General features: G+C 50.5%; 195 protein-coding genes, 2 tRNA genes and 1 pseudogene. 35 read left to right on the top strand and 163 right to left on the bottom strand.

What is annotated here, in order from left to right; genetic code table 11:
* Positions 1–182 precede the first annotated feature (182 nt).
* From BLW29_RS20925 to cymR, 14 genes are all read right to left on the bottom strand, one after another.
* On the bottom strand, positions 183–2324 hold the full coding sequence (locus tag BLW29_RS20925) for a methyl-accepting chemotaxis protein (protein ID WP_256208749.1): 2142 nt from the start codon (positions 2322–2324) through the stop codon (positions 183–185).
* Positions 2325–2574: 250 nt separating this feature from the next.
* A complete protein-coding gene (locus BLW29_RS20920) occupies positions 2575–3825 on the bottom strand; it encodes a peptidase U32 family protein (protein ID WP_090983171.1) in 1251 nt (416 codons plus the stop codon).
* A 39-nt stretch (positions 3826–3864) separates the two neighbouring features.
* Positions 3865–4809, bottom strand: coding sequence for a peptidase U32 family protein (locus BLW29_RS20915; RefSeq protein WP_090983169.1), 945 nt, complete (start codon positions 4807–4809; stop codon positions 3865–3867).
* 11 nt (positions 4810–4820) lie between these two features.
* On the bottom strand, positions 4821–5951 hold the full coding sequence (mltG, locus tag BLW29_RS20910; RefSeq protein ID WP_256208748.1) for an endolytic transglycosylase MltG: 1131 nt from the start codon (positions 5949–5951) through the stop codon (positions 4821–4823).
* 118 nt (positions 5952–6069) lie between these two features.
* On the bottom strand, positions 6070–6369 hold the full coding sequence (locus BLW29_RS20905) for a DUF1292 domain-containing protein (RefSeq protein WP_090983168.1): 300 nt from the start codon (positions 6367–6369) through the stop codon (positions 6070–6072).
* A 32-nt stretch (positions 6370–6401) separates the two neighbouring features.
* A complete protein-coding gene (locus BLW29_RS20900; RefSeq protein ID WP_090983166.1) occupies positions 6402–6713 on the bottom strand; it encodes a DUF1292 domain-containing protein in 312 nt (103 codons plus the stop codon).
* A gap of 8 nt (positions 6714–6721) precedes the next feature.
* On the bottom strand, positions 6722–7138 hold the full coding sequence (gene ruvX, locus BLW29_RS20895; RefSeq protein ID WP_090983164.1) for a Holliday junction resolvase RuvX: 417 nt from the start codon (positions 7136–7138) through the stop codon (positions 6722–6724).
* Positions 7139–7169: 31 nt separating this feature from the next.
* Entirely contained in the window at positions 7170–7433 is a 264-nt protein-coding gene (locus tag BLW29_RS20890) for an IreB family regulatory phosphoprotein (RefSeq protein WP_090983162.1), read from the bottom strand.
* Between the two features lie 49 nt (positions 7434–7482).
* Entirely contained in the window at positions 7483–10119 is a 2637-nt protein-coding gene (gene alaS / locus BLW29_RS20885; RefSeq protein WP_090983160.1) for an alanine--tRNA ligase, read from the bottom strand.
* Between the two features lie 354 nt (positions 10120–10473).
* On the bottom strand, positions 10474–11544 hold the full coding sequence (locus BLW29_RS20880) for an AI-2E family transporter (RefSeq protein WP_090983158.1): 1071 nt from the start codon (positions 11542–11544) through the stop codon (positions 10474–10476).
* Positions 11545–11683: 139 nt separating this feature from the next.
* The gene (locus BLW29_RS20875; protein ID WP_090983156.1) at positions 11684–11881 is read right to left on the bottom strand and encodes a hypothetical protein; all 198 of its coding nucleotides are present in this window, start codon (positions 11879–11881) and stop codon (positions 11684–11686) included.
* Positions 11878–12426, bottom strand: a complete 549-nt coding sequence (locus tag BLW29_RS20870; RefSeq protein ID WP_090983154.1) for a PRC-barrel domain-containing protein — start codon at positions 12424–12426, stop codon at positions 11878–11880. The genes BLW29_RS20875 and BLW29_RS20870 overlap by 4 nt, the downstream gene beginning before the upstream one ends.
* A gap of 15 nt (positions 12427–12441) precedes the next feature.
* Entirely contained in the window at positions 12442–13596 is a 1155-nt protein-coding gene (locus BLW29_RS20865) for a cysteine desulfurase family protein (protein ID WP_090983152.1), read from the bottom strand.
* 13 nt (positions 13597–13609) lie between these two features.
* The gene (gene cymR, locus BLW29_RS20860) at positions 13610–14029 is read right to left on the bottom strand and encodes a cysteine metabolism transcriptional regulator CymR (RefSeq protein ID WP_090983150.1); all 420 of its coding nucleotides are present in this window, start codon (positions 14027–14029) and stop codon (positions 13610–13612) included.
* 247 nt (positions 14030–14276) lie between these two features.
* Between cymR and mnmA the strand changes: the two genes are divergently transcribed.
* A complete protein-coding gene (gene mnmA / locus BLW29_RS20855; protein ID WP_090983148.1) occupies positions 14277–15374 on the top strand; it encodes a tRNA 2-thiouridine(34) synthase MnmA in 1098 nt (365 codons plus the stop codon).
* 129 nt (positions 15375–15503) lie between these two features.
* Here mnmA and BLW29_RS20850 read toward each other — a convergent pair whose 3' ends face one another.
* The 17 genes from BLW29_RS20850 to BLW29_RS20775 form a co-directional block, all read right to left on the bottom strand.
* Complete coding sequence (locus BLW29_RS20850) at positions 15504–16859, bottom strand: hemolysin family protein (protein WP_090983197.1); 1356 nt, start codon at positions 16857–16859, stop codon at positions 15504–15506.
* 236 nt (positions 16860–17095) lie between these two features.
* Positions 17096–18400 carry a replication-associated recombination protein A gene (locus tag BLW29_RS20845; protein ID WP_090983146.1) on the bottom strand — a complete coding sequence of 435 codons (1305 nt, stop codon included), beginning with the start codon at positions 18398–18400 and terminating at the stop codon, positions 17096–17098.
* A gap of 128 nt (positions 18401–18528) precedes the next feature.
* Complete coding sequence (locus BLW29_RS20840; RefSeq protein ID WP_090983144.1) at positions 18529–19875, bottom strand: Nramp family divalent metal transporter; 1347 nt, start codon at positions 19873–19875, stop codon at positions 18529–18531.
* A gap of 194 nt (positions 19876–20069) precedes the next feature.
* Entirely contained in the window at positions 20070–20723 is a 654-nt protein-coding gene (locus BLW29_RS20835; RefSeq protein WP_090983142.1) for a YdeI/OmpD-associated family protein, read from the bottom strand.
* A complete protein-coding gene (locus tag BLW29_RS20830; protein WP_090983140.1) occupies positions 20724–21476 on the bottom strand; it encodes a tRNA threonylcarbamoyladenosine dehydratase in 753 nt (250 codons plus the stop codon).
* Positions 21477–21571: 95 nt separating this feature from the next.
* Positions 21572–23389 carry an aspartate--tRNA ligase gene (gene aspS, locus BLW29_RS20825; protein WP_090983138.1) on the bottom strand — a complete coding sequence of 606 codons (1818 nt, stop codon included), beginning with the start codon at positions 23387–23389 and terminating at the stop codon, positions 21572–21574.
* Between the two features lie 45 nt (positions 23390–23434).
* The gene (hisS, locus tag BLW29_RS20820; RefSeq protein WP_090983136.1) at positions 23435–24682 is read right to left on the bottom strand and encodes a histidine--tRNA ligase; all 1248 of its coding nucleotides are present in this window, start codon (positions 24680–24682) and stop codon (positions 23435–23437) included.
* Between the two features lie 398 nt (positions 24683–25080).
* The gene (locus BLW29_RS31485) at positions 25081–25248 is read right to left on the bottom strand and encodes a hypothetical protein (protein ID WP_177186733.1); all 168 of its coding nucleotides are present in this window, start codon (positions 25246–25248) and stop codon (positions 25081–25083) included.
* Between the two features lie 618 nt (positions 25249–25866).
* Complete coding sequence (locus BLW29_RS31480) at positions 25867–26040, bottom strand: hypothetical protein (RefSeq protein ID WP_177186732.1); 174 nt, start codon at positions 26038–26040, stop codon at positions 25867–25869.
* A 106-nt stretch (positions 26041–26146) separates the two neighbouring features.
* On the bottom strand, positions 26147–26590 hold the full coding sequence (gene dtd, locus BLW29_RS20815; RefSeq protein WP_090983134.1) for a D-aminoacyl-tRNA deacylase: 444 nt from the start codon (positions 26588–26590) through the stop codon (positions 26147–26149).
* 47 nt (positions 26591–26637) lie between these two features.
* Entirely contained in the window at positions 26638–28821 is a 2184-nt protein-coding gene (locus tag BLW29_RS20810) for a RelA/SpoT family protein (protein WP_090983132.1), read from the bottom strand.
* 207 nt (positions 28822–29028) lie between these two features.
* Complete coding sequence (locus BLW29_RS20800; protein WP_090983128.1) at positions 29029–29541, bottom strand: adenine phosphoribosyltransferase; 513 nt, start codon at positions 29539–29541, stop codon at positions 29029–29031.
* Positions 29538–31952: a single-stranded-DNA-specific exonuclease RecJ gene (recJ, locus tag BLW29_RS20795; RefSeq protein ID WP_256208751.1), complete on the bottom strand. Its 2415-nt coding sequence runs from the start codon at positions 31950–31952 to the stop codon at positions 29538–29540. The genes BLW29_RS20800 and recJ overlap by 4 nt, the downstream gene beginning before the upstream one ends.
* Before the next feature lie 44 nt (positions 31953–31996).
* Positions 31997–32908, bottom strand: a complete 912-nt coding sequence (locus tag BLW29_RS20790; protein ID WP_090983124.1) for a cation diffusion facilitator family transporter — start codon at positions 32906–32908, stop codon at positions 31997–31999.
* An 80-nt stretch (positions 32909–32988) separates the two neighbouring features.
* On the bottom strand, positions 32989–33921 hold the full coding sequence (gene secF, locus BLW29_RS20785) for a protein translocase subunit SecF (protein ID WP_090983122.1): 933 nt from the start codon (positions 33919–33921) through the stop codon (positions 32989–32991).
* The gene (gene secD / locus BLW29_RS20780) at positions 33911–35173 is read right to left on the bottom strand and encodes a protein translocase subunit SecD (protein ID WP_090983120.1); all 1263 of its coding nucleotides are present in this window, start codon (positions 35171–35173) and stop codon (positions 33911–33913) included. Before secD ends, secF begins: the two co-directional genes overlap by 11 nt.
* 90 nt (positions 35174–35263) lie before the next feature.
* Positions 35264–35524, bottom strand: a complete 261-nt coding sequence (locus BLW29_RS20775; RefSeq protein WP_090983118.1) for a post-transcriptional regulator — start codon at positions 35522–35524, stop codon at positions 35264–35266.
* Positions 35525–35730: 206 nt separating this feature from the next.
* Here BLW29_RS20775 and BLW29_RS20770 point away from each other — a divergent pair, with 206 nt between their 5' ends.
* Entirely contained in the window at positions 35731–37353 is a 1623-nt protein-coding gene (locus tag BLW29_RS20770; protein ID WP_090983116.1) for a putative polysaccharide biosynthesis protein, read from the top strand.
* A gap of 35 nt (positions 37354–37388) precedes the next feature.
* Here BLW29_RS20770 and BLW29_RS20765 read toward each other — a convergent pair whose 3' ends face one another.
* Positions 37389–38141, bottom strand: a complete 753-nt coding sequence (locus BLW29_RS20765) for a DUF421 domain-containing protein (RefSeq protein WP_090983114.1) — start codon at positions 38139–38141, stop codon at positions 37389–37391.
* 207 nt (positions 38142–38348) lie between these two features.
* On the opposite strand from BLW29_RS20765, the gene BLW29_RS20760 reads away from it, so the two are divergent.
* A complete protein-coding gene (locus tag BLW29_RS20760) occupies positions 38349–38750 on the top strand; it encodes a TIGR04086 family membrane protein (protein WP_256208747.1) in 402 nt (133 codons plus the stop codon).
* A 112-nt stretch (positions 38751–38862) separates the two neighbouring features.
* Entirely contained in the window at positions 38863–39729 is an 867-nt protein-coding gene (locus BLW29_RS20755) for a phosphatase PAP2 family protein (RefSeq protein ID WP_090983113.1), read from the top strand.
* A gap of 54 nt (positions 39730–39783) precedes the next feature.
* On the opposite strand, the gene BLW29_RS20750 is transcribed toward BLW29_RS20755, so the two are convergent.
* The 34 genes from BLW29_RS20750 to BLW29_RS20585 all read right to left on the bottom strand — a co-directional run bounded on the left by BLW29_RS20750 (position 39784) and on the right by BLW29_RS20585 (position 71023).
* Entirely contained in the window at positions 39784–40644 is an 861-nt protein-coding gene (locus tag BLW29_RS20750; protein WP_090983111.1) for a DUF421 domain-containing protein, read from the bottom strand.
* A gap of 161 nt (positions 40645–40805) precedes the next feature.
* Entirely contained in the window at positions 40806–41138 is a 333-nt protein-coding gene (gene yajC / locus BLW29_RS20745; protein ID WP_090983109.1) for a preprotein translocase subunit YajC, read from the bottom strand.
* Positions 41139–41156: 18 nt separating this feature from the next.
* Positions 41157–42290, bottom strand: a complete 1134-nt coding sequence (tgt, locus tag BLW29_RS20740; RefSeq protein WP_090983107.1) for a tRNA guanosine(34) transglycosylase Tgt — start codon at positions 42288–42290, stop codon at positions 41157–41159.
* Positions 42291–42312: 22 nt separating this feature from the next.
* Entirely contained in the window at positions 42313–43359 is a 1047-nt protein-coding gene (gene queA, locus BLW29_RS20735; RefSeq protein ID WP_090983106.1) for a tRNA preQ1(34) S-adenosylmethionine ribosyltransferase-isomerase QueA, read from the bottom strand.
* A 10-nt stretch (positions 43360–43369) separates the two neighbouring features.
* On the bottom strand, positions 43370–45550 hold the full coding sequence (locus BLW29_RS20730; protein ID WP_256208746.1) for a SpoIID/LytB domain-containing protein: 2181 nt from the start codon (positions 45548–45550) through the stop codon (positions 43370–43372).
* 27 nt (positions 45551–45577) lie between these two features.
* Positions 45578–46024, bottom strand: coding sequence for a thiol-disulfide oxidoreductase DCC family protein (locus BLW29_RS20725; protein ID WP_090983104.1), 447 nt, complete (start codon positions 46022–46024; stop codon positions 45578–45580).
* The gene (ruvB, locus tag BLW29_RS20720; protein WP_090983102.1) at positions 46024–47067 is read right to left on the bottom strand and encodes a Holliday junction branch migration DNA helicase RuvB; all 1044 of its coding nucleotides are present in this window, start codon (positions 47065–47067) and stop codon (positions 46024–46026) included. The genes BLW29_RS20725 and ruvB overlap by 1 nt, the downstream gene beginning before the upstream one ends.
* Positions 47068–47086: 19 nt before the next feature.
* A complete protein-coding gene (gene ruvA / locus BLW29_RS20715) occupies positions 47087–47719 on the bottom strand; it encodes a Holliday junction branch migration protein RuvA (protein ID WP_090983100.1) in 633 nt (210 codons plus the stop codon).
* Positions 47716–48219, bottom strand: coding sequence for a crossover junction endodeoxyribonuclease RuvC (ruvC, locus tag BLW29_RS20710; RefSeq protein WP_090983098.1), 504 nt, complete (start codon positions 48217–48219; stop codon positions 47716–47718). Before ruvC ends, ruvA begins: the two co-directional genes overlap by 4 nt.
* 200 nt (positions 48220–48419) lie before the next feature.
* Entirely contained in the window at positions 48420–49061 is a 642-nt protein-coding gene (locus BLW29_RS20705; protein WP_090983096.1) for a BofC C-terminal domain-containing protein, read from the bottom strand.
* A 134-nt stretch (positions 49062–49195) separates the two neighbouring features.
* Positions 49196–50908, bottom strand: coding sequence for a LysM peptidoglycan-binding domain-containing protein (locus tag BLW29_RS20700; protein ID WP_090983095.1), 1713 nt, complete (start codon positions 50906–50908; stop codon positions 49196–49198).
* Between the two features lie 174 nt (positions 50909–51082).
* Positions 51083–51961, bottom strand: coding sequence for a prephenate dehydratase (gene pheA, locus BLW29_RS20695; protein WP_090983093.1), 879 nt, complete (start codon positions 51959–51961; stop codon positions 51083–51085).
* Positions 51958–52935 (bottom strand): homoserine kinase, encoded by a 978-nt coding sequence (gene thrB, locus BLW29_RS20690; RefSeq protein WP_090983091.1) that lies wholly within the window; start codon positions 52933–52935, stop codon positions 51958–51960. The genes pheA and thrB overlap by 4 nt, the downstream gene beginning before the upstream one ends.
* Complete coding sequence (gene thrC, locus BLW29_RS20685; RefSeq protein WP_090983089.1) at positions 52932–54005, bottom strand: threonine synthase; 1074 nt, start codon at positions 54003–54005, stop codon at positions 52932–52934. The genes thrB and thrC overlap by 4 nt, the downstream gene beginning before the upstream one ends.
* A gap of 32 nt (positions 54006–54037) precedes the next feature.
* Entirely contained in the window at positions 54038–55324 is a 1287-nt protein-coding gene (locus tag BLW29_RS20680; RefSeq protein WP_090983087.1) for a homoserine dehydrogenase, read from the bottom strand.
* Between the two features lie 35 nt (positions 55325–55359).
* On the bottom strand, positions 55360–55797 hold the full coding sequence (locus tag BLW29_RS20675; RefSeq protein ID WP_090983085.1) for an ACT domain-containing protein: 438 nt from the start codon (positions 55795–55797) through the stop codon (positions 55360–55362).
* Between the two features lie 193 nt (positions 55798–55990).
* Positions 55991–57319: a GTPase ObgE gene (obgE, locus tag BLW29_RS20670; protein WP_090983083.1), complete on the bottom strand. Its 1329-nt coding sequence runs from the start codon at positions 57317–57319 to the stop codon at positions 55991–55993.
* Positions 57320–57333: 14 nt separating this feature from the next.
* Complete coding sequence (locus BLW29_RS20665) at positions 57334–58071, bottom strand: Spo0B domain-containing protein (RefSeq protein WP_090983080.1); 738 nt, start codon at positions 58069–58071, stop codon at positions 57334–57336.
* A 134-nt stretch (positions 58072–58205) separates the two neighbouring features.
* Positions 58206–58511: a 50S ribosomal protein L27 gene (gene rpmA, locus BLW29_RS20660; protein ID WP_090983078.1), complete on the bottom strand. Its 306-nt coding sequence runs from the start codon at positions 58509–58511 to the stop codon at positions 58206–58208.
* Positions 58512–58525: 14 nt separating this feature from the next.
* Positions 58526–58867 (bottom strand): ribosomal-processing cysteine protease Prp, encoded by a 342-nt coding sequence (locus tag BLW29_RS20655; protein ID WP_090983076.1) that lies wholly within the window; start codon positions 58865–58867, stop codon positions 58526–58528.
* Between the two features lie 11 nt (positions 58868–58878).
* A complete protein-coding gene (gene rplU, locus BLW29_RS20650; protein ID WP_090983074.1) occupies positions 58879–59190 on the bottom strand; it encodes a 50S ribosomal protein L21 in 312 nt (103 codons plus the stop codon).
* A 194-nt stretch (positions 59191–59384) separates the two neighbouring features.
* Positions 59385–60584 carry an Rne/Rng family ribonuclease gene (locus BLW29_RS20645; RefSeq protein WP_090983072.1) on the bottom strand — a complete coding sequence of 400 codons (1200 nt, stop codon included), beginning with the start codon at positions 60582–60584 and terminating at the stop codon, positions 59385–59387.
* Between the two features lie 41 nt (positions 60585–60625).
* The gene (locus BLW29_RS20640; RefSeq protein WP_090983070.1) at positions 60626–61513 is read right to left on the bottom strand and encodes a M50 family metallopeptidase; all 888 of its coding nucleotides are present in this window, start codon (positions 61511–61513) and stop codon (positions 60626–60628) included.
* Positions 61506–62459 (bottom strand): M23 family metallopeptidase, encoded by a 954-nt coding sequence (locus tag BLW29_RS20635; protein ID WP_090983068.1) that lies wholly within the window; start codon positions 62457–62459, stop codon positions 61506–61508. The genes BLW29_RS20640 and BLW29_RS20635 overlap by 8 nt, the downstream gene beginning before the upstream one ends.
* Before the next feature lie 107 nt (positions 62460–62566).
* Positions 62567–63715: an FtsW/RodA/SpoVE family cell cycle protein gene (locus BLW29_RS20630; RefSeq protein ID WP_090983066.1), complete on the bottom strand. Its 1149-nt coding sequence runs from the start codon at positions 63713–63715 to the stop codon at positions 62567–62569.
* A gap of 7 nt (positions 63716–63722) precedes the next feature.
* On the bottom strand, positions 63723–64514 hold the full coding sequence (gene minD / locus BLW29_RS20625; RefSeq protein ID WP_090983065.1) for a septum site-determining protein MinD: 792 nt from the start codon (positions 64512–64514) through the stop codon (positions 63723–63725).
* A gap of 84 nt (positions 64515–64598) precedes the next feature.
* Positions 64599–65258, bottom strand: a complete 660-nt coding sequence (locus BLW29_RS20620; RefSeq protein WP_256208750.1) for a septum site-determining protein MinC — start codon at positions 65256–65258, stop codon at positions 64599–64601.
* Positions 65259–65322: 64 nt separating this feature from the next.
* On the bottom strand, positions 65323–65850 hold the full coding sequence (mreD, locus tag BLW29_RS20615; protein WP_090983061.1) for a rod shape-determining protein MreD: 528 nt from the start codon (positions 65848–65850) through the stop codon (positions 65323–65325).
* Complete coding sequence (gene mreC, locus BLW29_RS20610) at positions 65847–66722, bottom strand: rod shape-determining protein MreC (protein WP_256208745.1); 876 nt, start codon at positions 66720–66722, stop codon at positions 65847–65849. The genes mreD and mreC overlap by 4 nt, the downstream gene beginning before the upstream one ends.
* 104 nt (positions 66723–66826) lie before the next feature.
* On the bottom strand, positions 66827–67861 hold the full coding sequence (locus BLW29_RS20605) for a rod shape-determining protein (protein WP_090983057.1): 1035 nt from the start codon (positions 67859–67861) through the stop codon (positions 66827–66829).
* A 43-nt stretch (positions 67862–67904) separates the two neighbouring features.
* Complete coding sequence (radC, locus tag BLW29_RS20600) at positions 67905–68600, bottom strand: RadC family protein (protein WP_090983055.1); 696 nt, start codon at positions 68598–68600, stop codon at positions 67905–67907.
* A 31-nt stretch (positions 68601–68631) separates the two neighbouring features.
* Positions 68632–69261: a Maf family protein gene (locus tag BLW29_RS20595; protein ID WP_090983053.1), complete on the bottom strand. Its 630-nt coding sequence runs from the start codon at positions 69259–69261 to the stop codon at positions 68632–68634.
* Between the two features lie 35 nt (positions 69262–69296).
* Positions 69297–69539, bottom strand: a complete 243-nt coding sequence (locus tag BLW29_RS20590) for a DUF4321 domain-containing protein (RefSeq protein WP_090983051.1) — start codon at positions 69537–69539, stop codon at positions 69297–69299.
* Between the two features lie 62 nt (positions 69540–69601).
* The gene (locus BLW29_RS20585) at positions 69602–71023 is read right to left on the bottom strand and encodes an SPOR domain-containing protein (protein ID WP_090983049.1); all 1422 of its coding nucleotides are present in this window, start codon (positions 71021–71023) and stop codon (positions 69602–69604) included.
* A 144-nt stretch (positions 71024–71167) separates the two neighbouring features.
* Between BLW29_RS20585 and BLW29_RS20580 the strand changes: the two genes are divergently transcribed.
* On the top strand, positions 71168–71497 hold the full coding sequence (locus BLW29_RS20580) for an ArsR/SmtB family transcription factor (RefSeq protein ID WP_090983047.1): 330 nt from the start codon (positions 71168–71170) through the stop codon (positions 71495–71497).
* A 91-nt stretch (positions 71498–71588) separates the two neighbouring features.
* Here the strand turns inward: BLW29_RS20580 and murC are convergent, their stop codons facing one another.
* From murC to hemL, 6 genes are all read right to left on the bottom strand, one after another.
* Positions 71589–72983, bottom strand: a complete 1395-nt coding sequence (murC, locus tag BLW29_RS20575) for a UDP-N-acetylmuramate--L-alanine ligase (protein WP_090983045.1) — start codon at positions 72981–72983, stop codon at positions 71589–71591.
* Between the two features lie 7 nt (positions 72984–72990).
* Positions 72991–74391, bottom strand: coding sequence for a bifunctional folylpolyglutamate synthase/dihydrofolate synthase (locus tag BLW29_RS20570; RefSeq protein WP_371264762.1), 1401 nt, complete (start codon positions 74389–74391; stop codon positions 72991–72993).
* A gap of 30 nt (positions 74392–74421) precedes the next feature.
* The gene (locus BLW29_RS20565) at positions 74422–77082 is read right to left on the bottom strand and encodes a valine--tRNA ligase (protein WP_090983043.1); all 2661 of its coding nucleotides are present in this window, start codon (positions 77080–77082) and stop codon (positions 74422–74424) included.
* 497 nt (positions 77083–77579) lie between these two features.
* Positions 77580–78791, bottom strand: a complete 1212-nt coding sequence (locus tag BLW29_RS20560) for a LysM peptidoglycan-binding domain-containing protein (protein ID WP_090983041.1) — start codon at positions 78789–78791, stop codon at positions 77580–77582.
* A gap of 96 nt (positions 78792–78887) precedes the next feature.
* The gene (locus tag BLW29_RS20555) at positions 78888–79862 is read right to left on the bottom strand and encodes an RluA family pseudouridine synthase (RefSeq protein ID WP_256208744.1); all 975 of its coding nucleotides are present in this window, start codon (positions 79860–79862) and stop codon (positions 78888–78890) included.
* Between the two features lie 27 nt (positions 79863–79889).
* Positions 79890–81191, bottom strand: a complete 1302-nt coding sequence (hemL, locus tag BLW29_RS20550; RefSeq protein ID WP_090983039.1) for a glutamate-1-semialdehyde 2,1-aminomutase — start codon at positions 81189–81191, stop codon at positions 79890–79892.
* Positions 81192–81293: 102 nt separating this feature from the next.
* Between hemL and BLW29_RS20545 the strand changes: the two genes are divergently transcribed.
* Positions 81294–81956 carry a Crp/Fnr family transcriptional regulator gene (locus BLW29_RS20545; protein ID WP_090983038.1) on the top strand — a complete coding sequence of 221 codons (663 nt, stop codon included), beginning with the start codon at positions 81294–81296 and terminating at the stop codon, positions 81954–81956.
* 29 nt (positions 81957–81985) lie between these two features.
* On the opposite strand, the gene hemB is transcribed toward BLW29_RS20545, so the two are convergent.
* From hemB to BLW29_RS20465, 16 genes are all read right to left on the bottom strand, one after another.
* On the bottom strand, positions 81986–82984 hold the full coding sequence (gene hemB / locus BLW29_RS20540) for a porphobilinogen synthase (protein ID WP_090983036.1): 999 nt from the start codon (positions 82982–82984) through the stop codon (positions 81986–81988).
* Between the two features lie 18 nt (positions 82985–83002).
* A complete protein-coding gene (gene cobA, locus BLW29_RS20535) occupies positions 83003–84571 on the bottom strand; it encodes a uroporphyrinogen-III C-methyltransferase (protein ID WP_090983035.1) in 1569 nt (522 codons plus the stop codon).
* On the bottom strand, positions 84568–85536 hold the full coding sequence (gene hemC / locus BLW29_RS20530) for a hydroxymethylbilane synthase (protein WP_090983033.1): 969 nt from the start codon (positions 85534–85536) through the stop codon (positions 84568–84570). The genes cobA and hemC overlap by 4 nt, the downstream gene beginning before the upstream one ends.
* Positions 85537–85538: 2 nt before the next feature.
* Complete coding sequence (locus BLW29_RS20525; RefSeq protein WP_143044441.1) at positions 85539–86204, bottom strand: precorrin-2 dehydrogenase/sirohydrochlorin ferrochelatase family protein; 666 nt, start codon at positions 86202–86204, stop codon at positions 85539–85541.
* A gap of 26 nt (positions 86205–86230) precedes the next feature.
* Entirely contained in the window at positions 86231–87049 is an 819-nt protein-coding gene (locus tag BLW29_RS20520) for a cytochrome C assembly family protein (protein ID WP_090983029.1), read from the bottom strand.
* A 66-nt stretch (positions 87050–87115) separates the two neighbouring features.
* The gene (hemA, locus tag BLW29_RS20515) at positions 87116–88498 is read right to left on the bottom strand and encodes a glutamyl-tRNA reductase (RefSeq protein WP_090983028.1); all 1383 of its coding nucleotides are present in this window, start codon (positions 88496–88498) and stop codon (positions 87116–87118) included.
* Between the two features lie 169 nt (positions 88499–88667).
* A complete protein-coding gene (speD, locus tag BLW29_RS20510; protein WP_090983026.1) occupies positions 88668–89066 on the bottom strand; it encodes an adenosylmethionine decarboxylase in 399 nt (132 codons plus the stop codon).
* Positions 89067–89399: 333 nt separating this feature from the next.
* Positions 89400–89990, bottom strand: coding sequence for a non-ribosomal peptide synthetase module (locus tag BLW29_RS20505; protein WP_090983024.1), 591 nt, complete (start codon positions 89988–89990; stop codon positions 89400–89402).
* Between the two features lie 165 nt (positions 89991–90155).
* Positions 90156–90788 (bottom strand): ribosome biogenesis GTP-binding protein YihA/YsxC, encoded by a 633-nt coding sequence (gene yihA, locus BLW29_RS20500; protein ID WP_090983022.1) that lies wholly within the window; start codon positions 90786–90788, stop codon positions 90156–90158.
* Positions 90789–90807: 19 nt separating this feature from the next.
* Entirely contained in the window at positions 90808–93162 is a 2355-nt protein-coding gene (lon, locus tag BLW29_RS20495; protein WP_090983020.1) for an endopeptidase La, read from the bottom strand.
* 87 nt (positions 93163–93249) lie between these two features.
* On the bottom strand, positions 93250–94956 hold the full coding sequence (lonB, locus tag BLW29_RS20490; RefSeq protein WP_090983018.1) for an ATP-dependent protease LonB: 1707 nt from the start codon (positions 94954–94956) through the stop codon (positions 93250–93252).
* Positions 94957–95149: 193 nt separating this feature from the next.
* Positions 95150–96271, bottom strand: a complete 1122-nt coding sequence (gene ispG, locus BLW29_RS20485) for a flavodoxin-dependent (E)-4-hydroxy-3-methylbut-2-enyl-diphosphate synthase (RefSeq protein WP_090983016.1) — start codon at positions 96269–96271, stop codon at positions 95150–95152.
* Positions 96272–96364: 93 nt separating this feature from the next.
* A complete protein-coding gene (gene clpX / locus BLW29_RS20480; RefSeq protein ID WP_090983014.1) occupies positions 96365–97621 on the bottom strand; it encodes an ATP-dependent protease ATP-binding subunit ClpX in 1257 nt (418 codons plus the stop codon).
* 33 nt (positions 97622–97654) lie between these two features.
* Positions 97655–98236, bottom strand: coding sequence for an ATP-dependent Clp endopeptidase proteolytic subunit ClpP (clpP, locus tag BLW29_RS20475; protein WP_090983012.1), 582 nt, complete (start codon positions 98234–98236; stop codon positions 97655–97657).
* A gap of 244 nt (positions 98237–98480) precedes the next feature.
* A complete protein-coding gene (tig, locus tag BLW29_RS20470) occupies positions 98481–99782 on the bottom strand; it encodes a trigger factor (RefSeq protein WP_090983010.1) in 1302 nt (433 codons plus the stop codon).
* 97 nt (positions 99783–99879) lie between these two features.
* Positions 99880–100770: a hypothetical protein gene (locus tag BLW29_RS20465; RefSeq protein WP_256208742.1), complete on the bottom strand. Its 891-nt coding sequence runs from the start codon at positions 100768–100770 to the stop codon at positions 99880–99882.
* Between the two features lie 181 nt (positions 100771–100951).
* On the opposite strand from BLW29_RS20465, the gene BLW29_RS20460 reads away from it, so the two are divergent.
* From BLW29_RS20460 to BLW29_RS20440, 5 genes are all read left to right on the top strand, one after another.
* Positions 100952–101022, top strand: a tRNA-Gly gene (locus BLW29_RS20460).
* Between the two features lie 125 nt (positions 101023–101147).
* Positions 101148–101224, top strand: a tRNA-Arg gene (locus tag BLW29_RS20455).
* Positions 101225–101514: 290 nt separating this feature from the next.
* Complete coding sequence (locus BLW29_RS20450) at positions 101515–103260, top strand: hypothetical protein (RefSeq protein WP_090983008.1); 1746 nt, start codon at positions 101515–101517, stop codon at positions 103258–103260.
* 18 nt (positions 103261–103278) lie between these two features.
* Positions 103279–103803: a hypothetical protein gene (locus BLW29_RS20445; protein WP_090983006.1), complete on the top strand. Its 525-nt coding sequence runs from the start codon at positions 103279–103281 to the stop codon at positions 103801–103803.
* Positions 103804–103841: 38 nt separating this feature from the next.
* Positions 103842–104720, top strand: coding sequence for an SDR family oxidoreductase (locus BLW29_RS20440; protein ID WP_090983004.1), 879 nt, complete (start codon positions 103842–103844; stop codon positions 104718–104720).
* A gap of 78 nt (positions 104721–104798) precedes the next feature.
* Here BLW29_RS20440 and BLW29_RS20435 read toward each other — a convergent pair whose 3' ends face one another.
* The 3 genes from BLW29_RS20435 to BLW29_RS20425 form a co-directional block, all read right to left on the bottom strand.
* Positions 104799–106133 (bottom strand): 5'-deoxyadenosine deaminase, encoded by a 1335-nt coding sequence (locus tag BLW29_RS20435; RefSeq protein WP_090983002.1) that lies wholly within the window; start codon positions 106131–106133, stop codon positions 104799–104801.
* A 113-nt stretch (positions 106134–106246) separates the two neighbouring features.
* Entirely contained in the window at positions 106247–106594 is a 348-nt protein-coding gene (locus tag BLW29_RS20430) for a hypothetical protein (RefSeq protein ID WP_090983000.1), read from the bottom strand.
* A complete protein-coding gene (locus BLW29_RS20425) occupies positions 106591–106965 on the bottom strand; it encodes a hypothetical protein (protein ID WP_256208741.1) in 375 nt (124 codons plus the stop codon). Before BLW29_RS20425 ends, BLW29_RS20430 begins: the two co-directional genes overlap by 4 nt.
* Before the next feature lie 99 nt (positions 106966–107064).
* On the opposite strand from BLW29_RS20425, the gene asnB reads away from it, so the two are divergent.
* Complete coding sequence (gene asnB / locus BLW29_RS20420; RefSeq protein WP_090983187.1) at positions 107065–108909, top strand: asparagine synthase (glutamine-hydrolyzing); 1845 nt, start codon at positions 107065–107067, stop codon at positions 108907–108909.
* Between the two features lie 139 nt (positions 108910–109048).
* On the opposite strand, the gene BLW29_RS20415 is transcribed toward asnB, so the two are convergent.
* From BLW29_RS20415 to BLW29_RS20370, 10 genes are all read right to left on the bottom strand, one after another.
* The gene (locus BLW29_RS20415; protein ID WP_090982996.1) at positions 109049–110500 is read right to left on the bottom strand and encodes an S-layer homology domain-containing protein; all 1452 of its coding nucleotides are present in this window, start codon (positions 110498–110500) and stop codon (positions 109049–109051) included.
* A 30-nt stretch (positions 110501–110530) separates the two neighbouring features.
* Positions 110531–111235, bottom strand: a complete 705-nt coding sequence (locus BLW29_RS20410) for a stalk domain-containing protein (protein ID WP_090982994.1) — start codon at positions 111233–111235, stop codon at positions 110531–110533.
* Positions 111236–111353: 118 nt separating this feature from the next.
* Positions 111354–113396: a LuxR C-terminal-related transcriptional regulator gene (locus BLW29_RS32055; protein WP_143044439.1), complete on the bottom strand. Its 2043-nt coding sequence runs from the start codon at positions 113394–113396 to the stop codon at positions 111354–111356.
* A gap of 171 nt (positions 113397–113567) precedes the next feature.
* Entirely contained in the window at positions 113568–114215 is a 648-nt protein-coding gene (gene rdgB, locus BLW29_RS20400) for an RdgB/HAM1 family non-canonical purine NTP pyrophosphatase (protein ID WP_090982992.1), read from the bottom strand.
* Positions 114212–114958, bottom strand: coding sequence for a ribonuclease PH (gene rph / locus BLW29_RS20395; RefSeq protein ID WP_090982990.1), 747 nt, complete (start codon positions 114956–114958; stop codon positions 114212–114214). The genes rdgB and rph overlap by 4 nt, the downstream gene beginning before the upstream one ends.
* Positions 114959–115166: 208 nt before the next feature.
* Positions 115167–115934, bottom strand: a complete 768-nt coding sequence (locus BLW29_RS20390) for an ABC transporter permease (RefSeq protein ID WP_090982989.1) — start codon at positions 115932–115934, stop codon at positions 115167–115169.
* Entirely contained in the window at positions 115935–116696 is a 762-nt protein-coding gene (locus tag BLW29_RS20385) for an ABC transporter ATP-binding protein (protein ID WP_090982987.1), read from the bottom strand. It abuts the gene before it with no gap.
* Positions 116697–116709: 13 nt separating this feature from the next.
* On the bottom strand, positions 116710–117366 hold the full coding sequence (locus BLW29_RS20380; RefSeq protein WP_090982985.1) for a pentapeptide repeat-containing protein: 657 nt from the start codon (positions 117364–117366) through the stop codon (positions 116710–116712).
* Positions 117367–117379: 13 nt separating this feature from the next.
* Complete coding sequence (locus BLW29_RS20375; protein ID WP_090982983.1) at positions 117380–117709, bottom strand: PadR family transcriptional regulator; 330 nt, start codon at positions 117707–117709, stop codon at positions 117380–117382.
* A gap of 519 nt (positions 117710–118228) precedes the next feature.
* A complete protein-coding gene (locus BLW29_RS20370; protein ID WP_090982982.1) occupies positions 118229–119281 on the bottom strand; it encodes a GerMN domain-containing protein in 1053 nt (350 codons plus the stop codon).
* A 132-nt stretch (positions 119282–119413) separates the two neighbouring features.
* Here BLW29_RS20370 and BLW29_RS20365 point away from each other — a divergent pair, with 132 nt between their 5' ends.
* A complete protein-coding gene (locus BLW29_RS20365) occupies positions 119414–119953 on the top strand; it encodes a phosphatidylglycerophosphatase A family protein (RefSeq protein WP_090982980.1) in 540 nt (179 codons plus the stop codon).
* A gap of 90 nt (positions 119954–120043) precedes the next feature.
* On the opposite strand, the gene BLW29_RS20360 is transcribed toward BLW29_RS20365, so the two are convergent.
* From BLW29_RS20360 to hemE, 6 genes are all read right to left on the bottom strand, one after another.
* Entirely contained in the window at positions 120044–121210 is a 1167-nt protein-coding gene (locus tag BLW29_RS20360; RefSeq protein ID WP_090982978.1) for a Ger(x)C family spore germination protein, read from the bottom strand.
* The gene (locus tag BLW29_RS20355) at positions 121207–122658 is read right to left on the bottom strand and encodes a spore germination protein (protein ID WP_090982976.1); all 1452 of its coding nucleotides are present in this window, start codon (positions 122656–122658) and stop codon (positions 121207–121209) included. Before BLW29_RS20355 ends, BLW29_RS20360 begins: the two co-directional genes overlap by 4 nt.
* Positions 122655–123749: an endospore germination permease gene (locus tag BLW29_RS20350; RefSeq protein WP_177186731.1), complete on the bottom strand. Its 1095-nt coding sequence runs from the start codon at positions 123747–123749 to the stop codon at positions 122655–122657. The genes BLW29_RS20355 and BLW29_RS20350 overlap by 4 nt, the downstream gene beginning before the upstream one ends.
* A 151-nt stretch (positions 123750–123900) precedes the next feature.
* Complete coding sequence (gene hemG, locus BLW29_RS20345; protein WP_090982974.1) at positions 123901–125376, bottom strand: protoporphyrinogen oxidase; 1476 nt, start codon at positions 125374–125376, stop codon at positions 123901–123903.
* A 32-nt stretch (positions 125377–125408) separates the two neighbouring features.
* Positions 125409–126338, bottom strand: a complete 930-nt coding sequence (gene hemH / locus BLW29_RS20340) for a ferrochelatase (protein WP_090982972.1) — start codon at positions 126336–126338, stop codon at positions 125409–125411.
* Positions 126331–127407 (bottom strand): uroporphyrinogen decarboxylase, encoded by a 1077-nt coding sequence (hemE, locus tag BLW29_RS20335; RefSeq protein ID WP_090982970.1) that lies wholly within the window; start codon positions 127405–127407, stop codon positions 126331–126333. Before hemE ends, hemH begins: the two co-directional genes overlap by 8 nt.
* A 184-nt stretch (positions 127408–127591) precedes the next feature.
* Between hemE and BLW29_RS20330 the strand changes: the two genes are divergently transcribed.
* Positions 127592–128812 carry an MFS transporter gene (locus BLW29_RS20330; protein WP_090982968.1) on the top strand — a complete coding sequence of 407 codons (1221 nt, stop codon included), beginning with the start codon at positions 127592–127594 and terminating at the stop codon, positions 128810–128812.
* 109 nt (positions 128813–128921) lie between these two features.
* Here BLW29_RS20330 and BLW29_RS20325 read toward each other — a convergent pair whose 3' ends face one another.
* Positions 128922–129548: an O-methyltransferase gene (locus BLW29_RS20325; RefSeq protein ID WP_090982967.1), complete on the bottom strand. Its 627-nt coding sequence runs from the start codon at positions 129546–129548 to the stop codon at positions 128922–128924.
* A 143-nt stretch (positions 129549–129691) separates the two neighbouring features.
* Between BLW29_RS20325 and BLW29_RS20320 the strand changes: the two genes are divergently transcribed.
* Positions 129692–130855: a THUMP domain-containing class I SAM-dependent RNA methyltransferase gene (locus tag BLW29_RS20320; protein ID WP_090982965.1), complete on the top strand. Its 1164-nt coding sequence runs from the start codon at positions 129692–129694 to the stop codon at positions 130853–130855.
* 26 nt (positions 130856–130881) lie between these two features.
* The gene (locus BLW29_RS20315) at positions 130882–132888 is read left to right on the top strand and encodes an LTA synthase family protein (protein ID WP_090982963.1); all 2007 of its coding nucleotides are present in this window, start codon (positions 130882–130884) and stop codon (positions 132886–132888) included.
* Between the two features lie 65 nt (positions 132889–132953).
* Here the strand turns inward: BLW29_RS20315 and BLW29_RS20310 are convergent, their stop codons facing one another.
* The 6 genes from BLW29_RS20310 to BLW29_RS20285 all read right to left on the bottom strand — a co-directional run bounded on the left by BLW29_RS20310 (position 132954) and on the right by BLW29_RS20285 (position 137552).
* Positions 132954–133178, bottom strand: a complete 225-nt coding sequence (locus BLW29_RS20310; protein WP_090982961.1) for a YuzB family protein — start codon at positions 133176–133178, stop codon at positions 132954–132956.
* Between the two features lie 25 nt (positions 133179–133203).
* Positions 133204–133506 (bottom strand): heme biosynthesis protein HemY, encoded by a 303-nt coding sequence (locus tag BLW29_RS20305; RefSeq protein WP_090982959.1) that lies wholly within the window; start codon positions 133504–133506, stop codon positions 133204–133206.
* A 107-nt stretch (positions 133507–133613) separates the two neighbouring features.
* Positions 133614–133853, bottom strand: a complete 240-nt coding sequence (locus BLW29_RS20300) for a hypothetical protein (protein WP_090982957.1) — start codon at positions 133851–133853, stop codon at positions 133614–133616.
* Between the two features lie 25 nt (positions 133854–133878).
* A complete protein-coding gene (locus BLW29_RS20295) occupies positions 133879–135099 on the bottom strand; it encodes a M14 family metallopeptidase (protein WP_090982956.1) in 1221 nt (406 codons plus the stop codon).
* Between the two features lie 128 nt (positions 135100–135227).
* Positions 135228–136037, bottom strand: coding sequence for a glutamate racemase (gene racE / locus BLW29_RS20290; protein WP_090982954.1), 810 nt, complete (start codon positions 136035–136037; stop codon positions 135228–135230).
* Positions 136038–136253: 216 nt separating this feature from the next.
* Positions 136254–137552 carry an alpha-glucosidase/alpha-galactosidase gene (locus BLW29_RS20285; RefSeq protein WP_090982953.1) on the bottom strand — a complete coding sequence of 433 codons (1299 nt, stop codon included), beginning with the start codon at positions 137550–137552 and terminating at the stop codon, positions 136254–136256.
* A gap of 172 nt (positions 137553–137724) precedes the next feature.
* Between BLW29_RS20285 and BLW29_RS20280 the strand changes: the two genes are divergently transcribed.
* Positions 137725–138633: an AraC family transcriptional regulator gene (locus BLW29_RS20280; protein WP_256208740.1), complete on the top strand. Its 909-nt coding sequence runs from the start codon at positions 137725–137727 to the stop codon at positions 138631–138633.
* 79 nt (positions 138634–138712) lie between these two features.
* Here BLW29_RS20280 and BLW29_RS20275 read toward each other — a convergent pair whose 3' ends face one another.
* From BLW29_RS20275 to BLW29_RS20255, 5 genes are all read right to left on the bottom strand, one after another.
* Positions 138713–139132 (bottom strand): YtxH domain-containing protein, encoded by a 420-nt coding sequence (locus BLW29_RS20275; RefSeq protein ID WP_090982951.1) that lies wholly within the window; start codon positions 139130–139132, stop codon positions 138713–138715.
* 70 nt (positions 139133–139202) lie between these two features.
* Positions 139203–139688 carry a DUF948 domain-containing protein gene (locus BLW29_RS20270; protein WP_090982949.1) on the bottom strand — a complete coding sequence of 162 codons (486 nt, stop codon included), beginning with the start codon at positions 139686–139688 and terminating at the stop codon, positions 139203–139205.
* Positions 139689–139827: 139 nt separating this feature from the next.
* Positions 139828–140496, bottom strand: a complete 669-nt coding sequence (locus tag BLW29_RS20265) for a helix-turn-helix transcriptional regulator (protein ID WP_256208739.1) — start codon at positions 140494–140496, stop codon at positions 139828–139830.
* 91 nt (positions 140497–140587) lie between these two features.
* Positions 140588–141013, bottom strand: coding sequence for a DUF86 domain-containing protein (locus tag BLW29_RS20260; protein WP_090982947.1), 426 nt, complete (start codon positions 141011–141013; stop codon positions 140588–140590).
* Positions 141014–141168: 155 nt separating this feature from the next.
* The gene (locus BLW29_RS20255; protein ID WP_090982945.1) at positions 141169–141456 is read right to left on the bottom strand and encodes a Dabb family protein; all 288 of its coding nucleotides are present in this window, start codon (positions 141454–141456) and stop codon (positions 141169–141171) included.
* A gap of 97 nt (positions 141457–141553) precedes the next feature.
* On the opposite strand from BLW29_RS20255, the gene BLW29_RS20250 reads away from it, so the two are divergent.
* A complete protein-coding gene (locus BLW29_RS20250) occupies positions 141554–141814 on the top strand; it encodes a hypothetical protein (protein ID WP_090982943.1) in 261 nt (86 codons plus the stop codon).
* Between the two features lie 50 nt (positions 141815–141864).
* Here BLW29_RS20250 and BLW29_RS20245 read toward each other — a convergent pair whose 3' ends face one another.
* The 9 genes from BLW29_RS20245 to BLW29_RS20205 all read right to left on the bottom strand — a co-directional run bounded on the left by BLW29_RS20245 (position 141865) and on the right by BLW29_RS20205 (position 151797).
* Entirely contained in the window at positions 141865–142248 is a 384-nt protein-coding gene (locus tag BLW29_RS20245) for a cupredoxin domain-containing protein (protein ID WP_090982941.1), read from the bottom strand.
* A 124-nt stretch (positions 142249–142372) separates the two neighbouring features.
* Positions 142373–142750 (bottom strand): YhjD family protein, encoded by a 378-nt coding sequence (locus BLW29_RS20240; protein WP_090982939.1) that lies wholly within the window; start codon positions 142748–142750, stop codon positions 142373–142375.
* Positions 142751–142894: 144 nt separating this feature from the next.
* Entirely contained in the window at positions 142895–143284 is a 390-nt protein-coding gene (locus tag BLW29_RS20235) for a phage holin family protein (RefSeq protein WP_090982938.1), read from the bottom strand.
* A 135-nt stretch (positions 143285–143419) separates the two neighbouring features.
* Positions 143420–145609, bottom strand: a complete 2190-nt coding sequence (locus BLW29_RS20230) for an alpha-galactosidase (protein ID WP_090982936.1) — start codon at positions 145607–145609, stop codon at positions 143420–143422.
* A 161-nt stretch (positions 145610–145770) separates the two neighbouring features.
* Entirely contained in the window at positions 145771–146913 is a 1143-nt protein-coding gene (locus tag BLW29_RS20225) for a Ger(x)C family spore germination protein (RefSeq protein WP_177186729.1), read from the bottom strand.
* Positions 146910–148334, bottom strand: a complete 1425-nt coding sequence (locus BLW29_RS20220; RefSeq protein WP_090982932.1) for a spore germination protein — start codon at positions 148332–148334, stop codon at positions 146910–146912. Before BLW29_RS20220 ends, BLW29_RS20225 begins: the two co-directional genes overlap by 4 nt.
* Positions 148285–149421 (bottom strand): GerAB/ArcD/ProY family transporter, encoded by a 1137-nt coding sequence (locus tag BLW29_RS20215; protein WP_177186728.1) that lies wholly within the window; start codon positions 149419–149421, stop codon positions 148285–148287. Before BLW29_RS20215 ends, BLW29_RS20220 begins: the two co-directional genes overlap by 50 nt.
* 110 nt (positions 149422–149531) lie before the next feature.
* Positions 149532–149960 (bottom strand): RbsD/FucU family protein, encoded by a 429-nt coding sequence (locus BLW29_RS20210; RefSeq protein ID WP_090982927.1) that lies wholly within the window; start codon positions 149958–149960, stop codon positions 149532–149534.
* 31 nt (positions 149961–149991) lie between these two features.
* The gene (locus tag BLW29_RS20205; RefSeq protein ID WP_090982925.1) at positions 149992–151797 is read right to left on the bottom strand and encodes an L-fucose isomerase; all 1806 of its coding nucleotides are present in this window, start codon (positions 151795–151797) and stop codon (positions 149992–149994) included.
* A gap of 118 nt (positions 151798–151915) precedes the next feature.
* On the opposite strand from BLW29_RS20205, the gene BLW29_RS20200 reads away from it, so the two are divergent.
* Together BLW29_RS20200 and BLW29_RS20190 are read left to right on the top strand one after the other, a co-directional pair.
* On the top strand, positions 151916–152935 hold the full coding sequence (locus tag BLW29_RS20200) for a LacI family DNA-binding transcriptional regulator (RefSeq protein ID WP_090982923.1): 1020 nt from the start codon (positions 151916–151918) through the stop codon (positions 152933–152935).
* Positions 152936–153491: 556 nt separating this feature from the next.
* Entirely contained in the window at positions 153492–156170 is a 2679-nt protein-coding gene (locus BLW29_RS20190) for a DUF5722 domain-containing protein (protein ID WP_090982919.1), read from the top strand.
* Positions 156171–156211: 41 nt separating this feature from the next.
* Here the strand turns inward: BLW29_RS20190 and BLW29_RS20185 are convergent, their stop codons facing one another.
* The 5 genes from BLW29_RS20185 to BLW29_RS20165 form a co-directional block, all read right to left on the bottom strand.
* Entirely contained in the window at positions 156212–158503 is a 2292-nt protein-coding gene (locus BLW29_RS20185) for a poly(ethylene terephthalate) hydrolase family protein (RefSeq protein WP_177186727.1), read from the bottom strand.
* A gap of 69 nt (positions 158504–158572) precedes the next feature.
* Positions 158573–159712 (bottom strand): metallophosphoesterase, encoded by a 1140-nt coding sequence (locus BLW29_RS20180; protein ID WP_090982915.1) that lies wholly within the window; start codon positions 159710–159712, stop codon positions 158573–158575.
* A gap of 197 nt (positions 159713–159909) precedes the next feature.
* On the bottom strand, positions 159910–160758 hold the full coding sequence (locus BLW29_RS20175) for a helix-turn-helix domain-containing protein (RefSeq protein WP_090982913.1): 849 nt from the start codon (positions 160756–160758) through the stop codon (positions 159910–159912).
* A gap of 67 nt (positions 160759–160825) precedes the next feature.
* A complete protein-coding gene (locus tag BLW29_RS20170; protein WP_090982911.1) occupies positions 160826–161572 on the bottom strand; it encodes a phytanoyl-CoA dioxygenase family protein in 747 nt (248 codons plus the stop codon).
* A 154-nt stretch (positions 161573–161726) separates the two neighbouring features.
* Positions 161727–162536 carry a phytanoyl-CoA dioxygenase family protein gene (locus tag BLW29_RS20165; protein WP_090982909.1) on the bottom strand — a complete coding sequence of 270 codons (810 nt, stop codon included), beginning with the start codon at positions 162534–162536 and terminating at the stop codon, positions 161727–161729.
* Between the two features lie 142 nt (positions 162537–162678).
* Here BLW29_RS20165 and BLW29_RS20160 point away from each other — a divergent pair, with 142 nt between their 5' ends.
* Both BLW29_RS20160 and BLW29_RS20155 read left to right on the top strand, forming a co-directional pair.
* On the top strand, positions 162679–163488 hold the full coding sequence (locus BLW29_RS20160) for a helix-turn-helix domain-containing protein (RefSeq protein WP_090982908.1): 810 nt from the start codon (positions 162679–162681) through the stop codon (positions 163486–163488).
* A gap of 399 nt (positions 163489–163887) precedes the next feature.
* Entirely contained in the window at positions 163888–164556 is a 669-nt protein-coding gene (locus tag BLW29_RS20155; protein ID WP_090982906.1) for a PDDEXK family nuclease, read from the top strand.
* A 93-nt stretch (positions 164557–164649) separates the two neighbouring features.
* Here BLW29_RS20155 and BLW29_RS20150 read toward each other — a convergent pair whose 3' ends face one another.
* The 3 genes from BLW29_RS20150 to BLW29_RS20140 form a co-directional block, all read right to left on the bottom strand.
* Positions 164650–165444 (bottom strand): diguanylate cyclase, encoded by a 795-nt coding sequence (locus tag BLW29_RS20150; protein WP_090983176.1) that lies wholly within the window; start codon positions 165442–165444, stop codon positions 164650–164652.
* On the bottom strand, positions 165414–167798 hold the full coding sequence (locus tag BLW29_RS20145; RefSeq protein WP_090982904.1) for a PAS domain S-box protein: 2385 nt from the start codon (positions 167796–167798) through the stop codon (positions 165414–165416). The genes BLW29_RS20150 and BLW29_RS20145 overlap by 31 nt, the downstream gene beginning before the upstream one ends.
* A gap of 165 nt (positions 167799–167963) precedes the next feature.
* On the bottom strand, positions 167964–168749 hold the full coding sequence (locus BLW29_RS20140) for a phospholipase D-like domain-containing protein (RefSeq protein WP_371264759.1): 786 nt from the start codon (positions 168747–168749) through the stop codon (positions 167964–167966).
* Positions 168750–168924: 175 nt separating this feature from the next.
* Between BLW29_RS20140 and BLW29_RS20135 the strand changes: the two genes are divergently transcribed.
* The 3 genes from BLW29_RS20135 to BLW29_RS20125 are packed head-to-tail and all read left to right on the top strand — an operon-like array spanning position 168925 to position 172555.
* Positions 168925–170340, top strand: a complete 1416-nt coding sequence (locus BLW29_RS20135) for a spore germination protein (protein WP_090982902.1) — start codon at positions 168925–168927, stop codon at positions 170338–170340.
* A 9-nt stretch (positions 170341–170349) separates the two neighbouring features.
* Positions 170350–171444, top strand: a complete 1095-nt coding sequence (locus tag BLW29_RS20130; RefSeq protein ID WP_090982901.1) for a GerAB/ArcD/ProY family transporter — start codon at positions 170350–170352, stop codon at positions 171442–171444.
* The gene (locus BLW29_RS20125) at positions 171437–172555 is read left to right on the top strand and encodes a Ger(x)C family spore germination protein (protein ID WP_090982899.1); all 1119 of its coding nucleotides are present in this window, start codon (positions 171437–171439) and stop codon (positions 172553–172555) included. The genes BLW29_RS20130 and BLW29_RS20125 overlap by 8 nt, the downstream gene beginning before the upstream one ends.
* On the opposite strand, the gene BLW29_RS20120 is transcribed toward BLW29_RS20125, so the two are convergent.
* From BLW29_RS20120 to BLW29_RS20095, 6 genes are all read right to left on the bottom strand, one after another.
* Entirely contained in the window at positions 172550–175099 is a 2550-nt protein-coding gene (locus BLW29_RS20120; protein ID WP_177186726.1) for a glycoside hydrolase family 2 protein, read from the bottom strand. The two genes, BLW29_RS20125 and BLW29_RS20120, sit on opposite strands and share 6 nt — an antisense overlap.
* A gap of 184 nt (positions 175100–175283) precedes the next feature.
* Positions 175284–176045 (bottom strand): DUF5692 family protein, encoded by a 762-nt coding sequence (locus BLW29_RS20115; protein WP_090982895.1) that lies wholly within the window; start codon positions 176043–176045, stop codon positions 175284–175286.
* Positions 176046–176061: 16 nt separating this feature from the next.
* Positions 176062–176736 carry an NAD(P)H-binding protein gene (locus BLW29_RS20110; protein WP_090982894.1) on the bottom strand — a complete coding sequence of 225 codons (675 nt, stop codon included), beginning with the start codon at positions 176734–176736 and terminating at the stop codon, positions 176062–176064.
* 160 nt (positions 176737–176896) lie between these two features.
* Positions 176897–177748: a nucleotidyltransferase domain-containing protein gene (locus BLW29_RS20105; RefSeq protein WP_090983173.1), complete on the bottom strand. Its 852-nt coding sequence runs from the start codon at positions 177746–177748 to the stop codon at positions 176897–176899.
* A 31-nt stretch (positions 177749–177779) separates the two neighbouring features.
* Entirely contained in the window at positions 177780–179042 is a 1263-nt protein-coding gene (locus tag BLW29_RS20100) for a DUF5050 domain-containing protein (protein WP_090982892.1), read from the bottom strand.
* Between the two features lie 143 nt (positions 179043–179185).
* Positions 179186–181636 (bottom strand): GH116 family glycosyl-hydrolase, encoded by a 2451-nt coding sequence (locus BLW29_RS20095; protein WP_090982890.1) that lies wholly within the window; start codon positions 181634–181636, stop codon positions 179186–179188.
* Positions 181637–181913: 277 nt separating this feature from the next.
* Between BLW29_RS20095 and BLW29_RS20090 the strand changes: the two genes are divergently transcribed.
* Both BLW29_RS20090 and BLW29_RS20085 read left to right on the top strand, forming a co-directional pair.
* Positions 181914–182900 (top strand): LacI family DNA-binding transcriptional regulator, encoded by a 987-nt coding sequence (locus BLW29_RS20090; protein WP_090982888.1) that lies wholly within the window; start codon positions 181914–181916, stop codon positions 182898–182900.
* Positions 182901–182999: 99 nt separating this feature from the next.
* Positions 183000–184193, top strand: a complete 1194-nt coding sequence (locus BLW29_RS20085) for an oxalate decarboxylase family bicupin (protein ID WP_090982886.1) — start codon at positions 183000–183002, stop codon at positions 184191–184193.
* Between the two features lie 37 nt (positions 184194–184230).
* On the opposite strand, the gene BLW29_RS20080 is transcribed toward BLW29_RS20085, so the two are convergent.
* Positions 184231–185316, bottom strand: a complete 1086-nt coding sequence (locus BLW29_RS20080) for an AbrB family transcriptional regulator (RefSeq protein ID WP_090982884.1) — start codon at positions 185314–185316, stop codon at positions 184231–184233.
* Positions 185317–185516: 200 nt separating this feature from the next.
* Here BLW29_RS20080 and BLW29_RS20075 point away from each other — a divergent pair, with 200 nt between their 5' ends.
* Complete coding sequence (locus BLW29_RS20075) at positions 185517–186170, top strand: cupin domain-containing protein (RefSeq protein WP_090982882.1); 654 nt, start codon at positions 185517–185519, stop codon at positions 186168–186170.
* On the opposite strand, the gene BLW29_RS20070 is transcribed toward BLW29_RS20075, so the two are convergent.
* From BLW29_RS20070 to BLW29_RS19980, 19 genes are all read right to left on the bottom strand, one after another.
* A complete protein-coding gene (locus BLW29_RS20070) occupies positions 186171–186620 on the bottom strand; it encodes a DoxX family protein (RefSeq protein WP_090982880.1) in 450 nt (149 codons plus the stop codon).
* Positions 186621–186641: 21 nt separating this feature from the next.
* Positions 186642–187238, bottom strand: a complete 597-nt coding sequence (locus tag BLW29_RS20065; RefSeq protein WP_090982878.1) for a TetR/AcrR family transcriptional regulator — start codon at positions 187236–187238, stop codon at positions 186642–186644.
* 142 nt (positions 187239–187380) lie between these two features.
* Positions 187381–189501, bottom strand: a complete 2121-nt coding sequence (locus BLW29_RS20060) for a hypothetical protein (RefSeq protein WP_090982876.1) — start codon at positions 189499–189501, stop codon at positions 187381–187383.
* Positions 189502–189543: 42 nt separating this feature from the next.
* The gene (locus BLW29_RS20055) at positions 189544–190851 is read right to left on the bottom strand and encodes a glycoside hydrolase family 140 protein (RefSeq protein WP_143044437.1); all 1308 of its coding nucleotides are present in this window, start codon (positions 190849–190851) and stop codon (positions 189544–189546) included.
* A complete protein-coding gene (locus tag BLW29_RS20050) occupies positions 190841–191050 on the bottom strand; it encodes a hypothetical protein (RefSeq protein ID WP_090982873.1) in 210 nt (69 codons plus the stop codon). The genes BLW29_RS20055 and BLW29_RS20050 overlap by 11 nt, the downstream gene beginning before the upstream one ends.
* A gap of 319 nt (positions 191051–191369) precedes the next feature.
* Positions 191370–193814 carry a glucosidase family protein gene (locus tag BLW29_RS20045; protein WP_090982871.1) on the bottom strand — a complete coding sequence of 815 codons (2445 nt, stop codon included), beginning with the start codon at positions 193812–193814 and terminating at the stop codon, positions 191370–191372.
* Positions 193815–193818: 4 nt separating this feature from the next.
* On the bottom strand, positions 193819–195462 hold the full coding sequence (locus tag BLW29_RS20040) for a glycoside hydrolase family 140 protein (protein ID WP_177186725.1): 1644 nt from the start codon (positions 195460–195462) through the stop codon (positions 193819–193821).
* 188 nt (positions 195463–195650) lie between these two features.
* On the bottom strand, positions 195651–198866 hold the full coding sequence (locus BLW29_RS20035) for a chitobiase/beta-hexosaminidase C-terminal domain-containing protein (RefSeq protein WP_090982868.1): 3216 nt from the start codon (positions 198864–198866) through the stop codon (positions 195651–195653).
* 245 nt (positions 198867–199111) lie between these two features.
* Complete coding sequence (locus BLW29_RS20030; RefSeq protein WP_177186724.1) at positions 199112–203941, bottom strand: CBM35 domain-containing protein; 4830 nt, start codon at positions 203939–203941, stop codon at positions 199112–199114.
* Between the two features lie 147 nt (positions 203942–204088).
* Positions 204089–206095 carry a type 2 periplasmic-binding domain-containing protein gene (locus BLW29_RS20025; protein ID WP_090982864.1) on the bottom strand — a complete coding sequence of 669 codons (2007 nt, stop codon included), beginning with the start codon at positions 206093–206095 and terminating at the stop codon, positions 204089–204091.
* 289 nt (positions 206096–206384) lie between these two features.
* Positions 206385–207287: a carbohydrate ABC transporter permease gene (locus BLW29_RS20020; RefSeq protein ID WP_090982863.1), complete on the bottom strand. Its 903-nt coding sequence runs from the start codon at positions 207285–207287 to the stop codon at positions 206385–206387.
* A gap of 10 nt (positions 207288–207297) precedes the next feature.
* Positions 207298–208248, bottom strand: coding sequence for an ABC transporter permease (locus BLW29_RS20015; RefSeq protein ID WP_177186723.1), 951 nt, complete (start codon positions 208246–208248; stop codon positions 207298–207300).
* Positions 208249–208416: 168 nt separating this feature from the next.
* On the bottom strand, positions 208417–210156 hold the full coding sequence (locus tag BLW29_RS20010) for a sensor histidine kinase (protein WP_090982859.1): 1740 nt from the start codon (positions 210154–210156) through the stop codon (positions 208417–208419).
* A complete protein-coding gene (locus BLW29_RS20005; protein WP_090982858.1) occupies positions 210153–211766 on the bottom strand; it encodes a response regulator transcription factor in 1614 nt (537 codons plus the stop codon). The genes BLW29_RS20010 and BLW29_RS20005 overlap by 4 nt, the downstream gene beginning before the upstream one ends.
* 57 nt (positions 211767–211823) lie before the next feature.
* Positions 211824–212198: a hypothetical protein gene (locus BLW29_RS20000; protein ID WP_143044436.1), complete on the bottom strand. Its 375-nt coding sequence runs from the start codon at positions 212196–212198 to the stop codon at positions 211824–211826.
* A gap of 121 nt (positions 212199–212319) precedes the next feature.
* A complete protein-coding gene (locus BLW29_RS19995; protein ID WP_090982854.1) occupies positions 212320–212712 on the bottom strand; it encodes a VOC family protein in 393 nt (130 codons plus the stop codon).
* A 25-nt stretch (positions 212713–212737) separates the two neighbouring features.
* A complete protein-coding gene (locus BLW29_RS19990; RefSeq protein ID WP_177186722.1) occupies positions 212738–213598 on the bottom strand; it encodes a phosphotransferase in 861 nt (286 codons plus the stop codon).
* Positions 213599–213649: 51 nt separating this feature from the next.
* Positions 213650–215260 carry a gamma-glutamyltransferase family protein gene (locus tag BLW29_RS19985; RefSeq protein ID WP_090982850.1) on the bottom strand — a complete coding sequence of 537 codons (1611 nt, stop codon included), beginning with the start codon at positions 215258–215260 and terminating at the stop codon, positions 213650–213652.
* Between the two features lie 44 nt (positions 215261–215304).
* Positions 215305–215871, bottom strand: coding sequence for a DUF1697 domain-containing protein (locus BLW29_RS19980; RefSeq protein ID WP_090982848.1), 567 nt, complete (start codon positions 215869–215871; stop codon positions 215305–215307).
* 155 nt (positions 215872–216026) lie between these two features.
* Here BLW29_RS19980 and BLW29_RS19975 point away from each other — a divergent pair, with 155 nt between their 5' ends.
* Positions 216027–216812 (top strand): IucA/IucC family C-terminal-domain containing protein, encoded by a 786-nt coding sequence (locus BLW29_RS19975; protein WP_177186721.1) that lies wholly within the window; start codon positions 216027–216029, stop codon positions 216810–216812.
* A gap of 62 nt (positions 216813–216874) precedes the next feature.
* On the opposite strand, the gene BLW29_RS19970 is transcribed toward BLW29_RS19975, so the two are convergent.
* Entirely contained in the window at positions 216875–217687 is an 813-nt protein-coding gene (locus BLW29_RS19970) for an ABC transporter ATP-binding protein (RefSeq protein ID WP_090982844.1), read from the bottom strand.
* Between the two features lie 169 nt (positions 217688–217856).
* Here BLW29_RS19970 and BLW29_RS19965 point away from each other — a divergent pair, with 169 nt between their 5' ends.
* The 6 genes and pseudogenes from BLW29_RS19965 (at position 217857) to BLW29_RS31850 (ending at position 222749) form a co-directional block, all read left to right on the top strand.
* Positions 217857–218636 (top strand): hypothetical protein, encoded by a 780-nt coding sequence (locus BLW29_RS19965; RefSeq protein WP_090982842.1) that lies wholly within the window; start codon positions 217857–217859, stop codon positions 218634–218636.
* Positions 218637–218748: 112 nt separating this feature from the next.
* Complete coding sequence (locus tag BLW29_RS19960; protein WP_090982840.1) at positions 218749–220023, top strand: stalk domain-containing protein; 1275 nt, start codon at positions 218749–218751, stop codon at positions 220021–220023.
* 84 nt (positions 220024–220107) lie between these two features.
* Positions 220108–221121: a FecCD family ABC transporter permease gene (locus BLW29_RS19955; RefSeq protein WP_090982838.1), complete on the top strand. Its 1014-nt coding sequence runs from the start codon at positions 220108–220110 to the stop codon at positions 221119–221121.
* Positions 221118–222158, top strand: a complete 1041-nt coding sequence (locus BLW29_RS19950) for a FecCD family ABC transporter permease (protein WP_090982836.1) — start codon at positions 221118–221120, stop codon at positions 222156–222158. The genes BLW29_RS19955 and BLW29_RS19950 overlap by 4 nt, the downstream gene beginning before the upstream one ends.
* Before the next feature lie 350 nt (positions 222159–222508).
* Positions 222509–222619 (top strand): annotated as a pseudogene (locus BLW29_RS32155) (hypothetical protein); the annotation flags it as partial.
* Position 222620: 1 nt separating this feature from the next.
* On the top strand, positions 222621–222749 hold the full coding sequence (locus BLW29_RS31850; RefSeq protein WP_256208738.1) for a hypothetical protein: 129 nt from the start codon (positions 222621–222623) through the stop codon (positions 222747–222749).
* The last annotated feature ends 331 nt before the right edge of the window (positions 222750–223080 follow it).

Raw genomic sequence — 223080 nt, 5'->3', positions numbered from 1 at the left:
AAGGAGGCTTAACGCCCTTCGACCTCCACAAACCAACCCTAAAACCAAAGAGAAACCCAACGTTTGAAAAAAAACGTTGGGTTTCTCGACATTCTGAAAGAGGCGGGGATGCAATCCCCGCCTCTTTCTTGTTCTGCCCATACAAAAGGCTGACATCAATGATGTCAGCCTTTGCTCTTTCCTTACGTGCGGAAACGACTAAGCGTTTCTTTAAGACCTGTTGATACCGTCTCAAGTTTATCGGACAATCGGACAAGCCCTTCGCTGATACTGTTCTGCTCATTGCTCAGCGACGCCACTTCTTCTGAAGTAGCGGACGACTCTTCGGCTACTGCGCTGACATTCCCCATCGCTTCCGAAAGGACTACTTGTGAACGCTCCAGCATGCTGATAGAATCCGTAACCGAGCTTAGGCTGCCAACAAAATCGCCCATTTGACCTTGAACGGTCAAGAAAATTTGATTTGCCTCTTTCACCGATTGAATTTGCTCTTGGAAAATCGGATACGCATCAGACAAGACGTGGACGGTTTCATCGATTTCCTTCTGGATGGTCTCCGTAATCTGACCAACGACATCGATGGACTGACGGGATTGATCCGCCAATTTACGAATTTCATCCGCTACAACCATGAAACCTTTTCCGGCCGCGCCGGCACGAGCAGCCTCAATTGTTGCATTCAGAGACAAAATGTTTGTTTGTTTCGTCATATTATTGAGTACATCTAGAATTTTACGGATGGAACGCGTGCTTTCTTTGAGACGATCAACCTTCTCCACCATTGAACGCGTCATTTCTTCTGTCATTCCTGTTTTCTCGATCAAGCTGTTCATGTAGGCTGTACCTTGGCGGCTGGCTTTCTCCACTTCGCTCGCTGCTTGGCCCATATCTTGATTAGCATTCATGACCTGCTGCATCTGCTGACTGATCTCGGAAGTGAGGTCACTGCCTTTCTCCGCTTCCATGGCAAGGCTCGTTGCACCGTTAGCAATTTCTTCCGTAGCAACGGCAATTTCACGTGCAGATACGGCCGTTTTCTTCGAAGCATCGGACAGCTCACCGGCTGTCGCCAGTACATCTGACGCAGATTGATTCGTTTGGGCGACGAGCACGGTAATTTGCGTCATCATCTGGTTGAAGCTTTGCGCAAGCTGACCGATTTCGTCTTTCTTATTAATCGTCGAACGTACAGTCAGGTTGCCGCGTTCGCCTTCGTTCATCAGATTGCGCAAGCTAACAAGCGGCAAGGCAACCATGCGAATGACGAGCAATCCGATACCGATGGCCAGCAACGCTGCGATACCCGCAATAATATAAGTTGCATTGCGAATTTGCTTCGCATCCTTGACAAGTTCATCTACCGGAACCGATCCGACCAGCTTCCAATCCACCGTTGCGAATTGGTTGTAGATGGCAAGAACTTCTTCACCGCCTGCGATTGTCTCGGTTGTTGATCCTGACTTCTCTTTGGAAGAAAGTGTAATCGGGGATGGTTTCCCGATTTGTGCAATATCTTTGGTGAATACTAAATTATTCGCCTCATCAACAATCGTAATATCGCTATTGTCTCCAAGCTTCAGATCTTCAAGCTGCTTGGAGAACTCTTTCAAATAGATCTCAACGATCATGATGAATTTGCCTTCATTCGTTACCGTGTTCTTCATAACGCGACCCATCGCAATGGTTGGCTCAGACGCACTGCCGCTGTAGCCTTTCACTTGAGCGGGCAGCCACATCAACTTACCGCCGCCGTCTGCGATTGTCTTCATCCACGCCGTATCCTTCGCATCTTCCGTACTAATGCTTGAAGAGCCGACAGTTACAGATGCCGAATCACCGCTCATAGGGATAATTGCAGCTCCGACAATGGTAGAGTTGCCGAGTATGTAGGATTGAATGGAGTCGCTTAACTTCTTCATGACATCGAAACGCTCGTAGTCATCCGTCGTTTGATCGTATTTTGTTAGATTATCCTGAACTGTCTTATCGAGCAGAATTTGCATCGACAGAGCTTCATAGTTCTTGAACATCAAATCGAGTTTGCCTTTGGATTGTGCAATCGCCACCGCGCTGGAATCCGCAACTTTCTTCTTAATGATGCTCTTGGAGGTCGAGTAGGAGAATAATCCGACTACCAGTACGCAGACAAGAATAGCGCTGAAGATAATTAGGAATAACATGAGGCCGACTGACTTTATGGGATTCGTCAGCTTGACATTCTTGATCCCATTTATGGAGGAAGAATATAAGGCTTTCACATTCGCCCCGCTACCTTCACCTTCTGTTTGCAGCTTGTCTTTCTTCGAGTTCAACTTCAATTTCACTTCATGACACCACCTAATCTGAGGATAATTTCCGTGTGTGGAGCTGGTGCATTTGTGTGGGTATGTGTCTGTTGACTTACACTAGATGCTAAATGCCTACGTCACGTTAATCCATGGATCGACAAAATACACGCAATATCCTTAATATCGGCTTAACATCACCGTAATGTTAGGGAATTAGGGAATATTTTCTCAAAAAAAATAATCCCAATCGATCGCTCGATTGAGATTATTTGGGTCTAAATACTTATTAACGGATACGTTTACGCATCATATCCATCGCTTTTACCGGGTGCTCCGTCTTTAGGACAACGTGCTGCAGTGGATGTCTTGCGGCGTCCAGTACATTACCGCTCTCGTCCATGATTTCGCCGACAGTTTGTGTGAAGAAGGTACCGTTAGGTCCGAAGAATTCCACGACTTGACCCGGCTTGAAATGATTCCGCTGCTGAACAACAGCAAGTCCGGTTGTCTCATCGTAAGAGATAACAACACCAGCAAAATCATAAGGAGCAGCTTTATCTTCCGGCCCGTAGATATGGTCCTCTGGCCCCGGAGTATCGTAGAAGAACCCCGTATTAACCGGACGGTTAGCAGCCTTCTGAATGTCATCCTGCCACACTTGTTTCAGCTCATAATTGTCCGGATCCGCCATATAGGAATCGATCGCTTGACGATAAGCATTCACGACTGTAGCTACGTAATGCAAGCTCTTCATCCGACCTTCGATCTTAAAGCTGTCCACGCCAACATCGATTAAGTCAGGAATATGCTCGATCATGCATAGATCTTTGGAGCCCATCGTAAATTTATCCGCTTCAGGACCGACCATTTGCAGGTCATCTTCGTAGATATCATACTTCCAGCGGCAAGACTGGCAGCAGCCTCCACGGTTTGAATCGCGATCCGTGAAATGGTTCGAAAGCACGCAGCGACCTGAGAAGGAAGAACACATTGCGCCATGAATGAACGCTTCGATCTCGATATCGACATGCGCTTTAATTTGAGAAATTTCTTCGAGGCTCGTCTCGCGGCCTAACACTACGCGCGGCAATCCCTCTTCTTTCCAGAACTGTACAGCCTGCCAGTTCAGCGTCGACTGCTGCGTGCTCAAGTGAACCTCGAGCTTAGGAGCTACTCGCTGCGCCGTCTCGATAATGATCGGATCAGCAGCAATAATCGCCGCAATGCCGGCCGCTTCGAGTTCACGCAAGTACTCTTCCAGGCCGCCAATATCTTCATTATGGGCATAAATGTTGGTTGCAACAAATACTTTGGCGCCATAACGTTCCGCGAACTCCACGCCTTCCTTCATCTCAGCAAAGGTGAAGTTATCGGCATTGGAACGAAGGCCGTACTTCTGCCCGCCAATATAGACCGCATCTGCGCCGTAATGGACCGCAAACTTTAGTTTCTCCAAATTACCCGCCGGGGCAAGAAGCTCCGGTTTATCTAGACGATTTCTTTTCCCCGTAAAGCGGGGGGATGTTTTTGTGGTCACCTGCTTCACCTCCACAACTTCCTTAGGTGACAATTACAATTAATATACTTGTTCCTTATAGAAAAATCCGTACGAAAGCTCACGGGACGGATCCTGTACATTCACAATGCTGTCCAACCATTCTTCGTTGAAGGCATAACCTTCCGGATCCTCGCAATAGGCATCAATTGCAGCACGATACGCTTTAACGACCGTTTCATTGTACTCTATTGATTTTAACAGCCCTTCAATCCGAAAGCTATCGATATTAACTTCCATTAGCTCATGTAAGTTCTCAATCATGCATAGATCATCAGAGCTCATAATATGGGTCCCGCCAGCATCCTCATAGATCGGGAAACGTTCATCCGGCCGCTCCGTTTCCACTAAATACAAGCCGTCTTCCCGCTTGCCGTGAACCGGAACCTCGGTCGTTTCTCCATCCTTCGTCTGATGCTGGAAATAATTTTGAACAAGCGGACGCTTGGAATGATAAATATTCGTTAAACCATGCACCTGTACTTGTACTTCAAGCGTTGTATTGCTCTTCACATCGATAACTTGATCCATGTTAAGCTCACGTGCCAGAACGAACCTTGTTGCGCCGCGGCGTCCCCAATAATTCGCTGTCGCATAGTTCGTCGAAGTCATCTCCGCGTTCCAGTGCAGCTTCATGTTCGGCGCTTCAACGCGCGCAACCATCAAAACTGCAGGATCCCCGAACACTAAGCCGTCTACTCCCGCTTCAGCCAAACTACGAATGTAGCCAGGCAATGCGTTGACGGTTTCATTATCCATTAAGTTATTGACTGCTGCATATACGGAAACTTGATGGGAATGGGCAAGCTTGACGGCTTCCGCCATAAGTGCCAGGTCAAATTCACCCGGCAAGCGCATGCCGTAACGGGATTCTCCCAGAAGGAATGCATCCGCACCCGCAGCAATGAGCCGCTCCATATCAGCAAGGGAACCCGCATCAACGAGCAGCTCCGGTTTTGTTGCCATTGTAAATCCTCCTATTGTCCAGCCGTTTGATTGCTCTTCTCGATGTTGCGGTTATGCTCCTTGAGCGTTTCCGCAAACAGATGCTCGTGGCTGCCATCTTTCTTCGTCACATAGAAATAGTATTCCGTCTCTTTGGGGAAAAGCGCAGCTTCGATCGATTTCAAGCTCGGAGATGCGATTGGCCCAGGAGGGAGACCATTAACTTTGTACGTATTGTAAGGGCTGTCCACTTGCAAATCGTCCACAAGCAGCCGTTCTTTCTGTTTATCAAGCAAATATTGCACGGTCGCATCAATCTGAAGCGGCATGCCTTTCTTCAGTCGGTTGTAGATAATGCCTGCAACGACTGGACGTTCAGCATCCACGACTACCTCACGTTCGACGAGCGAAGCGATAGTCATCATACCATGAAAATCAACCTTATTCGCTGCAAGCGAATCCTCCCAATTCTCGGGAAGGGTGTCCAGCTTATGATCCAGCTCTTGAAGCAGACGTTTAATGATATCCTCCGGTTTGCTCGCAGTCACAAGCTCATACGTGTCCGGGAACAAATATCCTTCCAAGCGATGACGAAGGTCCGGATTCTTCGGAATATTCTTCACGGCATCCACGTCGCTCCACACTTGATCCTTATCTGCAAGCGCCATGAAATCCGCTTTCTTCGCATAACCTGCTTTATCTAGTGTTTCCGCTATTTGCTCTACCGTAAACCCTTCCGGTATCGTGAAACGCATCGTTTCTTCCTTTAACGTCTCTCCGGCATTTAATTTTGCAATGATGGCATCCTTATCCATCCCCGGTGACAGCTCGTACACACCGGCTTGAAACCTCGGTCCTTCGTTCTTGTAGCGCAAGTAATATTTAAAAATAAATGCATTGCGAATAACCCCTTGATCTTCGAGCACTTCAGCAAATCGAAATGGAGATGTCCCTTTCTTCAGCTCTACTTGAACCACATCGCCTGACGAAGCAGGCCGCAAGCCATTCCAAATGTAGAGATAAAGACTTCCCGCAGTAATAAGCATTACGCTGAGTATCGACACGATAACCCAGAATGTAATGCGTCCGCGTCTTGGTCCGGAGGGCCGCATGGCTCCCTCATTCGGCAAATCTTCTGAATTCTGATGCTCTGCTCTTCTCAAGCGACCTATCCTCCATTTCTATATCAGCGCGGAAAAAGGGCGGCCCGGCGCCGCCCCTTCCGAACTCCTATAAGTAAAACCGGGCTATTGCCGCCCTGTTTAAAGCTAGAGGTGCATGTTAAGGCTGATCTTCGCCTTCGAACAACAAATCGTCATAAGCTTCAGAAACAAGCTCCCACTCATCATCGCTTTCAATGGATTCCAGCTCCGGCTCGGCGCCATCCTTGAATGTAATGCGGAAGAATGCGATTTCGTCTTCTTTCTGCATGTCATGCGATTGCAAACCGGCATAGGATCGGTCACCCATTTGGAATTCGGCGATAATTTGGAATGGTTCCGTAGCGCCTTCTTCTCCAATGAGATCCACTTCCGTACCATAAATGTCCTTCAGGACAGAAATACGTTTTATTTCAGACACGCTGTAAGCTCCCTTCGACTATGGCCCAAGCCTTAGTCGTTATCGTCGATTTCGGCGAGAAGTGTGTTAAAGGTTTCTTCCACCATGTTCCACTCTTCTTCGTCCTCAATGGTATACAGTTTCAAATCATCGCCGTCTTCTTCATAACGGAAAGCGTAGACTTCATCGGAGTCTTCATCTTGCTCGTCTTCGGAATCCACGTTGAGCGGAACCACCATCATATATTTCTGATCAGAGCCGTCTACCTCGAACTTCATGACTACCTCGAATTCTTCTTCGTTGCCGTCTTCATCCGGAATGTAGATGATTTCCGGCTCTTCAAACTGCATGTTGTCCTTTGTCATCGTTACCCTCACCTTTTCGTTTTAGAATCGAGATAATTTTGCAAAATTAGCGCTGCCGCCATTTTGTCCACCACTAACTTTCGCTTCTTACGGCTAACGTCCGCCTCGAGCAGCGTGCGCTCTGCGGCAACGGTCGTTAGCCGTTCGTCCCAAAGGTGTACGGGTACATTTAGCTTTTGCTGTAAATGTTGTGCGAATGCGATGCAAATTTCGCCACGCGGCCCGATGGTGCCATTCATGTTCTTCGGTAAACCGACTACAATCTCGGATACTTCGTGTTCAACCATAAGCTTGGCAATGACTTCGTCTTCGCTGTTATCGCGGCGTTTCTCAACGACGCCTAAACCTTGCGCGGTCCAGCGGAATGCATCACTGACGGCAACGCCGATTCTGCGGTCACCGTAATCCAATCCCATAAGACGCATACGACAGATTGCCTCATTTCCTTGAAGGTCATTATTTGCTGTGCTGACTCAGGTAGGAACGGACTAGTTCTTCAATTAGCTCGTCTCGCTCTTTCCTGCGAATTAAACTTCTAGCATTGTTATGCCGTGGAATGTATGCGGGATCTCCGGACAATAGATAACCCACGATCTGGTTAATCGGGTTATAGTCCTTCTCGAGCAGCGCATCGTATACAGACAGCATAATTTCCCTCGAGGAAGCTTGTAGCCCTTCCGCCTTCACGTCGAATTTCATTGTCTTGTCCATCGAATTCATCGCCAGCACCTCACTTTCCAAGCCGCTTAACAGCCGTTTAATACTCTTATCATATCACACTTGATTGTGATAGAACCAGTTCTTCGGCAATTTGGAGCGCTTCACCCAATTTAGAAGGATCTTTTCCTCCGGCTTGGGCCATATCCGGCCGTCCGCCGCCGCCGCCGCCGCATGCCGCGGCTGCTTCTTTAATGATTTTGCCGGCGTGGAAGCCTTTCTTCACGAGCTCTGGCGAAACCGCCACGACAAGGTTTACCTTATCTTCTGCAACAGCGCCAAGCACGATTACCGCATTACCCAGCTTCGTTTTCAGCTCATCCACGATACCGCGCAGCGCATCCATGGAAGGAGCATTAACCTCTGCAGCCAGCAGTGTGATATCCCCTACTGCCTTCGCTTGCGATTCTAACGAACCCGCTTCGATACGGCTCAGCTTGCTTTGCAGCGATTCGTTGTCACGCGTCAGTTCTTTCACTTGACCATGCAGCGCTTCGATACGTTTAGGCACATCTGCGAGGTTCGACTTCAGCTGCGCAGCCGCTTGCTTCAACAGATCAAGCTGGCTTTCCATGTACAGGTAAGCATTGCGGCCTGTTACAGCCTCAATACGACGTACACCTGAACCGATACCGCTCTCGCTCACCAGCTTGAACAAACCGATTTGTGCGGTGCTTGTAACATGGCAGCCACCACATAGCTCAAGGCTGTAGTCGCCTACACGAACGACACGCACAACATCGCCGTATTTCTCGCCGAATAGTGCCATAGCGCCCATCTCTTTTGCCTCGGCAAGCGATTTGTAGTCGATTTGGAGCGTCGTGCCCAGCCAAATCTGTTGATTGACGCGGCGTTCGATCTCTGTGAGCTCCTCTTGGCTGATGCTGCCAAAATGCGAGAAGTCAAAACGAAGACGATCCGGTTCTACCAGGGAACCCGCTTGATTAACATGCTCGCCGAGCACATCTTTGAGCGCACGATGCAGCAAATGCGTTGCCGTATGGTTCTTGATCGTATCCTCGCGTGTTTGCGTCGAAACCGCCGCTTGAACCTGATCACCGACGGTTACGGTACCGCTTGCTACAACGGCATGATGCACCGACTGACCATGAGGAGCTTTGGTGACATTTTCGACTGTCAGCGTGAAGCCTTGGCCCGTAATCGTACCGCTGTCGCCTACTTGACCGCCGCTCTCTGCGTAGAACGTTGTACGATCCAAGATCACAAGCACTTGGCTGCCTTGGGCTGCGGAGTCGACAAGAGCATCGCCGTTTACGATCGCAATTACCTTCGCGCCTTCGAGCGTCAGATCCTGATAACCCACAAATTCCGATTTCTCAGTGAAATCAGCAAGCGGTCCCCCTTGCACATTCATACCGCCAGTGTCCTGACGAGCTGCACGTGCGCGTGTACGCTGCTCCTCCATCGAAGCATCGAAGCCGTCACGGTCCACAGTCATGCCGTGTTCAGCCGCATAGTCTTCCGTCAGATCGAATGGGAAACCATACGTATCGTAAAGCTTGAACGCATCCGGACCGCTGATCAGCGTTTGACCGCCGGCTTTTGCCGTCTTCACAAGCTCGCCCAGAAGTGCCAAGCCGTCAGAAAGCGTTTCATGGAAACGTTCTTCCTCTGTACGGATCACCTTCTCGATAAACTCGCGTTTCTCGACAACCTCCGGGTAGTGGCCGCCCATAATGTCGCCAACTACTTTCACCAGATCATGCAGGAACGGACGATCCACACCGAGTGTTTTGCCGTAGCGCACTGCGCGGCGAAGCAAACGGCGGATGACATAACCACGACCTTCATTAGAAGGCATGACGCCATCGCCTACAGCGAACGCCACAGTACGGATATGATCGGCAATGACCTTCAGCGCAATGTCCGTATCCGCATTCGCATGGTACGTTACGTTTGCGATTTGACTGGTCCGGTCGATGATCGGACGGAACAGATCCGTATCGAAATTGGAGTCTACGTTTTGCAGAATCGACGTAATCCGCTCCAGACCTGCGCCTGTATCGATGTTTTTATTCGGAAGCGGAGTATAGCTGCCGTCTTTATTATGATTATATTGCGAAAATACAAGGTTCCATACTTCCAGGAAACGTTCGTTTTCTCCGCCAGGCCAGCATTCCGGATCATTCAGATCGCCGAAAGCTTCGCCGCGGTCATAGAAAATCTCGGTACAAGGACCGCAAGGGCCTTCGCCGATGTCCCAGAAGTTATCCTGCAGACGGTAAATGCGCTTCTCAGGAAGACCGATTTTCTCATTCCAGAAACGGAACGCTTCTTCATCTTCAGGGTAAACCGTGACGGAAAGTCGCTCCGGATCGAAGCCGATCCACTCTTTGCTGGTCAGAAACTCCCATGCCCAAGTGATCGCTTCTTCTTTGAAGTAATCGCCAATGGAGAAGTTGCCCAGCATTTCAAACATCGTTTGGTGACGACGCGTTTTGCCGACATTCTCAATATCATTGGTACGGATACACTTCTGCGAATTCGTAATCCGCGGATTGTCCGGAATAACGCGACCGTCAAAATAGGACTTTAGCGGTGCCATCCCTGCATTAATCCATAGCAAGGAAGGGTCATTATGAGGAACTAATGAAGCGCTGGGCTCAATCTTGTGCCCTTTGCTCTCAAAAAATGCAAGCCACTTGGAACGGATTTCACTTGCTTTCATCACGGTTCAGCCTCCAATTATAGAATAAAAACAAAAAAACGCCCCCAAAAAACAGGGACGAATCATTCGCGGTACCACCCTGGTTATCGCCCTAGCCGCCCACGATGAACAGCATAAACGATCTCCTTAGACAGACGTTAACGGGTCTGATCCGGTGAAGTTCATTCACACTCCGAAGCCAGCCTTCAGTCATCCTTCACCCTTAGAATTCTCTCAGCCAGCGCGGGCCTAATCGGCGTACGCGAAGGAATTCTTTCTCTGCTTGGCGGTCTATGACCTACTACGGTTTCATCAACGTTTTTATTGATAGTCAGGCGTAATTGTCATAAGTATAGCGACTGTTGGCATGGTCTGTCAAATCGTCTTTCGCCTAACGTAATACGCGAAGATATGCTGCACGATGACCTTCACCGCGGCAAAGATCGGCACAGCCAATATCATCCCGACGATACCCGCCAGCTCGCCGCCAACGAGCAGGGCAAAAATGATCGATAACGGATGCATATGCAGCGTTCTTCCCACCACCTGCGGCGAGATGATGTTCCCCTCGAGAATTTGGCAGAGGGTGTTCACGATCGCCACGAGCAGCATCATTTTGATCGACACGGTAGATGCCACGATAAGCGCAGGCGCTGCGCCGAAGAACGGTCCCAGATAGGGAATAATGTTCGTCACCGCCACAACGCTTGCCAGAAGGAGCGGATACGGAATGCCAATAATCAAATAACCGATATACGCCAGTGTGCCGACAATGACACAAACGAGAAATTGTCCCCGTATGTAGCTGCCAAGCGCATGATCGATATCCTTGAGCAGCCGAACCGCATGCTTACGATGTGATTTAGGCACATAGGTAAGCAGCGTTCGTTCAAACACCTCGAAATCCTTTAAGATGTAGAACGCCAGAAACGGGATGATAAACGCGATAAAAATCACATTAATCATTTCACCGATATTGTTGATAAAAGCAAATATCGCATCCGAGCCCTGCTTCTCCAGCTTATACAGCGACTTCTCTATTCCTGTTCGGATGCTCTCCGGGAGAAAAGAGGAGTTGTTTAGGTCGTTGACCATACTCCGAGCCTGCATGGTAATGTCCGGCATATGCTTGTTCAGTTCCTTGAGCTGATCCATAAACATCGGAATCGCGTTCACAAGTACAACCGTAAGCGACGCTAAGAATACGGCATAAATAAGCAGCACCGCGATCGTACGGGGCACCTTGCGTTCATTCAGAAGACTGACTATCGGATTGAGTACGTAAGATATAATCATCGCAATCAGAAACGGTGCCAGAACCGCACGCAAAAACACGTAAATGTGGATGATGATCGGTTTGATCAGCAGCAATAGATATAGAGCCGTCAGTCCCAAAATGAGATAGACAAGCCATGCAAACAGACGGTTGTTCGTAAACCGTTCCACGGCTTCACTCCCCCTCGACTCGCGATACCCTTTACTGTCAGTATATGTACAAGTTGTCCAAATCATCCTTCCGTTTCTTCCGCTAGGCCTTAAAACACAAAAGAGGCGACCTTGGGCAAGGTCGCCTCTTACGCTCCGCTTAGTTCGCATGAACCTGCGGCATTTCGTCTTCAAAGAACAGATCGTCCAGCGAGCTTAATGTACCGTCTTCTTCTACTTGATAGACCGACATTTTGTCACCGTTAACGGTCAATTCAATGAAACAGCCCCAGCAGTAATACTGGTGTGATCCGATCTTTCCGATATCCTTCGAACTACAATTTGGGCATTTCATCATACATTTCTCCCTATATCCGACTCAGAAACTGCGACCGGTGAGAGGAAAGCCTCACTTCCGGCCGGTACTATGATTACATTCTCACCAAGCATAACCTCATCAGCTTGCCGTGGAGCAGGAAGCCACTTGCGGCCTTCCATTATATCCGCGATAAATCCGTCAGTCAGCTCATATCCTACTATTTGTGTACCCTGTATCTCGTCAAAATAAACATCAGATACACGACCAAGTTGTTCACCATCCACCGTAATGACGGGTAAATCCTTCAATCGGATCGATCCGGTATGAAAAGAGCGCTGAATTTCGGCTTGTTTGGTCTTCCGGACGGACGCTTCGTTCATAATGATAACCGCATCCTCGCCACAAACCATGACTTCCTTCCAGATCACTGATTTCATCGCAGTCAGAAACCGTCTGCCGGCGTCCAATATGATTCCGCCAAGCTGCCAATGCTCATCAAACCATGCATCCTTCACATGTCCGACTTGCTTGCCGGCGTTCATTTCGATGACAGGAAGACCAATCAAATGCTGTAAACGCAACATCGATGGCAGAGCCTCCTAGGCATTAGTACGAACACGCTCCATAAAAGTTGCAACTTTCTTGGCGGCCAGTTCGAGTTCCTCCATAGTATTTCCCAAACCAAAGCTGAAACGTACAGCGGATGCTTGTCTTTCTTGCGAAACATTCATCGCTATGAGCACATACGAGGGTTCAATGGCTCCCGACGTACAAGCAGACCCACCGGAAGCCGCAATTCCAGCTATATCCAGATTCATCAGCATCGACTCTGTGCTTATTCCTACAAAGCTCACATTCAGAATATGAGGAGCATAGTGTTCAGCATGGCCATTGACGATAAGTCGATCCCCACCTGCGATCTCCCGCAACCGTTCTATCCAAGTATAACGAAGTTTGTCCAACAAAAGTTTCCGTTCCGGCATCGAATTCACAGAAAGTTCAAACGCTTTGCCGAATCCGACAATGCCGGCGATGTTTTCGGTTCCTGCGCGCCGTTTGCGCTCTTGCGAGCCGCCGCTTAGGAGTGGTTCCACAGCTGTACCTTTACGGATATACAGAGCACCAATGCCTTGCGGTCCATTTATCTTGTGAGCCGAGAAGCTCATGAGGTCGACCTGAAGCTGACGCAAATCGATCGGGATAACGCCTAATGCCTGTACCGCATCTACATGCACAAGCACGCCACGAGACCGGCCGAGTTCACCGATCTCTGCAATCGGTTGAATCGTACCGGTCTCATTGTTGACATACATGATGCTAATAAGCGCCGTATCCGCTGCAATAGCTTGTTCTACATCCTGCACGCTCACTAGACCTTGCTCATCTACCGGCAGAATCGTCACACGAAATCCTTCGCGCTGTAACGCCTTGCAGGTTTGGAGCACGGCCTGATGTTCCGTTGCGGACGTAATGATATGGGACTTGCCTTGTTTGCAGGCAGCTCTGGCAGCGCCAATGAGCGCTGCATTGTCACTTTCTGTTCCACCGCCGGTAAAGACCAGCTCAGAGGCTGCGCAGCCGATCCCGTGCGCAATGATATCGCGCGAACGATTCACGAGCTGCCTTGCCGCACGACCGAAACTATGCGTACTTGAAGCATTGCCGGGAGTACCGGTCATAACCTCAAGCATCGCTTTGGCTGCTTCGGGATGCATAGGTGAAGTTGCTGCATGATCATAGTAAATTCGATCCATTATACAATCATCCTTAAATATAGAACATGTAGGAGTCCTGAGGCTCCTCTTCTTTATACGTTACGAGATCAGCGAGCGTTGTCGAATCAAGCACTTCAGCAATGCTGTCACGAATTCTGAGCCACAAATTCCGCTTGGCCGGGTCATCCTCTTCCGTGAAATCGACAGGCGAAATCGGACCTTCCAGGATACGAATGACATCCCCTGACGTGATTTCCTGCGGTTCCTTCGACAGAATATAACCGCCGTAAGCGCCGCGAATACTCTTAACCAGACCCGCATTACGTAGCGGTGCAATAAGCTGCTCGAGGTAATGCTCTGATAGATGATTCCGCTCTGCGATGCTCTTCAATGATGTTGGACCTTCTCCGAACTTACCTGCAAGCTCCATCATAATGGTTAGACCGTACCGGCCTTTGGTTGAAATTTTCAACTACGACACCTCTTCCCGGGCTAAACTATATCCTATTGTAAGTGCTGGAGCGATCATGGATTACAATTCATGGTATTCCCATATCATATCTATGTTAACATAACGGAAACAGAATTTGTTGAAAAAACGATGACACTTTCATGAAAATCATACGCAATCTATGCTACAATAGATGAATTGAATCGGTCGCACGGTGGAAATGATCCTCCGGAGCGACTTTGAACTATCAAGGTGGTGGTATTAAGAGATGAGCAATTCATCTATTCGAGTCGTAGTTGGCATGTCCGGCGGTGTGGATTCGTCCGTTACCGCATTGCTGCTCAAACAGCAGGGTTATGATGTCATAGGCATTTTCATGAAAAACTGGGATGATACCGACGAGTTCGGCCATTGCACGGCTGAAGAAGATGCGGAAGATGTTCGCCGTGTCTGTGATCAAATCGGCATTCCTTATTATACGGTAAATTTCGAGAAAGCTTATTTCGATAAGGTGTTTGCTTATTTCCTCGATGAATACCGTAATGGTCGTACGCCAAATCCGGATGTCATGTGCAACCGCGAGATCAAATTCGGCGACTTCCTGCACAAAGCGATGGAGCTTGGCGCTGATTATTTGGCTACCGGCCATTATGCTCGCTTGGAGCGAACTGCTGACGGGGAAGCTAAGCTCCTCAGAGGAGTAGACTCCAATAAGGATCAGACCTACTTCCTGCACGCGCTTCGTCAGGATCAGCTGGCCAAAGCGATGTTCCCCATCGGTCATCTTCCGAAGCCGGAGGTCAGAAGAATCGCCGAGGAATTCGGTCTTCATACGGCTAAGAAGAAAGACAGCACAGGCGTCTGCTTTATCGGCGAGCGCAATTTCAAGGAATTCTTGAGCGGCTACCTTCCTGCTCAGCCCGGTCCGATGATTGACATTGAATCAGGTGAAACGAAAGGTCGTCATGATGGCCTCATGTATTATACGCTTGGACAGCGGCAAGGACTTGGCATCGGCGGCTCCGGCAATGGCGAGCCGTGGTTCGTAGCAGACAAAGATCTCAAAGAGAACATTCTGTATGTCGTGCAAGGCGATCAGCATGCAAGCTTGTATTCCACGAGCTTAACCGCAACCGGAATCAATTGGATTGCACCGCTTAAACCGGAAGGCCCAATTACGGTTACGGCGAAGTTCCGGTACAGACAAGCAGACCAAACCGTCACATTGACGCTGCGCCAAGATGGTACAACAGGCGATGTGGTATTCGAGAAACCGCAGAAAGCTATTACTCCTGGTCAAGCCGTAGTCTTCTACGACGGCGAAGTATGTCTGGGCGGCGGAACAATCGATATCGTGAATAAATAAATCCGCATCACCATTAAGAAGTATCTCCGATCCCTTGATCGGAGATGCTTTTTTATATGAAATCAAACAAAAGCTGCCCCAAAAGTCATCTTGCACTTTTGGGGCAGCCTCTTATACGTATAATGGCGGTTAACCGGTTTCTGCTTGCAATTCGATACTTTCTTCTTCTTCTTCGATTCGGCTTCCTTGCTTGCGGATGATGATTCTGGATATCCGTAAGTGGTCGGTCTCCTCAATCACAAACTCAAAGCCGTCCGGTTGCACGACACGTTGGCCTTTAGACGGAGGATTCTCGATTTGCGCGTAGAACCAGCCGCCGATCGTATCGTAATCGTCGCTTTCGATTTCCAATCCGAAGTAGCTGTTCACCTCTTCAATCAACATCATGCCGTTGATCGAATGGGATTGGTCATCTCTTGGCTCGATATCGGGGCGTTCTTCATCAAATTCATCCTGAATTTCACCGACGATTTCTTCCATGATATCCTCAAGCGTTACAAGTCCGGACGTGCCGCCATATTCATCGATAAGAATGGCGATTTGGGTCTTCTTCTTCTGCATCAGCTTAAGCAGGTTGCTGATTTGCATGGAATCAGGCACTGTAGTCATTGGACGTGTAATCGTGCGAATATCCGGCAAGCCTTGATGCGTCACTTTAAGTAAGTCTTTAATGTGGACAAATCCGATGATATTGTCCTTGTCGCCGTCACAAACCGGATAACGAGTATGCATTTCTTTAAGCGCAATAGCCTGGTTCTCGTCGAACGACAGATTGGCATATAAGCATATCATTTCGGTACGTGGAATCATTATCTCCCGCGCATGGGTTTCGGCAAAATCAAATATATTATCGACAAGCGTTAGCTCCGTATTATCAATTAGTCCGGATTTATGACTTTCTTTCATCAGGATGCGAATTTCTTCTTCGGTATGGGCGGATTCATGTTCTGCCGCAGGCTCAATACCAACGCGCTTAAGCAACCAGTTGGCTGTTCCGTTGAGCAGATAGATAAACGGATACATGATTTTGTGAAAACCTATGAGCGGCATAGCCGTCCACATTGTTACCGACTCAGCTTTTCGAATCGCAATCGTTTTGGGGGCCAATTCTCCAAGTACAATGTGTAACACCGTAATGATGGTAAAGGCAATAATAAAGGCAACCGTATGAATGGCGACTGGGCTAAAATGGAACTTCTCAAGCACAGGCTCAAGCATCGCTGCAATGGCAGGCTCACCTACCCAACCAAGACCAAGTGATGCCAACGTAATTCCAAGCTGACAGGCCGATAGATACGCATCCAAATTACTAGTTAGCCTGGATGCAAAACGGGCACGGCGATTGCCGTCAAGCGCCAGTGAATCAATCCGACTGCTTCTTACTTTCACCATGGCAAATTCCGCAGCTACGAAAAAACCATTCAAAAAAACAAGAAAAACGATTAAAAGCAAGTTCAAAATTATGGGTAACGGGTCACTACTCAACGATTCCCTGTTAGCCGCGATTGCGACGAACAGGTGCACCTCCTTCTGGGACTTAAGATTATAAAGAAACGTTATAATACTAGAGTAGTCGATGAAGCAACTTTACGTCAAATGCCGTCATCCCACCTTCTGGCCCGTATTCGCGGTTCTAGTTATGTTTATTCCATAAAGGTCGGCCTTTATGCGCTATTTTCTAGCTCCTGCTTACGTTTTTGAGGATTCAGCTGTTATTTTGGTCATTTCCGCCGCTCCTGATTTTGTCGAATCTTGTCCTCCATCCCCTGATTGGTGGCATGGTAGAACGTTTTGTTCGCTATCCGTTCAGGCAAATACACCTGTTTCACATAGTGGCCAGGGTAATCATGCGGATACTTATAACCAACATGCCCAAGACGCGCAGCACCGCTGTAGTGTGTATCTCTCATGTGATGCGGCACTTCGGCTGCTCCAAGCTGCTCGATGGCATTCATCGCGTTGCCGATCGCCACAGCCGCGGCATTGGACTTCGGACTTTCCACGGCAAACAGAATCGCCTGCGTAATATTGTATTTGGCTTCCGGCCAGCCAATTTTATGATACGCATCCATAGCCGTCACCGCTTGAACCATCGCCTGCGGATTCGCAAGCCCGATATCCTCGCTGCAAGCCACGATCAACCGCCTTATGAATGTCATCGGATCCATGCCCAGCTTCTCGACCGCATACAGAAACCAGAATAAAGCGGCATCGCTGGATCCCCGAACGCTCTTATGGAAAGCAGATAACACGTCGTATTGTGTCGATTCGTCTGCGCGAATGGTCGGCTTGCGGATGGACTCCTCCGCCACTTCCAACGTTACAATAACCGAGCCGTCCGGTTGTGACGGAGTCGTCACGGCTGCCAGCTCAAGCGCATTCAGCGCGCGGCGAATATCTCCGCCTGCCATGGAGGCCATGTGCTGCAGTGCTTCATCCTCGACCGTCAAATCCATGAAGCCAAGTCCACGATCACGGTCTGCCATTGCACGGCGCATTGCCGTGAGTGCATCCTCGCGCGTCAGCGATTCCAGCTGAAACAACGTGGATCGAGATAGGAGCGCGCCATTCACATAATGAAATGGATTCTCCGTAGTGGCTCCTATGAAGATAATGATTCCCTGCTCCACTGCCGGCAGTAGCGCATCCTGTCTGGCCGAGTTGAAGCGATGCACCTCGTCTAAGAACAGAATTGTTTTGCGGCCGTACATCGACTTGGTGATCCTTGCCTGCTCAATCACTTCCCGTACATCCTTGACGGACGCATCCACGGCATTCAGCTTTACAAACTCCCCTTGCGTACGTTTCGAAATGATATGTGCCAGGGTCGTCTTGCCGCAGCCTGGAGGGCCATACAGCAGAATCGATGTAATTTGATCCGCTTCGATTGCGCGTCGAAGCAGCTTGCCTGGCCCGACAATGTCGGACTGGCCTATATATTCTTCAATCGTCTGAGGGCGCATGCGGTCTGCCAACAGCTTGGCTCGCGGTGCTTGTTCCTCATTCTGATAGCTAAATAAATCCATCGCTCACCCATTCCTTTCCTGCTTATCATAGCACACTAGCACAAACGTTCGCTATTCCTGTACGCAGTTGCTATATGCAAGAAGACCTTCCCCAGTAAGGAGAAGGTCTTCTGAATCGTTACCAATGATTAGCCAAAAAACGTCTGGAAGAGCAAATAGATGTTCAATCCTGCAATGACGATGGCAACGAACCACGCGAGTATCTTAAGCCAAAGCGGGTTAGCAAACTTACCCATCTTCTGTTTGTCGCTTGTGAATTTAACAAGTGGGATGACCGCAAATGAGAGCTGCAGCGACAAGATGACTTGACTTAGAATGAGCAGCTGCGCTGTTCCGCTTGCACCGTACAGCCAAGTGACAATAACGGCGGGGATGATCGCTATGAGCCGTGTAATCAGTCTTCTCAGCCATGGAGCCAGTCGGATGTTCAAGAACCCTTCCATGACGATCTGCCCTGCGAGCGTGCCGGTCAAGGTGGAATTCTGTCCAGCCGCGAGCAGCGCTACCCCGAACAATACACTTGCCGCTGTTGTTCCCAGCATCGGCGCCAGCAGGTGATAAGCTTCACCGATCTCCGCGATCTCGGTATGACCAGCCGCGTAGAAGCTTGCCGCAGCAATGATGAGAATAGCAGCATTAATGAATAATGCGAAGAATAAGGCAATGGTGGAATCCCAAGTCGAATATTTAATCGCTTGGCGTTTACCAAGCTCCGTCTGTTCGAATTGACGCGTCTGAACGATAGATGAGTGCAAATACAGATTATGCGGCATGACTGTCGCGCCTAGTATGCCAATCGCGATGTAGAGCATCGCTGGATTCGTAACAATTTCCGAGCTTGGAATAAAACCCTTCATGACTTCGCCAACTTGTGGCTGCGACCAGAAGATTTCAACCAGGAAACAGCCGCCGATGGTGACGATCAGTACGATTACGAGCGCTTCTATATATCTGAAACCCTTATTCTGCAGGAGCAGTATGAGCAGTACATCCAGTACCGTTATTATGACCCCTGCTATAAGCGGTATGCCAAACAATAAATTCAGTGCGATCGCTGTTCCGATGACCTCTGCAAGATCACAAGCAGCTATTGCAAGCTCACAGAGCACCCATAGCGACATGGCGACTGGTTTGCTGTAATGGTCCTTACAGGCCTGTGCTAGATCGCGTCCTGTGACGATGCCGAGCTTCCCGGCAAGTGCTTGAAGCAGAATCGCCATCAGATTGGATAATAATATAACGGATAAGAGCGTATAGCCGAACTTTGAGCCGCCCGCTAAGTCGGTTGCCCAATTGCCCGGATCCATGTAGCCAACGGCTACGAGATAACCCGGTCCGGCAAAAGCTAGAAACTTGCGAAACCACGATCCGTTCTTCGGAATCTTCATGGAACGATACACTTCGGGAAGTGTATTCGTCGTTCTTCGATTTCGCCAGCCTTTCTCGGCTGCCACCGAATTAGATTGATCACTCATTGTTCTCACCTCATGTAAACACTAATATGTCGTATATCCCTTACACATATGCAGGAGTGAAACTGTTGTTGCCTACTTTCATTGTACACACACAAAAAAGTTTGTCAAAGGCAACTTTTGTTGACTAGGACAAAACTCCGCGCAAAAAAAGCCCGAATCTTCAGGATCTACCTGCAGATTCGGGCTTCTGATCATTATTTATCCGAAGGGCGTTTCAACTGTTTTTCCAGTTTATCCGCCATTTCATTGATGCGTTTCGTACGTGTCACTTCTTGCTTCGCTTCATTGATCCAACGAATGTACTCTTTGCGATGCGATGGCGCAAGCTCAGCGAAGAATGCAGCTGCTTCAGGCTTTGCGGCAAGTGCTGCCGTGACGTCATCCGGAATAACCAGTTCTTTCACTGCAGTAGTCGTCGTACGGCCGATATCAGCAGCACGGCTGGCTCTTGCCGAGGTTTGCACCATGCCTACCGGACGGAAGCGCATAGCTGACCATGTCTCATCGACAGACACAAGTGAAACGCCTTCCCAGCCTTCGTCTTTGACGACTTTCCAGCCGCGATCGCGGTTAATGTCTGTGCGAATTTTGGCCGTTCCTTTCGGATAGCAGATCCAGAGTAGACCTTCTTTCTTGACTGCTTTAAGCGCCTTAGGTGCATGTTCATTCAAGCTTGCAATGTCCTTTGCGAACAGCATGACAAAATCATAAGTACCGCTGTCCATTTCATCAAAAGCTTCGTTCTCCTCAACACCCAGCTCTTCCTCATAAGAAGGAGCAGGCGCTTCCAGTACCGCAATGCGCATATCGAGCGATAGGCGTAATTTGTTAACGAGTTCCGCATTCATTTAGGAAATACCTCCTTTAGCGAGCAAGTCTTTCACGACTACACTCACCATAATTAGTCCCGCAACCGGAGGGACAAAAGCATTGCTGGCCGGCGGCTGCTTTGCTTTGCGTATTTCAGGCGCATTCTCAGGCACGATACGCTGCGTGACATCTTCACGGGGCTTCATCGGCTCTTCCGTCGAGAATACGACCTTTACGCCCTTCTTAATGCCCTCTTTACGCAACTTCTGACGGACGACCCGTGCAATCGGATCCATCGAGGTTTTGGAAATATCCGCTACCTGGAACCTAGTCGGATCCATTTTGTTCGCTGCCCCCATGCTGGAGATGATCGGGATTTGGCGCTCCAAACATTGTTTGATCAGATGGATCTTGTAAGCTATCGTATCCGAAGCATCCACAACATAATCCAGCTCATATTCGAAAAGCTTCTCGTACGTTTCTTCCGTGTAAAACATCCGCAGTGAAATGGCATCGCATTCCGGATTGATCAGCTTAATGCGGTCACGCATGAGGTCTGCTTTGGGCTGGCCGACCGTCGTTGTGAGCGCATGAACCTGGCGGTTAATGTTCGTAATATCGACGACATCTTTGTCGATGAGTATAATGCGGCCAACGCCTGTCCGCGCAAGTGCTTCTGCGGCTATCGCACCGACACCGCCGATACCGAGCACCGCAACCGTGCTGCCCTTCATCATCTCCAGACCTTCTGGACCGATGGCGAGCTCCGTTCGTGAAAATTGGTGCAGCATAATGGAAATACACCTCTTAGCTATAATTTGTACCTGCTATAAACATAAAGAATCCGGCTCTCGACGCTACACGCGGACGAAAGCCGGTTGTTGGATTAGTTAGTTTGCTGTGCGGAAGCACCGGCTGCTGCAGCCTCAGGCTGTTTTGCAGGCTTTTGAATGGTACGGATATGCAGCTGTTGCAGCTGAGAGATATCCACTTCGGATGGCGCATCGCTGAGCAGGTCCGTTGCACTTGCTGTTTTAGGGAACGCGATCGTTTCACGAAGATTCGTGCGTCCGGCCAGCAGCATCACAAGGCGGTCAAATCCGAATGCAAAGCCGCCGTGTGGAGGCGTTCCGTAATCGAAAGCATCGAGCAGGAAGCCGAATTTCTCATGCGCCTCTTCAAGGGAGAAGCCAAGTGCTTTGAACATGAGCTCCTGTACGTCACGTTTATAGATCCGCATCGAACCGCCGCCAACCTCGTAGCCGTTAAGAACAAGGTCATAAGCCTGCGCGCGGATAGCGCCCGGATCTGTTTCGAACAGCGGCAGATCGTCTTCGTTTGGACGTGTGAACGGATGGTGTTCCGCTACATAACGTTTCGCTTCTTCATCGTAGCCGAGCAGCGGGAAGTCTACAACCCACTCCAGCTTGAATTTGGACTCATCGATCAAACCAAGCTGTTTACCGATCTTCAGACGCAGGTTGCCAAGCACATCTGCAACGACTTTCTTCTTGTCTGCAGAGAACAGCAGCAAATCGCCTTCTTCTACGCCAAGACGCTCTGTCATCGCCGCGATTTCTTCAGGCTTGAAGAATTTCACGATCGGACCGCGCCATTCTCCTTCCTTCACTGTCACCCAAGCCAGACCCTTACCGCCGTAACGCGCTGCGAACGGCTGCAGATCGTCAAGCTCTTTACGGCTCCAGCTTGCACAAGTTTTGGCATTCAGCACCTTAACAACGCCGCCGCTAGCCGCCACCGATGCGAATACTTTCACGTCGCTGTTAGCAACGATATCGGTAATGTCTTCCATCTCCATGCCAAAACGCAGGTCAGGCTTATCGGAGCCGTATTTATTCATCGCATCTGCATGCGTAATACGTTGGAATGGTGTAGGAATTTCAACGCCAACGGTTTCACGGAACAATTTCACGACAAGCTCTTCCATCAGGTTCAGCAGTTGATCCTGCGACAAGAAGGAAGTCTCGATGTCGACTTGCGTGAACTCCGGCTGACGGTCCGCACGAAGATCCTCATCGCGGAAGCAGCGTGCGATTTGGTAATAGCGCTCTAGACCACTAACCATAAGAAGCTGTTTGAAAATTTGCGGCGATTGCGGCAGCGCGAAGAATTCGCCCGGATGAACACGGCTTGGCACCAAGTAGTCACGCGCGCCTTCCGGTGTGCTCTTCGTCAGAATCGGTGTTTCCACGTCGATAAAGCCTTGACCGTCCAAGTAGTCGCGGAACACTTTAGCCGCTTTGGAGCGAAGAAGAAGCGTCTTCTGCATCTCAGGGCGACGCAGGTCCAAGTAACGATATTTCAGTCGTAGCGACTCATCAACTTCAACGCCATCCTCGATTGGGAACGGAGGCGTCTTAGCCGCATTCATGATTTCGATTTCCGTCACGCGGATTTCAATTTCACCTGTCGCGATGTTTTTGTTTACCGTCTCCGCATCACGTTCAACCACTTGACCGCGAACGGCAAGCACGAATTCGTTACGAGCACGGTCTGCAATTGCCAGCGCATCACCTGAGAAATCAGGATTGAATACGATTTGCATAATTCCGGTACGGTCACGCAGGTCGATAAACAACACTCCGCCAAGGTCGCGGCGGCGTTGTACCCAGCCGTTCAATGTAACCGTTTGTCCTACTTCCGCTTTCGTCAGTGTTCCACAAGAATGAGTTTTCAACATCATGATAGGTTAGAGGCTCCTTTTATAATGGGATTATAGGGCAATGCCTTATTTCAAAATTTCATCAGCAAGCTGATCAAGCGCAACCGACTGTTGTTCGCCTGTCGTCATGTTCTTCAGCATGATTTCACCGCGGGCCAGTTCGTCGTCGCCGAGAATGGCTGTGAAACGAACTTGAAGGCGGTCAGCAGACTTCATTTGCGCCTTCATTTTACGACCTTGATAATCCCGCTCCGCTGAGATGCCGCGCATTCTCAGACCGTGCAGCAGGCGCGTCACTTCGCGATCAGCCGCCTCGCCAAGCCCTACCATGTACACGTCAACCTGATGCAGGTTATCGAGCTGTACGCCTTGACTGTCCAGCAGCATAACTGTACGCTCCAAACCCAGTCCAAGGCCAACGCCCGGCTGATCCGGTCCGCCGATGTCGGCTACAAGGCCGTTGTACCGGCCGCCGCCGCCAATGGTATCGATAGCTCCGATACCTTCCGCTTTGTACTCAAATGCCGTGTGCGTGTAATAATCAAGACCGCGCACCAGTCGCGGATTGATGTAATACGGAATATTCATTCCCGTCAAATGAGTTTGCAGCGATTCGAAGTGCGTGCGGCACTCTTCGTCCAGGCTATCCAGAATGGAAGGCGCTTCTTCAAAACGATGCTGATCTGTCTTGCAATCCAGCACGCGCAGCGGGTTACGATCCATCCGCGATTGGCAATCCTTACACAGGATTTCGCGCATTGGTTCTAAGAAACCAAGCAGCTTCTCGCGGAATACTGCGCGAACAGCCGGAGTCCCGACGGAATTGATTTCAACGCGAACGTCCTTCAATCCCACTTCGGCGTAGAAGGTATAACCCAGTGCAATGACTTCCGCATCCAGCGCAGCATCTACAGCACCAAGCGCTTCGATGCCGAATTGGTGGAACTGACGGTAACGCCCTGCTTGCTGGCGCTCATAACGGAACATTGGCCCGATATAATACAGCTTCGTCAGATCAGGCTCGCCATACAGCTTGTTCTCGACATACGCACGAACTGCGCCTGCCGTACCTTCCGGACGCAGCGTTAGACTGCGATTACCGCGGTCGGTGAACGTGTACATTTCTTTCTCCACGATATCGGTCGTTTCACCGACACCGCGCTTATACAGCTCCGTCATTTCAAACATTGGTGTGCGGATCTCACGGAAGTTAAAGCGACGGCAAATTTCACGCGCTTTGCTCTCGACAAACTGCCATTTCTCTACCGAGCCCGGCAAAAAGTCCTGCGTGCCCGGAGGCTTCTGAAAGCCCATGTCCATTCCCCCTAAAAAGTGATGCTGTCCAGGATAATCATCAAAAAAAGCCCTCGTCCTCCGCCTCAAAAAGGCAAAGGGACGAGAGCTTGTTAGATACAAAGCTACCGTGGTACCACCCACATTCCGAATCAATGCAATTGATTCGCTTCAATCGGTTAACGCCCGACTACGCATTACAGCTAATGAGCAAGCATGGAGCCTGCAGGTTCACCGCATGTCCTCTGGGAAGTCTGTCCGCTCAAGCACGCCAAGGATTCTTCCAGCCAAGGAATCCCTCTCTGAATCGGTGCGGGTAGAACGAATCGGTCCCTTCAACGGATCGACATAATATAACCTTTATTGTATCGTTCACATCACCATGTGTCAAGAGATTAACACACAATCATTTCCACTCATTATGCCCACTCCGCGACGTGGCATACCTGCTCTTCGCTCTTGCTCTTTGCTCTTGCTCTTCGCTCTTGCTCTTTGCTCTTGCTCTTCGCTTTCCGCTTTCCGCTTTCCGCTCTTGCTCTTAGGTCGCGATAGCGGCCGTCTCGCTCTTCGGTCGCGATAGCGACCAAAACCCAACTAACTTCCCCGCGGCCTACGAGCGGGCCTCCAGGTTACCGTGCGAGTGGCAAAGCCACGAGCACCTGGTAACCAATCGCGCGCCGAAAGTAAAGCGTGTCCCGTATGGGACGAAAGCGAGGCTAGCACGCACCTGATCACATGCGCCTCTGAGGCGGCAACGTTATGCTGGTCCCGTAAGGGACACCAGGTCGATAAACCCCGCCAAAAGTAAAGCGTGTCCCGTATGGGACGAAAGCGATCCATGCACCAAACGTAACTCGCGAGCGGTACTCTGTAACTCCGACGTTAGTCCAATTCCGGGTGTCCAGAGGGACGGAGTCCCTCGGGGTCCCCCTTTCAGGGGGATTTAGGGGGTCTCCCTCGGGATTTAGGGGGTCTTCTCCCATATAAAGAAAAAGAACCCACAACCAAGTTGTAGGTCCATCAAAGTAATATATTCAAAAAAGGGGGTCGAGGTTCATTATAGCCCAGCTTTGTTAGAGAATCATTTTAAACACATTACAGTTTAGTTACAAAAAATAAAGCGATTTCTTAGGTTTCATTCCATTTCGGACAGCAAAGGACGGGGCGCTTCGACAAAGAAGCGCCCCGTCCTTCCTGTTCAGCTGTTACATATGCTCGCCAACCGGAGAACGCCTAGGCGTTGCGGCGAAGCCGCCAAAGTCAGCAGATGCTTCGATATTCTCTTCCATTTCTGCGAAAATCAACGCTTCGCGGCGATCCGCATGAAGCAGCCTCCGCGAAATCCGTTCGACACTCTGCTCCTTGCGCGACTGATGCATAACGAGAATCCCTCCACCGTTGTCGTGCACGAATAGAGCTGTGCACTTCTAAGGCTAGTGTTCCCGTTCGAACCTATTCTAACACCTCAGCCAAGAGAGTCTTGGCTTAAGCTTTACTGTCAATAATCAAGGTAACCGGTCCCCAGTTGGTCAATGCAACATCCATCATCGCACCGAATTTGCCGGTTTCCACAGCTAGTCCACCTAATTGGAGCTGCTTATTGAATGCGTCATATAGCGCTTCTGCTTGCTCCGGACGTGCAGCAGCCATGAAATTCGGCCGTCTGCCCTTCCGGCAGTCGCCATATAGAGTAAATTGCGATACCGAAAGAATCGCGCCGCCTACGTCTTTGACGGAATGATTCATTTTACCTTCTTCATCCTCGAAGATACGTAAACCCGCAACCTTCTCCGCCATCCAGCGGATATCGGATTCATCATCCTCATGGGTAATGCCGACGAGCAGCATCAAGCCCATGTCGATCGAACCGACCGTTTCTCCATCTACGGTAACAGACGCCTGTTTGCTGCGTTGAACAACTACTTTCATAACCTAACGGACTCTCCCTGCTGAAACATGATCAATAGCTGTTGCTGTTATTGCATAATCCGCTGCACGGAATAAATATCTTTCACCCGTTTAATCCGTTCCACCACGGACTGTAAATGCTCGATGTTACGGATCAGAACCGTCATATGAATCATGGCGAGTTTGTTCTTGTCCGAACGTCCGGAGACGGCAGAAATATTCGTTTTGCTCTCCGACACGGCCTGCAGCACTTCGTTGAGCAATCCCGGACGATCATGACCGGTAATTTCGATATCCACGCTGTAGTTCGCCTCGACAGATTGTTCCCAATCTACCTCGATAACGCGAGCAGCCTCTTCACCATCCGAATTCGGGCTCACATTCAAACAATCCAATCGATGGACCGACACACCGCGTCCGCGTGTAATGTAACCGACAATGGCATCGCCCGGTACCGGATTACAACAGCGTGCGAACCGGACAAGCAGATTGTCTACCCCTTTGACAGACACGCCATGCGTCGGACGGGTTTTGCGAAGCGACGGAGAGGATTTCATCTCCTTCATCTCGTTCGTAAGCTCGATCTGATTCGCCTCTTCGGCTTCCTTGCGCATTTTCTCGGTCAGCTTCGTCACGATCTGTGCAGCGGTTATCCCGCCAAATCCAACAGCAGACAGCATATCTTCGATATCGTTGAACGTAAATTTATAAGCCGCTTCCTGCAGCTGGGAATCAGACATGAAGCTCGATGCTTCAAGCCCCAGACGTTTGAGCTCTCGCTCAATGTTGTCTCGGCCTTTCACAACATTCTCTTCGCGTCTTTCTTTCTTAAACCACTGCTTGATTTTGCTGCGCGCATGAGACGACTGTGCAATCTTGATCCAGTCCTGGCTTGGGCCGTACGAATGCTTCGAGGTCAAGATCTCGACGATATCGCCGGTCTTCAGCTTATAATCGAGCGGAACGATTCGGCCGTTAACCTTGGAGCCGATGGTACGATTCCCGACCTCGGTATGAATTCTGTAGGCAAAATCAAGCGGCACAGCGCCAGCCGGAAGCTCGAATACTTCCCCTTTTGGCGTAAACACAAAAACAAGATCGGAGAAGAAGTCCATCTTCAACGATTCGACAAATTCGGAAGCATCGCTGGCTTCATGCTGAAGCTCGATGATTTCGCGGAACAAGGTCATTTTCTCCTCGAACGAACCACCTGGTACGACGCCGCCTTCTTTATATGCCCAGTGGGCAGCGATCCCGAATTCAGACGTACGATGCATATCCCATGTCCGAATCTGCACTTCCGTCGGCTCACCGGTAGGTCCGATCACCGTCGTATGGAGGGACTGGTACATGTTTGCTTTGGGCATCGCAATATAATCTTTGAAACGGCCGGGCATCGGTTTCCATAACGTATGAATGATACCGAGCGTTGCGTAACAGTCTTTTATATTGTCAACGATGATCCGAATCGCGAGCAGATCATAAATTTCGGTGAACTGCTTGCTGCGTGCGGTCATCTTCTTATAAATGCTGTATAGATGTTTCGGTCGACCGGAAATGTCGCCTTCAATCCCCATATCCTCAAGCTTCTCCGTGATTCGGGTAATGACATCTGCGATGTATTGCTCCCGTTCCGCACGTTTCTTCTTCATGAGATTGGCAATGCGATAGTACTGCTGCGGATTCAAATAACGCAGCGCAATATCCTCCATCTCCCACTTGATGGCCGAGATCCCTAGCCGGTGAGCGATCGGACAGAAAATTTCCAGCGTCTCGTACGCGATACGCCGCTGCGCTTCCTCGGATTGATATTTCAGCGTCCGCATATTATGAAGCCGGTCAGCCAGCTTGATCAGGATAACCCGCATGTCCTGTGCCATCGCAACGAACATCTTGCGGTAATTCTCGTTCTGCTGCTCTTCCTTGGAGCGGAATTGAATCTTCTCCAGCTTCGTGAGTCCGTCTACGACAGCCGCACAAGCCTCACCGAAACGGGTTCTGACCTCTTCAAGCGGGACAGTTGTATCTTCAACGACGTCATGAAGAAGCGCAGCGATAATCGACAACACGTCCATCTGCATGTTGACGAGAATTTCAGCTACGGCGACAGGGTGTAAAATATACGGCTCTCCCGATTTACGTACCTGCCCGTGATGAGCTTGATCGGCGAATTCGTATGCTTCTTTGATCCGTGTCAAATCTTGCTCCTTCATATAGGTCGATGCTTTGTCGAGTAACTGCTCTATGCCCATGAATGTCCCTTTCCGGAAAAGCACGCTGCCTCGCGTTTTGCTTCCCAAATCAATTAAAGTGATGACGCCCGAGTTTTCCTATTATTATGCCTGTTTTAAAGCCTTTCCGTCAACCTCTCACTATGCAGCCATAAAGGCAGGTATAGAGAACGCCGGACCGCAGAAGGATGATCCTTCCGAGTCCGGCGCCGAGTTGTGCAGCAGCGATTAATACGTCATTAGCGAGAAAATGTCGATTCCGTCAAGCTTCTTGCGGCCATCTAGGTAACCGAGCTCAATCAAGAATGCGGCTCCGACCACTTCGCCGCCAAGCTGGCGAATAAGGTTGATCGTAGTTGCAATCGTACCGCCTGTAGCAAGAAGGTCGTCTGCGATCAGCACGCGTTGACCCGGCTTGATCGCATCCGTGTGAATAGCGAGCTTGTCATTGCCGTACTCCAAATCGTAGCTGGCTTCAATGACTTCGCCCGGCAGCTTGCCGCTCTTACGAATGGGGACGAAACCAGCTCCAAGTGTTACAGCCAGTGGCGCACCGATGATGAAGCCGCGCGCTTCCGGTCCGGCAACCAAATCGATTTGTTTGTCGGCAACTGCTTGACGAATAGCATCAATGGCATGTGCGTAGACAGGTCCGTTGTTGGTCAGCGTTGTGATGTCCTTGAAGCGGATTCCCGGTTGTGGGTAGTCTTCGATGATGCGGATGTAGTCTTTGTAATTCATGAAATAACGACTCCTTCGTTTAGGTGTAATAATGAGTTCTGAACTTCTTTGATGATCCAATCCGTCAACCGTTTAATCGGTGCGCTGATGATTTCGTTCCATTCCGCAATACGCTGCGCATCGCGGTATTCCGCCGAATGCGACAGCTCTCGCTTAACCGTGACAGGGCTAAGCTTGACTTGCCCCTCTTCCATGTGAATAAATTCTAATTCCGTAAATACCTTCAACATGAGCGTGATAGTCGATTCACCGGTTCCGCTTAACTTAGATGCCAATTGTTTACTTATGCCCTCTTCATCAAGCGGGCATTCGCGCCGCAACAGCTTATACATGTCTCCGAACTGCTCCCGGGTTGGGAAAGCTGGTCTTGCTTGGCTTGTATCGTAATGAAGATGGACGGCTTCCAGACCTTCACAAGCCGCTAGGACATAGGATAGTTTCTCAGCGGATGGCGGCCGGCCAAATACGAATAAGTGCGAGCATGAGATCTTCTGCTGCTGCATGAATGCATCATAAGTCATGAATGAGACATCTGCCCTTGCTTCCTGCGAAGTTTGAGCCGCCGCTTCGAGCCAAGCTTCACTTGGAACCAATACAATCGGTACTTTATAACTGCCTGCAGCAAGCTGTTTCCTAAGTGAAGGAAGCGATTCACTGCCGGCATCCCCTCGTTTGTCGAAGACTTGAATATGCGGCACTCGCAAATCGTTCACCATAAACTGCGCTTTTCGCTGACCGTTCCACTCGTTAACCGAAAGCTCCCCAACCAGTTCGATGGCAGCGCCATGCGAGAGATGTTCAGTGAGATGGCCGCTGCCGAAGGAGATCGCATCGAGCAGTTTACCTTGTCCGCTAATGGACAGCTTCAAATGCTTGCTTTCTTTCCCCATCGCTTTGCGATCGGCAAGCGTAACACCTGTGAGCAGCAGCTTCGGTGCTTCATTGCCGATACCGAACGGTTCCAGGTGAGCGAGCTGCTCTCTAACGCGCAAGGTTGCATCTTCCATTTTGCAGCTCAGGTCGATCATCGTTTTGGGAATCCAGTCTTCCTCTGTTAGCCAGCTGTCAGCAAGTCCACTGAGCTGCGCTTCAAAGGCTTCCAGGTTGTCGCGGTGCAAGGTCATCCCGGCCGCAGCTTGATGCCCCCCGTAATGATCCAACAATGCATCGCATTCGGTTAAAGCCGCATGCAGATCATATCCTTCGATGGAACGAGCAGACCCTTTGCTTTTGCCCGTCACGGTGTCGATGCCGAGAATCAGTGTCGGTTTATAGTATTTCTCAATAAACTTCGAAGCTACGATGCCGACAACGCCAACGTTCCAGCCTTCACCTGCAAGCACGATAACGGAAGGCTCCGGAACACCTGCTTCAGCGGCAGCTTTGCATTTGGCCATCCACATCTCCTGTGCTTCCTGCACGATCGTCTCTACAATGAGCTGCCTTTGACGGTTTAACGCGTCCAAGCTGATCGCACTTGCTGCTGCGGATTCATGATCGGTTGAGGTAAGCAGTGCCACAGCCTGCTGTGCATGCTCGAGTCTGCCCGCTGCATTGATGCGCGGCGCCATCCCAAATGCCACATTGGACGATACCAGCGATGCCAGCTCGATGCCTCCGACCTCTGCCAATGCTCGGAAGCCCGGTTTCTCGGTTTGACGAAGCTGCTCCAGCCCCAGTCTGACGAGTACGCGATTCTCATCCTTAAGCGGCATTAGGTCGGCAATTGTGCCGAGCGCAACTACATCTGTCCATTCAATCGGAGGCTCGTCCAGCAGCGCCTGCGCAAGCTTAAACGCAACTCCGACACCAGCCAGTCCTTTAAACGGATATCCGCAGTCCTCTTGCTTCGGGTTAACGATTGCGTAAGCTTCCGGAAGCTGATGAGGCGGCTCATGGTGATCGGTGACCACAATATCAATGCCAAGCTCATTGGCATAGGCAATCTCTTCTACCGCGCTAATTCCGGTGTCAACGGTCACGATAAGTGTAATGCCGCTGTCGGCAGCGGCGCGAAGCGCAGCTTTATTGAGTCCATACCCCTCCAACGTTCGGTGGGGGATATAATAATCGAAATTCAGCTCCAGCCGCGTGAAGAGGTAGGACATGAGCGTGGTTGACGAGACGCCGTCACAATCATAATCGCCATAAATCCTCACCCGTTCGCCGCGCTGGACAGCCGCTCGTATACGCGTAACGGCTTCATTCATGCCCTTTAGCAGAAAAGGATCATGCAGACATTCGATGCCCCCGTTCAAAAACTGACGCGCTGATTCAACCCGGTCGTAGCCGCGCTGAACCAGCAGTCTCGCGACAAGCGGAGAAAGGGACAAGCTGCGCGCTAAACCGGCTGCACGCGCCTCTGCCTCCAAATCGAACGAAGCGAGACTCCAGCGTGTTTTGGATTGCATCAATTGGCTGACACCTCTTTTCTCAAAAAAAATCAACGCTGCTGCTATTGCAGTAGCGTCGGTAGTTGTTCCTGACTTGGATCATGATTTGTTTTGTACGGATATCCCGGATCATACGGTTCTACATGTACGGTAACTTCCGTCATATGACTGAACCGCTTCATCACAAAATATTTCACGCGTTTGGCGATCTCATTGCCTTCCAGCACCGATATGCGTGGATTGACGCTGATGACCACATCCGCAACCGCGTAGTGACCATGCTCTCTCGCGCGAAGCACCTCGACCCCGATTACGCCTTCCATGCGTAGCACGACTGCCTTAAGCTCCGACATATCTGCCGGCTCGACTTCCAGGAATCGACTGCGCATGACGGAAGCGGAAGCGACTCGGTACCCGCTTGAGAATACGATCACCACGATGATGAGCGATGCCGCCGGATCCAGGTAATACATGACAGGCATGCCAAGCGGCTTGCCCAGCATCGCACCGCCTGTTCCGACAAGCGCCGCAAGCGATGCGTATAAGTCCGCTCCCCGTTCCTTGATCGGGAAGCGAACCTCTTTCAGTATAAATGCAAGGAATATGACAAGGGCTGCCAGCCAGCCCGGTGCTTTGTCAACACCGTCTGCAATAGATTTGATTGCAGAGATGCCAATTTCCAGACCTAGAATCATAAGCAGAATGGATGCCAATACGCCGGTCGCTGCCTCCGTTCGCCCTCTGGTAGCCGGCACAGGTGCATGAGGTGATCCCAGCTCCCTGCATCGACGAACACCTGTTAAGGAGACGAATGAGGCCGCTGCATCCGAAGCGGAGCGGCAAGCATCAGCCATTAACGCTTTGCTGCCTGCCAACATGCCGATTCCGCCTTTAATTACTGCTATACAGACGTTACCTATAAGTCCGGTCCATGCGGCAGACTCGGCTTTGGCATAACGTTGGGTCGCTGTCATGGACGCCTCCTGTTCAAGCATATTCGCTTAAGTTTTGTGCACATGGATGAGCCCGGTTCGGCCACCCTCTACTTATCATACTACGATGCAGCCGGAGACTTGACTGTTGCTTTTGGTTTTTGTTTCTTCTTCATGACAAGCCACAGCTGACTCGCAATAAAGATGGACGAATACGCTCCGCTTATAAGACCAAACAAGATTGCCAGTGAGAACAGTCGGATGGACTCGCTGCCGAAGATAAGCAGGCAAAGCGCAGCCACGACAACGGTCATTACCGTATTAATGGAACGCGTCAGCGTTTGCCAGATACTCTCATTCACCAGCTTGGCGATATCCGCTGCATTCTTGAGTTTAGCGAATCGCAAATTCTCACGAATCCGGTCAAATATGACGATCGTATCGTTGATGGAGTAACCGATGATGGTCAAGATCGCCACGATGAAGGGAAGATTCACTTCGAGCTTAAAGATCGAGAACAAACTGATTACGATAAAGGCATCATGCAGCAAGGCAACGATCGCCGCAATCGCGAACCGCCACTCAAACCGGATGCTGACATAGATAACGATCCCGATGCTTGCTACGAGCATCGCATACAATGCATTCGTCCTAAGCTCTTTGGCAATTTCAACGTCTACCGTATTGACCTCGGCAGACGCATCCTTGTCAAATTTCTCGGCGAAACCTGCCTTCAGCGATTTCTCCTTCGCTTCTGTCAGCACATCGTCGAAACGAAGCGTTACACGGCTTGTACCAACCGTTAAACCAGGCTCACCAAATTCATTATCCTTCAGATACTTCTCAATCTCTTCTTTCTGACCCGTCAAATCCTTCTTCACGGCAATATCAACGCTGGAGCCCGCCCGGAAATCGACGCCGTAGTTCAAGCCATGGATACCAAGCGTTATGATACCAAGAACGGTAATAATAATCGAGAAAATGAAGAAGTAACGAGCCTTCTTCACGAAATCGAACTTACGATCCGAAACCTCTGCAAATCCACTAAAGCGCACGTACTTCACTCTCCTTGACACCGAAGTAAGATTTCTTCTTCACAATGCCGCTGCGGATAATCAAAGTAAGGAGCAGGCGAGAGAAGAACACGTTCGTCAATACACTGATGATGATACTTAGGAGCAGGATTACCGCAAACCCTTTAACGGAACCGACGCCGATAAAGAATAGCACGAGTGCAGCAATTGTAGTCGTAACGTGCGCATCGATAATGGTGCGGAACGAACTCTTGGAGCCTGCTTTTTGCGACGATAGAATGCTCTTGCCGCTGCGCATTTCTTCTTTAATCCGCTCTGCCATAATGATATTGGCGTCAACCGCCATCCCGATTCCGAGAATGAAGGCTGCGATACCCGGCAATGTCAGCGTGGCATCTATCAAGTTGAAGCCGAGCAATAGGAGCCAAATGTACACGATGATACAGAAGCTCGCAATAACGCCCGGTAACCGATAAAACACCAACATGAAGAGCAAAATCAGCACAGTACCGATCGCACCGGCAATTACCGTCTCTTTCAGAGATAATTTACCTAGTGTTGCACCGACACTTTGCGTGTATTTCTCGGTCAGCTTAAGCGGCAACGCGCCTAAGTTGATTGTATTTTTAAGGTCATTCGCTTCTTCACGGGTGTAATTACCCGTAATAACCGCTTCGTTTTGGTTAATTTCACCCGCAACGTTTGGCGCAGACAGCTCCTTCTCATCCAAGTAGATGGCGAGCTGGTTGTTCGGGCTAAGCTTCGCAATTTCGCGTGTTACTTCAGCGAACTTACTCGCGCTCTTCAGCTTTATTGCAATCTCGAAAGCATTCAGGTTCGTTTGGTGAACGGCAGCTCCGTTCTGTTTGAAGTCGTTGCCGGTAAGCTCGATTTTACAGTATCCTTTATCAGCTGCGCAGCCGCGCGCACTGCGGAATGTCAGTTCTGCCGGTTTCTTGAGGACATCCCTGACTTTGTTCTCGTCAGAAACGCCGGCAATCTTCACGCGAATCCGATTGCTGCCTTCTGTCGTTACTTCCGGCTCTGCAACGCCAGTTGCATTGGCACGTTCCTCAAGGCTCTTAGCCGTCTCGATCAGAGACTCCTTCGTCACTTTACCGCCAGCCTCAATTGGCTGAGCTTCATACAGGATTTCAAATCCGCCTTTCAGATCAAGTCCTAATTTCACGTCGTTGAAAAGCCAAGAGCTTGTTCCCGCTACTACGCCGGCAGATAGCACGACGATGAGTACGAATGCTAACAAACGATTCATAATACTCTCAGTTCCCCCTTAAATTCTCTTGTGTCAACATTCCTATTATAGCGATGCCTCAAAAACGAGTCAAAAAAAAGAGCCCACTCGTTAAAAATGGGTCCCTTTATAGGCACTTACCGTCAAAAAGTTCATAAATTTTGTCACTTTCAGCGACAAAATATCGTTGACGACCTGATGCATGGCCGGTTCGCCTGTTTTGGTATACCGGTCCTTCACGCACTGCCATATATCATTCCCAGTTACATGCTCGTAGCCGATCAATCGAAATTCATCCGCTTTGCTATCACATAAATGTTCGATGGTCGCGATCCATTCTTCATTCGTTAATGGTACTAAATCGCCCGTCATACTCACGACCTCCTCACGTTACTATGCCCTTTATCCTACATTCATTCGATGCCCGCTTGCCACTTTCCTGCTTCATGCAACCGCATTTGAAAAATTGACATGGATTCGGACATGCTGCGCATAAGCATAAGGATAGAACAGGACAGGTCTTGCAGGTAATGGGAAGTGAAGGAAAGGGATCGAACGTAAAGGGAGAGGAACCGACTGTGACCAAGCAATCTTTTATTAAAGGCGCATTAATTCTGCTGCTTGCAGGCATTGTGAATCGAATCCTTGCCTTTGTACCGCGCATTGCGCTTCCCCGCATTATCGGTGCTGAGGGAGTAGGTTTGTATCAGCTCGGTTACCCGTTTCTGATCGTCCTGCTCACCTTGATTACCGGCGGAATTCCACTGGCCGTTGCCAAATGGATAGCGGAGGCGGAATCCAAGGGCGACTCTAAGCGGGTGAAACAAATATTCCGTTCAGCGATGGCACTTACGGTGCTTCTGTCGCTCCTGCTTACCGGTTTATTTGTTTGGCTGACGCCTTGGATAACGACGCGGCTGATGACAGATCCGCGCGTTTATCAAACCTTCCTCATGATGACACCGCTGCTGCTCATCATTGGGATCTCCTCCGTGTATCGGGGTTATTTTCAAGGGAAGCAGAACATGATTCCAACTGCACTTTCGCAGACGCTCGAAACCGTGATTCGCATTGTATTTGCCCTGTTATTCGCGAAATGGCTGCTGCCATTCGGACTAGCCTGGGGTGCGGCGGGAGCGATGCTCGGCGTGGTCGTGGGTGAAATCGGAGGGCTTGTTGTGCTGCTTTGGCAATATGCGCATGACCGTAAACGAGTAAAACTCGCTATTATTCAAGACAATGCTGTAGCTGAACTCTCATCACTAGATACTACGCATGCTTCTGTCAAACCTCAATTCCACATTCCTTTTCATAAACGACGCGTTCCGGTCATGAGACGCTTGATCAGCCTCTCTGTACCGGTAACAGGCAGCCGAATGATCGGATCCTTATCTTATCTAATGGAATCTATTCTGACTGCACGAGCTTTGCTGGCGGCAGGAATTGCTGTCGGAGTGGCAACCTCTCAATATGGCGCACTGCAAGGGATGATCATCCCTATCCTGCTTCTTCCCACAGCACTCACTTACTCCCTTGCCGTTTCACTTGTTCCTTCCCTCTCAGAAGCAGCTGCCAAAGGTGACCGCGCAACGATCCATAAACGTCTCCATCAATCCATGCGCCTCTCCCTTGTTACAGGAGCTCCGTTCGTCGTGGTCATGCTCCTGTTCGCAGAGCCGCTGTGCCGCATCCTCTATAATCATGTCGAGATTGCCCCAATGCTGCAATGGTTAGCTCCTATCGGCTTGTTCATTTACTTACAGGCTCCTCTTCAAGCAGCGCTGCAGGCGCTCGATAAACCTACTACCGCTCTCATGAACACTTTTATCGGAGCCGTGGTGAAGCTCGTCCTCATTGTTGAGCTGGCGTCTGATCCGTCCCTTGGCATCTACGGTGCCATCATTGCAATCAATGTCAATATCGTACTTGTCACGGCATTGCACTGGATCGCCGTTGTTCGCTCTGTAGGTTTCAGCATGAACATACTGGATTTCCTTAAAGTCGGAGCCGCCATGTGCATTATGGGAGCTGCTTCATTATGGGTGATGAACCTGCAAGCATTGCCTGCCTTGTGGCATAATTTGTTTGCAGCCTGCACAGCCGGCATCATCGTCTATCTCATTCTCATGGTCATGATGCGCATTATTGACCGCTATGATGCGGAGCGCATTCCTCTTCTCGGCAGATGGTTCAAATCCTAATGAAACACCGGCTTATCCAAGCCGGTGTTTGTCGTTTACTTATGTGGATTTCTCCCCCGCCTTGCATCGAGAAAGATTTTGCCGCGATGATCAATCGTCAATAAGAATACTTGCTTCACATCTGTAACTCCGCGCTGCCGCAGCTGATTATTCAACCAGAAACGGTCTTTGCCGAGCTGCTCCAAATTCGTCTTCTGAATCTCGCCATCCATGATGAGCGGAACGGGCAGCGTTTCGAAACGGTAATTTCTGGGGAACGGCTTGGGGAAATAGGAATCATGTCCTTCTCCTTGCCCTTGTCCGCCATGCTCGCCTGATGCCCCCGGATTGCGATGTTCATGCCGATCCTTCTGAATGATGGATAGTTTGCCGGTCGTCTCCAATATGGCAAACTCGACGTCCGCGATATTCGTTTTATTCTCCCGAAACTGCAGCATCAAATCATCTAAATTATATCGCTGCTTACGCATCGCTTCACGATTGAGCTTGCCGCGCTCCACGAGCACAACCGGCTCACCATCGAACCAGATTCGCAGCTTCCGGCTTTTCAGCGAAATGACGGCAATGACAATCTGAATGACGAGCAGAAACACCATCGGCAATATGCCATTCAATAACGGACGATGCGTATCCTCAATGACGAATACGGCAATCTCGGCAATCATGACGGAAATGACCAGGTCAAATACAGACAGCTTGCCGATTTCCCTCTTCCCCATAAGCCGCATAATGAGAAACACGATGAAGTAGATGAGAAGCGTCCGGAACATCAGTGTCAAGTATTCCACATGAGCCGCCCTCCTTTGGTTCATGCCAGCACAAAGTACAACTATTGTCACCTGATGCAAAGTACATCATACGAAGGACAATGTTCGAATATTTGGTAATCACGCGGAATGCCTGCTGCTGACGGCCAACTTGTACTATTCTGATCAGCTTGACCATATCTTGTAATAATCGTGAACACGAGCGCAAATAATTGGAGGGATAGCGATATGAAACCAATCAACGCCATGAAAAATGTTCCTAAGGTACACATGGCTTCACCGATGCTCGCAGGCATTTTGTATGCATCCATTTGGCTGGCATTAGGGGCTATACTGCTCTCAACTATGCTGAGGTGGGGAAGCATGCAGGAAACCCAGCTGCCGCTTTACAGTTTGATCGTGCACGGCTGTGCTTCACTTGCAGGCGGTTTCGTATCGGGAAGAAGATCCGGGATGCGCGGATGGTATTACGGCGGAATGCTCGGCATCGCTTACGGCCTGTTGATTCTGCTTGTCAGCTTTCTTTCTACAAACACCGGCATTAGCGGCAGAACGTTCACCATGCTGATCGAAACCTTGCTTTGCGGCGCATTTGGAGGCATGATTGGGGTAAATACCAAACGGTCCTGACAGCTTGTCCCGTTTGTGAACACTTTTGGAAATGGTCTCACTTGGGTATAGTTTGTGATATACTAGATCGAGCTGAAATAATGAAGGTGCTTTTAGGAGGAAATAATGTATCATGACTTTGTTTGACAACATGACGACGGTCGCGATCTATTCGGCCATTACGGTGACGTTTCTGATCTGGTACGGAGCAGCAGCGAACCCGTTCAAGGTTGGTGGATTGTTTCTCAGAGAGATGGTACTAAACCGCAAATATTTGCTGCATTTCGGCGCTTTAATGTTGATTCTCTTCATCAACAAGCTGGAGATGCGCATCGAACATCATATGACCTATACTTATGATTTCGCAACGTTCTTCCAATCGATCGAAGGAAACTTCGTCGCCAATCTTCAACATATGTTTGAGAATCGTTATTTGACTGTTTTCCTGGCTTTTATGTACGTGGTGGTCTTTCAAGCGATGCTTATTGCATCCATCGGCATTTACTCCAAGCGCAGCAAAAACAAACGAATGTTTTACGCGCTGTGTTACGCGATTATGATTAACTATTTAGTCGCGATCCCGTTTTACTTGTTTTTGCCGGTCAACGAGGTCTGGTATCATGATCCGACGAACGTTTCATTCCTGATGTTAAACGTATTCCCGGACTTCGAGAACCAGTATCGTGCTTTGTCTGGACTTGATAACTGCTTCCCAAGCTTGCATACGTCGATATCGGTAACGCTTGCGATATTGGCCGTACGCTCCGGCATCAAACGATGGGCTTGGTTCTGCTGCATCTGTGCCGTCATCATTATCTTTGCGATCTTCTATCTGGGGATCCACTGGTTGATCGACATGTGTGGTGGACTGGTGCTTGCTACATTTGCTTCCACGGTGGGCATGCGTCTAAGCGTGATGAACCTCTCGCTCCGCCGCGGTCGCCACAATGGCTCCATTACCCCGGCGAATATGACGTATTTGCGCGAGGATGCAAAATAAACCAAATAGAGACCGCCGGTTGATTGTGTTCATTCACCGGCGGTCTCTTCTTGTTTATTGATAAATAAGCGGCCTGACCTCATCAATCAAATGCTGAAGCTGCTTGGAGCAGGCAGCATATTTCTGTTTCTCGGTTTCGTCTGTCGTCAGCAGCCCGTACATCTCCATGTCCGCTTCACATTTCTTCAGTGCTGCAAGCAGTGTCGCTTGATGCTGGCTCTTAGGCTGCTTGACCTTATCATCGTACAAATCGATTGTCAGCGTCCCGAAATCATCAATTTGGGCCAGAAACACATCCTGAACGCGAAGATCCGATTTCTTGAGCTCTTTGACCAACCAAGCCTCGTTAAACCCTCTCACTTGAAGTGGATCCACCAGCACGACCCCATCCATGATGACTGCGATCGGTTCTCTCTCAGGTGTCACTTTAATGCCCAGCTGCTTCGGGGTTAATGGTAAATTCTCGGTCTTGAGCAGCACATTGATCGCCCCGCTCGCCTCCATAATCGCAAACTCAACGTCAGCCGCTTTGAATATATCTTTCATTCGCAGCTGCTGCAGCAGTTCATCGGTTGTCAGACGCTCTTTCTTTAAGTTCTTCTCTAGTATTTTGCCCTTCTGAATCAATACGGTCGGAGTTCCGTCAATCCAGTTTCGGACTCTCTTGCTCTTTAATTGAAGCATCTCGATGCCGAGTGACACCGCTACCCAGACACCTAAAGACAAGAAACCTAAGTACCATTTCTCATCCGTATCCAGTGAAATATACCCCGCCAAGTTACCTATAGTGATGCCTGTAATATATTCAAATACGGACAGCTCGGTAACCTGGCGTTTTCCCAGCAGTTTCGTCATCAAGAGCAAGAAGACGACAGCCATTAACGTCCGCCACGTGATCTCCAGCCAATTGCCCATTATTCTCCACCTCCATCGGCGCCTGGCATGTACGTTCATTATGTGCGCAAATGCTGGAAATTATGAGCGGGTTCCGTCTTATCCCTTAAGCAAACAAATAGAAGCCGAAACGAGTAGGACTCATCGTCCGCCTTCGTTCCGGCTTCTGTTTACTGCTTAGATTAAGCTTTAATATTCTCTGCTTGATCTTCTTTCTTCTCTACTACAGGCGCAGATGGTGCTGCAGATACTGCCGCGCTTGTTGTAATCGTGTTAATCGCACTGCGGTCGAATGTAATCTTCGTTGCATCGTTGACACGAAGGACAACGACATCATCCGAGATTTCCATGATCGTTCCGTGCATACCGCCGATCGTTACGATTTTGTCGCCTTTCTTCAGCGAGCTAAGCATCGAGTTGCGCTGCTTGGATTTACGCTGCTGCGGACGAATCAGAAGGAAATAAAATACCGCAAACATAAGTACAAACGGGAGTAAAGATGCTGCTGATCCCATATTGGTTCACCCCTTTCCTTAAAATCCTTTATCGTTCTCGTGCAAGCCGTACTTATTAAAGAAGTCATCACGGAAGTCAAGTAATCTGTCATCCATGATTGCTTGTCTCACGCCGCGCATCATCTCTAGAAGGAAGTGCAAATTGTGTATGGTAGTCAATCGAATGCCGAACGTCTCGTCAGCCTTGATCAGGTGACGCAAGTACGCACGGGAGTAATTCGTACAGGTATAGCAGCTGCATTCCGGATCAAGCGGACCGAAGTCCTCGGTGAATTTCGCGTTGCGAATGACCAGTCGACCCGAGCTCGTCATCGTTGTACCGTTACGAGCAATACGGGTAGGCAGCACGCAATCGAACATATCGATTCCGCGAATAGAGCCTTCAAGCAGAGCATCAGGCGAGCCTACGCCCATTAAGTAGCGAGGTTTGTTAGATGGCAGCAGCGGAACCGTACAATCAAGCACATTGTACATGAGATTCTTCGGTTCTCCGACGCTTAATCCTCCAATAGCATACCCCGGGAAATCCATGGAAGTCAACTCTGCTGCGCTCTGACGGCGCAAGTCTTCGTACATGCCGCCCTGCACAATCGCGAACAATCCTTGATCATGCGGACGAGCATGAGCAGCCAAACAGCGCTCTGCCCAGCGAGTCGTACGTTCCAGCGATTTCTTGACATAATCATAGTCGGCTGGGTATGGCGCGCATTCGTCGAATGCCATCATAATGTCCGAGCCGAGTGCGTTTTGGATTTCCATCGCCACTTCCGGAGACAAGAACAGCTTGTCGCCGCTGAGATGACTGCGGAATTCTACGCCTTCTTCTTTGATCTTGCGCATGTTGCTTAAGCTGAATACTTGGAATCCGCCGCTGTCCGTCAGAATCGGGCGATCCCAATTCATGAATTTATGCAGGCCGCCTGCTTTGCGGACGATTTCATGTCCGGGCCGGATAAACAGATGGTAGGTATTGCTCAGAATAATATGAGCATCCATCGTCTTCAGCTCTTCCGGGCTCATCGTCTTGACCGTAGCTTGCGTGCCTACCGGCATGAATGCAGGTGTTTCGATAATTCCGTGAGGCGTATGTACGCGTCCGAGACGCGCTCCTGACTGCTTGCAAGTCTTAATTAACTCGTATGTGATTGCCACTCGTGCACTTCCTCTTTCTGTCCTAGTAAATAAACATCGCGTCTCCGAAACTGAAGAACCGATATTCTTGTTCAATCGCTTCCTTGTACGCCTTCATAACTGCCGTCCGTCCGGCTAAAGCACTGACGAGCATCACCAGCGTTGACTTCGGCAGGTGAAAATTCGTGAGCAGCGCATTAACCAGCTTGAACTCGTAGCCTGGGAAAATAAAAATATCTGTCCAGCCGCTGCAAGCCTGTATACCCTCATACGTAAACCGAGCCGCAACGGTTTCAAGAGTTCGTGCAGAAGTTGTGCCTACGGCAACAATTCTGCCGCCTCGTTCCTTCGCGGAGCGAAGCATGGCTGCTGTTTCTTCGCTTAATTCGTAATATTCCGAGTGCATCGTGTGCTCCTCGATTGTATCTACTGACATCGGCCGGAACGTACCAAGGCCGACATGAAGCGTAATATATCCGATATGTACGCCTTTAGCCTTCAACTCATCGAGAAACGGTCTAGTAAAATGCAATCCCGCCGTAGGTGCCGCAGCTGATCCCTCATGCTTGGCATACACGGTTTGATATCGCTCGCGATCGCCAAGACGTTCTTTAATATAAGGCGGCAAAGGCATTTCTCCGAGTCGATCCAGCAGCTCGGGGAAGATCCCTTCATAATGAAACTCGATCTCGCGACCGCCCATTTCGCCTTCCCCTACCACGGTTGCTCGAAGCAGCGGCTGACCGCTGCCATCATCACCGAAAGAAAGCTGTGCGCCAACCTTTAACCGCTTGCCGGGCTTCGCCAGCGTATCCCAACGATCCCCTTCGAGCTGCTTGAGCAGCAGCAGCTCGACTTTAGCGCCCGTATCGGACTTGATCCCCATCAAGCGTGCCGGCATGACACGAGTGTCGTTGAGGATTAAAGTATCCCCCGGCTGAAGCAGCTCGGCCAGCCTCGTAAACGTATGATGCTCCACTTCGCCCGACTCTCGATTAAGCGTCAACAGCCGGGAGGACGTTCGGTCTGCAAGCGGAGTTTGTGCGATTAGATGTTCCGGTAAATCAAAATCAAATTCATTTACATTCATCGACTGGTTCTCATTCCTTAACGATCGTCACGTCTTTGTAATAGTATTGCATAATATATTTATAGTCATACCCAAGCTCTGCCAACCCGCGCGCTCCGTATTGAGACAAGCCTACGCCATGTCCGTTACCGGAACCGACGAATCGGAAACCCGGATCTTTCGTTGCCGCTCGCACTTTGCCATCGCCATTGAGGATAAAGACATTGCGATCTTTCAATTCTCGCGTTTGTCCATCTCCACCGATGAGATACATCGTACCGTTATCGGTGACAGTCGGACGTTCACGTACGGCTTGATTTCCGCCGGCAATGGTCATTCTGGCTGTTTCATCGATCTGGAACAAGGTGCTTGGCAATCCTCCGAATGCAGCGCGATAAACATCCGGATATTTGACCTGCATCTTCTGACCATTCACTAACAGCTCAATAGGACGCCCCGACGGACCGCTCTGACTGACTTCCAGCGTCGCGATCTTGCCTGAGATAGGTTTCTGCAGCTTACCGTTCGTGAATGCCAGAATCTCTGCAGCCGTGTACGTTCCTCGTACCCATGACATCTCATTGGATTGCGTCACTTTCTCCAATTGGACTGCCATCGTTCCACGGTTCGCCAAATCTACGACAGGCACATTATCTTGAATGAGCGGAATCGGACGCAGCTTCGATCCGTCGGTATTCACACGGAGAAGAGGTTGTCCGCCCTTTGATTTCTGATCGGTTGTATCCAGCAAGTCCTCACGCATATAACCAACGGATCCATTCGGGAGCGCAATGCGATACCACTGATAAAGTCCTTTCTCGGAGGAGGAATCCGGACTCTGCGCGCTCTTCAAGTAAGTGATGCTATTGCCCCATATCTCACTCGCATCGGCCGAAACGCCGCCGGCACTTGAAGAGAATACGGCCTCGATGACCTTGCCGTTGTACATGGCCACTTCGCCGTTAGTCGCATCTACGGCTGCAATCGTTGATGGCTTCTCGGAACCGAGGCCGCCGTAAGCTTGACTGAGCGTTGTATCTACCACATGCGCAACTTGAAAGCCAAATCCTTGATAGATTGCATATGTACGTGCCGCAACCGCCTGCGATTTCAATGCTTCCGCGGGCCAAGATGAAGGCATCTCTGCACCGACGACGGCATACAGATACTGCTCGAACGGTAATTCATTGATGACAGCAAGCTTGTTGTTTAAGCCGCTTACTTCAAACTGTCCGCGATAGCTCCGATTATATCGTTCCATCAGCTTAATGCCTGAAGGAGCGGAAGTCGAAAGCCATAGTTTAGCACCGGTAGTTGGTACCGAATAAAGCGAAACCGGAGGTTTGGAAGCCGAATCAACCGTCGTATAATCATCCCGTATAACAAAATAAGCGGAGGCCGCATCTGTCTGCTGCAGCGACAAGGCACCATTCACCTTCTGCGCCTGGGCTTTAACCTGAGCGAGCGCCGTCTGATCGCTCTCTGAGCCAACCACGACGGTAAACACGCCTGCTTCCATTCCGGTCTGTTTCATGGCGGCATAAGCCTCTACTCCGCTTGCGCCGAGAGACTGCGCTGCTTTCACAGCTTCATCCTTGGAGGCATAGACCAAACCGGTATCCAAATGAAGCGGACCGATCAGCTCTGCTTTACTTGATTTGCCTGCATAGCCAGCCAGCGTGGCATCCTTCAACAAACGATCGCCCGCTGCTTTCGCTTCAGCAGCAGTGGCATATGAACCTTCTTCGATTTGATACACTTTCCCGCGAGAGTCGCTCGCTGCTGTCATGAAACCTGCTGCTCCCATTGCCTTGACTCGTTTATAAGCGGCCAGTGCCGTCATATAATCGGTTGTCTCAAGCAGCAACGGCTTGTAGTCGTCCAGCGTAAATCTCGTCGTTTCGCCGTTTGCCGTCTGAAACATCGGGACAACGCCGGAAGGCTGACGAACGCCCACTTGCAGCGCAGCGACCGAGCTGAAAGTGGCGGCAGCCGAATCGAGCTTATACTTACTTGTATTCAGGAAGATCCCTACACGTATGTTATCGAGTTTAGGTACCGCCGCACCGCTTGATGGCACAGATGTCCAAACGGAGAGGCCTACAACTCCAGTCAACAGCAGCGTAAATGTTCGCATCGTCTTCGGCAGCCTTGATCGCTTCACTGCCGGCTCTATGGACTCGTTCGCATGAACGACGTTTATGCCTTTCATCGGCAAAACATCCATTCCCCCTCACCATTAGTCTTTCTTAGGTAATGCACAGACTCCTTCATGACAGCTGTCATCGGTTCGGCCGAACCAGTCGTAACGTTTCGCCGCAATCACTCGGTAGATGCCGTCTGCAGCGAGTCCCAGACCTGGCACACGGTACAGCCAAGCCAGCCATCTTAACCCTCTGACCGTCCGCATAATTCGAATGACGCCGGCGGCTCCCGCGTGCAGCGTGCCATCTGCTTCAACGACATGCATCTTCGTTAGCAATGTCTCTGTATTTAACGATGCCAGACCCGGAATTGTTTCGTAAGTTTCGTCTAACGACTGAACCGGAATGAATCGCAGCACGGCTGACGACTGCAGCTCCTTCAACTTACGAACACTGCCCAGACATAAGTTGCAGGTACCATCATACAAGACAATAAGCTTCTCGCGTTTGCTCTCATCCGTACTGCGTTCTTTCTTGGCCATTATACGGAGCTGCCTCCCTCTCCTTGATCGGCGTCAGCGCCGGGCTGCTGCGGCACAGGAAGGCCTAAATGCCGGTAGGCAAGCGGCGTTACCATGCGACCGCGCGGCGTGCGCTGGAGGAAACCGATCTGCATCAAATAGGGCTCGTAAACATCTTCAATCGTTTGACTTTCTTCACCGATCGTGGCTGCTATCGTATCGAGCCCGACAGGACCGCCGCGATAGATGGAAATCATGGCACGGAGCATTTTGTGATCGATGCTGTCAAGACCAAGCGGGTCCACTTGGATAAGACCAAGCGCCGACCGGGCTAGCTCATGGGTAACAATACCCTCGTTTCTTACCTGCGCGAAATCTCGAACCCGCTTCAGCAGTCGGTTTGCGATCCGCGGCGTCCCACGGGAGCGCATCGCAATCTCTTGCGCTGCGTCTCCAATAACGCTGACGCCGAGAATATCGGCTGTGCGTGACACGATAAATGCCAGCTCATCCACCGAGTAGAACTCCAGCCGGCTCACGACACCGAAACGGTCACGCAGCGGAGCAGACAATAGTCCTGCCCGCGTTGTAGCACCAATCAGCGTGAACGGCGGCAGCTCCAAGCGGACCGATCGCGCACTAGGGCCTTTGCCGATCATAATGTCGAGCGCAAAGTCCTCCATTGCCGGGTAAAGCACTTCCTCCACCGTGCGATGCAGGCGGTGGATTTCATCAATAAACAAAACATCGCCTTCCTGCAAATTCGTCAGAAGCGCGGCGAGATCGCCCGGCCGCTCAATGGCAGGTCCGCTCGTAGTCCGTAAATTCACGCCAAGCTCGTTGGCGATAATATTCGATAACGTTGTTTTGCCAAGTCCCGGAGGACCGTAGAGCAATACATGATCGAGCGCTTCTTTACGCAGCTTTGCCGCCTCAATGAATACTTTCAGATTCTCTTTCACTTGAGTTTGACCGATGTACTCGGCCAAATAGCGAGGGCGCAAACTCAGCTCCACCGCTTGATCTTCCATCATGAGGTTGGCGGAAATAATCCGATCGTCCATTCACGCATCCCCCTCTCTGCTAGCCTTTAAACAACTGCTGCAGCGCACGTTTCATCAGTGCATCCACAGATTCATCCTCTGGCGCAGCATCCTTCATGCCCTGCCATGCGCGATCCAGCTCAGCTGCCGTATAACCGAGCGTTGTAAGAGCTTCGCGCGCTTCCTTCCAGTTCGCATTGCCGCCGAACAAGGATCCATTATCAGCGCCATCGTCCAGTACGATTCCTGCGGCCGCGAAGCTGAAGCCGCCCGGAATCGCATCAAGCTTATCCTTCAAGTCCAGAACCATCCGCTGCGCCGTCTTCTTGCCGATGCCGGGCAGCTTGGTCAGAAACGTCAAATTCTCCTGCTGGATGGCAGCCGCAATCGTCTCCGGTTTGCCCCCTGCCAGAATTCCTAGCGCGACGCGCGGTCCAATACCTGACACTTCAAGCAGCTTGCGGAACATCGCCTGTTCCTCGCGTGTTGCGAATCCAAAGAGCAGCGTCGCGTCTTCCCGAACATGATGATGCGTATAAACCGTCACAGCTTCATCACTCTTGGCAAAAGCGTACGGATTTGGCGTAAACACCTGGTAGCCGATATCTCGTACATCTACTACAACAAACTCTGTATCCAAATGGACGACGCGTCCTCGTACATAATCGATCATTTCCGGTTCACCCCGTTTATTTTGTCCGTCAGAACGGAAGAATGGGCGTGGCAAATGGCGACCGCAAGTGCATCCGCCACATCATCGGGCTTCGGTATTGCACTCAGCTTCAGGAGCATGCGCACCATCTCCTGCACCTGCCGCTTCTCCGCTTTGCCGTATCCGACAACCGCCTGCTTCACCTGCAGTGGCGTATATTCAGTCACAGGCAATCCGCGCTGGGCCGCTGCCAATATCATTACACCGCGTGCCTGGCCTACAGAGAATGCCGTCGTCACGTTCTTATTGAAAAACAGCTTCTCTACGGCGACGGTATCCGGTTTATAGCGATCCATCAGCGCGCAAGTAGATTCGTAGACCTGCTTGAGCCGCTCCTCTTGCGGTGTATGAGCTTCGGTTTGAATACAGCCGTATTGGACGGGAACCAGCTTACTCCCGATTTTGTCGATGAAACCAAATCCAACGATTGCAATCCCTGGATCAATCCCTAAAACACGCAAGCCTCTTCTCTCCCCATGCCAAAAAATAGTATGCTCAAAAATTGGCTTCCATCTATTATAGCAAATGATAGGCATGATGAGAACAAGCGTTTTGTCTTTTGGGCAGGCTCCTCCTCCTGTAACAACACAAAAGACGAACGCTGCGTGCGTTCGTCTCTGTGCGATTCGAATGTTAAGCTGGGCTGGCATGAACAGAGCGGCTAGAAGTCTCGTTTCATGACTTTCTCTGTGCGATCGACGGCATAGTCACTGAATGTGGACAACACACTGTTATACTCGTCTTTGTCGGTGATCCGAATCCCGTTCACGAGCTCCTCGATCCGTTCCTTCGGCAAACTGCTCTCCATGTAGTTGACATCCAGTTGGAAAAAGGTCCTCAGCACCTTTTCCTTCTTCGGCGAACCATCGAATAACGTTAAGTTGCCCGCTTTATCCATACTGATATAGCCGTTATGCTTGCATGATTCCGACAGGTCGTCAATCCGCTGCTCCATGACGACAGCTGACTCTGTATCAAGCACAGCCGTCCATTCCGGATGTTCCTTGAGCAACCGAAGCGTTTCTTTCGATGTCATCTGCCCCAGCGTACTCATCTCGTCGCCGCATAAGAAAATACGGTGCAGCTTGACGGTCACCTGCTCTGAAGGTGATGCCAGCACTTCGATAACGCTTCTTGTTCCTGCTCCGGTGGAAGGTGGATTCGTCTGCTGCATAGCTTGTACAGATTGAATGCTTGTAAGCGATGCGATAGTCACGGCAAGCAGGCAGCCTAATTGCCACATTGGCCGTCGATTCCGCAGCAGCCTTTTTTTGATTTTCTTCCAGAGGCTGAATTCCATCATCGGGAACTCCCCTTTTTACCTTTTTTGTTAGTCTTTCACCTCTGCTGGAGAATTATGCACATCAATAACCCCGGCATCCTCACATGCATGAATCCATGCAAGCGAGGATAGCCGGGGTTAGTTCGAACCAGCAATTAACGATTAATCCACGGTAAACTTCCGCGGCGTTTTGGCTTTACGGTGCGTGTTTGACGAACGACAACCTTTTTGGCTGTTTTACGCGGAGGGGCTGATTTGCTCGGGGATGCACTCAGTACGTTCTCTTCCTCGAACTGGTCAACTTCATCCTCACGTTTCTCATGGCAGCCGCAGTTGCAATTTTTTTTGCCTGTTGAAGCTCCGGCTACGACAGGCGCCATTTGACCGCCGCCCATGTAACCGTAGCCGCCTTGCGGACCCATATTAGCCGGAGAGACCATCGACGGATCATAGTAGCCGTAGCCGCCTTGCGGACCCATGTTAGCCGGGGAAACCATCGACGGATCATAGTAGCCGTAGCCGCCTTGCGGACCCATGTTAGCCGGGGAGACCATCGACGGATCGTGGTAGCCGTAGCCGCCTTGCGGACCCATGTTAGCCGGAGAGACCATCGACGGATCATAGTAGCCATAGCCGCCTTGCGGACCCATGTTAGCCGGGGAGACCATCGACGGATCGTGGTAGCCGTAGCCGCCTTGCGGACCCATGTTAGCCGGGGAGACCATCGACGGATCGTGGTAACCATAGCCGCCTTGCGGACCCATCTCAGCAGGGGATACCGCCTGAGGACCCCAACCGTAGCTCGGTGCTCCCCATGGCAATGTCACCGGCGGACACCATTCCATGTCTTCTGCAGGACTAACAGCTGATGGATAACCATAGCCGCCTCCCATCGATGCAGGGGATACCGCCGTCGGCTGCCCATAGCCGCCTCCCATCGATGCAGGGGATACCGCTGACGGATAGCCGTAGCCGCTTCCCATCGATGCAGGGGACACCGCTGACGGATAGCCGTAGCCGCTTCCGATCGACGCCGGTGATACGGCTGTCGGCTGCCCATAGCCGCCACCCATCGACGCCGGTGATACGGCTGTCGGCTGCCCATAGCCGCCACCCATTGACGCCGGAGATACCGCTTCTGGCATTTTCGGCATATCATACAGCGACATAACCTCAGTAGCCGGCACGCCATATTGTTTGAATAAATCAACATGCTGATCATAAGAATTGTAAACCGGATATTTCTTCTCTGCGACAGGCATGATTTCCGGCAATGGCATCGGCATTGGAGCCGGTTCCGGCATCTTTGTCGGCGCGACTTGCTCTGCTTCCACTTCCGGCATCGGCGTTGGCACCGGCATCGGCATTGTGTTCGGTTTTTGGCCAGTCGCTTTCTTACCGCCGAGTAACGAAGGCGCAGTCGACATTTTGCCCATCAAGCCTTGAACGCCTTGCATGACCGATGAAGGGTGAAGCGGATGATGCCCTGAGCCTGAATTCTCGTGAACACTTTGCATATGCGTCTCATGCATAGAATGTGATGCGCCTGGCTTAGGTATATTTACGACTTCGCCTGTCAGCAGCACGTTTGGATTCTTCAGCTGCGGATTAGCTTTAATCATGTCACTCAGCGGGATTCCCCATGCTTTGGAGAGCTTCCACAATGTATCACCTTGCTGCACCACATGCTGGTGCATAAAGTCCGTTCCTCCGGATTGAGAAGCCGGTACTTTGATCTTCATTCCGATGTCGATCATATCCGAATTGGTGATATTGGGATTCAGTTTAATGATTTCTTCCTGCGAAACATTATACTTCTGGGCAATGAGGTATAGTGTATCGCCTTTTTTGACAATATGAATTTTCACCCGTCAAAAACCTCCTGTCACGTTTGTACGCCTTGGGCAGACGTGGTAAACGCCCGTTATCAATCCCTACATCCTATGCATGAGATAGGCGAGTGTCACCCTTCCTTACAAAAAAAAGTTAAAGCCCTACCTCCATTACAGAGGCAGAGCTTTAACTTTCGGGACTGATCACAGCTATTCAGAAGCTGTATATTTGAAACTCGGATAACTCCCCAGCACGCGGACCTGACAGCCGATCGCTTCGATTTCAGCAATTGCAGACGGCAGCAAGACGGTATTGAGCGACATATCGATGTCGATCAAGAAATAATAATTGCCGAGCTGTTTCTTCGTTGGACGCGATTCAATCCGCGACAGGTTGATGCGGCGCCAAGAGAACGCAGAGAGCACCTGATGCAGCGCACCCGGATAATCCTCAGGCATCGTAATGAGGATACTCGTCTTATGGGTCTGTGAATCACGAAGTGTAAACGGCTCCGTCCCTACCAATAAGAACCGAGTGAAGTTGTTGTCATGGTCGGTTACTGCTGTTTCCAGTACGGCAAGTTCATTATCGGCAGCTGCCGACACTTGTCCGATAGCCGCCCAGCCCCGACCGGGATTATCGCGTACAATACCAACCGCTTCCGAAGTACTGCCGACATGCTCAAGCTCTGCATGCGGAATATGTTTCTTCAGATATTGGGTACACTGAGCCATCGCGACCGGATGACTGAGCACCTTGACGATTCTGTCATAGGCAAGCTCCCCGCCCACAGCCAGCTCTTGCTCATTGCCGATTAAGTTTTGGATGGAGGGGTACACCCACTCCGCTTGAATCGGCAGGTTCACTTCATCCACGATCCAATCGGTATGAAGGCCCACAGAACCGTCAATCGTATTCTCAATCGGAATAATAGAATAGGTTGTCTTGCCTTCCGAGGTGGAAAGAAACACGTCCGCGATCATACGATGATAGGAATAGTGAATATCGGCACCATGACCGCCGTTTAATAAGTACCTTGCTGCTTCGTCAGACGTTGAGCCTTTTGTCAAACATGCTACGCTAATCATGCCCTGACTTCTCCTTTAATCCGTTCCATAAATGATTGCTCCTGCTGCTTGCTGCTCACCGTGATCTCAGGACCTTCCGCACATGGCTTCAGCCACATCGTCTGAGCTTGAATACCATGTTTGCCAATGGTTTCGCCGAGAAAAGCTTCCAGCTCCGCCTTGCGCGGACTGTTCCGGTCAACAAGCGTCAGAAGCGTCGGCCCCGCCCCGCTTAAAGCGACGCCAAGCGCACCGCGTTCCGGTGCTTGCTCTAAGATTTCCGTCATGCCCGGCACCATTGGCGCGCGATAAGGCTGATGAAGACGATCGCGCATCGCGAAGCGAATCAGCTCCAAGCTGCCGCTTGCCAGTGCCGCGACCAGGAGCGAGCTGCATCCCACGTTGAAGACGGCATCCTTCATCGAGATTTGCGTTGGCAGCGCATGCCTTGCTTTCTCCGTTGACAGCTCGAATGACGGGATCGCAACAAGCACCTCCAGATCGGCATGCGGCTCGATCCGGACTTTCTCTGCGCGCTGGCCATCCCAAGCCGAAACGACGATGCCGCCGAACAGCGAGGCGCTGACATTGTCCGGATGACCTTCCAGCTCGCTGGACATTTGGAAAAGCTTATCCTCGCTGAGCGGGCTTCCGATTAACGCATTCGCTGCAACCAGCGCCGCGATAATAGCGGAGGCGCTGCTGCCGAGTCCGCGCGTCAGCGGAATTTCGCTGTACATCGAAACGTGCAGCTCCGGCACTTGGACGCCCGCAGCCTCGAACACCTGCTGTGCCACGGTATAGATTAAATTCGATTTGTCGGTCGGGATACCTTCGTTCCCGTCTCCGTGCAAATCAAATGACGTAATGCCATCCTTTGGAATCGACATTTCGATCCAAATAAAGAGCGACAACGCCATTCCAAGTGTGTCAAAACCCGGACCGAGATTCGCCGTGCTGGCCGGGACCTTTACCATTACCCGGCGGTTCATCATTTTGCCGCACCCTCAAGCTGACGGATCGCGTTCATAACCGCTTCTTCGTTGTCTTCTACGACGATCGGCTCGGCTTGTACGCTCTTAATGGCGATGTTAGGATCCTTCAAGCCATGGCCTGTCAATACGCAAACTACCGTCTCGCCGCCTTTAAACGCGCCTTCGCGCTTCAGCTTAAGAACGCCGGCAATCGATGCTGCAGATGCAGGTTCTGCAAAGATGCCTTCGCGGCGTGCAATCAGCTTGTACGCATCCAGAATCTCTTCGTCTGTCACGTAGTTAATTTGGCCTTGGGATTCTTCAGCAGCAGCGACAGCTGTTTTCCAGCTTGCAGGGTTACCGATCCGAATCGCAGTTGCGATTGTTTCAGGTTCAGCAATGGGCTCGCCTTTCACGATTGCCATTGCGCCTTCTGCTTCAAAGCCGACCATCTTCGGCAGCGAAGAGATTTTACCATGTGCGTGAAGCTCCTTGAAGCCTTTCCAGTACGCCGAGATATTGCCCGCGTTTCCAACCGGAATCGCCAAGTAGTCAGGCGCTGTGCCGCCAAGCTGATCCACGACTTCAAATGCAGCTGTCTTCTGGCCTTCAATCCGATAAGGATTAACGGAATTCACGAGGGTAATCGGGTGCTTCGCCGTAATTTCGCGAACAATTTCAAGAGCACGGTCGAAGTTCCCGTTGATTGCGATTACTTTGGCACCGTAGATAATCGCTTGAGCCAGCTTGCCAAGCGCGATGTTGTTATTCGGGATTAGCACGATACAGTTCAGACCGCCACGTGCTGCATAAGCAGCAGCCGCTGCCGAAGTGTTGCCGGTAGACGCACACATGATCGTTGTGCTGCCTTCTTCCATTGCCTTCGCAACCGCCATAACCATACCGCGGTCTTTGAAGGAACCGGTTGGGTTCAATCCTTCATATTTGAAGAACAGGTTCAAGCCCAGCTCCTTGGACAAGTTCTCTGCGCGTACAAGGGGCGTGTTGCCTTCTTGCAGCGTCAGCATCGGTGTGTTTTCGTTGACGGGTAGAAATTCTTTATACGTTTCGAGCAAGCCTAGGTATCTCATGGGAAATAGGACTCCTTTAGGTGAAATAATATTTAGCCTTCTACGCGGTACACGCTCTTAATAGCTTTGACGACTTCCATGCCTTCCAGTGCTTGAAGCACTTTCTTGGCGGCTGCTTTATTGGCATCATGCGTAATGATGATGATTTCTGCTTCCTGGATGCTTGGGTTCGGCTGTTGAAGCACAGACTCGAGGCTCACTTCGTACTCGGCAAAGGCTTGCGTAATGCGCGCAAGAACACCTGCACGGTCATCCACATGGAGCAGCATAAAATATTTCGAAGCGATCTGCTCGTCGGTTTTGAGTTTCTTCTCTTTATAAGCGAGCTTCTCTTGTTTGCCGTTCACGCCAAGCTTCAGGTTCTTCACGACAGCGACAAGATCCGCTACTACAGAAGTGGCCGTCGGCAGCTCACCTGCGCCCGCTCCGTAGAACATCGTTTCTCCTACTGCTTCGCCATACACATATACAGCATTGAATACGCCGTTAACAGATGCGATCGGGTGAGTAAGCTTGACCATCGTCGGCTGCACGCTGACACTGATATAGTCGTCCTGACGCTCAGCGATACCAAGCAGCTTTACTTCATAGCCGAGGCGCTTTGCGTAGAGAATATCTTCCTTTGTGATGGACGAAATGCCCTTAACATCCACATCTTCCAGTGCAACGTTAGCGCGGAAGCCCAGTGTCGCAAGGATCGTCATTTTGCGAGCAGCATCCAAGCCTTCAACATCGGATGTCGGATCGGACTCGGCGTAACCAAGATCCTGTGCTTCCTTCAGCACATCACCGTAAGCTGCGCCTTCTTTGCTCATTTTAGTTAGAATATAGTTCGTCGTACCGTTTACGATACCCATAATCTTCGTAATGCGATCCGACGAGAAGCCTTCAACCAGTGTACGAATGATTGGGATACCGCCGGCAACACTCGCCTCATAGAGGACGTCACAGCCATGCTCTTGTGCTTTGGCCAGAATTTCCGGACCGTGCAAGGCCATCAAATCTTTGTTCGCTGTCACGATATGTTTGCCGCGGGACAACGCTTCAAGAATATAGTTCTTTGTCAACTCAATGCCGCCCATGACTTCAACGATGACATCGATATCCGGATTATAGATGATTTCCCAAACGTCCTCTGTCAGCTTTTCTGGTGAAACGCCGATGGAACGGGCTTTGTTTTTATTTTGAACGAGCACTTTCTCAATGACGATCGGGGAACCCACTTGGCTTTCCAAATCGGATTGATGTCCTTCTACGATGCGTACCACGCCTGTACCGACTGTTCCCAGCCCTAGCAAACCTACTCTGATCGGCTTCATTGTTCTGATTTCCTCCAATTCAACTCTCAAATTCTCTATCCTTGCCCAATAATCGTCGCTTTGCGTACACCATCATGCTTACGGATACCGTCGATCAATTCAGACAGCGCTCCGTTCATCATGGACGTATCAACGGAAATAATGACATTGGCAAGTCCTTGCAGCGGGATGGTTTGGTGAATCGTAAGTACATTTCCTTCCGTGCCGGCCACAAGGCCAAGCACTTTCGAGAGGACGCCCGAACGATGATCGAGATCCATGGAAATGGTTACGATCGCTTCCCGTTTCAATTGATTCTGGGTATAGACGCCGTCTTTGTATTTGTAGAAGGCGCTTCGACTTAAGCCCACCCGTTCCGTCGCTTCATGAACGGTGGCGGCTTCGCCGCGCCGGAGCATCTCTTTCACTTGGATCGTCTTCACGATCGCTTCCGGCAACATGTCCTCACGGACGACAAAATATCGTTCCTCCACTTGCCGTCCTCCCTCAAGAGACATTTGTTCTTCCATAGAGGACATTATATCGAATAATGACGAAAGCGGCAATAGGCAATCGATAAACACAATAGTTTCATTATACCTATTTTATCCTTGAAATGAACAAAAAACTGCTGCAGCGTGTCTGCACTTTCATGCATCGACACCGCCGCAGCAGTTGTAACATTACTTATTCATGATAGGAGAAATCGCTGCCTTCGAAGAACTCGAACGAATAATCGCCGATTCGGACGATATCGCCATCCTTCGCGCCGATCTTACGAAGCTCCGCGTCAACACCCATCTTACGCATCGTACGAGCAAAACGCATAATCGCATCGTAGGAGTTATTGAGGTTAACCCGTTTCATGAACTTCTCGATTGCGGCACTTTCCACGAAGAAGCCTTCGTTTTCCTTGCCCACTTTGAAGGAACGATCTTCTTCTTGCGGCAGCGTGTACACTTTACGCTCCGCTACATCCTTCACTTCCTCGATCAAGCGGGTATCCGGAACGGTTGCCAGCAGATCAGCAGCCTTATACAGCAGCTCTTGAACCCCTTGCTTCGTGAGCGAGGACATCGCAACCAGTTGATGCTTCTCGGCATCGCCGCTTGCTTCAAGCTGTTCACGGAACAAGGCAAGCTGCTCCTCTGCATCCGGCATATCCATCTTGTTCGCCACGATAATTTGCGGGCGTTCTGCCAGAATCGGATTGTACATCTCGAGTTCTTGGTTGATTTTCACCCAGTCGTCGAAAGGATCGCGCCCCTCTGACCCCGACATGTCGAGAATATGCAAAATAATTCTTGTACGTTCAACATGCCGCAGAAAATCATGGCCTAGACCGACGCCTTCACTTGCGCCTTCGATGAGACCCGGAAGATCCGCCATAACGAAGCTGCGTCCGTCACCAACATCAACTACGCCAAGATTAGGCGAGAGAGTTGTAAAGTGATAGGCGCCAATCTTCGGTGTTGCAGCCGATACGACCGACAACAGCGTCGATTTCCCTACGCTCGGGAAGCCGACAAGGCCAATGTCCGCCATTACTTTAAGCTCAAGCGTAATCGTGCGCTCTTGACCTTCCTCACCGTTCTCGCAGAAATCCGGAGCCGGATTGGCTGCCGTAGCGAAACGGCAGTTGCCGCGTCCTCCGCGTCCGCCTTTGGCTACGATAATCTCCGAGCCGTGCTGCGTCATATCCGCAATGATCGCTTCGGATTCATCATCGATGATGACCGTTCCCGGCGGGATACGTACAACCATATGCTCCGCGTTAGCGCCGTGCATCGATTTCACTTTGCCGCGCTCGCCTTTTTCGCCTTTGAAATGCCGCTGATAGCGGAAATCCATCAGGGTCCGAAGCCCTTCATCTACGCGGAAAATAACGTCGCCGCCTCTTCCGCCGTCACCGCCGGCCGGTCCGCCGTTCGGTACGTATTTCTCCCGGCGATACGAAACGATTCCGTTTCCTCCGTCGCCGCCTTTTACGAATATCTTTGCTTTGTCGACAAACATGTCCTAGCCTCCGTTTATTTCCCAAGCTGCGCTTGCAGCATGACACTTGCTGAGTGCAGGCCGTTCTCCGCCAGCTTAAGCGGTGAATTATCAAGCGCCCGCTTGCATTTCAACTTCCAATCATCCATCTCTTTAATGATGCCTTCACAGTGGAAAGATACACTTAGCTGCTGCTCGTCCCGCGAAATCCGTACGATGAGCCGCTCAGCATCACCTGTGCCGGGTCTGATGGCGAATCGATAGGCATTGATAATACCGACGATCGATTCCGCAGCAAGCTCCCCGTCAAGAGGCAGCTCCGCCAAATTCACATCACCGTCAATCTCCACATCAATTACCAATGAGTGCGATATCGTGCGAAACGACTGTATAAACAGGACAAGCGACGGAATACCGAGCTTCGCGATCTTGCTCTCCGTTAACATCCGTTCTCTTATCTGTTCCACGTACTGAACGGTCTTATCCGCTTTACCCATTCGAATGTATCCGTATATGACCTGCAAATCATTCATCCAATCATGACGATGATGATTAAGCGTTCGAATGGATGCTTGCTGCATCGCAGAAGCAGCCCTTGCCATACGCAATTCTTGTTCCCTGCGTTCCGTATGAACCCAGAACACAGCTACAAGGACCAGCCAGACTATAAACACAGCCAGCAGCCAGAGTTCCGCCGGCCAAATGAAAACAGCAGCAGCAGGAGCCAAAAGGGATGCAGCCGCAAAATGTTTGGTCATTCCGATGCGATTCATGAGCCGAGCCTACTTTCCTGTTCTTTCCTAGCCTTAAACAGTATATCACGAGAAAGTAGAAAGATCATCTTTGCATATTGCTTTGTTCATAAAAAAAGAAAACCCCGGTCTGCATGCAGACCAGGGATCTTTCACTATTCTGCTGCCGCTACCGGAGCAAGTGTAACTGGGTAAACGCTGACTTTCTTACGATCGCGTCCCCAACGCTCATATTTCACAACGCCTTCCACTTTCGCGAATAGCGTGTCGTCTTTACCGATGCCAACATTGTTGCCCGGGTGAACTTTCGTTCCGCGTTGACGAACTAGGATGCTGCCAGCAGTTACCGTTTGACCGTCAGCGCGTTTAGCGCCAAGACGTTTGGATTGGCTGTCACGTCCGTTCTTCGTGGAACCTACACCTTTCTTCGAAGCGAAAAGCTGAAGATTCAGTTTCAACATGGATGTTCCCTCCTTTATTCCCGAAATTGTTGACGAATATCAACATACTTCCCGTACGAGGCTGCAATCGAATTCAGCATCACGATCATACCTTCCAGCAGCAGCTGCGCCTTCTCGTTAGAGCTGGCATCATTCGTTACCGGAATATCTGATCGGAGCCAGCCGCTCTTCATGGAAGCAGGGAGAGCTAGTCCCGCCAACTCCTCAATCGCGTTCACTGTACCTACCGAGACGGCCGATACGCCAGCGCAGACAATATCTTTGCCCGGCTTCGCAAACTTGGCATGTCCTTCTATTGCAAACGCTACGATCCGTGTATTAACGGCGGATTGCCGTTCAATGGTGACCGTAATCATAATTTAACCTCTTAAGCTTGGATTTTGCCAATCGTTACTTTGGAGTACGGCTGACGGTGACCTTGCTTACGGCGGTAGTTTTTCTTCGCTTTGTATTTATAAACGATGATTTTTTGACCTCTGCCGTGTTTTTCGACTTTAGCTGTTACAGTAGCGCCGGAAACAACCGGAGCGCCAGTTACTAGCTCGTCGCCTTTAGTTACAGCCAAGACGCGGTCAAACGTTACCTCTTCACCTTCAAAAGCATTCAGCTTCTCAAGAAATAGAACGTCGCCCTCTTGAACCTTGTACTGTTTTCCACCAGTTTCAATAATCGCAAACATATGTTGCACCTCCTTATATCGAAGACTCGCCTGATGCAGGTGCCGACCTCAGAAGGTCGAGCTTAGAAACCTGTTCTGCGCGGTATTTGACTGCAGATCAGATATCCTCTGCAGACACCATAACATAATAGCACATCCAAATGCCCATTGGCAATTACTTTCTTATAAAATCATTCGCATGCACGAATTATGACTCATATGATTGGCGCTGTTGTTTGCTCACGAACCTTCTTGCGGGTAATTTCGAGCAAACCAAGCCTTGTCCAGCCGACAACCTGACATTTGGTTCGATCTGCGCGAACAAGCCGCTCAAGCAGCTGCATCACTTCGTCCCGATGCTCTTCTTTCTCCATATCGATAAAATCCACGATGATGATGCCGCCGACATCGCGAATCCGCAGCAAGCGGGCAATCTGCTCCGCCGCTTCCAGGTTCGTGCGGAATACGGTGTCTTCCAAATTGCTCGTTCCAACGAATTTACCGGTGTTGACGTCAATGACCGTCAGTGCTTCCGTTTGATCCCAGACCAAATCCCCGCCGCAGCCTAAGCGAACACGTCGTTCGAACGCTTCATGCAGCTGCTCATTGATGCGGTAATGTTGAAACAGTCCTGCTTGACCCTGCTTCTCAAAGTGCCTCAGCCTTGGCAGCATGGCCGGCGCCATTTGCTTCATAAGCGCCTCGGTTTGGAGATAAGCGGTACGATCATCGATCCACAGCTCGTCCATCTCAACAGTGAGCAGATCACGCACCAGTCGATGAACAAGATCAGCTTCGCGATGGAGCAGTGCCGGCGCGGACGATGACTTTCCTCGTGCTTCGATGCCTTGCCATAGCTCCCGCAAGAACTGCACATCATGCTGAAGCGAATCACTACATTCTCCGATCGCAGCGGTGCGCATGATGACGCCCTCGCCGGGTAATCGGATCTGCTCCCCGATGCCGCGCATTCGGACGCGCTCCGCTTCTCCAATTACTTTCTTAGAGACGCCTATGTAATCGGCAGCAGGCATATAAACCAGAAATCTGCCAGGCAGCGAATAATGCGTCGTGACACGGGCTCCTTTGCCGCCGAGCGGCTCCTTCATCACTTGAACGATCAGCTCTTGTCCGGCTGTAAGCAATTGATTGATTTGCGGTTTTTCCTTACTCTGTCGTTCCAGATGCGGATGGAGCACATCGTCAATATACAGAAATGCGTTCTTCGTCAGCCCAATATCAACGAAAGCAGCCTGCATGCCGGGAAGCACGTTAATGACCTTGCCTTTGTAGACGCTGCCCACTAATTGACCGGCGTCTTCGTTTTTTTCCATATAAAATTCGTATAGACGGTTATTGTCCACTACGGCAATTTGCAGCCAATCCTTCTGCTTGTGTACCAGCATTCTTCTCATCTTGCGACCTCCTGTCCAGTCGGTCTTCACTGATACTTATATTACATGAAAAGCTCCAAGACTGCACGGTCAGCCTTCCCGTCGGCAAGAAATCCGTTCACAATTCGCTGCTCCGGCACTACGCCGAGCACATCTCCTTTATCTTCCATAATGACGATTAGATGATAGCTGTCCCGTTTGAACAGCTGCAATGTATTCTGAACCGTATATCCCTTCGGAATAATAATGGGCAGCGCCCATACCCCATTGGCCACTATCCGCGAAGATGCCATCGCTCTTGTCGTTAAGAACCGCAGAAACAAATAGGGGATATTCCGATAGGCTGTCCAATTTGTGAGCAGCAAAAACAACCCGACCGCGAACAAATTCATGTGAATATGGACGGCATTTCTCTCCAGCAAGGCGGGGACAAAGGCATATAGCAGCATCAAGACGCTAAAGAGCAAGCTGATGCGTCCGCCCCAGACAAGCGTTCCATAGAACGTAAGCGCACGGCTTAGTGCCGCTTGCATCAACTTCCCGCCATCCAGCGGCAAAATCGGCAGCAAATTAAATAAACCGATCATGACGTTCGCTTGCCACACATAATCCGCCCATTCATGGCTCCATATCCCGAGCTGGCCTAAGAGCCAGGCTACGGCAGCCATCCATACATTTTGGAGCGGCCCGGCAATGGCGACGAGGGCTTCTTCTTTAGCCGGCACGCCGCTGCCCTCTTCGACCTCCGCTACGCCTCCAAACGGCAGCAGCTTCACTTCTCGGATTCTCCAGCCGAATCCTTTTGCCATCATGACGTGGCCGAGCTCGTGAACCAGAACGATCGCGAATAAAGTCAGCAGCTCAACAAAATACCCGGTCACAACGGAGGCGAGCATGACCAGCACGAAGAGCGGATGTACGGACCAGCGGATGCCGCCAAGTTTAATCAATCGGTACGACGTCCGCCGGATCGACGTACTGGCCTTTGTCCTTCACAGCGAAATACAACAGGCTTTGCTGGCCTTCCTCCGCTACCGGCAGCTTGCCTATCGTTTTCCCCGCTTCAATCCAATCATTCACGGCTACACGGACTAAGCCCAGATGACCATAGATCGATACGCGATCGTTGGCATGCTGCACAACAACCGTTTCACCTAATTCATCATCATTGGAAACGACAAGCACCCTGCCCGTCTCCGCGGCAACGATCTCTTGACCTGGCTCACCGGCCAGTTCGATCCCGCTTAGTGTTTCCGCAAACGTTCTGACAACGGTCCCGGATTGAAGGGGAGACACAATCGGGAGATCAACTGCGCCTTCCGCCAGTTCAGACTCCTCGCCGCGATGGTCGCCGAATAAGGGAATGAAGGACGGTGCACCGGCAAACCAATCCTTGTACAATTCCGCAGCAGCGTCGAAGTTCATTTCATCCGTTAGCGCGGACGTTACCACTTGCTGACCTTGTTTGGCAGCAGGTACATCCAGCTTAAACAGAGCAAATACAATGATGAATAAAGCACCGGCAATCGCGGTCTGGATGAACAGACCTCTGATGATGAATCGATAATCGCGCGGTGGAGGAGCTTCCGGCCCACCTTGCTTACTCGCCTTCACATCTTTGCTTGGCAATGGCGCAATTCGCCATCCCGCGCTTTCCCACGGATTCGGATTCGCTTTCCACAATCGCTCCGGATCATCTTCTATATCGCGCGGAGTACTTGGAGAGTTAGCTGTCTTCGCTGAGGGAATGGGCAGCTCAGTTGGGGACAGCATCGGCAATAATGGTGCTTGAGGCTGCTGCATGGCCTGCTTTAGCGGAAGTGTGGTGTTGTTATGTTCCATAATCCGGCGGATACGCTCTTGTCGGCGCTCGCGGATACTTTTTCTCGTATCCATACTGATCCCTCCATCTCTAATCGCTAATGTATATGAGCATGTGGGACTAGTTATGTTGTAACACCTCAGTAAACAGCAAAAAGCCGCCAAGCGGATTGCTTGGACGGCTAAGTGGCCATTTCGTATTTCTCCTGATGCGCCTTGACGCTGAATACAAGACCGATACAGAGCATATTGAGCAGCAATGAGGTACCGCCATAGCTGATGAATGGCAGCGTAATCCCCGTTATCGGCATAAGCCCGATCATCATGCCAATGTTCTGGAAGACTTGAAAGACGTACATCGAGACAATCCCGATTACGATGAAAGAGCCCTTCAAGTCATAACACTGAAATGCAATGATAATCATGCGGTAGATTAATAAGAAATAGAGCATAAGCACGACGGCGGCTCCTTGAAACCCGAACTCCTCACCGATTACGACAAAGATCGCATCTGAATACGGATAAGGAATAAATTTGCGGTTCTTCGACTCGCCTTTCATATAACCATCGCCCGTTAATCCCCCTGAGCCGATCGCTATCTTCGCCTTCTGGGCTTGGTAGACTTCTTTCTCGGAGGCGGTTTCGGGATTTATGAATCCGTTAATACGTTCGTACCAGTGCGTCTTCTGATGATCCTGCAAATAGTCGTGGATTTGCTTGTTATACGTGTTGAACAGAAACATGAATAGAATAAGCGAACCTACTGTAATGGCGAGACCAAGCAGAACATGCGTATATTTGACATTCCCGATCCACAGCATGCCAAGGACGATAACGAGATAGATGATGGCATTGCCTAGATCCGGTTGAATCATGACAAGAGCGAAGGGGACAAAAGAAAAGAACGCAATGACGAGCAAGTCCTGTCGGACCCGAAGCGCATCTCCATTCCTTCTGCCCATGAGGTAGGCGACGGTGATGATCAGAATGATCTTCACCATTTCGGCAGGCTGAAACTGGAGTCCGCCGGGCAGCTCGAACCAGCTCTTGGCACCGTTAATCTCCTCGGCCGTGAAGTAAACGACAATCAGCAATACAATTCCCAGGCCGTAAAGAAACATCCATGCTTTGAGAAACACCCGGTAATCGAACAAAGTGGCTACTAACGCTACGAAAAAGCCCAACCCGTAAAATATGACCGTTTTCACGTCGTAATTGGCGTAATCGGGATTTCCGTAAGTCGCGCTGTGTACCAGCATCGTACTGACTACCATGAGTGCCAGCAGAATGATCATCATGCCAAGGTCAACCTTCTTCAGTTTGTTCAGCACCTAGCAATCATCCTATTCCAAGAAACTTGCGGAACCGTTTAATGACGCCTGATTTCTCCTCAAGCGGCATCAGCGGCACCATATCGCCGAGCATGCGGCGCGAGATATTCCGGTAAGCAATCGCCGCACGCGAGGAAGGGTCCATCACGGTAGGTTCGCCGGCATTCGCCGAGCGAATAACCTTCTCGTCGTCCGGTACGATACCCAGCAAATCGATGGCGAGCACCTGGCAGATTTCGTCGATGTCGAGCATTTCTCCGCTGCGTACCATGTTAGCACGAATCCGGTTGATGACCAGTCTCGCAGGCACATGAATCTGCTCCAGCAAACCAATTACACGGTCAGCATCGCGAACGGCCGCATTCTCCGGCGTAGTCACTACGATCGCACGGTCAGCACCAGCCACTGCGTTACGGAAGCCTTGCTCGATGCCCGCAGGGCAATCGATGATGACAAAGTCGAAGTCTTTCTTCAGTTCCAGAATCATGTCGCGAACTTGTTCCGGTGTCACATCTGATTTATCCTTCGTCTGGGCAGCCGGAAGCATATAGAGCTCCTCGAACCGTTTATCCTTCACAAGCGCTTGATTCAGACGGCAGCGGCCTTCCGCTACATCGATCAAGTCATAAATAATCCGGTTCTCCAGCCCCATGACGACATCTAGATTGCGCAGGCCGATGTCGGTGTCGACCATGCACACTTTTTTCCCCAATAATGCAAGCGCCGTTCCAATATTCGCAGAGGTCGTCGTCTTGCCAACGCCGCCTTTACCCGATGTGATTACGATCGCTTCTCCCATGACTCAACTCTCCCCGCTCCAGCCATTGGTACTGCTGCTATACAGACCTGCTGCCTAATAATTTCCCCGCTATTGCTGCGCCAGCTAGGCTCTAAACACGACCGGCAGCTTTCGCAGCCGCTGCAGCTGTGTCATTTTGTCGATTTTCATGACGCCCTCGCTTAAGTACGCGAATTCCATCGTTGCATCACCGGTCATCCATTCATCCGGCGGTCGACTGATCACTTCACTGATCCGAAGCTGTGTCGGCCTTAAGAGCGATGCGGCGATAATCGAATCTTCTTTCCCTTTGCAGCCGGCATGCGCCAAGCCTCGCAGAGCGCCAAGCACATATATATCACCTGTACATAGTAGAGAGCCGCCGGGGTTCAAATCCCCCATTAACAGCAGGTTCCCGTCATGTTCAAGTGTCTGGCCAGATCGGATTATGCCCGTCAATACCTTTAAATTGTTTCCGTCTTCTACAATCGGCTCCGGCTTCGCTTCACTCTCAATGGATTGCACAAGCAAATTCCCCTGATTCCGAATGGCTGTTCGAATTTGTTCCTTGTCTTCCTCATTCACTTGCCGGGTGCCGAGCTTCACTTGAACGTGAACAATGGGACCTGTCAGCAGCTGTTGGTGCGACTTTTCCAACTTAAATTGCAGTTCATCCAGCAATACGGAAAAATCACATGTGTCGTCAAGAAGGAAAATCAACCCGTCCTTAACGCCTTTGATCGTTATATGCTGCTTCTCGGCCACGCTCGTCTTCACCCCTTCTCTATACGATTCTTTCACGGATGCGTATTTTCCTGCCTGACTTTCGCTATTCTTCTTCTTCTTCCGACTTGGCATTGCTGCCGGTTCGTTCAAACCATCGCCTTGCGGGCACATAAATCACTAACGCAAATAGGATTTGAAGAAAAACGCTAGGAACGATGTGATGGGAAACGGCCCATTCAAACGTCTGATCCGTCAATCGGAACACACGATAGATGAAATAGACAATGGTATCGTAGGCAAGCGTGGACATGCAGATCATGAGCAGCGCCATCAGCAAGGTGCTTCTTTTGCGCTCCAGAAGAAAACCGGTCATGTAACCAACCAGTCCCATAGAGAATGAGTGAACCCCGAGAATCCGACCATAGAAGGCCAAATCCTGCAGGAGTCCAAACGCCAATCCAAGGATAAGCGCCGTATGTCTGCCTCGATATAAAGCGGCAAAAAGTACAAACGCTAGCGTGAAATGAGGAATGATCCGTCCGACCATGCTATCAGGGAGCAGCCAGTAGAACCATGTACCTTCGACAAGGAAGAACAGCAGAATGACGGCAACGATACGCTGCATACTCATTCTGCATTCTCTCCAGTCTCTGGCAGTTGGACGACAAACACTTCCGTCAAATGATCAAAATCCGCAGCCGGCGTAATGGTTGCCGTGTACGTCAAACCGAAGTCGCCGACTTGGCTGGAATCGACCGTACCGATAACCATCCCTCGAGGGAATACATTGCCTTGCCCGGAAGTAATGATGGTATCGCCTTTCGTAAGCGGATCATGTTCGGATATTTTGGACATCGACAGCTTGCCCGTGTCCGAATGATAGTTATCGACAATCCCGAAGGAATCTTTCTCTTTGCCAAGCACTGTAGCGGCGATCGCCTTCGTATCCGGTGAAGTTTCACTTAACTTCGTAATCGGCATTACCGAGGAGAAGAACGGATCTACGCGGTTAACAAGGCCGACAAGACCCTTGTCCGTAACGACAACCATGTTGATCTTGATGCCGTCTTTGGAACCCAAATTAATGCGGATCGTTTCCGAGTACGGATCGTTGCCAACGGCAACTACCTGGGCAATCAAATATTTATAGTTATACAGCTGCTTCTGGCGCTCCGTAAAGTTCAGCATTTCCTGCAGCTCTTTGTTCTTGGCTTCAACGAAATTATACTTAATGCTGTCTCTTGCATAGGCAGCGGCCGCAATGCGCAGCTCCTCGTTCTCCTTGTAGATCGTGTGCAGGTTGGATAGATCCTTGAACAGCCCAGCTACATAGCCGGCTGGTCGGTACAGCCATTCCTGCACGAATGCCGTGGAATCGAGCGAGAAGTTTTCCGGCCATGTCAGCTTCTTCCGATCGCCGATGGAGAAGCCCATGACAGCAACGAATAAGATAAACACGATCATTAATACAAACATCCGCTTATTACGCATCCAATTAAACAACTTCTCTTCACCCGCCCATTTTGCGCTGATTGCCTAACGACCCGAAGGCTCGTTCAAACCAATCAGCGTCGCGTATCCGTTTTCCCCAAGAATGCTTCCGGATTTTATCGCTTGGAACGAGAAACCGGGCCTCCACGTGTTTTGAACAGCTCAATATTATCCAATGCGCGGCCAGTACCGATCGCAACACAATCCAGCGGATTCTCTGCCACGATGACAGGCATACCCGTTTCGCGCGAAAGCAGCTTGTCCAAATTCTTCAGCAGCGCGCCGCCGCCTGTCAGTACGATGCCGCGGTCCATAATATCCGCAGACAATTCCGGCGGACATTTCTCAAGCGTAACCTTAACTGCATCGACAATGGCATTAACCGTATCGGACAGCGCATCGCAAATTTCCTCCGACGAAATCGGCAATGTCTTAGGCAAACCGGACACGAGGTCACGGCCGCGAATTTCAATCGTTTCCTGACGGTCCAAGGACAGTGCAGAGCCGATCTCCATCTTGAGCTGCTCCGCCGTACGCTCACCGATCATTAAATTGTACATACGCTTAATGTATTGCATAATGGCTTCGTCCATCTCGTCACCTGCGATACGGATCGAACGGCTGGTTACGATACCTCCGAGCGAAATAACGGCAACCTCAGTCGTACCGCCGCCGATATCAACGACCATACTGCCGGTCGGCTCCCATACCGGAAGATCAGCACCAATCGCTGCCGCGAACGGCTCTTCAATCGTGAACGCTTCGCGGGCTCCTGCTTGAACCGTCGCATCTTTAACCGCACGTTGTTCTACCGCGGTAATGCCGGACGGTACGCACACCATGACGTTCGGATGACGAGGAAACAGGGAACGCTGTTTCTGTGCTTGACGTATAAAATATTTAATCATCGTTGAAGTGGTTTCGAAGTCCGCAATAACGCCGTCCTTCATCGGACGAATCGCGCGAATGTTGCCGGGTGTACGGCCAATCATTTTCTTGGCATGTTCACCTACAGCTTCAATTGTTTTCGTATCTGTACGTATAGCAACTACGGAAGGCTCTCTTACTACGATGCCTTTGCCTTTCACATATACCAGCGTATTCGCTGTACCAAGGTCAATACCTAAATCTTTTGTGAATCCACCAAACATGTTTAATCTTCCTTTCTTTCTTAAGACAATACTTCTTATTATATTACATGTGACCTTGCTCCTTCAAACTTATAAAGCGATTGTCACCTATTACCAAATGATCGAGTACATCAATTCCGACAAGCTCTCCGGCTTCTATGAGGCGCTGCGTCAGCGCTATGTCTTCCGAGCTTGGCGTGGGATCGCCGCTAGGATGGTTATGTATACAAATGAGAGAGGCACTGCTGCATTTAATCGCGGCCCGAAATACTTCCCGCGGATGCACCAGTGTCGCATTCAGTGTTCCGATCGACAACGTTTCTTTTAAAATAACCTGATTCTTCGTATTTAAAAACAAACAGATGAAATGTTCCTGCTTTAGATAGCGAAGCTCTTCCATTAGGAGGCTTGCCGCATCTGCAGGCTTACGAATGGTCGGCAGCTCTCCCTGCTGGCTTCTGGCTATGCGTCGGCCGAGCTCGATGCCCGCCCGCAGCTGAATAGCCTTCGCTGTTCCGATTCCGCGAATCTTGGTCATCTCGGCAATGCTCATATCAACAAGTCCATGCAGATTGCCGCATTGACCGAGGATACGGGATGCGAGAAGGACGGCGGATTCCCGTTTGGTACCGGTACGTATTAAGATCGCTAGCAGCTCTGCATGACTTAATGCTTCAGCCCCAGCGGTCATCATCCGTTCTCTTGGCCTCTCGGTAGTTGGAATATCCTTCAGTGCGTAGGGTTCTCGTTGCGATTCCATCTCTGTTCCCTGCCTCCCGCGATCTGCTCGGTCAAATAACCTCAATCTGAAATTCAGCCAGCATGTCCGACAGCAGAGATAGAGAAAGTCCTACCACGTTGAAATAGCAGCCGTCGATGCGGTCAACAAGTGTTGCGCCAAGTCCCTGTATACCATAACTGCCGGCCTTGTCCATGGGCTCGCCGGATGCGACATAACGTTTGATTCGATCATGATTCATAGATTTCATCATTACCCGCGTCACGCGATGATGAACCAGCTCTCTTCCTGAAGACGTATCAAGAAGAGCAATTCCGGTATAAACTTCATGCTCCTTGCCTTGCAGCTCGGTCAGCATACGGATCGCATCTTGCTCGTCGACTGGCTTGCCCAGCACTTGTCCATCCAGCACAACAATGGTATCCGCTCCGATTACGAGCGAATGCGAAGCATCGTCATCTTGCAGCATCTCTGCAGATGCACGTGCTTTACGCAAGGCAAGCTGCTCGACAATGTGAGCCGGCAGCCAATCTGTTGGGGTACTTTCATCGGTATCGCTTGACAAAATGAGAACCGGCAAGGAAAGGTCAAGAGCTGCGACCAATTCCCGCCGGCGAGGAGATGATGAAGCCAGCACAAGCCGGCGAAATTGCGATGAACTTGTAGGAAGGGGGACTCTCATGGATGCAGCGCTCCTTAACGCATTGTGTCGGTTACCTATAGCTTGCGGTAAATCCATATTGCGGCGATCAGTCCGATAATGCTTAGGAGACTAATCTCAATCCGCAGCGTAAACGAGTAGCTCAGAACGAGTAAATCCGCAGCCGGTGACCATACGACAGGTGATGTTTTGGTTAGGAAAGCCAGTCCCGGCACTTGAGACAACCAGCGGGAGACAAGCGCGCCCGTGAGCAGTCCAATCAGTATGAAAAGCAGCAAAACCCAGAAGTTTTTCTTCATCTTCCAACGTCCCTCGCCATATTTTGACACGTATACTTTATTATACGCGCCACGGGAACGCTTTACAATGCATCCATCGATTCAAACCAGGCTTTCTCCGCAAACACAGCTTTCATCAGAGAAGCCTGCATATCCCAGAGGTAAGCATCCGATGGTTTCTTCGTATATTCCTCAGCAGCGACAGCAGCCGAGTTAATCAATTGGGTCAATTTCTGAAGCGACGACTTGTTCACTTTATCGGTTAATCCCGCTGCAAGCGCATTAGCCGAAGTGATCCACTGCTGGTGCAGCTCCTTCCAGTCTCCCGCATCATCCGCCCCGCCGCTCAACCGTTCTACCGTAAGGCGATCCAAGCTTGCGATCAGCTCGCTTGTTTGTTCGAAGAAACCTTCCACTGCAGAAGCCTCGCCTTTGAATGCGATGCTGCTCACCGCAGGAAGATCGATTTGCTTGACATACACGTCCATATTCGTCAGCAAATGTCCCAGCATTTGCGCTTCGTCTCGATCCGGCGACATGCCTACGTAGACTCGGTAGTCCTCTTGGGTAGTAAGAGGCGCAGCTGCCAGCCCTTTAGCGGCAAGCTCATCCACCGCGGCACTCAGTCCTTCTTTGTTGCTGAATACGCCGTATTGAAGCATGTAATAGGAGCTCTCCGGAATGTTAACTTTGATCAACGACTGCGCTGCTGTCGAGCCGTTTCCGTTATCGGCTGCGCTGCTGCTATTCGCAGCACCTGAAGAGGATGATTCATTGACCTTGCCGCCTGATGCGGCGCTGTCGCTTTGATTGGTTGTTCCTGCCCCGTCTGTAATGGCCCCGCTTACGGAGGCACCAGGTTGATTGACAGAGCTCTCGGATCCGAATGAACCGTTCCCCGTGAACATTGCCAACACGAAGTATCCGAACAGCGCGCCTGTCGCAATTGCCCCTGTTACAGAAGCAAACACTTTAAACCATGAAGGTCCCTTGGTTGGCCTTTGATTCGAGCCGTTCATATAGGAGCCAAGCGAGGTGCGCGCATGCGATTGCAGCTCGCTCCGTCGACGTTCGGACTCTTCCACTTCCTCGCCTAGAATCGGATACATATCAATTACATTCGGTTTCGCTTGGACTCGTTTCCGCGGCTCCTCATACTCATCGCCGAGCAGAATCGTTTCTGACTGTTCGAAATGCGGCGGCAGCTGCTCCTGAGCAGCATCATATAAGGGATGATCGTTCTTCTTCGCCCTTACCGGCTCGTTCGTGGCCGGCTTCCGTGTATGCTGACCGTCTGCATCGCGAATAAGCTGCTCTAAGGCATGGGCGTCATTTTGAAAAGGGCTGTTCCATGATCCTATCTCGGACGTGAATTTCATTTCCTCTTGGAAGAAAGGGATGACATTCGCGGAATTCCTCAATTCCTGCTTCTGTTCCGGCTTCTGTTCTTCTCGCGCTCCGCTCTGCCGATCGAATCGGTACGTAATGCGTCCTTTTGCACTCATCGCATTCTCTCCTTGTCCACATACTCTAGTAAGAGTCTATGAAAAAGTTAAGAGGATTATGACCCGCCGCTCGCCAAACCGCAATTCATTCCAGATTGTTTGCATTCCTTGACCGGTATATTCCTCTTAAGGTATATTCAGTTTATGAATGCCACAATGAGCGCTCTTGCCGAGCCTAATCGGTTACGTATCGTCGAGCTCTTGCGGGAAGGACCGCATACCGTCGGTGAAATTGCCGAACGTCTTGGCCTTCATCAGCCGCAAGTGTCCAAACATTTGCGCGTCCTCCTGGATGCCGGCCTCGTCGAGGTTCACCCCGTCGCCAACAAGCGGATCTATAAGCTCGGGACGAAACCTCTCCGGGAGCTCGATGATTGGTTAAGTTCCTTTCGCCGTACATGGGAAGAGAGATTCGATCAATTAGACGATTATTTAAAGAAGCTGCAAGGAAAAGATGAGAATGCTGAAGAGTAGGAGGGCAGTCGTCGTTTATACATAGATTGTAAGCAAACCCGCACATAAAGAACCCCCACTTCACATACGAAGAGGGGGTTCTGCATTTCTATTAAGTTCTGGCCCGCAGCGTCTTCGCAAGCGAATCCGCTACTTTCCAAATATCGCCTGCTCCCATCGTAATCACGAGATCACCCGGCTGCACTTGCTCAGTCAGAACAGCTAGCACTTCATCCTTCGTAGGATAGTAGGTAGTGTTGGCATTGCTGTTCTTAATGATAAGCTCTACGAGTTTCTTCGAGTTTACGCCCTCGATCTGCTGCTCCCCGGCCGGAGAATAAATATCCGTGATCAGCACCTCATCCGCCTCCGTGAAAGCACGGCTGAACTGATCAAGCAAGAAGAAGGTTCTCGTGTAACGCTGCGGCTGAAAAACAGCGATAATCCGTTTGCCGGTTGACTTGGCTGCACTGATCGTAGCCTCAATCTCCGTCGGATGATGCGCGTAATCGTCAATGACCAGAATGTCATTCACTTCGCCTAACACCTGGAATCTGCGTTTCGCCCCGCGGAAATCAACAATAGCCGCCGCAATAGCTTCGAAAGAAACACCGGCTTCCAGACAAGTAATGACTGTAGCCATCGCATTGTAAACATTATGACGCCCCGGAACAGACAGCTCGATTCGACCGAGCAGTTCACCATGACGCGTCATATCGAAGGATGCTTTACGATCGCCCAGCGTGATGTTCTGAGCGCGGTAGATGGCCTCATGGTCGATGCCGTACGTCAGCACGCCTTCACTGCCGAGCGGGCCAGCAATCAGCTCCGGGAGCATCGCTTGCATGTTCGTGTCATCCGCGCATACAATTGCGCTGCCGCCATCCTTCACTTGGCTTAGAAACTGCACGTAAGCCGCTTTCAATTTATTGAAATCACCGTCATAGTTTTCGAGATGATCCGGTTCAATGTTCGTTACGATTGCGATTGTGGGATGGTACTGCAAGAACGACCCGTCACTCTCATCTGCTTCCGCCACGACATACTCGCCTTTGCCTGCTTTAGCGTTCGTGCCGACATTGACGATCTCGCCCCCGATGATGTACGTGGGATCGAGTTTGCAGTTCTCCATGACCAGCGCGATCATAGAGGATGTCGTCGTTTTGCCATGTGCCCCGGCAACTGCGACGCCTTTGCCGTAATTCATCAATCTTGCAAGCATCTGGGCGCGGTGCAGAATCGGAATGTTCAGCTCTTCAGCCGCTCTGCGTTCCACATTGTCTCGAGACAGAGCCGTCGAATAGACGACCAGATCGGCTCCTTTGACATGCTCCGGCTCATGACCGATGTAGATGCGGGCTCCATTGGCAGCAAGCTTCTCCGTAAGTTCTTGCCGAGCAACGTCAGAGCCGGTCACTTTATAGCCCATCTCCAGCATAACGCGCGCGATTGCGCTCATGCCGTAACCGCCAATTCCGATGAAATGTACGTGTTCTGCCGTATTCAAAGACGGTTCACCAACCTTTTTCAGAATCCTTATTATAGAGCAATTGGGAGCGGACGTCGGCAATCAGATAGAGTGTTCCTGTAACGACTGCCAAATCATCCGCATTCGAGAGCGATTGCAGCCGCTCAAGTGCAAGCTTCCAATTCGGTTCGATGATGAGTTCGAAGGAACGGCCGATTGTCTCCCGTAATTCCTGAACAAGCGCTGCCAGCTCTTGCGCCGGCAATGCTTTGCGAAAATCCGGCTCGGTCACGACAAGCGTATCCACTAGAGGTAGTATATGCCGCAATGTGTCACGATGATTCTTGTTCGCGAGCATACCCATCATAAGGTGAAGTTTATCGTACCGATACGTACTTTTAAGAGATTCCGCAAGCATTTGCGCACCTTCCGGATTATGTGCACCATCGATTAGAAGCCGCGGCGATGTACCGATCATTTCAAGCCGTCCGGGCCAAGCAGCTGTGCGAAGCCCCTCTCTTAGATCTTCATCTTCCAGCATGAGTGCGTAGTACTGTCTCATTACTTCGAGCGTCATGACTGCAACGGCGGCATTCGACTGCTGATGCACACCGTTCAGCGTAATCGTAAGCGGCTCAATGGAACGGAACATGCCTTCAAAACGGAACGTTTGTTCATTCTCCTCCACATGAAGCGGCTGGATCGTGAACTTATCTCCAAGCATATAAAGAGAGCTGTTCTTCGCTTTAGCCGTGTCCCTAATGATCGCTGCTGCTTCCGGCTGGCTGACTGCGCTTATGACTGGAACGCCGGCTTTAATAATGCCGGCCTTCTCTCTTGTCACAGCCTCAATCGTATCGCCGAGTATGTCCATATGGTCATGACCGACATTTGTAATAACCGAAACCAGCGGAGTTACGATGTTCGTCACGTCCAAGCGGCCGCCAAGACCGGTCTCCCACACGACAAAGTCGGGATAGGATACGGTTCCGTAGTACAGAATCGCCAGTGCCGTCGAGACTTCGAACATCGATGGGGAACCCAGCTCTGTCGCTGCGATCTCTTCAACCAAAGGCTTCAGCCTGTTCGCGAGCAGCAACAGCGTTTCTTCCGGAATATCTGTTCCATTGTATTGGAAACGATTCGTGAATTTCGTGATATAAGGGGACGTGAACGTCCCCACATCATACCCGCAGCGAAGCAGGACGCTTGTTAGATAGGCGCAGACAGAGCCTTTGCCGTTCGTGCCGGCGACATGAATAAATTTGAGTCGACGCTCCGGATGACCCGAAAGCTCCATCAGCTTCTCGATTCTCTCCATGCCTGGGCGGATACCGAAAGCAACGAGTCCTTCGATCCAATCTCTTGCTTCTTCATAGCTGGTGAGCGATTCCGATGCCGATGCCGCCATATCCGACTCAGGAGTAATCTTCTGTTGTTCTGTCATCGTTCTATTCCTTCTTCCCGGCGGTCCGAATTAGCCTCTAAGCTCGGCGATCCGCGCTTTCACCATATCACGTTTTTCCGCATAATCAGCCATTTTGGCTCGCTCTTCCTCGATCACCTTAGCAGGGGCTTTCGCAACGAAACCTTCATTGCCGAGCTTCTTCTCTACCCGCTCCACTTCATTCGTCAAGTGAGCAATTTCTTTCTCCAGACGAGCAATCTCTTGCTCGATATCAATTAGGCCTGCCAGCGGCAGATACATTTGGGCTCCGGTTACGATCGCCGTCATTGCTTTGTCCGGTGCCGCCAGTTCTTGGCTAATGGTTAGCTTCGACGTGCCGCAGAAACGAATAATGAACTCTTCATTACGGGCCAGGATCGCCGCTTCGCTCTCGCTGGACGGCTTGATTTGCAGCTCGACCTTCTTGCTCATAGGGACATTAACCTCGGCACGGATATTCCGAACCGCACGGATCATATCCATAAGCAGCTCCATCTCGGCAACTGCATCAGGCGCTTCAAGCGCTTTATCATATACCGGCCATTGTGCAAGTGTAATGGTCTCGCCTTCATGCGGCAAGTGTTGCCATATTTCCTCGCTGATAAACGGCATGAACGGATGAATCAAGCGCTGCGTGCGATCAAGCACGTAAGCAAGCACCGATTGTGTCGCGCGTTTGGCATGCGCATCTTGACCGTTCAGGTTCAGCTTCGCAAACTCGATGTACCAGTCGCAGAGATCATCCCAAATGAAGTTATAGAGGACACGGCCGGTTTCGCCGAAATCGTAGCTGTCAATCAAGCGAGTAACATCAGCAACTGCAGCATTCAGACGGTGCAGAATCCAGCGGTCTGCTGTGCCAAGCTTCACGTTAATATCAATATCCGCAGCTGTTACGCCTTCTAGGTTCATAAGCGCAAAGCGGGACGCGTTCCAGATCTTGTTCGCGAAGTTACGCGCTTGCTCAACACGTTCCCAGCGGAAACGCAAATCCTGACCCGGCGTGCTGCTAGTCGAAATCATATAGCGCATTGCATCCGCGCCGTATTTCTCAATAACATCAAGCGGATCAACGCCGTTGCCAAGGGACTTCGACATCTTCTTCCCGTTCTCATCGCGAACAAGGCCGTGCATCAATACGTCTTTGAACGGAATTTCATCCGTAAACTCTAGCGCGGTAAAGATCATGCGAGCAACCCAGAAGTAGATAATGTCATAGCCCGTAACCAATACGTCTGTCGGGTAGAAACGTTTCAGATCATTCGTTTCCTCCGGCCAGCCCAGCGTCGAGAATGGCCATAACGCCGAGCTGAACCACGTATCGAGTACGTCCTCGTCTTGACGAAGCGATTCGTTGCCGCAAGCGGAGCACGCGCTTTGATCTTCACGTGCAACATGCATGGCGCCGCAGGAGTCGCAGTACCAAGCCGGAATGCGGTGACCCCACCACAGCTGGCGGGAAATACACCAATCGCGTACGTTCTCGATCCATTGCAGGTAAATTTTCTCGAAACGATCCGGAACGAAGTTTACGCCTTTGCCGGACTGCTGCGCGTTAATCGCAGCTTCCGCTAGCGGCTTCATATCAACAAACCATTGCGTAGACAAGTACGGCTCCACTACGGCGCCGCTGCGCTCGCTGTGTCCGACTTGGTGCACGTGATCTTCGATTCGGATGCAAACGCCGCTCTCCTGCATATCGGCCACGATCTTCTTGCGGCAATCTGCACGGTCCATTCCATTATAAGGACCTGCTTCGGCATTCATCGTACCGCTCTCATCCATCACGACGATTTGCGGCAGGTCGTGACGCAGACCTACTTCAAAGTCATTCGGATCGTGCGCAGGCGTAATCTTTACCGCGCCGGAACCAAACTCTTTCTCAACGTATTCATCCGCAATGATCGGAATTTCTCTGCCGATAATCGGCAATACAATCATTTCGCCGATCAGGTGCTTATAGCGCTCATCCTCCGGATGTACCGCAACCGCCGTATCGCCAAGCATCGTCTCCGGTCGCGTCGTAGCAACCGTAATGAAGCCGGAACCGTTCTTCAATGGGTATTGCAGGTGATACAGGTGACCGTTTACTTCTTTATGCTCAACCTCGATATCCGATAGCGCCGTACGGGCAGCCGGATCCCAGTTAATGATTTTCTTACCGCGGTAAATAAGACCTTTCTCATAGAGGCGAACGAATACTTCGCGTACCGCCTGCGACAAACCTTCGTCTAATGTGAAACGCTCGCGCGAATAATCGAGAGAGAAGCCCATTTTGGCCCATTGCTCGCGAATGGTTTCGTTATAAAGCGCCTTCCAATCCCATACCTTCTCGAGAAACTTCTCGCGGCCAAGGTCATAACGCGACTGACCTTCCTCACGCAGCTTCTGTTCTACCTTCGTTTGAGTAGCGATACCGGCATGGTCGCTGCCTGGCAGCCACAGCGCATCATAGCCCTGCATCCTCTTCGTACGAATCAGAATATCCTGCAGCGTAAAATCGAGCGCATGACCGATATGAAGCATGCCTGTTACGTTTGGCGGCGGAATCACGATCGTATATGGCTCTGCCGAAGGGCGCTTGCCCGCTTCAAAAAACTTGCCTTCCATCCAATAAGGATACCATTTCGCTTCTGCCGTCTTCGGATCGTACGTTGTCGGCATTTCAGTCGTTGCTTGTTTTTGTGTCATCAGCTTATCCTACCTCCACTGTATTTCTAATCCATTTAAGGATTCTAATACGCCTAATTAACGAAAAAAAATAAACCTCTCGCCCTTAATTCAAAGGACGAAAGGTTTAGCTTCCGCGGTACCACCTTTGTTCCGAACCGTGCATGACGCAGCTGGCTCGACAACTTTAAACAGATAACGGCTGCAGCCGGCCGGTACTTACGAAGAAAATACTCTCCGTTCATCCAGCAACTCCGGGGCGACAAATCGCAGTTCATATCCTACAGAACCTCTCAGCGCAGCGGTTCTGCTCTCTGAAGGTATTCCTGCCAATCTTCCCCATCAACGTTCATTATAATAAAAGTATTACCCTATTTTTTCTATCATACACGTTATTATTTGCATACGTCAATCCCAGCAGGATAGCGGCCTAAATCGAGCTATCCGCAACTGGCAAAAAGCCCCTTCAGGGACCGTGTAAGGTCATTCCTGAAGGGGCTTGCACAGTTAAGTATGGACTATGGAATATAGAGCACCTGGCCCTCACTGACGCTTTGATCCGAGAGTCGGTTGTATAGCGCGATCTCACGGGCTTGCAGCTGGTAGCGTCCCGCTATGACATCAAGCGTCTCTTCTCGCTGGACGATGCAGATGCGCAGCTTCCGGAACGATTGTTCATCGCTTGCTCTTCCATAGAACAAGTTCTTCCACTCGATCTCGTCGCCGCTCGATTTGCGGGCTTCCGCAGCCTTCGCTTCTGCAACTTGCTCGGCGGCGGCTCTGGCTTCCTGCTCTCTGCGGCTCGATTGCAGCAGCGCCCTGAACCCGACTCCGCCGGCGGACTGCTGCTCGGCCTCATCCTCGGCTTGCTTGCTTGCGACAGCGACGCGCATCTCCTTGCGGGAGGCTTCTGCCTCAGAAGCGGAGACGTCGCCGTACTGCTGCACTTCTGCCGGGACCGAGACGGCTTGCGCTTGCGGGCGAACCTGGGGATCACGCTCAGCTGCTGCAGCAGGAATGAAAGCCTCCTGCTGTTCAGACGCAGCGGCATTGACCGCGATCTGGCTCGGTTCATACACGGTAGGCTCAGCGATCGGAACTTGATAGAAGGCAGCCTGAGCTTCACGATTCAGTGCTTCCTGTCTTTCCTGCTCCCTCGCCCAAGCCGATGCTCTAGCTGCGATGGCCTCATTCTCGGCCGCCTCGCGCAGAGCTGCTTCCTCTTCGGCTTTCCGTTCATATTCTGCCGCTAAACGCTGCTGCTCGTAATCATATTGGGTGTATCGCGGCGCTTCCTCGGTTTCCCTAGAATGAACGACTGTAATGGGTTCTTCACGCTGCCAGGATTCGGCGGGCTCTGTTTGCTCGATTTCGATGCCTAATAACGAGAGAACCCCCGTAATGTTGAGTGTTCGAGTGGAGAGCAAATCCACATCAAAGTTATCAATCTCAACGGAAATGTCATCCAATCGATGAATACGATTCAAAGGCAGCGTAATTTCGACAGGAATCCAATGCTCCAGAGATTGTTCGGCTAAAGGCTCATTCTGTGCGCGATAAACGCCTGTAAGGAGCAAATGGCCTTTTAATAACACCTGCTCGTCTTGCTGAACAATCCCGATTCTCGGCACAAGCTCGATCTCGTCAAGCTCATCGATCGCCGCTACCTCTTCGGGCAAATGCACACGCTCATAGATGTCAAATCGCAAACCGCTAGACGGACTGGGCACGCTTGTCGTCCTCCTTTCCCTTGTCAAGAAGCTTGGTTACAGCTTTCTTCCCTATTTATCTATATGGCAAGGGGTGGGTAGGCATGACTACGATTTTCACAGAGAAGCATACCGCTCGCGGACCTCCGCAAACCAATCCGGCTCGGTTGCGGACAGAATCGTCTCTTCATTCGTCCAGGGATGTCGAAATGTCAGCCGCTCTCCGCGAAGAGCCTGATGACGAAGCTTACTGTCTGAGCCGCCATAGAGCGTGTCCCCGACAAGCGGATGTCCCAGATGGCTCATATGTACACGAATTTGATGCGTCCGCCCGGTTTCCAGCCAAACTCGGACAAGTGAAGCGCGTTTGAATACTTCAATGGTTTCATAATGGGTGATCGCGTGCTCACCACCCGGCGAAACTCTCCGACGTCCATTATGATGACGGTCTTTGCCGATCGGCTCGTTAATGACGCCCCGACTCCGTTTCATTACACCTTGCACCAAAGCGACATATTGTCTGCCGATCGTTTTCTCTCGCATCGCTTCGTCCAGCCGCAGCTGGGCCAGTTCATTTCTCGCGTAGAGAACCGGACCTGCCGTATCATCGTCCAGTCGATGGATATGCTTGGCAGGCAGACCATCCCCGCGAAGCAGCCCTGTACGCGCCGCCTCTTCGTCCAGTGTTCCGCGCTGACCCGGTGCAGAAGGATGCACAGGCATGCCAGCCGGCTTATCCATCACAAGGCACCAATCATCATAGAAGAGCAGGCCGGCGTGAAGAGAAGTACTTGAATCAGCATCTCCTTGCGAGAGCATACGGAAGATCGCATCACTGCCTGGATCCGCTGCAATAAAGGTACGCAGCAGAATGCTGCTCCCCTCCATCTGAATGCCGCCGACGGAGAACAGCCGGTTCAGCCACTTCTCCGGAAATAAACCAAGGGCCAGCAGCCATTGCCGCACATGATGCGGATGGCTCCCGGCCTCTATTACTGGAACAGCTTGTGTGGGAGCAGCGAAGCTTGCCAGCGTCTCCGCCGGCAGCTTCAGCCACTCCCCGCTGCGTTCATAGCTCATCGATTGTCCCATTATAGCTCAGCTCCTACAATACGCTTATTACAAGCGACGAAACGCCTCATCATGCGCCGCAATGGTCGCATCAATGGCGGCTTCATCGTGAATGCCGGAGACGAACATCCCTTCGAACTGCGAAGGTGCAATGCTGATGCCAAGATCGAGCATCGCTGCAAAATAAACTTTAAAGCGCTCCAAGTCAGAAGTCTTGGCCGTATCGTAATTGATGACATGCTGCTCTGTAAAGAACGGACAAACCATCGATCCGACGCGATTAATTGTGCTAGGAATACCATGCTTCGCTGCGTTGGCTTCAAAGCCGCGCTGCAAACGAACCGCCATCCGCTCCATGTGCTCATAGGTTTGCGGAGTCAGCAGGCTAAGCGTCGTGAAGCCCGCCGCCATCGCAAGCGGATTGCCGGAGAGCGTGCCTGCTTGATAGATCGGGCCGCTTGGCGCCATCATTTCCATAATCTCGCGTTTACCGCCGTACGCGCCTACCGGCAAGCCTCCACCGATGACTTTGCCAAGGCAAGTGAGATCCGGCGTTATGCCATATAACCCTTGTGCACAGTTCATGTGAACACGGAAACCGGTCATCACCTCGTCGAAGATCAGCAGGCTTCCGTACTGCTCCGTAACCTCGCGCAGCCCTTGCAGGAAGCCGGGAAGCGGAGGAACGACGCCCATATTGCCGGCAACGGGCTCAACGATGATGCAAGCAATCTCTTCGCCGAAGCTTTCGAATGCCAGTTTCACTGAATCCAGGTCGTTGTAAGGCACCGTTATCGTATGAGAAGCTACGCTATCTGGTACGCCGGGGCTGTCAGGCAAGCCAAGCGTCGCTACGCCTGATCCTGCTTTGATAAGCAAGCTGTCGGCATGGCCGTGATAGGAGCCTTCGAATTTCAGGATCTTGCTGCGTTTTGTATAACCGCGAGCCAAGCGAAGCGCACTCATGGTCGCTTCTGTGCCGGAATTGACCATACGTACGATCTCTACGGATGGCACGCGCTCGCACACGAGCTCCGCCATTAACGTCTCGATTTCGGTCGGGGCGCCAAAGCTGGTGCCTTTCTCAGCCGTTTTCTTAATGGCCTCGATGACCTCCGGGTGGGCATGACCCATAATTAGCGGACCCCAGGATGCCACGTAATCGATATAGCTGTTCCCGTCGATATCATAGACTTTGTAGCCTTCGCCACGGTCCATGTAGACCGGATTTAAGCCGACGGACTTGAAGGCCCGAACCGGAGAGTTCACGCCGCCTGGAATGACTTTTTTCGCGCGTGCAAAAGCTTCTTTGGAACGTTCATCCGCTCTTTTATGATTTTTTTCGCTCATTTCTCGCACCTGCCTGTTAAATAGTGACTTTCGTATGGTAAACTGCTAGGAGATTATCAGGTTGTACCTGTTGTGCAGTTCAGAGGGAGAGGCTGATCATAAGTGATTGAATTGCTTAAGAAAGTAAAGCTGTTTGAAAATTTAAACGTAGAACAGCTTCAGCGTATACAGTCGATTGCTCGAACGCAAACGTTCACGCCCGGGACAGTGCTCTTTCAAGAGAATGACCACGGAGCAGCCTTTTATATTTTGCTGAAAGGCTCCATTAAAATTTATACCCGCAGTTCGTCCGGCGATGAGAAAGTATTGTCGCTGATTCAGGCCGGAGAAAGCTTCGGAGAGCTGTCATTACTCGACGGACGTCCACGCTCGGCATCTGCCCAGACGCTGGAAGGCTCGACACTGCTTGTGATCTCCGCCAATGACTTTCATGCCCTGCTTCGCGAGCAGTTCGAGATTACGCGCCATATTATGACGGAGCTATGCCGCAGACTGCGTGATACCAATCAGCATGTCTACGATCTTACCTTTGTGGATTCGCGGACTCGCGTGCTGAAGAATGTCATTCTGCTTGCGAATCGGCATGGCTCACGTGCCGGTAACATCATCACCATTAAGATGCCGCTCAACTACGATGAACTCGCTCAGATGGCCGGCGTGGCCAAGCAGGCGCTCTCCCAAGTGTTGAGGGATCTTGAAGATCGCCAGATCCTCACGTTTGGCTTAAACGAATATAAGCTCGATTTAGCCCGCCTGAACGGTTAACACCGTCCAGGTTTTTTATTTGCCTGCTCTTACGCTTCGCCTCGCAGCCAGCGTGCTGCATCCAAAGCATGATACGTAATGATCAGATCCGCACCTGCGCGCTTCATCCCTGTCAAAGTCTCCAGAACAACCGCACGCTCATCGATCCAACCGTTCGCCGCAGCCGCTTTTACCATGGAATATTCCGCACTCACGTTGTACGCCGCAACCGGCAGGTCGAAAGTCTCTTTCAACATCCGAATGACATCCATATAAGCAAGCGCAGGCTTCACCATAAGGAAGTCTGCTCCTTCGATAATGTCCGCCTCCGCCTCGCGCAGCGCTTCACGCGCGTTTGCCGGGTCCATTTGATACGTCTTGCGGTCACCGAATTGCGGCGTGGAATGAGCAGCTTCACGGAACGGTCCGTAGAAAGCCGAAGCATATTTCACCGAGTAGGACATAATCGGCACCATATCGTAGCCCGCCGCATCCAATCCTTCGCGAATCGCTCCCACAAATCCGTCCATCATGTTGGATGGCGCGATAATATCTGCACCTGCTTGTGCTTGGGACACGGCTGTTTTCACTAACAACTCCAGCGAAGAATCATTGTCGATAAAAGCATTGCCTGTATGCGTATCATGATGAATCATGCCGCAATGGCCATGGTCCGTAAATTGGCACAAACACGTATCAGCTACAACCAACAGCTGCGGTGCCCATTCTTTAATGGCTCTGGTTGCCTGTTGAACGATCCCGTTCGGATCGTACGCGGAGGAACCGACAGCATCTTTCGAATCCGGAACGCCGAAGAGCAGCACGGCTTTGACGCCTGATTCAACGACCGCAGCCACTTCCTGGCGGAGCAGGTCAAGGGAAAGATGATAAACGCCCGGCATCGAAGAAATCTCTTCCTTCACGCCTGTACCATGTGTAACAAATAACGGATATATGAAGTCGTCTACCGACAAATGCGTTTCGCGCACCAGCGAACGCAGTGCGCCTGATGAGCGAAGTCTGCGGTTTCTTGTAATTGGAAATGCCATAATGGGAAAACCTCCTTCTTAATTGCGATGCACAAGCCGGGACTCGGCTATGGCATCAATAAGTCCGTCAATGGTTGCATCCTGCGGCTGTATCGTAACCTTCAGACCGGCTTCTTCAGCCGTCTTCGCTGTTACCGGGCCGATGCAGGCAATATCTATTCCTTGCAGCAGCTCAAGAGGATCAGCGACCCCCATTCGGCGCAATACTTCGAACAAGTTGGTAACGGTAGAGGAGCTGGCAAACGTAATGACATGAACGCTTCGTTTCTGAAGCAGCTCAAGCGTCTCCTCGTCCTGGTTATCGGCCAGAACCGTTTCATAAACATCGATTTCAACAGGAGTTAACCCTTTCGCCTTCAGCTCTCGCGGAAGAACTTCACGCGCGAGGTCACCTCTAGGCAGCAGTACACGCTGACCTTCGACTAAGTGCTCCGATAAGCTATCCAATAAATCATCGGCTTGGAACTTCACAGGCAGCACATCTACGAACAATCCGCGTTTCTCCAGCGCTTCGGCTGTCTTAGGTCCAACGGCGGCGATACGTGCCTTGTGGAACCGCCTGATATCGATGCGCAGCTTACTTAACCAGTCGAAGAAATAGTCTACACCGTTCACACTCGTAAACATGATCCAGTCGAATTGCTCTGCTTCATTCAGTGCGTTGTGAACCGAGTCCACGATAGCTGTTTCCGTAGGTTCACGCGTCTCAATGACAGGAAACTCGCAAGGCTCGCCGCCTAACTCTTCGATCCGTTCCGCCAAATCACTGCTTTGCGCTCTAGCGCGTGTTATGAGTACGCGTGTTCCGAACAGCGGCTTGCGTTCATACCACTGCAGCTTCTCTCGCTGCTTGACCACATCGCCGACCACAATGACTGCCGGAGGCTGGAAGTTGGCCGCTTTCACGATTTCCTCAATCGTTTCCAGCGTGCCCGTAACGGTTCTTTGCTCTACCCTTGTTCCCCAGCGAATCAGAGCAACAGGAGTATCTGCAGGCTTGCCATTCTTGATAAGCTGTTCTGCTATATAGCCGATCTTCGCCACGCCCATCAAGAAAACAAGCGTCCCCGTAGCAAGGGTAACCTTATCCCAATGGATGGATTGATCGAGCTTATCCGGACTTTCATGCCCGGTAATAATCGATAAGGAGGACGCCAAATCACGATGGGTCACAGGGATTCCCGCATAAGCCGGTACCGCGATGGCCGAGGTGATGCCTGGCACGATTTCAAACTCGATGCCATTATTATATAACAACTCAGCTTCTTCACCGACTCGTCCGAAGATGGTCGGATCGCCGCCTTTCAGACGGGTTACGATCTTGCCCTCGAGCGCCAGATCCACAAGCAGCTGATTAATATCCTCTTGTTTCATGGTGTGCCGATCCGGCAGCTTACCGACGTATACTTTCTCGGCCCCCGGCTTTAAATACCGAAGCAGCCTCGGACTGGCCAGGCGATCATAAACAACGACATCGCATTTGCTGATGCATTCTTGTCCGCGCAGCGTAATCAGCTTTGGATCGCCGGGTCCGGCTCCAACCAAGTAGACTTTCCCTTTGCTCTTCCCCTTCAGCAAAACGTTCATCCCCTTACTTCTGCTAAAATACGATCTGCTCCTCTTGCTTTGAGTGCTTCTGCGGTTTGTAACCCCAATGCTATCGGATCATGTCCACGTAACGTTTCTTTGAGCAAAATACCGCCGTCTGGTGAACCGACAATACCTGTCAGCTCGAGCAGACAAGTTTCACCATTCTCAGCAGTCTCCACAATTGTGGCATGTGCGCCAATCGGAATTTGACAGCCACCGTTAAGAGCTCCGAGGAAACTGCGTTCAGCGGATACGGTAAGTGCTGTGAGCGGATCATTAAGAAGAGACAGCAAGTTACGAACCTCTGCATCATCCGTTCTGCATTCGATGCCAAGAGCGCCTTGACCGACGGCAGGCACGCACAGATCTTCTGGCAGATAGGAAGAGATTTTGGCCTCCCAGCTCATACGGTGAAGCCCGGCTGCCGCCAGAACGATCGCGTCGAATCCTTCGCTCTCCAGCTTCTTAATTCTGGAATCAATATTGCCACGAATGGATTCGATCTGCAGATCCGGTCGAGCGTTCTTCAGCTGGCTTGAACGACGCAGGCTGCTTGTCCCAACCTTTGCCCCTTTAGGCAAATCCGAGAACGTATAACCATTTGAGGTAATGATACAATCCCTCGGGTCAACCCGTTTCGGAACCGCGCCATTCATCAGTCCCTCCGGAAGCTCATAGGGCATATCTTTCATACTATGTACAGCCAAATCAATCTCTTTATCAAACAAAGCCTGTTCGATCTCTTTCACAAACAGACCTTTTCCGCCGACCTTGGATAAGGTTACATCCAGAATCTGGTCGCCTTTTGTAACGATTTTGCGAATCTCGAACGTATACGGCAGTCCATGCTGCTCACTAAGTGCTTTAAGCTGATCTATAACTTGACCGGTTTGCGTCAAAGCAAGGGCGCTCTGCCGTGTACCGACTACAATGACACGGGGTTGTTCATAGTTGTGGGACATTATTATTTGCTCCTCTCAGCCGCTTGCAGCAGCCTGCTCATCCATTCGTCGATCTGATTCTCTGTATAGGTAACTAATCCATCGTTTCGTTCTGCTTGCTCTGCAACCTCTTCTGCCGCGAGTCGCAATAGAGTAGTTCTAAGCTCCGGGTTCATGACGCCGGATAGCACTCTCGCTCGCAGCAATCGAAGCCCTTCGACGTAATCCCCGAAGCATTCGTTGTATTGCCTTGCAAGCTGCCGCTTCATTATTGCAGCCAGAGCAGGGCTCGCCCCGCCTGTCGTGACAGCTAAGAGCAATTCACCGCGTCTTACAGTTGATGGTGTAACGAAGCTGCCTTCTTCGCCAAGATCGGCAACATTGACGAATATCCCGAGTCGGTCTCCTAAAACTGCGATTTCATGATTCACCTGGCGATTGTTCGTCGCAGCCATAACAAGCATCACTCCTTGGAGATCCCCTTCCCTGTATTCCCTTTGCACCAGCTGGATAGACCCTGCACCAGCAAGCTCTCGAAGCGCAGATGAAGCAGCAGGTGCAATGACTTCTACCCGATTCGCTCCGCCATCCAGCAGTCCTTGCACTTTACGTTCGGCAACAGAGCCGCCTCCAACCACGACACAGCGCTTACCCTGAAGATTCACCATCATGGGATAATAAGTCTTCACGAATGCAACCAACTCCTTGGCTCCCCTTAAGACCAGCCGTGAAAATTAGACGCTTGATTCATCAATACATTGAGCAGCATGACGCCGTAGCTGATCAAATTCAGCCGTGCGAACTTCCAGCCCGAGCCGTCAAACCAGCGATGCCCTAGCAAATTCCAGATGTAGATCGACAATGCTATAAAAGATGAAATAACCTTTAAATCAAGCAAAAGTCCATAGCGGCCTTCTATGAGAATCGAAGTGACAGCTACTGCTAGCGATAAAGTCAGCAGCGGCGTGCCGATCAGCGCAGCCCTGAACATGAAGCGATCCGCCACATCCAAACTCGGCATTCTCTGCATGCTCTTGGTCCACTGCTTGCCTTTGAGACGAGCAAACAGAAACATATACATGCCTGAGAAAATACCACTGATTGTCAGGGCCGCATACGCCAGGATCATCAGAATGATATGAACGACCAGCATGTTCTCCGCCAATTCCCATCTCTCCAGGGATGCGCCGGAGCCGATACCGAACAAATTGACGGTCAGTACTGCGAACCCGATTACATTCACGAAGAAGACGATAAACTCCATCCTAAAAAAACGGCTCATCACAAGTGAAACCGTGATAAGCAGCCAAGAGAAGACAAGCAAATATTCAAACAACGAGATGGTGGTCATGTCCAGATGCGAGATGATGCGATTCACAATAAAGCCGGTTTGCAGCACCCAGACGAAAATAAGCAGCCCTGTCCCCACTTGTTTCGCTTGCCGATTCCGATCAACGAAATCAGAGAAGTAAAACAGGAGGCTCAGGGCATAGATATACAGCATTCCATCATAAAACCAATTTTGTGTAACCATCGGGTGGCCTCCGCAAACTTTGAACAAGTTATCTGGTAACCTAAACGCCCGCTTATTCGCAGGCGTCTAGGTTGTAATCGCCGCAATTGTACCTTTAAGTACCGGCGTTGTATCTCCGCTCGATGGGACTTCTTTAATCCCAGCCGGATTACGCTGCTCTGCGTTGTTCTTCGTTTGTTCAAGCGTGTCTTCCAAGGCGAATAGCTTCACGAACATGTCCATTGCCTCGTCAGCATGCTTCTCTCCTGCCATTTCTTTAATGCGCAGAATCGGATCATGCATCATTTGGTTGACGATGCTCTTCGTCAGCTTGTGGATGACTTTAAGCTCGCGGTCGCTTAAATCAGGAAGCTTGTTCGCCAAGCTGTCCATCGTTTCCGCATGGATGTCAGTCGCTTTATCCTGCAGCGCGCGAATCAGCGGTGCAACGCCTAATGTTTTGTACCATCCGCGGTACACATCCAGCTCTGATGCAATCATCGTTTCAATCTTGGCAGCCTCCGTGCGGCGCTGCTCCATATTGCTCTCCACGATGCCTTCCAGATCATCGATATCGTACAGGAACACGTTCTTAACCGATGCGATAGCAGGATCAAGATCACGCGGCACAGCAATATCAATCATAAAGAGTGGACGGGATTTGCGTTTCTGCATGGCTGCCGCAACCTGCTCACGACCAAGTACATAGCCGTCTGAACCGGTCGAGCTGATCACGATATCCGCTTCATGCAAACGTGAAATCGCATCTGCCATGGACAGCGGCGTTCCGTTAAATTTATCTGCCAGCTGCACGGCACGGTCATAGGTCCGATTGACGACAAACACCCGTTCCACGCCGTTCGCGTACAAATGCTTAGCGGTTAATTCGCTCATCTTGCCGGCGCCGACGATCATGACCGTCTTGCCGTTAAATTGTCCGAAGATCCGTTTACCCAGCTCTACGGCTGCGTAACTTACTGAAACCGCGGCTTCACCGATAGCTGTATCGGAATGTGCCTTCTTCGCAAGCGTTACAGCTTGTTTAAAGATCGTATTAAACAAGGTGCCTGTAGTTTTCTGCTGCTGCGCAAGTAGGAATGCATTCTTGACTTGACCCAGAATCTGCGTCTCGCCAATGACCATAGAATCTAGTCCACAAGTGACACGGAACAGATGGTCGATCGCCTTCTCATCCTCATACATATATAGATCCGAGGTAAACTGCTGTCTCGGCGTATTAAACCATTTCTCCATGAAACTGCGTATATAATGTCCGCACAACGTCGGACGGTCAACAACAGCATACAATTCAGTGCGGTTACAGGTCGCAACAATGACACCTTCCATAATGCTCTTCGTTTGCTTCAACTGCTCAAGTGCCTCAGGCAGATCTCGTTCGGAGAATGTAAAACCTTCCCTCACTTCAACCGGTGCTGTGCGGTAATTAAGACCGACGACTATAATGTGCATGCGCGTTCACCTGCCCTTCACTAATCATTTTTTCATCATTTAGTATAGCACAGTTAGTCATGATGTACCCCTGCAAATATGAAAATTGTTTGAAAACGCGCGGTTTGGTTTATAGCATCAAAAAAGACCATGGATTTCTCCATGGTCCCTCTTTAGTCATATGAAAATGCTACACAAGTTCAACTTGCTTCATATCCGCTTCCACGACTTGCAATTCACCCATACCGCGAACTAGCTTCTTAGCATGTGTTACTTTTGGTTTCAAAACAGACATCATGTAGTCAATCGCCAATTGCGGATCGACTGTTTCTCCACATGTATAGCAATCAAGAGCAGCGAAGCCTCTCTCAGGATACGTGTGAATGGAAAGATGACTTTCTGACAGCAGTACGAGCACTGTTGCGCCTTGTGGCTCAAATTGTTTCGCTTGAACTGAGAGTACTGTAGCGCCGCATGCTTCTGCAGCCTCTACCATTTGGGCTTGTAAAAATTCCGCGTTGTTGAGCAGGTCAAAATCCACACCCCAAGTGTCAACAGCAACGTGTCTTCCGAAAGTTGAGTATTCCATCTCTCGGTTCCCCCTTCCTAGGAATAAAATGTTTTGTAATTTCATCCGCTAGGACCTACGTCATTCACTGCCCGAGGGACTTTCCTCTCGCAACATTACCATGTCCTGAGTGAATCCTGGTTCCTATTCATTGCAACGAAAATAAAAATAACATCTATCGCTCAGAAATGCAACAGTTTTTTTTGGGCAGAATTAAGTTGACAACATGCAGTAAACTCCAGTAAACAACGTATGTGCGAATTGTTGTGCTGGTGATGGCCCTCTGCAAATTTAACACAAATAAAAAAAGCCGCATATGAGCGGCTTTAGAAGAATGATTCTCTACGGTTGTGCTTACGCCTCCATCAAGAACAGCGCTCTTGCATGCTGTGCCAGACGTTGATCGATAAGCGATATTTGCCCGCGATCACTGCATTGGTTGCGTAAATCGAGCAATTGATTAATCGCGCCTTGCACGATTTCAATCTCCTTCTCGATATCGTTCACGCGGAAAGTCGCTTCAAGCTGACCGATCGTATCTTTGAATTCAAAGATCACTCTCGACTCATTGTTCTTGATTTCGACAATTTTGCGAACAGTTCCTTCAGCATAATGATAGATCATCGTATAATGTGGATAAATGCGATTGACGACTGCATCTCCGCGGAACAGCGATACCGCTTTGCGCATTGCGTTCGTAAGTCTCGGATGTACGATGCGGCACGAAAGCGCGCATACATACAAATCTTGCTTACGTTCGAAAGTAAGGCGGACTTCTTCTCGTCCTGCGTCGTCCTCGAGAACCATCTCGTGATTGCCGTTCTCCAGTACCCGCACCTGCTGCTTAATATGCTGGTCTTCAAAAAACCGGACAAATCCCGCCATCTCTTCAGCCGTTAATTGCAGAGAAGCATTGACATACTCCGTGGCTATCCGCTGAGCCATAAAAATCTCCTCAATTCTATAAAGTAACGCGTTTGTAAATCAGTTGCTTACCTATATTATACCTGATCGAAGCGGTTTATTCCTGCCGCCCATTCGCGATATTCACGCATATTTCTGAATAATCAAGGAGATTTTACGAAGAGTCGTTGCTTTTATGCGTTATCCTCACTTTTCGATTGAAACTTCTTCGGTTTCTTCCGCTTCTTCGCTTGTTTCCGCTATTGATTGATTTATAATTGCCCAAAGCTCATCGCGGCCAAGGCCTGTCTCGGAAGAGAAGAGCACATGGTGATCTCCCGTCTGGAAGCCCAGCTTCTTCTTCACCATCTTCACGTGCTTGTCCCACTTGCTCTTCGGAATCTTATCCGCCTTCGTTGTCACGACGCAAACCGGAATTTCATAATGCTTCAGCCAATCGTACATCAGGCAGTCGTCTACGGATGGCTCATGACGGATATCGACAATAAGGAAAACCATATGCAGCGGCTCGCGGTCGCTTAGGAAGGTTTCAATCATCGTGCCGAACTGGGCACGCTGTACTTTCGATACTTTGGCATAGCCGTAGCCGGGGAAATCGACCAAATACACTTCGTTGTTTACGCGGTAATAGTTGAGCTGCTGCGTCTTGCCCGGCTGCGAGCTCGTTCTGGCTAATCCTTTGCGCATAATCATCTTGTTGATGAGTGATGATTTGCCCACATTAGAACGCCCTGCCAGAGCGAACTCTGGCAAGGCATCTACTGGATATTGATCCGGCCTTACGGCGGATATAACAAATTCTACATTCATAATCTTCACGTTTAAGCAACCTGCTTTCTTAATGCGTCTGTACCGGTGCTGCTGCCTCCACCTTTACGAGCGCGTGTTTGATAACCTCATCCATCGAACTGACCGGAACGAACTCCAAATCGGCTCTGACGCTGTCTGGTATGTCACGCAAGTCACGCTCATTGTCTTTGGGAATCAGCACCTTCTTGATGCCCGCCCGGTGCGCTGCTAGCGATTTCTCCTTGAGACCGCCGATCGGCAGCACACGGCCGCGAAGCGTTATCTCTCCGGTCATCGCTACTTCTTTATCAACCTGACGATTGGTTAACGCAGAGATAAGTGCCGTCGCCATCGTAATCCCTGCAGACGGTCCGTCCTTCGGAATCGCACCTTCAGGAATATGGATATGGATATCATTCTTCTCATGGAACTGCGGGTCAATACCGAACTCATTCGCACGGGAACGTGTATAGCTGAAGGCTGCCTGCGCAGATTCCTTCATGACATCGCCGAGCTTACCAGTCAGTGTGAGCTTCCCGCTGCCCGGCAGCACCGTTACCTCTATAACGAGCGTATCGCCGCCGACCTCGGTCCAAGCAAGGCCTGTAACGGCGCCGATCTGATTCTCGACCTCGGCCATACCGTACCGGAACTTGGACGGTCCTAGCCACTCCTTAATCCTCGCAGAGTCGACTACAATCGGGGTTACATTCTCATCGGTCACGATGGCTTTCGCAGCTTTTCGGCACATGGCCGCAATTTGCTGCTCCAGATTACGCACACCGGATTCTCTTGTGTACTCGCGAATGATTTGAAGTAAGCCGTCTTCTCCAAGATCCACTTGCTCTTCAAGTAAGCCATGCTCCCGTTTCTGCTTCGGAAGCAGATAACGATTGGCAATTTGCAGCTTCTCAAGCTCCGTGTATCCGGGAATGTACAGCACTTCCATCCGATCCAGCAATGGCCTTGGAATGTTGTGAATCGCATTGGCCGTCGTCACGAACATGACATTGGAGAGATCGAACGGCACTTCGATAAAATGATCGCTGAACGTATTGTTCTGTTCGGGATCAAGTACTTCAAGCAGTGCCGAAGCCGGATCTCCGCGGAAATCCATGGCCATCTTATCGATTTCATCCAGCAAGAATACCGGATTGAGCGATCCCGCCGTCTTCATGCCTTGAATGATACGGCCCGGCATCGCGCCGACGTATGTACGGCGATGACCGCGAATTTCAGCTTCGTCGCGTACGCCGCCAAGCGAAATACGTACGAATTGTCTGCCAAGCGACTTCGCGATGGACCGAGCCATGGAGGTTTTACCGACACCAGGAGGGCCGACCAAGCAGAGAATCGGGCCTTTCAGCTTCTTCACGAGCTGCTGTACCGCTAAGTATTCCAGCACACGCTCCTTCGGCTTCTCGAGTCCGTAATGATCCTCGTTGAGGATCCCTTCCGCTTTCGCCACGTTCAGATCATCTTCCGTCAGCTTGTTCCAAGGTAAGGAAAGGAGCCAATCAATATAATTGCGGATGACACCGCCTTCGGCAGAAGTCGATGGCATCTTCTCCAGACGGTCGATTTCCTTCTCGACCTTCTCTTTCACTTTTTCCGGAATACCGGAGTCCGCCATCTGAGCACGAAGCTCTTCCACTTCGCCTGCACGGCCTTCTTTCTCGCCGAGCTCCTTCTGGATGGCTTTCATTTGCTCGCGCAAATAATATTCCTTCTGTGTTTTCTCCATCTGTTTCTTCACACGCTGACTGATCTTGCGTTCCAGCTCCAGCACTTCGCGCTCGTTATTAAGAATATCGAGCAGGCGCTCGAGCCGCTCCCGCACATCAATCGTTTCAAGAATATCCTGCTTATCCTTGATCTTGAGCGACAGATGGCTGGAGATCACGTCGGCAAGTCTGCCCGGCTCATCAATATCCGAGACTGCCGCCAGCGTCTCCGGCGTCACTTTCTTCGACAAATTGATGTAATGCTCGAACTGGTTGAGTACCGTCCGCATAAGCGCATCAATCTCCGGATCTGTCGATTCCGCCTCCGGCAGCTCTTTAATCGTGACCTCGTAGTAGTCGTCATTCGGCAAATAATCTACGATTTCGGCACGGACAACGCCTTCCACCAGTACGCGAATGGTACCGTTTGGCAGCTTGAGCATCTGTCTGACTCTTGCAGCCGTGCCGACACGGTAGATATCTTCCTGCGACGGCTCTTCAATATTCACTTCCGATTGCGAACATAGCAAAATCATATGGTCGTCCAGCATTGCGCGATCCAGCGCTCGCACTGATTTCTCCCTGCCTACATCCAGATGCAGCACCATGCTGGGGTATACAAGCAGCCCCCGAAGCGGCAGCAGGGGCATACGACGACCTTTCCATTTAGCAGGTCCCATTCCAGCACCTCCGTCTTTGAAGCTTCCTCACAGATCTTTCGTAACCGATTCCCTCGGCCTTAAGTCTTAGGGCTTTCATCCATTTTATCACTCAACGGAATCCGCCTGCAAATAGGGCAGTCCGGTTGCGATAAATACGTCGGCTGCAGGTGCCTGAGAAGCAGACTGCATTTGGGTATCTTCTGCACCAAACACGTGACGGAATACCTCATCCACATGCTCGACGGGAATAACCTGCACGCCTTGCAAATCAGCGAAGATCGCCTGCCAGTTCTCTCTCGGGATCAAAACGGTATCTGCCCCGGCTTGGAAAGCCGCCTCTACTTTGGCAAGCACGCCGCCGACAGGCTTCACATTACCATGAATGCCCACCTCACCGGTCATAGCAAGTTTATTGCTGATCGGCTCCCCTTTTATGGCAGATGCAATTGCCGTTGCCATTGCAACACCCGCAGACGGCCCGTCAATCGGCGTCCCACCGGGGAAATTAATGTGTAGATCGTAATTTTCCGGCTTCATGCCCATTCTTCTAAGTACAGTAAGCACGTTCTCGATGGAGCCTTTGGCCATGCTTTTGCGTCTGAGCGTTCTGCTGCTGCCGCCGCCCAGTTCTTCCTCGTCTACAACACCAGTGATGGTATACACACCTTTGCCGGCTCTTGCTCCAATTGCGCTAACCTCGATTTCAAGCAGCGTTCCCATATTCGGTCCGTATACGGCCAGTCCGTTCACGAAGCCGACTTGTGGCGCTGACGGCACTTTGCGGTCAGGACGCGGTGGAATTTGACTGCTATTGACGACCCATTCAATATCAGCGGCCGAAATCGTATCGCGTTTCTCCGAAAGCGCAAGTCCAGCGGCTAGTTGGATCACGTTTACGGCTTCGCGGCCATTCGTTGCATAACGCGTTACAACATCGATGGCTTCCTGAGAAGGCGGCAAGCCGATCTTCTTGAGCGCATTCACTGCAATTTGCGATATTTCATCCGGAAGCAGCGGGCGGAAATAAATCTCCATACAGCGGGAGCGAAGCGCCGGAGGCAGCTCCTGCGGTGAACGCGTAGTAGCGCCTACAAGCCGGAAGTCAGCGGGCAAACCGTTTTGGAAGATATCATGGATATACATCGGGATATTGTTATCCTCTGAGTTGTAATAGGCACTTTCGAGATACACCTTGCGATCTTCCAGTACTTTTAACAACTTATTCATCTGAATGGGATGCAATTCACCAATTTCATCAATAAACAGCATACCGCCATGCGCTTTCGTTACAGCCCCGGGCTTCGGCTGCGGAATCCCTGCGACCCCCATCGCCCCTGCCCCTTGATAAATGGGATCATGCACAGATCCAATAAGCGGATCCGCAATCCCGCGCTCATCGAATCGAGCCGTTGTCGCATCAATCTCCGTAAATTTCGCATCCTGCAAGAACGGCGAGGTCGGATTCTTCTTCGCTTCCTCCAACACGACCCGCGCTGCAGCGGTTTTCCCGACGCCCGGAGGTCCGTAAATAATGACATGCTGCGGATTCGCACTGCACATCGCCGCTTTGAGCGCACGCAGACCGTCCCGTTGCCCCACAATATCATTAATCGTTTGCGGACGTGTTTTCTCGGACAGCGGCTTCGTTAGCGAAACGGAGCGCAGCTTGCGCAATTTATCCATTTCTTTACGGGACTCCCGGTCGACAGCCGTTCGATTCGTTTTCTGATTGCGCAGCAAATTCCAGAAGTACAGACCGATCACAATAGCGAAAAAAACCTGGATCAACATCAAGATCAAACTTAAACTCATAGCAATTACTCCTCTCTTAAGAAGACTAGCGGCGCGTGCGGTTTCGTTCCTTCTCAATCTGAAAAGAAAAGAAACGGCTTACGCCGTTTTTCTTCAAACAAAAAAATCCGGCTTTACGGGGCTCATACTGTTCAGTATTGCCCCCGGCCGGATGGAATAATCGCTATGAATACGTAAAGTTTGAATGGCTTTCCTATGTGGTTACATGGGGTCCGGGCTGATGCTTACGCCCCGGAATTTCGCCTGTCGCTTCAAACACGCGCACAATCTCGTCAATTTCCTTCTTCAGCTCCGAGAGCAGATCGGCCTCAGGCACTTTACGAATCATCTCTCCGTAACGGAAGAGCATGCCTTCGCCTCGTGCGCCTGCAATCCCGATGTCCGCCTCACGCGCTTCGCCCGGACCGTTAACTGCGCAGCCAAGAACGGAAACCTTGATCGGCACCTTGATTTTGCTGATGTAGTCCTCCACCTCATTGGCGATCGAGAACAGGTCGATATCCAGTCTTCCGCATGTCGGGCAAGAAACCAGTGTCGCAGCATTCGTAATCAGACCGAAGGTCTTCAGCAATTCACGCGCTACTTTCACTTCTTCTACCGGGTCCGCGCTAAGGCTGATTCGAACGGTATTACCAATGCCCATAGCGAGCAGAGCACCAATACCTGCCGAACTCTTAATCGTTCCTGTATGAAGCGTTCCGGCTTCCGTAATACCAAGATGCAGTGGATAACGAATCACTTCAGCAGCCATACGGTAGGCTTCAATCGCCATCGGCACGTCAGAAGCTTTAAGCGATACGATAATGTCGTGGAAATCCAATTCTTCAAGAATTCCGATATGAAAAAGGGCGCTCTCCACCATAGCTTCAGGAGTTGGGTAACCGTATTTCTCAAGCAAGTGGTTCTCCAGCGAGCCGGCGTTGACACCGATTCGAATGGGAATCTTCTTCTCTTTGCATGCTTTTACGACGGCTTCCACTTTCTCCCGGCGTCCGATATTGCCCGGATTGATCCGAACTTTATCTACACCGTTCTCAATCGCCGCAAGTGCAAGACGGTAATCGAAGTGAATATCTGCAACAAGCGGAATATGAATTCGTTTCTTGATTTCTTTGATTGCTTCGGCAGCTTCCTTGTTGTTGACGGTAACCCGGACAACCTGACAGCCAGCTTCTTCAAGACGCAGAATTTCGGCAACGGTTGCTTCCACATCCGCTGTTTTGGTTGTGCACATACTTTGAATAATGACTTCATCACTGCCGCCAATTGTCAACGGACCCACTTTGACCGGCACTGTATCTTTGCGCAAATACATCAGGTAACCTCTCCCATGAACGTCAAAGTCCACCCCAGCGGATCGGGTTGCCGCGCCGCTGGGGTGGAAGCATTTGAGGTGTTATTTATTGGATCAGGCGCTTTCTTCCTTCTTCTTGCCCTTCTTGGAAACAAGCTCAGGCATGATCCGGTCTTGAACGACCTTCTCTGTAATTAGGCAGCTGGTAACATCGTCACGCGAAGGTACTTCGTACATCACGTCGAGCATCAGCCCTTCAATAATCGCCCTTAATCCACGTGCACCTGTATTACGCTTAATCGCTTCTTTCGCGATGGCATCAAGTGCCGCAGCTTCGAACTCAAGCTTCACATTGTCCATCTCAAGCAGCTTCTGATACTGCTTCACAAGAGCATTCTTCGGCTCGGAGAGGATACGGACAAGCGCGCCTTCGTCAAGCGGCTCCAGTGTCGAGATGACAGGCAGACGGCCGACAAACTCCGGGATCAGACCGAATTTGAGCAAGTCTTCCGGAAGTACCATCGACAAATATTCACCCGGTTTCAGATCCTTCTGACCGTCTCCGGCAGCGTTAAATCCGATAACCTTCTTGCCAATCCGGCGTTTAATCAACGATTCTAGACCGTCAAATGCACCGCCGCAAATGAACAAGATGTTTGTGGTATCGATTTGAATAAATTCTTGGTGCGGATGCTTACGACCGCCTTGCGGTGGTACGGAAGCAACGGTGCCTTCAAGAATCTTGAGGAGCGCTTGCTGTACGCCTTCACCGGAAACGTCGCGTGTAATCGACGGATTCTCGGATTTGCGCGCTACTTTATCAATCTCATCGATATAGATGATGCCGCGTTCGGCTTTCTCTACATCGTAATCTGCTGCTTGAATCAGTTTGAGCAAAATATTCTCAACGTCTTCACCGACATAGCCGGCTTCCGTAAGGGAAGTCGCATCCGCGATTGCAAACGGAACGTTCAAGATCTTGGCCATCGTTTGAGCAAGCAGTGTTTTACCTGAGCCTGTAGGACCTACAAGCAGAATGTTACTCTTCTGCAGTTCTACATCTTCAAGTTTATTCTGCGAGTTGACGCGTTTGTAGTGGTTGTATACCGCTACAGAAAGCGACTTCTTCGCTTGTTCCTGACCAATAACGTATTGATCCAGAATGTTGCGAATATCGCGCGGTTTCGGAATATCTTTCAGATCCAGCTCTTCTTCATGACCGAGCTCTTCTTCAACGATCTCCGTACATAGTTCGATACATTCATCACATATATAGACGCCAGGTCCGGCTACGAGCTTGCGAACTTGATCTTGCGATTTGCCGCAGAACGAACATTTCAACTGGCCCTTTTCGTCGTTAAATTTGAACATGAGTTTTCACCCCTTCTTGTTGATTCGCGCAACCTACAGCGACGTTACGACCTTATCGATCAGACCGTAGTTCAACGCCTCTTCAGCACTCATGAAATAGTCACGATCCGTATCGCGGTCGATTCTGTCATAAGGCTGACCTGTACGATCCACTAAAATTTGGTTAAGCTTCTGTTTGGTCTTCAGAATCCAATCCGCATGAATCTTAATATCCGAAGCTTGACCACGCACGCCTCCAAGAGGCTGGTGAATCATGACTTCACTGTTTGGCAACGAGAAACGCTTGCCTTTGGCTCCCGCGGTAAGCAGAAGCGAACCCATGCTGGCAGCCAAGCCTACGCAGATCGTAGATACGTCCGGCTTGATAAACTGCATCGTATCATAAATACCCATACCAGCGGTAACTGAACCGCCAGGCGAGTTGATGTACAGATGAATGTCCTTCTCCGGGTCATCGGCCGCAAGGAAAAGCAGCTGCGCTATGACGGCATTGGCAACATCGTCGTCGATCGCACTTCCCAGAAAAATAATCCGATCCTTCAATAAGCGGGAGTAGATGTCGTAAGAACGTTCTCCCCGATTCGTTTGCTCAACGACCATAGGCACCAGATTCATGCGATCAACCTTCTTTCGTAATCGACTTTTTGAAGAAAACCACCTAGCCGGCGGTTTATGCCGGAAGCTGTTTCTTCTAATCCGTTCTTATTTTAACATGTTCAAGTTGTAATGTCATTTTTCTGACTATTACATTATACGGTACGGGTAAATACATATGTATGTTTCGGTTCCTGCCGCATGCCCTGAAGCCGCGATGAGGATAAAATAAGGCACGTAAATACGTGCCTTATCGTTTCATTTCTTATGCAACTACTGGAGCTGTTGTGCTGTTGTCAAGCAAGAACTTGATTGTTTTACGCAGAACAAGATCTTCTTGGATGTTTTCCAAGTTGCCGTTAGCTGTGAAGATCGAACGAAGCTCTTCAACCGTACGGCTGTATTGCTTCGAAAGTTTCTCAAGCTCTTCGTTCAGATCTTCTTCACCTGCAGTGATGCCTTCGTTCTTCGCGATTTGCTCAAGAACAAGGTTGTTGCGAACGCGTTTGATCGCGTCAGCGTGCATTTGAGTGCGAAGAGCTGCTTCGTCTTGGCCGGAGAACTGGTAGTACAGATCCAAGTTCATGCCTTGCGATTTAAGACGGTTCTCGAAATCGCGAAGCATGAACGAAGTTTCGGAATCGATCATGGAATCAGGAATTTCGATTACTGCCGCGTCAGCAGCTTTCTCAACGACAGCTGTTTCACGAGCTGCTTCGTTTTCTTTAGCTTTTCTGTCAGCAAGCTTCGCAGCCAGATCTTGCTTGTACTCTTCAAGCGTATCGAACTCGCTTACGTCTTTCGCGAACTCATCGTCAAGCGCCGGAAGGCTCTTACGTTTGATTTCGTGAAGTTTCACTTTGAATACGGCAGGTTTGCCAGCAAGGTGTTCTGCATGGTATTCCTCAGGGAATGTAATTTCGATATCCTTGAAGTCGCCAGTTGCCATGCCGATAACTTGATCTTCAAAGCCAGGAATGAATGCGCCTGAACCAAGTTCAAGGGAATGACGCTCGCTCTTGCCGCCATCGAATGCTACACCGTCAACATAACCGTCAAAGTCGATTACTGCAGTATCGCCGTTCTCAGCTGCGCCTTCTTCGATCACGTTCAATTCAGCGTGGCGTTGTTGCAAACGAGTAAGTTCTGCTGCGATTTCTTCTTCCGAAACGACTGCTTCAGCGGAAGGAATTTCGATGCCTTTGTACTCGCCAAGCTCAACTTCAGGCTTAACTGTTACTTTCGCAACATACTTGAAGGATTGGTCTTTCGCAAATTGCTGAACGTCGATGTCAGGACGATCAACCGGAATGACACCTGTTTCTTTCAGTGCTGCTGCATACGTGTCAGGAAGCAAAATGTCGATTGCATCTTGATACAAGCTTTCAACGCCGAAACGCTTCTCGAACATACCCCGTGGTACTTTACCTTTACGGAATCCTGGTACGTTTACCTTCTGAACGACCTTCTTAAATGCCTTGTCGATCGCTTCATTAACTTGTCCTGCCTCAACCTCTACGTTGATGGAGACAAGATTCTTGTCTATTTTTTCCCAAGTTGCTGTCATGTTATGCTTTCCCCTCCAAATTAAATAACGCTTCTGCGTCAGATCTTACCCGTAATAAACCATTCTATTATAATCAACATTTGCGTTAATATCAAGACTAGCCGCCATCACCGTCCAATTTTAATTGCGCGATCTGTCGTAACGACCTGCAGGCCTGCTCATAACGGAACCGAAGAGCATCCGTAATCCCGTAAGTTTCCCGCACATCGTCGTCGTCTACTCTTCCATAAAGTGACAGTTCAAGCACTTGATGCAGCGCAGCTGAGTAACAATCCACCGTCTCATCGTCATCAGATAACAGCCGACTGTATGCCGTCGTGCCATACAAGCATTGCAAGCATTCTTTCCACAGCTCACGTGCAAAATGCGGCAGCGAGGCTTCCTGCACCTCTGTTACCGATTCTACCCGTTCAACGACTCTTGTAACCACTAGCGGAAATTCGTCCATCGAAAGCGGTGTCGCTTCGATCTCGAGATCCACCTGCTCCCCAAGTCGTTCCAGCCTGATTGCTCCGGTTACACCGCGCTTCTTCAACGATTGCAGCGCCTTGAATTGCAGGGCAGGATGCAGCTCCGTTCTCGTCAGCCATGTGATGATGGCTTCGTCGACACTCGGATGATTGATGTAAGCAGCCCGCTCCAGTGCCAAAATTTGCTGATCGGCTACAGGATGATGCTGCATAATATAAAGCACCTGCTGCACGTAGGCTTCATCGTGTTCACCGGAACTCAGTGCTCCTTGGCGAAGTGACTCCTCATCGCCTTCCGGTTCGGATGATTCTGTATGTATGCTGTCGTTCGAGTCGCCATAGCCCGGAAAAGCAACATCAAGCCATGATAATAAATTGGTCCATTCTTCATAGTGACGCTTCTCTTCGCCCTGACAATTCAGCAAGAAACGAAGCAGTCCCTTAGCTTCTCCATATTGTTCGGATTCAAGCATGCGAGTCAGTTGGTTCTGATATTGATCCAGCATATTCGGAAACAAATATACGTTCTCTCTGTTATCACCCTGCGAGGGGTCTGAGGTTGTAATAGAATCACCGCCTTATCAATCAAACTGCCTGCAGAAAAACGTATTATGTACAGTTAGAGTTCGATTATATCACTCTCTGCTGTTGATTTCCATTTTAGCCTGTGCTATTATTTGTCTACTTTGTTTTTTCTTTGCGGGTGTAGTTCAATGGCAGAACGCCAGCTTCCCAAGCTTGAGGCGAGGGTTCGATTCCCTTCACCCGCTTATAACAAAATTCAAAGTATCACTTTCACCCGCTCCAAATTGTAATTCGTTACATAAGCTGTACAAGCTCTTCAAAAAAAGTAGTTGCACTACCGGAACACTCCGTGATATACTACTTCTTACGTGTCCCAGTAGCTCAGTTGGATAGAGCACACGCCTTCTAAGCGTGTTGTCGGGGGTTCGAATCCCTCCTGGGACGCCATTTAACCAAGCGTTTCAGACACTACATCACCCACAACAGCCTCCCGTCGAAATGTGTTTCGTCACATTTCCGGGAGGTTTTTTTGTTTTTCGTTCATCCCCAGCTGACTCGATTACCCCCTCCCCAATGGGAAACCAAAAATGTTGCAATTTGAGCAGCATTTCAGCACCTGTCGGGATGAAAACTTTTCATATACACACTGCAATTATTCCCATGATTTTTCTCAAAATGTGGTACTATTAGTCTATCATTCTAGCGAATAATGACTTTCAATGTCGGAGGCTGTCGAAATGAGCTCATTTGCCGATTCAAATCGCCATACACGTAAACCCGCTTCACCCATTCAGCGTGAAAGTGCCGAGCAGAGCAGCAAAACATCCCCCTCGTCAGCTGGGAGCCGGGATAACGAATCGGAACCCGGAAAGCTGCTGCAGATGCAGCGCGCATCCGGTAATCAAGCCGTGCTGCAGAAGATGCAATCCGGCAAAGGTACCATTATGCGTCAAACCGGTGCGGCTCGGATGGGAAGACCTGACCGCGTGAACAGTCCGGCATCTTCCACAGTTAAGCCGTCGCCTGCAGCCGCTCAAGCACCTGCGCCTGCAGCACCTGAGCAGCAAGCGCAAGAGGCAGCCGCTGCCCCGGTTTCCGCTCCGGCTGTTACGGCAAGCACACCGGCGGCCCCGCCAGCCCCCGCCGGGCCGTCTGGTCCAGCTTCGGCTGCCGCTCCGGCAGCCTTCACTCCACCTCCTGTTCCTGCCAATTTAAGGGGGAAAGCAGGATACAGCGAGGTTTACAACTGGCTGAAAGAACAGTCTACGAAAGAGAAGAAATCTGCTCTGTTCGCATACTTCGACGCCCTGACACCGGAACAGAAAATGTCCGCGATTCGGGCGATGAACGGGGCGAGCAAGCGTTTCGTCGACCTTGATAACGTCAAGAAAACAATGGTCACAGGTATCATTAGCAAGTCGGTCGATTGGGATAAATTCTCGGTGTTCGCCAGAGATGCCAACAAAACAGATACCAAGAACTACAATGCGGACACGGACAAAGATTATCTCGGTTATACCGCAATTGGCACTTCCGCTTCTACCGGCGGCGCGGGAGGTTCGGCTACCATTAGCGCAGGCCTTGGAGCGAAGGCTGCATTGCCCGTTGCGGAAGGCATCGCTCCTGCGGCAGGAGTCCTTAGCGGACTCGCCTCGGTCTCGCAAATCTACAATGCCACCGAAAACTACGACGAATCGTTAAGCAATACCGGCAAAGCACAGCAAGTCATCGGCGAAGGCGGTGCAGGCGCGGCCGATTTGGCCCGTTTCAGCGCAGGTACCGTGAACAGTGTACGTACCGTTGCGGGCATGGGGCTCAATGCCGGTGCAACCGTCGCCGCAGGCGCGGCCGGCATTGTCGGAGGCGCGGCCTACATGGTCAGCGGTGTAGCCGGCTACCGAGAGAATAAGAAGAATGCCAAGAGCCTTCATGAGATGGAAGACAAGATGAAGGAAGGCAGCGATGAGCGCGCCACAAATCTTGGACATGCTGCCAACCTAGGCGGTTCGACGCAGGAAATGAACAAAGACAAGAACAAAGCTACAGCCGTCAAAGGAGCGCTTATGGTCGCAGGCGGCGCTGCCCTCTTGATCGCAGCGGCTTCTCCTGCCGGCCCGATCCTGATCGCACTTGCTGCGATTCTTGGCGGCATTGCGGCGATCGTGAAATTTTATAAGAAATACAAACGGAAAGAAGCCTTCGTCGATCGCGTCCTTAAGGTCGATGAAGCAATGAAGAAGCCTGAGAACGAGAAAACAGGCAAAGATAAAGTCAGGCAGCAGCTCATGGAAGAGAAAGGCTTTAACAGCGTAGGTCAGTGTTACGCCCAGATCGTGACGGATCTGGCAGGCATGCTGTTCGAATCCGGCGTACGCGGCGACGATGCGGACAGCAAAGCCGTTATCGAGAGCATCGGACTCAAAGTCGACAGCCCCAAACAAAAACCGACAAAAGAAATGATTGCAAAGAAACTGCACACCTAACAAAGGAGACTGAACCGCATGTCCTTGCAAGAAGACGTGATCAGTATCGATTACTTGAAGCGAGCGCTTCGTTTCTACGAGAATATTGATATCGCTTCCCAATTGATGGGACCCACGGATGAAGCACCTTACACGTCCCTCATCATCCGTTTTACCGAAATCGGTGGACGCGAAGCGACCATCGACCTAGAGATGAGCTTCCTGCCTGGACTGCAGGAGCTGAATCAGGGGGGCGTGTATCTCTTCCAATCGTTCGCCGTGCTTGCTTCTCAAACGGTTAAAGAACATGAGATGGAGCTGCTCCAGGCGATCAGCATCCTCAACATCCAGCTTCCGCTCGGCAATTTCGGCGTATTCCCCGATGGCGGAGCCTTGTATTTGAAGCAAACGGCCATGTTATCCCGTGAGGGACTAGTCAGCGGCGATGCGGTTAAACTGCTGGATCAGCAGAACGGCGTGCTGCTGCATCAGCTGCATCAATTCACCGATTATTTGCTGGATGTCTCGGCAGGCAAGCAGAAAGCCGAATCAACACTGCTTTAATAACGCAGACTACTCCTTGGAAAGGAGTGGTTGAACCGATGACAGCCAACCAGCAAACTTCAAGAAGACCATCGTCGTTCCCGCCGCAGCATCAGAATCGACAGCCCGGGCTTGAAAGCGAGATGACCCCTCGCCCGCAGTTTGAAGCACCCGCCTATAAGGCGGCAGGCAAACTATCGGGTAAGGTTGCCGTCATTACCGGAGGAGACAGCGGGATCGGCCGAGCCGTCGCACTCATGTATGCCAAGGAAGGCGCAGATATTGCGATTGTCTATTTGGACGAAGACAGCGACGCCATTGAAATACAACGATTAATCCAAGGATTAGGCCGGAAATGCTTGGCCATTGCCGGTGATATCGGAGATCCCGAGTTTTGCAAGAAGGTCATCTATGATACGACCTCGCAATTAGGCGGCCTTGATATTGTCGTGAACAATGCCGCGGAACAACACCCGAAAGATTCGCTTGCGCTCATTACGCCGCAACAGCTTGAACGAACGTTCAAAACCAATGTTTTCGGCATGTTCTATTTGACTCAAGCCGCTTTGCCGCATCTCTCCCAAGGCGCGACCATCATTAACACTACTTCGATTACGGCTTATCATGGCAGCGCGAATTTGCTGGACTACTCCTCCACCAAAGGAGCCCAGGTTGCTTTCACTCGCTCCCTCGCGATGAACCTTGCCGCTCAGGGCATTCGCGTTAACGCCGTAGCACCGGGGCCAATATGGACGCCGCTCATTCCATCGACGTTCGATGAGAAGACCGTTGCCAAATTCGGTTCCGACACACCGATGAAACGTGCTGGACAACCGGAGGAGCTCGCACCTGCTTACGTCTATCTCGCTTGCGAGGACTCCTCTTATATGAGCGGACAAGTCCTCCATGTGAATGGCGGGGAGATCGTTAACGGATAATCGCCATCCCGCACAAACAAAGGCCGTCCGCCAAATTAGCTCATGTCGAGTTAACTTGGTGGACGGCCTTTTCCTATCTTATATTCGTTTCAACAGCCGCGCTATGGATCGGTCCGCCTCACGCAGTACCGTTCGTTTATCTATCGTTCTTACTTTGCCGCGCTCCACAACCATCTTGCCATCTACCCAAACATCGGACACGTTGCTCCTTGAAGCCGCATAGACAATTCGCGAATACGGATCCGCATCATAGGATGGAAAGGTGTGATAATCATTCAAATCCAGCAGCACGAGATCCGCTTTCTTGCCTGGTTCAATACTGCCGATCAGATGATCCAGTCCAAGCGCCTCAGCCCCACCCATGGTCGCCATTCGCAGCACCGTTCGTGCATTCATGGACTCAGGACCGCAGCGCACCTTATGCAGCAGCGCCGTTAATCGCATCTCCTGAAACATATCCAGCGTATTGTTGCACGGCGCACCGTCGGCACCAATCCCCATACCGATCCCCTGCTCTAATAGCTCAGGTATGGGGGCGATCCCGGACGACAGCTTTAGATTGGAGCCTGGGCAATGGGTCATTTTCGTTCCGGTGCGCCTGAGAATATCCTTCTCTTCGTCATCCAGCCAAATACAATGCGCAAGGACAAGCCGCGGCGAGGTCAACCCGATATGATCCAAATATACGATGTTTCGCATACCGCGCTGACGCATGACCAGCTCGATTTCCTCCCGATTCTCGGCCGCATGCGTATGGACGAGCACTTGATAGTGGAACGATAGATCCCGCACCTCTTTCAGCAGCTCTTCCGAACACGAAACAACGAAACGCGGGCAGTAGGCGTATCCGATGCGGCCATTGTCATAACCATGCCATTTCTCGAGCAGCGCCGTGCTCTCTTCAACCGAACGTTTCGTATCTTCCTGCAACCCAAGCGGTACATCACCGCCTGCATCCATCATCACTTTACCCGAGATTGCTCGAATTCCGCTGCTTGCGATAGCCTGGAAAGCATAATCGGTATGGCTCACCGTCTCCATATCGAGAATCGTCGTAGTGCCGCTGCGCAATAATTCGCCGATTCCAAGCATCGCGGAGTAATAGACCGATTCCTCGTCATGCGCCGCTTCAAGCGGCCAAACCCGAGTCCGCAGCCAGTCCATGAGCGCCATGTCGTCTGCGCGGCCACGAAATAACGTCTGACACAAATGGATATGCGTTTGCACGAAACCCGGCAGCAGCAGCCTTCCTTTGGCTTCGACGACCGTCGTCACGGCAGCGTCATAGCCGCTCGTAATCTGACCGCCTACAGCGACAATGACATCATCTTTGAATAGTACGTCGCCAACGATAATTTCGTCCTGTTTATTCATGGTGACAATGGTTGCATTTCGTACCAAGGTGGTTCCCATAAGGCTGCCTCGCCTCCCTCACTCACTTGGACTGCATGATATGGTTTGTCAATTATGCTTACATTGTACCATGGGTACATGTGAAAGAGGCAGCATTTTACAGCGCAGCAGCATTAAGACCAATCCACTAATCTCCCGATCTCCGCTCGAATCCCCGGGAACGACAGCACCTGTTCCTTGAACGACTCCCGCTCCCCCCAATCCGTCTTCATCGTCGGCGTATCGAATAAGTCATCCGTAACATTGGTGAAGGCATTATGCATATTGTTGTCGTACCAGTCGATTTCCGTCTTCGCATCGTTCTTCACGACCGCGATCATATCGTAATCGTTATCTCGTGAAGCGCCAAAATAAGCAAGCAATTCAGGCGTGCCCGCGTCATTGGTATGAACTTCGATTTCACAGCTCGGAATTCCCTCGCGTTTCACCGCGCGTCTAACGCGTGCATCCGTCACGATCATTTCAAGCTCCCCTCTGGAAATAATCCCATCGTCGCAATATGATTCTTGGTCTCAGACGTGCCGAGCTCGTACAACAGCCGATAAACATCGAGTAATATACCGTCTACGCCTGCATTCATTTGTTTATCGCTGGCCGAGCTGAACATCTTCATGCCGTATTGACCAGTTTGAGCTTCGTCCATCGAAGCATATTCCTCGAACAACTCTTGCAAACGGTTTAACTCTTCTTCGTTGGCAGTAACTTCGAACTCAAACGCAGTTGCTTCTGGATCCTCTAATATCGAGCCTGCCTGTACGGACACATAATAAGGTTTGCGTGCGTAAAATGACTCATCGTGATCGTTGACCATATCGAAAGCACCCTCCTTCATTGCTCTAGCATCCCCCCACGGACAGACATTTTATCCATATTTTTCGCATAACCATCATAGTATCGCTGTTTGAAGCTCTAAGAGAAAGGAATGAGCACCATGTGTGGATTCACGGGCTGGATCGACTGGACCGATGACCTGACCAAACAATCCGTTACCCTCGAGAAAATGACCGGAACGCTGGCTAACCGCGGCCCGGATGCATCGGGAACCTGGATCTCGCCGCATTGTGCGCTAGGCCACCGGAGACTATCCGTTATCGATCCTGCGAACGGCGCGCAACCGATGGTTCGTACGTCGGATGACGATGCGTATGTTCTTGTTTATAACGGAGAGCTGTATAATGCACCGGAGCTGAAGCGTGAGCTCGAAAGCCGAGGCAGACGGTTCACAACAACTTGCGACACGGAGGTATTGCTCGTTGCCTACATGGAATGGGGCCCTTCATGCGTAGAGAAGTTTAACGGCATCTTCGCTTTTGCTTTATGGGATTCCAAAGAACAGCAGTTGTTCATCGCAAGAGATCGCCTCGGCGTTAAACCATTCTTCTATGCAAAACAGCTTGGACGTTTCGTATTTGGCTCGGAGCCGAAGGCGCTGCTCGCACATCCTTCCGTCAAACCGGAGGTTGGACCGGAAGGTTTGGCCGAAATCTTCATCGTCGGACCTGCGCGTACGCCGGGCGTCGGCGTTTATCGGGATCTCGGTGAGCTGCTGCCGGGACACTGCGCCATCTATAATCGCTCCGGGTTAAGCATTCGTACTTATTGGAAGTTAGAAAGCAAGCCTCATACCGAAACCGTGCAGGAGACGGCCAAAACAGTAGGTGACCTGCTCAAAGATACAGTGGAGCGCCAGCTCGTCTCCGATGTACCGCTCTGTACGCTGCTCTCAGGTGGACTGGACTCCAGTGCACTTACTTCACTTGCGGTTAATTACTACAATGAAACGGGGCAAGGGAACGTTCATACCTTCTCCGTCGATTACGTAGATAACGATAAACACTTTAAAGCCCATGCGTTCCAGCCGAATGCCGATGCGCCTTGGATCGAACGGATGAACACCCATCTGGGCACGATTCATCATTCGATGGTTTTTGATACGCCTGAGCTTGTTGCCTCACTTCGTGAAGCCATGCTTGCCCGTGATATGCCGGGAATGGCGGATGTCGATTCCTCCCTGCTGCTCTTCTGCCGCGAAATCAAGAAGGAAGCAACCGTTGCGATATCCGGTGAAGCGGCAGATGAAATCTTCGGCGGTTATCCATGGTTCCACCGCGAAGATGCGCTGAATGCCGGTACGTTCCCGTGGTCGCTTGCAGCAGGCATGCGAGCCGATCTGCTCTCGCAGGACGTCGCAGCATGGATTCGGCCGCTAGAATATCTTGGAGACCGTTATTCGGATGCGATTGCCGAGGTACCTCATCTAGCCGGTGAAGATGCCGCAGCTCGCAAAATGCGTCAGATGTCGTATTTGAACATTACAAGGTTCATGCCGACATTACTTGACCGTAAAGACCGGATGAGTATGGCAGTTGGCCTTGAGGTGCGCGTCCCCTATTGCGATCACAGACTCGTGGAGTATGTATACAACATTCCATGGGAGATCAAAACTGCGGGAGACCGGGAGAAAGGGATTCTCCGCATGGCGCTGGAAGGCGTACTGCCTCATGATGTGCTCTATCGGAAGAAAAGTCCCTATCCGAAAACGCATAACCCTAACTACCTCAATGCGGTGCGCAAGCAAGTACTGGAGATCATTCATGAAGGCACCTCCCCGCTGCTGCAGCTCATTAATGTGAAGAAGATTCGGGAGCTCGCCGAATCCGAAGCAGCCAGCAGCAACTTGCCGTGGTTCGGTCAATTGATGTCAGGACCGCAGCTGTTCGCTTACCTGCTGCAATTAGATATGTGGCTGAGGGAATACAAGGTTGTTATTCGCTGACTCTCTCTAATTAAGCGGTCGCCTCAACGTGTGTAAGTACACGTTGATGGCGGCCTTTTCGCTGTGTAAGAGTAACCTTTAGACATACAAAAAAAACCGTCCCCTGCCCGTAATAGGCATAAGGACGGTCCACTATAGATCAGCTCTTGCTAAACGCCAAATACGCGCGCCTGATTAAGATAATCGCCTGCTCCCTTGTTGTCTTGCCAAGGGGATCGATGCGCCCGCCGCCTACACCGCCCATGACGCCTGCATTAGCAGCGAAGTGCACGGAGTTTTTAGCCCAGGCTGCAATTTTGCCCTCATCTGCGAATGTCGTTTTGACACTCGTATCGTAGTTGCCGGAAGGTTTAGCCGCTTTAATCGCCCTAAGGAGCATCACGCACATTTCCTGCCTCGTGATCGTCGCATGCGGCGAGAACTCCGTTAACGTCGATCCGAATACGATGCCCAGTTTATTCGCTTTCAGCACTTCCGCGTTCACGGTATCGGTGAATGGATTTGAACTGATCGGACCCGTCATCTTCCCGCTTAAAGTTTCGTACAGCTTCACCGCAACACTTGCGAATTCCTCGCGCGTTATCGCATCCTTGTATCGACTTAACACCGCGTCCGTTGTCAAATTGAGCTTAATCGCATCTTTCACATCGTGTTTCGCCCACTCGCTGGCGCCCGCCGCGAGTTTCTCCAGCATCTCTTCCGACGGAGGCGAAGGCGGCTGCGTTACTGGCGGTCCCGGGTCAACAGGAGGCGTCGGTGTCGTCGTCCCGCCTCCTCCTGTGATAATGTCCTTCAGATTAATATTCGGATTGAGCGATCCTGTGATGATGTCGTCATCCAGCAGCTGACCAGCCGTAATGATTTTTGTTTTTACAATCAGGCTTTTATCGCCGGGCTTCAAGAAATCGGGAAGCGTGAATTGATCGATGACCGCCAGAACGGAATAGACATACACCGTGTTCGAGCTGGTCTCTTTGTCCACATACGTCAAGTTGCCGGTACGCTCCATCGTATCGCGGACATAGAAGATTTTCTCCTTCTCTTTTCCGCCGACGCGTTTGATCTGATAATACGACTCCATGTTGGTATTGTCCGACCACGATAAGGTAACGGAACCGTTGGCATGGGAAGTCGCTGTAAGATCTGTAATCCCGCCCGCCTGTCTAATCTTAAATGGACCTAATATGGTTCTGTTGTAACTATTCGAGCCGATCAGCGGGGAGTAGTACGTTTCTAACATGATTTGAGCCGAAGTAAGCGCCGGATCCTCCGGCAAGCCGAAGGTGCCGTATGTCCCGAAGCCGGGGTCTTCTACCACCAGATCCAGAACGGGTTTCCAATTCAATCCGTTGTCCGCTGAATAAGAGATCTTGGCATATTCCAGACTGGTACCGAGCGCCCGGTCATCGCCGAAACTAAAGTTAATCTTGTCTCCAGCCAGAATATACGGTTTACCATACGTATGGACTTCAAACGCAAGCACCTTCACAGCCGCATGTGCACGATAAGGAAGAATTGCAACAAACACAAGCATGACAGATAAGATCATGAAAGCCAGCCTTTTGCCAAGCGAAAACCGAAATACTACCACGTCCACCACCACTCCTCATCCTATTGCACGCTATTTGCCGTTCGACACATAGCTGTCTTTTAAGATGTATATGAAGGGTCCAATGATCTGATTAACATTGCCTCCGAAGCCGTAAACCATGATGCCGTCACTGCCTTGCAAGTCAATATCCACTTCAGTAACTTGGTCCTTCACAAGTTTGATATCTTCTGTCAGCTGCTGCTTCTTGCTGTTGTACACTCTGACGGTCAGATCATCTTTGCCGACCAGCATCAGATGCAGTTTATTGTACATGGAACCAAAATCCATCTTCACGTTAAAGCTCGGGCTATAGCTGCTTCGGAATGCAAAAGCGCCTTTATACGTTTGGCCGCCGAATACGAGCTGATTCTTGTCGATCACATCGATGAACTCCGCTCCGTCATGATCCGTCTTGACCTGCGAGGAATAGAACGTCAAACCAGGAACCGATGATCCGATCTGGATCGTTTTGGATTTCGGATCATACTTGACGGGAAGCTGGAAGCTGTTCGCCAGCACGCGAAGAGGCAAATACGTAGTGCCCTTGTATGTAATGGGCAGCGCTTGGTTGCCATTCTCATCTGTCGGCCGCCAGTTTCCGCCATCCTTCGAAAACTTCAAATCCCCGTTCAGCACCGCTTTGATCGTGGTCACGTTCGTTGTTGCGTATGCGCCTCCTGCTGCGGAAAACATCGCTGTGGCTGCCAGCAGCGCCACAAGTTTCTTCTTCTTCATTCCATTCCCTCCCCGAACCATCCCTAAAATAAATGCCATATTCACCATCATTTTATATGGGATCGCAAGTGGAAGGATATTGTCCGAAGGTAGTATTTGCGGGCGACAACGGAAAGCTCTAAGTGGATACCATGCGCCCCGCTTTGCTCATCAGCTGTTTACGGTTCCTGACCTCAAGTTTCTCGTAAATATGGGAGAGATGTTTCTTCACCGTCGTCTCGCTAAGGTACAGCTTCGCTGCGATTTCCAGATTTGAGCGGCCGTCCATTAGCAGAGCCAGCACTTCCTTCTCCCGGCCAGTCAGCAGGTTCACATCAATCGTTTCTTCCGTCGATCGATCTGAAATGCCGGATAATGCGGCCATGCGATCCAAGTAAGCCTGCCGTTTATGTCCCCGTAAGTCGACAACAAACACCGGTGCAGGTGCATCCTCATCATAATCATGATGGATGACAGGCTCCGTATCTCTTTCGCAACCCAAGCTCTCGAAGATCGCTCTCGAGATCGGCAGAGGCGGCGGTGAGGCGACCACATAACCCGATGAGATTAAATGATTAATGAGAATAAGTCCTGAGGCTTGCATCATGACAGGATCAGCGTAGTCATAAGCATCCAGCGTCTTGACGAAATAGCCTGCCATGAATGGGGATTCGACTCTTAATTTACGAAGAGCACTCTCGGGAAGTCCGGAGAAAAATGCGGCTGAAAGCGGCTTGGTGCACAAATAATCAAGGGTTTGCGAGTTGATTGGAATGATGGCGGTTAAGCCGATAATGGCTCCACTAGCGTTTCGCACCAGCTTTACGATGGTGGGATCGAGCTGATACAGCTCATCTAATTGAATATGCTTAAGTCCATATAAACTGTGCTGCCTGGTGAGCAGAAACTCCGTCTTCTCACGGGTTTCCGGGTGCAGGAGCGATAGCTTGGTCGTCTTCGCCGTGAGATAGCGATTCTCCATATAAGCCACCGCATCTGCCCAGTTGGCAGGGCTCAGCTCTTCTAAACTGAACGAGGAGGGCTGATGAAAGAACAACGAACGGATAAGCTGATCGCCCAGATAATAAAACCAGTCCTCGTTCTCTCTCATTAAAGGATCGTTCGAGCGCTTAAGCGTCTGGTAATAGTAGCGAATGCATCGCTTCCAGAGCCTGTCGCAATAATCGGGAGCGCGCAGGCGCATCTGTCTATGTATGGCGTCACGAAGCAGATCATGGAGCAGCCAGCCATGCCCAGAACGCTGAACGAAGGAGTAATTAATCAACGCTTTAAACTGCGAAGCCGACACCTCTCGCTGCAGAGCGAACGTAATCAGATCCTGGTTGAAATGACGCAGCACCGCCACGGCTTCAACCAGCTCCCTCATCGGGGAATCCGGCACTTCCTTGAGCCAAATATCCACAACCTGGTCGAAAACATCCTCATCCACAAAATGCGTCTGCTGCTTCCGACTCGAATGAAGAGCAGATGCCAGCAGAGAAAGCGTGAGCGGATGCCCCTTCGACATGGACCAAATATAATGAATTCCCTCTTCCTGCAGCTCATGATCCAGCCGTTTGAGGTAGCTGCGAATGTCTTCGTAATTCAGCTCCGCGATCGGAAGCCGCTCGATCAGTTGATTCCATGCCGGTGAAGACTGCCACTCCCCGCGTAACGGGAATCGGCCGGAAATAATGACAAGCACCGCCGGATCCGTACCGGCGATAAATTCGCGCATCCAATGTTCCAGTTCGCCGATCTCCTCGAAAGTGTCGAATGCGAGAATCAGCTTTTGCTTGGCCGCCGCCTCCCGGATAGCCTTCACACAGTTGTCCTTCTGCAGACTCGGATCCGCCGAACGCCGGCGCGTTTTCCGCGCATTCGGTTCGATCAGCCGGTGCAGGTAGAGACAGAATTCACCGGGGTTTCGCGGCATCGTGCGGCAGTCCATAAGGACGAACCTGGCATCTGCTCGTTCAGCAAGCCGGCGAAATTCAGTGAGAAGGAAGCTTTTGCCCGCACCGCCCGTTCCGTGTATGTTCAATATGCGGCCTTTCGGCGAGCGCTCCTTTAATCTTTTGCGGAATAATCGGATCTCGTTTTTTCTGCCTACAAAATAATGACGCTCCAGCTGTTCAATGCTCCGGGATCCTGCCGGAGGCAGTTCTTCTTGAATGGACATAACCTGATCCCCCTTTATCTGCGAATAAGGTTCCCGTACACGCCTCCGAAGTTAATCAATTATTCTGCAACGAACGATAATTTACCTCTTACCTGATAAAAAAGCAGATAAAAAAAAAGAGTTCGCAAATTTGCGAACTCTTTAAGCCATGATCGATAGGTCTCGCTACTGCTATTCGCTCACTGCCGTAATCTTCTTCAGCAGTTCGGCAAGTGCAGTGCCGCGGTGGCTGATTGCCTGCTTCTCTTCAGTCGTCAGCTCCGCCATGCCTTTGGATTGCGATTTCAAATAAAACAACGGATCATACCCGAAGCCGCCATTCCCCCGGGGACGGTCCATGATAGATCCGTCAACTAGGCCTTCACTTTCAATAAAGGTCCCTGTGACCGGATCATATAAGGCCAACGTGCAGATGAAATTCGCTTCGCTTAGCAGCGTCGTTCCATCCGCGAGCCGCTCAAGCCCCGAATCATCGGCTGTGATGCGAGCCAGCTCCCGCAAGAGCTTCTCGTTATTGCGAGCGTCTGTCGCACCTTCGCCCGAATACCGTGCGGAGTATACGCCGGGCTCACCGCCGAGCCTTGCTACTTGAAGTCCGGAATCGTCAGCTAACACGGGCAGTCCAAGCGCTTGGGCAACCGTCTTCGCTTTCTTGCGCGCATTCTCCGCGAACGTCGCTCCGTCCTCCACCACATCCGGCAGATTCGGGTAGTCGAACATGCTGACGACCTGCATGCCAAGCTTGCCGAAAGCATGAGCGAATTCGCGCACTTTGCCGGCGTTTCTGGTCGCTACGACAACTGTATCGCCCTGCTTCATGCTTTGGGATTCCCGATTCGACTGCCCATCAAACCAAGGGCATCACGCTGCTTGGCAATCAGGCTCGCGATCCCTTCTTCAGCGCTGGCCAGAAGCTCGTTAAACTCTTCACGCGAGAACGGAGACTCCTCACCCGTTCCTTGCACCTCGACGAATTTACCCGCTCCGGTCATGACCACATTCATGTCTACCTTTGCTTTGGAATCCTCTTCATAATTAAGGTCAAGCAGCGTGCGATCGCCGATCACGCCTACACTAACCGAAGCAAGATAATCGGTCAGCGGGTATTTGGCAAACTCATGATTGCTGTTTATCTTGTGTACCGCCAGCGCCAGCGCTACGAACGCCCCTGTGATCGACGTTGTGCGTGTACCGCCATCTGCTTGAAGAACATCGCAATCCAGTGTAATCGTACGTTCGCCAAGCGCATGCAAATCGACAACCGAACGCAGTGCGCGGCCGATCAAGCGCTGGATTTCCATCGTGCGGCCCGTCAGCTTCCCTCTAGCCGATTCACGTTGATTCCGGACTTGTGTGGCACGAGGCAGCATGGAGTATTCCGCGTTGATCCACCCTTTGCCTTGTCCTTTCATGAATGGGGGAACGCGTTCTTCGATGGAAGCCGTGCAGAGCACTTTCGTGTCGCCGAATTCTATCAGCACGGAGCCTTCCGCATATTTGTTGGGATTCATCGTAATTGTAACCGGCCGCAGCTCGTTTGCCTGACGTCCATCTATTCTCATTATGTATAGCCTCCATCTTTCTGCAGCAATTTCATGTGCCATCTGTGGGCGCAAGCGCAATCTAACCTATTTTACCAAAATAGCGCTCGAAAAGCACCCGTCCTTGGAACAGATCATCCGGCGACAGTTAGAAAGAGTTCACTGAACAGAATAAGCTGCCGGTAGGTGCCGGCAGCTTGTGTTCATCCTATGATCGTGATTCAGCCGGTTAAAACCGGTTTCGATACACCCGCATCGCGAAGAAGTAGGCGACGAGCAGAATGCCAGCGCACCATGCAAGCGCGGTCCATATGTCATTCCCCACCGGCTGTCCGGATAACAAAGCGCGAATGGCCGCTACGATGGAGGTTACGGGTTGATTTTCGGCAAATACGCGGACGGCTTTAGGCATCGTTTCGGTCGGTACGAATGCGGAACTGATGAAGGGCAGGAAGATGATCGGATAGGAGAATGCGCTGGCACCGTCTACCGATTTAGCGGATAGTCCGGCAATGGCTGCTACCCAAGTCAAGGCTAGCGTGAAAAGTGCGAGTATGCCGGCTACGGCAAGCCAGTCAAGTATTCCGGCTGAGGAACGAAAGCCCATGATCAATGCTACGAGGACGATGACGACAAGTGATATAGCGTTGGATACCAGCGAAGTTAAGACATGACCCCAAAGCAGCGTAGAACGCGAAATCGGCATGGAGTGAAATCGCTCGAATATGCCTCGCTGCACATCGATAAACAGGCGGTAAGACGTGTAGGCTATCCCGCTTGCAATCGCGATCAGCAGAATGCCGGGCAGCAAGTAATTGACATAATTATCGGCTCCGGTCTGAATCGCACCGCCAAACACGTAAACGAATAACAGCATGAGTGCAATCGGTGTGATCGTAACGGAAATGATGGTGTCCAAACTGCGGGAAATATGGCGCATGGAACGACCCAGCATGACGCTCAAATCGCTGAAGAAATGTTTCTTTACCGTTTCCATTTAGGCTCCCTCCTTCTTACCGATTATGTTCAGAAAGATCTCTTCTAATGAAGGCTGTTTCTCCACGTACTCCACTTTCGCCGAAGGGAACAGCCTCTTCAGCTCCGATAGCGTACCGCTGGCGATAATTTTACCTTCATGCAAGATGGCGATTCGATCAGCAAGCTGTTCCGCTTCCTCCAGATACTGCGTAGTGAGGAATACAGTAGTTCCGCTGTTTGCAAGATCCTTCACAATTTTCCACACTTCGATGCGCGCCTCAGGGTCAAGCCCCGTAGTCGGCTCGTCAAGAAAGATGATTTGAGGTTTCCCCACCAGACTCAAGGAGATGTCGAGTCTTCGGCGCATACCGCCCGAATAGGTGGATACTTTGCGGTCGGCTGCCTCCGTTAAGCCGAATCGCTTGAGTAAATCTTCCGCTACCTGACGCGGATTCGGGAGGTACCGGAGCTTGGCGATCATAATGATGTTTTCTCGTCCGGTCAATATTTCGTCTACCGCTGCGAATTGTCCGGTTAGACTGATTGCCTGCCGCACATGGTCAGGTTTGGAGCCAACATCGTGGCCGCTTATGATGGCAGTCCCGCTGTCTTGTTTAAGCAGCGTGGTGAGGATTTTGACAACTGTTGTTTTGCCTGCGCCGTTCGAGCCGAGCAGTGCGAAGATACTGCCCTTCTCCACCGCGAAATCAACGCCTTTCAGAACTTGAAGCTGCTTATAGGATTTCTGCAGTCCTTTTACCTGGATGGCATGGTTGTTCATCCAATTCCCCTCCTTAGTTAACTGAAACGTTGGACAGATCGGCTCCCATTCCTTTAAGCGCGTTATAAGTCAACTTATCCATCGTTGCGCCGTCGAAGCAAATGGTTTTGATCATTTTATAGTACTTATTCGTGAGGACGAATCCGGGATGGAACGAAACATTATGAAAGGAAGCGCCTCTGAACGAAGCTTCAGTTAAAGCCACTTTGTTAAACTTCACGCCGATAAACGTCTGTCCGTCAAAACGCGCCCCGGTTAGATTCGCGCCGTCAAAATTAGCTTCGCGGACATCGCTGCTCTTGAATGTGCTCCCGGTCAAGTCTGCTCCTGCAAAATCGGAGCCGCGTAACGCGCTGGCATTAAATTGACCTTTACGCGCCGTAACGCCTGCAAAATCGCTGTCAGCCAGATTGCTCGCGCTAAAGTTCGTCAGCAGCTGCCGCTCGAGCGAGCGTGAGAGGTTGGAAACCTCCAGAATCGTTTGCTCGATGTCGCCGATACTCTCAATCGTCAACTTGTAAGCCGTTTCTTCGTCTTTCCCTTCTGCTCTCAGTTCGTTATACCGTTCTTGTAGATCAGCATGCAGGTCCGCCTTTAATTCAGTGACGCTCTTCACACCTTCATAAGGTGTAAATACACCGTTTAGATAGCTCGTTAATTTCGAATTCATAGATCATCTCTCCTTATAATAAGTTTTCTAATACGCGCTGCGCATACTCCCAATTGCTTTTGTTATGAACGTAGGTGTCTTTACCCTTCTCGGTAATTCGAAAATACTTGCGTCTTCCACCTTGCGATTCATCCCCCCAGTACCATTCGATATCGCCGTCCGTTTCAAGCCTGCGGACACTGGAGTACATCGTCGCTTCCTTCAATTCATATTCACCGCCTGAACGCTCGGCAATCAGCTTGACGATTTCGTACCCATAACGATCCGATTCGGACAGGAGCCGTAAAATCATCGTATCTGTATGTCCCCGCAGGAGATCTGATGTAATTTTGTTCTCGCTCATTTGATCACCTCTCATATTCACATCATACAGCACACTACTATGACTGTCAAGGTACTGTTTTTATAATAATACCCGGTTTGTAAATGTTGTATACTTGCCGCGCATGTGTGGCTCCCAGAGCTACACATCTGCGGGAATTCGGCGGTTGCGACGCATGTGTGGCTCCCAGAGCTACACATCTGCGGGAATTCGGCGGTTGCGATAGCCGAATTCGCTCCCAGGCAGACTTCCTGGTTCGCTACATTGGCTCATTTCGCCGAATTCGCTCACATGTAGACTTCCTGGTTCGCTACTTTGGCTCATTTCGCCAAATTCGCTCGCATGTAGACTTCCTGGTTCGCTGCTTTGGCTCACTTCGCCAAATCGGCTCTCACGTAGCTCCCCTGGTGCGCTTCATCCGCCGCCCTCCACCTGCTACTCTCCCATTTAGCTCCCGCGCATACTCCCGCTTCATAACAAAAAGACCTGCCGCGCACGCCATTGGCGCATCACGGCAGGTCTTCTATTCAAGCAGCTTGATTACGATTTAAAGGCGTTCACATGTTCAGGTCGGCTGACCGGCTCGGTGTAGGACTTGTTGTTCGTATCCACGAAGTCTGTTTTGCCATTGAGCTTGATTTGAACCTTGCTCATTCCTGTATTCTCGGTCAGAGCAAGCACGACGGCCTGCAGCATTTCGGCCGGCTCCTGCTGGCCTTGCTGGTAGCTGTCATCCTGCAGCTCGACGGTCACGACATCATTCTTCTTCGTGACATTCTTGACCAGCACGTCCGGCGTCATAACGGCCTTCAGCGGCAGATCGTTAAGCGGACCGCTGATTAATTGCTCGATTGCCGTTTTCGCTTTGTTGTTCGAGCGCGTCACGAGTCTTGTTACCGGTACATAGTATTGCACGTTATCCGGTGTTACTGCGGAGAAGTAGATCGTAACCGGCGTCGATTGGCTGTAATCCACATTATCGGCAGCTTCAAGGTTAATGCCCACCGCGCGAGTCAACTGATCGTCGATCGGCAATCCATCCTGCGGCATTTCGCTCAGCTTCTGCCCCTCTAGATCGATTTCGACATTCTGCACGCCTTCAAGGCTTGTCAGCGTCCAAGTAATGGCTTCGACGATCTTACGCTCGTCCGATACATTGTAATCGGTAAACGATTTGGAGAAGTCGACAACGGCAAGCTTCTGATCCGGAACGAGACTGAGCCCCTTCACGGTTGTCCCTTTCGGCAGCACTGCTTCGAAACCATCCGGAATTTCGCTTTCGTAGGCGCCGCCTTCCACCATCATCTCAAGCGCTTTCTGACCCAGCTTCTCATCCGGGCCGAGCGTTGCCAATACCGTGACCGGCGCCAGCAAGCCGTTGCGGTCCTTCAGGTACAGCGTCATCTGCGATTGATTGCCTTCGGTTACGGTTTGTCCGGGATTAATGTCGGCATCAACGTTTTGGGTGCTGTTTTGCGGTGGATCGATCGATTCACTGGCAGGCTGTGAGAATAATCCGCAGCCGGTCGTCAAGATGGGCAAAGCAAGCACTCCGGCGAGCGCAGCCCGGCGAAACAGTCGATTGTAAGTCATTGTTCATTTTCCTCCCTATTTGAATAATTCGATTGCTTTGGTACAAGTTCTGCTTTTGTAGTACTATATATACGAGCCCTCCAAATCAATTAGACCAGTTTTGTCCACCATTTTGAGACAAGGGGTGTAGCGATGACGAAGTCCAGTGATTACCGCCTAAATAGTACGAAAATCGCAGAAGCTACGCGGGAATGGCTCACCAAACGCGGTGTCGAGGTGCCGCAAATCGCAGAGCTGGTTCTGTTTCTGCAGAAGGATTATTATCCGGAGCTCACGATGCAGGAATGCGAAATGTATGTAGAAGCTGTACTCACGAAGCGCGAGGTACAGAACGCCATCTTGACCGGCATCCAGTTGGATCTGCTTGCCGAGGAAGGCAAGCTGCTGTCGCCGCTTCAAGAAATGATAGAAAATGACGAGGGACTCTACGGGTGCGATGAAATTCTTGCCCTGTCCATCGTGAACGTTTACGGAAGTATCGGATTTACGAATTTCGGTTACGTCGATAAATTAAAACCCGGCATACTGAAGCATCTGAACGATAAAGAAGATGCGCAGTGCCACACGTTCCTCGATGATATCGTGGGTGCAATAGCCGCTGCCGCAAGCAGTAGGGTCGCTCACCGAAAGCAGGCGGAGCGTGAGGGGAAAGTCGGGCCCCCGATCGATTAGGAGAACCCGATACCCTATAAACTAGAAGAAGCTTACCGCGCACCGACCATAATCGGTGATGCAGTAAGCTTCTTCTATTATCCCGTCATTCTAATACGGCTTCATGTCATTCATGCCGGAATGGAGAATATTCACGTGAACGTTCACCTTCTTCAATGAATCCTCCGTCAACATCAGTTCTCCATTGACACCTGATGATCTAAGCCTTTTCCACTCTTTATTGTTATTCCGATATAAGAACTGCTCCAAGCCATACAGATCTACATGCTTTGCGATCCCGATCTTAAAGGTGTTTAGCACTTCGCTGCGTATTCCCATTTCGGCGTTTTCCCTAATGAGCTCAACCGGTGAATCATCCAACATTTCTTCTATAATCCCCGTAAACATCAAATCCATCTCAAATACCGGTTTACCGGCCTTGGCGGCGGCAATATGGATTTTCTTCTTTGGATTGAATAGCGTCACCATTCCGAATGCTTTATGATTCCGTACCACGGGGATAACGGCTCGTTTCATCTGCGGCTGGACCCACTTCACGCCATTTAATTGTTTTTCGGTGAAGCTATGCTGCGCTTTGCCGTTATTTAATGCAAATGCACCGTTCATGAATAATACAGGCTGCGGCTTATCGTTATCCTCCCAATCCTTCTTATCCATGCTTAAGGTAGGAATAAGATCCGTTTCTCCGGGCTCCCCTTCGTTGGCCAACACTTTATTGAGGCGAATAGGGGCAATAACCGACAATTGCTTATGAAGCACCAATGGATTGTGTAAGAGATTGGAGATGGGAGAAAAGTTAAAAAAAGTGGAGTGCTTAAATACCTCGTCAATAGACTCATCCGTCCCGAAAATCCATGAATTATACCGGATCTGCGGAAAGCGGGGGATGGAATCAATAAAACGGTTGATATCTTTCTGCAGCACGCTCTTGCTTAAGACAATCGCCATCAAATGATCCCAGTACAAGCTTTGCTGCCCGGTTTTGTATAATTCATTAATTGCCGCAAACAGCGTCTCTCCTTCACTCCTGCCTACCCAGACCGTCGCTCGTTCACTCCCGCCGTCTCCGCCCTCTTCTTGATTGCTGATCGAACCGAAATCCATTAATTCGGTGTAAATCTTATATTTGCCTTCCGCATAATCAATACCGAGGGCGGTGACGAAATTATAGTCGGAGATTGTCTTCACATCCCAACATCCAGTAAGCATGATACAGGCACACAGGGTCATACACAGAACTCCGACCAATCTGTTCATTTGGTTTTCTCCTTTCTAACGCGGTCTCCAGTCCTGTAAATGAGGGGCCTTGTGCGGTTAAGCACTCTTGGTTTGGTCATGACGGCCATGAGCAAATCTTTAAATATCGGCGGCGACATAGGTGCCAAATACGGGACGCCAAAGGATTCGAGCGTGGATAGATACAAAATAATCGCGAACATCCCCAGAAAAAAACCATACATACCCAAAAATGCAGCACAAGCTAAGACAAATAATCGCAGCGCTGTTACGAGTCCGCCAAGCGATTGATTGACTAATGTGTATGTAGCGACCATCGACAGCGCTGTAACGACAAGCATGGCCGGAGAAGTCAAGCCCGCTTCGATCGCTGCTTGTCCAATAAACAGCCCTCCCACGACGGTTACCGTTTGTCCGACGCCTTTCGGAAGTCTGATGCCCGCTTCGCGAAACAATTCGAACGTGATTTGCATGAGGAAAGCTTCCAAAGGCGCCGGAATTGGCAAGCCTCTTCGAACATTGATTACGCTTGCCAAGGTTGTAATCGGGATTTGATCCATGTGAAACGTAGTCAGCGCTATATAAAAGCCGGGAACACAAATCCCCAAGAACAGTCCTATATACCTCAGCAGAGATTCGAAGGCTACATATAGAAAGGAGGCATGAATATCTTCAGGCGTCTTCAGCAGCGATGACAGCGTAGTCGGAGCAATTAATACCATTGGCGTGCCATCCACAATGACGATGAATCTTCCCCTCAGCAACGCCTCCACCGCAAAATCAGGACGTCCTATATAATCGACCAAGGGGAACAAGCCAAATGGCGAATCCGAAATCGCCTCGGCAAGCTCTTCGCTGCTGACCAGCGCATCCACATCTATGCGTTGTATCCGCTGGCGCGCCATCTCAATAATAGCCGGATTTATAATATCGTCTTCATAGAGAAGTGCCACCTTGGTCCGAGACCTTCGGCCGATCACATAGCTCTCGCAGCATAACGACTCCGTGCGAAGCCGTTTACGGATCAGCGCGATATTCGTAGAAATCTGTTCCGTGAAACCGTCCCTCGGACCTTTTACCGATACTTCCGTATTGGATTCCTCCGGCTGACGCTGAGGAGGATTGGCGATATCAAGCATAAATAAGGAGCTGTTGGTATCGAACAATAACAGGAGTTTGCCCGAGAATACGGCATCAACAATAGCCTGCGCGTTATTTTCCAGCGGTTGGAAGGACAAGTTTCCGATCTTGCCTTCTTTCACTTGATCCGCCGGCAGCTTCTCAAGCTGCGGCATCACGATTTGATCGATTCGTTTGCTATCCGATAACCCCTCGCAGTGAATCAACAGCACTTCAAAGCTCTCATCTTCGCTCAATAAACGAACACGCTGGAAGATGACGTCCGAGCTTCGATTGAACAATGCTCGTAATGTTTCTTCGATAGATTGGTGGTCTAGAACAGCCGTCATTGACTCGGACTCCCCCTTTCCTTCACGCGTACGATTATCGAGAACAGGAACAATAACGACACAACGCCTACAATAAGGAGCAATAACACGGAATAATAGAACTCACGCAAAAACCATACGAACAAGGCATCGCTTATCGGCAGCAGCGGAACGATAAACATAATGATCGTAATGATATAGAGGATCAGTTTGCGAATGGCAGACTTCTTCAGTTCAAGGAGCTCAACCATCACATACATGCATAAGGAGATTCGGATAAAAGAGCCGCTTAACCATTCGAAGATCGATAAGAAATCTAAATGAGCGACATTTTTGCCCAAGGTGACTAAACCCCACTGCTCAAAGGTAGGAAATCGCTGTCTGGCTGCTTCAGCGGGTCCGAAATCCACGATGGATTCCATCAGAGGACCGAGGATCATGCCAACGGTAATAATCAACAAAATCAGTAATGAGCTATAGCGCACCTTCTCCTTCAAGTGCTGCTGAATCAAGAGGAGAATCAGGATCTCGAGAACTCCATTGGTTGAATAAATAAGTCCATCTGATAGGGGTGAAAATCCGTTCGCCAACATCGGCGTCATATAATGAAAATTTTTGAATTGAATATTCGCGGTGACCATGAACCCTTCGAATACAAATACAAATGGCAGCAGTATCCCCGCGCAGACCGTGATCGACCAAAGTCCGGCATAAGCAGCAAAAAAACAGATAACGGTCAAAGCGGCGGCGATCACGAAACCCGGTGTCTCCGGCAGAAACGTCACATCCACCCAATTGGTCGTATCCTTCAATGCAATGACACTACTAGAGAATAAATAAAGGAAGAGGATCAAACCCAGAATTGTGCTTGCGAAAGCGCCGAATTTCCGTTTTACCCAAGGAATGATCGCTTCTTGTCCGGTCGTAGTCATAATATGTTTCATTACGCCTAACAAGAGAATACCCGGGACAAAGGCCAATAGGACGCTAAACCATGCATCTCTTCCCGCGGAGTCCAGAAGCAGCGGAACGATAATATTTTGATTCGTGATCACTGTGGTAGTAAGAAGGAGAAGAACGACTTGTAATACCGAGAGCTTTCTTTGACGCATGGTACGCTTCACACCTTCATGAAAGTTGTGTTTATCATTTCCTCTTTTCCCAAAATAATCCGAAGCATGTATCGATGCATACCAAAAAGAGTGCCGACAATGTCTAAAGCGAAACGCTTTAGACGATGTCGACACTCTGATTCGGCGTGACTTATTTATACTCCCCCAGCAGCGACTTGTAGACGCCGGAAGCAGCTTCTTTCCCTTGGCGGATGCAGTCCGGCAGCCCGACACCATCGAATGCGGCACCGGTTAACCATACACCTGGCATCTCTGCTCGCAGCTTTGTACGAAGCTGCGCGGTTTTCTGTAAATGTCCGACCGGATATTGCGGCATAGAATGATGCAGACGGGTAATTTCAGTGAACAGCGGTTCAGCTGTAATTCCCATCACCAGTCGAATGTCGCTCCGTACGGCTTCTTTCAATACATCATCCGGCAAGTCGACAACCGCCTCGTCGCCGGCACGGCCGACATAACAGCGAAGCAGCACTTTATTGCTAGGACTGGAATGCAGCCATTTAGCCGATGTCCATGTACAAGCTGTTATCGTAGTCCCCTCCGAACGAGGGACGACAAACCCTGATCCATCAAAATCTACGCCCAGCGACGCTTTATCGAAAGCCATGACAACGTTAGCTACCGATACATAACGAATGTCACGAAGCGTATCTACGTTCATGTGCGGCTCCAGTAAATCCGCGGCATCATAAGCAGGCGCCGTAATTACGATGCCATCTGCCTCCAGAATCTCACCGTCGCTCAACAGCACTTCATATGGTGCAGAATCTTCACCATGCTCATCGGGATCGTTCTGACGGAAAGCGACTGCCTTCCGTCCCATACGCCGCTCCACACTAGACAGGGCAGAGTCCAGCGCTTCCAGCATCGTGGATAGTCCGCTTTTAAACGTCAGGAACATGCTGTTCTTGACGGCCGCAGGCACTCTGCTCACGCTTGGCGGCGCTAGAGCTGCCTTCCGTTTATTGGCACGCATCCCTCGAATCAAGCTGCCATGCTTACGCTCCGCATCTCGAAACTGCGGGAATGTCGCCGCCAAGCTCAAATTCCGCAGCTCACCGGCATATATACCCGCGAGCAGCGGCTCTGCAACCCGCTCCATGACTTCGCTTCCCAGTCGACGAGACAGGAAGTCTCCGATCGATTCGTCGCCCGTTTCTTTGCTCGCCGGCAGTACGAAGTCCATCATCGCACGAAGCTTGCCTCCCCAAGTCAGCAGCCCTGTCTTGGCGAAAGGCGCGATTTCAGTCGGCACACCAAGTACAAGGCCAGGAGGCATGGCATGCAGCTTACCGTGGTGAAGAATATAGGTTTTCTTGGCAGCCGGGTTGGTGCCGGTTAATTCATGCTCGATGCCAAGATCATAAGCCAAATCAATAATCGGCGTCTTGCGTGCCAGGAAGGAATCCGGTCCGCGTTCAATAATGAAGCCGTCGCGGCGAAGCGTGTTGATTTTGCCGCCGATTCTCTCCGATGGATCAACAAGCGTAATGACCGCTTCCCGGCCGCGCTGCTTCGCTTCCTTAAGCAAATAAAAAGCGGAGCTAAGTCCGCTGATTCCGCCTCCGATAACGACGAAGCGATCGAGCTTACCGTTCCCCCGCATGCGAGTCATCTCCTCTGTAATAACGCTATCTGCTAAACGAATTCCGCTCTTGACGCGTCTTGAACGGAATCGGCCAATGTTTCCATATAGAGCGGATCGGTGCCCAGCATCTCGATACGCTGCAATTTAATGCCCAGTTCGAGGGCTTCTGCTTGCGCTTCAATATCAACATCGTAGAGCACTTCCAAATGCTCGGATACGAAACCGATCGGAGCAACCAGCACGCCTTTATAGCCAGCTTCTGCGGTTTCCTTCATCGTCTCGAGGATGTCCGGCCCGAGCCATGGCTCACGAGTACGACCCGCGCTCTGCCATGTAAACTGCCAGTCCGCAACACCTGCTCCATCCGCTACAAGCTTGGATGTCTCTAGCAGCTGCTGCTCGTAAGGATCATCCATCTCGCGAATCTTGACCGGCAAGCTGTGCGCGCTGAAGAGTACCTTCACAGGCTGTACACCTTGCAGCGCCTCATATGCGGATTTGACTCGCGTCACAAGCGCTTCAATCAGCTTCGGATGCGTATGATAGCTTTCGACCGTTGCAAATTGAATGCCGAACTCTTCCGCCTTCTCTTGTGCACGTTTCATATAGCTGCCGACACTCATCGTGGAGTAATGCGGCGCCAGCACAATACCTACCGCATGCTTAATGCCATCTGCAGCCATTGCCGAAACGCCGTCTTCGATATAAGGGCGCGCATGCTTCAAGCCTTGATAGCAGCTATAGCGACCGGGTGCTGCAGCGTCAAGCGCTGCCTGCAGGCCGGCCACTTGACGGTTCGTATTCTCGCGCAGCGGGAACACGCCGCCGACAATGGCTTCGTAACGGCTGCTCAGTTCAGCCAGCTGTTCCGGTGTCGGCGCATGTCCTCTGCGGATATGCGTGTAATATTCTTCGATTCCATCCATGCTCTCCGGCGTTCCGTACGACATGACAAGTACGCCAATTTTACCATTAGCCATGGAGAAGCTCCTCCTGCTTACCGCCTAACGCCTTCATAGCTTCAGCGGAGTAATCATGAACAAACTCGGTAAGCTCACGAAGCTTGTCGAGCGATGCTTCCGGGAACAAGCCATGACCGAGGTTGAATACAAAACCCGGTTGCTTGATGCCTTCGTCAATGATGGCTTTCGCATGTTCTTTGATGACTTCCATTGGTGCGGTGAGTACATACGGATCAAGATTCCCCTGTACAGCGAAAGAACCGCCAAGTCTGCGGCGACCTTCCGCAATCGGCACGCGCCAGTCTAAGCCGATGACATCGGCTTTAACATTCGTCAGGGTCGGGAGCAGCTCGCCGGACGCTACGCCCGGGAAATAAATTTTCGGCTGCGGCAAATCCGAAAGCTCGCTGAAAATCCGTTCAATCGTCGGCAATACGAACGTCTTGAAATCATGCGGAGCAAGCGCGCCAACCCAGCTGTCGAACAGTTGGAACGCCTTGCCGCCTGCGTTTACATGCGCCCGAAGATAAGCGATGACCATGTCGCCTAGTTTATCCATCAGTTGGAACCAAACCGCCGGTTCCGAGTACATCAGCGACTTTGTTCGAATGTACGACTTCGAAGGACGTCCTTCAATCAAATAGCTTGCAATCGTAAATGGTGCGCCTGCGAACGTAATCAGCGGTACATCAAGCTCGCGGTCCAAGATGCGAATCGTCTCTAATACATGGGACAAATCGCCTTCCACATCGATCGGCTTAAGTTTAGCAACATCTGCGGCCGAGCGGATCGGGTTCGCAATGACAGGACCAACATTAGCCACAATGTCAAAATCGATGCCGATCGACGCCACCGGATTCATAATATCGGAATACAAGATCGCTGCATCCACGCCGAGCTTCTTGATTGGCATCATCGTAACCTCTGCAGCCAATTCCGGTCTCTTGCAAATTTCGAGCAGCGAGTAATTTTCTTTTATTTTACGGTAATCGGGATCGTAACGTCCCGCTTGTCGCATATACCAGACGGGTAAGCGATCGACTTGTTCTCCTCTGCACGCGCGGAGGAATAGGTCGTTGTAGCTCATTGAAGTTCCCCATTTCTATCGTTTTCCCTACGTTTCCATTATGCCCTTTTTGCCCAAGTGTAACAACCGCCCGTCCCCCGCTATCATTGACAAACATATGACAATGTTAGGTTTCGGCTATGTTATACTGTCGTTACGATGTTTACAGCTTGTCAAATCTGAGTCTTGTGATTGGAGAATCGAAATGGAACAGTGGAAGAAAAATCTGGCCGTCCTCTGGTTCGGTCAATTTCTCGTCATGGGCGGAATGACGATGATTATCCCTTTTATGTCGCTTTATTTGCAGTCGGAACGCATTGGATTAACCAATAAGCATGAAATCGCGACATGGGCCGGCGTGATTTTTGCAGGGAACTTCGTGACCGCCTTCCTCTTTCAACCGCTCTGGGGAAAACTATCAGACCGCTATGGGCGCAAAATGATGCTGCTCCGTTCCGGCTTCGGCATGGCCATCGTCATGATCCTCATGGGTTTCGCTACAGCCCCTTGGCACTTGCTGCTGCTGCGAATGGTCAATGGCACCATCTCCGGCTTTAACCCGGCCGCCGTCTCACTCATCTCGGTGTCGACACCGAAGGAGCGGACGGGCTTCGCCATGGGGACGCTGCAGTCCGGCGGAATTGCGGGCAGCATTCTGGGGCCGTTCATCGGCGGATTGCTCGCAGATGCGGTCGGGTATCGACCGATATTCTATTTAACCGGAAGCTTGCTGTTCTTAGCTTCCCTATTGGCTTATTTCATCGTTCGCGAGAGCTTCAATCGACAGGAAGCGGCTGCTCGTCCGAACCTGTCCGTCATTGACGGCTTTCGTAAGCTCTCGCGTGTACCACAGCTGATGTCGCTCTTCGCCGTAACGTTCCTGCTGCAGTTCGCGATCATCGGCCCAATGCCGCTCATGCCGCTCTATGTGCAGGATTTGCACGGTACGGTCGTCAATCTGGCATTCTGGGCCGGATTCGTCGGCTCCGCGGCAGGCCTCTCCAATATGGTCGCCTCTCCTTTACTTGGGAGGCTGAGTGACCGCATTGGCCAAGAGCGCATACTCGGCATCTCGCTGATCGGAGCGGCGCTGATGTTCATCCCGCAGGCTTTTGCCGGTTCGGTGTGGCAGCTCCTGCTGTTCCGCTTGCTGCAAGGCTGCTTCTTAGGCGGGCTCATTCCATCGGTTAATTCGCTCGTCCGCCGGTTTACCCCGGACGGTATGGAAAGCCGCGCGTTCAGCATCAACAGCAGCATGCTGTCACTCGGCAACATGATTGGCCCGATCGTCGGCGGCATCATCTCGGGCTGGACGGGAATACGCGGCGTGTTTCTCATCTCTTCGGCGCTGTTTGTGATCAATGCCGTCTGGGTCAGGCGGACGCTGGTATCCAAGCGAGCGATACCTAGCGAAGCAAAGAGATAGTTGGATAGATGGCCCAGGGGAATCCCTGGGCTATTTTTTCGTTAGAGTATCCCGCCGTTCGCACAAAAAAAAGCAGCCGAGCATCCCCTGCTCAACCGCTTCAACAAGTTTACTTCACAACCGCAACGGCGAGGCCGTCGTAAGCCGGCAGCAGCGTGCCGATGAGCCGCTCGTCGCTAACCATCGATTCATTGAACTCGCGCATCGCGAGAACCGATGGACCGTTCTTCTCGGGATCAATCGTTCTGCCGTGCAGCAGCGCATTGTCTCCCGTGATTACCGCACCAGGGTTCGCGAGCTTGATCGCCCACTCCAGGTAGAGCGGGTAGCTCTCTTTGTCCGCGTCGATGAAGAAGAAGTCAAATTTGCGGCCTTCTTCGGCGAGCACAGCCAAACTCTCCTTAGCATCTCCGACTCGGTATTCCACGCGATCGCCAAGACCGGCTGCTTCCAAGCTTCCGCGCGCAACATCCGCATAGTTCTGCAGCAGCTCAAGCGAAGTCAAGCGTCCGCCATCGGATAATCCTCTGGCCAGGCAAATCCCGCTGTAGCCGCCAAGCGCGCCGATTTCAAGCACATTCTTCGCACCGGACATGCGCACCAACATCGTCAGCAGACGACCATATCCGGCTGCAATCGAAATCTCCGGCATCCCTAATTGCTCGATCGTCTGATGCACCCGAGCCAAATCCGCATCTTCCCCAAGCAGCCGTTCTACGTACTGTTCCGTCGACATCGTTTCCTGCTCCTCTCCATAATAACGAATGTAATGTTTGTAATTAATCCCTTGGATGACCTATACTTGATTGTATGATTTTTATGAAAGATAAGAAAGTATAAGTTTCACCTTATATGATGCTTAGGCGGAGTGATACACGAATGGACAAACTGCAGTTGATTGCAACGGCTCCTATGGGGCTCGAGGCAGTCGTCGCACGCGAATTGATGGATCTTGGCTACACCGATCAGAAGGTGGAGAACGGACGCGTTATTTTTACAGGTGGTCTGGCTGATATTTGCCGCGCTAATCTATGGCTCCGCACTTCTGACCGCGTATTGATCAAGATGGCGGAATTTCCCGCAAGAACGTTTGAAGAATTATTCGAAGGCACCAAGGCGGTCAATTGGCCGGATTGGATTCCCGAGGATGCTGAATTTCCGGTGGAAGGGCGTTCGCATAAGTCACAGCTGACCAGCGTGCCCGCCTGCCAAAGTATCGTGAAGAAAGCAATCGTCGAGAAAATGAAGTCTGTCTACGGCACCGAGTGGTTCCACGAGGATAACGGACAGCGTTATGTCATCGAAGTTTGGCTGCTGAATGACGTGGCGATGCTAACACTAGACACTACCGGCCCAGGCTTGCATAAGCGCGGTTACCGCAAGCTGGTAACGGAAGCGCCGCTCAAAGAAACGATGGCAGCAGCCATGATACTGCTCAGCAGATGGCGCCCGGAACGCCCCCTCTATGATCCGTTCTGCGGATCCGGCACGATTCCGATTGAAGCCGCGATGATCGGCTGGAACATCGCACCGGGACTTCGTCGCACGTTTAACAGCGAAGGCTGGTCCATCATCCCAGAGGAGCTCTGGGAGCAAGCACGCGAGGAAGCTTTCGATTCCGTGAAGGATAACGTCCCGCTCCACATTACGGGCTCAGACCTCGACCCGCGCGCACTCGAAATCGCTGAGGCTGCCGTGAAGAAAGCCGGCTTCGCGAAGGAAATCAAGCTGCAGCAAATGGCGGTTTCCCGCGTGAAGCCGGAAGGCGACTACGGCTGCATCATCACGAACCCGCCTTATGGAACAAGACTTGGCGACGAGGACGAAGCGGAGAAAGCGATCAGACAGCTCGGACTAAGCTCCCTCTATATCCCGACTTGGTCGATGTTTGCATTGACCCAGTCCCGTACGTTTGAAGAAACGATCGGCCGCAAAGCGGATAAGAAACGGAAGCTGTTCAACGGTCGTATTGAGTGCACGTATTATCAGTATTTTGGACCGCTGCCTCCGCGCAACAAAACGGACAGCCCTTCCAAATCGTAAGCTGCTGTGAAAGGAAACCGCAATCGATGAATATACCTTCTCGAAGCATAAAACGGCGCCGGCAACGGACGTCGTTTTATGCTATTCCCCTCCTTATCGCGCTTGAGCCGTTACTCTTCATCGGACTCATGCTGTTTAAGCTTATTTTGTTCGATCGACTCGTTCACGTACCTAACATGGCCATGAACCGCGATGATTTATTGACCGCAGCCGGAACACTTGCGCTCGCGTCCTTCTGGACCTTGTGGCTGCCGCCGCAAGGAAGAAGAATCGCGCTCATCCTGCTAAACATCATCCTGACAGCCATTATCTACGCCGATCTTATCTACTTCCGCTACTTTCAGGATCTCATCTCGGTCCCGGTTCTCATGCAGGCCGGACAGGTTGGAGCGCTGGGGGAAAGCATCGGTTCCCTGCTGAACGTCGTAGACCTGTGGTTTTTTGCCGACTGGCTGCTGCTGCTGCTTCCTCTTGCTGTGTTCACTTTCTTCCGGATACGCAGCAACCGAAGAACCCCCATGCAGCTGTCTTACCTGAAGCCGAATCGGCTCAGAATCGCCATTCGTCGTTTGGTCGCAGGAATCGCCTTGTTCATCATGGGCTTCATGCTCGTGTACGTCCCGGTTCATAAAGCGAAACAAACCTGGGCAGCGGAGCTCTTCACGGGCAATTGGTGGAATCTATCCCTGTACAATGTGACGGGCGTCCTCGGCTTCCATGGCTATGATCTGTATCGGTATGCGAATGAGCATTGGTTTCAAAACAGCAGCGTTACTGCCGAGCAAATAACCGAAGCCAAACAGTGGTTTGAAACTCGCGCAGCACAGCGCAAAGCGCTCGAATCCGATGCCCTGTTCGGCAAATACAAAGGGAAGAATGTCATCCTGCTTCAACTGGAAGCCTTTCAAAGCTTCGTCATTAACCAGCGGATGAATGGCGTCGAGGTCACGCCGAACATCAATAAGCTGATCGGATCATCCATCTACTTCAGCAATTTCTACCACCAAACCGCACAAGGGCGCACCTCGGATGCCGATCTGGCTGCCAACGTGTCGCTGCAGCCGCTCCCTTCCGGCTCCGTCTTCATCCGTTACGCACAGCATGACTACGACAGCATGCCGCAAACGTTGAAAGATCACGGTTATACCGCAAACGTCTTTCACGCTTATGACGGAGGCTTCTGGAATCGCAATATGATGTACGACCGCTTAGGATACGATAATTTCTTTAGCAAGAATTCGTACTATATCGATGAGCCGATCGGATGGTCGCTGGGAGACAAATCCTTCTTTAAACAGTCCGTCGATCGAATGGTGAATGAGAAGCAGCCTTTCTACTCCTTCCTCATTTCACTCTCCAGCCATCACCCCTACCAGCTGCCGAAATCCGCGCAGACCCTGGATGTCGGCACCTTCAAGAACACCATGTTCGGCAATTATCTGGAGGCGATTCATTATGTGGATGCTGCGATTGGCAGTTTGGTTGAAGAGCTCAAGGCAACGGGATTATGGGATCAATCGATATTCATGTTCTACGGCGACCACGATAATTCCATCCGGGAATGGGAGCCCTTCGAAGCGTTCCTCGGTCATCCTTTAAACGAGACCGAACAATTCCGGATTCTGAAAGGAATTCCATTCGTCGTGCATTTACCCAATGACGAGAGAGCCGGTACGTACGAACAGGTAGGCGGGCAGCTGGATATCACGCCAACGGTGCTCCATCTTCTCGGTATCTCCAGCGCTGACCAAACGATGATCGGAACACCGCTAATTACCGCGCAGCCTGATAAGCAGCAGCATCAGAAACGGATTGTGTTCCGAAACGGAGCATTCACGGACGGAGCCGTCCTCTATCTTCCAGCGGAAGACGGGCTGCCCGAGCACAGTAAGTGCTACGCCTTCACAACAGGTGAAGAGGTCACCACGGACCCTACCGCCTGCAACTCAGGAGCAGCGGCTGCGAGGCTTGAGCTTGAAGCATCGGATCTCGTGATCGAGCATGACCTGGTCAAGTCGATGTTCGCTCGTTAACCGGCGCAATCGCGCAAAAAACCCCTGGCAAGCTTCGCATGGAAGCCTACCAGGGGTTCTTTATCTTATTTCTTTACATATTTGCGTGCCTTCTCGATGACTTCATCCTCGGTCGGAGCCGTAATATAACGGCCGTTAATGAAGACGAAAGCAAATCTCGAGCAGGGTCCGCAGTACGATTTGCACGCGACTTTGATTTCCGTGCCAGGTGCCATCTGCTCGAGTTTCGGCAGCATGGATTTCGTACGCATATGTTTGCATTTATCGCAAATCAGAATATCGTTAGCCATGTTTCTCTCCCTAACCGTTTACGAATTAATGGTCGCCGTGGTTGCCTTTAGTCGGGTTGGAAATCATGAAGCCTTCTTGAGGTACATAGAAGTAATCGATTCTGACACCGTCCAGCAGTTCTACGCCTTTCTCCAAAACAACCTTGATATCTTTATCTGTTTCAATGATTTCGTCATTGTCTGTAGCATCGTCCATCTTCATCCCGTAGTGGGCATGATCACCGTGCGAATGCGTAATGAAAATACGCAAAAACTTACCTTCGTTCTCAGGGTTGTCCACTTCTTCGCGAAGCACTTTCGCAGCGTTACGTGTAATTTTGCAATTCATCGTCGATTCATCTCCTTATTTATGGATGCAGCCGTACCATGGATGTCCGGCGTTCCTTCTTTCATCATCTCTCCTATTGTAAATAAACGAGGAGCATTGTTCAACCGCTATCTCAATCGATTGCTGTATTTGCGTTCCATATAGCGCGTGTACCATTCAGCGGCAATCATGGTTACCGCGATATCATCGATAGGCAGAAAAGGCAGCACATCAGGCATTACCCAGTACAGCAGCACTGGAATAACATAGAGCAGCTTGTCCATCAGCCGAACTTCCCTTGCGATCAGCAAGCGGTAGATTCGGACAAACACCGTCCGCCAGTGGCGGAGCGAAAGCAATTTCCTCATGGGAACCGCCCCCTTCTTCCGTCTATTATAGCATATCCGGAATGGCTGCCTCCAAAGCAGTCAGGAGTAGCGGTTTAATTTCGTCGTACAGGTCATGAAACGATGACATCGGCAAAGGATTAACTCCATATCCGACCTCCACGGTATAACCCGGCTTCCGGTAGTCCTGGATGAACCAATCCTTATACCCGGCATCGCTTCCTGACAGCTTCACCGATTTATAGCCGCTGGCTTTGGCTAGCTTCGCGGCTATCCGCTCCGCTTCCGGCGGTTCGTAGCCGCGGTAGTTCCAATAAATCTCCTGTCCCTGCGTATGCAGCGCAACGACAAGGTCAAATTGCTCCTCCTCGGTAAAAGAAGCAAGCGCCTGTGCCTCCGGCTCCGATAACGGCCTCGGCCCCGGATAATCCCGCGGACCGGGACCTGCAACGTCGCGCCGCTCTGCTTCTACTTCCCAGAAGGCCGGGAATTGATCATTCAAATCTACGCCGCGGATGTTCGCCTTCCACTTAGAGAACCTTGTTGAACCGTTGTTCCAGTCCAGCAGCTCATGATAAAACGGATGATCCTCACCCATGCCTTCTTGGACGAGCTCTGCGCCATCGGGATTAACCAGCGGCACTAGCCATAGCGTCACCTTACGCAATAACGATCGAATATCCGTGCCGCAAATCCGAGTCCCCGTCGCCGCTGCCTGTGCCAAGTCCTCCGCGAATGTCATTAACAGCGGCGTTGTAATCCATTCGTTAGCATGCATGCCTGCATTGATATGCACTTTGGACGGTCCTTCCCCGAGACTGAGCGCGCTAATCGGCTTGCCCATAACGCTTTGCCCGATTCGTCTGCACAGCAGAAACGGATAGCTGTTCTGAAGCTGTTCGATATCCGTCATCAGCTCTCGCGCGCCATACTCAGCACTTCCATTTACGATACGACCGGAACTCCCGACCGGAATGCAAATGAGCTGGCCCAGCTGTAACTGGGTGAGATCGATATGACTGTTCACCGCAATCAGTGCATGGGTGGAAACAGCAAAAAGAGCTGCAATACGCAGCAGCGTATCGCCAGCGTTTACCCGATAAGTAAAGGTTGGCTGAGCGGGTACTGCAAGCAGCAGCCCCGGCTTCAATCGTTCGCCGGCAAGAAGCCGGGGATTGGCGGCTAACAGAGCTTCGGAATTAATGCTGAAGCTGCGGGCTATCCGCAGCAGCGTATCACCGGTCTGAACAACATAAGGATGCAGCATATGATCACCTCTGAATAGGTCTAGTCACATGCTATGCCGCTTCTCTGCCCGGCATGCCAATTCATAGCAAAGAGCCGCCCCTGTCATATACGACTGAAGGAGGCGGCTCCGGCTTGCTCACGGAACATCTATACGATATTAGGCACCTGCCATACGACAGGCGTTAGCTCGATTTGCTCACCTAACCATTGTTGGGCAATCTTCCGAAACATGCGCGGATCTCCGCTGCAGAAGAATTGATGCACGGGAATACCCCCATCACGCGTCAAACGATTGCGGTCATGCAGAATCGTGCTGATCTCGCGAGCGGTTTCATCTGCCGAGTTGATTAGTGTCACATCACTGCCCATTACGGAAGCGATCGTATCGGATAAATATGGGTAGTGGGTGCACCCCAAGATTAACGTATCGATATCGCGTTTCTTCAGTGGAGCCAGTGACGATTCCACCGCTTCTTGTGTTTCCTTCGAGCGAAAATTCCCCTGTTCGACAAGCGGAACAAAACGCGGACAAGCGAGGCTGATGACTTCAATGTTCGGAGATAGCTGCTTCAGCGCAATTTCGTAGGCGCTGCTGCGAATCGTCCCTTCCGTACCGATGACGCCGACAATCCCTGTTTGCGTGCGACCGTTCGCCGCGCGAGCGCCGGGATAAATCACGCCGACTACCGGAATCGCGACACGGGAGCGGATATCCTCAAGCGCTACTGCCGTTGCCGTATTGCAGGCGATAACAATCATTTTAGGGCGGTATTGAATTAAATAATCAACGATTTGCCTAGTAAACCGAGTCACCTCTTCAGCGGGCCGCGGGCCGTACGGGGTACGAGCGGTATCGCCGAAATACATGATTTTTTCCCGGGGAAGCTGGCGCATGACTTCTTTGACGACTGTCAAACCGCCTACACCAGAATCCAATATTGCGATCGGTTGTTGCACAGACACACCGCTTTCTTGAACGTTTTGGCTGGACTTCAATAGAATATGAATACGATGAAGAAAAGGTACCTACATCTTAGCGCAATTCCAGACAAGGTTCAACAAACGTCAACATGCCGGCACGATCCCGAACAATGAACAAAAAGCCGCCCCAACTGCCAGAGCATCTAAATCTGCTCAAGCAGCCGGAGAGGCTTTATTTAACGTTGTTTCGACTTATTTGTAAGCTGGAAGCCAGTCGCCATGGGCAACGATCAAGTCATCGCACATTGCTTTGATATCATCCATCGACAGCTCTGCACTTGTGTGCGGATCAAGCATCGCAGCATGGTAAATGTGCTCGCGTTTGCCTGTCATCGCAGCTTCGATCGTAAGCAGCTGCGTATTGATGTTCGTGCGGTTAAGCGCAGCGCATTGCGGAGGCAGATCGCCAACGAATGTCGGCGTTACGCCATTGCGGTCAACGAGGCAGGAAACCTCTACGCAAGCTTCTTTCGGCAGGTTGGTGATCAGGCCTGTATTCATGACGTTGCCGCCGATTTTGAACGGAACGTTCGTTTCGATCGCTTCGAAGATGTACGACGCATACTCATGCGTACGTTTATGCTGCAGCTCAGGATTGCTTACAAGCTCTTCCTTCAGCTTCTTCCAGTTGCCGATCTGCTCGATGCAGCGGCGCGGATACTCATCCAGCGGAATGTTGAAGCGCTCGATCAACTCCGGATAATTGCGCTTGATGAAGTACGGGTGGTACTCGGCGTTGTGCTCGGACGATTCGGTAATGTAGTAACCGAAGTTGAGCATCATTTCGTAACGCACCATATCCCAGTGCTTCTCGTTCTGTTTCTCACGAGCGCGGCGCTTGATTTCCGGATACAGGTCTACGCCGTCCTTGGATACTTCAAGCAGCCAAGCCATATGGTTGATACCGGCGATTTTGGACTTTACTCCCGTCATATCCATGCCGAGGTTACCGAAGAGGTGGTCTACGCATACCTGAACGCTATGGCAAAGACCTACCGTGTTGATGCCGCCGTACGTGTTCATCACGTTGGTCAGTACCGCCATCGGATTCGTGTAGTTCAGGAACAACGCGTCCGGACATACTTCTTGCATATCCTTAGCGAAATCCAGCATGACCGGAATCGTACGCAGGTTACGGAAAATACCGCCGATGCCTACAGTGTCCGCGATCGTTTGACGCAAGCCGTATTTCTTCGGAATTTCGAAGTCTGTAATCGTACAAGGATCGTATCCGCCGACTTGAATGGCATTTACGACATATTTGGCACCGCGCAGCGCTTCCTTGCGATCCGTGTACGCTTTAATAGTGGAAGTGCTTCCGCACGTATTCTTGATATGGTTCAGCATCGTTTCGGAGTCGGACAGGCGTTCTTGGTTAATGTCAAACAAAGCGATTTCGAATCCTTGGAGCGCCGGTGTGTGCAATACATCACCTAGTACGTTCTTTGCAAACACAGTGCTTCCTGCACCAATAAAAGTAATTTTCGGCATGATATCCTCCTTGAAAATGGTCCGCCATGTAAGCGGATTAATGTCTTCTTCTATTCTCTACTATAGTGCACGGAATAGCGGGTTGAGTAGGAAATAAAGCATGTTTTATATGTACATTTGTAGTTTTTTGATCTACAATGATCCTACTGAAATGATGAGGATTGGAGCCTTAATGATGCCGAATAGAAGCAGCAAGAACGATAGTCTGCACCGCACCTCCGATCATTATAAATTTACTGACTACAATAATTCGCAGCCGGCTCAAGGTGAATTGTCGCTGCTCTTCAGCGGGGAAGGCAAGCCGGTCGCCGGTCATTTCATCGGACCTGCCGTTCATAACTATTACCTCGTGCACACCGTGCTATCGGGCCGCGGAACCTTCGAAATCAACGGGATTCGCTATTCATGCGCGAAAGGCGATACCTTTATTATTTTTCCGGATGAACTGTTTACCTATAGAGCCGATGAGAAGGAGCCCTGGCATTATATGTGGGTTGCCTTCAAAGGACATATCTCTGAGCATCTGCTGCTGACGCTTGGTTTCTCCCCGTCTCGTCCCATCGTTCATACGGACGATGTTCGACAGCTTGCAGCGCTATATCGCAAAATTCGAGGTGCACTGGAGTCCAATCCGTTCCCGGAGCTTGCTGATTTGGAAGCAAACGGGCTGCTTCGTATCTTCCTGAAGGAGCTTGGGCTATTGAATGCAGGCAATCTGGCCTTTAATTCCATTGCTATCGTTTCGGACATTGACAGGCAGATAAAACAAGCGGTTCGCTGGCTGTCTTACCAATATGCGCAGCAAATTTCAATCGAGGACTTGTCCAGAAGCTTAGGCTACCATCGCACGCATTTATCCAAGATGTTCAAGCAAGTGACAGGCGTGTCGCCGATGCAATTTCTGCTCAAGGTACGGATGGAACGAGCGAAGGAGCTGCTCAATGGCCAGTATCACCTGTCAATCGACCACGTCGCGTCTTCTGTCGGCTACACGGATGCCCTCTATTTCTCCAAGCAGTTCCGTAAAACATTCGGTTACTCGCCGTCGGAGTACCGGCTGCATGCTCGAAATTTCAAATAGGATGCAGGCAACAAAAAGGCTTCGCCGCATAACTCATGCAGCGAAGCCTTTTTGTTCATTCACCATGTAATGCGATTCATTAACTGATCGTTTGAAGCTCTTCTTTGCTCTCGTGAGTCAGTTCTTCCACTTTATCTTGAACCGCTTCTCCCGCTTCTTGCACGAGCTCGCCGGCGTCATCCAGCACTTCTTCTACTTCTTCTTTGCCGGCTTGGCGCCAGCTGCGAACATTGTCCATGACCGTGCTTGCTGTTTCTTTCGCTTTGGTTGCTGCAACTGTTACGCCGCTGCCCACTTGTTTGGCGATACGGGTTGACGATTCGCCTACTTGGCCGGCAATGCGAACGGTATGCTCGGAAACAACCTGTGTTCCGTCTGCGATATCTTTACGAAGCTCACGACCTGATTTAGGTGCAAGCAACAGAGCTGTCACGGAACCGATTACGCCACCTGCAATCGCACCAACTAAGAAACTTTTCTTTCCACTGACTTTTGCCATCTTCAATACACTCCTTTGGTACAGCGGCTTGCTCTGCTTAGGTAATCGCAGCAGCGTAGCGACTGTATAATTAGTTAGTAGTATCCTGCCCTTGGTTATAGCTCGAGCATGCAGAGGCGCGGCTATCTTTCCGTTTGTTCTGCCAAAACTGCCATACCGCATAACTGACCTCAGCCCAGTCAAGCGCTTCTGTGATGCCGTGCTTCACTTTCTCGCCTGACCTTGCAGCATGTCGTTCAACCGTTTCGTTCAGGTCTGTGGAAACCCGGTTCACGGTAAAAGACAATCGATTCGCTGCATCGCCAATTCGTTTCGTGGCTTCTGCCACTTTGGACATGCCGTCCAGCTGCTTCTGCACGGTTCTGACAGTTTCGGTCACCGGATCCATCAGCGCAGTTACCTGAGCTGCCGCATGCTGCGTATACTGCTCCATCGCTTCGGCTGTTTGAATCAACTTCCCCAGCTTGCGATCCGCTGATCGGAGCCAGAGCAAAATCCCAATTACCAATGCGATGAAAGCAGCAACCGCTGCTCCCTCAAGCCATATTCGATCCATGAGCGGACACCTCCTAACGTACTGCCTTGCGGGCTATTGCCCATTTACTTACTGACATAATACCCACCATGGGCTTGTTTTGACACAATACTCGCAAAAAAAAGAGGCATTAGGACCATCTCCTAATACCTCTTTATGCTTATAAACCTGCGATTCGGTAGCTGCACTTGCCGCCGCCTTTAGCCAAACATTCCGTTCGTTCCACGTCCGTTCCAAGCAGCTGCTGAAATAACGACAGCTCGCATTGGCAGGCCTGCTGATAGCGATTGGCGACCTGTGCAATGGGACAATTGTATTCGTGCATCACAAGTCCGTTCTCGTCGTTCTCGAGCGATACCATGTAACCGCCCTCGTTCTGGATCGAAGCCAGCTCGGTTACTTTCTCCTCCAGCGACTTCCCATCCATGCGATAAGCATAGCGTTCGATCAGCTTGCGTTTACGGCCTTCAAACAACCGGTCAACGATAATGGCCGTCTCCGGATCATCCTCCAGCTCTTCCAGAAAGTCCAGTGCGAGAACATGGTAGTTCTTCGGGAATAACAGCTCCGCTTGCTCCGTTAGTCGGAACATATGGGTAGGTCGACCCATTGCCTGACGCACGATGGTCGGCGCAATAAGACCGTCCCGCTCAAGCGTGCCGAGATGGCGGCGCACAGCCATTTCCGTAATTTGCAGATGTTTCGCGAGCTCACCGGCATTCATCTGTCCATTTGTCTTGAGCAGCGTGAGCACGGTCTGCCTTGTCGAACCTTCCAGCCTGAATAGCGGCTCCTTCTGCATATTCGTCGGAGTTCCATCCTGTTCCATTCCCTCACCACCTTCGGCACTACAGCGCGTTCTAATGTCGTTATTGTAACGCATTTTCGCTGATTCGTAAATCGACAACAGCCTCCGGCAGCTAGCTGCCCAGCTCTTGGACGAGATACGCTTCAACAGCGGATTTAAATGCGAGTAACGTTGCAGGCAGCTGCGTCGTTAAGGGATGAAGCTGCGCCCGGTTCCATTCAAAATAATCTTGCACGAGCGGTTTGCGCAGCCGGACAAGCTCCAGCAGCGTCTCCTGCAGCTCGGCCGGATACACGCGCTCACCTTCAATAATCGCAACGATGTCTTCATAGCTGCTTGCATCGCGCATAATAAATCCGTCGATCAGATAACTTCCGATATCCGTGACGGTCTCTATCGCCAAATGCAAGGCACGTTCCTGAGCAAGACCTTGCAGCAAGCTGCCATCCCAATTCTTCTCAAGCTGCGCTAGCGCGATTGTGACTTCCGGGATGACGGACAGCCGCACTGCGAGCTGCTCTCGGTTTACATAATACATACCTGCAAAACCCCTGTTCCGTTATTACCTCTTGTTCTTGCGTGCTTTGCGTTTCAGCCAGACCGTCATGACAATCGCACTGATGATCACGACGATCAGGTAGGTCATCATTTCAAATACGTCACCCATGATTTAAATCGCCCTTTGCCCTTTTCTTAGCTCTCGAAATCTACAGATACGGATGCTTCGCGAACCTCCGTTATATGCGCAATAACTTCTTTATGTATCGGATGAACCTGATAAGCCGCCAGCGTGTCCATGGATTCGAATTTCGTAATCAGCGCGATGTCATACGAACGTTCCGAGTGCAGAACGTCAGTCCCTACTTCAATGGACAGCAGCTCATCGATCTTGCCTTCCATATTCTTAAGCACTTGAACGGTGCGCGCAACGCTCTCCGGGCTGCCGTCCTTCAATTTGAACAATACGATATGCGTGATCATTATAAGTTCGCTCCTTCGACAATGTTTGTTGGATGCTGAACATCCTTTTGTCACATAATAACCCAAGGTCAATCTTCCAGTAAAGGAGATTCAACGCATGCGCTATCCGGTAACGATTGCTGCAACGCTTATCGGCGTCGCTTTATGCCTTTATAACTCTACAGGCTACGATCCACATAATCTGGTGTTCTTCATGTTCAGTGTTCCGGCTTGGATTACAGACATGATCGTGGACATTCATGAGGTCAATGTGTACTTGATGTACGTGCTGACGATTGCGAGCTGGGCACTGCTCGGCTTCATCTGCGATTACGCGGTTGCCAGAAGCCGCAGAGGCCGTCGCCGCTCGTATGACTAATGTTGTGATAATGATAAAAAAGGAGCCGTTTGCGGGCTCCTTTTTGCTTGTTATTCAACGATTAGAACGGACTTCATCTCAAGATGGCCTGTTCCGCAAGCAACGGCACAGTGCATCTCGTATTTACCCGGTTTATCGAATACCACTTCTTGCTCCATCTTGTCGCCTTGAAGATCAATACCCAGATCAGGAATGGCAAGACCGTGCACGCCGCTCTTATTGATCAATTTGAGTTTCACTTTATCGCCTGCTTTAACTTTGTACTCTTCTTTGTCGAATACGAAGTCAGATGAGGCTTCCACTTTCAATAATGTAACGCCCGGCGGCAATGACGCTGCCTCGTCAACCGGCTTACCCGGAAGCTGAGTCGTCAGCAAGTATACGCCCAAAACCGAAGCTGCTGCGAAAACGATGAACATAATCCACTTATGCATTGCTTCTTGCTCCCCTTTTCATCAAATGTCTACTCCCTATATTACATAAGATCGTCCGTTCTTCTCAACCTTAAACCGCTTCTGCAAATAAACTTTTTTCGGCTTTTTGACAAAATGATGAACGTCACCTCGTCAAGTAGCTCTTCAGCAGCCGCTCGGATTCAGCCTTCACGAAGGTCCATGGCATCGAGAACGAATGCCGGTAGCCCATGCAGCTGTATTCCGCACAGAGTCCTGCCGTGCTCCGCTTCTCCTTGTCGACGCCGATGCCGCTGTCCCGAAATTGCCTGCGCATGGCAGCCAGCTCAAGCAGCACCCGATCTTGGAGCCCTCTAATCATCGATTCGTAAAGCCTCGGCAGCTTCGTAGCAGTCGCGCCAATGATTCGAATATCATGGTCGAGAATTTGATTCACGATACCAAGCAGCACGTAGCGTTTCACTAATTCCAGCTCCTTGCCGATCTGAACGGGCGTTGAAGACCCCGCCATATCTACAGCCATACTGACCCCTCCAAGCACCGCGATAAGAACATTTGTTCCCATTATAACAAGTGCAATTTGAAGTTGCAAGACGTGCAAGCGGTGTTCGGATAAGAAAAAAAGACCATCCCAAACAGGATGGCCTCAAAAGAAGCTAGCTATACTTTACTTTTTGTTCTTGAGCACTTCTATAAGTTGACGAAGGCGATCCGGCATGGGAACGCCGATTCTTCCTAGATTCTCGGTAATCGAAATGAGTTCATTTGCCAAATAGAAGTATATGGCTCCTCCCATAGCAATACTGCTAAGCTCCAGTAAAATGTCAACGCGGTGCGCCAGAAGGATGACAACGAGCATGATGCCTTTTCTGGCGATTCCCCATGAACCTATGGAACTGTTTAGTTTCTTCTCCTTAATAGCAGCCGTTATACCTGTGATATAATCCGTCCCCATCGCAACGAGGAGGAGTGTTAAGGATTCCGGCCACATACCGAAGGAGAAGGTTACAAGTGATCCAAACAATGCGGTAATGGTGCAGACAATGGTGTGCGGCACAACCTCACTCTCCCTTCGAAATGCGCTTACAAATCTATCATATGCAGGAGAATATGAGGTTGTCCGTCAAATAGCCCTAGAAACGTATATCGTTTGTATATGTTTTGGTGCAGCAGCAGTAGATCTTCCTATCAACTAATCTTGAGCTGCGAATCGATACACCGTGCTGAAATAATCGCTATGCGGGATGGATTTGGCTACACCGGCATACATCAGCTCGTCGCCGCCTACGACCTCGTCCGTTCCGATCCATTCATAACTATAGTCGCTGCGCAGTCCTTTGAGCTTCAGTCTGCTAAGCGGCGCATTCGGCTCATTCAATTCGACAACATGGACGACCAGCACTTCCCGCTGATCCGGCGACACGAACATCCATGCCGTCTCATTGCCCTCAAACGGGCTGAGCAGCCTATAGAAGGTTCCGTATTGCACGAGCTCGCGAACTTCCTTCACCTGCTCGACTTGGCGCTTGACCTCTTCCTTCTCCGCTTCCGTGAATGCCGTCAAATCAAGCTCATAGCCGAAATTGCCGGACATCGCCACATCCCCGCGCGTCTTCAGCGGTGTTACACGGCCAACCTGATGATTAGGCGATGCCGATACGTGGGCGCCCATCGAGCTGATCGGATACACGATGCTGGTGCCGTATTGGATTTTCAGCCTGCTGATCGCATCGGAGTTGTCGCTTGTCCATGTTTGCGGCATATAGTACAGCATCCCGGGATCGAAGCGTCCTCCGCCGCCGGAGCAGCTCTCGAACAAAACATGCGGGAATGCGATCGTAATTTGTTCCAGTACGTTATAGAGTCCAAGCATGTAACGGTGTGCCGTTTCACGCTGGCGTTCCGCCGGCAGCAGCGCCGAGCCGATCTCCGACATATTGCGGTTCATGTCCCATTTCACATACGTAATCGGCGCGCTCTTCAGGATCGAGCCGATGGCCTCGATAATGTAAGCTTGAACATCCGCGCGTGAAAGATCCAGAATGAGCTGCTTTCTGCCCTCTGAGCGGCGACGCCCAGGCACGTGCAGACACCAGTCAGGATGCGCACGATAAAGATCGCTGTCCGGCGAGACCATCTCCGGCTCGAACCACAGACCGAATTGCAGACCATGGCTGCGTACCCGTTCAGCCAAATCTTCCAAGCCTTGCGGAAGCTTCTTCGGATCGACGAACCAATCGCCGAGCGAACAATTGTCGCTGTCGCGCTTGCCAAACCAGCCATCATCGAGCACGAAAAGTTCAAGTCCAAGCTCGCTTCCTGCTTTCGCAATGGATTCGATCTTGTCGGCATTAAAATTAAAGTACGTGGCTTCCCAATTGTTGACCAGAATAGGTCTTATCGCATCGCGGAAAGCACCGCGGCACAGACGAGTACGGTACAACTCGTGATACGTATGGGACATAGAGCCAAGTCCGGCCGAGGAGAAGACCATCACAGCCTCCGGTGTCTGGAACGCTTCACCCGGCTCAAGCCGCCAGGAGAAATCGAAGGGATTAATCCCCATATAAGCGCGTGCCGTGTGGTATTGATCTACCTCGACGCCGGCCGTGAAGCTGCCGCTGTAAACCAGACTGAAACCATACACGTCCCCTTGATCCTCTGTGGCACCTTCGCCAAGCAGCGCGAAGAACGGATTGTTGGCGTGACTGCTTGATCCGCGGCGGCTCTCGATAGCCTGAACGCCGGGCGTCAGCGCGCGTTTATGAATATAACGCTCACGCGCCCAAGTGCCGGAGAGCTGCAGAAGCTCGAATCCATCATGCGGCAGATCAATGCTTACACTCAGCGCTCTGGTCAGCTGTATAACAGATTGGCTGTCGTTCACGATACGAGCCGAGCGAATGACCGCGTCAAACGCTTCAATAACCGTATAAGAAAGCTCTACCGTAAGCCCTGCAAGCTTGTCCGCCAATGTGACGATCAGCGTCTGTGCTTCATCGCCCGATTCCGCGTAAACGGCAGGCAGTCCTTCAAGCACCGGCTTGCCGTTTACGATGCGATGCGAGACATAGAGCAGCTCCGTTACGGTTGTCCCGTTGGCCAGCTGCACCGCATAGGCCGGGTTTCTCAAATCGCTGGAACCATAGCCGGGATATTCCTGCGGAAGCGTATCGAGTGAAATCGAGCGGTCTTCCGGAATCGGATTCGGACTGAACGAACACCGTTCCGTGCGCTGCAATAGCCGCGAAGCATCCGGATTATTGAGCTTGCGACCCCAATAGAGATGAGTCGGGAATCCTTCCAACGCTTGGAAAATATAACTCATGGAGCGGGTCTGAAGGTGAAAGAGATTGGTAGCGGAATTGAAAATAATTGACATATGCAGCTCTCCCCAATATGGAATAAACGACTCTCTTTAGAGTTCGTTCGAAACGACTAAACCGTAGTCGTCTACCAGTATAGGGCCTTATGATTCCGTACTACATGGATGCTTTTAGCCGTCATATGGATGAATGTAGGATTCTAACTCGCCCCATATGCCTACTTCATCTCAAAAACGCCTGCATGCACGATTTTGAAAGCTACGCTCACCTTGAGATCTGCTTCGCCTGGATGCCAACTCTCGGCTGACGCTGTCTTCTTCCACTGGCGGAGATGGTACCGATACAGCACCTCTTCTAAATTAAATAGATCTGCGCCTTGTTTAATTCCGGCTGTGTACGTCTGCTTAATCTCGGCCTGGATGATCTCACGAATCCGACCTTCAAGCTGCGGAATCGACAGCGAATTGCCCATTTCACTCAATTCGCCTTTTGCTTTCACCTGCAGCTCGAACGTGGGTCGCCCATTCTTCATCTTTACTTTTTTCTTCACTTTCATTTTCCTAATCGTAACGACGTCGGTGCCATCCCCGTTGTTCGGCACGGCATAAATGGCTCGTTTGAAACTATTGTTCGACCAGCGAACGCCTAATGTTTGCTTCAGCGGCAAGTAGAGCGGCTTCTTCTTGTCCTTGAACGCAAACACGCCATCGAGCTCCTGCACCGTTATTGGCTTCATATTCTCGTGCCAAGTATCCTGCGTTATACCAATGCTCGGCAGCAGTGCCGTAACCGCCTTTTCATTATAATTCGCAACGAATGTCTGCATCGTAACAGGCGGCACCGAGCTGCTCTGTTTCGCCTGGGTAAGAGGACTGTACATAAGGCTATATAACTGAGACAGATTGAAGAAAGCACTCGAGGTCAGCAAGTTAATCAGCTCGTCTCGGGTCCCGAATATCCATGATGTATATCTGGTGACACGAATGCGATTCACAGCATCCAGGATTTCATCCATCTTGGCCATCGCCGGTTCTCGAACGATAACGACCTTCACTTGCTCGAAATTAAGCGTGCTCTGCGTGGAAATGGCAATTTGATTGGTTGCGGTATGGACACTCTTCCCGCGGCCAACCCCTACCCAAACGGAAGGCTTCATCATTTTGGGACTCTCTGACTTTGCAATCGAAGAGAAGTCAAGCGTTTGCACATTGACCACAAACTGCCCATCCTGATAATCGATCCCCATTGCCGTGACAAAAGCTTGCGCGCTGAGATCAGTCGTATCCCCGCAGCCGCTCAGCATCCCCGTCAGCAATAACGTTGGCAGCAACAGCAGCAGTGCCTTCCTTAGCCAAGTCATGATACGTTTCGCTTGGCGCGGTATTTCCATGGCAGCTGCCAAACCGCGGAGAGCATCTTCTTGAACTGGAACGGAGCGATCGGCTTTAAGAACGGCATGCCAAACGACTCCAGCGTACAGAAATAGAGCATGACCGAAAAGAACGAAATAAAGAAACCGAACAGCCCCAGAAACGAGGACGCCACAATAATATAAAGGCGAATGACGGTGGCCGAACCGTTCAGCGATTGGTTGACGAGCGTAAACGTCGACACGGCCGTCACGGCCGTAACGACCAGCATAGTCGGCGACGTCAACCCCGCCCTTATCGCAGCGTCGCCGACGATAAGTCCTCCGACGACCGTAACCGTCTGGCCGACCGCCCTCGGCAGTCGAACGCCGGCTTCACGGAAGATTTCGAACATCAGCATCATCAAAATCAACTCCATCTGCGGACTGAGCGGCAGTCCGATTCTAGACATCGTTACGGTGGCAAGCAGCGCAAACGGGATTTGATCGTTATTGAAGGCAAGCAAGCCCAGCCAGAAGCCGGGAAGCGTGCCGGACATGAAGAAGCTGACTAAACGCAGTGTCCTTTCAAAAGCTACAAAGTAGAAAGGCTGATAGGCGTCCTCCGGGGATTTGACCAACAAAGAAACATTTACCGGTGCAATCAATGCTGCCGGGCTGCCGTCCACAAGAATCGCAATTCGTCCATTCATCAAGGACTGCACGACGAAGTCAGGTCTGCCGACGTAATCAATAAGCGGCATCAATGCAATGGAACGGTCTGCGATGATGTCTTCCAACTCTCCGGCTCCATGTAAAGCGGCAATATGAATCCCATTCAGTCTGTGTCTCGCTTCATCGATGACGCTTTGCGACGTAATGCCATGCATGGAAAGCAAACAAATTTTCGTCTGCGTCTCCGTTCCGATCGTGAACCACTCTACATGCATGTTTGGCGTGCGCAAGCGTTTGCGGATCAACGCCAAATTGGTTTTAATCTCTTCGACGAACCCATCGCGCGGTCCCTTTACAGACAATTCCAGCGTGGATTCTTCCGGGCTTCGACCGGGCTGATGCGAACAATTGATGGCATAGAATTGCTCGCCTCCCTGCTTCCATATAATGGCTTGTCCGGAGAATAGACTATCGAACAGCTTCCTCCCGTCAGGACCCGGTTCTAGGGTTGAAATAAACGGGCTTTTCTCCGGATTTATCTGCAAGCGGCTTGCGTCTGATCCCAGCAGGTTCTGCAGCAGACGGGTATCGATCATCCCTTCTGCATACATCATTGTAAATTGCTCGGTCTCTTCATTCCCTCCCGGATCGTGCTCCAAGTGATGTATAACGACATCTCCGCAGTCGCCGACGGCTTTACACAGCCATTCAGAGGTTATTTGCCGCTCCTGCTTCAGCTCGTTGTTTTGCGTTTTCATCAAGGCCGCCCTCCTTCGGAACTCCTTTGAACGATAACAACCATAACCACGTAGTCACGAATACAACAATGCCGATATCCATGATAAAAGTAGATTGGATGATCGTCTGTGCCGCATTTAAATGTCCTAAGAGGATTTTACCGAGCACAATATAGATCAAACTTAACGTTACGATGAAGATTAACCGAGCCTTCGGTTTACGCAGCGGGATTAACTCCAGCACAAGTGCCATCCCAAGCGAGATCCGTACGAATGCCCCGGACATCCACTGATAAATCGCGAAGAAATCCACATGCTCGACATACTTCCCGATGGAGACGAGCCGCCACTGCGCGAATGCGGGATAAAGCAGCTTATCTGCTTCTTCAGGGCCAAACTCGGTAATGGCACCTACTGCGGGTCCAAGCATGAGCAGCATAATAAAGCCAAGCTGCAGAAGCAGCTGCCAATTCTTCATGACGCCGCTGAAGAAGTGTTGAATAAACAACAGCATGAACAATTCCATCAAGCAGCTGACCGCATAAACGGCTCCGTGCAGCGGAGGCCCCCACCCATGCTCCGCCATCGGAAGCAGGAGGGCATAGTTCTTGTTCGGCATATTGACGCTCATGACAAAATCGCCAAGAAAAACGACTCCCGGCAGCAGCAAGCACGACATGTAGGCAATGGCTCGCAATCCGTTCCAAACCGCAAATCCAATGAGGATCATGAAACAAATCATCACGACAAGCTGCGGCGTTTCGGGTAAATACGTGGAGGATGTCCACGAGGTCGTTTGAAGAAACGATTGAAAACTGGTATGTAGGAGAAGGACAATAACGGGAGAGATAAGTACCCAAGCTCCGAATGGGGATAATCGCGTCCGCAGCCATTGGCGTAAATTAATCTGTTTGGTACGCTTCATCGTCCCGGTAATGAAAACCGTTGCCCATGGTATGAGAACAACGAAGGCGATAATACCGCACATCCATGCATCCCTGCTGGAAACTTCAAGCACCGTCGGCAGCAGGACGACATGAGATGAAAGCCCAACCGATAAAGTCAGCATCATGAATACCGGCCAAAAGCCGAGCGATTTCTCCTTCATGTGGGTTCGAGCCTCCTTCCATTTCGGCATAGTTTTACCAAGTTGCGCACAAAAAAACCGACCGCCGCCGATTAAACATCGGGGCGATCGGTTGATTTGATTCAGGCAAGCTAGGCGATAACGCCTTTCTTGAGAATGAGATTGGCATATAAGGCACTTTCGCTGGTAGCGACGATCGCATAGGCTTTGCGCGCACGATCGTAGAACTCGAAGCGTTCGATCATTTCGAACGTCTCGCTTTTGCCTGTCCGCTCGCGAATGATGGTTTCAAAGGTGCCCCAGATCGGCGTTTCTGCTTTGTCGCCCGGTACAACCTGCATAAGCGTCACCGGTTTCTCGACATATTGATCGAGCGGGAACAACTGCAGAATCGCGTTCAGCACTTCCGGCACATTATGGCCGTCACAGCGTACCAAGCGCTGTGCGTTGCTGGCTGCGGGGTAGTTGCCATCCCCGATGACGATTTCGTCGCCGTGTCCCATTTCCATTAAGATCTTGAGCAATTCTGGTGAGATGATATTAGGAATTCCGTGCAGCATGATTGATCCTCCTAAGATAGGTAGTGATGACTTATTTGTACAGCGCTCCGAAATTGTTGCATGCCCGGTAGTCCGCGCTCTCCGGATTGTCCGTACCGAACAGCGACCAAGCGCGCGGACGGAATATGTTCTCTTCTGGCACGTTGTGCATATTGACCGGAATACGGAGCATGGAAGCGAGCGTAATCAGATCCGCGCCTATATGGCCATAGCTGATCGAGCCATGGTTTGCGCCCCAGTTGTCCATGACGTCGTAAACGCTGCGGAACGCGCCTTTGCCTGTCAAGGATGGTGCAAACCAAGTTGTCGGCCACGTCGGGTCCGTCCGTTTGTCGAGCGTATCATGTACATGCTCAGGCAGGTCTACGGAATAGCCTTCGGCGATTTGGAGAACCGGTCCGATTCCCTTCACCAGATTGATGCGGGACATCGTCATCGGCATGCCGCCGCGCGTCAAGTAATCCGACGAATAGCCGCCGCCTCTGAAGTATTCCAAGGATGCCGGACGCCATGAGGTCGCATCCAAGCAGCGCTGCGCTTCCTCTTCGCTGATTTCCCAGAAAGGCTTCATCGCCGGCTTGCCGCCTTGTTCTTGCTGTCCCGTACCGTCAAGCGTTGCCGGTCCGGAATTAATCAGATGCAGGATGCCGTTCTCGGCATGGCCTTCCAAGCGATGCCCTGTTACGCGTTCAACGGAATCCGGGCTCCAGAACGTACGCACATCGGCGAAGATTTGAGCCGTATTCGTAAGCAGGGTTCCGAACAGCATCACGGCGCCGTTCAGGCTGTCATTCTCTGTCGCAACGATATAAGGTGCACGTATGCCGTTCCAGTCGAAGGAGGAATTCAGCATCGCCTCCATGAAATCACCATTCGGGAAGTGGTCCGTCCACGCCCGCTGCCCCTGGAATCCTGAAACAATCGCATTATGTCCAAGCGCTTCCTCGCCATAGCCTAGCTCATCGAGGCGCGGATTGCCGACCATGAGGTCACGGGCAATCTGCGTCATTTTGACAACCGTTTCCCAGTCCTTATCCTTCTGTTCGCGGGTCGTACGGATGGAATCCGGATTGTTGTCCGGGCCTTCCACGCAGTTCTTCTTCACCCATTCCAGCGCTTGCTCGTATTCGGCAGGATCGTAGATGCCCTGCTCCATGCGGCGAACAAACTCTGTCATATCTACATAGTCGGTACGCATGCCGAGATATTCCTGGAAGAACGCATCGTTGACGATGGAGCCTGCAATCCCCATGGAAACCGAGCCCATCGACAGATAAGTCTTTCCTTTCATGTAAGCAACTACAAGTCCTGCACGCGCAAAGCCGAGCAATTTATCACGTACATCTGAAGGAATCGTGGTATCGCCGGTATCTTGCACTTCATTCCCGTAAATGCCGAACGCCGGGAGTCCTTTCTGTGCGTAACCGGACAACACGGCTGCGAGATATACCGCACCTGGACGTTCAGTCCCGTTAAAGCCCCAAACCGCTTTCGGAATCGAAGGGTCCAAATCGATCGTTTCTGTGCCATAACACCAGCAAGGCGTTACCGTGATGGAAACCCCGACATTCTCGCGCGCAAACTTGGTGCCGCAAGCCGCAGCTTCCGCTACGCCGCCGATACATGTATCGGCGATTACGCATTCCACCGGTTCCCCGTTCGGGTAGCGCAAATTCTCTGAGAATAGTCTTGCTACCGATCTCGCCATCTCCATCGTTTGCTCTTCAAGCGACTCGCGGATCCCTTTGCGTCTGCCGTCAATTGCGGGTCGAATCCCGATCTTGGGAAATGAGGATTCAAATCGAGTGCGGATATCTGCCACAGCTAACCCCTCCATTGTCCATAAATGATAATAATGTTACCGATAACATAAAAATAACAATGAAACCGCTTGCTGTCAATCCGTTTCTTGTATACTATTAGTGCATGATTTGTCGATAAGGAGTACGTCCATCATGGTTACAATCTATGATATTGCGGCACAAGCGAATGTGTCGGCGATGACCGTTTCGAGAGTTATCAATAACACTGGCAAGATCAGCGAGAAAACCCGTTTGAAGGTGAAGAAGGTGATGGATGAGCTGGGGTATGTGCCGAATCAGATGGCGCGAAGCCTTGTCTTGCAACAAACCCGCATCTTGTTTCTGCTCATAACGGATATTATGAACCCCTTCTATACGACGCTCGCACGCGGCGCGGAGGATGCTGCGCGCAAACACGGCTACCGCTTGCTATTTGGCAACAGCGACGAGAGCATGGATAAAGAAGGGGATTATATCAACACCATTCTGACCACACGGGTAGACGGGGCATTGCTTGCGCCGACAGGCGATCCATCGCTCCCTCACTTGGAGCAGCTGCGCAAGCACAATGTGCCGTTCGTACTGTTAGATCGCGAGGTTCCCGGCATTGCCTGCGATATCGTACTAGGCGACAGCAGGGATGGAGCCCGTTCGTTGGTCGAACATCTGGTGGAGCAAGGTCATCGTCGTATCGCGCTAGTGAACGGTTCCCCTTCCATCTCGAGCGCTCGGCTCCGGCTGCAAGGCTTTCAAGAAGCGATCAAGCTGAACGATCTGACGCTTCGCGTTGGTGATATCCATGAAACAACCTTCGGACCGCATCTGGATGTGGAAGCCATGGGGCAATGGATAGACAGTATGGCCGGTGAATCGATGCCCACTGCCATTATGGCGGGCAACAACGTCCTTGCAGTCGTCCTCATTCGCCTGCTGCGCGCGAGGGGACTGCGCATACCGGAGGATATTTCCGTTGTCTGTTTCGATGATTTCGGATTGAACTCGGAAATAGATCCGTTTATCACCGTGGCTGCGCAGCAAGCTTATCAATTTGGTTTTCTTGGGATGCAGATGCTGGTTGAGCGCATTCAGGAGCGCAGCAGTACGCCGCCGTGGAAACGGGTCATGCTGCCGGCGGAGCTTATTGTGCGGCGGTCTGTGAAGAAACAGGAGTAGTGTTTATTTAGTAGAGGCGGCTGTATGCCCGAGAAACCGACGTTGGAGACAACGTCGGTTTTTCTGCGCTTCCGGCACGGATTATGTTCTGTTCCTTCGCGATTGATGAGCGCATGCATTGTCGCATTGCCGAATCTAGCAAATTTGGCGGAATTGGTGCATGTAGCGTACCAGGAAGTCTACATCGTAGCAAATTTGGCGGAATGAGCTCATGTAGCGTACGAGCAAGTCTACATCTTAGCTAATTTGGCGGAATCAGCGCATGTAGCGTACGAGGAAGTCTACATAGAGTAACGGTTGCCACCTAGACAACAGTTGGTTTTTTATTCTTGTTGCATGAGCTAAACAGTAGGTCTCGTGACGTTGCGCAGACATTTGTTGCTGCTGGATGCTGTGAAAAACTGTCGATAATCGTAAAAGTATACTTTTTATATAACCCCATCGAATACGTCTATTTTCTTGAATTTATTAATAATCCGGTTAAATCCGTCATTGAAAACGCCTCCAACAAAGTATATATTAGTATATGTAAGTATACTTTTGAAGGAGGTTAATTATGAAGAGCGTTAAACGTTGGATGATTTGGATGACTTGCTTGGCGGTTCTAATTCCATTCATTCCGGGTCCCAAGACGGCCGAGGCAGCTGTGCTGCAGACGGATGTCGGAAGTTTCGAATCTGGGACCGATGGCTGGCAATGGGGCAGTAACGTAACCGGGTTATCGAATGTAACAAGCAGCCTGAATGGTCCGCAAACCCCATACGGCGGCAACCGCATGGGCGAGCTGACAACCTCATCCGCAGCGGGGACAGCGTGGCGGTCGACTTACAAGAACTTCTCCCCTGCCCTCAACGTCTCGGCAACTCCGTACTTCCACGGTGCTTTCAACACCTATGGCATTAACCAATCGCATACGCAGTTTGAAGTAAGGATTACGTTCACTAGCGGCACTCAAACCTTAGTCTCCACACAAGCCATTTCCGGTGACTCCTGGAATGAGCTCAGCGTCGACCTCAGCGATTGGGCCTACCGAACGAGCATTTCCAAAATCGAAGTCGCCTTCCGCTCTGTAACCTACTCATCTGCTTGGACCGGTAAACATCAGCTGGATAATATCGGCTTCTCTGCTTACCCTGCTGCGTATCCGGGCTCCATAAGTTCAGTCTCCGCCAGTTCTACGCAGATCACAGCTGCCGGAACCTACAACACCGCTACCTCCGTTCAGCTTGACCTCATCGAGCTCCAAACCTACGAACAATACAACATCAATACAACCTACACGGCGGATGCCACGCAAACTGTAACGCCAAGCGGCGGAGTTGCCAGCTTCTCGCTTTCCACCGCACGTTATGCCTCCTCCCGCGACAAAGCCTACTCCAAGTTCGTCGTCATCAATCACACCACCAAGAAACTCGTAGCCAGCCCTACTTATGTCACGCAGCAGACAGCCTCCGTCAACACCTTTGCTTTTCCAACGGCGAGCTCGATCAAAGGGCTGCAGGTGCAAACGGTCGATGACGCGCAGAAGCTCGGTATCAGCCATGCGGCACTGAACGTGTCCTATAACGAGCTGTTTCTAGACAACGCAACAGGTGCCATACCGTTCGTGATGGACGGCACTACTTATTATTTCAAGCAATCTTACATTAACGGGCTTGACCATGACATTAAGACATTGTCGGATGACGATGTCATCGTAAGCCTCATTCTCATCATGTACAATGCAGCGGGCACGATTAACTCGAAGCTCGTTTATCCCGATTATGCCGGCGGCACTGTCGCGGCAATCAATACGACCAATGCGGATGGCGTCCGCTATTGGAAAGCAGGCACCGAGTTCCTCGCGAGCCGTTATACCAGAAGCGATGAGTTATACGGCAGAGCTGTTAACTATATCGTCGGGAACGAAGTGAACTCGCAAGCCTATTGGTACGACATGGGCAACAAGCAGCTGCAGGACTTCGTAGAGCAGTACGCCCGGGCTTATCGGATTGCGGAGACAGCGGTGAAGAAGTACTATTCCAATGCCAGAACCTATATCTCCCTCGATCATTTCTGGAACGGAAGCGTCGGTTCTGATGCGCTGCGTACCTACAAAGGCAAAGGGATTATGGACGAATTCAATAAACGAATCACTGCCGAAGGCAACATCCCTTGGAATATCGCGTACCATCCTTATCCGGAGGATTTGTTCGATCCGACGATCTGGAACGATACGAGCGTGACGAACAGTTCGGACTCCGTACGCATCAACTTCAAGAACCTGCAGGTGTTGACCAATTATATCGGAGCGGCGAATTATTTGTATGGCGGGAATAAGCGGAGAATTATTTTGTCCGAGCAAGGCTTCCACTCCCTCAGCAACTCGCTCGCGGATCAGAAAACGCAAGCTGCCGCATACGCCTACTCCTACTACAAAGCGAAATTTCTTGGAGGCATCGACTCCTTCATCCTGCATCGCCATGTCGACCATGGCGGCGAAGGCGGATTGAATCTCGGATTATGGGCACGAGATACGGCCAAATCGGTATTATATGCGCCTAAGGATCAGAAGTACATCTACAATGTGTTCCAGAAGATCGATACGAGTGATTCCGCGGCGGTAACCGATTTTGCTAAAGCGATCATCGGTATCAGCGACTGGGCTTCTGTTATCCCAGGCTATAATGCCTCCCTGCTGGCCGATCGGACGCCTCCTGCAGTCGGAACGCTTTCGTCTGTGGGTTCGATCACGCCGACTGCTAATGTATCTACCTTCGAAACCTCTGCCGATGGCTGGGCCATCTCCGAATATTCGCAATCGGCAGCGACCGTATCCAGCTTCGCCAACAGCCCAGGTACTCCGTTTAGCGGTTCTAAAGCTTTCGAGATTAACATCAACAACGCTACGACCGGCGATGGTGAGGGGGGCGCTCGGGCAGAGAAAGGCATCACGAAAGTGTTCTCTTCGCCTATCAATGTGACGAGTACGCCGAAGTTCCAATTTGCATTGGATTCGTATGGGGCTTGTCCGGGTGCCACGCAGTACAATGTGACCGTTCGGATTTACAGCGGCGGCAACATTATTGAAGGGAAAGCGACGATGACGCCGGATACGTGGAACAAGTATTCGATGGATCTCAGCGGCTGGGCGTACAAAGGCAGCATCGACAAAATCAAAATCTGGTACAGCGCCAATTCTACTTCGATCTGGAATGCGTATTACCAGGTGGATCAGATTGGATTTAGCTCTTAGTAGATAAAAGGTCACCCAGCAGCTGCTGGGTGACCTTTTGTTTAATTAACCGACACGTCATCGCTGATCCCGATATCATCCATCATCACTTTGCCTTGATCGCTAGTGAAATAGAAGGTAACCTGCGTCAGCTCCTCAGGATCGAAATCCGGATTCGCTTCCTCGAAGCGCTCGAATGGCAAATTGTACGTCTGAAATACCGCTTCAGTCGGCACTTTGTATTTGCCGTTCTTGATCGTCTTCTCGAGCCACGGAAAGCGCGTAAATATCGTATAAGGCAGCCGCGTAACCGGCTTGAATTCATCCAGCGGCAGACGAACCGTTGCGCCATCCTCGCTCTTCAGCTCGACGTCGATGTCAGGAAGCGGGATATCCAGACCTTCATCTGCATCCGTCAAGTCTTGCTCCAGATTCGTCATGGAGAAGATAAGCTGCTTGTCCTCGCCCGCTTCACCGACCTGCTCCCCGACTGTATCCGGCAGCTCAAGCGTAAAGCTTCCGTCCTCTTCTTTCCACTGAAGCACGACGCCGCGGGAGCCTTTCTTATTCCCGTCACGATCCTCTGCCCCTTCTTCGGACCACTGCAGATTCTCCGCTTTGGCCTTCACGCCGCCGCTCATCTTGGACTTGTCATAGTCTTCGTCCATTCGAGCAAGCGGCAAGAAACTGCTGTCTTCGAAACGATTGATATACGTCGCTTGCGGAAGCCACTTTAATCCTGTGCGATAATCGCTGAACAGCGGCTCATATTCCTTCTTCCCGAGCAGTGCCGCTTCCAGAAAAGAGCTAATATAGACTTTGGCGATCTCTCGCTGATCTTCTGCCGGAATCATCCCGCTTCTGCGCAGCAGCAGGCCACCGGGCAGACTGTCGTCCATCGTTCCCCAGTCCGTATTAAACCGGCTGTGATTCGCCTCCCCGATATAGAGCGTCGCCTTGAAGCGATCCGAATCAGGAGAGAACGATGTTCGAATATATTGGCGTTCGCCGTTAAAGGTGTCTACGTCCCCGTCACTCGCTCCTTGCAGCGACAGATAGTATTTATCCTTCAACTCCGCCTTCATCTTATCCACGTTCGTATCTGTCGGTGCTACGCCAACAACGGCTTGAATGTTGATGTTCTTCATGCTGGCAAGCGTTTTGTCGTCCTTAAACCACTTGTTGCGGTCAGCCGCCATCGCAACGGCCTGTCCGCCTCTGGAATGTCCGATTAACGCCACTTGCTGCAAATTAACCGATTGATAGAACGGATTGTCCTTCTGCTCGCTAAATGTCGCAATTTGCTGCAGGTGCTTTAGCAGAATCCATGCCCGAACTTTCATATCATTGTTTGGGATATTGCCCCAGAAGGAGTAATTCAGAAAATTCTCATCCACCGAGACGGCGATAAATCCTCTGCTCGCAAGCATTTCACCGAGATATTCATATCCGCCATCCGAGAATTGCTCCATCAGATGATTACCGTGAACGATGAGTACAAGCGGATAATTCCCCTTCTCCTCAGGCATCCATACGCGGCCATTCAGGGGAAGCTCTCGCTGATCGAATCCCCAGAAGAAATGGCGCAGCCAATTCCAGCGTTTGATATACGGGGATGCATCTACCGACAGGGATGTCAGATCGACACCTGAGCCGAATTCATCGCGATGCGTATCATTCCCGCTGCCATAGGTGAAACTACGGACACGGTAAAGTCCGGGCTCCGCCGGATTGTCGGCCTGCAGCAGTTCGACTGCGCCTGAATCCTGAGCAGGCAAGGCAGTTACAGGCAATACGGCAGACTGTACATTCATCGGCCACTTATCGAAGGTCAAGCCGGCTAGCGTTATGGCAATAACCAACGTCACCTTCACTAGCACCGCAATCCGGCGGCTTGCCAGCACACCGATAAACAGTCCGCCTAATACGCCGATCAAGGCAAAGCTGACACTCATAATAATGGATAATGGATCTCCGATATCCGTTTCATCACATATTTTATACATGATCGTACCCGAAGCGGCGAATACGGCCAAGGTCAGTCGCGGAACCGGCACATAGCAAAGTGTCAGCAAATAAGCGCCAATCACGCCTGCTGCGCCTATTACGATAGCCCCGAGCAGGACAACAAGCACACAGTCGAAGAGGATTCCAATCCCTGTCGGCATCCCCAGCGCTGCAATAATCAGTAATGTGCTGCAAACGATCCACACGCCAACTAAAGCGTATCGCCAAATCGTAGTGTCATAGTGAAAGGTATGTTTAGCCCGATCCAGCAGCCAACCCGCAAGTCTCTTCAAGAAGCTCTCTCTCGCTGGAGGCGCCGGCATCGGCGTTATGAGTTCAAGTTCCATAGATGGCTGGCTCCTCGGATTCATAGATTATAGCTCGATTATACGCCGCTTTCGAACCTCAACCAACAGCTATTTGTTGTCATTGCTGGGACTCTCGAAATTCACCTTGATCGATAAAATCTCGCTCCGACTACCAATTCGAATCGGCGGCCCCCACGTTCCGAAACCGGAAGAAACAAATGCATGCAGCTGGTCTTTGAGCAAATAACCGTAATCCAGCTCAAAAATCCGTCTGGTCACCAGATGATTCGGTGCCATCTGTCCACGATGCGTATGACCATGCACAGAGAGATCTACAACGCCTGTTTTGGCTAAATCACCGATGGAGCTTGGCTGATGATCCATAACGATTACCGGTAACGCGTGATCCAATCCCTCTATCAGCTCCGCAACTGGCTTTCGATTATGATCGGATTTATCCTTGCGCCCGATGAGGTAGAATCGATTGTCAATGAGCTGTGCTTCATCAAGCAGCACCGGGATGCCAACATCCTGCATCTCTTTGACATAGACGGGAACGCCGCCGCCGTAATTCTCATGATTGCCCAGAATAGCGAATATGCCGTAACGGGCTTTGATTTCCGCCAGTTTGCGACCATATTTATGTTTAACGAACGGCTCTACAGCATCATCCAGCACATCTCCTGGAAGCAGCATGATATCCGGCTTTAAGGCATTCGCTTGATTCACAAGTCGCTGCAAATGCCTTCCGCGTACGGTCGACCCGAGATGAAGATCCGAAGCAACGGCGATATGGAGCGGTTGTCCATCCCCTGCTGCCTTCGGAATCGCAACCTCATAACGCCGAACGATCGGACTCCATGCGAGGAAAGAGCCAACAGCCAGAATGAGCAAGACAATCACAATCACTGCCGAACCCGTTATGAGAATCGAATCTCTATTCGAGAATGAAGCTGCGCGGAGTCCCCATGCAGCCAAGTCGGCGAACGGAAGAATCAGCACACTGTATTGCATCACTGCAATCCAGTAAGAACCGATCCATTTCATGCCTTCTCCCATGAATCCGGGTAACGCTTTGCGAAGCATCCTTGCAAGGATGTACGAGAATGCAATAATACCAAATACCGGCCAAAACAACCCTCCCGGTACATGCCCGCCCGTTGCTGAAATAAATAACTGCAAATGCCATCCAATATAAACCTGCAAGCCTAGAAAGATGGATAAAATAATGGTCAATCTGACTGCCATAATGCCTCCCCCGCATGGAGCTTCTCCATGTTTTCATCGTTCTATGATTCTTTAAATCTATTTCTATCAGTATACCGATTCCACGCGCAAATAGCGATTTCACTCTGGTCGAAGGCGATACCTTCGCATCATAGCAAAAAACCGGCCAAGCTCTGCTGGGGGGCGAGAGCCGGGCCGGGTGATACCAAGCGATTATATTATTGTTTCCGGAATAGTCTTGGCGGCAAGCTGAACCGTTTCTTAAAGGCACGTTCGAAATGCGGCAGCGTATTAAAGCCGGAAGCGAAGCAAATTTCCGTGACAGGAAGCTGCGTGGTCTTGAGCAGCGACTTCGCAAATTGCAGCCTTAGCTCCTGAACGTAGCTTTGGAACGTAGAGCCTGTCCCTTTACGGAAGCATTCGCTAAAATAATTAGCGGACAATCCGCAATAGGACGCCACTTCCTCGAGCGGGATAGCCTCGCGGAAGTGATGCTGGATATAAATCAGCGCTTTGCGCACGGATGATTGAACCGGCTGCATGGGGTCTGGCGTCGCAGTCTGCGTAGGCTGAGATCCCTTGCATTTGCGTGACAGGTCAATAAGCAAGCGCTCCACGCTGCCTTGGATGAGCAAATCGCTGCCCGCTTGCCAGTGCAGCGTCTCATCCCAGATGCGTTCGTACTCCCGTTCAATCGCATCGATTTCTTCACCGACATACCAATACGTATGCTCGGAATTCGGACCGAATAGCAGCTCCGATAGCTGTTCTCGGATGAATTGTTCTTTGAAAATAAAATCGTACAGCTGGAGCGTCTCTCCCGGATCGGACTTTAAGCTGTGAAAATCCGCAGGGGTCAGCAGAAAAGCCGAGCCTCTCGTTAGGCGAGTAGGCACGCCATTGAGCACATGCGTACCGCTTCCCGATACGACAAAGCCCATTTCAAAAAACTCATGCCAATGCGTATCGATCAATCCGTCTATGGAATGCTTGAAGAGGCGGAAGGGAGCAGACAAAGTCATATAACTGTCGTTTAATAATCGTTCTGGGCCTTTATAGACGCTCATCCCACTCTACCTTTCGCCTGATGTTGGTGTTCGTATTGTTCGTATGGTAGTTAAACCGTTATCCGTATTATACGTTAACGAAGTCGCTTCCTGCGATATCTTTACCGCGGGCAAGCCAAATCTTGAAGTTCGGGTTCTTCTCCGGAATGACGCGCGCTTCCGTCGAGAAGTAACGCATCGTGTATCCGCAGCGGCGGAACGGACTTGGATTCGGTGTTGCGCCGTGAATGATCCGCGAATCATGAATGGAGCATTGTCCCGGCTCAAGCTCGAAGTAGACGGCTTTGGATTCGTCGATGTTCTTGATCTGCGTCGTGAAGATGCTGTCGTCGGTATCGATGTCTTCGTAATCGGAGAAACCGTTGCTGTGCGTACCCGGAATAACGCGCATGCAGCCATTCTCTTTCCAGCTGCGGTCGATCGCAAGCCATACGGTAGCGATTTTGTCATAGCGGCTCAGACGGCCTTTCCAATACGCGGAATCTTCATGCCAAGGTGTCTGTTTGCCAATAAGCGGCTCCTTACAGATAAAGTGACTCGACCACAGACCGATGTTTGGTCCAAGGATAGGTTCTACCAAATCAAGCACTTCATCACTTAGCAGAAACTTCAAGAGACGCTCGTCGCGGAAATGCGGCGTGTCGAGTTCACTGTTCAGACGACGTCCTACCAGCTCCCACTGTTCCTCGAAGATGGCGGATAATTCGGCTTGCTTCTCCGCACCGAATACTTGGTTCTTATACAGCATATACCCGTTTGTATTGTAAAAATCCACTTCTGCTTGTGTCAATCGATCGTTTGCGATATTGGACATTGTAATGCCTCCTAAGCGATATGATCTATGGATCTATTATCGCTCGGTTCGCCATCCATCCGCTTCGCATCTTCACCGATAAACTATGCATATCTTCGGCAATACATACAAACCGCATCACCATACGGTGCTGCGGCTCGCATGAACAGCTCATTTAATGATACGTAAATTCTCCCATTTCTACGCCGCACGGACCGCCATCCGGATTTCCTTCCAGCTCGACCTTCGTTCCATCTGCTTTATAGAGCGGGTTGTAGTGCACATTAATCCGGCTTGCGGAAGAATTCGCATAATGGCAAATGAATGCGCGACGGAACTGGTCCTTCGTCTTGTTCCGATAAGAGCCGTGGATCAAATTGCCGTTAAAGAACAGCACGTCGCCCTTCTCCATGATGACCGGCATGACAACACCGTCTTTGGGCGGTTTCACGTAGTGGGTCGTAAAGGATTCATTCGTATCCGCCTGATCCGGACATGAGATTTCATGTGCATGCGTCTTAGGAACAACTAGCAGGCCGCCATTCTCCTCATAGGCAGCATCGACAGCTGTCCATGCGGCAATGCAGTTGCCCGGTTCGACCTGCAAATAAAAATTATCTTGATGCAGCGCTTGGCCTCTGGAGCCCGGCGGCTTGTAGTAGAACATACTTTGTGCCGCATACGCCTCTTCGCCGTATAGATCTGCGAGCACTTCCATAACCGGTTGATGAAGCATATATTTCATCGCTGTATCGTTGTAACGATGCGGATGCATGACACGCGGAAAACGCTGCAGCGGATCGGTAACACCTGGCTCAAGGTTCGGCTCAAAATAACCCGGAATCGTCTCGTGACTCATCGTATCAAAGGTCTCTACAATTTCAGAAAGATGCGAAGGTGCGAACAACCCCTTCACAATGAGATAACCTTCCTTATCGAATTGCTGTTTCTGTTCCGGCGTGAGAACTCGCAAAGCTTCTGACATTCCTCTTCCCCCTATTAAGTAGATAATGACAGTCCATCACTGTACCTTTATTGTAGAGAATTTTGCGTTCATGCAGAAGTAACAATGTTGCTAATTACTCCTACTATCCTGCTATAATGGATGTCAGAGGAGTGAGCCGGACATGAACGCAAAGGGACCTGAATTGCCTTCCTATATCAGGGAACAAGGCGGATATATGGTTATCGCCAACCATTTTCAACAGCCTGATAACTACTCCATTAAACGGTCGGAAGGGATGGGGGATTGGCTCATCACCTATACGATTGCAGGCGAAGGTTATTTTCTGATTGATGGAGAGGAACGATTCTGCCAGACGGGCGATGTAACCTTGATGCATCCCGGTGTACCGCACCAATATGGCACGCGCAAAGGGAGCAACTGGAATTTCGTATGGGCACATTTCACGCCGCGGTTTATGGAGACTAGCCTGCTTCCAAGCGAGAGGCTGCTTATTCATGCGATCGACAGCAACGTGGCGAGGAATCGCATCCATCAAGCATTCAATCGGCTGATCTCCGACTCCATCGAGCGCAGCCTGTACTGGAACGAATTATGCGAGAGTACCATGCGCGAAATCCTGCTGCTGCTGGCCCAGCGGTTATCCAAGCAAGTGGATCCCCGTATAGATGAGATCCGACATTTGCTCTCCACGCGTATGCAGGATCCCATTCGAATCGATGAGCTGGCCCGGGCAGTCGGTTTATCACCATCACGACTGTCGCACTTATACAAAGAATCCACAGGGTCATCCATCGTTGATTCGCTCAACGACATGCGCATCCGCCAGGCTGCCCTCCTGCTGGAGCATACCGACCGTCAAGCCTCCGAAGTCGCGCTCGATGTCGGCTTTCAGAACTACAACCACTTCGCCGGCCAATTTCGCAAACGGTACGGCATGAATCCACGTGCATATAAGAATCGTGAGCTGTGATTGGCGCGAGCTTGGGGTATCAGCTTTCGTCGCATCAACCTCCTCAGATTGTTGCATAAACTGCAACAATAATACGCTAAAGCAGCTGGATACTACTATTTGTTGCAGAAAATACAACATTCCCCTACCTTTTCCTCTCTAGAGGGGACTTTCCCTTATTATTGTTGCAATTTTTGCAACATTCGCTTCGAAACTCCTTCACCGTGCGCTAAGTGTTGCAGAAACTGCAACTTTTGACTGCATCTGAGAGACAATGCCTGGAGTTAATTCACTCATTCCTCTTGCAGACTGTCATGTGTTATAATTTACCTAGACGAAGAACGTCCTATTTAGCCGAGTGCGGCGATGGGGTGTTCTTTTTTATTTTAATAGGAAAAAAGAAAGGAAGAGGTGGTTAACATGCCGGACTTTGAAGAGGAACATGCGCGATTGCTGGAACGACATCTGTCCAAGAGATCAGGCGAGCGTAGAGGGAGATTGTTAAGAGGGCATCAACATGCGGAGAAACTATTGCTGCAAAATGTTTGGTGGCCGCTATTTGGCAGCTTCGATCACTTGCATCCGGAATATGAAATTCATGATTGGAACCGCAAGTCTCAGTTTCTGGACTTCGCATTCCTCCCGCCTTACGGACGTTTTGGCTTGGAATGCGACGGCTATCAAAGTCATATCAAAGATATGGACCGAGAGAGCTTCAGCTATTCGCTCAATCGCGATACTTATCTCACAGGAATGGGCTGGAAAATGATCCATTTCTCATTCGATGATGTACAGAAACGTCCGGATGTCTGCCGCATGCTGCTACAGCTGGTTATCGGCCCACATTTGATTCGAACACCTGCTTCCCTATTGCTTTCGCCAGATGAAAAGGACGTTCTTCGATTCGCAATTCAATTGGGTAAACCTATCCGAACACGGGATGTGATGCTTCAATATCAAATTAACTTCCGAACTGCTCGAAAGCATCTGCATAATCTGTCCGTTCAAAATCTACTGCGACCAATCAAACCTAACAGCTATGTCAGTTGCTACGAAGTAACAGATCGCGCGGTACTGCATGTGATGTAGCTTTACAGTATCAACTAATGGTTAACATCAGCTCGATGCTTTATTTCCTCCCAACAAAAAAAGCCCGAACCCGGGCTTTCTTTGTTCCAACGATCATCCTTCCGACATGGATGCTTCCAATTGTTCATAAACCGCGACGCGGTTACGTGTCTTCTTCGCTTCATAGAGGCATTTGTCGGCGTAGGCGACCACCATCTCTTCGTCTTGATCGAAAGTGGGGATCAACGTCGCCACTCCCAGACTGATTGTCACATAACTGCTCACGGTCGACTTGCTGTGAGGGATGCGGTTATTCTCCACGCGTACCCTTACGAACTCCGCCAATTCGGCCGCCTCTTGTTTCGTTGTATTCGGAAGCACAATGCCGAACTCTTCGCCGCCGTAACGAGCGATGAAGGATTCCGGTACCTGTAGCGAATCCCGAATTTCGGATGCGACCGTCTTGAGGCACATATCGCCGCCTTGATGACCGTAAGTGTCATTGTAGCTTTTGAAATAATCGATATCCAGCATAATGAGCGACATCGGCACTCCAACAACCGCATGTTTCTCCCACTCCACGCGCAGCTGTTCATTGAAATATCTGCGGTTGTACACGCCTGTCAACCCATCCAAGGAGGACAGCTTCCTCAGCTCGTCGTTAGCCAGTTGAAGCTTGGATTCCACAGCAATCCTGCCGGTAATATCCGAGAGCGAGACCAGGACGCTCGTAATCTGTCCCCGACTGTCCAGAACCGGCGCAGCATTACAGGATACGATGACCGTGGACTCGTCGGCTCGTTTATACACGAATTCGGAATTGGACACGACTTGGCCTGTACGAAACACATGCGCAACCGGATAATCCGCCTTCGGAATTAGATTTCCGCTATTGTCGAACAGAACCATGCATCATCCGCATAAGTCCGACTGAGTATCGCTTCTTTATCCAATCCGAAAATATCCTCAGCCATCTGGTTGGCCATCGTAATTTGACCGGAGCCATCCACGACGACAATCGCATTCGGGACGGTTTCGATAATGGTGCTTAGGCGCGATTCGCTCTCTTTTGCCGCATGCTCGAGCTCTTTACGCTGCGTCACATTCTGGAAGTAAATCGACAGTCCATCCTTCGACGGATAAATATGCACCCCGTACCAAGCTTGCATGAACGGAAGATACTCCTCCGTAAAGATCGGCTGCTGCTTGTCCATCGCTTCGCGATACGAGCCGAATATGGCAGTTCCGATGATCTTAGGGAAACAATCCCACAGCAGATTGCCCATAATGCTCTCGCGATTCTTGCCAAGGATTCGCTCAGCTTCACTGTTCACGTAAGAAAACGTCCAGTCATTGTTCAGTGCCATAAACGCATCCGTAATACTTTCCAATATATTATTCAAGCGTGCCTGCGTCACCTTGAACGCTTCCTCTGCCTGCTTCAACTGCGTGATTTCTCGGCTGACGGACACGACACCTTTCACTTGGCCACCGTTATCAAGGAGTGGTGAGTACGAGGTTTGATGATAGGTAGAACCTGTTGGCGAGCTGATCGACCAGTCGAGCACGGTGTTTCTCTCAAGCAGCGCCTTGCGCTGGGCTTCTTCATGAAGACCTGCGTTGTCGGCATTAAGCAACTCATGAATGGTTTTGCCGGAATAGAACGCATGCGGATCATGAATAATGGAATCCATGGATCTGCCGTATATCCCTGTGAGCTTCAGCTCCCTGTCAAAGGTAGACACCACTTCGTCCATCGACCCGACCAGCAGTCGAATCCGTTCTTCATTCTCGATCATGGCCTGCTCAACCGCACGCTGCTCCGTAACATCGATGCCGATGCTTATAATCGAATCACGCTCGCCCTGCTGCCCTCTCAGAATCGTATTGGACCAAGCAATCAGCCGAAGCTCTCCTGTCCGTGTTCGCCAATGATTCTCGTGACGAGTCTTCCCGCTCGCATTGATCAGGTTATAGAAATGTACGCGGACGGCCGACTGTTCTTCAATCGGAACGAACAAATCAAAGATCGAACGCCCCTGCACCTCTTCGGAAACATGACCTGTAATTTGTTCACAGCTATGATTAAACCGAATGATATGACCATCCGAATCGATGACGACAACAAGAGAAGCAGCCGTCTCGATGATCGAATTGACAAAGTTTCGTTCCGTGCTGATTGCCCCGATCTGCTCCAATATCGTATCCGACATGGAGTTATACAATCTGCACAGCTGCTGGAATTCCAATGTCGTGTTTCTGAATACTTCCGGTTCGATACGGTAAAGGTATCCGCCTTCTTTGATCTGTTTCACGCCTGTTAACAGATGGTTCAGCGGATCGGTAATCTTCTTGGCCGTTCGAAACATGATGAACACCGCTGCCGCCATCGCGAGCAGAATGAAGAGACTCGTATATTTGAGTTCTGCATAGAGCGAAGCGAATACGTCCGCCTTGGCCGCTTCACCGATTACAAGCCATCTGCCGTTATTCGCATAAGTGTACGCACCATAGACGGTTTCACCACGGTAGTTTGTATAAGCGGACTTGGACTTGCTGTTCGTCTTTGCCCTGTCTATGATGGCAGAATCAATCGCCTTCGAATCGAATTCAACCGTTCCTGCTCCTGCGCCTGTAATCAATTGATCATCATCCGAATCGACCAGGTAGGTCTGTCCACTCTTGCCGTACACGAATTGCTTCATTAAATGCTCGATCGTCGTAAGATCAACCGTACCCGCGACAACGCCAATGAACTGTTGATTCGCGTCTCGTACTGGAGCGGCGAACACGATGATCCGCTTGCCATCCTTCCTTGATACGATTACATCGGATATGGACTCTTGGCCTTGCTGCGCGGCAATAAAATAAGGACGGTCCTTCACATTCAATTCACTCTTCAATAAAGCGCTGTAGCCTTCATGATCGATCAAGCCCATCGCTTTAAATTCTACATGTTTGCTCTGGGATAAGGTAAGAATAGCTCCAATTTCAGAAAGCTCCCAATTCTTCACAGCGGACAGGCTGGCAATCATGCTGATTTCCGACATGCGTTCAGACATCCATTTATCAATATACTGCTGCTGCAGTCGAATCGTTTGTTCCAATTGATTATGAATATCGCGTTCTTGATGATCCTGTTCGAAGTAGGAGAAGATGGCTGTACAGAAAACGCCGACGATGAGAACGAAAACGACACCAAGCATACGGAGTCTGCTGTTTAACAGTTGGAGCTTTATTCTTTTCTGAAGAAAGGTTCTCATTCGCAGTCAACTCCCCAGCTGTAAGTCCCAAACATATTTATCCTTCTTTTAGCATTTATTCGACATAGATTCGAGCAAATCCTCTAAGCGAAACTTTAATATTTGTCGAGTTCTGTCGAGGAAATACGCATTAAAATAGCCCGCACGAGGCGGGCCCACTCTGATCTATTTCTCACAAGCAATGCCGTCACGATCTCCGTCAAGCTTCGTACTGTAGCCGGGATCGCCTTTGCGCAGCTGCGCTTTGCCGGCTTCCTTGACGGCAGCGCAGCTCCGATAAACAACGGTCTTGTCTGATGCTGAATTCGCATCCGGAGCAACAGCGGAATTCTCCGCTTCATCAGGCGGAGTTGTAACTTCAAGCGCATCCTCTGCAATGATCGGCGTTATCGCTTGAAACCCACCCGTGTCTTCCCACATCTCTTGAAATTGCGCTGCGAAGGACTGGGCAACCTCGCTGTTTCGAAGCACCATCAGCACTTCATCGTTATCGGTGCTGGCCGATTTCGAATAATTGAACGAACCTGTCGTCGCTATTGCGCCATCGGCTATCGTCATTTTCAAATGCATCAGCCCGCTGTGCTTGTTGATCTTCATCGGAACGCCCGCGCTGCCGAGCAGCTTGAGCGCTTCCTTCTGTGCTTTGCCGCCTGACTGCGTCTTGTCGGTGATGATACGAACGGCAACCCCGCGCTTCTTCGCCTTCTTGATCGCATCTACGATGTCCGGCTTCGTTAAGCTATAGATCGCGATATCAAGCGTGGTTTCCGCGTCGTTGATCACACCGATAAGCAGTTGATCCGGCTGTCCGCCGTCCTGCGTAAACGCCCATTCCGCTTCGATGTCTTTCACGGTAGAGGGCTGTGACGACGAGGAAGAGGCATACATAACGCCTACCGCGGCACAAGCTGCCAGGATAATAACGGATAGAATGTATTTCATGAGTTTCATGGGGAAAAGCTCCTTCACTTGCCCGTTTTATGCTAGTTTACCACGAAGAGGCAACCATCAGCCAACAGTCCTTCGCCGCAATGAAGACAACTCGATCCAGACGCCTCCTTGCAATTGCATAAAAATCCCAGATGTTCTTCATACTAACGGAAGGCCATTATAGGATAAGAAGAAAGTGTGGAATTTCCTGATGAAGGATGCTGAGAAGACAACCGAACCTGAACTGCTTAGCAGAACGCTTCAAGCGCTCGACCATTGTGCTGACCTCGTACATCAGAATTTCCCCCGTCACGCCATAGACCTCATCTATTTCGCTCATCTGACGGGAAAAGAACAACTGCGCAAAGATGTGCTTGAGCCGTTCGGCACCGTCGACAACCATCAAGCACAAATCGAAGAGCAGCTGACGCAATCCCACTATGTTCAAGCCACATCATCAGAGCAGCTGACGCAAGGCATACTTGGCGGGCAAGTCGCCATTTACTACAGCGGACAAGCCTATCTATACGACTCGTATTCGCCCGATACCCGCTCCATCACGTCATCGGATACAGAAACCGTCATTAGCGGACCGCAGGATTCGTTCACGGAATCACTAAGCACGAATTTATCCCTCATCCGCAGAAGACTTCAAGACGCACGGTTAAAATCTCTTTCCTTCAAGCTCGGCAGCAAATCAGGTTCGTCGATGTCTCTGCTCTATCTCGAAGGCGAAGCCGATCCGGGGGATGTGCAGCTGATGTGCGAGAAGCTGCGCGGCATTCAGACCGATACCATTCTTGATACGAATACGCTCACGCAATATTTGGATCCAAGGAGTTTCATCGTTTTTCCGCAGTTTCTCACCACTGTACGTCCGGATGTTGTGGTGAGCAAGCTCACAAACGGCAAGATGGTCGGCCTGCTGGATGGAAGCCAGGTCGCATTCAGCGCACCTGCTACTTTCTATGAATTCTTCTCCTCGTCGGACGATTATTATTTGTCTTGGCTCGTCTCATCCGCAATCCGGCTGCTGCGATATATCGCCTTGTTCATCACGCTGGGCTTCACGGCGTTCTATGTGACCGTTGTCACCTACCACTACGAGATGATTCCGCCTTCGCTGCTCAATAACCTGATGGAGTCTCGTAACAAAGTCCCGTTTACGCCTCTCATGGAAGCCATCATTATGGAGTTCACCATAGAGCTGCTCCGTGAAGCAGGAGCCCGTCTTCCGACTAAGATCGGGACTACCATCGGCACCGTTGGAGGAATTGTCATTGGCCAAGCTGCCGTACAAGCCGGGATAACAAGCAATATTCTGATTATTTCCGTTTCGATTTCCGCAATCGCGTCCTTTGTCATTCCAAGCTATTCCATGAGCTCGGCGATCCGGTTATTTCGGTTCGGAATCATTGTACTGGCTGGTTTACTCGGCAACTTTGGTCTCGTTATCGGGTTTGCCTTGTTCGTCATCCAGCTCTCAGGTAAGAATGCGCTCGGTAGTGCAGGCAGCTACATGTCTCCTGGCAATTGGCTCGATATGATCGTACGTGCTCCGGTGCAATGGATAGATAAAGCCAGAAAGCACGCCAAATCCTCCTCACGCTAGGAGTTCCATATGAATGAGAAACTAAAGTTTTCACAAACCGTCATCCTGGCAATCACATTGCAGTACGGCATTATTTCGTTCGAAATGCCGCGCTTGCTCGCGGAGGAATTCGGCTATAATGGGTGGTTGGCTTTATTCGGATTCGGTGCCATTTCCTCTTTAAATCTGTGGTTGATTGCTTTCGTGTACCGGTACAGCAATGGTGTCAATATATACACGATCGCAAGACGCGTTCTTCCTGCCGGTATCGTGATTCCTCTCTTCAGCTTGCTTACCCTGCAATGGACCGTGCTAGGCGTCCTGATCAGCAAGCAATTTCTGCTAATCTTGCGCTCCACTTCGTTTCCTACAATAGAGCCTCTCTACTTGTACATCCTACTCGGAGCTCTCATTCTATTGTTGCTGAGCAAAGGCATCATCGGCATCGCAACCACTACTGTGATCTTCTTCATTTGTATGTTCTGGCTGGTTATCTTGGTTCCGGAAACGCTGTTCAATCAATTCAACTTCACTCGCTTCACACCTTATCTGTTCAAAGATGGGGCTTTTACCTTAAAGGGTATGTTGAACATCTATTTTGCATTTTTAGGCTACGAATTATGTCTATTGCTATTTCCCTATTCAGGCAAAAAGACTCGATTAATGACTGGTTTTCAACTTGCAAACCTCATTGTGACGCTGCTTTATTGTATCTCGGCGATCCTAACTTTCAGCTTCTATAGCTTTGAACAGTTACAGCAGCTCGCATATCCGTCTTTAAATACGTTATCCTTTATCCGTTTCCCGTTCGTGCAGCGGGTAGATGATCTCATCTTCAATCTCTTTATGCTTCGAGCACTTATCATTACGTCCATGTATCTTTGGGCGGCAATTGAATTGGTTAGGAATATGGTGACAAGCGTCAAGAAGCGGGTTATTCCTTCTTTGGGAATGGCGATTCTCGCTGCAATCATCGCGCTGTGGAATCGAGGTGATTTGCAGAAGACCGAACGATGGCTTTACTTTCTGGGCATGGTAGAAATCGGAATCGCGTTTCTACTGCCGGCTTTGCTGCTTATTCTCATCACTATTCATCATTGGAAGGAACGGCGAAAACATGTATAGACGAGGATTTATGCTGCTTTTGCTCCTGCTTCTAACGGGATGTATCAAAGAACAAAAGCTTGAGGATCTGGGAATGGTAAACAGCGCTGCTGTCGATGCGTTGAAACAAGAGGATGGCGATTCGAATGGAAAGAAAATCACAGTTGCCGTCGGCATCCCCCGTATTGGCCTTGGGGGACAGACAGAAGTGACCAATCTGCAAACGGAATCGGAGTCCACGAAGGAAGCTCGCCGCAAGCTATCACTCAAAACGAGTCAAATCCTCGTCTCCGGTCAGCTGCAAAATTTGATATTCGGCAAAGACCTGGCAGCATCAGGTCTATTGCGATACTTGGACTCTTATCGTCGGGACTATTCGGTTGGCGAAAAGATTCATATTATTATTGCAAATGGGAGCGCGGTAAAGTTACTCACGGATCAATACCCTGGCATCCCCTCTATTAGTGAACATATTAGCACTCTCGTTGAGCAAAAGGGGAAAATAAACGAAGCGCCGCCTGGCCGCTTATATGAATTTGTGCGCGATTATTACGATGACGGTATCGATCCGATTCTACCGCTCATTGCACAGGAGAAGGACTATGTAGAAATTGACGGAATTGCACTGTTTGATGGCGACAGCTATAAGGGAAAAATAGCTTCCGACGAATCTGTTCAATTCTTCTTGCTGCTTAGATCCATGAAGAACGGTGAACTGCTTATCAAATTCACCAATAGTGCTAACGGCTCGCATGAAAGAGCCATGCTCTCTCAATTAATAACGAAACGCTCCATCTCCGTCAAACAGGTCGACGCTTCCTACAAGGTCACGTTAAACGTCCGAGTTAGCGGCATTATTCTCGAATATGACGGCAATCAGAAAATAAACAAAGATAAGGCCTTCACGCAGATGGAGCAAGACATGTCGAAGGCGCTGCGCGAAGAATTACAGCTTATTGTTAGCCGGCTGCAAGCGCTTGGTACAGACAGTTTAGGTATCGGCAGCGCCGTACGAAACAGCATGTCCTATGAAGATTGGAAACGTTTCGATTGGAGGACCATCTATCCTAAACTGCCTGTGACCATTAACGTCGATGTCAATATCCGAGATGCGGGGATGATTCAATCATAAATTCATGCCCTCTACGTAGAACTGCTCCGGCGTCACCGGGCCCTCCATGGAAGTTACGGTGAGCTGCTCCCCTGGAAGCAGCATCAAATAATTGCGATCGAGATGGATAAGCTGACTGGCATCTCGCTGGATCAAAAACACGCCGACTGCCGCCGTCTCTGAAATATTAGCCAAAACAAGCTGTTCAGGCAGTGCCCCTTGTCGCACTCGAACTGCTGCCTCGGGCAATCTCCTCACAGGCTCAAGCGGACAAACCGCATTCGCCGTAAACAGATACTCATTCGTTGCAACCTGCTGATTATGCTCATCGCATACAGCCAATCGCAAGATCAGCACAGAGCCGGGAACATCCACTACCTGCCAATCCAGCTTGCCAATCGTTCCGTTCAAGCGACCACCTTCTGCCAAAAATCGCTGGCTTTGAAGCACCGCGCCATCTGCCTGCACCAGATGCACATCCACCGCAAACGGCACTAGCTCCTGATCGGCCCGATCCGCGTGCAGGAAAATCTCGCAGCCTAACGACTCGCCTGTACGATAAGATAGACGATCATACTGGGCAGAAACATGCAAACCGCCAAATACTTTCTTCATCGCATAGTAAACCGGCTTCGGCATCCCGTCATATTCCAGCATGGAGGTGTTGGCATTGTTGGCGAACGGTTCATTGCCCATCCAGATCATAAATCCCGAAGATTTCGGCTCTCTTCGACGTGTCGCCTCCGCCATGTACCGCAGCGATTCCAGCTGCAAATAGCGGCTGGCCTGACAATACTGCTCCAGTTCATCCCGCTCCTTATCCCACGGACCAAACATATCGGAGAGCTGCTCCCACTGAATCCACCATGCGCCGCGGTGCAGCCAATAGGCGTTCTCCTTCGTCGGCGGCCATGGGGACATGCGGTCAGCTAACACGCGAATCCGCTCCGCTCTTGAGGCTCCGGGCGTTCCTGTCTCCGTCTGCACCAAGCTGTCATTATGATTAAAGAATCGGTAATGATTCTCCTCGCCCAGGTACAACCACGGTCCATGAACATCATGATGAAGCCCTTTGCCGAACTCCTCCTCGGTTGCGCCGAATCTCGGGCCGGATGCGCTTGACGGGAAGAACTGACGACCGGGGTCCAGTTCTTCTACCAGCTTCTTCAGCATCGCAATGTTCCCATGTCTCTCGTCGACAGGAGAGAAATTTTCCCACATCAGCTCATTGCCTCCGCACCACGCCATCAAACTCGGATGCGAGCGCTTCTCGATAACAGCTGCACGAGACACGCTCGCCAGCTCCTTCAGAAATGCAGCATTGTCCGGCGGACAGTTGTTGAGCCCGCTTGATGATTGCAGAAACTCCTGCCAGACCAGAAGGCCATGGCTGTCACAGTACGCATAGAAATCTTCCTTCTCCGTAATCGCTCCGCCCCATACGCGGACTACATTCACGTTCATCGCCTTGAATCGACCTAGATAATGCGCATACTGTTCACTCGTTACGCCACCAAAGAACGGCGAAATGGGGACCCAATTCACGCCATTTAAGAATACCCGCACGCCGTTCACAAGCAGCGTATAAGGCAGTGCATCCGCAGGGGAGTCCTCGTTCTGAACGAACTGAAGTGTGCGAAAAGCAACTGTCTTCACATCTGCAGCACATAATCTGCCTTCCGCATCATAAACGGTGACTCTCGCCTGATAGAGCGGATGATCCCCATAGCCGTTTGGCCACCAGCGGCGAACAGCCGCAATGGACATTTCATGCTCTATGCGATGGATTCCGCCGCGACGAAGCTCATAGATCTTCTTCTCGCTATGTACGATATCGCCCGCTGCATCGACTACTTCATAAGCCAGCTTATAGCTGCCGGGCCGCCAAATCTCAGCTTCCAAACGATACAACACTTTACCGCCGTCACCATCCTCAGCCGGAACAGCCTTCGGATAGTAATCATTCAGCTTCAGCGCAGAGTGAGTCTGCAAACTTACGTCCTTCCATATCCCAACAGGCACGATGCGCGGACACCAGTCCCAGCCGTAATTGAAGCGAGACTTCACCTTGCTGATCTCATTCGAGTACCCAATCTGCCCATCCACTTCAGGACTCGGCAAGAATACAAGCTGAAGAATGTTCTCATTTCCCGAACCTACACGCAGCTTCGTCGCAACATCAACGGTTACCGGAAGAAACATCCCTTCGAATGCTGTAATTTCCTCGCCGTTCAGATAGATGAGTCCCCTATAATCCAATCCTTCAAACACCAATTCGCATCGGTCCTGCATCCAGCCATCCGGCACCTCGAACCTTCGCTCATACACCCAATCCCGATTGTTCACCCACTCCAGCTCCATGCTGCGCAAGCCTTCGTTCGGATCGGGCAGCCAGCCCGCCGCGATTAAATCTCGTTGCACTGCCCCTGGAACTACAGCCTTAATAGCCGGGAGCATCGGATTGATGCTAAAGCCCAGCTCCATGCTCATGCCAAGCTTCCACTGGTTGCGATTCCATCCGGTCACTGTCCATTCACTGCCGCTAAGCTCTATACGACTGCTCATTAACAAGCCCCGCCTTCCGCTCTTCTCGCTCTCCTTACTTTCCTGCTGTAAACGCTTCATATTGCTTATTCAATTCGTCAACGATGACTTGTCCTCCTGCTTCCGTGGCTGCAACACGGTTTATAGCGATGACTGCACAAAAAAGCCGAGAAAGTCTCAGGGACTCTCTCGGGCATAAGATTCGTTACCCTATCCATACCATTACCAGCGTTAGCGCACTGAGCAGCACGTTGACAACCATCACGATAAGCTGCGTTGGTTTCCGTTTAACCTTTGTAATGAAAGCATTGAGCGAATCGTTCCGGAGGTTCTGTTCGAGGTAGCTTTTGCATGAAATTTGAAAAATCCCCGCAACCGTCAAGCTGTTCGCTCGCATGATCAGCCACAATCCCGGATTCCAAGCTCCGAGCACGATCAGCATGGGGGCGATAAGAACCGCAATATGGTAGAACCCGATTTGCTGCTTGAAATTGTAAATGACAAAGTTCCAATTCCATAGCGTGTAGGCAATCGCCCAGTAGATCATGGCTTCGTTGGTCGTGACGTAATACGTTCCGAGCCACTCCCCTTGAAGAACGAAGGAAGAAGCGATTAGTGCAATGCCCGAAATCACGTTGTAATAGCTGCGATTCTTGTAATCGGTCAAAGTCGCTTCCAAGATATTGATGCGCAGCAGCCACACAATGGTTGGGACAAGCCAATTGTCCGGGAAGAAACCTAAGAAGGTCACCACTACCAATATTCGGCCGATCAGCAGAGTGGAAAGTTTGAGCTTTTCAAAAAAATCAGCTTTCAAGACCAATAAAATCACGATCGGAACGACAACATTAATGATGCCATTCCCATAGAGCGGTGAGAATGCGGTGATGACCGTTCCGCCGATGATGACAGCCAGAATGATCTCAAACAGAATGGATTGCGGTAGCTGTGCCGGCTTCATTGACATTGGAATTCCTCTCAGTTCATATATGTTGTGAAGCTATTCGGTTGATATCGTCGCTTTCAATGAACGGAGTGGCATAACCCCGCTGCGAAACGACGATCATGGCGCGTCCGACTTTATCCGATGAAGTCATCGCGCTCTTGAACCCTCTCTCCAGCAGCGGGTAGAACGGCCTCATCAGGATATATATCGCTTGATAAAGCTTGGTCTTCGACCTCACGCCATGCCGAGGAATGATTCCGCCGGGCCGGAACATATAAGCCGCTTTAAACGGCAGCTTCAGCAGCTCGTTCTCCGTTCTGCCCTTCACACGAGCCCACATACTGCGGCCTTTCTCCGTGCTGTCCGTACCTCTGCCCGTCACGTAGATAAACGTCATCTGCGAATTTAACCGCGCCAATGTCTTCGCCACGCTGAGCGTCAAATCATAGGTAATCGCCGTATAACGCTCCTCGCTCATTCCCGCGGACGATATGCCAAGACAGAAGAAACAGGCGTCAAAGCCCGTTAATTGCTTCTCGATGGCAGAGAGGTCGAGTAAATTAGCCTGCTTAATCTCATGCAGTTTGGCATGCTGCTGGCCTGTCACATTCCGTCCAACTGCGGTGACCGCCGTAACTTGTGGATCTACGAGACACTCACGAAGTGCGCTTTGCCCTACCATGCCCGTTGCACCGAACAGCAGTACTTTCATTATGTAATCCCCTCTCGTTACTTCTCCCTCGTATCTATCAACGATAGCAAATTTAATGGTCGCTGAATAGTAGATTTCTAGTCGGGACGTGTCGACCTGTACTATTTCGCACATAAAGAAACTGAGCAGGTTCTCCCTGCTCAGTCATTCCTTCATAAGCTTACCTTAAGCACTCCGCCTTCAACCGTTCCGTTTCCTGCACCAGCGCATCCATTTCATCCACAGCAGACGCAAGGACAGTTCGCTCCGGTGATAGTTGCGAGTAACTTCGATGAATGCGCTCAGCAAAATCTACCGGACTTATCGGAAAGCCAGCACATGCTGCAACTGCCCCTTTCTCGTTCAGCATATACGTCCGATTGAGTGCAAATAACACCTGCGTCATGCAGCTCACTGTGCGAAACAGATGGCCCGCAACATATGAAACGTCGCCGCGCTTCACACCTTTATGCGCATTGGCAATGGAGAAACCTGCTTCCCACATGAAAGTATCGGCAACTGCCTTCTGCAGTGCATCCGGATATGGCGTGCATAAACTTTTAAGCTGCTCAATCCTTCCTTCCGGATCCCATAAGATTCGGCAAGCCGCTGCCTCCCCCATGTAGATCGGACTGCAGAACGCATGCGGATGCCCCGGTTGATAATGGACGGATAGGCTTCCTTGCCGGCAGTCCATCGCTACTACCGTAACTTTGTCCAGCTCCCGATATAGCAAATCGACAGCCATTCCACCGATACGGAGCCAGCCGCCGCCATTGATCCAAGGTCCCCAGCCCCCGATCGGCGTTACGAGCTCTTCCCTTCGTGAGTCGTCAAGCTCGGTCGCAACCACAGACAGCGCTGCGATATCGAGCGGCTCAGCCGCATCATAGTAGATGCCGATATCCACATCGGATTCAGCGGTATGCGTTCCCGTTGCGCGAGAACCGCCGAGCACGATGCCCGCAATACCAGGAACCACTTTCAACCGTTCTACGATAGTCGCCAGTAGATTTTCCATGTCCATCATCATAATCACCTCGAACTTCAGCCTCTTCTACCTATTATGCCCCTTCGATCTCGATCTCTTCAACGACTCTGATATCAGGGTTGTAGAAGAACAGCTTCTTATTCAAAATATGCACATAGTAGACCTTATCCTCGCTAAGCTTCTGCGTGGTATGATCCAGTAGATTCAACCGATACAGCTTCTTGCTGTATTCACTATAGTTGCTGAAATAGAGCCGATCCCCTTGAATATTAATATTGCGCGCATCCAGATCGGAAATTTGCGTTAATGCCGTACCGTCTGTGTGCATCGTATACAACTTCCCTTTGTAATTGAAATACAGCGATTGTCCCTTCACTTCGACCCATGTGATGTAATTCCCCGTGAGCAGCTTCTTCTTATTGCGCCCGTCCGTGTCCATCACGAATAACTTCTGCGCTTCGATCGTATAGTAGATCTTTCCATTCGTCACTGCGATGCTGGATACCTGATAGTTTACGAGCAGCTCTCTCGCTGTTCCGTCCAGCTTCATCCGATAGAGCGGCTTATACATATAGGTGCCCTGTGTGTAGTAGATCCAGTCCCCTACAATCGAGACCAGATTTGCTCCCAGACCAAAATCATGCACAAGCGTCCGGTTCGCCCCATCGATATCACACTTGAAGAGCTTGTTGTCGCTTGTATAGTACAATTGCTTGCCTACTAGATTCAAAGCCCCAATATACTTGTCGTCACTGACCAGCTGATTCTCCGAGTTGTCATATTTCTCTTTATACAGCCTACCGCTATCATTCTGATTGTTATAGTAGATCCATTCTTGATCACTTACATACCAACCGCCGTTATTGAGATTGCCTATAGAATTGCCACGTGTAGTCTCCTCAGTAACTGTGTGGATGTGAACTTGATGGTTCTCGTAATGGACTGTTGCCCCGAAAACCTCCGAGAGAACACGAAGCGGCACGAGCGTTCGGCCGTTTATTAACTTAGGCGCTGCCTGAAGCTCGAGCTCCTTGTCATCAATCGTTATCTTCTTGGAACCAACCTTCATGCTAATCGTTTTGGTTCCTTTCGTGATGATTACTTCATTGTTGCTCGACCCTGCAATTTGGCCTCCAAGCTCATTCACGATAAACCGAAGCGGAACGAACACGATTCCATGATCAATCATAGGTTTCGTATCAAAATCAATCAAGCGATCGTTTACCGTAACTGTGATGGCAGCAGCAGCTTGCGCTTCGGCTGTTGCAACTGCGAAGCTGCTCCCCGAGCCTATGAGGCAAGTGCATACCAGCATGCCAATTAACCATTTCTTCATGATTCGAACACCTCGTCTATTGAAATGAATAGGTAGAAACAAAGTCCCTTTTCTTTCTAGACGAAGCCCCGAATGGATTGTTGCATAAAAAAGCTGCCCCAAAAGTCATAAGTTGCACTTTTGAGACAGCTTCCGCTAGCTTCCTATAAGGTAAACTCTTTGCCGCCTGCAGAAACGTTCACGCCGGAAGCATCGCCATACAGCACCTTCACGTCGATCTCATACTCGCCATCTATTCGCTTCTGGCTGTACGTTCCCCACGCACGGCCGGTGCTCCAGAAGCCGGTATAATCCGCTTCATTAATAACCGGCGCAAACTTCATTTCGCCGCGAGCCATATCGAATTCGAAGCCGCTTAGCGCGATCAGAAGTCCCCAGCTGGACATCGACCTTGCATAATGATGGCCGCACTCGACCTCATTCCAAGGGCTGCGGCGGAATCCGTCTTGACGGTCGCGAACCGCTTTTACAATCGTAAGTCCCTCTTCAATAAAGCCTTCATAGATCAAATGCGTAGCCACGTGGTACTCGATACCGGTCCACACCTCATCGGAATACACGAATGGCAGCTTCGGACGGCCGCCTTCCGGCCACGAGCACAGCACTAAGCCCTTCTCGTCATTGAGCGTGTACGTCCGCTGGCAGTTGACATGGTTGTAGAAATCCTCTTTGAAATTATGCTTGAACACCGCATGAATCGCGCTTTGCACGCGTTCCTTCGGCAGCAAATAACCTAGCCCGTACAGATGTGCCAGCTGCTGGCCGAGCAGTTGATCCGACAAACAACCGATCCCATGTTGATACTTATGGGCATCCACGTCTTCCAGTCGCTGCACATAGTACTCGCCGTTCCAAGTCAGCTCATCCAGTCGCTTGGAGCTCGTTTCGAAGGCAGCCGCATACTTCTTCGCCGTTTCCTCTTCGCCGAGATAAGCAGCCATTTCTGCCCCTGCGCGAAGTGCGCCTAAGAAGAACACGCCTGTGAGCGGGTTCGGTCCATAAAATTCGATATCATAGGTGTTGTGCTGCACGCCATCGAACACCAGGTCGCCATCCGTATCCCAGTGCAGCGGCGCATAATTCAACGTCTTCTGAATCGATGGCCACAGCTCGCGAAGGAAATCATCGTCGCCTGTCAGCTTCCATTCGCGATAGGCGCGCATGATCGTACCCATCTGGCCATCCGCTGCGGCAGGTGCAGAAGTTCCTTGCCATGTCCACTCGGACTGGAACATTTTGAATGCACGGAAATTCATTTTGCCATCTTCTTCGACTTCGGTCAGAAACTCTGTTCTACGCATGCTCTGCTCAAGCTCTGGGAAGAGGAACGCAAGCGTCTGCGCGTAGTTCCATACATGCGTGCAGCTTCCGTCGCAGCAGCCTTGATGATCGAAACAACCCTCGTAGCCGAAGAACCGCCCGTCAATATGCCGGAAGCAGGTCGGACTGCGAAGCACCGTGATATTGCTCGATAGGGCATCCAGAACATGCGATGGCAGCGTGGATTCGAATAGCGCACTGTGGAACAGCTTCGTTTCTTGCGTCAACCGGGCTTGATTGCTCACCAGGTATGAAGCTGCAGACCAAGCGCTATCGAATAAGCCGGCGTAGTAGTTCTGCGTAATTTGCCGTCCTTCTTCCTTCACGCAGATATGATCATTCCAGCCGTTGACGCGGTTTGGAAAATGCCATGCCAGCACGAATGCGAACGTCTTCGTCTCGCCAGGCGCCAACGTCTCGCAAACGCCGAGGGAGCCGGTATCCGTCCGGTTCTTCTCGGAAGGCGTATCGTAGCCAAGATCGTTCAGCAGACCGTCTTGGACAAAGTCATCCCAGAACTCCTGCAGAAAATCGTACCAGCCTCCGCGAAACCATGCACGTTTATGAGTGACCTTCGGATTCGTCGTCACCAGTGACAGGCTGCCGTAGTTTAGCTCCCCTTCACCGAATGCATGCGATGTGAAGTTCAAGCCGGTGAATCCATTATCTTCACGGAACTCGTTGAAATTCCCGCCGGTGTTCCGTACATCCAAGTTACCGAATGAGTCATAATTAATACCGCCAATTGGATTCATCATCGAGCCTGCAATCGTAACATCAACTGTTCGATCCGATGTATTGGTCACCGTGTACGTCATATACGCGCCTGGAATGCTGGAATCGTTCGTATTCAGCGGAATAAACGGCGTGAACGCTTCAAGCGAAACTTGTACAGGCAGCTCTTTATCTTCAAAATCTACCCAAACGAGCGGATACTCGCCGCGCATCGTTGATTTCTCAAGACGAGGCAGTCCGGCACCTGTAATCGGATGATAACCGTGCGAACGGCTGTGAGGCAGCGGCAGTCTCGACTCTAGCACTTTCGCGACTGGTGCTTCACCTTCTTGCTTCGCCCAGATGGAGAAATACGTGTTTGGCAGCAGATCGCCTTTGCCCGGGCGATTGAAGATCTCCCAATCTCTAAATTCGCCGCGGCTGCCGATCGAGATATTCCCCGTACCGATGCCGCCCAGCAGAAAAGCCGCTTCCTTCGCTTCCTCCGAGTACGTGCGCTGCCCTGATGAATCGAATAATTGCGCTTTCGAATAAACCATTTGTCGATCGCTCCTTGTAGGCTCGTTTATGGTTCCGCTATGAATGCTGTGATGTTCGTAAGATGGAATTGCCTATTAATTTGGCATGCACGGTATTACCGTGCACGTGAACGATTCTAATTGTATCAGCCATGTATATTTTTGTAAACGCTATTATAGGTGAGTTAAAACTTAAATTTTCGTGTACCGTGCACATGAACGGATTGACCGGAGCCCTCATTCTATACTACGATTATCGCAAAACTATGAATCCAAAGTCGGGAGCTGCCGGAAGCTGATGAAAGTGACAAGCAAACAAATCGCGGAGCTATGCGGAGTAACTCGGGGTACGGTCGATCGTGCGCTTAATAACCGTCCCGGCATTAATGAAGCTACTCGCGAGAAGATTATGAAGGTTGCCGGTGAACTGGGGTACCGACCTCATTTTCTGGCTCAAAGCTTGGTCAAAGGAGAAACGAAGACGCTTGGCGTCGTGCTCTTCGACGTATATAACCGCATCTTCTCGCAGCTGTTCCACTCCTTCGAAGCGGAAGCAAGAAGACACGGTTATTTCGTCTACCTCGTGCTAACCAACAAGGACAAAGCGCTGGAAATGGAATATATCAACAATTTACTGGACCGCAAGGTCGATGGCATTGCGCTGTCACCCGTTAATATGGGCACGACGTTCAATACGTTCTTGAAGCAATCCGGCGTTCCGATCGTCACGTTCGCCAATCGGGTATCGGCTAAGGTGCCATTCGTCTGGATCGATGACAAACAAGCGATGAAGACAGCCGTTCATCATATCGGCTCTAAAGGCTATAAGCGAATTCTGTACGTAAGTCCACCGCTGCGTTACAAGGGCAAGAGCAATATCTACGTGCCGGAGCAGCGTCATCAAGGCTTTCTCGAAGCTTGTGCCGAGCTGCCGGATATCCGTTATACCGTCATTACGGACCACGATTACATGGAGAGCATGCTGCAGCTTATAGCTGAATCTGATGAGAAGCCTGCGATTCTCTGTAGCAGCGATATCTACGCCCTCGACATGATGCGGTTTCTGAAGGCGAATCATATCCGGGTACCGGAGCAGGCAGGCATCATGGGCTTTGATAATATCGATATTCTTCATTATGTAGATCCTGCGCTGACTACGATTGATTTTCACGTCGACGAAATCGGGCGCATCGCCGCTGAACAATTAATTGCCAGCATCCAAGGCCGTGACATTCCGCAGCGTACGAATGTAGCTTACTCTATTATCGAACGGGATTCACTTTAGCTATTGTCATAGATGGGATTGTATGTGGTCTTCTTGCCAGGCTGTCGCTCATACTTATAGGGGATGTACTCAGGATAAAGCATAGGAGGAATCGCGTTCATGACAAATCCTACCCCGGACGATAGGAAGCCTTTTGTTATTCCGCAGCCGATCAGAAGCGATGGCGCAGGCGGTCTTGATTTAGGGCCGCGCGATATTATGAGAGATATGGAGAATCCGGATATGTTTGTACCTCCTGCAACGGATGCAGGCTTAGTGCCGAATTTGAAAATGTCGTTCTCCGATACGCATATGCAGCTCAATCACGGCGGCTGGTCGCGTGAAATTACCGTGCGGGATCTGCCGATTGCAACAACGCTTGCCGGCGTGAACATGAGCCTGACACCGGGAGGCGTTCGCGAGCTGCATTGGCATCAACAAGCGGAATGGTCCTATATGATACGAGGCTGCGCGCGCATTACGTCCATGGACTGGCAGGGGCGGAATTTCATTGCTGATGTCGGTCCGGGAGACCTGTGGTATTTTCCGGCGGGGCTGCCTCATTCCATCCAAGGCTTAGAGGAAGGCTGCGAATTTCTGCTCGTCTTCGATGATGGAGCATTCTCTGATTTGAATACCTTGTCCATCTCCGACTGGTTCGCCCATACGCCCAAAGACGTGTTGTCCGCCAACTTCGGCGTACCGCAAAGTGCATTTGACGCCATTCCGAACGAGCAGGTTTATATCTATCAAAGCAATATTCCAGGGTCGATTGCGGAAACGGAAGTTCAATCCCCTTACGGCACCGTGCCGCTAACCTTCAAGCACAGCTTGCTCGCCCAGACGCCGGTCAAATCATCAGGTGGCAATGTCAGAATCGTGGACTCCACCAACTTCCCGATATCACGAACCGTAGCTGCGGCACTTGTCGAAATCGAACCAGGCGGCATGCGGGAGCTGCACTGGCATCCCAACAATGATGAGTGGCAGTATTATTTGACAGGTCAAGGGAGAATGACGGTATTTGCCGGGAATGGCACGGCGCGGACCTTTGATTACAGAGCCGGCGATGTTGGTTATGTTCCTTTCGCGAACGGCCATTACATTCAGAATACTGGAAGTAACTCCCTCTGGTTTCTTGAGATCTTCAAGAGCGATCGGTTCGAAGATATTTCGCTTAATCAATGGATGGCACTTACGCCTCGAAGCCTTGTTGGGAGCAATCTGAATGTCGGTCCTACGGTGCTGGACGCGCTGCGCAAGGAAGAGCAAGCTGTCGTCAAATTCCCGGGCTTCACTTATTACCCGAAGTAAGGCTCGTGCCGCCTGCGAAACGTCATGGTTAAACTGACTATAATTCTTCTTTCAGCTTCTTTCGCTTCTTTAAGCTGTAATTGAACAACATCCGAAGCAACGGCGGAACGGCGAAGAAAATAAAAAAGGTGCGAAACAGCTGATAGCCCGCCACGATCGACAGATCCGCTTGAATTTCATGCGCGATGATGCCCATCTGATCCATGCCTCCCGGTGCGAGACTAAGCAGTGCTGTGGGCATGGAAATCGGATGAAGCTTCGTCAGTACGAATCCGAATGCAGAGGCGCCGAGAATCAGCAGCAGCCCGCTTCCAATCGCCAGCGAAATCGTCCGAAGCTTATTCGGCAGCTGCTGCGGTTTCAGGAGAAGCCCTACATAAGTTCCGATCATGAACTGAGCGGCATCAATGAGGAGTGAAGGCAGCGCCGGACCCTGAAATCCACTGAGCTGTAGGATCGCCGTTCCAAGAGCCGGTCCGAGCAAATAGGCGGTAGGAAAATTCACCTTATTGCCAAGTACAGCGCAAGCCACACTTACCGGAGCGAAGAGGAGAATGTTCGGAAACAATCCGCTCCAATCAGCAGCAGCGGCGGCTGCTATAGACTGCGATGCTGCCGCCGCTCCATCCGTGTGTGCTTGGCCGAAGAACGGATTAAAGATGAGAAGAGGCACGCATATAATAATCATCATCAGCCGGATGACTTGTGTCACGGTTACGACCGTCAGATTAACCCCTTCTGTCTCTTCCGCAAGCGCAAGGACCTGTGTTAACCCGCCCGGCACGCTGCCTAGCAGCGCCGTCTTGAAATCCGTATGCGATAGTTTCGAGACGAGATAAGCCATTCCCGTACAGAAGAGCAATAATAACACGATCATCAGCGTCATGGACGGCAGTTGATAGGACATCTCTCTCAGTGCTTCCGCTGTCATCGACAGACCGATCGTATACCCAACGATGATCATGCCGGCGTTTCGTGCTTGCATCGGCCATTTATAGGTTCTGCCTAACAGATTAGTTCCAAGCAACACCGCAATCATCGGTCCAAGCAGCCACGGAATCGGGGCATGCATCAGCTTAAATGCCAATCCTCCGATCAGCGCCGTCAGCAGCGCACTCCACATTCTCTTACACCTTCCTGCTTCTATAACATCTACTTACCATACAACGAGTTCACCTTTTACGCAAAAAAATACGCCCCAGAAGGCGTGTTCGAGCACTTTGAAGACGATGCATTCTTTAGAAAGGAAACACCTTCTTGCCGCTGCCGTCATAACATATCCCATGCCAAATGCCTATTAACGATAAGAAAGCAGGGAGAGCTATGACGGTTTCATACATGGACTACACATCCCCGTCTGTCCAATTCACTTATAATCTCAATAACAATACCACGTTTAGAAAAGATGGCCGCAACTACATTAATACGTTATCCAATCAACAGTTGAATACGCTCGTCGATGTATCGCTTCTGGACATCTTCATGAGCAAAGGAAATGTCGTCGAGCCCCACTATCATCAGAATGCGGCAGAACTCGTTTACCTCATCTCCGGTGCGATGGTTGTCTCGTTAATCAATCCTTTCACGAATGAGCTGCTCAACTTCCCTATCAGCCAACCGGGACAGGTGGTCAACGTTCCGCAGGGATGGTGGCATTACGAAGTTGCAACGATGGATAATACCCATGTATTAGCCATATTCGACGCACCGGTACCTCAGTTCATTGGGGGATCCGATCTGCTGAGACTGACTCCGGCGAATGTGCTCGCACATACCTATTGTCTCAACGAAGCCATGGTGAAGGAAACGCTGGCGCCAATTACGCAAACCGTACTTATTGGACCGCCGGCTGATTGCAACAAAACTGGACAAATGGTGCAGGGAATAGCAGCGGCGGCACCTAGTATTCCTGTACCCGTAACCGGCTATAACGGTCCTAAGCGCTCCGTCATCGGAAATGGCTGGAATCAATATTAATTAGAACTGTACAATCGGCGAGGCAAGCAGAACGGCCGCGATAAAAATAAGCTGGAGCAGCGTCCGCAGCGCCAGTCCCGGCACGGGTCTGCCGCCAATCGTAAGCTTCTCCCGCGCCGCGCGTACATTCGCCGGGAACATTGCCGCGAAGAGGAGCGCCAAGCAGACGGATGCGGCAGGAGCGAGAAGCGGAATGAGAATAGCTGCCGCTCCTGCAAGCTCCAGCCATCCGGTTGCAGTGACGAGCCATTCTCGTTTCGGGAACGACGGCGGAACCATCCGAATCAGATCCGGCCACCTGCTCCCCCAGTGAGCGGATGCAGTCAGCAGCAGCATAAGGGCAACCGCTGCTTGAAGCGGCGTCTGCCAGCCGTCAAAGTAGGACAAGCCTGCCCATCCCAGGCAACGAAACAATAACCACGAACCCGCCAATACGATAAAAGGTGCCATAATACACATTCCTCCTCGTTATTAATTAGTAGGTTTAAGCAAGCCGGTAATAAACTGAACGAATTGTGCGGCATTGAAATGACCGCTCACGATGGAGAATGAAGAGCGGACTCGCAGTCCAAACGAGATCAAGACGAACAGCTCTGCCGTATGTTCCGCATCGACTGCTGCCGGGATGACGCCATGCTGTTGACCGGCGGTAATCCAGCTGCGAGACAGCTGAACAGATCGTTCATAGAATTGATTCAGCGCCTCGGCTACAGCCGGTTCCTCCTCCTTACCGAGCAAATAAACAAATACTTTGTTTGTAACGTCATCCGATTCTTCCAAGCTGTTCAAGCGACTGGCTATACTCCCCATCGGACCTTCAAACTCGCCGCCTTGTCTGCCCACCTCGCTCATAAATCGGTTGTTCGTTTCCTCAAGCCGCTCCAGCAGCACCCAGGCAAACAATTCATCCTTGCTCTTCACATAATGAAAGATAGCCCCCTTTGAAAGCCCCGACCGCTCCATGATGTCCTTCAACGTTAACGATGAGCAGCCTTTCTCTCGAACAAGGGATTTAGTCGCCTCCAGCAATAAGCGTATGGTTTGCTCCCTGCGTTCCTCTTGCTTCATATTGGATACCTCCATGTTGGTGTGTGCATTTCAATTTTGTTGGCTGTTGCTCTTATTATATAAACCGACCATCGGTTTGTAAATAGGATAAATGGTGAGGCCAAACATTTTTTTATAATGCCTGGCCTCACCGCTCGATTCTCTATCCAATCGTCACATATTCCCGCTTGCTTCCATTCACTTCAATTGTACAATCCGCATCGCTAATGATCTCCACTACACGGTTCCCTTCCAATCGAATGCCAACGAGGACGCCATCTGCAATTGCAATCATATTCCCTTTAAAGGTAAAGCTGCAGTTAATTCGAGCTCCCCATCGTCCGGTTATCGACAGGACAGCATTGTCGCCATCATAAGATACTTTGCTGATTGTATCCGGTGGGAGATCCAGCTCACGTGCATGCGTAAGCGTAGCCAACAACGTTTCAAAATACGACGTGAGCGGCATCTCAAACGAGAAGTATTCCACATTCAACTTGCTGACTCCTATGATGTCACCTTCGTGAACCAGCGTCGTTTCGCCATCTAACGGCATTAGCGGGAAGACTTTCATGTCGATCTTGGTTTTGGCGAACCAAATATCCCACTCAACGTATTCATAATCGCCGTTATAGAGCTTGCCATCGAATGGGCTCCCGCTCCGAGCGCCGGTTAACTGCTCGAATTCGCTGCGAATGTCGCGGCCTTCCACTGTACACTGCGCCGGCGGACCGATGAAGATCACTCTTCTGCCCGTTGCGGCATAACCTTGAATCGACTCCCAAGCAGCCTCCGGCATCATGGTCGGCCATAACACGATTAAGGTATCATACCGCTCCAAATCGGCTTCGCTTGTGGGAATCAAATCAATTTCATAATGTTCTTGCATCATTTTATCGAGAACTGCCTTCATGCTGAGCCTGTGGTAATGCATATACTCATTGTTGAAGAACGCAACGGATTCCCAGACATACATCATCGCAAGTTTCGGTCTGCTGACAGCCTTTCCAATAAACTGCTGGAAGGTTTTCTGCCGCTCCAGACAAAGCTTCGTATCCTCCCAAGTACTGTGATCGGGATATCCCGGGCCATAAGGACCGACGTATCCGTACGCATGACCGACCCATCTCACATTGCGCACAGCCAGCAGGCGCTGGTAATAGTCCAGTTTCTCCTTCGTCGTGTTTCGATCCCAGCACATATTGTAGGCATTGCCGCTCGACGAATATTTTGCTAATGACTCGGCTAACATCGTCATCGATACCATCGTTCGCTCGGCATCAAATTGCGCATCAACAAACCCGCCGCTCAAATTGTCCGTCAGCCTGAAATAGTCGATATTTCCAGCCCATAAATCCCCTGAGTTGCCTTCTCCCCACCATGTGCTGTGGAAGCCGCCGAACAGGTTGTTTCCGAAACGCTCCGTGTAGCGATCTTTTACATATTTTTGCAAGCCGTACGTGAGGTCGATCGTCAGTTGATAGTAGTCGTATCGTACTTTACCTGCATTAGCATCGATCGCTTCATTCTTCAGCAGGTAGATCCGGTCCAGCAAATCATAGCCGTACTTCGCTTCAAACGCGGCAAGAAAATGACCCCCGACAAAATATACATCCTCGCTCGATCTGCTGCCCGCTCCGAATTCATCGATGGCATAACCGTCCTGCGGCAAGCCTTCATACTGCTCCAAGAACGAGTCTACCGATTTGTGCATCCCGCTATATGCAAAATCCATATAATCCGTATCATACCTCGCGTATACGAGAATTTCTCCGTCCTGCTCACAGGTACCTGAGAGTGTCGTCTCGATGTTCATGTCGATGGCGAATGTCATTTGGTCCGTAATGTCGACGGCTTCGACGATGCGCCGGCTGTCATCTCTGATGATGCGAAATGCTTTGGTAACCCCTCGGACTCTGGGATCGGTACTCACGAATCCGACATTATGCACGCGTTTAATGGCTATGGAAAACCGATTATTAATGACATGACCGGTGTGCTCGACTGCCCAAGATTGGCGTGCTTCCGGATGCTCCTTGACGATGTTCGGACCGAGCATCGGCATAATCATCAGAAATTGTATGCCCAGACTCGTGCATTCTTCTGAAACTACTTGAACCGCCGCTTTGCCCTGCACATCATATTCATCATAGATATTGTTGCGAAACTCCACACAAACCGTATCGAAGCCCTTCTCGTGTATATCAGAAACGGCCTCCCGAATGCGTTGATGATCCATTGTCATGCTGGTATCCAGCAATAACATAATCGGTGCTGAGTACATGTGAAATTCCCCTTCTCTCCTGCAGCGTTTGCTGCTCCCGCGTTAACTAATGATTAACAGCCCATCCTTGTCAAAAGGTGAACTGCCTGTAAATTCATTGCTGCCTTGATGACCCGCTGTCGTCGCTATTCGTTCTCCGCTCTCCGGACTCCACCAGACTGCCGATTTCCCTTCCACCGCGAGCCCGCTTACATCCAGACGAATCTCGCATTTCTCCGGCAAATAAACCAGCAGCAGACTGCCTGCTTCCGTACATGCCACCGATACGGTACACGATTGCGTACTGCGTAACCGCTCGGATGCCGGCCTAAGGTCGAACCATGGCAATGTTGTCAGCAGCTGCATCATACGAACCAGATCCGAGGCACCGGGCAGCTCCATCGCATCTCTCCAGCTGTATGGTGAGGGGGTTCCGTTAAGTGGTGCTTCCCCGCTTTTCGCCCAGTTCCAAATCCAATAGGCACCATAAGTAATGCCTGTTAACGATCCCTCCAGGACGCTTCGCCAGCCAGCGCGCCGAACCCCATATCGGTCGAAGCGCCTTTCACGTCCGATCATGGGATGATGCTCGTAACAGGGCTCGGCATTAAGCACCGGCTTAGGCGGCTGTTTATCCCATTCCTCACGGATCAGGCCCAGATTATAGTCCTGATTCAGCCCATGCCCGCTCTGCACCATATTGAAATCGAGCCAGCTCGCATGATGGTACGTATCGCCGGATTTATGCACCGGGTGGGTCGTGATCAGTCGTCCATACGGCTCGGCTTCCTTCATGGCCATGCCGACTTCGTTGTAGAAGGCTGCGACTCCCTCTCCCTTGAATTCATCGTCACCGCTTACGACCCATACGATATTCAACTCTTCCAGCTTCTCTACCAGAAAAGTTCCGTAGCGAATCGCCTGCTGCACCGTCATTCCTGGATGAACGGGGATCACATCAAGCCGTGAATTCGGGACATGCTCGAACCACAGCACGACCAGCGCGATTACCATCCCTTTGCCGTTGGCATACGCGATCATTTTCTTCAGCCTGTCAAAATAATCATCTTGAATAGCATCATAATCCCAGTTGAAGATCCGGCCATCCGCGCTTTCCTTATTTATGAGAGCAAATGGGTGGCGGCCTTCTCGAAAAATCGGCTGATACGCATCATGCTGGGGCAGCGAATTGAGCTGTATCACGTTAAAACCTTGCGCCGATCTGGCATCCACATAGTCCACCCATTCCTCCCAGGTTGCTCGGCCCGGGCAAGCCCAAGCCGTATCCCCCAGCCAGAAAACCGGCTTCCCCTCCCCGTCTTGGAAGCTTCGCTGATTAGCCGCTACTTGCAAATACCCCTTAATTGCCACTGGCGTACATCTCCTCTTGCGCGATATTCGCTGCTTTCGCTAGCATGTAGACCTCTGGGTCAGCTTCTTGCTCGATTTTCGCTGCTTTCTCCACCATGTAGACCTCTGGGTTAGCTTCTTGCACGATATTCGCTGCTTTCGCTGCCATGTAGACCTCTGGGTTAGCTTCTTGCACGGTATTTGCTGCTTTCGTTACCATGCACTCTTCGGCGAATGTGTTGCTCCCGGAGCTACTCTTCAGCCCACTCCGCTGCTTTTCGGCGAATGTGTTGTTCCCGGAGCTACTCTTCAGCCCACTCCGCTGCTCTTCAGCGAATGTGTTGCTCCCGGAGCTACTCTTCAGCCCACTCCGCTGCTTTTCGGCGAATGTGTTGCTCCCAGAGCTACTCTTCAGCCTACTCCGCTGCTTTTAAGCGAATGTGTTGCTCTTGGAGCTACTCTTCAGCCCACTCCGCTGCTTTTCGGCGAATGTGTTGCTCCTGGAGCTACTCTTCACCTAACAGCGCTGAACACTCGGTTTACTGAATAACCAGTTCTTCACTTTGCCCGACTTTCAAATCCACTTCCACAATAGCCTTGCCCGCTGCGGCATCATACTGTACGTTCACGCTTCTGCCGCCGATTGTGACGACAGGTTCACGCTGAGCGATCAGCTTCAATCGGCTCGTTCCCGCACCTTGCATCTGCGCGCGAATGATGCCGTCCACATAAGAGTAATCTGACAGCTCGATGCCGAATGCTTTTTGAATGGCCACGGGGTAAGGGTTCGATTGAACGCGTCGCACCGAGATCTTCGAAGCCGCATTCTGCCCAGCTCCCACAGCATCCACAGGCAGCTTATTAGTCGCTTCCAGCACATTACCGTCCACTTCAATCGACCCCACGTACGGACCCGAGCCGGTCATCGCGATATCTAGTCGTTGTTCACCATAGTAGAACCCTTCCAGCGTCATCTCTTCCCCGGCATACGGATGGAAGGTTAAGCCTCCCGCTTCCATGGAAACGCCCACCACGCCATGAATAGCCGCTTGATACCAGCCTCGCATGGAATAGGCATGCCAGGTACCATTCTCCGTATTCCAACGGTCCACGTCCGGCTCAGCCGTATCGATATAACAAGAGATCCCTTCCGGACAAGTCAGCTTCCCGGTCCAATAGCTCACCCAACCAATCCATTGTTCAATCAGATCAGGGCGATTGCCGTCGTTGATCAACTGCATGAAGTACTCACCGGTCACCGGCCACCAGCAGTGCAGCTGGTTAGCATCCATATCAAAGGCATCCGACCAGACCGGAATTTCACGCAATCCCGCTTTGCAGACGATATGGTTCGCGAAGAATTCGAGGGCTCCCGCATTTACCTCGTCCATCAAATCACTTAAATAATGGCTCTCCCATTTGACTGCATTGGCGTTATACGAATTGCGCTTCTGCAGCGTAACCGAATCGATAGAGCTGACAACGAATTGTTTCTCTTCGTCATAGAACAGCGGAAGAAAGTTCTTCTCAATTCCGGTAAAGACGGCTTTCGCACGCTCTTTGCTCTCCTGATCACCTACAAGCTCAGCCAGATATTCCATCGAACGAGCCGCGCAATAGAAGATTGTATTGTTCAGGCTGCTAATATCGCTCGTACCCGTTTCATGCATGAACGCCGGAAAATCCGGGAATAGTGAAGCCCCTTCGCAAAAGCCCGTTCCTTGCACTTCCCGCGTCAGAATCAGGTTGAAGATCCGTTTGACAAAATCATAGCGGTCCAGCACCTCTTGCTTATTGCCCGTTGTCGCATAATACTGCTGCAGCAGCGATATATACATGCTCTGCGCCGGAAGGGCGCTGACGCTATTCAAAGTCATATCGTGGCGGTAGCTGTGCGCAATGCCCCACTCCGCATCTGCCGTCTCCTCGTAGAAACGAAGCATGTCGCCGATAAACGATTGATCGCCCCAATAGAGCGACGAATAATTGCTCGTAATGCCGTCCCAGCCCCATACCCAGTACTGTTTGTTCTTAGCTTTGATGGCCCCGGGAACATCCGTAACTTTGCAAGATTCGTGATACAGCGGAATCAGACTCATGAAGTCATTTAAGGTTTCATAGGGACTGTTAAGAATCGGAGAACGCTCCCGAATACGTTCATAACGCGCAAATTGCTTCGATACGGCTTCTTCAATGCCGTCGGATAGCTCATAAATTTTATTCAGCAGCGCTTCCTTCTCACAATCAAAACTTATGATAAAGCTATAGGTCCGGCTCGGTTCCAAAGGTTCGCTGCCAGTAAGAATGTACTTCGAGTTGAGCGGTCGTTTCGAATAGCCAATCGAAAAATCCGCACCAATGCTTACAAATAGCGGAACCGGCTCCTCACGGTCATATTTACTCACATCCGGATTATTAATATTGATATCATCGGGATGGCCCGCTTCCCGCTCCTTCTGTATTTCGAGGAAGGAACCGTGCAGCAAACTGGCTGCTTCATCATAAGACCATTCCTGCCACACACGGCTTGTGCCGCCCGCGCTGAACCGGAAATCCTGCGAATCAGCCGGAATTAAGGCAAAATCCTTGTAGAACTCCATCTTGTATCGCATAGAAACCGGCAGCTCCGCAGGCGTAGTCACTTGAAAAACGATGGACTCTTCCACGGCCATAATCCGATGTTGAAGCTTCACGCCATTAACTTCACACTCAGATTCGACGCCAAATGGCCATAGTTTTGAATTTGTATAGGGGAGCTTATGTGTCACGCCGTCAAGCTCAACGAAATGTCTAAACCCATCCCATAACCGCTGCAGAAATATCGTGTTGCATCCGCGGATGGCAAGCGGATTATGATAATTCACCTGAGTGACGGCATTCTCATCGATTTGAAAATTCATCCGGCTGTCCGAGAACCATCTCGGCGCTTCCGGGATGCCTTTCTTGCTTTCGATTACGCCTCTGTCTACGCTATAACTCTTCATCTTGTCAGTTCTCCTCTTTTACTCGTCTTATGCTGAGAATCCAATCCTCTTGATCCGGCGTGAACGTTCGCCACATCATTCCGCTGCCGTAGCCGTGATACTGGAAGTCCGCGGCCTCAACGGCATGCCATTCTCCCGTACGTGGATTCATCCACTGCCCCGCGTAGGTTTCGCCGTCTTTCTTTGCCCCCATGATCATCACTAGAACAGGTACCGGAGCTTGACCGCCTGTGCAATAGATGATGTATTGCTGTCTCAGAATGGCAGCACAATACACATTGCTCTCCGCCACCGTACTCGCCCACTCCGGATGGGGCTCAAGCTCCCACCACTGCACCGTTTCCATGAGGTCCCGCACATGTTTCATCTGTCCGGATCCTGGCAAATTCAGATCGTCCCACCATAAATCCGGTCTCATTTGATCCGTCCATCGATCCTTCTGCTCCCCGTTATATAAGGACCAAATCCCATGTGCACCATACGTCTGCCCGATACAACCCTGAAGCAGCGGAACGTAAGTGGCGAACCGGATATGTTTATCGTTCATGCGAATCCCGTCATCCAGCACACAGTTAGGATGATTCTCATACCAGGATTCGCTCATTATCGAAGGTTTTGGCGGCTGCATCTGATAATCGTGATAAGGCAGCATCTCCATGAAATTTTTAAATCCGAGCACATGCCCCACTTGAATAAGGTTGAAATCATACCAATCTTCCGCATGATAATGTCGACTGCCGCTGTGCGGGGCGACGGAATGAACCGAGGTCGGATGCCCGTATGGATCGCAGCGGTGAATTTCTTCTCCCAGCTCTCGCCAGCCTTCCACATCATCCGTGAACAGATACTCGCCTGCCGGGGACCACATCACGTTGTATGCAGCATAACGAGCAACCAGATAGCGGAGATATCGCTTGCCGCCTTCCACTTTAATGCCTTGCAAATCCTGACCCCACATCGCCATTAGACAAGGCACGAAGCCCATGTTGAGCATGAGGCGAATGCGTAAATCCAAATGGCTGAAATAAGCCGGATTGATGAGCGTATATCTCTCCAGATAAGGCGCTCCGCCTTCATTAAGGAAATACTCCGGCTCATATCTGACGTAGCTGCTTGTTTCTTCGCCGAATTGGTCTGCCGTCGGATGGCCGACAACCAATTGAATGACATTGAAGCCTTTCTGTCTGCGATCTTCCAAGTAAGTCGGAAGCGCTTTCTTCAAGTCGCAGCGCATCGTATGCGCGGACCATAATGTATCGCCTATCCAATAGAACGGCGTTCCATCCCCATACTCGAACCATCTGCCCGATGCATGGATGCGCACGAAGCCCCTTCGATTCGGATTATGCTGAAGCTCCTCTTCTTGCCATTCGGAGGCCGTAACGAGGCCTGTATGGCCGTGAAGCCCGGCATCCGCTTGATCGGAGCAAATCGTTGTATAATGCCATTCTCCAGCAGTAACCGGAGCAAAACGGACCTTCCACAAATTGCCCCCGTCCCAGAAGCCGGGAATCATCAGCAACTGTCCATCAGGACCAATAAACTCAGCATGCAGCTCTACTTCCAGAAAGGGATTATCATAGGTTTCTCCCGCTTTGAAAACCAGCTCTGCGCATTCCCATACTCTCGTGTCCACCTTGCGGTTCAAGCTCGTCACCTCCTCTTCACTATTACCCGCTTACTTACAAGTGCTCCTTGTCGCCAACTCTATTCTAGTGCAAGCGCTATCAAGGAAAATAGTGAATATACGGCTGACTTATGCTGCAATCTGGAAATGTGAAAAAACAAAAAAACAGCCAACCGCATCAACGCGGCTGGCTGTTCGATGAAGAATAATCAGTTCGTAATAAGCACTCTGTCCGCTACTACCCACGTGAAGGAAGAGCTTGCGTTCTTCGTTCCCGTCACGCGAATCTTAACGGTATGGCTGCCGCTCGAGAGTGTTGGACTCGTGTAGATCAACGTATTTTTGAGCAGCGTCGCATTGTAGAGATCCACCGTCGTTTCAGTGCCGCCGTCGATGGAAATCGCCGCAATACCCGAAGAGTTGTATTTCTGGCCGTACACTTCTACCTTCGTTCCTGTGAAATCCACTTGATAGTAATCGTTCGTATTGCCGGAGTAATGCTCATCGTCCAAGTAAGCGCCAGTGCTTGCACCGGAACCCCATGAGCCGACATACTCGAATTGGTTCTGGCCCGTACCTGTTGTGAAATCATTGACCGTCGTCGTGATCGTATATGCGGCGCTTGCTACGGACGAGTCCGACATACCGGACTTGATGGCAATCGCCTTCAGCGTCATGCTGGACGACACGCTGACCGGACCGGTGTAGAGCGTAGAAGAAGCTGTCGGCGTGCTGCCGTTTGTCGTGTAGCGAATATCGGCGCCGGAGGTTGCAGTTGAGAGTGAGACCGATTGCGTACCGCTATACGTGCCTGCTGCAAGACCAAAAGTCGGCGTAGCCGCAGGTGATGCTGAAGCTGTCACGACAATGCGGTCCGCAACAAGCCAGTAGCTCGACGAGCTGGCATTCTTCGTGCCCGTTACGCGAAGCTTCACGGTATGCGTGCCGCTCGTCAGTGTTGGACTTGTGTAAATAAGCGTATTCAGAAGCAGCGTAGGATTGTAGAGGTCGATATTCGTTTCCGCTCCGCCGTCAATCGAAACGGCGGCAATACCGGACGAACTATATTTCTGAGCATATACTTCGACCTTGGTTCCTGTGAAATCGAATTGATAGTAGTCGTTCGTGTTCCCCGAGTAGTGCTCATCATTCATGTACGCTCCTGTACTCGCGCCAGAGCCCCACGATCCGACATACTCGAATTGGTTCTGCCCCGTACCTGTTACCGTGTCATTCACAGTTGTCGTTCCCGGCAGGTTAATCGTATAAGCAGCGGAAGCAACTGCTGAATTCGTCATGCCCGACTTGATGCCAATCGCCTTCAATGTCTGCGATGACGAGACGTTGACAGCACCTGTATACAGTGTCGAAGAAGCTGTCGGCGTGCTGCCATCGGTTGTGTACCGGATATCTGCGCCGGAAGTCGAGCTAGAGATCGTAACCGACTGTGCGGAAGTGTACGTTCCTGCTGCAGGACTGAACGTCGGCGTTGCCACGGTTGAAACCGGAGCGACATAACCCGGAACCCAATCCGTGCCGCCGAACTCATAAGCCCCAATGTCCGGTGCAGTGCCTACATAACCGTCTGTTACGCCGGAGATGACCGCTCCAGCGTCTTTGGCCGGGGATGAAGTCGTGATACGGTATTGCAATCCGCCGGTCCCGCTTCCGACAAACAGCGGATTCGTCGTTTGGAAGATAGACGTCGTCGATGGATTATAGTTAATGACTTCGTCGCGGAAAATATTATTTTTCATATTATCCGTTGCTTCGTTTGAATAGGTCACATAGGACGCGTATCCTGACGTTGCCAAGGTGTTGTTGAATATCTTCTGAACATCGGCGGAGGAAGTATGCTGAATATAAATGTCCGCAACGACGTTATTCCATAGCACGTTATGATCGATCTGAGCCAGACCTGAGCCTTGGTCAAAATAAATACCGACTTGGATGCCTTCTCCCGACGAAATGGCCGAGGAATCATGGATCCAGTTGTGGTGGATGCGCAAGCCATCCGTTACATAATCTCTAGAAGAATAGATCGCTCCCATATCCATGTTCAGCATACCGAAGTTATACATGTCGTTGTAGCCGACATTAACGTTCTGGCTGTTCATGAAGTCGATGCTCGCACGGCCTGTGCGATAGATGGTATTGTTCGTAATGGTTTGACCATTCGTTCCATCTACAGGCATGACTGCACTTGCATAAGTACCCTCATAGTCAATATCGTGGATCTTATTGTTATTCGCCGTCGTGTTCGAGCCAAGCGCAACACCTACGCTGGAGCTGTACGCAATTTCACTGTTCTGAATAATGCTGTTCGCACCCATCAAGCGAATGCCCGTACCTACTCCTGTCACGACTTGACCCGTATGCGTGTATGTGAGGTCCGAATCCGTAATCGTAACGCCATGATTGATATACTTTGCATTCAGTCCGTCAAGCGTAATGTTCGTGCTGCTCGTATTGGACGTAATGGAAGCCGCGAACAGCTTCAAATTCCGGATTGTAATATAAGACCTGCCGCTAAGGTCAAACGCGTAGTTACGTTTCTTCACTTCGACGTTCGTCGGACTTCCTCCACCCGGCGCATACAGATAGAGCTGCGAGCCGTCATAGAAGAATTCCTTCGCAACGTCAAGTGCACCAAGACGTCCCGTTAAATAGTAGAACTTCCGTAGTCTGTCATCCCCGCCGATAATGCCGCCGGACAAGGTTAACTGTGTTCCCGATTGCGCCGTGATGCTGCGGGTTTGCGAGATAAACCATCCGTTCACCCAGATCGTGCCGCCTACCCAGCCGCCGCTGATGCTCGGAATGCCGGAGTCATTAACCGTTTGCGCCCCTGTTGTCGACCATGTACCGAGTGTGCCGTTGCGGAAATCATTACGGTTAAACAGATCATTCGAGTCCGGCAGGTTTGGCCAGCGGGCTTCGATCATCATTTGCCCGTTCACGAACACTTGGTTAGCCAGTAGTGTTGTGTTGTTCGTCATATTGGCATTGTAGCCGTTAGTCATCGTAATGGTTTTCTTGTAAATGCTGCCGCTGTGTACCGACCAGCCGCCATCTGCCGTGTCGGCACCGCTTACCGTAACATCTGCGCCGCTATCCGGCTCATAAATAATCGGATTACCGGCCGAACCGGAATTCGTCGGCGTGATCGTCTCGCGATAGATACCGGTACGAATCTTAACGGTGTCACCGGCTGTCGCAACGGTCGATGCTTTCTGAATGGTCGCAAAAGGTTGCGAGGACGAGCCCGGATTGCTGTCCGAAGCGCCGGTTCCACCTACGTAAAAGGTAGCTCCTGCCGCTTCTACTTGCTGCGGAGATGAAATAAAAGGAATGCTGAGTGTTGCAGTCATTGCCAATAAGACCATTTTGCGAAGAAAGCTGCTGCTTTTCATTGAAAAGTTCATACGTTCATAATCCCCCTCGAATGATGGTTTGCTTCACTTGGCCTTTCATTGTAAAACTACCACATTACCGAACTCTCTCAAATGCAGTGCACGGAAGCGCTTACAAACTCTGGAATCTCATAAAAAGCTGGTTCATTATTCACCCCCTTCAGGTGGATTCAACTATAATGACGGGAGGGCAAAAGTCTTACAAATACGACTAAAGCCCTCCCGGTAAAACCTGTTATGCAAACTTAATAATTTCGTTATTCATTCTGCGCAAATACGGACGCTTCCGAAAGCAATGTTCCGTCTTCACCTTTCACATACACTTTCACTGTGTAATGCTGCCCATTCTCGTTGAAAACTACTGACACTTGCTGTTCAGTTATAATATCTTTTGCTACGGTTTTTATCGTTTTCTTGCCGTTCTTCTTCGTCAACTCAAATACGATAATTTCATTACCAGCATGCTGTCCAACCGGTTTCACGGTCACTGCTGCCGTAAAACCTTTCTTACCTATTAGGCTGCCGTTTACGATTACAAACGGAATTGCAGGTTCCGGCTCAACAACTTCTTCTCCCGCAATGCTGATGTAGTCGATGTTGATTAGTCCCGTGTCGCCTTCGTCTTTCTTAATGACGATCGTATTATCGCCTTCAGCAAGAGTCAGCTTCACCGTTCTGTTGCCCCAAGTGTCCCAGTTGCCTGTGCCCGAGAAATGAACCTGCTTAAGCTTCGTTCCGTTTACGTAGATGGATAAAGTGCGATCATCATCGCCGTCTGCATAACGGATCGTCACATCTTTGCTGCCTGCAGCAGCTGTATGGACGGCAAAGCCGATTGAAGGGCCGTCGCCGTGGATGCTGTCCACAAATCCGGTTCCGGAATACCCGGCATGATCCGTGTTTTCTTTGACATTACCGGTAAGTGTAGCCAACTCAGCCTCATACTTCATACCCGGTGCATGTTCCTGATTCGCATCGAGCGGAATACTGATGTTATCGACATTTACTGCACCTGTATCGCCTGCATCATACTTGTACGTAATCGTATTTACTCCGGCTTGCAGAACCAACTGCTCCGACTTGTAACCCCAGCTATCCCAGCCGCCGGTACCCATCAAGCTCGTTTGTTTGATTTTGACGCCATTGAGATAAACGCTGAGGGACCGAATGTCGGAATCTCCGTTGGCATAACGAAGCGTAACATCCTTCGTTACGGTCGCAAAGGTATTCACGGTGAAGGTTACTGCCGCTCCTTGGCCGTTAAAGCTATCTACGAAGCCCGTTCCCGTATAATCGATATGATTAGTGGCTAGAGCAGTTCCGCCCACAAGTGCAGCCGTCTCCGCTTCATAGATCACACCTGGGTCCGGAGCCGATTCAGGAGTCGGTACCGGCGGATCTGTCGGGTCTGTTGGATCCGTCGGATCTTCCGGCGCAGGTACTGTTGTAGGCGTTGGCTCATCAATCGCTCCGCTGGTCGTAATGACTACTCGGTCTGCGGTCGTATAGGTGCCACCAGAGTTCTCATTCTTCTTCCCGGTAATTCTCACTTTCACCGTATGCTGCTCAAGCGGTAAGCCCGGGCTTGTATACAGCAACGTATTGGCATTTCGTGAAACATTATACAAGTCAACGAGCGTTTCGAGTCCGCCGTCCACGGAAACTGCAATGATACCGAAGGCATCATTCTTCTCCCCGTATACCTTCACTTGCGTCCCCGTAAATTTAAATTGATAGTAGTCATTCGTTGTCGCGTTGAAATGATCGGTTTCCAAGTAAGCCTGACCATTCGCGCTTGCATTCCAAGTACCAACGAACTCATACTGATTCTCGTCCGTTCCTGTATCCGTATCGTCAAACGTTAATGTCTGCGCAGGCTCAGTATCGCTGGTTGTAATAACAACGCGGTCTGCTGTTGTATACGTTCCATTCGATATGGTGTTCTTAAGCCCGGTAATTCTGACTTTTAGACTATGGCTGCCGTTCGACAGTGTATGGCTTGTGTAAAGCAGTGTATTGGCAAGTCGTGTTGGATTGTAGAGATCGATCAGCACTTCAGGACCGCCGTCAATAGAAGCAGCGATAATACCGAAGGCATTGTTCTTCTCGCCATACATTTCAATTTGTGTACCTGTGAATCTCACTTGATAATAATCGTTTGCGGTTCCACTGAAATGATCGGTTTGGAGGTAAGCTTCGAGGTTCGCGCTGGCATTCCAAGAGCCGACAAATTCATATTGATTCTCATCTGTGCCAGTGTCATCATCGTCAACGGTTGTGGTTTGTGCATCAACAGAACCTAGAATAACGACAACCTTATCCGCTGTATGCCAGTAACCTCCCGAGTTCACGTTCTTCGTTCCGGTTAATCTGACCTTCAGGGTATGCTCGCCTTTTGGCAGCTCCGCACTGGTGTAAAGCAGCGTATCTACAATTCTTGTAGCGCTGTAGCTGTCTACCAGCGTTTCTTCGCCGCCGTCAATAGAGAATGCCGCGATACTGAAAGAACTGTTCTTCTCCCCGTACACTTGGATTTGTGTACCGTTGAATTTCACTTGATAATAATCGTTCGTAGTTCCGCTGAAATGATCGGTCTGCATATAAGCTTGATCATTCGGGCTCAAGTTCCATCCGCCTACAAACTCATACTTATAAAGACCTGTACCTGTCTCATTATCATCCACCGTCACCGTTCCCGTAGTTACGACTACGCGATCGGCAGTTACCCAATTTCCGCCGGAGCTCGCATTCTTCTCTCCGGTCAGTCGGACTTTCAGCGTATGGCTGCCGAGCGAAAGCATCTCGCTAGAAAACAGCAATGTATTAACCGACCGCGTCGCACTATACGTATCGACCAAAGTTTCCGGTCCGCCATCGATAGAAACGGCAGCAATACCGAAACCGTTGTTCTTCTCCCCGTACACGCGGATATGCGTTCCGGTAAACTTCACTTGATAATAATCGTCCGCTTTGTTGTTGTAATGATCGGTTTCCATATAAGCTTTGTCATTTGCGCTTGAATTCCAAGTACCGACAAATTCGTATTTCAATTCACCTGTTCCTGTCTCTGCATCATCAATCGTGACCATGCCAAGCACAGGAGGAGGCGTCGGAGGCTGAGGTGTTGGTTCGAGCGGTTGTTCTGTAGCGTAATAAGCCGGTACATAACCGTCGGCCGTATAACCCGGTACCCACTCATCGCCGCCTAACTCGTACGCTCCGATATCTGGAGCCGTACCTACAAATCCATCCGTTACTCCTGCAACGATACCGCCATGATCCACCGCAGGAGATTCTGCTTTCAAGCGGTATTTCAGCCCGCCGTGGCCTTCATTGACGAATTTAGGATCTGTTTTTTGTCTGATGGTATTGATCGCATTATCGACAGAAAGGATGGCATCACGGTGAATGTTATTCTGATTCACGTCGATCGCCGGGCTTGTGTAAGTGGTGTATGACGCTGTGGCCATTGAACCGAACGTATTGTTATAGGTATTAAAAATTTTGAGTGGCTTGCCTTCACCAAATTCGTGCTGGTTGTAATAGTCAATCATATTATTCCAGAGCACATTGTGGTCGGCTTGTGCCGGACCTGATCCTTGGTCAAGGTAGATACCTGTTTGAATGCCGGTATCCGGGATATTATAAGGCGCTTTGTTATCATGGATCCAGTTGTGATGAATGCGTGTTCCTGTCAAATCGGAGGATCTGGACGAGTACACCGCACCTAAGTCCATATTGGCTAAGCCGTAATCGTACATATCGTTATAGCCGATCTCGACATTCAGATTGTTGTACAAATCAATGCTGGAACGGCCTGTTCTGTAGATGGTGTTGTGCGTTATAGTTTGGCTGCCGGTACCATGCTTCGGTACGATACCACTTGCATAGGTTCCGTCGTATGCGATGTCGTGCACCAAGTTATTGGTCGCGCTGTTGCCCGCGCCAAGTACGATACCCGCTCCCGAGCTGTACTCGATAACACTGTTCTTGATGCTGCTTCCCTCGCCGATCAGCCGGATTCCCGTTTCATCGATGTGGGAGTAGGTCAAATCCGGACCCGGAAGCGTTACGCTATGATTGATGTATTTTGCCTTCAGCCCGTCAATGGTAATATTCGAGCTGCTGCCATTTGTCACCAGGGATGCTGCTTCCACATGAATGTTATTGATTGAGATATTGGATTTGCTATTCAAATCAAACGCGTAGTTACGTTTCTTCACTTCAACGTTCGTCGGACTGTTTCCATCCGGAGCCCACAGATAGAGCTTTGTCCCGTCATAGAACCATTCCTTCGCACTGTCGAGCGCGCCTAGTTTGCCCGTGAGGTAGTAATAATCACGGAAAGCTTCACTCGTGTTCTTCGAAAGTGTCAGCTTCGTACCTGTCTGGGCTGTAATCTGTGCGGTCGACGGAATAAACCAGCCGGTCATCCACATTTGTCCGCCAATCCAGCCGCCTTCGATATTCGGAATTGCAGCATCATCGACTGACATACCGGCGCCTACTGTAGCCCAAGTACCGTTGCTCGCTTCTCTCCAATCCGCACGGTTCATTAAATCATCAGAATTCGGCAAGTTCGGCCAGCGTGCTTCAATCATCATTTTGCCATCGACGAACACTTGGTTCGCCATCAGCGTATCGTTCGTGGTCATATGATCGTTATAGCCGTTTACCGGAAGCGAGATCGTCTTCTGATAGATGTTGCCTTGATAGACGGACCAGCCTCCATCTGCAGCATCTGCACCGCTAATCGTTACAACCGCATCGCCATCAGGCTGATACACGATCGGACTGCCTTCGGCTCCGGAATTGGCAGGCGTAACCGTCTCCCGATAAGTCCCGCTGCGGATCAATACCGTGTCACCTGCCGCGGCAACACTAGCTGCTTTCTGAATCGTTGCGAACGGCTCGGCGGATGTTCCGGGATTGCTGTCAGATGCGTTGGCACCGCCGACATAATAACCAAGCTCATCGGCTTGGACCTTCTGGGTAGGAGCGAGATAAGGGACGATAATCGTCATTGCCAGCAGCGTGGAGCCTGCAGCTCGCAGCAGCTTCTTCTTATTTCCTTGCAATGCGGACATGCTCAAACCTCCTAAATAATTGTAATCGCTTTCACCAACAGACGTTTTTAAGGCCATTTTCACAAAAAAAGGCAAAAGAGATCCCTGACTACACATGAACGATAAATTCATATATAGCCAGGGAGCGTCATTCTAAGAAGCTATGAGTTACGGCAACATGCCTTCGTTGCTCTTCAAGAAGTAATCATTGATTTCTTTCAGCGTTTGATCGTTTGCACCGTTCTTGGTTGCAATGTCGCTGAACGTTTTCCACAATTCTTCGAATTGGGCATCGTCTTTGGCAGCCATTGTTTTGGTCAGTGCTTTCTCGAATGCATCTCTGCCTTTCCAGAACTTATCTGCACTCGCTACCGGACCAAAGAAATTCCAGATGGCTGGGTCTACTTTAATCGTTGTCGTAATCGTTGAAGTGGTATTGTTAGGCAGGTTACCTGGGTTAAAGAAGCTCAAACCATCAGCTGCGGATACGACTCTATCGTAAGCGTAGCTAGGTGTTACAGTGGAACCACCCCACATGTAAGTTGGGTATGGCGGCCATTGTTTAGACGAGGAACCGAGTCTGTTGTTATGCAGGTTGTATTTATTGTTGGCGCCATTGTCTTTGTTGTACACCATGGCATCTTCAAGCGCTTTATCCTTAAACACGCGTTTGCCGTCTGTTTCATCGAACAATCCAGCGCTTTTCGGACCCCAAGTGTACATTTTCTCGCCGACTTCGGAGATCATGTAATCGAGGTAATGAATGATTTGCGGCAGATCTTCTTCAGCTACTTTGTCTTTGAAGATCAAGATACTTTGGTTATTGCCGCTAGGTCCTGTTGGGGAGATGAATTGATCCGTATTGACAGGCGCATCGATGAATACTTTTCTGTAGCGGAACGTCTTGCCTGCTGCTTTCAATACGCTCTCATCCGGAGTATCCCACAGATAAGCGACCGCATATTGACCGTTATTCATTTTCTCCGTATGCGTTGCTTGGTTCTCGAGCAGCGATTTCGGATCCATTACTTTATCGCGAACCAGCTTATTGAACTCCAGTAGCGTTTGTTTGAACCATTCTTGTTGGAACATGAACTCGACTTCTTTGGTTTTCTTGTCATAGTACGTGAAGTAGTTGTTGTTCGCAGGAATACGGTTAATGTACGTTTGAAGCATGGTCAACGTACTCCAGTTATCGCCGCCACCGAATGCATAGGACGTTTCAACCGGTTTGCCGTTTTCTTTAATGTTATCTTTCTTGATCAACGCTTGCATGTCATAGAGGAACTTGTAGAAGTCGTCCTTGGATTTGATCGGCACATCGTACAGTTCTTCTCTTGAGAACTTACCGCCGTTCTTCACGTACAGGGCATCGATTTCGTCCTGCGTCTTCGCTGTTGGGTACAGCTTCTTCAAGAGGTCATCACGTACCCAGATCGAACCCAATCCATCCGGCGCTTGTTGGGAGTTAGGACTTACGAAGGACGGATCAAGCACTTTCAACGTGTTGTCCGGATCACCAAGCTCCAGTGGGAAACCATACGTTTTGCCATCCAAATTTTTGACTGTAATATTTTCCAGCACTTTTGGAAGTTTGTCGAATGGTGTTCTCTTCGCCAAGTTCGGAGCGTATTTGGAGATGACATCTGTCAAATCGTATACCTTGCCTGCCTTTACGAGGTCAGCCAATGCTGTCGTATCCGAGCTCATTACGATATCCGGCCAATCGTTGGCCGCGTTCAGCATGCCCATCTTCACGTTCAAATCCTGGCCGCCGTTATCGAAGGAATTTTCTTGATCGATTTCAACGCCGGTTACGCGTTTGGCCTCAGGTGTAACGACATCTTGCTCCGCAGAGTTGTGTGTAGGCTCGCCTGTACCATGGGAGTACCACATTTTGAGCTTCAGCTGTTTCCCTTTCCAATCCGGGAAGTCCGAGCTGTCAGTTACTTTGTCATACATATCATAGTAGAATTGCTCAGCCGGAGCTGCATTTTCGGTCGTGTTCGCTGCATTCGTCGTGTTTTCTGCTGCAGCTTCCTTATTCGTATTAGTGGCCGCGCTTGTATCGTTCTTAGCAGGTTCGTTATTATTACTCGAGCAGCCGGCCAGCATGGCCACAGACAATGCTGCTGTCAGCGATAGGCGTACGCCTGTTGATAGTTGCTTCTTCACACATAATCCTCCCTTATTTATGTAGCTGTTTGATCAAATTAGGTATGGAATGAGCTTGTAAGGATATGCGATAATAGAAGTGCTACAATCTCGAGAACATATTCATGAGTTCGGCCGGCTAGTAGGTTTGGCGACAGATTAGCCCGCTTGCTCACTTGTGATATGTTCTTTTTCATGTTCTTGCCAATGTATGATCCCCTTAATCTCCAAAGCTTGTTATCCCCAATACTACTCTATCACAGACAACTGTAGGCCTCACCACCTTTAATAGATCACCTGATTGAATGCGTTACTCTTTCACGGCGCCGAGCGTAATGCCTTGTACGAAATACTTCTGCAAGAATGGATAGATAATGACAATCGGGATGGTCGTAATGATGATATTAGCTGCCCGAATCGCAGCCGGCGTCATTTGGCGCGGTGAACTCGTTGCACCCATCGTCCCCATTCGGATTGCTTCCTCCATAAGCTTCGATACTCGCTCGCCTTCCCTCAAGATTTGCATCAGAATATATTGAAGCGTATACAAGTGCTTGTCGGTTATAAAATACAGCGTTGTCGTCCAATCATTCCAATGACCAACCGCACTCCATAAGGCCAGAACCGCGATAATCGGCATGGATAAGGGGACATAGATTCGGAACATAATGATGAATTCATTCGCACCGTCAATACGTGCCGATTCTGCAAGACTTCCCGGGATACTAAACAGATACGAGCGAATGATGACCATGTAGTATAAGCTGAAGGACACCGGGAGCACGTAAACCAGAAAGCTGTTCAGCATGTGCATTTTGGAGAAAAGCAAGTATTGCGGAATCAGTCCACCGTTAAAATACATCGGGATCATCAGGAAGATCAGGACCATCGCTTTGCCTTTGAAGTCCTTTATCGTAAAGGCGTAGGCACACATATATTGGACGACCAGCGCAATGAGCGTTCCGATGATCACCCGAAGGACCGATATGCCGGCTGCAGTAATGACATCCTTGTTCTGAAGCAATACTCTGAAATTATCAATGGTGAACACCCGCGGCCAGAACGTGATGCCTCCGAATTGCGAATCCATCGGATCGTTGAACGCGATCGCGAGCACATTCACATAAGGGAAAATCATCGCTATGACTAAGATAAACAGGAGGCTGATGTTCCCGTATTTAAATAGTTTGTATGCATTCGATTCGTGACTCATCTGGTGCCTCCTACCATATCGATACGCCTGATATTTTCTTGGCTATCTTGTTTGCAATAATGATTAGCAGCAATGCGACCAACCCTTGCGCGAATCCAACCGCAGTAGCTAAGGAGTAGCTGCCTTGTTGAATACCCGAGGAGAAGATAACGGTTGCGATAACATCGAAGTTAATAAATGCGTTCTGCATCCCATACACGAGCTCGAAGTTGCTGGCGAACAGCGTCCCGAGCGTAAAGAGCAGCAGCAGAATCGTCGTTTGCTTCAGCCCCGGCAATGTAATATGCAGATGCTGTTTGAACCGATTGGCGCCGTCCATCTTAGCGGCTTCATAGAGATGCGGATCAATCGATGTTATCGTTGCGAGATATACGATCGTTCCCCAGCCTACTTCCTTCCACACGCTTAGCAGCAGCAGCAAGGGGAGAAATAAGCCTTGCTGAGACAAGTACATTTCCCGCTCCGTTTCCGGTCCAAACATCGCAACTCGCAGATCGTTCAGCGGTCCGTAGGAGTCGAAGAAGGAGTAGCAAAGTCCCACTACAGCGATCCAGGATAGGAAGTGAGGCAAATACGTCAGGGTTTGAACACTTCTCTTGTACAAGCCGTTCTTCAACTCATTTATCATGAGCGCCAGTAAGATCGGCGCCGGGAATCCGACGATAATGGTGAGTACGCTCAGCTTCAGCGTATTAATAATGGAGCCCCACAGCAGTGGAATTTCGAAGATTTCCTTGAAATGCACCAATCCAACCCAATCGCTTTTCCATAAACCGGCGAACATATTGTAGTCTTGAAAGGCTGACAATAATCCGGGCATCGGCAAGTAGGAAAATATGAAGGTCAAAACGATGGAAGGCAGCATTAGCAGGTAACCAAACATATTCGTCTGAATGTTTTTAATAAGTCTGGCACGTACCGTTCTCTTCATAGGCACTTGTGTTGCAATCGTTTTCAACATATTCCCTCCTCTCTCTTCACTAGCTTTCTCTTGTATGATTGAATTATAGAACGCTTTCATTTTTGGATATAGTAAAAATACGGATTACAAATAACAGAATAAGGATCTCCTTATTTTCGCAAAAATGACCTTATCCCGATATCGTGATCGGAATAAGGTCATCGTTTATTACGCTGATATTGATTTGACATCCATACGATCGGCCTTGTAATTGGACGGCGTCGTAAGAATGACCTTCGTCCCTTGTCCGGGTGCGCTTTCGATTTCAAGGCCGTATCCTGAGCCATAATAGGTTTCCATTCGATTACGAACATTCTTCATCCCATAGCCGCTGTATTTGCTTTCTTCGGTTCCATCCAGTATTCGCTTGATCTTCTCAGGTCCCATGCCTAGTCCGTTATCCGCAATTTCGAAACGGATCGTGTCGTTGCCGTCATTGGTGCTGACCCGAATCGTAATTAGACCGCCTGATTCGCGCCCGCTTATCCCATGCAGAAACGCATTCTCCACGATCGGCTGGAGCAGATTCTTCAGTACCAGTTGCTCACCGGTGTCACCTTCGATATGAATGTCATAATCGAATTCATTGCCATAGGCAAACATCTGCAGGCGCAAATACTCCCTTATCATTTCCGTTTCCTGCTCGATTGTAATGATACTGCTTCCTTTGTTCAAGGCAATGCGGTAATACTTCACCATCGAATCCACGACCTCATGAACCTTCGGATCGTTATAAATCCATCTGAAGGTCGACAGCGTATTGTACAGAAAATGAGGATTGAACCGCTCCTGCAGCAGCTGCGTTTCCAGTACGGTCTTCTCCAGCTCGTAATCGGTGACTTTACGATAATACTCCTTGATCCGCATCGTCAGCTCGTAGAAAATCCGTCCCATCTTCCCGAATTCATCTTCGGTTTCTTCGAAAGGCACGAAGCTGTCGCTGCTGATTAAGCTTTCGACATTGGTGTTCATTTTCCTAAAGAGCGCCTCGAGCTTCTTCGTAAGGAAATAAGAAACCATCTCGACGGTAACGAACAGAATGCCGATGAGCATGATGAAAATAAAGAAAACGGTAATCAAATAACCCTTTAGTTCTTGAAATACCAAGCTCTTTGGAACAAACATGGAGATTTCGCCGATTCCCGGCTTTAGCTCTTTATTGATGATATAATAATCGCCTTTAGCCGGCTTTCCCTCTGGGATCATTTCTTGTTCTTCGCCTATCACCCATTGCATCTTCCCATCGATTTCGTAAACGATGGAGCTGCCTTCCGGAATTTCATAAGCGAAAAAGTCCGTGATTTGCTCGATTGGGATTTGCAGTTCAATAATGGCCAAGGGCTTGCCGAGCGACATAATCTTCTTGTAGCCGAACAGATACCTGGACTCCTCCGCGCTGAATTGAGCTTTAATCGTCCGATATTTCCATAAAATCTGGGCATCATCGTAGTTCAGAATTTCATCTTTCAAACTCGACGTTAACGATTCTCTTACTTTCTCCAGGTTTTGTATGCTTCGTAAATAATCACCATCGTAGTTCGTATCCTCAATGGCATAAATTTGAAAGTTTACAGCCTTATTGTCGGCCTTCATCGCATTGATGACGCTCTGCAGATAATCGCTGAAATTCATGACCCCGACGAGATTCTGATCTGTCTTCGTATCCAAATAATTAAAAATATAGAAGTTGTTATTAATGGCCATCAATTTATCCATGTTTGAGGACAGGAAGCTATTAATTCCGTTAACGCTGCTTGTCAGCTGGATATCGTTCTTGTTAATGATCTCTTGCACCTTGGCGCTCCACACTTTCTGAATCATCAAGGAACCGAGAATGATCATAGGCAGAAAAGCGAACACGAATATGATAGCGGCGATTTTGTGGCGATACGACAGCTTCCCGATCATAAGACAACCTTACTCTTGTATTCGGCAGGCGTCATCCCGACGTTCTTCTTGAATGCAAGGCAGAAATACGACGTATTCATGTAGCCGACCTCTTCGGCAACGGCAGCTACTCTGCTGTCCTTGTCCTTGAGCAGCTTCTTCGCCGCATCAATTCTCACTTCGATGACATAGTCGAAAATCGTTTTGCCGACTTCCTTCTTGAACAGGGCGTTGGCATATCTGCCGCTTAAGTAGACGGATTTCGAAATATCCTCGATCGTGATCTGCTCGTGGTACTTCGTCTTGATGATATCCTTGATCGTGTCGACGACCTTCGTATTCTTGTTTGTATTCTTCTCCGATAACCGATCGATAATGGTCATGAGCCATTGGTAAACCTTCTCGCTGACATGAACCGGCGTATCCTTCTGGCTGAATTGCTTCCAGACCAGCAGGTCGTCCTCGGCCAGATCGCGGAAGGATTGATTGGCTTCCTGCAGAATAATGCGTGTAATATTTACAACCATGAAAGCAAAGTTCTTCACATAATTGGCATCATGCCGAGAGACACGTTCGCCTAGATATTTGTTCACGAACTCCCTTACATCCACTGCGGTGCTATAGATCATAAGCGTTTTCAAATCCTGATAAACAGCTTCGAGATTCGGCAGATCCTCGAATGGGACATCCGTGCGATCCTCGATTTCTTCAAAGGTGATGATCGGGTTGCTTCCGCTGTAGAACCGGGTATGGACGGCTTTCTGGGCCTGCTTATAAAGGGTTGAAATAGCTGCGATGTCTTCGGAAACTTTACTGATTCCGGTTATGGCCGTAAGCTCGACTCTTCTGCTAATCTCCATGCTGATTTCTACGGCTGTATTCATGATATTGTCTTCGTCATCCGCTTCGAAGATAATGGCGGCATAATCCAAGGGAGAGAACTGAATCGGATAGATATAACGATTGCCCGTGCTTAAGGAGGTAATGCTTCTCTTGACGGAATAGGAGACGAAATACGCATCCGCCACGCCATGCTCGGTGGCTTGGTCTTCCGCTTCATGAAGCTGGATCGACAGCACATGAATCCGGTCATGCGGCCGTACAGCAACCTTAAGGAACGCCATCCGTTTAATAATATCCGTCTCATTGTGGAAATTGCCGAGCAGCAGTTCTTTGAAAAACTGCTCTTGCACGAGCGGCAGCATCATTTCCAGCTGCTGCAGCATGCGTTCCTTCTCCATCGATTGCGAATGCTTGATATCGATATCATGGACAAGTTTCTTGACCGCCGTGACGAGCTCATCCGCGATAATCGGTTTGAGGACATACCCGTAGATGCCTAGATCGACGGCTGACTTGGCGAATTCGAAATCACTGTGGCAGCTGATGAAGATGACTTTTATATCAGGATAACGCTGATAAATCTGCTCGGACAGCTGTACCCCGTTCATGACCGGCATCGCAATATCGGTTACGATGAGATGCGGCTTGAGTTCATCAATTCGCTCCAGCGCGGCCGCGCCATTCGGGAAAGTTGCCACCACTTCAATCCCAAGCGATGCCCAATCAATATGATTCTTAAGACCATTACGCTCGTACTTGTTGTCATCCACGATGAACATTCGATACATGCTAGTCCCCCCAAGCCCTTTTTCTATGCGTTACCCTAAAAATATAGTGAAAGCGTTTTAATAGCAAGATGTTTTTGGGTGAGGTGCTGCTTGCTGTGGCGATGCTTCGGCTTTGTTGAACTCAGGCAACGATCTGCCTGAAGGTGGGGATGAGTTTCCGCCGATGTAGACTCCCTGGTTCGCTTCTTTCTCCGAATGCTTCGAGTTTCCGCCGATGTGGACTCCCTGGTTCGCTTCTTTCTCCGAATTCTTCGAGTTTTCGCGAATGTAGACTCCCTGGTTCGCTTCTTTCTCCCATTTCTTCGAATTTGCACTAATGTAGACTCCCTGGTTCGCTTCTTTCTCCAAATGCTTCGAGTTTCCGCCGATGTGGACTCCTTGGTTCGCTACTTTCTTGCCAAGAGAGGTACCCGGTACCTCTCTTGATCCCAATTCCACCATTCCGCCCCAATTTGCGGTACCAGATACCTCTCTTCAATGGTTAGCCAATTGAAAAGGCTGCCCCTGTCATCTAATCGATGACAGAAACAGCCCCTCTGATAAATCTGCTAAACTATATCCGCTTCCCAATCTCCCAGTGGTGGCCAAACGGATCAATCAGCCGTCCGATTCGCCAGCCGTGGCCTTCATTGACAGGCGCGACTACCTCCGCACCGGCCGCGACGGCTTGCTCGAACAGTGAATCCGGATCGGCTACAGTCAGAATCATCCGAACAGAACCTGGCACATCCGGTTTCGGACTTGACTCCGGATCCTCTTGAATCCAGAAGCCTGCACCTTGAACCGACAGTTCCGCGAGAACCGGCTTTCCCGCTTCTTCTTCCAACCTGTAGAGCTCAACAGCCCCGAAAGCAGCTTTATAGAATGTTAAAGCTTCAACTGCACTGTGAACTGAAATCCATGGAGCGATTGATGTTACTGTAGTTTGCGATTGGACATGCGACATCCGATTACCTCCCTGATGGACATTCCTATTCTCGTACGAGTGCTTTCCAGTAATTCCATGCTTCCATATATGCCGGCAGATCGTGCGGATGGTGAAGCAAACAGACGCCAATGCGATAATAAAGCCCCACCACGACCTCCCAGACCAACTCCTCACGCTCCAACGGCTCATGGTCAAGGAGTTCGAATGCCGGGAGCAGCGTATCCATCGTCAGGTCATCCGGTGAAGAAACGAATGCGAAGACAAAATCATACAGCAGCGGTCCGGCCATCGGGGTCGGATCTATAACTCCTACCAGCTGCTCGTCACGAAACACGAAGTTATGTACGCCGCAATCGCCGTGAAGCGCATAAAGAGTACGTCCTTCCCTACGCACGAGCAGCTTCCTCGCAATCGCATGCACCAGCTCATAGTCGGCAGCAGGCAGCAGACTTCCAATCTCGTTTTTTGCAAAATCTAAACCATCAAGCGTGTGATCATCCCACACGAGAGACGAGTCCGTTTGCTCCACTTTCAAGTAGTGATTCAGCAAGTCTACCGTCAACTTCGGCAGCCATTCCTTCTTCGGGCCACGCTCATCACCTGTAGTTCCGGGAATGAACGCATACACGATGAAGGAATGATCCGGCGCCAAATAATAAAGCTTCGGCAATAGCGGACTACCCGCGTAATCATTAAGAAATCGCGCCACAACAGACATATACTCCGCTTCTTCCAGCTTCAGTACATAACGAGGCGCTTCGTCCACCATCAAGATATAGACGCGTCCTTCTGTCGTGCCATTCATCTGATGCATAAGCTTCGAATCCGGATGAATGATCTGTTTATCCGAAAGCTCTCTTATGATTTCACGGATATCCGGACCAGCAGTTTGTTCGGTTTCCACTTTGTTTACGCTCTCCATTCCTTTATCTAATTCCAACCACCTCGTCAAACGCTACCACGAAGCAATACAGCCGTCTGTTCTCGGTTCGGTTCCTCCGATCAAGACACCATTCGCATCCCGCCAAATGATCTGTCCGCAGCCAAACGCTTTACGATCGGACAGCACTTGAATGTCATGACCTTTACGCTTTAGCTCCTCTACGATCTCCGCACTAAACTCACCTTCAACGACGAGATGTTTGCCTTCCATCCACTGCCACCTAGGCGCATCGAGCGCTGCTTGCGGATTCTGATGATGATCCAATAAATGAGAGATCACCTGCAGATGACCCTGCGGCTGCATGAAAGCCCCCATCACGCCGAATGGTCCAATCGGCTCCCCGTTCTTCGTAAGAAAACCCGGAATAATCGTATGATAAGGCTGTTTGCCCGGCTCCAGTACATTCGCATGCGCAGGATCAAGGGAGAAGGATGCCCCTCTGTTCTGCAGGCTGATCCCGGTTCCCGGTACCACGATTCCCGAGCCGAAGCCCATATAATTACTTTGGATAAAAGAAACCATGTTCCCTTCCCCGTCGGCAGCAGCCAAATAAACCGTTCCGCCTTTAGGCAATTGGCCAGGTTCAGGCATCAATGCTTGTTCACCAATCAAGCTGCTGCGAAGCGCAGCATAGGAAGGCGACAGCAGCTGCTCCACGCTGGCTTTCATTCGGTTTGGATCGGTAATATAATGCTTCCCATCGGCAAAAGCGAGCTTCAGTGCTTCAATCTGGACATGAAACCTGCTTGCGCTCTCCTGACCTGCGAGATCCCGTCCATTCAACATATTCAAGGCCATTAAGGCCACTAGTCCTTGCCCGTTTGGCGGCAGCTCCCATACATCATAACCTCGATAGGGCACAGAAATCGGGTCCACCCATTCCGGCTGAAAGGAGGCAAGATCCGTGCTGCGAAGCAGCCCCCCGCTTTCTCTCGCATGCCGATCGATCAACGCTGCCAACTCGCCTCGATAGAAAGATTCGCTGCTAGATTCTGCAATCAGCCGAAGTGTCCGTGCGTGATCCGGTGACCGCCACATTTCGCCTGCCTTCGGTGCTCGTCCAGCCGGAGCGAAGACGCGAAACCACTCTGCGAAAGCCGGATCATTCCCGCTTCGCTGCGAATACACCTCATAAGCACGCTGCCATTTCAAAGCGAGCTCCGGCGAAACCGGATAGCCGCCATCGGCGTAATCAATGGCGGATTCCAGCAGCTGCGCGAATGGCAATGCGCCGAATCGAGCAGATAAGCCTGACCATGCTCCCGGAGCGCCGGGTACGGTCACCGGAAGCCATCCGCTTGCCGGCATTTCCTCTTCGAATCCGCGCTGCCGAACCGCGTCCGGCGTCAATAGCTCCGGCGCTCCCCCGCTTGCATTCAAGCCATACATTTGCCCTTTATACCAAACGATCGCGAACGAATCGCTCCCAATGCCATTGCCTGTCGGCTCCACCACGGTAAGACATGCTGCCGCCGCAATCGCCGCATCAATAGCATTCCCGCCTTGCTGCAAGACACGAAGTCCCGCTTGAGATGCGAGCGGCTGCGAAGTAGCGACCATCCCTTTCCTCGCCACGACTGCCGTTCTTCTGGATGGATACGGATACTCGGATAGATTGAACATGACAAGCTTCCCCCTTATCGTGTAGATCGCTAGATTTGCACCGCTTAGTTGGCATTACCCATTTCCTGCGACATCCCAATAAGCTTCGTCAATGTATTCCAATTCCGAACGGTTACAGGAGCATTCAGCTTGTCTACTTGGACGGAAAGCTTGGAATCCCGCACGCTTTGGCGAAATAATAGATACACATCCCGGCCCGCAATAACATACCGATCTTCTTTAAAATCATAGCTCTCCAGCTTCTCCACTTTATTGGCATTCGGCTCATCCAGCATCATCGCAATATAGAGGCACTCCCCTTCAAAAGAAGCTTCGGCTGCCTTAACTGCTTCATCCGAGAATGGAAGATTAGCGGCAATTTCAGTGAGTTCATCGGCTGTGCGAATAATAACGCGAATGGACAAACCGAACTTGCTCTCAATCAGCGCCTCGATTTTCCCACGTAATGTCAGTTCATCCTCATCCGACTCAAACAAAATATTGCCGCTCTGAATATACGTTTGAACCCGCAACAATCCCAGAGTTTCCAACGCTTCTCGAAGCTCTGCCATCTTAATCTTGTTCTTTCCGCCGACGTTGATACCGCGCAACAAAGCAATTTGAATCGCCATCTACGCTTACACCACTTTCTGTAAAAACTAGTTTTCAATAGTCTACCATATTCGCGCGTCTGGGGCGTATAGGGTTGGGAGGAATTCATTGACAAATGCAATTGAGAACAATTATCATGATCGTAGTTTTAAAACCACAGGTCAGGAGAATTGCCATGCTCCCATTGGATCCAAACGTTATCGTAAACCGACATAAGTTTAATTTCGGCGCGCCATCCGTCGAAACGACCGTATATTCATTCGAAGGAACCGACCCTGCTGTAGGGATTACAGAACTGGTTGACCGATTTGCCTCACAAATTAATGCTCCTGACAACAAGACAGTAGGCATGTTGTTCTGGAAAAGATATTGTGCATTATTCGCCGGAGCTGTCTATACGTGGCTGCATCAGCGTTATCCGCTTGATCTCTCCTTCCAGAATGTTCGTTTCGTACAGAGTGGCGCTAACGTCAAATTCTATTTGCTCAGCGATGCGCCTGTTACTGCTATCACGCTGCTGCAGAGCGAAACCGAACAAGACGAAGCCTATCTGCGTCATCTCTTCCATGACCATGCCTCGCAAGTAATCGCTGCTGTCGTCAGTCATACCGGTGTTCCCGTCCCCGGAATGTGGCATACGATTGCCTATTTGCTCGCCCATTGGAAGCAGACTTGGCTGCGAGAATCGCCATCTGAGGCGTTTACTTCACGCATCGAACAATGGTTCGAATATGCGACAAGAAGGCTGGAGCCGGATTGGCTGCCCGGTCGTGCCGTCAATCCTATGTCCTGCACTTTCCGAGCCGTAGAAGATCCGCTGCATGAGGGTCGCAGTATATTGGTGCGCAGAGCCTGCTGCATGAATTACAGACTCCCCGGGGATGACGATCCATACTGCTATACTTGCCCGCTGATCACCGATGAACTGCGCATCAAGAAATTTCTGGAATCTCATGCCTAAACTTCGAAATCGTATCTTGCATTACACACAATAAAGAGGCTTGCTCACGCAAGCCTCTTTATTTATACATGTACCAATCCTAAAGATAACGATCTGCCTTTTCCATGCGGAATACACATCGGCGTGCCAAATAACGGATCGGGAATAATGTCTGCTTTCATGTTGAACACCGCATCGATCATACCGGAGGTGACAACCTCCTCAGGAGGTCCCTCCGCAAAAACACGATGGTTCTGGATGGCCACAATATGATGCGCGTAGCGGCAAGCCAAGTTTATATCATGCAGCACCATCACGATCGTGCGGTTCTCCTTCGCATTCAGCTCAAACAGTAAATCAAGCACTTCGATTTGATGCGTTAGATCCAAATAGGTGGTCGGTTCGTCTAACAGAATAATATCCGTACCTTGTGCCAGAATCATCGCAATCCATGCACGCTGCCGTTGTCCTCCAGACAAGGAGTCGACTGTCCGCTCAGCTAAATCCGTCAACCCCGTCGTCTGCAACGCTAACGTGACATGACGTTCATCCTCCTTCGACCATTGCTGAAGCCAGCTCTGATAAGGATAACGGCCTTGTTTGACGAGCTGCAGCACGGTTAACCCTTCCGGCGCGGTCGGCCCCTGCGGCAGAAGCGCCATCCGTTTGGCAACTTCCTTCGTAGGCAGCGAAGCGATATTGTCCCCTTCAAGCAGCACATTGCCCTGCTCAGGCTTTAGTAAACGCGCCATCGTGCGGAGCAGTGTCGACTTCCCGCAGCCGTTGCTGCCGATCAGCGCTGTGACTTTGCCTTTCTCAATAGCGACATTCAAATCCTTGAATATAAATTGGCTACCGTACGCTACCGATAGCCGGTCGGTTTGCAGGGCATTCACGCGGCGCTCAACTCCTTCTTTTACCATCGATTGTATGAGGATTCGAACATCGTTGTCAATGCAAATGAAAATCATTATCAGAAAAGTATTGAAAACGATTCTCACTTGAACTAAAATAGCTTAGTATTGTTCCGCAATTCCATATTCTCACTCGTAAGGAGGAATCAGGATGAAACGTTATTTCGTAATCGCCATCGCGGCGGCCGCATTGATGACCGCAGGGTGCAATAATACTCCTGGCGCAGGACGCTCGCTCATGGGCGAACAGAATGATAACGGTAAAGCAGTATCGCAAGAAGCAGCACTACTGGATGCACAGGAAACAGAAGCAACCGCAGCAGAATCGGAGACCACCGAGGTTGAAGCACCAGCTAATGACGCTGATACAGAAGAAGCTGTCGCAGCAGATCCCCCTGCCGCAGCAGCAGAAGATACGGCTGCAAACCAATCGTCAGAAGCTGCAAGTGAATCTACCAAGCCGGAAGCGAAGCCGGCCGAAGAGAAGCCTGCACCTCCCAAGAAAACAACTAAGACCGAACAGAAAGTAAAAGAAGCTACGAAGAGCAACCTCGACGCAAACAAAGCCGTTACGGATTCCATTATGGATAACGCTGCGGATCAGAAGACCGCAGATAAGCAAGTGTCCGAAGCGTTCAAGAGCTCCATCGAATTAATCAGATCCCAGATTAAAGACTTGAAACAGCATGCAGAGAACAACGACGCCGAGCAGATCAAGACAGTCTCCGATCAGATTATTACCAGTTGGGACGCGATGAAAGCAGATGTCAAAGCAGCGGCTTCCGATATGGTTAAATTTCTGGATGAGAAAGTCGTCAAGCTAACCGAGCTGAACGGCACCGAAACAATCGACCAGACTGCCATTCTGCAAATCGACTATGAGCTGTATCAGGGATTTCGTCAGCTTGCAGATAAAGCAGGCGTGAAATAGCTCGGTTCTTTTGGCAAAATTTGTATTGACTTCTCTAGTAAATTTGCACTATCATTCTCTATGACAATGATAATCATTATCAATATAAATCGAAAGGTTGTGCACTTCCCCCATGTTTAAACCCGTATTTCGTACGTTGGCCTTATCGCTTACTTTCATTCTGGCAATCGTTTCCGTACCGTTCACAGCAGCGGCAGCAGAAACCCCGATTAGTGTCGTCCTAGACGGCAGCAAGCTTTCCTTCGACGTACCGCCGCAAGTCATCAGCGGCTCAACTATGATTCCCTATCGTCTATTATCCGAGAAACTGAATGCCAAGATCGGATTTGATCAAGCCTCTAAGAAGCTTAGCGTTACTCGCGGCACAACGACCGTACAATTGACGATCGGCAGCAATCAAGCGACAACCAACGGCAAATCGGTCACACTCGATGCGAAAGCCGTTGAGAAGAACGGCCGTACGCTTGTCCCTCTTCGCTTCCTTGGTGAAGCTTTCGGCTTATGGGTCAATTGGAATGCGGGCTCCAAGACAGTCAACCTGGACAGTAAACGCACCATTACGCATGCTATGGGCAAAACCACATTGAATGCTGTGCCCAAACGTATCGCGGTTCTGTTTAACGGCGGCGTCGACGTTTCTCTTACTCTCGGCGTGAAACCGGTAGGTGCAGTTGAATCATGGGTACAAACCCCTTGGTACCACTACCTCCGCGCGGATATGGCCGGCGTTACGAACCTCGGCAGCGAGCTGCAGCCGAATATGGAAGCGATCGTTGCTCTGAAACCGGACCTCATTATCGGATCGAAAACACGCCACGAGAAAATTTACGATCAGCTCTCTGCTATCGCGCCTACGATCTTCGTTGAAGAAGTATTCGGCTGGAAAGCGAACATGCAGATGGCTGCACTAGCCTCGAACAAAGAAGACAAAGCGGCAGCATTCATGGCGGACTGGAACAAACGCGTTGCAGACTTTAAATCCAAACTCGGCAGCCGTGCGAATACGCAAGTATCGATTATTCGTTTCCAAGACGATAACACCGCTCGTTTCTATGTCACCGGATTTGCCGGCAACATTCTCGAGGAAGTTGGCTTGCAGCGTCCTAAAGCTCAGAAGGTCGATGGCAAGGTGCTCGTGAACCTAACCTCGCAAGAGCAAATTCCGCTCATGGATGGGGATGTCATCTTCGATATCACATCAAGCTACGGTGAAGGCGAAGAGTTCAAGTCCCAGCAAGAATGGCAGAAGAACCCGCTGTGGAAGAATTTGAAGGCGATTAAGAACAACAAGTACTATAAAGTCAACGACATCACATGGAACATGTCCGGCGGTGCTACTGCTGCGAAAATGATGCTTGACGATCTTTACTTCTACTTCGATCTATAAGAGACCGTATCTACAATAAGTACGTCTGAGAGAATGGGCCGGTCGGCTCATTCTTTCGTGCGTCAGGGGACTGGAGCGACGAGCATGGAAAGGTTGTTTGCCGGCATTCCGGCTAAGATTACAGGTCTACTACTTGGATTCATTATTATGATCCTCTTTATTATTGCGAGCATGGTATTCGGCGCAACGCCAATTTCGCTCTCGGATGTCTATCATTCCTTCACTCATTACGACGAATCCTCGAACGAGCAAATTATCGTACAAACATCGCGTGCGCCGAGAGCTTTCGTCGCTGCCGCTATCGGAGCAAGCCTAGCCGTTGCCGGGTCGTTGATTCAAGGGTTAACGCGCAATCCGCTGGCTGATCCGAATGTGCTTGGCATTAATTTTGGCGCATCGTTTGCTGTCGTGTTTACCGTAACCATGTTATCGGTCAGCTCACTGCCTGTGCTTACCGGCGTCTCCTTCCTAGGTGCCGCAGTCGCTGCTCTGGCGGTTTACATCTTAGGTTCCATAGGCCGGGACGGTCTAACGCCGCTCAAAATCATACTTGCAGGCGCAGCACTAAGCGCTTTATTCTCCTCCTTCACGCAAGGCATGCTTGTTCTGGATGAGCAAAGCTTAAACGAAGTCATGTTCTGGTTAACGGGCTCCGTTGCCGGCCGTTCCCTGGATATGCTTCAAGCCGTCCTGCCGTTTATGGCGGCGGGCTGGATTGCGGCTTTGTGGATTTCGAGGCATATGAATGTGTTAACTATGGGCGATGACACGGCGCAAGGACTCGGGCAGCGGACGATTTTCATTAAGCTTGCCGCGGGCATCATTATTATGGCACTAGCTGGCAGCTCTGTCGCTGTAGCAGGTCCTGTCGGTTTTATCGGACTCATCATTCCTACGATTGCCCGTTTATTCGCCGGAAACGATTATCGCTGGATCATCCCATACAGCGCCTTGCTTGGCGGGATTCTGGTACTAGCAGCTGACATCGGCGCCAGATTCATCGTAAGACCCGAAGAGCTGCCGGTTGGCGTCATGACCGCCGTCATTGGCATTCCTGCATTTATCGTGATTGCCAGAAAGGGGATCGTTAAATCATGAGAAACTTTACCTATATCCGGTTCAATAAGGCTCCGGTATCCTTTTTCCTACATAAGAAAACGGTTAGGCTCACGATCGGTCTTCTGCTGGCAAGCTTCTTGTCCTTACTAGTCAGTGCCGCGCTTGGCGATATGCGCATCTCTCCAGTGAACGTGATCCGTACGTTGGTTGGCGGAGGAACGGAGGAGTACAAGCTCATCATCAATACGCTGCGTCTGCCGCGCATTATCGCCGCTTTTCTCGTAGGCGCTTCGCTAGCCGTCGCCGGTGCCATATTGCAAGGGATTATTCGCAATCCGCTTGCTTCCCCGGACATTATCGGCATTACCAGCGGCGCTTCTGTTGCGGCAGTCGCCTTTATCAGTTACCTCTCGAGTACGCTTAGTATCGTATGGTTGCCGGTTGCGGCTATGGTTGGCGCAGGCATCACCTCTATCTTGATTTATTTTCTCGCTTGGAAGAAAGGCGTTACACCTATTCGCCTCGTGCTCATCGGCATCGGCATCAATTTCCTGCTTGCCTCGATTACGAAGGTCATGCTTGTTATGAATCCCATTACTACCGCTTCACAAGCCTATGTCTGGCTGACAGGTACCGTTTACGGCACCGATTGGAAAATGGTATGGACCATCGTGCCATGGGTCAGCGTCTTTATTCCCCTCTCCTTCCTATTTGCGCGGAACGTCAACGTGCTGCAGCTTGGCGATGATATTGCCAAAGGAGTAGGCAGTGCCGCACAACGTCAACGTTTCGTGCTGCTAATGATCAGCGTCGCGTTAGCCGGAGCTGCGGTTTCGGTCGGCGGAGCCATCTCTTTCGTCGGTTTGATCGCGCCGCATATGACTCGCAAGCTCGTAGGTCCGGCCTTCGGCGGCGTATTGCCGATTGCAGCATTGATCGGCGGACTCATGGTAGTACTAGCCGATACAGTGGCTCGCACCGCCTTCTTGCCTTATGACATTCCGGTCGGTGTCTTTACAGCGGGAATCGGAGCACCCTTCTTCATCTTCCTGCTCTATCGCAATCGAAACGCATAGGGAAATGAAAAGTAACGATTGCAGAGATGATTCTTTCGCAGGTATAATCTTCCATATTAGCGTGCAGGACCATGAGTCTTGCGCGTTTTTTGGTTCCATAGCATGGTTGCGAGCTGAAACCGGAGGAATGAGAGAATGTCGATCGTTACGGACGCAAAGGGAAATGTTTTGTTGGCATAAACGCCATACGAGAGGAGGAGCTTAGCCGCATCCCGTTAGAAGCACCACTGACTCATGCCTTAATTGTAGTAAACTATCAGGGTAAGCACCTCTTAATGCCCAACAAGTGGCGGAATAGCTGGGAGCTGCCAGGAGGTATCATTGAATAAGGTGAAACACCCAGAGAGTGTGTGGTCAGGGAATTATACGAAGAAACCAGTCAAACCTTACGCAATGCAGTGTTCAAGGGGCTCATGAAATTTGATCTTCAACCCAGCTTTCACGGCCCGAGGAGAATCGAGTATGGCGCTTTATTTTATGGGGAGCTCGATGACTTCGTTGCGTTTATTCCAAATGATGAAGCGGAATCCATCGTCCTATGGGACGGTTCATCCGACATCGGCGATATCGAAGGAATTGATCGAAAGTTAATAGAGATTGTCTGCACTAACCAATCCTAAGAAGTGGGTGGATGGTTATATCATTGGCTTCGGCTCGGGTAAAAAGGGATAATCCACTCGCATTCCACTCGGCGCGAACGGCTAACGAACCGTAGCGGCTTTATTGGGTCGGAATTCGGGGTTCTGATATTCTAACGAACCGTACAGGTGCTATTATGGCACAATCGGCCCCAAACTACCGGCAAACCACCCAATAAGACCTCGTCGGGCGATGTAAAATAGTTTGTGTACCAAGATTTGGAGCCTTAACAGGCAGCAAAAAAGTAGGGTATTCTCGGGGTTACCACACGCACCAAGAAGGA

It is taken from the genome of Paenibacillus sp. CF384 (genome assembly GCF_900106745.1).
Lineage (GTDB): Bacteria > Bacillota > Bacilli > Paenibacillales > Paenibacillaceae > Paenibacillus_Z.
This window is presented reverse-complemented; position numbering and strand designations above follow the sequence as displayed.

What these genes read in the sequence shown, in the direction of transcription:
- BLW29_RS20915 (WP_090983169.1), bottom strand. Translation starts at nt 4,809, where the DNA reads ATGGCAACAAAACCGGAGCTGCTCGTTGATGCGGGTTCCCTTGCTGAT.
- BLW29_RS20900 (WP_090983166.1), bottom strand. Translation starts at nt 6,713, where the DNA reads ATGACAAAGGACAACATGCAGTTTGAAGAGCCGGAAATCATCTACATT.
- ruvX (WP_090983164.1), bottom strand. Translation starts at nt 7,138, where the DNA reads ATGCGTCTTATGGGATTGGATTACGGTGACCGCAGAATCGGCGTTGCC.
- BLW29_RS20890 (WP_090983162.1), bottom strand. Translation starts at nt 7,433, where the DNA reads ATGAATTCGATGGACAAGACAATGAAATTCGACGTGAAGGCGGAAGGG.
- alaS (WP_090983160.1), bottom strand. Translation starts at nt 10,119, where the DNA reads ATGAAAGCAAGTGAAATCCGTTCCAAGTGGCTTGCATTTTTTGAGAGC.
- BLW29_RS20875 (WP_090983156.1), bottom strand. Translation starts at nt 11,881, where the DNA reads ATGATGAAATGCCCAAATTGTAGTTCGAAGGATATCGGAAAGATCGGA.
- BLW29_RS20870 (WP_090983154.1), bottom strand. Translation starts at nt 12,426, where the DNA reads ATGTTGCGTTTACAGCATTTGATTGGTCTTCCTGTCATCGAAATGAAC.
- BLW29_RS20865 (WP_090983152.1), bottom strand. Translation starts at nt 13,596, where the DNA reads ATGGATCGAATTTACTATGATCATGCAGCAACTTCACCTATGCATCCC.
- mnmA (WP_090983148.1), top strand. Translation starts at nt 14,277, where the DNA reads ATGAGCAATTCATCTATTCGAGTCGTAGTTGGCATGTCCGGCGGTGTG.
- BLW29_RS20845 (WP_090983146.1), bottom strand. Translation starts at nt 18,400, where the DNA reads ATGGATTTATTTAGCTATCAGAATGAGGAACAAGCACCGCGAGCCAAG.
- BLW29_RS20840 (WP_090983144.1), bottom strand. Translation starts at nt 19,875, where the DNA reads ATGAGTGATCAATCTAATTCGGTGGCAGCCGAGAAAGGCTGGCGAAAT.
- BLW29_RS20835 (WP_090983142.1), bottom strand. Translation starts at nt 20,723, where the DNA reads ATGAATGCGGAACTCGTTAACAAATTACGCCTATCGCTCGATATGCGC.
- BLW29_RS20830 (WP_090983140.1), bottom strand. Translation starts at nt 21,476, where the DNA reads ATGCTGCACCAATTTTCACGAACGGAGCTCGCCATCGGTCCAGAAGGT.
- aspS (WP_090983138.1), bottom strand. Translation starts at nt 23,389, where the DNA reads ATGATGTTGAAAACTCATTCTTGTGGAACACTGACGAAAGCGGAAGTA.
- hisS (WP_090983136.1), bottom strand. Translation starts at nt 24,682, where the DNA reads ATGGGCTTTCAGAAGCCTCCGGGCACGCAGGACTTTTTGCCGGGCTCG.
- BLW29_RS31480 (WP_177186732.1), bottom strand. Translation starts at nt 26,040, where the DNA reads ATGCATCAGTCGCGCAAGGAGCAGAGTGTCGAACGGATTTCGCGGAGG.
- dtd (WP_090983134.1), bottom strand. Translation starts at nt 26,590, where the DNA reads ATGAAAGTAGTTGTTCAACGCAGCAAACAGGCGTCTGTTACCGTAGAT.
- BLW29_RS20810 (WP_090983132.1), bottom strand. Translation starts at nt 28,821, where the DNA reads ATGGGCATAGAGCAGTTACTCGACAAAGCATCGACCTATATGAAGGAG.
- BLW29_RS20800 (WP_090983128.1), bottom strand. Translation starts at nt 29,541, where the DNA reads ATGAATTACAAAGACTACATCCGCATCATCGAAGACTACCCACAACCG.
- recJ (WP_256208751.1), bottom strand. Translation starts at nt 31,952, where the DNA reads ATGCAATCCAAAACACGCTGGAGTCTCGCTTCGTTCGATTTGGAGGCA.
- BLW29_RS20790 (WP_090983124.1), bottom strand. Translation starts at nt 32,908, where the DNA reads ATGACAGCGACCCAACGTTATGCCAAAGCCGAGTCTGCCGCATGGACC.
- secD (WP_090983120.1), bottom strand. Translation starts at nt 35,173, where the DNA reads ATGAATCGTTTGTTAGCATTCGTACTCATCGTCGTGCTATCTGCCGGC.
- BLW29_RS20775 (WP_090983118.1), bottom strand. Translation starts at nt 35,524, where the DNA reads ATGACGGGCGATTTAGTACCATTAACGAATGAAGAATGGATCGCGACC.
- BLW29_RS20760 (WP_256208747.1), top strand. Translation starts at nt 38,349, where the DNA reads ATGAAACCAATCAACGCCATGAAAAATGTTCCTAAGGTACACATGGCT.
- BLW29_RS20755 (WP_090983113.1), top strand. Translation starts at nt 38,863, where the DNA reads ATGACTTTGTTTGACAACATGACGACGGTCGCGATCTATTCGGCCATT.
- BLW29_RS20750 (WP_090983111.1), bottom strand. Translation starts at nt 40,644, where the DNA reads ATGGGCAATTGGCTGGAGATCACGTGGCGGACGTTAATGGCTGTCGTC.
- yajC (WP_090983109.1), bottom strand. Translation starts at nt 41,138, where the DNA reads ATGGGATCAGCAGCATCTTTACTCCCGTTTGTACTTATGTTTGCGGTA.
- queA (WP_090983106.1), bottom strand. Translation starts at nt 43,359, where the DNA reads ATGAATGTAAATGAATTTGATTTTGATTTACCGGAACATCTAATCGCA.
- BLW29_RS20730 (WP_256208746.1), bottom strand. Translation starts at nt 45,550, where the DNA reads ATGAAAGGCATAAACGTCGTTCATGCGAACGAGTCCATAGAGCCGGCA.
- BLW29_RS20725 (WP_090983104.1), bottom strand. Translation starts at nt 46,024, where the DNA reads ATGGCCAAGAAAGAACGCAGTACGGATGAGAGCAAACGCGAGAAGCTT.
- ruvB (WP_090983102.1), bottom strand. Translation starts at nt 47,067, where the DNA reads ATGGACGATCGGATTATTTCCGCCAACCTCATGATGGAAGATCAAGCG.
- ruvA (WP_090983100.1), bottom strand. Translation starts at nt 47,719, where the DNA reads ATGATCGATTATGTACGAGGACGCGTCGTCCATTTGGATACAGAGTTT.
- BLW29_RS20705 (WP_090983096.1), bottom strand. Translation starts at nt 49,061, where the DNA reads ATGATGGAATTCAGCCTCTGGAAGAAAATCAAAAAAAGGCTGCTGCGG.
- pheA (WP_090983093.1), bottom strand. Translation starts at nt 51,961, where the DNA reads ATGATTAGCGTAGCATGTTTGACAAAAGGCTCAACGTCTGACGAAGCA.
- thrB (WP_090983091.1), bottom strand. Translation starts at nt 52,935, where the DNA reads ATGATGAACCGCCGGGTAATGGTAAAGGTCCCGGCCAGCACGGCGAAT.
- thrC (WP_090983089.1), bottom strand. Translation starts at nt 54,005, where the DNA reads ATGAGATACCTAGGCTTGCTCGAAACGTATAAAGAATTTCTACCCGTC.
- BLW29_RS20680 (WP_090983087.1), bottom strand. Translation starts at nt 55,324, where the DNA reads ATGAAGCCGATCAGAGTAGGTTTGCTAGGGCTGGGAACAGTCGGTACA.
- obgE (WP_090983083.1), bottom strand. Translation starts at nt 57,319, where the DNA reads ATGTTTGTCGACAAAGCAAAGATATTCGTAAAAGGCGGCGACGGAGGA.
- BLW29_RS20665 (WP_090983080.1), bottom strand. Translation starts at nt 58,071, where the DNA reads ATGAATCGCATCGGAATGACCAAACATTTTGCGGCTGCATCCCTTTTG.
- rpmA (WP_090983078.1), bottom strand. Translation starts at nt 58,511, where the DNA reads ATGTTGAAACTGAATCTTCAGCTTTTCGCTTCGAAGAAAGGTGTAGGT.
- BLW29_RS20655 (WP_090983076.1), bottom strand. Translation starts at nt 58,867, where the DNA reads ATGATTACGGTCACCATTGAACGGCAATCCGCCGTTAATACACGGATC.
- rplU (WP_090983074.1), bottom strand. Translation starts at nt 59,190, where the DNA reads ATGTTTGCGATTATTGAAACTGGTGGAAAACAGTACAAGGTTCAAGAG.
- BLW29_RS20645 (WP_090983072.1), bottom strand. Translation starts at nt 60,584, where the DNA reads ATGAGAAGAATGCTGGTACACAAGCAGAAGGATTGGCTGCAAATTGCC.
- BLW29_RS20635 (WP_090983068.1), bottom strand. Translation starts at nt 62,459, where the DNA reads ATGGATACGAGAAAAAGTATCCGCGAGCGCCGACAAGAGCGTATCCGC.
- minD (WP_090983065.1), bottom strand. Translation starts at nt 64,514, where the DNA reads ATGGGAGAAGCGATCGTAATCACATCGGGTAAAGGCGGCGTTGGCAAG.
- mreD (WP_090983061.1), bottom strand. Translation starts at nt 65,850, where the DNA reads ATGAGTATGCAGCGTATCGTTGCCGTCATTCTGCTGTTCTTCCTTGTC.
- BLW29_RS20605 (WP_090983057.1), bottom strand. Translation starts at nt 67,861, where the DNA reads ATGTTTGGTGGATTCACAAAAGATTTAGGTATTGACCTTGGTACAGCG.
- radC (WP_090983055.1), bottom strand. Translation starts at nt 68,600, where the DNA reads ATGGAATCGCAACGAGAACCCTACGCACTGAAGGATATTCCAACTACC.
- BLW29_RS20595 (WP_090983053.1), bottom strand. Translation starts at nt 69,261, where the DNA reads ATGAGAGTCCCCCTTCCTACAAGTTCATCGCAATTTCGCCGGCTTGTG.
- BLW29_RS20590 (WP_090983051.1), bottom strand. Translation starts at nt 69,539, where the DNA reads ATGAAGAAAAACTTCTGGGTTTTGCTGCTTTTCATACTGATTGGACTG.
- BLW29_RS20585 (WP_090983049.1), bottom strand. Translation starts at nt 71,023, where the DNA reads ATGAGTGCAAAAGGACGCATTACGTACCGATTCGATCGGCAGAGCGGA.
- BLW29_RS20580 (WP_090983047.1), top strand. Translation starts at nt 71,168, where the DNA reads ATGAATGCCACAATGAGCGCTCTTGCCGAGCCTAATCGGTTACGTATC.
- BLW29_RS20570 (WP_371264762.1), bottom strand. Translation starts at nt 74,391, where the DNA reads ATGACAGAACAACAGAAGATTACTCCTGAGTCGGATATGGCGGCATCG.
- BLW29_RS20565 (WP_090983043.1), bottom strand. Translation starts at nt 77,082, where the DNA reads ATGACACAAAAACAAGCAACGACTGAAATGCCGACAACGTACGATCCG.
- BLW29_RS20555 (WP_256208744.1), bottom strand. Translation starts at nt 79,862, where the DNA reads ATGGGACAATCGATGAGCTATGAACGCAGCGGGGAGTGGCTGAAGCTG.
- hemL (WP_090983039.1), bottom strand. Translation starts at nt 81,191, where the DNA reads ATGAGCGAAAAAAATCATAAAAGAGCGGATGAACGTTCCAAAGAAGCT.
- hemB (WP_090983036.1), bottom strand. Translation starts at nt 82,984, where the DNA reads ATGGCATTTCCAATTACAAGAAACCGCAGACTTCGCTCATCAGGCGCA.
- cobA (WP_090983035.1), bottom strand. Translation starts at nt 84,571, where the DNA reads ATGAACGTTTTGCTGAAGGGGAAGAGCAAAGGGAAAGTCTACTTGGTT.
- hemC (WP_090983033.1), bottom strand. Translation starts at nt 85,536, where the DNA reads ATGTCCCACAACTATGAACAACCCCGTGTCATTGTAGTCGGTACACGG.
- BLW29_RS20520 (WP_090983029.1), bottom strand. Translation starts at nt 87,049, where the DNA reads ATGGTTACACAAAATTGGTTTTATGATGGAATGCTGTATATCTATGCC.
- hemA (WP_090983028.1), bottom strand. Translation starts at nt 88,498, where the DNA reads ATGCACATTATAGTCGTCGGTCTTAATTACCGCACAGCACCGGTTGAA.
- speD (WP_090983026.1), bottom strand. Translation starts at nt 89,066, where the DNA reads ATGGAATACTCAACTTTCGGAAGACACGTTGCTGTTGACACTTGGGGT.
- BLW29_RS20505 (WP_090983024.1), bottom strand. Translation starts at nt 89,990, where the DNA reads ATGGCTCAGCGGATAGCCACGGAGTATGTCAATGCTTCTCTGCAATTA.
- lon (WP_090983020.1), bottom strand. Translation starts at nt 93,162, where the DNA reads ATGGGACCTGCTAAATGGAAAGGTCGTCGTATGCCCCTGCTGCCGCTT.
- lonB (WP_090983018.1), bottom strand. Translation starts at nt 94,956, where the DNA reads ATGAGTTTAAGTTTGATCTTGATGTTGATCCAGGTTTTTTTCGCTATT.
- ispG (WP_090983016.1), bottom strand. Translation starts at nt 96,271, where the DNA reads ATGTATTTGCGCAAAGATACAGTGCCGGTCAAAGTGGGTCCGTTGACA.
- clpX (WP_090983014.1), bottom strand. Translation starts at nt 97,621, where the DNA reads ATGTTCAAATTTAACGACGAAAAGGGCCAGTTGAAATGTTCGTTCTGC.
- clpP (WP_090983012.1), bottom strand. Translation starts at nt 98,236, where the DNA reads ATGAATCTGGTGCCTATGGTCGTTGAGCAAACGAATCGGGGAGAACGT.
- tig (WP_090983010.1), bottom strand. Translation starts at nt 99,782, where the DNA reads ATGACAGCAACTTGGGAAAAAATAGACAAGAATCTTGTCTCCATCAAC.
- BLW29_RS20450 (WP_090983008.1), top strand. Translation starts at nt 101,515, where the DNA reads ATGAGCTCATTTGCCGATTCAAATCGCCATACACGTAAACCCGCTTCA.
- BLW29_RS20445 (WP_090983006.1), top strand. Translation starts at nt 103,279, where the DNA reads ATGTCCTTGCAAGAAGACGTGATCAGTATCGATTACTTGAAGCGAGCG.
- BLW29_RS20440 (WP_090983004.1), top strand. Translation starts at nt 103,842, where the DNA reads ATGACAGCCAACCAGCAAACTTCAAGAAGACCATCGTCGTTCCCGCCG.
- BLW29_RS20435 (WP_090983002.1), bottom strand. Translation starts at nt 106,133, where the DNA reads ATGGGAACCACCTTGGTACGAAATGCAACCATTGTCACCATGAATAAA.
- BLW29_RS20430 (WP_090983000.1), bottom strand. Translation starts at nt 106,594, where the DNA reads ATGATCGTGACGGATGCACGCGTTAGACGCGCGGTGAAACGCGAGGGA.
- BLW29_RS20425 (WP_256208741.1), bottom strand. Translation starts at nt 106,965, where the DNA reads ATGAAGGAGGGTGCTTTCGATATGGTCAACGATCACGATGAGTCATTT.
- asnB (WP_090983187.1), top strand. Translation starts at nt 107,065, where the DNA reads ATGTGTGGATTCACGGGCTGGATCGACTGGACCGATGACCTGACCAAA.
- BLW29_RS20410 (WP_090982994.1), bottom strand. Translation starts at nt 111,235, where the DNA reads ATGAAGAAGAAGAAACTTGTGGCGCTGCTGGCAGCCACAGCGATGTTT.
- BLW29_RS32055 (WP_143044439.1), bottom strand. Translation starts at nt 113,396, where the DNA reads ATGTCCATTCAAGAAGAACTGCCTCCGGCAGGATCCCGGAGCATTGAA.
- rdgB (WP_090982992.1), bottom strand. Translation starts at nt 114,215, where the DNA reads ATGAAGCAGGGCGATACAGTTGTCGTAGCGACCAGAAACGCCGGCAAA.
- rph (WP_090982990.1), bottom strand. Translation starts at nt 114,958, where the DNA reads ATGAGAATAGATGGACGTCAGGCAAACGAGCTGCGGCCGGTTACAATT.
- BLW29_RS20390 (WP_090982989.1), bottom strand. Translation starts at nt 115,934, where the DNA reads ATGGAAACGGTAAAGAAACATTTCTTCAGCGATTTGAGCGTCATGCTG.
- BLW29_RS20385 (WP_090982987.1), bottom strand. Translation starts at nt 116,696, where the DNA reads ATGAACAACCATGCCATCCAGGTAAAAGGACTGCAGAAATCCTATAAG.
- BLW29_RS20380 (WP_090982985.1), bottom strand. Translation starts at nt 117,366, where the DNA reads ATGAATTCGAAATTAACGAGCTATCTAAACGGTGTATTTACACCTTAT.
- BLW29_RS20375 (WP_090982983.1), bottom strand. Translation starts at nt 117,709, where the DNA reads ATGAGCGAGAACAAAATTACATCAGATCTCCTGCGGGGACATACAGAT.
- BLW29_RS20370 (WP_090982982.1), bottom strand. Translation starts at nt 119,281, where the DNA reads ATGACTTACAATCGACTGTTTCGCCGGGCTGCGCTCGCCGGAGTGCTT.
- BLW29_RS20365 (WP_090982980.1), top strand. Translation starts at nt 119,414, where the DNA reads ATGACGAAGTCCAGTGATTACCGCCTAAATAGTACGAAAATCGCAGAA.
- BLW29_RS20360 (WP_090982978.1), bottom strand. Translation starts at nt 121,210, where the DNA reads ATGAACAGATTGGTCGGAGTTCTGTGTATGACCCTGTGTGCCTGTATC.
- BLW29_RS20355 (WP_090982976.1), bottom strand. Translation starts at nt 122,658, where the DNA reads ATGACGGCTGTTCTAGACCACCAATCTATCGAAGAAACATTACGAGCA.
- BLW29_RS20350 (WP_177186731.1), bottom strand. Translation starts at nt 123,749, where the DNA reads ATGCGTCAAAGAAAGCTCTCGGTATTACAAGTCGTTCTTCTCCTTCTT.
- hemG (WP_090982974.1), bottom strand. Translation starts at nt 125,376, where the DNA reads ATGCGGGGGAACGGTAAGCTCGATCGCTTCGTCGTTATCGGAGGCGGA.
- hemH (WP_090982972.1), bottom strand. Translation starts at nt 126,338, where the DNA reads ATGGCTAATGGTAAAATTGGCGTACTTGTCATGTCGTACGGAACGCCG.
- hemE (WP_090982970.1), bottom strand. Translation starts at nt 127,407, where the DNA reads ATGAGCTACAACGACCTATTCCTCCGCGCGTGCAGAGGAGAACAAGTC.
- BLW29_RS20330 (WP_090982968.1), top strand. Translation starts at nt 127,592, where the DNA reads ATGGAACAGTGGAAGAAAAATCTGGCCGTCCTCTGGTTCGGTCAATTT.
- BLW29_RS20325 (WP_090982967.1), bottom strand. Translation starts at nt 129,548, where the DNA reads ATGTCGACGGAACAGTACGTAGAACGGCTGCTTGGGGAAGATGCGGAT.
- BLW29_RS20320 (WP_090982965.1), top strand. Translation starts at nt 129,692, where the DNA reads ATGGACAAACTGCAGTTGATTGCAACGGCTCCTATGGGGCTCGAGGCA.
- BLW29_RS20315 (WP_090982963.1), top strand. Translation starts at nt 130,882, where the DNA reads ATGAATATACCTTCTCGAAGCATAAAACGGCGCCGGCAACGGACGTCG.
- BLW29_RS20310 (WP_090982961.1), bottom strand. Translation starts at nt 133,178, where the DNA reads ATGGCTAACGATATTCTGATTTGCGATAAATGCAAACATATGCGTACG.
- BLW29_RS20305 (WP_090982959.1), bottom strand. Translation starts at nt 133,506, where the DNA reads ATGAATTGCAAAATTACACGTAACGCTGCGAAAGTGCTTCGCGAAGAA.
- BLW29_RS20300 (WP_090982957.1), bottom strand. Translation starts at nt 133,853, where the DNA reads ATGAGGAAATTGCTTTCGCTCCGCCACTGGCGGACGGTGTTTGTCCGA.
- BLW29_RS20295 (WP_090982956.1), bottom strand. Translation starts at nt 135,099, where the DNA reads ATGCTGCATCCTTATGTTGTTCAGACCGGTGATACGCTGCTGCGGATA.
- BLW29_RS20285 (WP_090982953.1), bottom strand. Translation starts at nt 137,552, where the DNA reads ATGCCGAAAATTACTTTTATTGGTGCAGGAAGCACTGTGTTTGCAAAG.
- BLW29_RS20280 (WP_256208740.1), top strand. Translation starts at nt 137,725, where the DNA reads ATGATGCCGAATAGAAGCAGCAAGAACGATAGTCTGCACCGCACCTCC.
- BLW29_RS20275 (WP_090982951.1), bottom strand. Translation starts at nt 139,132, where the DNA reads ATGGCAAAAGTCAGTGGAAAGAAAAGTTTCTTAGTTGGTGCGATTGCA.
- BLW29_RS20270 (WP_090982949.1), bottom strand. Translation starts at nt 139,688, where the DNA reads ATGGATCGAATATGGCTTGAGGGAGCAGCGGTTGCTGCTTTCATCGCA.
- BLW29_RS20265 (WP_256208739.1), bottom strand. Translation starts at nt 140,496, where the DNA reads ATGGAACAGGATGGAACTCCGACGAATATGCAGAAGGAGCCGCTATTC.
- BLW29_RS20260 (WP_090982947.1), bottom strand. Translation starts at nt 141,013, where the DNA reads ATGTATTATGTAAACCGAGAGCAGCTCGCAGTGCGGCTGTCCGTCATC.
- BLW29_RS20255 (WP_090982945.1), bottom strand. Translation starts at nt 141,456, where the DNA reads ATGATCACGCATATCGTATTGTTCAAATTGAAGGACGGCAGCCCGGAG.
- BLW29_RS20250 (WP_090982943.1), top strand. Translation starts at nt 141,554, where the DNA reads ATGCGCTATCCGGTAACGATTGCTGCAACGCTTATCGGCGTCGCTTTA.
- BLW29_RS20245 (WP_090982941.1), bottom strand. Translation starts at nt 142,248, where the DNA reads ATGCATAAGTGGATTATGTTCATCGTTTTCGCAGCAGCTTCGGTTTTG.
- BLW29_RS20240 (WP_090982939.1), bottom strand. Translation starts at nt 142,750, where the DNA reads ATGGCTGTAGATATGGCGGGGTCTTCAACGCCCGTTCAGATCGGCAAG.
- BLW29_RS20230 (WP_090982936.1), bottom strand. Translation starts at nt 145,609, where the DNA reads ATGTCAATTATTTTCAATTCCGCTACCAATCTCTTTCACCTTCAGACC.
- BLW29_RS20225 (WP_177186729.1), bottom strand. Translation starts at nt 146,913, where the DNA reads ATGACTTGGCTAAGGAAGGCACTGCTGCTGTTGCTGCCAACGTTATTG.
- BLW29_RS20220 (WP_090982932.1), bottom strand. Translation starts at nt 148,334, where the DNA reads ATGAAAACGCAAAACAACGAGCTGAAGCAGGAGCGGCAAATAACCTCT.
- BLW29_RS20215 (WP_177186728.1), bottom strand. Translation starts at nt 149,421, where the DNA reads ATGAAGGAGAAATCGCTCGGCTTTTGGCCGGTATTCATGATGCTGACT.
- BLW29_RS20210 (WP_090982927.1), bottom strand. Translation starts at nt 149,960, where the DNA reads ATGCTGCACGGAATTCCTAATATCATCTCACCAGAATTGCTCAAGATC.
- BLW29_RS20205 (WP_090982925.1), bottom strand. Translation starts at nt 151,797, where the DNA reads ATGGAGGGGTTAGCTGTGGCAGATATCCGCACTCGATTTGAATCCTCA.
- BLW29_RS20200 (WP_090982923.1), top strand. Translation starts at nt 151,916, where the DNA reads ATGGTTACAATCTATGATATTGCGGCACAAGCGAATGTGTCGGCGATG.
- BLW29_RS20190 (WP_090982919.1), top strand. Translation starts at nt 153,492, where the DNA reads ATGAAGAGCGTTAAACGTTGGATGATTTGGATGACTTGCTTGGCGGTT.
- BLW29_RS20185 (WP_177186727.1), bottom strand. Translation starts at nt 158,503, where the DNA reads ATGGAACTTGAACTCATAACGCCGATGCCGGCGCCTCCAGCGAGAGAG.
- BLW29_RS20180 (WP_090982915.1), bottom strand. Translation starts at nt 159,712, where the DNA reads ATGGCAGTCAGATTGACCATTATTTTATCCATCTTTCTAGGCTTGCAG.
- BLW29_RS20175 (WP_090982913.1), bottom strand. Translation starts at nt 160,758, where the DNA reads ATGAGCGTCTATAAAGGCCCAGAACGATTATTAAACGACAGTTATATG.
- BLW29_RS20170 (WP_090982911.1), bottom strand. Translation starts at nt 161,572, where the DNA reads ATGTCCAATATCGCAAACGATCGATTGACACAAGCAGAAGTGGATTTT.
- BLW29_RS20165 (WP_090982909.1), bottom strand. Translation starts at nt 162,536, where the DNA reads ATGTCAGAAGCTTTGCGAGTTCTCACGCCGGAACAGAAACAGCAATTC.
- BLW29_RS20160 (WP_090982908.1), top strand. Translation starts at nt 162,679, where the DNA reads ATGAACGCAAAGGGACCTGAATTGCCTTCCTATATCAGGGAACAAGGC.
- BLW29_RS20155 (WP_090982906.1), top strand. Translation starts at nt 163,888, where the DNA reads ATGCCGGACTTTGAAGAGGAACATGCGCGATTGCTGGAACGACATCTG.
- BLW29_RS20150 (WP_090983176.1), bottom strand. Translation starts at nt 165,444, where the DNA reads ATGGTTCTGTTCGACAATAGCGGAAATCTAATTCCGAAGGCGGATTAT.
- BLW29_RS20145 (WP_090982904.1), bottom strand. Translation starts at nt 167,798, where the DNA reads ATGAGAACCTTTCTTCAGAAAAGAATAAAGCTCCAACTGTTAAACAGC.
- BLW29_RS20140 (WP_371264759.1), bottom strand. Translation starts at nt 168,749, where the DNA reads ATGAAACTCATGAAATACATTCTATCCGTTATTATCCTGGCAGCTTGT.
- BLW29_RS20130 (WP_090982901.1), top strand. Translation starts at nt 170,350, where the DNA reads ATGAATGAGAAACTAAAGTTTTCACAAACCGTCATCCTGGCAATCACA.
- BLW29_RS20125 (WP_090982899.1), top strand. Translation starts at nt 171,437, where the DNA reads ATGTATAGACGAGGATTTATGCTGCTTTTGCTCCTGCTTCTAACGGGA.
- BLW29_RS20120 (WP_177186726.1), bottom strand. Translation starts at nt 175,099, where the DNA reads ATGAGCAGTCGTATAGAGCTTAGCGGCAGTGAATGGACAGTGACCGGA.
- BLW29_RS20115 (WP_090982895.1), bottom strand. Translation starts at nt 176,045, where the DNA reads ATGTCAATGAAGCCGGCACAGCTACCGCAATCCATTCTGTTTGAGATC.
- BLW29_RS20110 (WP_090982894.1), bottom strand. Translation starts at nt 176,736, where the DNA reads ATGAAAGTACTGCTGTTCGGTGCAACGGGCATGGTAGGGCAAAGCGCA.
- BLW29_RS20105 (WP_090983173.1), bottom strand. Translation starts at nt 177,748, where the DNA reads ATGATGATGGACATGGAAAATCTACTGGCGACTATCGTAGAACGGTTG.
- BLW29_RS20100 (WP_090982892.1), bottom strand. Translation starts at nt 179,042, where the DNA reads ATGAAGAAATGGTTAATTGGCATGCTGGTATGCACTTGCCTCATAGGC.
- BLW29_RS20095 (WP_090982890.1), bottom strand. Translation starts at nt 181,636, where the DNA reads ATGGTTTATTCGAAAGCGCAATTATTCGATTCATCAGGGCAGCGCACG.
- BLW29_RS20090 (WP_090982888.1), top strand. Translation starts at nt 181,914, where the DNA reads ATGAAAGTGACAAGCAAACAAATCGCGGAGCTATGCGGAGTAACTCGG.
- BLW29_RS20085 (WP_090982886.1), top strand. Translation starts at nt 183,000, where the DNA reads ATGACAAATCCTACCCCGGACGATAGGAAGCCTTTTGTTATTCCGCAG.
- BLW29_RS20080 (WP_090982884.1), bottom strand. Translation starts at nt 185,316, where the DNA reads ATGTGGAGTGCGCTGCTGACGGCGCTGATCGGAGGATTGGCATTTAAG.
- BLW29_RS20075 (WP_090982882.1), top strand. Translation starts at nt 185,517, where the DNA reads ATGACGGTTTCATACATGGACTACACATCCCCGTCTGTCCAATTCACT.
- BLW29_RS20070 (WP_090982880.1), bottom strand. Translation starts at nt 186,620, where the DNA reads ATGGCACCTTTTATCGTATTGGCGGGTTCGTGGTTATTGTTTCGTTGC.
- BLW29_RS20065 (WP_090982878.1), bottom strand. Translation starts at nt 187,238, where the DNA reads ATGAAGCAAGAGGAACGCAGGGAGCAAACCATACGCTTATTGCTGGAG.
- BLW29_RS20060 (WP_090982876.1), bottom strand. Translation starts at nt 189,501, where the DNA reads ATGTACTCAGCACCGATTATGTTATTGCTGGATACCAGCATGACAATG.
- BLW29_RS20050 (WP_090982873.1), bottom strand. Translation starts at nt 191,050, where the DNA reads ATGGTAACGAAAGCAGCAAATACCGTGCAAGAAGCTAACCCAGAGGTC.
- BLW29_RS20045 (WP_090982871.1), bottom strand. Translation starts at nt 193,814, where the DNA reads ATGAAGAGTTATAGCGTAGACAGAGGCGTAATCGAAAGCAAGAAAGGC.
- BLW29_RS20035 (WP_090982868.1), bottom strand. Translation starts at nt 198,866, where the DNA reads ATGAACTTTTCAATGAAAAGCAGCAGCTTTCTTCGCAAAATGGTCTTA.
- BLW29_RS20030 (WP_177186724.1), bottom strand. Translation starts at nt 203,941, where the DNA reads ATGTCCGCATTGCAAGGAAATAAGAAGAAGCTGCTGCGAGCTGCAGGC.
- BLW29_RS20020 (WP_090982863.1), bottom strand. Translation starts at nt 207,287, where the DNA reads ATGAGTCACGAATCGAATGCATACAAACTATTTAAATACGGGAACATC.
- BLW29_RS20015 (WP_177186723.1), bottom strand. Translation starts at nt 208,248, where the DNA reads ATGTTGAAAACGATTGCAACACAAGTGCCTATGAAGAGAACGGTACGT.
- BLW29_RS20010 (WP_090982859.1), bottom strand. Translation starts at nt 210,156, where the DNA reads ATGATCGGGAAGCTGTCGTATCGCCACAAAATCGCCGCTATCATATTC.
- BLW29_RS20005 (WP_090982858.1), bottom strand. Translation starts at nt 211,766, where the DNA reads ATGTATCGAATGTTCATCGTGGATGACAACAAGTACGAGCGTAATGGT.
- BLW29_RS19995 (WP_090982854.1), bottom strand. Translation starts at nt 212,712, where the DNA reads ATGTCGCATGTCCAATCGCAAACTACAGTAACATCAATCGCTCCATGG.
- BLW29_RS19985 (WP_090982850.1), bottom strand. Translation starts at nt 215,260, where the DNA reads ATGTTCAATCTATCCGAGTATCCGTATCCATCCAGAAGAACGGCAGTC.
- BLW29_RS19980 (WP_090982848.1), bottom strand. Translation starts at nt 215,871, where the DNA reads ATGGCGATTCAAATTGCTTTGTTGCGCGGTATCAACGTCGGCGGAAAG.
- BLW29_RS19975 (WP_177186721.1), top strand. Translation starts at nt 216,027, where the DNA reads ATGCTCCCATTGGATCCAAACGTTATCGTAAACCGACATAAGTTTAAT.
- BLW29_RS19965 (WP_090982842.1), top strand. Translation starts at nt 217,857, where the DNA reads ATGAAACGTTATTTCGTAATCGCCATCGCGGCGGCCGCATTGATGACC.
- BLW29_RS19960 (WP_090982840.1), top strand. Translation starts at nt 218,749, where the DNA reads ATGTTTAAACCCGTATTTCGTACGTTGGCCTTATCGCTTACTTTCATT.
- BLW29_RS19955 (WP_090982838.1), top strand. Translation starts at nt 220,108, where the DNA reads ATGGAAAGGTTGTTTGCCGGCATTCCGGCTAAGATTACAGGTCTACTA.
- BLW29_RS19950 (WP_090982836.1), top strand. Translation starts at nt 221,118, where the DNA reads ATGAGAAACTTTACCTATATCCGGTTCAATAAGGCTCCGGTATCCTTT.
- BLW29_RS31850 (WP_256208738.1), top strand. Translation starts at nt 222,621, where the DNA reads ATGGCGCTTTATTTTATGGGGAGCTCGATGACTTCGTTGCGTTTATTC.